This is a genomic window from Streptomyces sp. NRRL S-1022 (assembly GCF_000720135.1).
Taxonomy (GTDB): Bacteria; Actinomycetota; Actinomycetes; order Streptomycetales; family Streptomycetaceae; genus Streptomyces.
This window is the reverse complement of sequence record NZ_JOIU01000004.1, coordinates 1-222,314: the sequence shown is the minus strand read 5'-3', so window position 1 is coordinate 222,314 and position 222,314 is coordinate 1. Positions and strand designations below refer to the sequence as shown.

At 73.3% G+C, this 222,314-nt stretch carries 206 protein-coding genes and 13 pseudogenes (1 of these 219 running past the window's edge); 125 read left to right on the top strand and 94 right to left on the bottom strand.

All coding sequences use genetic code 11. From position 1 onward, the window contains the following. Positions 1-237, top strand: the 3' portion of a protein-coding gene (locus IG05_RS49040; RefSeq protein WP_234335773.1) for a hypothetical protein. It extends 480 nt beyond the left edge of the window; 237 of the gene's 717 nt are visible here — the last part of the coding sequence; its start codon lies beyond the left edge, outside the window; it ends in the stop codon at positions 235-237. On the opposite strand, the gene IG05_RS0105745 is transcribed toward IG05_RS49040, so the two are convergent. The 4 genes from IG05_RS0105745 to IG05_RS0105730 are packed head-to-tail and all read right to left on the bottom strand — an operon-like array spanning position 218 to position 4,387. After that, positions 218-1,249, bottom strand: coding sequence for a LacI family DNA-binding transcriptional regulator (locus tag IG05_RS0105745; RefSeq protein ID WP_030339765.1), 1,032 nt, complete (start codon positions 1,247-1,249; stop codon positions 218-220). The two genes, IG05_RS49040 and IG05_RS0105745, sit on opposite strands and share 20 nt — an antisense overlap. Beyond that, a complete protein-coding gene (locus IG05_RS0105740) occupies positions 1,246-2,151 on the bottom strand; it encodes a carbohydrate ABC transporter permease (RefSeq protein WP_030339764.1) in 906 nt (301 codons plus the stop codon). Before IG05_RS0105740 ends, IG05_RS0105745 begins: the two co-directional genes overlap by 4 nt. Further along, positions 2,148-3,074 (bottom strand): carbohydrate ABC transporter permease, encoded by a 927-nt coding sequence (locus tag IG05_RS0105735; protein WP_030339762.1) that lies wholly within the window; start codon positions 3,072-3,074, stop codon positions 2,148-2,150. The genes IG05_RS0105740 and IG05_RS0105735 overlap by 4 nt, the downstream gene beginning before the upstream one ends. Then, a complete protein-coding gene (locus IG05_RS0105730; protein WP_030339760.1) occupies positions 3,071-4,387 on the bottom strand; it encodes an extracellular solute-binding protein in 1,317 nt (438 codons plus the stop codon). The genes IG05_RS0105735 and IG05_RS0105730 overlap by 4 nt, the downstream gene beginning before the upstream one ends. 236 nt (positions 4,388-4,623) lie before the next feature. Between IG05_RS0105730 and IG05_RS0105725 the strand changes: the two genes are divergently transcribed. From IG05_RS0105725 to IG05_RS0105665, 13 genes are all read left to right on the top strand, one after another. Continuing rightward, positions 4,624-6,645 (top strand): beta-galactosidase, encoded by a 2,022-nt coding sequence (locus IG05_RS0105725; RefSeq protein WP_030339758.1) that lies wholly within the window; start codon positions 4,624-4,626, stop codon positions 6,643-6,645. Positions 6,646-6,754: 109 nt separating this feature from the next. Next, on the top strand, positions 6,755-8,317 hold the full coding sequence (locus tag IG05_RS0105720; RefSeq protein ID WP_030339756.1) for a glycoside hydrolase family 53 protein: 1,563 nt from the start codon (positions 6,755-6,757) through the stop codon (positions 8,315-8,317). Between the two features lie 191 nt (positions 8,318-8,508). Further along, a complete protein-coding gene (locus IG05_RS0105715) occupies positions 8,509-8,796 on the top strand; it encodes a helix-turn-helix domain-containing protein (RefSeq protein ID WP_030339754.1) in 288 nt (95 codons plus the stop codon). A 93-nt stretch (positions 8,797-8,889) separates the two neighbouring features. After that, positions 8,890-9,849 carry an SMP-30/gluconolactonase/LRE family protein gene (locus IG05_RS0105710; RefSeq protein WP_030339752.1) on the top strand — a complete coding sequence of 320 codons (960 nt, stop codon included), beginning with the start codon at positions 8,890-8,892 and terminating at the stop codon, positions 9,847-9,849. A gap of 69 nt (positions 9,850-9,918) precedes the next feature. Further along, positions 9,919-10,380, top strand: a complete 462-nt coding sequence (crcB, locus tag IG05_RS0105705) for a fluoride efflux transporter CrcB (RefSeq protein ID WP_030339750.1) — start codon at positions 9,919-9,921, stop codon at positions 10,378-10,380. Beyond that, positions 10,377-10,691, top strand: a complete 315-nt coding sequence (locus IG05_RS0105700) for a DUF190 domain-containing protein (RefSeq protein ID WP_051789525.1) — start codon at positions 10,377-10,379, stop codon at positions 10,689-10,691. Before crcB (IG05_RS0105705) ends, IG05_RS0105700 begins: the two co-directional genes overlap by 4 nt. Beyond that, positions 10,688-11,062, top strand: a complete 375-nt coding sequence (gene crcB, locus IG05_RS0105695) for a fluoride efflux transporter CrcB (protein WP_030339747.1) — start codon at positions 10,688-10,690, stop codon at positions 11,060-11,062. Before IG05_RS0105700 ends, crcB (IG05_RS0105695) begins: the two co-directional genes overlap by 4 nt. 74 nt (positions 11,063-11,136) lie before the next feature. Further along, on the top strand, positions 11,137-11,973 hold the full coding sequence (locus tag IG05_RS0105690) for an undecaprenyl-diphosphate phosphatase (RefSeq protein WP_030339745.1): 837 nt from the start codon (positions 11,137-11,139) through the stop codon (positions 11,971-11,973). 172 nt (positions 11,974-12,145) lie between these two features. After that, the gene (locus IG05_RS0105685; protein WP_030339744.1) at positions 12,146-12,823 is read left to right on the top strand and encodes a FadR/GntR family transcriptional regulator; all 678 of its coding nucleotides are present in this window, start codon (positions 12,146-12,148) and stop codon (positions 12,821-12,823) included. Continuing rightward, complete coding sequence (locus IG05_RS0105680; RefSeq protein WP_030339742.1) at positions 12,820-14,259, top strand: amino acid permease; 1,440 nt, start codon at positions 12,820-12,822, stop codon at positions 14,257-14,259. The genes IG05_RS0105685 and IG05_RS0105680 overlap by 4 nt, the downstream gene beginning before the upstream one ends. A 40-nt stretch (positions 14,260-14,299) precedes the next feature. Further along, a complete protein-coding gene (locus tag IG05_RS0105675) occupies positions 14,300-15,316 on the top strand; it encodes an asparaginase (RefSeq protein ID WP_030339740.1) in 1,017 nt (338 codons plus the stop codon). A gap of 87 nt (positions 15,317-15,403) precedes the next feature. Beyond that, positions 15,404-16,816 carry an aspartate ammonia-lyase gene (gene aspA, locus IG05_RS0105670; protein ID WP_030339739.1) on the top strand — a complete coding sequence of 471 codons (1,413 nt, stop codon included), beginning with the start codon at positions 15,404-15,406 and terminating at the stop codon, positions 16,814-16,816. A gap of 113 nt (positions 16,817-16,929) precedes the next feature. Continuing rightward, positions 16,930-17,859, top strand: a complete 930-nt coding sequence (locus IG05_RS0105665) for a glutaminase (RefSeq protein WP_420707562.1) — start codon at positions 16,930-16,932, stop codon at positions 17,857-17,859. Between the two features lie 339 nt (positions 17,860-18,198). On the opposite strand, the gene IG05_RS0105660 is transcribed toward IG05_RS0105665, so the two are convergent. Continuing rightward, on the bottom strand, positions 18,199-19,371 hold the full coding sequence (locus IG05_RS0105660) for a D-alanyl-D-alanine carboxypeptidase family protein (RefSeq protein ID WP_037813045.1): 1,173 nt from the start codon (positions 19,369-19,371) through the stop codon (positions 18,199-18,201). Positions 19,372-19,493: 122 nt separating this feature from the next. Beyond that, entirely contained in the window at positions 19,494-20,642 is a 1,149-nt protein-coding gene (gene rho / locus IG05_RS0105655; RefSeq protein WP_030339735.1) for a transcription termination factor Rho, read from the bottom strand. A gap of 460 nt (positions 20,643-21,102) precedes the next feature. Here rho and IG05_RS0105650 point away from each other — a divergent pair, with 460 nt between their 5' ends. From IG05_RS0105650 to IG05_RS0105635, 4 genes are all read left to right on the top strand, one after another. Then, complete coding sequence (locus IG05_RS0105650; protein WP_078893915.1) at positions 21,103-22,473, top strand: cytochrome P450 family protein; 1,371 nt, start codon at positions 21,103-21,105, stop codon at positions 22,471-22,473. A gap of 72 nt (positions 22,474-22,545) precedes the next feature. After that, positions 22,546-23,400 (top strand): hypothetical protein, encoded by an 855-nt coding sequence (locus IG05_RS0105645; protein ID WP_234335772.1) that lies wholly within the window; start codon positions 22,546-22,548, stop codon positions 23,398-23,400. 119 nt (positions 23,401-23,519) lie between these two features. Next, entirely contained in the window at positions 23,520-23,987 is a 468-nt protein-coding gene (locus tag IG05_RS0105640) for a hypothetical protein (RefSeq protein ID WP_234335771.1), read from the top strand. Between the two features lie 44 nt (positions 23,988-24,031). Beyond that, complete coding sequence (locus IG05_RS0105635; RefSeq protein WP_051789524.1) at positions 24,032-24,796, top strand: class I SAM-dependent methyltransferase; 765 nt, start codon at positions 24,032-24,034, stop codon at positions 24,794-24,796. Here IG05_RS0105635 and IG05_RS0105630 read toward each other — a convergent pair. The 6 genes from IG05_RS0105630 to IG05_RS0105605 form a co-directional block, all read right to left on the bottom strand. Next, complete coding sequence (locus IG05_RS0105630; RefSeq protein ID WP_030339727.1) at positions 24,774-25,517, bottom strand: GntR family transcriptional regulator; 744 nt, start codon at positions 25,515-25,517, stop codon at positions 24,774-24,776. The two genes, IG05_RS0105635 and IG05_RS0105630, sit on opposite strands and share 23 nt — an antisense overlap. A gap of 151 nt (positions 25,518-25,668) precedes the next feature. Beyond that, the gene (locus IG05_RS0105625; RefSeq protein ID WP_051789523.1) at positions 25,669-26,859 is read right to left on the bottom strand and encodes a serine hydrolase domain-containing protein; all 1,191 of its coding nucleotides are present in this window, start codon (positions 26,857-26,859) and stop codon (positions 25,669-25,671) included. Between the two features lie 110 nt (positions 26,860-26,969). After that, positions 26,970-27,938: an acetylxylan esterase gene (locus tag IG05_RS0105620; RefSeq protein ID WP_030339723.1), complete on the bottom strand. Its 969-nt coding sequence runs from the start codon at positions 27,936-27,938 to the stop codon at positions 26,970-26,972. A gap of 191 nt (positions 27,939-28,129) precedes the next feature. Further along, entirely contained in the window at positions 28,130-28,714 is a 585-nt protein-coding gene (locus tag IG05_RS0105615; protein WP_030339721.1) for a DUF3592 domain-containing protein, read from the bottom strand. Positions 28,715-28,964: 250 nt separating this feature from the next. Beyond that, positions 28,965-29,720 (bottom strand): ferredoxin reductase, encoded by a 756-nt coding sequence (locus IG05_RS0105610; protein WP_030339720.1) that lies wholly within the window; start codon positions 29,718-29,720, stop codon positions 28,965-28,967. After that, positions 29,713-30,318, bottom strand: coding sequence for a sulfite oxidase-like oxidoreductase (locus IG05_RS0105605; protein ID WP_030339718.1), 606 nt, complete (start codon positions 30,316-30,318; stop codon positions 29,713-29,715). The genes IG05_RS0105610 and IG05_RS0105605 overlap by 8 nt, the downstream gene beginning before the upstream one ends. A 239-nt stretch (positions 30,319-30,557) precedes the next feature. Between IG05_RS0105605 and IG05_RS0105600 the strand changes: the two genes are divergently transcribed. Then, on the top strand, positions 30,558-31,319 hold the full coding sequence (locus IG05_RS0105600) for a GNAT family N-acetyltransferase (protein ID WP_030339716.1): 762 nt from the start codon (positions 30,558-30,560) through the stop codon (positions 31,317-31,319). Positions 31,320-31,332: 13 nt separating this feature from the next. Here the strand turns inward: IG05_RS0105600 and IG05_RS0105595 are convergent, their stop codons facing one another. Next, on the bottom strand, positions 31,333-31,731 hold the full coding sequence (locus IG05_RS0105595; RefSeq protein WP_420707563.1) for a MarR family winged helix-turn-helix transcriptional regulator: 399 nt from the start codon (positions 31,729-31,731) through the stop codon (positions 31,333-31,335). 125 nt (positions 31,732-31,856) lie between these two features. Here IG05_RS0105595 and IG05_RS0105590 point away from each other — a divergent pair, with 125 nt between their 5' ends. Further along, a complete protein-coding gene (locus IG05_RS0105590) occupies positions 31,857-32,924 on the top strand; it encodes a membrane protein (RefSeq protein WP_030339713.1) in 1,068 nt (355 codons plus the stop codon). 400 nt (positions 32,925-33,324) lie between these two features. Then, a complete protein-coding gene (locus tag IG05_RS0105585) occupies positions 33,325-34,113 on the top strand; it encodes a putative protein N(5)-glutamine methyltransferase (RefSeq protein ID WP_030339711.1) in 789 nt (262 codons plus the stop codon). A 17-nt stretch (positions 34,114-34,130) separates the two neighbouring features. Here IG05_RS0105585 and IG05_RS0105580 read toward each other — a convergent pair whose 3' ends face one another. Beyond that, positions 34,131-36,209 (bottom strand): SpoIIE family protein phosphatase, encoded by a 2,079-nt coding sequence (locus IG05_RS0105580; RefSeq protein ID WP_030339709.1) that lies wholly within the window; start codon positions 36,207-36,209, stop codon positions 34,131-34,133. 300 nt (positions 36,210-36,509) lie between these two features. Between IG05_RS0105580 and IG05_RS0105575 the strand changes: the two genes are divergently transcribed. The 4 genes from IG05_RS0105575 (at position 36,510) to IG05_RS0105560 (ending at position 40,632) form a co-directional block, all read left to right on the top strand. Continuing rightward, positions 36,510-37,391: a hypothetical protein gene (locus IG05_RS0105575; protein ID WP_030339708.1), complete on the top strand. Its 882-nt coding sequence runs from the start codon at positions 36,510-36,512 to the stop codon at positions 37,389-37,391. Between the two features lie 96 nt (positions 37,392-37,487). Further along, positions 37,488-37,859 (top strand): hypothetical protein, encoded by a 372-nt coding sequence (locus IG05_RS0105570; protein ID WP_030339706.1) that lies wholly within the window; start codon positions 37,488-37,490, stop codon positions 37,857-37,859. Positions 37,860-38,040: 181 nt separating this feature from the next. Next, positions 38,041-40,056, top strand: coding sequence for an NADPH-dependent 2,4-dienoyl-CoA reductase (locus IG05_RS0105565; RefSeq protein ID WP_030339704.1), 2,016 nt, complete (start codon positions 38,041-38,043; stop codon positions 40,054-40,056). A gap of 30 nt (positions 40,057-40,086) precedes the next feature. Next, positions 40,087-40,632: a PadR family transcriptional regulator gene (locus tag IG05_RS0105560; RefSeq protein ID WP_030339702.1), complete on the top strand. Its 546-nt coding sequence runs from the start codon at positions 40,087-40,089 to the stop codon at positions 40,630-40,632. Between the two features lie 7 nt (positions 40,633-40,639). Here IG05_RS0105560 and IG05_RS0105555 read toward each other — a convergent pair whose 3' ends face one another. Continuing rightward, entirely contained in the window at positions 40,640-41,179 is a 540-nt protein-coding gene (locus IG05_RS0105555; protein ID WP_030339701.1) for a hypothetical protein, read from the bottom strand. 180 nt (positions 41,180-41,359) lie between these two features. Continuing rightward, positions 41,360-42,334, bottom strand: coding sequence for a fibronectin type III domain-containing protein (locus IG05_RS0105550; protein WP_030339699.1), 975 nt, complete (start codon positions 42,332-42,334; stop codon positions 41,360-41,362). Between the two features lie 416 nt (positions 42,335-42,750). On the opposite strand from IG05_RS0105550, the gene IG05_RS0105545 reads away from it, so the two are divergent. Continuing rightward, positions 42,751-43,467, top strand: a complete 717-nt coding sequence (locus IG05_RS0105545; protein WP_030339698.1) for a glycoside hydrolase family 75 protein — start codon at positions 42,751-42,753, stop codon at positions 43,465-43,467. Between the two features lie 21 nt (positions 43,468-43,488). On the opposite strand, the gene IG05_RS0105540 is transcribed toward IG05_RS0105545, so the two are convergent. From IG05_RS0105540 to dhaK, 3 genes are all read right to left on the bottom strand, one after another. Further along, positions 43,489-43,899, bottom strand: a complete 411-nt coding sequence (locus IG05_RS0105540) for a PTS-dependent dihydroxyacetone kinase phosphotransferase subunit DhaM (RefSeq protein WP_030339697.1) — start codon at positions 43,897-43,899, stop codon at positions 43,489-43,491. Continuing rightward, entirely contained in the window at positions 43,892-44,500 is a 609-nt protein-coding gene (gene dhaL / locus IG05_RS0105535) for a dihydroxyacetone kinase subunit DhaL (protein ID WP_030339695.1), read from the bottom strand. The genes IG05_RS0105540 and dhaL overlap by 8 nt, the downstream gene beginning before the upstream one ends. Positions 44,501-44,566: 66 nt before the next feature. After that, positions 44,567-45,559 carry a dihydroxyacetone kinase subunit DhaK gene (gene dhaK / locus IG05_RS0105530; RefSeq protein ID WP_030339693.1) on the bottom strand — a complete coding sequence of 331 codons (993 nt, stop codon included), beginning with the start codon at positions 45,557-45,559 and terminating at the stop codon, positions 44,567-44,569. Between the two features lie 210 nt (positions 45,560-45,769). On the opposite strand from dhaK, the gene IG05_RS0105525 reads away from it, so the two are divergent. Next, positions 45,770-46,108, top strand: coding sequence for a DUF3040 domain-containing protein (locus IG05_RS0105525; RefSeq protein ID WP_030339692.1), 339 nt, complete (start codon positions 45,770-45,772; stop codon positions 46,106-46,108). Positions 46,109-46,199: 91 nt separating this feature from the next. On the opposite strand, the gene IG05_RS0105520 is transcribed toward IG05_RS0105525, so the two are convergent. Further along, complete coding sequence (locus IG05_RS0105520; RefSeq protein WP_030339690.1) at positions 46,200-46,763, bottom strand: hemerythrin domain-containing protein; 564 nt, start codon at positions 46,761-46,763, stop codon at positions 46,200-46,202. Between the two features lie 968 nt (positions 46,764-47,731). Here IG05_RS0105520 and IG05_RS0105515 point away from each other — a divergent pair. From IG05_RS0105515 to IG05_RS0105440, 16 genes are all read left to right on the top strand, one after another. Continuing rightward, positions 47,732-48,739 carry an NAD-dependent epimerase/dehydratase family protein gene (locus IG05_RS0105515; protein WP_030339688.1) on the top strand — a complete coding sequence of 336 codons (1,008 nt, stop codon included), beginning with the start codon at positions 47,732-47,734 and terminating at the stop codon, positions 48,737-48,739. Between the two features lie 32 nt (positions 48,740-48,771). Further along, positions 48,772-50,406, top strand: coding sequence for a carbamoyltransferase (locus IG05_RS0105510; RefSeq protein WP_030339686.1), 1,635 nt, complete (start codon positions 48,772-48,774; stop codon positions 50,404-50,406). After that, entirely contained in the window at positions 50,403-51,398 is a 996-nt protein-coding gene (locus tag IG05_RS0105505) for a glycosyltransferase family 2 protein (RefSeq protein WP_030339684.1), read from the top strand. The genes IG05_RS0105510 and IG05_RS0105505 overlap by 4 nt, the downstream gene beginning before the upstream one ends. After that, positions 51,395-52,159 carry an HAD-IIIA family hydrolase gene (locus IG05_RS0105500; protein ID WP_078893913.1) on the top strand — a complete coding sequence of 255 codons (765 nt, stop codon included), beginning with the start codon at positions 51,395-51,397 and terminating at the stop codon, positions 52,157-52,159. The genes IG05_RS0105505 and IG05_RS0105500 overlap by 4 nt, the downstream gene beginning before the upstream one ends. Beyond that, positions 52,156-53,166: a glycosyltransferase family 9 protein gene (locus IG05_RS0105495; protein ID WP_030339680.1), complete on the top strand. Its 1,011-nt coding sequence runs from the start codon at positions 52,156-52,158 to the stop codon at positions 53,164-53,166. The genes IG05_RS0105500 and IG05_RS0105495 overlap by 4 nt, the downstream gene beginning before the upstream one ends. After that, the gene (locus IG05_RS0105490; protein ID WP_030339678.1) at positions 53,163-54,125 is read left to right on the top strand and encodes a glycosyltransferase; all 963 of its coding nucleotides are present in this window, start codon (positions 53,163-53,165) and stop codon (positions 54,123-54,125) included. Before IG05_RS0105495 ends, IG05_RS0105490 begins: the two co-directional genes overlap by 4 nt. Further along, entirely contained in the window at positions 54,122-55,354 is a 1,233-nt protein-coding gene (locus tag IG05_RS0105485; RefSeq protein ID WP_030339676.1) for a glycosyltransferase, read from the top strand. The genes IG05_RS0105490 and IG05_RS0105485 overlap by 4 nt, the downstream gene beginning before the upstream one ends. After that, entirely contained in the window at positions 55,351-56,073 is a 723-nt protein-coding gene (locus tag IG05_RS0105480; protein ID WP_051789520.1) for a D-sedoheptulose-7-phosphate isomerase, read from the top strand. Before IG05_RS0105485 ends, IG05_RS0105480 begins: the two co-directional genes overlap by 4 nt. Further along, positions 56,070-57,491, top strand: a complete 1,422-nt coding sequence (locus IG05_RS0105475) for a PfkB family carbohydrate kinase (protein ID WP_030339672.1) — start codon at positions 56,070-56,072, stop codon at positions 57,489-57,491. The genes IG05_RS0105480 and IG05_RS0105475 overlap by 4 nt, the downstream gene beginning before the upstream one ends. Then, the gene (locus IG05_RS0105470; protein WP_420707561.1) at positions 57,488-58,519 is read left to right on the top strand and encodes a glycosyltransferase family 9 protein; all 1,032 of its coding nucleotides are present in this window, start codon (positions 57,488-57,490) and stop codon (positions 58,517-58,519) included. The genes IG05_RS0105475 and IG05_RS0105470 overlap by 4 nt, the downstream gene beginning before the upstream one ends. Continuing rightward, complete coding sequence (locus tag IG05_RS0105465) at positions 58,509-59,444, top strand: glycosyltransferase family 2 protein (RefSeq protein WP_030339670.1); 936 nt, start codon at positions 58,509-58,511, stop codon at positions 59,442-59,444. The genes IG05_RS0105470 and IG05_RS0105465 overlap by 11 nt, the downstream gene beginning before the upstream one ends. Next, the gene (locus IG05_RS0105460; protein WP_051789518.1) at positions 59,441-60,373 is read left to right on the top strand and encodes a glycosyltransferase family 2 protein; all 933 of its coding nucleotides are present in this window, start codon (positions 59,441-59,443) and stop codon (positions 60,371-60,373) included. The genes IG05_RS0105465 and IG05_RS0105460 overlap by 4 nt, the downstream gene beginning before the upstream one ends. Before the next feature lie 150 nt (positions 60,374-60,523). Next, positions 60,524-61,006, top strand: a complete 483-nt coding sequence (locus tag IG05_RS0105455; RefSeq protein WP_078893911.1) for an STAS domain-containing protein — start codon at positions 60,524-60,526, stop codon at positions 61,004-61,006. A gap of 127 nt (positions 61,007-61,133) precedes the next feature. Continuing rightward, on the top strand, positions 61,134-62,384 hold the full coding sequence (locus IG05_RS0105450; RefSeq protein ID WP_051789517.1) for an ANTAR domain-containing protein: 1,251 nt from the start codon (positions 61,134-61,136) through the stop codon (positions 62,382-62,384). A gap of 122 nt (positions 62,385-62,506) precedes the next feature. Then, the gene (locus tag IG05_RS0105445; protein WP_030339662.1) at positions 62,507-62,701 is read left to right on the top strand and encodes a hypothetical protein; all 195 of its coding nucleotides are present in this window, start codon (positions 62,507-62,509) and stop codon (positions 62,699-62,701) included. A gap of 86 nt (positions 62,702-62,787) precedes the next feature. After that, entirely contained in the window at positions 62,788-63,243 is a 456-nt protein-coding gene (locus IG05_RS0105440) for an RpiB/LacA/LacB family sugar-phosphate isomerase (protein ID WP_030339660.1), read from the top strand. Positions 63,244-63,303: 60 nt separating this feature from the next. Here the strand turns inward: IG05_RS0105440 and IG05_RS0105435 are convergent, their stop codons facing one another. Continuing rightward, entirely contained in the window at positions 63,304-63,669 is a 366-nt protein-coding gene (locus IG05_RS0105435; RefSeq protein WP_030339659.1) for a DUF6479 family protein, read from the bottom strand. Between the two features lie 115 nt (positions 63,670-63,784). On the opposite strand from IG05_RS0105435, the gene IG05_RS0105430 reads away from it, so the two are divergent. Both IG05_RS0105430 and IG05_RS0105425 read left to right on the top strand, forming a co-directional pair. Further along, positions 63,785-64,159, top strand: a complete 375-nt coding sequence (locus IG05_RS0105430; protein ID WP_030339657.1) for a ferredoxin — start codon at positions 63,785-63,787, stop codon at positions 64,157-64,159. A gap of 102 nt (positions 64,160-64,261) precedes the next feature. Beyond that, a complete protein-coding gene (locus IG05_RS0105425; RefSeq protein WP_030339655.1) occupies positions 64,262-65,440 on the top strand; it encodes an acyl-CoA dehydrogenase family protein in 1,179 nt (392 codons plus the stop codon). Between the two features lie 549 nt (positions 65,441-65,989). Here the strand turns inward: IG05_RS0105425 and IG05_RS0105420 are convergent. After that, positions 65,990-66,904: an NAD(P)H-binding protein gene (locus tag IG05_RS0105420; RefSeq protein ID WP_107051298.1), complete on the bottom strand. Its 915-nt coding sequence runs from the start codon at positions 66,902-66,904 to the stop codon at positions 65,990-65,992. A gap of 460 nt (positions 66,905-67,364) precedes the next feature. Between IG05_RS0105420 and IG05_RS0105415 the strand changes: the two genes are divergently transcribed. Both IG05_RS0105415 and IG05_RS0105410 read left to right on the top strand, forming a co-directional pair. After that, the gene (locus tag IG05_RS0105415; protein ID WP_030339651.1) at positions 67,365-67,856 is read left to right on the top strand and encodes a DUF2975 domain-containing protein; all 492 of its coding nucleotides are present in this window, start codon (positions 67,365-67,367) and stop codon (positions 67,854-67,856) included. Continuing rightward, on the top strand, positions 67,856-68,077 hold the full coding sequence (locus tag IG05_RS0105410) for a helix-turn-helix domain-containing protein (RefSeq protein WP_030339649.1): 222 nt from the start codon (positions 67,856-67,858) through the stop codon (positions 68,075-68,077). The genes IG05_RS0105415 and IG05_RS0105410 overlap by 1 nt, the downstream gene beginning before the upstream one ends. Positions 68,078-68,100: 23 nt before the next feature. Here the strand turns inward: IG05_RS0105410 and IG05_RS41915 are convergent. Both IG05_RS41915 and IG05_RS49035 read right to left on the bottom strand, forming a co-directional pair. Then, positions 68,101-68,766: pseudogene (locus tag IG05_RS41915) on the bottom strand (nitroreductase). Positions 68,767-68,768: 2 nt separating this feature from the next. Continuing rightward, positions 68,769-68,918 (bottom strand): annotated as a pseudogene (locus IG05_RS49035) (LysR family transcriptional regulator); the annotation flags it as partial. A gap of 135 nt (positions 68,919-69,053) precedes the next feature. On the opposite strand from IG05_RS49035, the gene IG05_RS0105400 reads away from it, so the two are divergent. Together IG05_RS0105400 and IG05_RS0105395 are read left to right on the top strand one after the other, a co-directional pair. Beyond that, positions 69,054-70,175, top strand: coding sequence for a PP2C family protein-serine/threonine phosphatase (locus IG05_RS0105400; protein ID WP_030339647.1), 1,122 nt, complete (start codon positions 69,054-69,056; stop codon positions 70,173-70,175). Positions 70,176-70,432: 257 nt separating this feature from the next. After that, positions 70,433-71,077, top strand: coding sequence for a LysE family translocator (locus IG05_RS0105395; protein WP_030339645.1), 645 nt, complete (start codon positions 70,433-70,435; stop codon positions 71,075-71,077). A gap of 290 nt (positions 71,078-71,367) precedes the next feature. Here IG05_RS0105395 and IG05_RS0105390 read toward each other — a convergent pair whose 3' ends face one another. The 3 genes from IG05_RS0105390 to IG05_RS0105380 all read right to left on the bottom strand — a co-directional run bounded on the left by IG05_RS0105390 (position 71,368) and on the right by IG05_RS0105380 (position 74,168). Further along, a complete protein-coding gene (locus IG05_RS0105390) occupies positions 71,368-72,438 on the bottom strand; it encodes a zinc-dependent alcohol dehydrogenase family protein (protein ID WP_030339643.1) in 1,071 nt (356 codons plus the stop codon). A 239-nt stretch (positions 72,439-72,677) separates the two neighbouring features. Next, complete coding sequence (locus tag IG05_RS41910; protein ID WP_234335770.1) at positions 72,678-73,397, bottom strand: hypothetical protein; 720 nt, start codon at positions 73,395-73,397, stop codon at positions 72,678-72,680. Between the two features lie 9 nt (positions 73,398-73,406). After that, a complete protein-coding gene (locus tag IG05_RS0105380) occupies positions 73,407-74,168 on the bottom strand; it encodes a maleylpyruvate isomerase family mycothiol-dependent enzyme (protein ID WP_030339641.1) in 762 nt (253 codons plus the stop codon). 159 nt (positions 74,169-74,327) lie between these two features. On the opposite strand from IG05_RS0105380, the pseudogene IG05_RS48270 reads away from it, so the two are divergent. Beyond that, positions 74,328-74,843: pseudogene (locus IG05_RS48270) on the top strand (hypothetical protein); the annotation flags it as partial. A 10-nt stretch (positions 74,844-74,853) separates the two neighbouring features. Here IG05_RS48270 and IG05_RS0105370 read toward each other — a convergent pair. Then, on the bottom strand, positions 74,854-75,366 hold the full coding sequence (locus IG05_RS0105370) for a DUF1003 domain-containing protein (RefSeq protein ID WP_234335769.1): 513 nt from the start codon (positions 75,364-75,366) through the stop codon (positions 74,854-74,856). A gap of 95 nt (positions 75,367-75,461) precedes the next feature. Here IG05_RS0105370 and IG05_RS47680 point away from each other — a divergent pair, with 95 nt between their 5' ends. Together IG05_RS47680 and IG05_RS49030 are read left to right on the top strand one after the other, a co-directional pair. Then, a complete protein-coding gene (locus tag IG05_RS47680; RefSeq protein WP_158838791.1) occupies positions 75,462-75,779 on the top strand; it encodes a hypothetical protein in 318 nt (105 codons plus the stop codon). Between the two features lie 156 nt (positions 75,780-75,935). Further along, a pseudogene (locus IG05_RS49030) lies at positions 75,936-76,097 on the top strand (IS5/IS1182 family transposase); the annotation flags it as partial. 128 nt (positions 76,098-76,225) lie between these two features. Here the strand turns inward: IG05_RS49030 and IG05_RS41905 are convergent. Next, a complete protein-coding gene (locus IG05_RS41905; protein ID WP_199808249.1) occupies positions 76,226-77,149 on the bottom strand; it encodes an alpha/beta hydrolase family protein in 924 nt (307 codons plus the stop codon). A gap of 446 nt (positions 77,150-77,595) precedes the next feature. On the opposite strand from IG05_RS41905, the gene IG05_RS0105355 reads away from it, so the two are divergent. The 4 genes from IG05_RS0105355 (at position 77,596) to IG05_RS0105340 (ending at position 82,821) form a co-directional block, all read left to right on the top strand. Beyond that, positions 77,596-78,393: an oxygenase MpaB family protein gene (locus IG05_RS0105355; RefSeq protein WP_078893927.1), complete on the top strand. Its 798-nt coding sequence runs from the start codon at positions 77,596-77,598 to the stop codon at positions 78,391-78,393. Positions 78,394-78,447: 54 nt separating this feature from the next. Then, positions 78,448-80,010: a phytoene desaturase family protein gene (locus tag IG05_RS0105350; RefSeq protein WP_030339632.1), complete on the top strand. Its 1,563-nt coding sequence runs from the start codon at positions 78,448-78,450 to the stop codon at positions 80,008-80,010. A gap of 139 nt (positions 80,011-80,149) precedes the next feature. Further along, positions 80,150-81,262 carry an NAD(P)H-dependent flavin oxidoreductase gene (locus IG05_RS0105345; protein ID WP_030339630.1) on the top strand — a complete coding sequence of 371 codons (1,113 nt, stop codon included), beginning with the start codon at positions 80,150-80,152 and terminating at the stop codon, positions 81,260-81,262. Then, positions 81,259-82,821 carry an acyl-CoA synthetase gene (locus IG05_RS0105340; RefSeq protein ID WP_030339629.1) on the top strand — a complete coding sequence of 521 codons (1,563 nt, stop codon included), beginning with the start codon at positions 81,259-81,261 and terminating at the stop codon, positions 82,819-82,821. The genes IG05_RS0105345 and IG05_RS0105340 overlap by 4 nt, the downstream gene beginning before the upstream one ends. 41 nt (positions 82,822-82,862) lie before the next feature. Here IG05_RS0105340 and IG05_RS0105335 read toward each other — a convergent pair whose 3' ends face one another. Then, the gene (locus IG05_RS0105335; protein WP_030339627.1) at positions 82,863-85,277 is read right to left on the bottom strand and encodes a penicillin acylase family protein; all 2,415 of its coding nucleotides are present in this window, start codon (positions 85,275-85,277) and stop codon (positions 82,863-82,865) included. A gap of 113 nt (positions 85,278-85,390) precedes the next feature. On the opposite strand from IG05_RS0105335, the gene IG05_RS0105330 reads away from it, so the two are divergent. After that, the gene (locus IG05_RS0105330) at positions 85,391-86,887 is read left to right on the top strand and encodes an acyl-CoA synthetase (RefSeq protein ID WP_030339625.1); all 1,497 of its coding nucleotides are present in this window, start codon (positions 85,391-85,393) and stop codon (positions 86,885-86,887) included. 32 nt (positions 86,888-86,919) lie between these two features. Here IG05_RS0105330 and IG05_RS0105325 read toward each other — a convergent pair whose 3' ends face one another. Together IG05_RS0105325 and paaK are read right to left on the bottom strand one after the other, a co-directional pair. After that, a complete protein-coding gene (locus tag IG05_RS0105325) occupies positions 86,920-87,252 on the bottom strand; it encodes an ArsR/SmtB family transcription factor (RefSeq protein WP_030339623.1) in 333 nt (110 codons plus the stop codon). Positions 87,253-87,354: 102 nt separating this feature from the next. After that, complete coding sequence (gene paaK / locus IG05_RS0105320; RefSeq protein ID WP_030339621.1) at positions 87,355-88,665, bottom strand: phenylacetate--CoA ligase PaaK; 1,311 nt, start codon at positions 88,663-88,665, stop codon at positions 87,355-87,357. A 164-nt stretch (positions 88,666-88,829) separates the two neighbouring features. On the opposite strand from paaK, the gene IG05_RS0105315 reads away from it, so the two are divergent. Continuing rightward, complete coding sequence (locus tag IG05_RS0105315; RefSeq protein ID WP_030339620.1) at positions 88,830-89,666, top strand: alpha/beta fold hydrolase; 837 nt, start codon at positions 88,830-88,832, stop codon at positions 89,664-89,666. Positions 89,667-89,670: 4 nt separating this feature from the next. Here IG05_RS0105315 and IG05_RS0105310 read toward each other — a convergent pair whose 3' ends face one another. Further along, a complete protein-coding gene (locus IG05_RS0105310) occupies positions 89,671-91,443 on the bottom strand; it encodes a sulfatase (protein WP_234335768.1) in 1,773 nt (590 codons plus the stop codon). Between the two features lie 104 nt (positions 91,444-91,547). Continuing rightward, a complete protein-coding gene (locus IG05_RS0105305) occupies positions 91,548-93,167 on the bottom strand; it encodes an acyl-CoA synthetase (protein ID WP_030339616.1) in 1,620 nt (539 codons plus the stop codon). A 190-nt stretch (positions 93,168-93,357) separates the two neighbouring features. On the opposite strand from IG05_RS0105305, the gene IG05_RS0105300 reads away from it, so the two are divergent. The 9 genes from IG05_RS0105300 (at position 93,358) to IG05_RS0105260 (ending at position 102,543) form a co-directional block, all read left to right on the top strand. Further along, entirely contained in the window at positions 93,358-94,158 is an 801-nt protein-coding gene (locus IG05_RS0105300) for a crotonase/enoyl-CoA hydratase family protein (protein WP_030339614.1), read from the top strand. 149 nt (positions 94,159-94,307) lie between these two features. Further along, positions 94,308-95,258 (top strand): Zn-ribbon domain-containing OB-fold protein, encoded by a 951-nt coding sequence (locus IG05_RS0105295; protein ID WP_030339613.1) that lies wholly within the window; start codon positions 94,308-94,310, stop codon positions 95,256-95,258. Continuing rightward, the gene (locus tag IG05_RS0105290) at positions 95,255-96,325 is read left to right on the top strand and encodes a thiolase domain-containing protein (protein WP_030339611.1); all 1,071 of its coding nucleotides are present in this window, start codon (positions 95,255-95,257) and stop codon (positions 96,323-96,325) included. Before IG05_RS0105295 ends, IG05_RS0105290 begins: the two co-directional genes overlap by 4 nt. Beyond that, the gene (locus IG05_RS0105285; RefSeq protein ID WP_030339610.1) at positions 96,322-97,488 is read left to right on the top strand and encodes a thiolase domain-containing protein; all 1,167 of its coding nucleotides are present in this window, start codon (positions 96,322-96,324) and stop codon (positions 97,486-97,488) included. Before IG05_RS0105290 ends, IG05_RS0105285 begins: the two co-directional genes overlap by 4 nt. 116 nt (positions 97,489-97,604) lie before the next feature. Continuing rightward, entirely contained in the window at positions 97,605-97,847 is a 243-nt protein-coding gene (locus IG05_RS0105280) for a DUF397 domain-containing protein (RefSeq protein WP_030339608.1), read from the top strand. 146 nt (positions 97,848-97,993) lie between these two features. Further along, positions 97,994-98,896 carry a universal stress protein gene (locus IG05_RS0105275; protein ID WP_030339607.1) on the top strand — a complete coding sequence of 301 codons (903 nt, stop codon included), beginning with the start codon at positions 97,994-97,996 and terminating at the stop codon, positions 98,894-98,896. A 197-nt stretch (positions 98,897-99,093) separates the two neighbouring features. Continuing rightward, positions 99,094-100,359 carry an alpha/beta hydrolase family esterase gene (locus tag IG05_RS0105270; protein ID WP_030339605.1) on the top strand — a complete coding sequence of 422 codons (1,266 nt, stop codon included), beginning with the start codon at positions 99,094-99,096 and terminating at the stop codon, positions 100,357-100,359. Positions 100,360-100,501: 142 nt separating this feature from the next. After that, positions 100,502-101,995: a 3-hydroxybutyrate oligomer hydrolase family protein gene (locus IG05_RS0105265; RefSeq protein ID WP_030339603.1), complete on the top strand. Its 1,494-nt coding sequence runs from the start codon at positions 100,502-100,504 to the stop codon at positions 101,993-101,995. A 50-nt stretch (positions 101,996-102,045) separates the two neighbouring features. Then, complete coding sequence (locus tag IG05_RS0105260) at positions 102,046-102,543, top strand: hypothetical protein (RefSeq protein ID WP_030339601.1); 498 nt, start codon at positions 102,046-102,048, stop codon at positions 102,541-102,543. Between the two features lie 16 nt (positions 102,544-102,559). On the opposite strand, the gene IG05_RS0105255 is transcribed toward IG05_RS0105260, so the two are convergent. Next, on the bottom strand, positions 102,560-104,536 hold the full coding sequence (locus tag IG05_RS0105255) for an N-acetylmuramoyl-L-alanine amidase (protein WP_030339599.1): 1,977 nt from the start codon (positions 104,534-104,536) through the stop codon (positions 102,560-102,562). Positions 104,537-104,798: 262 nt separating this feature from the next. Next, positions 104,799-105,947 carry an aminoglycoside phosphotransferase family protein gene (locus IG05_RS0105250; protein ID WP_030339597.1) on the bottom strand — a complete coding sequence of 383 codons (1,149 nt, stop codon included), beginning with the start codon at positions 105,945-105,947 and terminating at the stop codon, positions 104,799-104,801. A 287-nt stretch (positions 105,948-106,234) separates the two neighbouring features. Between IG05_RS0105250 and IG05_RS0105245 the strand changes: the two genes are divergently transcribed. Then, positions 106,235-107,731 (top strand): hypothetical protein, encoded by a 1,497-nt coding sequence (locus IG05_RS0105245; protein ID WP_030339596.1) that lies wholly within the window; start codon positions 106,235-106,237, stop codon positions 107,729-107,731. Between the two features lie 38 nt (positions 107,732-107,769). Here IG05_RS0105245 and IG05_RS0105240 read toward each other — a convergent pair whose 3' ends face one another. Continuing rightward, positions 107,770-109,194, bottom strand: coding sequence for a PP2C family protein-serine/threonine phosphatase (locus IG05_RS0105240; RefSeq protein ID WP_030339594.1), 1,425 nt, complete (start codon positions 109,192-109,194; stop codon positions 107,770-107,772). A gap of 347 nt (positions 109,195-109,541) precedes the next feature. Between IG05_RS0105240 and IG05_RS0105235 the strand changes: the two genes are divergently transcribed. Further along, positions 109,542-109,955 (top strand): SsgA family sporulation/cell division regulator, encoded by a 414-nt coding sequence (locus IG05_RS0105235; RefSeq protein ID WP_030339592.1) that lies wholly within the window; start codon positions 109,542-109,544, stop codon positions 109,953-109,955. A 76-nt stretch (positions 109,956-110,031) separates the two neighbouring features. Here the strand turns inward: IG05_RS0105235 and IG05_RS0105230 are convergent, their stop codons facing one another. Both IG05_RS0105230 and IG05_RS0105225 read right to left on the bottom strand, forming a co-directional pair. Then, complete coding sequence (locus IG05_RS0105230; protein ID WP_030339591.1) at positions 110,032-111,051, bottom strand: Gfo/Idh/MocA family protein; 1,020 nt, start codon at positions 111,049-111,051, stop codon at positions 110,032-110,034. Between the two features lie 104 nt (positions 111,052-111,155). Then, on the bottom strand, positions 111,156-112,250 hold the full coding sequence (locus tag IG05_RS0105225; RefSeq protein ID WP_030339589.1) for a hypothetical protein: 1,095 nt from the start codon (positions 112,248-112,250) through the stop codon (positions 111,156-111,158). Positions 112,251-112,408: 158 nt separating this feature from the next. Between IG05_RS0105225 and IG05_RS0105220 the strand changes: the two genes are divergently transcribed. Further along, positions 112,409-113,188 carry an alpha/beta fold hydrolase gene (locus IG05_RS0105220; RefSeq protein ID WP_030339587.1) on the top strand — a complete coding sequence of 260 codons (780 nt, stop codon included), beginning with the start codon at positions 112,409-112,411 and terminating at the stop codon, positions 113,186-113,188. Positions 113,189-113,466: 278 nt separating this feature from the next. Continuing rightward, positions 113,467-115,308, top strand: coding sequence for an asparagine synthase (glutamine-hydrolyzing) (gene asnB, locus IG05_RS0105215; RefSeq protein ID WP_030339586.1), 1,842 nt, complete (start codon positions 113,467-113,469; stop codon positions 115,306-115,308). Here asnB and IG05_RS0105210 read toward each other — a convergent pair. Together IG05_RS0105210 and IG05_RS0105205 are read right to left on the bottom strand one after the other, a co-directional pair. Continuing rightward, positions 115,301-115,825 carry a DUF4232 domain-containing protein gene (locus IG05_RS0105210; RefSeq protein WP_030339584.1) on the bottom strand — a complete coding sequence of 175 codons (525 nt, stop codon included), beginning with the start codon at positions 115,823-115,825 and terminating at the stop codon, positions 115,301-115,303. The two genes, asnB and IG05_RS0105210, sit on opposite strands and share 8 nt — an antisense overlap. A gap of 158 nt (positions 115,826-115,983) precedes the next feature. Next, positions 115,984-117,588 (bottom strand): alpha/beta hydrolase, encoded by a 1,605-nt coding sequence (locus tag IG05_RS0105205; protein ID WP_030339582.1) that lies wholly within the window; start codon positions 117,586-117,588, stop codon positions 115,984-115,986. A 285-nt stretch (positions 117,589-117,873) separates the two neighbouring features. On the opposite strand from IG05_RS0105205, the gene IG05_RS50230 reads away from it, so the two are divergent. Then, the gene (locus tag IG05_RS50230; protein WP_030339580.1) at positions 117,874-118,554 is read left to right on the top strand and encodes a chaplin; all 681 of its coding nucleotides are present in this window, start codon (positions 117,874-117,876) and stop codon (positions 118,552-118,554) included. A 406-nt stretch (positions 118,555-118,960) separates the two neighbouring features. Next, a complete protein-coding gene (locus IG05_RS0105195) occupies positions 118,961-119,821 on the top strand; it encodes a GNAT family N-acetyltransferase (RefSeq protein WP_030339578.1) in 861 nt (286 codons plus the stop codon). Between the two features lie 3 nt (positions 119,822-119,824). Here IG05_RS0105195 and IG05_RS0105190 read toward each other — a convergent pair whose 3' ends face one another. Both IG05_RS0105190 and IG05_RS0105185 read right to left on the bottom strand, forming a co-directional pair. After that, the gene (locus IG05_RS0105190; RefSeq protein ID WP_030339576.1) at positions 119,825-120,307 is read right to left on the bottom strand and encodes a nucleoside deaminase; all 483 of its coding nucleotides are present in this window, start codon (positions 120,305-120,307) and stop codon (positions 119,825-119,827) included. After that, on the bottom strand, positions 120,291-121,580 hold the full coding sequence (locus tag IG05_RS0105185; RefSeq protein ID WP_030339575.1) for an MFS transporter: 1,290 nt from the start codon (positions 121,578-121,580) through the stop codon (positions 120,291-120,293). Before IG05_RS0105185 ends, IG05_RS0105190 begins: the two co-directional genes overlap by 17 nt. Positions 121,581-121,640: 60 nt before the next feature. On the opposite strand from IG05_RS0105185, the gene IG05_RS0105180 reads away from it, so the two are divergent. Together IG05_RS0105180 and IG05_RS0105175 are read left to right on the top strand one after the other, a co-directional pair. Continuing rightward, positions 121,641-122,021, top strand: a complete 381-nt coding sequence (locus tag IG05_RS0105180) for a MerR family transcriptional regulator (RefSeq protein ID WP_030339573.1) — start codon at positions 121,641-121,643, stop codon at positions 122,019-122,021. A 40-nt stretch (positions 122,022-122,061) separates the two neighbouring features. Continuing rightward, the gene (locus IG05_RS0105175) at positions 122,062-122,838 is read left to right on the top strand and encodes a GNAT family N-acetyltransferase (protein ID WP_030339571.1); all 777 of its coding nucleotides are present in this window, start codon (positions 122,062-122,064) and stop codon (positions 122,836-122,838) included. A gap of 1 nt (position 122,839) precedes the next feature. On the opposite strand, the gene IG05_RS0105170 is transcribed toward IG05_RS0105175, so the two are convergent. Next, positions 122,840-123,103 (bottom strand): GlsB/YeaQ/YmgE family stress response membrane protein, encoded by a 264-nt coding sequence (locus IG05_RS0105170; protein ID WP_030339569.1) that lies wholly within the window; start codon positions 123,101-123,103, stop codon positions 122,840-122,842. A gap of 228 nt (positions 123,104-123,331) precedes the next feature. On the opposite strand from IG05_RS0105170, the gene IG05_RS0105165 reads away from it, so the two are divergent. Further along, entirely contained in the window at positions 123,332-124,774 is a 1,443-nt protein-coding gene (locus IG05_RS0105165; RefSeq protein ID WP_030339567.1) for a hydrolase, read from the top strand. A 41-nt stretch (positions 124,775-124,815) separates the two neighbouring features. Here IG05_RS0105165 and IG05_RS0105160 read toward each other — a convergent pair whose 3' ends face one another. Together IG05_RS0105160 and IG05_RS0105155 are read right to left on the bottom strand one after the other, a co-directional pair. Further along, positions 124,816-127,533 (bottom strand): glycoside hydrolase family 2 protein, encoded by a 2,718-nt coding sequence (locus tag IG05_RS0105160; RefSeq protein WP_030339564.1) that lies wholly within the window; start codon positions 127,531-127,533, stop codon positions 124,816-124,818. Positions 127,534-127,605: 72 nt separating this feature from the next. Next, entirely contained in the window at positions 127,606-128,823 is a 1,218-nt protein-coding gene (locus IG05_RS0105155) for an ROK family transcriptional regulator (RefSeq protein ID WP_051789511.1), read from the bottom strand. 119 nt (positions 128,824-128,942) lie between these two features. On the opposite strand from IG05_RS0105155, the gene IG05_RS0105150 reads away from it, so the two are divergent. Continuing rightward, the gene (locus tag IG05_RS0105150; protein ID WP_078893907.1) at positions 128,943-130,397 is read left to right on the top strand and encodes an APC family permease; all 1,455 of its coding nucleotides are present in this window, start codon (positions 128,943-128,945) and stop codon (positions 130,395-130,397) included. An 82-nt stretch (positions 130,398-130,479) separates the two neighbouring features. On the opposite strand, the gene IG05_RS0105145 is transcribed toward IG05_RS0105150, so the two are convergent. Next, complete coding sequence (locus tag IG05_RS0105145; protein ID WP_030339559.1) at positions 130,480-130,914, bottom strand: SPW repeat protein; 435 nt, start codon at positions 130,912-130,914, stop codon at positions 130,480-130,482. Positions 130,915-131,120: 206 nt separating this feature from the next. On the opposite strand from IG05_RS0105145, the gene IG05_RS48265 reads away from it, so the two are divergent. Beyond that, a complete protein-coding gene (locus IG05_RS48265) occupies positions 131,121-131,297 on the top strand; it encodes a hypothetical protein (protein ID WP_199808248.1) in 177 nt (58 codons plus the stop codon). A gap of 148 nt (positions 131,298-131,445) precedes the next feature. Here the strand turns inward: IG05_RS48265 and IG05_RS0105135 are convergent, their stop codons facing one another. After that, entirely contained in the window at positions 131,446-132,432 is a 987-nt protein-coding gene (locus tag IG05_RS0105135; protein ID WP_030339558.1) for an alpha/beta fold hydrolase, read from the bottom strand. A gap of 143 nt (positions 132,433-132,575) precedes the next feature. On the opposite strand from IG05_RS0105135, the gene IG05_RS0105130 reads away from it, so the two are divergent. Then, positions 132,576-133,175, top strand: coding sequence for a helix-turn-helix domain-containing protein (locus tag IG05_RS0105130; RefSeq protein ID WP_030339556.1), 600 nt, complete (start codon positions 132,576-132,578; stop codon positions 133,173-133,175). A 151-nt stretch (positions 133,176-133,326) separates the two neighbouring features. Here IG05_RS0105130 and IG05_RS0105125 read toward each other — a convergent pair. Then, a pseudogene (locus IG05_RS0105125) lies at positions 133,327-133,775 on the bottom strand (Tn3 family transposase); the annotation flags it as partial. Between the two features lie 55 nt (positions 133,776-133,830). Continuing rightward, a pseudogene (locus IG05_RS44640) lies at positions 133,831-133,998 on the bottom strand (helix-turn-helix domain-containing protein); the annotation flags it as partial. A 137-nt stretch (positions 133,999-134,135) separates the two neighbouring features. Here IG05_RS44640 and IG05_RS50490 point away from each other — a divergent pair. The 5 genes and pseudogenes from IG05_RS50490 to IG05_RS0105110 form a co-directional block, all read left to right on the top strand. Continuing rightward, positions 134,136-134,219: a putative leader peptide gene (locus IG05_RS50490; RefSeq protein ID WP_350955400.1), complete on the top strand. Its 84-nt coding sequence runs from the start codon at positions 134,136-134,138 to the stop codon at positions 134,217-134,219. Between the two features lie 124 nt (positions 134,220-134,343). Further along, positions 134,344-134,846 (top strand): annotated as a pseudogene (locus tag IG05_RS41895) (LLM class flavin-dependent oxidoreductase); the annotation flags it as partial. Then, positions 134,838-134,972 (top strand): annotated as a pseudogene (locus tag IG05_RS48260) (SfnB family sulfur acquisition oxidoreductase); the annotation flags it as partial. The pseudogenes IG05_RS41895 and IG05_RS48260, both read left to right, overlap by 9 nt. Positions 134,973-134,985: 13 nt before the next feature. Next, on the top strand, positions 134,986-136,128 hold the full coding sequence (locus tag IG05_RS0105115; RefSeq protein WP_030339553.1) for an LLM class flavin-dependent oxidoreductase: 1,143 nt from the start codon (positions 134,986-134,988) through the stop codon (positions 136,126-136,128). Positions 136,129-136,169: 41 nt separating this feature from the next. Continuing rightward, positions 136,170-136,962: pseudogene (locus IG05_RS0105110) on the top strand (Tn3 family transposase); the annotation flags it as partial. Between the two features lie 106 nt (positions 136,963-137,068). Here IG05_RS0105110 and IG05_RS41890 read toward each other — a convergent pair. Next, positions 137,069-137,971, bottom strand: a complete 903-nt coding sequence (locus IG05_RS41890; RefSeq protein WP_158838789.1) for a hypothetical protein — start codon at positions 137,969-137,971, stop codon at positions 137,069-137,071. A 138-nt stretch (positions 137,972-138,109) separates the two neighbouring features. Here IG05_RS41890 and IG05_RS0105100 point away from each other — a divergent pair, with 138 nt between their 5' ends. From IG05_RS0105100 to IG05_RS0105060, 9 genes and pseudogenes are all read left to right on the top strand, one after another. Next, on the top strand, positions 138,110-138,862 hold the full coding sequence (locus tag IG05_RS0105100) for an IS5/IS1182 family transposase (RefSeq protein ID WP_030339548.1): 753 nt from the start codon (positions 138,110-138,112) through the stop codon (positions 138,860-138,862). 126 nt (positions 138,863-138,988) lie between these two features. After that, positions 138,989-139,723, top strand: coding sequence for a MerR family transcriptional regulator (locus tag IG05_RS0105095; RefSeq protein WP_030339546.1), 735 nt, complete (start codon positions 138,989-138,991; stop codon positions 139,721-139,723). Then, complete coding sequence (locus IG05_RS0105090; protein ID WP_030339543.1) at positions 139,720-140,559, top strand: hypothetical protein; 840 nt, start codon at positions 139,720-139,722, stop codon at positions 140,557-140,559. Before IG05_RS0105095 ends, IG05_RS0105090 begins: the two co-directional genes overlap by 4 nt. A gap of 310 nt (positions 140,560-140,869) precedes the next feature. Further along, positions 140,870-141,166: pseudogene (locus IG05_RS44635) on the top strand (hypothetical protein); the annotation flags it as partial. An 86-nt stretch (positions 141,167-141,252) separates the two neighbouring features. Continuing rightward, entirely contained in the window at positions 141,253-142,575 is a 1,323-nt protein-coding gene (locus tag IG05_RS0105080) for an aldehyde dehydrogenase family protein (protein ID WP_030339541.1), read from the top strand. Between the two features lie 283 nt (positions 142,576-142,858). Continuing rightward, on the top strand, positions 142,859-143,239 hold the full coding sequence (locus IG05_RS0105075; protein ID WP_030339539.1) for a BlaI/MecI/CopY family transcriptional regulator: 381 nt from the start codon (positions 142,859-142,861) through the stop codon (positions 143,237-143,239). Beyond that, positions 143,236-144,168, top strand: coding sequence for a M48 family metalloprotease (locus IG05_RS0105070; protein ID WP_030339537.1), 933 nt, complete (start codon positions 143,236-143,238; stop codon positions 144,166-144,168). Before IG05_RS0105075 ends, IG05_RS0105070 begins: the two co-directional genes overlap by 4 nt. A 149-nt stretch (positions 144,169-144,317) precedes the next feature. Further along, positions 144,318-144,710: a VOC family protein gene (locus IG05_RS0105065; protein ID WP_030339535.1), complete on the top strand. Its 393-nt coding sequence runs from the start codon at positions 144,318-144,320 to the stop codon at positions 144,708-144,710. A gap of 37 nt (positions 144,711-144,747) precedes the next feature. Next, positions 144,748-145,827, top strand: a complete 1,080-nt coding sequence (locus tag IG05_RS0105060) for an adenosine deaminase (protein ID WP_030339534.1) — start codon at positions 144,748-144,750, stop codon at positions 145,825-145,827. Here the strand turns inward: IG05_RS0105060 and IG05_RS0105055 are convergent. The 3 genes from IG05_RS0105055 to IG05_RS0105045 form a co-directional block, all read right to left on the bottom strand. Beyond that, complete coding sequence (locus tag IG05_RS0105055) at positions 145,809-146,324, bottom strand: mycothiol transferase (RefSeq protein WP_030339532.1); 516 nt, start codon at positions 146,322-146,324, stop codon at positions 145,809-145,811. The genes IG05_RS0105060 and IG05_RS0105055 overlap by 19 nt on opposite strands. Positions 146,325-146,352: 28 nt before the next feature. Further along, positions 146,353-147,852, bottom strand: coding sequence for a carotenoid oxygenase family protein (locus tag IG05_RS0105050; RefSeq protein ID WP_030339530.1), 1,500 nt, complete (start codon positions 147,850-147,852; stop codon positions 146,353-146,355). Between the two features lie 67 nt (positions 147,853-147,919). Continuing rightward, on the bottom strand, positions 147,920-148,834 hold the full coding sequence (locus IG05_RS0105045; RefSeq protein WP_030339528.1) for a LysR family transcriptional regulator: 915 nt from the start codon (positions 148,832-148,834) through the stop codon (positions 147,920-147,922). A 111-nt stretch (positions 148,835-148,945) separates the two neighbouring features. Between IG05_RS0105045 and mgrA the strand changes: the two genes are divergently transcribed. Continuing rightward, positions 148,946-149,938 (top strand): L-glyceraldehyde 3-phosphate reductase, encoded by a 993-nt coding sequence (gene mgrA, locus IG05_RS0105040; RefSeq protein ID WP_030339526.1) that lies wholly within the window; start codon positions 148,946-148,948, stop codon positions 149,936-149,938. A gap of 26 nt (positions 149,939-149,964) precedes the next feature. On the opposite strand, the gene IG05_RS0105035 is transcribed toward mgrA, so the two are convergent. Continuing rightward, positions 149,965-150,348, bottom strand: coding sequence for a nuclear transport factor 2 family protein (locus IG05_RS0105035; RefSeq protein WP_030339525.1), 384 nt, complete (start codon positions 150,346-150,348; stop codon positions 149,965-149,967). Positions 150,349-150,681: 333 nt separating this feature from the next. On the opposite strand from IG05_RS0105035, the gene IG05_RS0105030 reads away from it, so the two are divergent. The 4 genes and pseudogenes from IG05_RS0105030 to IG05_RS50225 all read left to right on the top strand — a co-directional run. Then, positions 150,682-151,092: a hypothetical protein gene (locus tag IG05_RS0105030; RefSeq protein ID WP_030339523.1), complete on the top strand. Its 411-nt coding sequence runs from the start codon at positions 150,682-150,684 to the stop codon at positions 151,090-151,092. Between the two features lie 154 nt (positions 151,093-151,246). After that, positions 151,247-151,789: a hypothetical protein gene (locus IG05_RS0105025; protein ID WP_030339520.1), complete on the top strand. Its 543-nt coding sequence runs from the start codon at positions 151,247-151,249 to the stop codon at positions 151,787-151,789. Then, positions 151,789-152,766, top strand: coding sequence for a serine/threonine-protein kinase (locus tag IG05_RS0105020; protein WP_030339518.1), 978 nt, complete (start codon positions 151,789-151,791; stop codon positions 152,764-152,766). Before IG05_RS0105025 ends, IG05_RS0105020 begins: the two co-directional genes overlap by 1 nt. Before the next feature lie 119 nt (positions 152,767-152,885). After that, positions 152,886-153,848, top strand: a pseudogene (locus IG05_RS50225) (DUF6777 domain-containing protein); the annotation flags it as partial. A 59-nt stretch (positions 153,849-153,907) separates the two neighbouring features. Here the strand turns inward: IG05_RS50225 and IG05_RS50485 are convergent. Then, positions 153,908-154,531, bottom strand: a complete 624-nt coding sequence (locus IG05_RS50485; RefSeq protein ID WP_158838787.1) for a hypothetical protein — start codon at positions 154,529-154,531, stop codon at positions 153,908-153,910. Between IG05_RS50485 and IG05_RS47665 the strand changes: the two genes are divergently transcribed. Further along, positions 154,512-154,718 (top strand): hypothetical protein, encoded by a 207-nt coding sequence (locus tag IG05_RS47665; RefSeq protein ID WP_158838785.1) that lies wholly within the window; start codon positions 154,512-154,514, stop codon positions 154,716-154,718. The two genes, IG05_RS50485 and IG05_RS47665, sit on opposite strands and share 20 nt — an antisense overlap. Positions 154,719-154,867: 149 nt before the next feature. Beyond that, positions 154,868-155,323: an ATP-binding protein gene (locus IG05_RS0105005; protein WP_030339513.1), complete on the top strand. Its 456-nt coding sequence runs from the start codon at positions 154,868-154,870 to the stop codon at positions 155,321-155,323. Between the two features lie 15 nt (positions 155,324-155,338). Here IG05_RS0105005 and IG05_RS0105000 read toward each other — a convergent pair whose 3' ends face one another. Then, on the bottom strand, positions 155,339-156,229 hold the full coding sequence (locus IG05_RS0105000; RefSeq protein ID WP_030339511.1) for an RNA polymerase sigma factor SigF: 891 nt from the start codon (positions 156,227-156,229) through the stop codon (positions 155,339-155,341). A gap of 273 nt (positions 156,230-156,502) precedes the next feature. Between IG05_RS0105000 and IG05_RS0104995 the strand changes: the two genes are divergently transcribed. Continuing rightward, positions 156,503-156,865, top strand: coding sequence for a helix-turn-helix domain-containing protein (locus IG05_RS0104995; protein ID WP_030339509.1), 363 nt, complete (start codon positions 156,503-156,505; stop codon positions 156,863-156,865). A gap of 134 nt (positions 156,866-156,999) precedes the next feature. Next, on the top strand, positions 157,000-157,488 hold the full coding sequence (locus tag IG05_RS0104990) for a VOC family protein (RefSeq protein WP_030339507.1): 489 nt from the start codon (positions 157,000-157,002) through the stop codon (positions 157,486-157,488). Between the two features lie 12 nt (positions 157,489-157,500). Here the strand turns inward: IG05_RS0104990 and IG05_RS0104985 are convergent, their stop codons facing one another. The 4 genes from IG05_RS0104985 to IG05_RS0104970 are packed head-to-tail and all read right to left on the bottom strand — an operon-like array spanning position 157,501 to position 161,906. Next, positions 157,501-158,409, bottom strand: coding sequence for an aminoglycoside phosphotransferase family protein (locus IG05_RS0104985; protein WP_030339505.1), 909 nt, complete (start codon positions 158,407-158,409; stop codon positions 157,501-157,503). Positions 158,410-158,463: 54 nt separating this feature from the next. After that, complete coding sequence (locus tag IG05_RS0104980) at positions 158,464-159,342, bottom strand: geranyl diphosphate 2-C-methyltransferase (protein ID WP_030339503.1); 879 nt, start codon at positions 159,340-159,342, stop codon at positions 158,464-158,466. A 52-nt stretch (positions 159,343-159,394) separates the two neighbouring features. Beyond that, positions 159,395-160,447 (bottom strand): family 2 encapsulin nanocompartment cargo protein terpene cyclase, encoded by a 1,053-nt coding sequence (locus IG05_RS0104975; RefSeq protein WP_030339500.1) that lies wholly within the window; start codon positions 160,445-160,447, stop codon positions 159,395-159,397. A gap of 16 nt (positions 160,448-160,463) precedes the next feature. Then, a complete protein-coding gene (locus tag IG05_RS0104970) occupies positions 160,464-161,906 on the bottom strand; it encodes a family 2B encapsulin nanocompartment shell protein (RefSeq protein ID WP_030339498.1) in 1,443 nt (480 codons plus the stop codon). A gap of 319 nt (positions 161,907-162,225) precedes the next feature. Between IG05_RS0104970 and IG05_RS0104965 the strand changes: the two genes are divergently transcribed. Further along, positions 162,226-163,020 carry a VOC family protein gene (locus IG05_RS0104965; protein ID WP_037813015.1) on the top strand — a complete coding sequence of 265 codons (795 nt, stop codon included), beginning with the start codon at positions 162,226-162,228 and terminating at the stop codon, positions 163,018-163,020. A 34-nt stretch (positions 163,021-163,054) separates the two neighbouring features. Next, positions 163,055-163,777 (top strand): ribonuclease H family protein, encoded by a 723-nt coding sequence (locus IG05_RS0104960; RefSeq protein ID WP_030339494.1) that lies wholly within the window; start codon positions 163,055-163,057, stop codon positions 163,775-163,777. On the opposite strand, the gene melC2 is transcribed toward IG05_RS0104960, so the two are convergent. Both melC2 and melC1 read right to left on the bottom strand, forming a co-directional pair. Continuing rightward, positions 163,778-164,599 (bottom strand): tyrosinase MelC2, encoded by an 822-nt coding sequence (gene melC2 / locus IG05_RS0104955; protein WP_030339492.1) that lies wholly within the window; start codon positions 164,597-164,599, stop codon positions 163,778-163,780. A 35-nt stretch (positions 164,600-164,634) separates the two neighbouring features. Then, entirely contained in the window at positions 164,635-165,015 is a 381-nt protein-coding gene (gene melC1, locus IG05_RS0104950; RefSeq protein WP_030339489.1) for an apotyrosinase chaperone MelC1, read from the bottom strand. Positions 165,016-165,351: 336 nt separating this feature from the next. Between melC1 and IG05_RS0104945 the strand changes: the two genes are divergently transcribed. The 5 genes from IG05_RS0104945 (at position 165,352) to IG05_RS0104925 (ending at position 170,328) form a co-directional block, all read left to right on the top strand. Further along, on the top strand, positions 165,352-166,548 hold the full coding sequence (locus IG05_RS0104945; protein WP_030339487.1) for an FAD-dependent monooxygenase: 1,197 nt from the start codon (positions 165,352-165,354) through the stop codon (positions 166,546-166,548). 139 nt (positions 166,549-166,687) lie between these two features. Then, positions 166,688-168,160, top strand: a complete 1,473-nt coding sequence (locus IG05_RS0104940) for an MFS transporter (RefSeq protein WP_030339486.1) — start codon at positions 166,688-166,690, stop codon at positions 168,158-168,160. Further along, complete coding sequence (locus IG05_RS0104935) at positions 168,157-168,792, top strand: TetR family transcriptional regulator (RefSeq protein ID WP_030339484.1); 636 nt, start codon at positions 168,157-168,159, stop codon at positions 168,790-168,792. The genes IG05_RS0104940 and IG05_RS0104935 overlap by 4 nt, the downstream gene beginning before the upstream one ends. 4 nt (positions 168,793-168,796) lie before the next feature. Next, positions 168,797-169,780: an aldo/keto reductase gene (locus tag IG05_RS0104930; protein WP_030339481.1), complete on the top strand. Its 984-nt coding sequence runs from the start codon at positions 168,797-168,799 to the stop codon at positions 169,778-169,780. A 53-nt stretch (positions 169,781-169,833) separates the two neighbouring features. After that, positions 169,834-170,328, top strand: a complete 495-nt coding sequence (locus IG05_RS0104925; RefSeq protein ID WP_030339479.1) for a DUF6328 family protein — start codon at positions 169,834-169,836, stop codon at positions 170,326-170,328. Here IG05_RS0104925 and IG05_RS0104920 read toward each other — a convergent pair. From IG05_RS0104920 to IG05_RS0104875, 10 genes are all read right to left on the bottom strand, one after another. Next, a complete protein-coding gene (locus IG05_RS0104920; protein ID WP_234335766.1) occupies positions 170,325-170,984 on the bottom strand; it encodes a DUF2238 domain-containing protein in 660 nt (219 codons plus the stop codon). The genes IG05_RS0104925 and IG05_RS0104920 overlap by 4 nt on opposite strands. Before the next feature lie 84 nt (positions 170,985-171,068). Next, positions 171,069-171,497, bottom strand: a complete 429-nt coding sequence (locus IG05_RS0104915) for an SsgA family sporulation/cell division regulator (RefSeq protein WP_030339475.1) — start codon at positions 171,495-171,497, stop codon at positions 171,069-171,071. A 129-nt stretch (positions 171,498-171,626) separates the two neighbouring features. Next, a complete protein-coding gene (locus tag IG05_RS0104910; protein WP_030339472.1) occupies positions 171,627-172,598 on the bottom strand; it encodes an LLM class F420-dependent oxidoreductase in 972 nt (323 codons plus the stop codon). Positions 172,599-172,648: 50 nt separating this feature from the next. Next, complete coding sequence (locus IG05_RS0104905; RefSeq protein ID WP_030339470.1) at positions 172,649-174,235, bottom strand: serine/threonine protein kinase; 1,587 nt, start codon at positions 174,233-174,235, stop codon at positions 172,649-172,651. Between the two features lie 159 nt (positions 174,236-174,394). After that, positions 174,395-175,354 carry a threonine/serine dehydratase gene (locus IG05_RS0104900; protein WP_030339468.1) on the bottom strand — a complete coding sequence of 320 codons (960 nt, stop codon included), beginning with the start codon at positions 175,352-175,354 and terminating at the stop codon, positions 174,395-174,397. Positions 175,355-175,445: 91 nt separating this feature from the next. Further along, on the bottom strand, positions 175,446-176,471 hold the full coding sequence (locus IG05_RS0104895; RefSeq protein WP_030339466.1) for a polyprenyl synthetase family protein: 1,026 nt from the start codon (positions 176,469-176,471) through the stop codon (positions 175,446-175,448). Beyond that, positions 176,468-177,508, bottom strand: coding sequence for a tetratricopeptide repeat protein (locus tag IG05_RS0104890; RefSeq protein WP_030339464.1), 1,041 nt, complete (start codon positions 177,506-177,508; stop codon positions 176,468-176,470). The genes IG05_RS0104895 and IG05_RS0104890 overlap by 4 nt, the downstream gene beginning before the upstream one ends. A gap of 150 nt (positions 177,509-177,658) precedes the next feature. Further along, the gene (locus tag IG05_RS0104885) at positions 177,659-178,336 is read right to left on the bottom strand and encodes an AIM24 family protein (protein WP_030339462.1); all 678 of its coding nucleotides are present in this window, start codon (positions 178,334-178,336) and stop codon (positions 177,659-177,661) included. Positions 178,337-178,389: 53 nt separating this feature from the next. Then, entirely contained in the window at positions 178,390-179,235 is an 846-nt protein-coding gene (locus tag IG05_RS0104880; RefSeq protein WP_051789498.1) for a carbohydrate-binding protein, read from the bottom strand. A 36-nt stretch (positions 179,236-179,271) separates the two neighbouring features. Next, positions 179,272-180,210 carry an AraC family transcriptional regulator gene (locus IG05_RS0104875; protein WP_030339458.1) on the bottom strand — a complete coding sequence of 313 codons (939 nt, stop codon included), beginning with the start codon at positions 180,208-180,210 and terminating at the stop codon, positions 179,272-179,274. A 126-nt stretch (positions 180,211-180,336) separates the two neighbouring features. Here IG05_RS0104875 and IG05_RS0104870 point away from each other — a divergent pair, with 126 nt between their 5' ends. Both IG05_RS0104870 and IG05_RS0104865 read left to right on the top strand, forming a co-directional pair. Continuing rightward, positions 180,337-181,320 carry a LysR family transcriptional regulator gene (locus tag IG05_RS0104870; RefSeq protein WP_030339456.1) on the top strand — a complete coding sequence of 328 codons (984 nt, stop codon included), beginning with the start codon at positions 180,337-180,339 and terminating at the stop codon, positions 181,318-181,320. Positions 181,321-181,444: 124 nt separating this feature from the next. Beyond that, a complete protein-coding gene (locus IG05_RS0104865) occupies positions 181,445-182,803 on the top strand; it encodes a carbohydrate-binding protein (RefSeq protein WP_030339454.1) in 1,359 nt (452 codons plus the stop codon). 81 nt (positions 182,804-182,884) lie between these two features. Here IG05_RS0104865 and IG05_RS0104860 read toward each other — a convergent pair whose 3' ends face one another. Next, positions 182,885-184,051: a serine hydrolase domain-containing protein gene (locus tag IG05_RS0104860; RefSeq protein WP_030339452.1), complete on the bottom strand. Its 1,167-nt coding sequence runs from the start codon at positions 184,049-184,051 to the stop codon at positions 182,885-182,887. A gap of 311 nt (positions 184,052-184,362) precedes the next feature. On the opposite strand from IG05_RS0104860, the gene IG05_RS0104855 reads away from it, so the two are divergent. After that, positions 184,363-186,147: a M4 family metallopeptidase gene (locus IG05_RS0104855; RefSeq protein ID WP_030339450.1), complete on the top strand. Its 1,785-nt coding sequence runs from the start codon at positions 184,363-184,365 to the stop codon at positions 186,145-186,147. 83 nt (positions 186,148-186,230) lie between these two features. Here the strand turns inward: IG05_RS0104855 and IG05_RS0104850 are convergent, their stop codons facing one another. From IG05_RS0104850 to IG05_RS0104835, 4 genes are all read right to left on the bottom strand, one after another. Continuing rightward, positions 186,231-189,191 carry an ATP-binding protein gene (locus IG05_RS0104850; protein ID WP_030339448.1) on the bottom strand — a complete coding sequence of 987 codons (2,961 nt, stop codon included), beginning with the start codon at positions 189,189-189,191 and terminating at the stop codon, positions 186,231-186,233. A gap of 61 nt (positions 189,192-189,252) precedes the next feature. Then, positions 189,253-189,603 (bottom strand): UBP-type zinc finger domain-containing protein, encoded by a 351-nt coding sequence (locus tag IG05_RS0104845; RefSeq protein WP_030339447.1) that lies wholly within the window; start codon positions 189,601-189,603, stop codon positions 189,253-189,255. Next, a complete protein-coding gene (locus IG05_RS0104840) occupies positions 189,600-191,051 on the bottom strand; it encodes an ATP-binding protein (protein ID WP_030339446.1) in 1,452 nt (483 codons plus the stop codon). Before IG05_RS0104840 ends, IG05_RS0104845 begins: the two co-directional genes overlap by 4 nt. Then, a complete protein-coding gene (locus IG05_RS0104835) occupies positions 191,048-192,724 on the bottom strand; it encodes an FAD-dependent oxidoreductase (RefSeq protein ID WP_030339445.1) in 1,677 nt (558 codons plus the stop codon). Before IG05_RS0104835 ends, IG05_RS0104840 begins: the two co-directional genes overlap by 4 nt. A gap of 257 nt (positions 192,725-192,981) precedes the next feature. Between IG05_RS0104835 and IG05_RS0104830 the strand changes: the two genes are divergently transcribed. Next, positions 192,982-193,848: a universal stress protein gene (locus tag IG05_RS0104830; RefSeq protein WP_030339444.1), complete on the top strand. Its 867-nt coding sequence runs from the start codon at positions 192,982-192,984 to the stop codon at positions 193,846-193,848. 1 nt (position 193,849) lies between these two features. Here the strand turns inward: IG05_RS0104830 and IG05_RS0104825 are convergent, their stop codons facing one another. The 3 genes from IG05_RS0104825 to IG05_RS0104815 form a co-directional block, all read right to left on the bottom strand. Continuing rightward, a complete protein-coding gene (locus tag IG05_RS0104825; RefSeq protein ID WP_030339443.1) occupies positions 193,850-195,085 on the bottom strand; it encodes a DUF4032 domain-containing protein in 1,236 nt (411 codons plus the stop codon). A 58-nt stretch (positions 195,086-195,143) separates the two neighbouring features. Continuing rightward, positions 195,144-195,890, bottom strand: coding sequence for an MBL fold metallo-hydrolase (locus IG05_RS0104820; protein WP_030339442.1), 747 nt, complete (start codon positions 195,888-195,890; stop codon positions 195,144-195,146). Positions 195,891-195,971: 81 nt separating this feature from the next. Beyond that, a complete protein-coding gene (locus IG05_RS0104815; RefSeq protein ID WP_030339441.1) occupies positions 195,972-196,601 on the bottom strand; it encodes an alpha-ketoglutarate-dependent dioxygenase AlkB in 630 nt (209 codons plus the stop codon). Positions 196,602-196,747: 146 nt separating this feature from the next. Between IG05_RS0104815 and IG05_RS0104810 the strand changes: the two genes are divergently transcribed. Then, positions 196,748-197,368 carry a TetR/AcrR family transcriptional regulator gene (locus IG05_RS0104810; protein WP_030339440.1) on the top strand — a complete coding sequence of 207 codons (621 nt, stop codon included), beginning with the start codon at positions 196,748-196,750 and terminating at the stop codon, positions 197,366-197,368. Beyond that, a complete protein-coding gene (locus IG05_RS0104805; protein ID WP_234335765.1) occupies positions 197,365-199,077 on the top strand; it encodes an FAD-binding dehydrogenase in 1,713 nt (570 codons plus the stop codon). Before IG05_RS0104810 ends, IG05_RS0104805 begins: the two co-directional genes overlap by 4 nt. 2 nt (positions 199,078-199,079) lie before the next feature. Here IG05_RS0104805 and IG05_RS0104800 read toward each other — a convergent pair whose 3' ends face one another. After that, positions 199,080-199,427 carry a DUF488 domain-containing protein gene (locus IG05_RS0104800; protein WP_030339438.1) on the bottom strand — a complete coding sequence of 116 codons (348 nt, stop codon included), beginning with the start codon at positions 199,425-199,427 and terminating at the stop codon, positions 199,080-199,082. A gap of 163 nt (positions 199,428-199,590) precedes the next feature. Here IG05_RS0104800 and IG05_RS0104795 point away from each other — a divergent pair, with 163 nt between their 5' ends. The 5 genes from IG05_RS0104795 to IG05_RS0104775 all read left to right on the top strand — a co-directional run bounded on the left by IG05_RS0104795 (position 199,591) and on the right by IG05_RS0104775 (position 204,990). Continuing rightward, positions 199,591-201,000, top strand: coding sequence for a M1 family metallopeptidase (locus IG05_RS0104795; protein ID WP_030339437.1), 1,410 nt, complete (start codon positions 199,591-199,593; stop codon positions 200,998-201,000). A 72-nt stretch (positions 201,001-201,072) separates the two neighbouring features. Beyond that, positions 201,073-201,807, top strand: a complete 735-nt coding sequence (locus IG05_RS0104790; protein WP_030339436.1) for a L,D-transpeptidase family protein — start codon at positions 201,073-201,075, stop codon at positions 201,805-201,807. Between the two features lie 20 nt (positions 201,808-201,827). Then, the gene (locus IG05_RS0104785; protein ID WP_030339435.1) at positions 201,828-202,535 is read left to right on the top strand and encodes a response regulator transcription factor; all 708 of its coding nucleotides are present in this window, start codon (positions 201,828-201,830) and stop codon (positions 202,533-202,535) included. A gap of 95 nt (positions 202,536-202,630) precedes the next feature. Then, positions 202,631-204,454 (top strand): sensor histidine kinase, encoded by a 1,824-nt coding sequence (locus IG05_RS0104780; RefSeq protein ID WP_030339434.1) that lies wholly within the window; start codon positions 202,631-202,633, stop codon positions 204,452-204,454. Between the two features lie 86 nt (positions 204,455-204,540). Further along, positions 204,541-204,990, top strand: coding sequence for a DUF6098 family protein (locus IG05_RS0104775; protein ID WP_030339433.1), 450 nt, complete (start codon positions 204,541-204,543; stop codon positions 204,988-204,990). A gap of 17 nt (positions 204,991-205,007) precedes the next feature. On the opposite strand, the gene IG05_RS0104770 is transcribed toward IG05_RS0104775, so the two are convergent. Then, the gene (locus tag IG05_RS0104770) at positions 205,008-205,259 is read right to left on the bottom strand and encodes a WhiB family transcriptional regulator (RefSeq protein ID WP_030339432.1); all 252 of its coding nucleotides are present in this window, start codon (positions 205,257-205,259) and stop codon (positions 205,008-205,010) included. A 402-nt stretch (positions 205,260-205,661) separates the two neighbouring features. Between IG05_RS0104770 and IG05_RS49025 the strand changes: the two are divergent. Together IG05_RS49025 and IG05_RS0104765 are read left to right on the top strand one after the other, a co-directional pair. After that, a pseudogene (locus IG05_RS49025) lies at positions 205,662-205,866 on the top strand (amino acid transporter); the annotation flags it as partial. Positions 205,867-205,930: 64 nt separating this feature from the next. After that, positions 205,931-207,250, top strand: a complete 1,320-nt coding sequence (locus tag IG05_RS0104765; RefSeq protein ID WP_107051295.1) for an MFS transporter — start codon at positions 205,931-205,933, stop codon at positions 207,248-207,250. A gap of 4 nt (positions 207,251-207,254) precedes the next feature. Here the strand turns inward: IG05_RS0104765 and IG05_RS0104760 are convergent, their stop codons facing one another. Further along, positions 207,255-207,713, bottom strand: a complete 459-nt coding sequence (locus tag IG05_RS0104760; protein WP_030339430.1) for a cyclic nucleotide-binding domain-containing protein — start codon at positions 207,711-207,713, stop codon at positions 207,255-207,257. A gap of 274 nt (positions 207,714-207,987) precedes the next feature. After that, complete coding sequence (locus IG05_RS0104755; RefSeq protein ID WP_030339429.1) at positions 207,988-208,230, bottom strand: hypothetical protein; 243 nt, start codon at positions 208,228-208,230, stop codon at positions 207,988-207,990. A 134-nt stretch (positions 208,231-208,364) separates the two neighbouring features. Here IG05_RS0104755 and IG05_RS0104750 point away from each other — a divergent pair, with 134 nt between their 5' ends. Together IG05_RS0104750 and IG05_RS0104745 are read left to right on the top strand one after the other, a co-directional pair. Continuing rightward, complete coding sequence (locus tag IG05_RS0104750; protein WP_030339428.1) at positions 208,365-208,799, top strand: ATP-binding protein; 435 nt, start codon at positions 208,365-208,367, stop codon at positions 208,797-208,799. A 259-nt stretch (positions 208,800-209,058) separates the two neighbouring features. Next, entirely contained in the window at positions 209,059-209,910 is an 852-nt protein-coding gene (locus tag IG05_RS0104745; protein ID WP_030339427.1) for a SigB/SigF/SigG family RNA polymerase sigma factor, read from the top strand. Positions 209,911-209,914: 4 nt separating this feature from the next. Here IG05_RS0104745 and IG05_RS0104740 read toward each other — a convergent pair whose 3' ends face one another. The 5 genes and pseudogenes from IG05_RS0104740 to IG05_RS0104720 form a co-directional block, all read right to left on the bottom strand. Further along, positions 209,915-212,137, bottom strand: a complete 2,223-nt coding sequence (locus tag IG05_RS0104740; protein ID WP_030339426.1) for an FUSC family protein — start codon at positions 212,135-212,137, stop codon at positions 209,915-209,917. A gap of 66 nt (positions 212,138-212,203) precedes the next feature. Further along, positions 212,204-212,442 (bottom strand): annotated as a pseudogene (locus IG05_RS41875) (DUF4287 domain-containing protein). A gap of 94 nt (positions 212,443-212,536) precedes the next feature. Continuing rightward, the gene (locus tag IG05_RS0104730) at positions 212,537-213,913 is read right to left on the bottom strand and encodes an NAD(P)/FAD-dependent oxidoreductase (RefSeq protein WP_030339425.1); all 1,377 of its coding nucleotides are present in this window, start codon (positions 213,911-213,913) and stop codon (positions 212,537-212,539) included. Positions 213,914-214,107: 194 nt separating this feature from the next. Then, positions 214,108-214,542 (bottom strand): ATP-binding protein, encoded by a 435-nt coding sequence (locus IG05_RS0104725; protein ID WP_030339424.1) that lies wholly within the window; start codon positions 214,540-214,542, stop codon positions 214,108-214,110. A 153-nt stretch (positions 214,543-214,695) separates the two neighbouring features. Then, positions 214,696-216,594, bottom strand: coding sequence for an AMP-dependent synthetase/ligase (locus IG05_RS0104720; RefSeq protein ID WP_030339423.1), 1,899 nt, complete (start codon positions 216,592-216,594; stop codon positions 214,696-214,698). 148 nt (positions 216,595-216,742) lie between these two features. On the opposite strand from IG05_RS0104720, the gene IG05_RS0104715 reads away from it, so the two are divergent. After that, positions 216,743-216,976 (top strand): DUF6480 family protein, encoded by a 234-nt coding sequence (locus IG05_RS0104715; RefSeq protein WP_030339422.1) that lies wholly within the window; start codon positions 216,743-216,745, stop codon positions 216,974-216,976. 19 nt (positions 216,977-216,995) lie between these two features. Here the strand turns inward: IG05_RS0104715 and IG05_RS0104710 are convergent, their stop codons facing one another. The 4 genes from IG05_RS0104710 to IG05_RS0104695 all read right to left on the bottom strand — a co-directional run. After that, positions 216,996-218,084, bottom strand: a complete 1,089-nt coding sequence (locus IG05_RS0104710; protein ID WP_030339421.1) for a glutamate--cysteine ligase — start codon at positions 218,082-218,084, stop codon at positions 216,996-216,998. Between the two features lie 94 nt (positions 218,085-218,178). Next, positions 218,179-220,377, bottom strand: a complete 2,199-nt coding sequence (glgB, locus tag IG05_RS0104705) for a 1,4-alpha-glucan branching enzyme (RefSeq protein ID WP_030339420.1) — start codon at positions 220,375-220,377, stop codon at positions 218,179-218,181. Positions 220,378-220,381: 4 nt separating this feature from the next. Then, positions 220,382-221,746, bottom strand: coding sequence for a maltokinase N-terminal cap-like domain-containing protein (locus IG05_RS0104700; RefSeq protein ID WP_030339418.1), 1,365 nt, complete (start codon positions 221,744-221,746; stop codon positions 220,382-220,384). A gap of 31 nt (positions 221,747-221,777) precedes the next feature. After that, positions 221,778-222,314, bottom strand: a 537-nt coding sequence (locus IG05_RS0104695) for an alpha-glucosidase C-terminal domain-containing protein (RefSeq protein ID WP_030339417.1), incomplete at its 5' end; no start/stop codon positions are given.

Here is a 222,314-nt window from a genome sequence, read left to right as displayed (position 1 = left end):
GTCCGGGACGCGCTGCACGGCCTCGGTTACCCGGACGAGCGCATCGACGGCCCGGACGAGGCGGGCCGGAGTACGACGTTCACGCTCGACCTGCGGATCATGGGCGGACGGCTCTGCCTGGACGGAACCGTCACGGGCACCCGGACCACCGTCACGCCGTACGGCGGCGCGTCGCAGGTCGGGTGCCGGGACGTCCGGCGGACCGAGGCACCCGCCGTCACGTCGAGTCGCGCCTGACCAGCTCCGTCGGCAGGATGACCGCCGCCGGGTCCTCTCCGCCCATCTGGGCGAGCAGCACCCGGACCATCTCGTTGCTGATCCGGTCCCAGGGCTGCCGGATCGTGGTGAGCGCCGGGGTGGCGGCGGTCGCCGCCGGCGAGTCGTCGAAACCGCCGACGGCGATGTCGTCCGGCACCCGCCTCCCGGCCCGGTGCAGGGCCGCCAGCACGCCCTGCGCCATCAGATCGGAGGCGACGAACACGGCGTCCATGTCCGGTGCCTGCGCCAGCAGCCGCTCCGCGCCCGCCTCCCCGCTGGCCCGGCTGTAGTCGCCGGAGACGACGAGCCGCTCGTCGGCCGCGAGGCCCGCCTCGGCGAGCACCTCCCGGTACCCGGCGAGCCGCTCCACACCACCGGGGGTGTCCAGCGGGCCGGTGACCACGCCGATCCGGCGCCGCCCCAGCGACAGCAGGTGCCGGACCATGTCCCGGGCGCCGTCCCGGTCGTCGGCGGCCACGTAACTCACCTTCGAGCCCAGTCCGATCGGCTTGCCGCAGGCGACCAGCGGCACCCCCGCCTCCCGCAGCTCCTCGGCGACCGGATCACCGGAGTGGCTGGAGACCAGCAGCACCCCGTCGACGTGCCCGGCGGTGATGTACCGCGTGATGCGCCGCCGTTCGTCCTCGGTCCCGGCCAGCATCAGCAGCAGCGGGACGTCGTGCGCGGCCAGCGCCTGGGTGCAGCCGCGCAGCAGGACGTTGAAGTTGGGGTCCTCGAAGAACCGCTCCTGCGGCTCGGTCAGCAGGAAGCCCACCGAGTCGGAGCGGCCCGTGATCAGCGAGCGGGCGTGCCGGTTCACGACGTACCCGGTCCTGCGGATGGCGGCGTTGACCGCCTCCTGGGCGGCGGGGCTGACGTAGTGCCCGCCGTTGAGGACACGCGAGACGGTGCCGCGCGAGACGCCTGCCTCGCGCGCCACGTCGTGGATCGTCGGCGGTCTGCGCCGGCCCCCCGAATTGCCCATGGTCATGACTTTACGGCCCCGGACAGCAGATCCAGACTCCAGAACCGCTGGACGACCAGGAAGAGGGCGATCAGCGGGAGCACCGCGAGGAACGCCCCGGTGATCACCAGGGTGTACAGCGCGGGGGTGTTGGAGCCCTGCTCCAGCAGTGTGTACAGACCCAGGGTGAGCGGGAACTTCTCGTCGTCGCTCAGCATGATGTACGGCAGCAGGAAGTTGTTCCAGATCGCGACGAACTGGAACAGGAACACCGTGACCATGCCGGGGATCATCATCGGCAGCGCGATCCGGGTGAAGATCCGCCACTCGCCCGCCCCGTCCATCCGCCCCGCCTCCACCACGTCGGCCGGCACGGCGGCGGACGCGTAGATCCGGGCGAGGTAGACGCCGTACGGGGAGAGGATCTGCGGCAGCAGCACGGACAGGTGGGAGTCCGTGAGGTCGGCCTTGGCCAGCAGCAGGTACTGCGGGATCGCGAGGATCACCGGCGGCATCAGGACGCCCGCGAGCAGGACGTTGAACATCGTCTCGCGGCCCCTGAAGCGGTAGGTCGCCAGCGCGTAGCCGCTGAACGCCGACACGGCGGTGGACAGCACCGCGCCGAGACCCGCGTACAGGGCGGAGTTGCCCATCCACGTCCAGTAGACGCCGCCCCGGTAGGAGTCGAGGTCCTTGATGTTGTCGGCGAAGCCGGTGCCGGGCAGGAACGTGAACGTGGAGAACAGCTCGTGGCCGGACTTGGTCGACGCGATCACCACCCAGGCGACCGGCAGCAGCGTGTAGACCGCGCCGAGCAGCAGCGTGACCGTCGGGACCAGCGCGGTCCGGCGGCGCAGCGGCGGGCCCTGCGCCGTACCCGGGGTGGTGCCGGCGGCCGGTGCGGCCTTGCGGACGGCGAGGGTGCTCATCCCGCTGCCTCCTGCTTGTTCCGTCGGTTCGCGGCCCGCAGGAAGCCGAACGACAGCAGCAGCGTGACCACGGCGATCAGCGTCGCCTCGGCCGCCGCCGAGTAGATGTCGTTCCGGCCGAAGGCGTCCTGGTACACCTTCATCAGCGGGCTCCAGGTCGTGTTGACCGAGTTGGTCAGGGGCTTCAGGGTGGTCGGCTCGTTGAACACCTGGAGCGTCGCGATGATCGAGAAGAAGAAGGTCAGCACCAGCGAGGGTGCCACCATCGGGATCTTGATCCGCAGAGCGATCTGCACGGGGGTGGCGCCGTCCAGCTTCGCCGCCTCGTACACCTCGGCCGGGATGGACCGCAGCGAGGTGTAGATGACGATCATGTTGAAGCCGGTGCCGCCCCAGACCGCGATGTTGGACAGGGCGAGGTACAGCGGACCGCCGTCCAGCAGGTCCGGCTGCGGCATCCCCAGCTTGTCCAGCACGAAGTAGAACGGGCTGACGTCCGGCAGGTACAGGAACCCCCACAGCAGCGCGGCCACCACGCCGGGGACGGCGTACGGCAGGAAGATCGCGAGCCGGGTGAACGGGGCGAGCCGCACCTTGTCGGAGTCCAGCATCAGCGCGAACAGCAGCGCCAGGCCCAGCATCACAGGGACGACGATGCAGCCGTAGCCGAGCACGCGCAGCGCGCCGTTCAGCAGCTCGCTGTCCTGGAAGGCCTCGGTGTAGTTCTCGGCACCGGCCCACACCTCCTTGCGCGCACCCGAACCCAGGCCGAGACCGGAGACGTGCACCTTGCGGAAGCTGAGCCAGACCGCGTAGCCGATGGGCAGCGCGAAGAAGAGGGCGAACAGGATCACGGCGGGGAGGAGGAAGCCGTACGGGGCCCCCTTGACCCCGTACGACTTCCGGCCGGCGGGGCTGCTCACCGAGCGACCTCGAAGCCCTGCTTCTTCATGTCGGCGACCGTGTCGTCCTGCATCTTCCCCAGGGCGGCGGCGAAGTCCGACTTGTTCCTGGCGGCGGCGCCGAAGGCGTCCTTGAAGGACGTGTAGGCGACGTTCACGTTCGGGCCCCACGCGGACGGCGCGGTGGTCTTCGCGATGTCGGCGGCCTTGGTGTAGAAGTCCGGCTGGTTGGCGAAGTACGCCGGCGGGTTGGAGAAGGCGCCGCTCAGCTGGGCGGAGGTGGAGGCCGGGTAGATGCCGCCCTCCTTCGCCAGCGCGTTCAGGGCGTCGTGGTCGGTGTTCAGCCAGGACGCGAACTCGGCGGCGGCCTCCTTGTGCGCGGAGTCGGTGGTGACCGCCGTCGAGGAGCCGCCCCAGCTGCCGGTGACGTCCTGTTCGGCCGACCACTGGGGGAGCGGGGCCATGGCCCACTTGCCCTTGGTGTCCGGTGCCGCCGTGGTCAGCGTGCCCGGCGCCCACACGGCGCTCACCCAGGCGATCTGCTTGCCGGTGTCCAGCGCCTTGTTCCAGGACGGGGTGTACATCGGCTGGTTGTCGATGACGCCCTCCTTGACCAGGCCGCCCCAGAACGTGGCGACCTTCCGGGTGGCGGCGTCGTCGATGCCGACCCTCCACCGGTCGCCGGAGGTGGTCCACCACTTGGCGCCGGCCTGCTGGGCGAGCCCCGCGAAGAGGCCGGAGTCGTTGGCGGAGAAGGTGGTCAGGTCCTTGTCCGGTGCCTTCTTCTTGAGCCGGCGGGCGGTCTCGGCGAACTGCTCCCAGGTGGTGGGGACCTTGAGGCCGTAACTCTTGAACAGGTCCTCGCGGTAGTAGAACATCATCGGGCCGATGTCCTGGGGCACCGCGTAGACCGCGTCCGTGCCGAGCGTGGTCTGCTGCCAGACGCCCTCGGCGAACTTCGCCTCGTCGTCGCCGACTTCCTTCGAGATGTCGGCCAGGGCGTCGTTGCTGACCAGCGTCGGCAGCGCCTGGTACTCGGCCTGGACCAGGTCCGGGGCCTTGTGCGCCTTGTGCGCGGTGAGGATCTTGGTGACCAGCGTGTCGCCGGACGCCTGCTTCTTCACCGTGACGGTGATCCGGTCCTTCTTCCCCGGCCCCTTGTTCCACAGGTCGACGACCTTGTCCATGCCGGGTGTCCAGGTCCAGTACGTCAGCGAGACGGGACCCGACTCGGCCTTGCTGTCGTCCCCGGAACCGCAGGCGGCGAGGGCGGTGGCGCCGAGGGACACGGCGACGGCGGTTGTCACGAGGCGACGGCGCTTCGTGTGCGGCATGGTTTCTCCCCTGACCTGGGCCCCCGCCCGCTGCGGGGACCTGCCATGCAGATGTGCACGTTCACATGAGCGGGGCGCTCAGTGCGCTGGAGCCCCTGCCATGCTTCTGTGAGCGTTCACAGTAGAGAAACATCCCGGACACTTGTCAATGGTTGTTGCTGTGCGGTTATGTTGGGCTGGCACCGCCGATGCTGTGTGTGCACGTTCCCAAATGATCGATTCCTCGGGAGACAGTCATGTCGGACACCAGCCCCAGGGGCCTCACCCGGCTCGCCTATGGTGGGGACTACAACCCCGAGCAGTGGCCGGAATCCGTCTGGCTGGAGGACGTCCGGCTGATGCGGGAGGCCGGCGTCACCATGGTGAGCGTCGGCATCTTCTCCTGGGCCCTGCTGGAACCGGCGCCGGGGGAGTACGACTTCGGCTGGCTCGACCGGGTCGTCGGCCTGCTGCACGAGAACGGCATCCGCGTCGACCTGGGCACGCCCACCGTGGTGCCGCCCGTCTGGTTCTACCGGGCACACCCCGAGGCCCTGCCGGTCACCGCCGAGGGCGTGCGCTACGAGTTCGGCTCGCGCGGCGCCATCTGCCACAGCAACGCCGACTACCGCGCCGCCGCCGCGAACATCACCACCCGGCTCGCCGAGCGCTACGGCGACCATCCGGCGCTCGCGATGTGGCACGTCCACAACGAGTACGGCGTCCCCGTCTCCGCCTGCTACTGCGACTCCTGCGCCGACCGGTTCCGCGTATGGCTCGCGGACACCTACGGCAGCGTGGACGCCGTCAACGAGGCCTGGGGCACGGCCTTCTGGGGCCAGCGCTACACCGACCTCGCGGTGATCAACCCGCCCCGGGCCACCCCGACGGTGGGCAACCCCGGCCAGGCGCTGGACTACAAGCGGTTCGCCGACGCCACCATCCGGGAGAACTTCCGCGCGGAGCGGGACATCCTGCACCGCCTCTCACCCGGCGTGCCGGTCACCACCAACTTCATGACCGCCCTCAGCCAGTGCGACTCCATGGACTACTGGGCCTGGGGACGTGAGGTCGACCTCGTCACCAACGACCACTACCTGATCACCGACGGCCGCCGCACCCATGTCAACCTCGCCATGGCCGCCGACCTCACCCGTTCGGTCGCCGGCGGTGCCCCCTGGCTGCTGCTGGAGCACTCCACCTCGGGCGTCAACTGGCAGCCCCGCAACCCCGCGAAGGCGCCGGGACAGATGGCCCGCAACTCCCTCGCGCACGTGGCGCGCGGCTCCGAGGGCGCGATGTTCTTCCAGTGGCGCCAGTCCCGGCGCGGCGCCGAGAAGTTCCACTCGGCGATGCTGCCGCACGGGGGCACCGACACCCGTGTCTGGCGCGAGGTCGTCGCACTCGGCGCCTCCGTCGGCGCGCTGGGCGAGATCCGGGACACCCGCACCGAGGCCGACGCGGCGATGCTGTGGGACTGGCAGTCCTGGTGGGCGCAGAACCTGTCCTGGCGCCCCAGCGAGGACCACGACCCGCGCGAACGCGCCGACTCCTTCTACGAGGTCCTCTACGACCGCCACCTCACGGTCGACTTCGCCCACCCGGAAGCCGACCTGTCGCGCTACCCCCTGGTCGTCGTCCCGGCCCTGTACCTGATGACGGAGGCCGCCGGGCACAACGTCCGCGAGTACGTCGAGCACGGCGGCACGCTCGTGGTGTCGTACTTCTCCGGGATCGTGGACGAGCACGACGCCGTCCACGAGGGCGCCCACCCCGGCGTGCTGCGTGACGTCCTCGGGCTGGCGGTGGAGGAGTTCTCGCCGCTGCTGAAGGACGAGCGGGTGCGGCTGACCGGCCCGGACGGCTCCGAGCTGACCGGGGACGTGTGGACGGAGTTCGTCGTCCCGCGGGGCGCCGAGACCGTCTGGACGTACGCCGACGGGCTCACCGCGGGCCGCCCGGCCGTCACCCGGCACCGGCTCGGCCGCGGCACCGCCTGGTACGTCTCCACCCGCCTCGACGCCCAGGGCCTGGACGCGGTCCTCGGCTGGGCTGCCGACGACGCCGGCGTCGCCCCGCGCGCCGGCCTGCCCCGCGACGTCGAGGTCGTGCGCCGCCGCGGGGAGTCGGGCACCTACCTCTTCGTCATCAACCACACCGCCGGCGACACCAAGGTGCCGCTGGACGCGCCCGGCACCGAACTGCTGACGGGCGAACGCGCCGCGGGCCGCCTCGCGGTCCCGGCGGGGGCCGTCCGGGTCGTACGACTCGACGGCTGAGCCGGCTCCCCTCCGCCCGTGTGTGCCACGAGAGCCGCGGGCGGAGGGGTTCTCCTCCAGCCCCGCTGGAGGACACCCCTCCCCAGATACGTCGAAGGGACGACGGACGATGAAGTTCCATCCCAGACGCACCATCAGAGCCCTGCTGCTGCCGCTCGCGGCCGGGCTCGCCCTCACCGCCCTGCCCGTCCAGGCCGCGCACGCCGCGAGCACCCTCACCAACGGCGGCTTCGAGTCCGGCGGCGCGGGCGCGGCCACCCCCGCCGGCTGGTCCGAGTACGGCGACACCGGCGCCTCGTACACCGAGTCGGGCGGCCACGGCGGGAGCTACCGCCTCTCCCACTACTCCTCCTCCGCCTACAAGGTGGAGACGTACCGGTACCTGTCCGGGCTGGCCAACGGCAGCTACAAGCTGACGGCGTGGGTCCGGTCCAGCGGCGGGCAGAAGGCCGCGTACATAGCGCTCAAGAACTGCGGCGGTTCCGAACAGCGCACCGATCTGCCGATATCGTCCAGTGGGTGGATCCGGATCGTCACGCCGGTCAATGTGACCAACAACCAGTGCACCATCAGCGTCAACAGTGACGCGAGCGCCGGCAACTGGATCAACGTTGACGATCTGACCTTCACGTCCGGCGCCACCGGTACATCCATCCACGGCGCCGACATCTCCTCCCTCGCCAAGAGCGAGGCCAAGGGCGGTGTGTACAAGTCGAGTGCCGGAACCGCCGGGGACGCCCTCTCCATCCTCAAGTCGTACGGCATGAACTACGCGCGGCTGAAGGTCTGGGTGAACCCGGCCGACGGCTTCAACGACAAGGCGCATGTCCTCGCGATGGCCAAGCGCATCAAGGCGCAGGGCATGAAGCTGCTGGTCGACTTCCACTACTCGGACAGCTGGGCGGACCCGGGCCAGCAGAACAAGCCGGCCGCATGGGTGGGCCATACATACAGTCAGCTCAAGACGGACGTGTACACCCACACGTACGACGTCTTGAACGCATTGAAGGCTCAAGGCACCACCGCCGACATGGTCCAGGTGGGCAATGAGATCAATGGCGGCATGCTGTGGTCCGAGGGGTCCACGAGCAACTGGAGCCAGCTCGCCGGGCTGCTCAACTCCGGCTACGACGCCGTCAAGGCGGTCAACTCGTCCACCGTCGTCGCGCTGCACCTGGCCAAGGGCGGGGACAAGGCCGGCACCGAGTGGTGGTTCGACAACGCGGTCGCGGGCGGCGTGAAGTTCGACGCGATCGGCCTGTCGTACTACGGCTACTGGCACGGCCCGCTCTCCGACTTCCAGACCACCCTGGACGACGCGGCCTCCCGCTACGGCAAGCCGGTGTTCGTCGCCGAGACGGCCTACCCCTTCCGTCTGGACAGCGACGACTCGCTCACCAACCAGATCGACACCACCGGCGAGCTGGTCTCCGGCTACCCGGCGACGGTGGCCGGCCAGACCAGGTGGATGAACGACGTGGCGAGCATCGTGGAGGCCGTCCCGAACGGCCGCGGTCTCGGCGTCTTCTCCTGGGAGGCGACCTGGACCGCCGTCAACGGCAACGGCTGGGACCCGGCGGACGCCACCTCCGGCAACGGCTGGGAGAACCAGGCCCTGTTCGGCTACGACGACAAGGCCCTCTCCTCGATGACGTGGTTCAGCCACCGCTGAACCGCCCCGACGGGGCCCGGTCGCACCAGGCGGCCGGGCCCCCGCCGTGTTCCCGGGGCCGTGGGACACCTGCCGGGGCGCACGGCCGTCCGGTACCGGACAACGGCCGCCGAGTCCCGGACGGGACGGCGTCGCCCGCGCGACAGTGGGAAGACTGCGTACCAGGGGGCCGGGGACGGGAGGGCGGACGGATGACGGGGACTCCCTCGGACCGGATGCGGGAGACCATCCTGGAGTGGCTCAAGGATCCGCCGGCCCACTTCCCGGCGGCGCGCCGCGGCGACCCCGCCGAGAACGGCGTCACCGCGCGGGCCGTCGCCGACAAGCTGGGCGTACCGCGCCGGACCGCCCTCGCCCACCTGGACCTCCTCACCCGTCTCGGTCTGCTGCGCACCCGCCGGATCCGCTGCCGCACCCACTACCGGCGCGACGAGATCCGTATCGCCGAGGTGGCCCGGATGTTCGAGAAGGGCTGGTGATCGCCCACGGCCGCGGGGGACGGTGGGCAGGGGCAGGGGCAGGGGCAGGGGCAGGGGCAGGGGCAGGGGCGCCCCGGCGGAGAAGGGACGCACATGGACCGAACGACGGCACTCGTGCCGCTCCACTACGTCTCCCTGGGCGGCCACGGCCCCGAGGACGTCGTCGCCGACCCGCACGGGCGCGTGCTGACCGGAGTGGCGGACGGACGCATCCTGCGCGTCCACCACCTCGGAGACCCGCGCACGGCCCGCACGGAGGTGCTGGCCGAGACCGGCGGCCGGCCCCTCGGGCTCGAACTCCTGCCGGACGGCGACCTGTTGGTCTGCGACGCGGAACGCGGCCTGCTGCGGGTGGACACCGGGAACGGCACCGTCCGCGTCCTCGCGGACTCGGTGGCGGGGGAGCGGCTGCGCTTCTGCAGCAACGCCGTCGCCCTGCCCGACGGCACCGTGTACTTCACCGTCTCCAGCCGCCGCCACCCCCTTGGCCGCTGGATCGGCGACATCGTCGAACACACCGGTACCGGGCGCCTGCTGCGGCTCGCCCCCGGTCGCCGGGAGCCCGAGGTCCTGCTGGACGGGCTGCAGTTCGCCAACGGGCTCGCCGCGAGTGCCGACGGCTCCTTCCTGGTGATCGCCGAGACCGGCTCCTGCCGCCTCACCCGCTTCCGGCTCACCGGACCCCGCGCGGGCCGCGCCGAGCCCTTCGCCGAGCTGCCCGGCATGCCGGACAACCTCTGGCGCGAGGACCCCGACGGCCTGGTCTGGGTCGCCCTGGCCAGCCCCCGCGTCCCGCCACTGGATCTGCTGCACCGCGCCCCGCGGGCCGTCCGCCGGGGTGCCGCCCGGGCCGCCGTACGGGCGCCGTACCGGCCGAGCGGGACCGCCGCCGTGGTCGCCGTGGACGACCGGGGCCGGACCGTCCACCACCTCACCCGCCGCCGCTCCGGCTTCCGCATGGTCACCAGCGTGTGCGCGACCGGTGATCACCTGGTGCTGGGCAGCCTCTGGGAGTCGGGTGTGGCGGTCTGCGCCCGCCCTCCCGCGCGCTGAGGCGGCGGTACCCTGGTCCCGGCCTTGATCGCCCGCCGGGGCAGGGGCCGAACAGGAGACGTGACCAGGATGACGGCCCCGGAGGCCGAGACCCGCGGTGTCCGCCCCGCGCCGGCGCGGCGGACCGAGTGGCGTACCCAGGCGCCCGTCGTCGCGGCCGTGGCGGCCGGCGGCGCGCTCGGCGCGACGGCCCGCTACGCCCTCGCGCTGGCCTTGCCGACGCCCGCCGGCGGCTTCCCCTGGGCGACCTTCTGGACGAACGTCTCCGGCTGCGCCGCCATGGGCGTGCTGATGGTGCTCGTCACCGAGGTGTGGGCCGCCCACCGCCTGCTGCGCCCGTTCCTCGGCACGGGCGTCCTCGGCGGCTTCACCACCTTCTCCACCTACGCGGTCGACATCCGCGGGCTGGTGGACGCCGGCCGCCCCGGCGCGGGCCTGGCCTATCTCGCCGCGACCCTGTGCGCGGCCCTCGCGGCGGTGTGGCTGGCCTCGGCCGCCGCCCGCCGGCTGCTGACCGGGAGGCGGGCATGACGTTCCGTACCGACCGAGCCCTCCGGCTCACGCACGCCGCCGGGCTCGCCGGGGCCGGCGTCTTCCGGGGTGTGGGGGGCTTCGGCGTCTCCTCCCGCATCCACACCTCCCGCCTGCTGTCCCTGAGCCAGGACCTGCCGGTCGCGGTGGCCGTGGCGGACGCCGAGGAGCGGGTACGGGCGTCCCGGCCGCGGCTGGAGGAGCCGGCCGGCGGGGGCCTCGTCACCGTGGAGGAGTGCCAGATCGTCCGGTACGGGGAGCCCGCCCCCGGTCCGGACGAAACGGACCCGGAGGGTAAGAAGTCGTTGTGAACTGGCTGCTGGTCATCGCGGGAGCCGTCGTCGGCGCACCCGTGCGCTATCTCACCGGCCGCGCCGTGCAGGCCCGCCACGACTCGCTCTTCCCGTGGGGCACCTTCGTGGTGAACGTGGCCGGCTGCCTGGTCCTCGGCCTGCTCACCGGGGCCGTCTCCGCCGGAGCCGCGGGGCCGCATCTCCAGCTCCTGCTGGGTACCGGGCTGTGCGGCGCGCTGACCACGTACTCGACTTTCTCCTACGAGACCCTGCGGCTGACCGAGGCCGGCTCCGGCCTCTACGCTGCCCTGAACACCGTGGCCAGCGTGGCGGCGGGGCTCGCCGCGGCCTTTACCGGGGTCTCACTCGCCGGCTTCCTGTGGGCCTGAGGCTTGCCACCCGGCCGGGCACAGTAAGTACTGTCTACAGCAATGTCGACCAACTCTCCTCAGAACTGGATCCCATGAGCGCCATCTCCGTCGGTCAGGCCGTCGTCCTCGGAGTAGTCGAGGGGGTGACCGAGTTCCTCCCCGTGTCCTCCACCGGCCACCTCAAGATCGTCGAGGGGCTCATGGACATTCCCGTCGACGACAAGTCCGTCGTCGGCTTCTCCGCCGTCATCCAGGTCGGCGCCATCGCCGCCGTGCTCGTGTACTTCTTCAAGGACATCAAGCGGATCGTCTCCGCATGGTTCCGCGGCCTGACCAACCGCGAGGAGCGCTACCACCACGACTACAAGTTCGCCTGGTGGGTCATCGCCGCCACCGTCCCGATCGTGGTGGTGGGCCTGGCCGCGAAGCCGCTGATCGACGGCCCGCTCGCCTCGCTGTGGGTGGTCGCCGGCTCGCTGATCGTCGGGTCGGGTGTGATGTGGGCCGCCGACCAGATGGGCCGGCACAAGCGCGGCGAGGACGACACGTCCTTCAAGGACGCGATGTGGGTCGGCTGCTCCCAGATCCTCGCCCTGCTCTTCCCCGGCTTCTCCCGCTCCGGGGCCACCATGTCCACCGCGCTCATCCTGGACCTGGACCGCGTCGCCGCCACCCGGCTCTCGTTCTTCCTGGGCATCCCGGCCCTGACCGGCGCGGGACTGTACGAGCTGAAGGACGCCCTCGGCGCGGGCGTCGGCGCCGCCCCGCTGGCCGTCGGCACGATCGTGTCGTTCGTGGTCGCCTACGCCTCCATCGCCTGGCTGCTCAAGTTCGTCGCCAAGCACTCCTTCAACGCCTTCGTGATCTACCGGATCATCATCGGCGCCGGCCTGCTGGGCCTGCTCGCCACCGGCACGCTCAGCAGCTGAGCGAACGCCGCTGATCACCCACGGGGTGCGGATGCCTGCATTCAGGCACCGCACCCCGTGAATGTTTCCTTACCTCATGTCTTGACACCCCCCGCCCGCACCCCGCAGGATCGCTCCCGTGAACCTGTCAGACAGCCAGACAGGTGGTCCGGTCCCGCGGCGCGTCAGCGCCATGGAAGCGGTGCTCGACCACCTCCGTGCCGCCATCGAGCGCGGCCGGTACGCCATCGGCGACAAGCTCCCCTCCGAGGCCGAGCTGTGCCGCACCCTGGAGGTGTCCCGGCCCGTGCTGCGCGAGGCGCTGCGCGCGTTGCAGACGATGGGCCTCACGGTCTCGCGGACCGGCAAGGGCACCTTCGTCGTCGCGAACACCGTCGAGGACCCCACCTTCGGCGACTACGCGGCCAGCGACCTGCTGGAGGTGCGCCGGCACATCGAGATCCCGGTCGCCGGTTACGCGGCCCTGCGCCGCACCCCGGAGAACCTGGACCACCTGGCCCACCTGCTCGACCGCATGGAGCGGGAGACGGACACCACCGCCTGGGTCGCGATGGACACCCTCTTCCACCTCGCCGTGGCAGAAGCCGCCCAGAACCCGGTCTTCCGCCGGGTCATCGAGGAGATCCGCGACGCACTGGCGCGTCAGTCGGCCTTCCTCAACGAGCTGGGCGGACGCCGCGAGCAGTCCATCCGCGAGCACCGGGCGATCGTCGAGGCGCTGGTGGACGGTTCCGAACACGACGCGGTGGAGGCCATGAGCCACCACCTGGACCGCGTCGAGACGACCCTCACCGACATCGTGCGTCCCCAGCGGACGGACCCCCCTACGGAAGGCGGACCCGAGGCGTGAGCGAGCAGCACCTCGAAGACGAGACGCGCCCCTCGTCCGGCCATGTCGACGCCGGAGACGCCGGCTACAGCAAAGGCCTGAAGCACCGGCACGTCAACATGATCGCCATCGGCGGTGCCATCGGCACCGGCCTCTTCCTCGGCGCGGGCGGCCGGCTCGCCGACGCCGGGCCCTCCCTGTTCATCGCGTACGCCGTCTGCGGTGTCTTCGCCTTCCTGGTCGTGCGCGCCCTCGGCGAACTCGTCCTCTACCGTCCGTCCTCCGGGGCCTTCGTGTCGTACGCCCGGGAGTTCCTGGGTGAGAAGGGCGCCTACACCGCGGGCTGGATGTACTTCCTGAACTGGGCGACCACCGGCATCGCCGACATCACGGCCGTCGCCACGTACACGCACTACTGGGGCATGTTCTCCGACATCCCTCAATGGTTGATCGCATTGATCGCCCTCGCGGTCGTCCTGACGGTCAACCTGATCTCGGTCAAGATATTCGGTGAGCTGGAGTTCTGGTTCGCGATCGTCAAGGTCGGCGCGCTCGTGGTCTTCATGTGCATCGGCATCTTCCTGCTGGTCACCCAGCACCCGGTCGCCGGCCATCACCCCGGCCCGTCCCTGATCACCGACAACGGTGGCGTCTTCCCCAACGGTCTGCTGCCCATGCTGCTGATCATCCAGGGCGTCGTCTTCGCCTACGCCTCGGTCGAGCTGGTCGGCGTCGCCGCGGGCGAGACCGAGAACCCCGAGAAGATCATGCCGAAGGCGATCAACTCGATCATGTGGCGCGTGGGCCTGTTCTACGTCGGCTCGGTCGTCCTGCTGTCGATGCTGCTCCCGTGGAACAAGTACTCCGCCGGCCAGAGCCCCTTCGTCACCGTCCTGTCCCACATCGGCATCCCGGCGGCCGGCGGCGTGATGAACCTGGTCGTCCTGACCGCGGCCATGTCCTCGCTGAACTCCGGCCTGTACTCCACCGGCCGCATTCTGCGCTCCATGGCGATGAGCGGTTCGGCTCCGAAGTTCACCGGCCGTATGAGCCGCAGCCAGGTCCCGTACGGCGGCATCCTGCTCACCAGCGGTATCTGTGTCCTCGGCGTGGCCCTGAACTACGTCGTCCCCGCCGACGCGTTCGAGATCGTCCTCAACTTCGCGGCGATCGGCATCCTCGCGACCTGGGGCATGATCATGCTCTGCCACCTGCTCTTCTGGCGGAAGACCCGCAGCGGCGACCTGACCCGGCCGTCGTACCGGCTGCCGGGCTCCCCCTGGACCGAACTCGTGACGCTGGCGTTCCTCGCCTCCGTCCTGGTCCTCATGTACGCCGATGGCGGCGCCGGACGCACCACCGTGCTGTGCCTGCCGCTGATCGTCGCCGCACTGGTCGCGGGCTGGTACGCCATCCGCGCCCGCATGTCCCGCACGTCCACCGGCGCCGACGCGTGACCCGCGTACCGGCCGACCCCGACCCCCTGATCAGGCAGTGATGTACAGCAGTTCCCCCGCCGACGCCCCCGTCGTCCGCGAACCCCTCCACGCCCCCGTCGCCCACCTCGTCCGCGGCGGGGTCGTCGAGGGCGTCCACCACGGCTCCGTCGTCGTCCTCGGCGCCGACGGGCAGGTGCGGTTCCAGCTCGGCGACGTGGAGGCGGCCTTCTACCCGCGCTCCGCCCTCAAGCCCGTCCAGGCCGTGGCCATGCTGCGGGCCGGGCTGCCGCTCGACGGCGCCCTGCTGTCGCTGGCCGCCGCGAGCCACTCCGGCGAGGAACGCCACCTCGCGGGCACCCGGCGCATCCTCGAACTCGCCGGGCTCACCGAGGACGACCTGCGCAACGTGCCCGACATGCCGTTCGGCCCGGCAGTCAGGGACGCCTGGGTCCGCGAGGGCCGGCAGCCCTCCCGCCTCGCCCAGAACTGCTCCGGCAAGCACGCCGCCATGCTGTGGACGGCCCGCATCAACGGCTGGTCCCTGGAGGACTACCTGGACCCGGCGCACCCGCTCCAGCAGGCCGTGGCCGAGACCGTCGAGGAGCTGACCGGCCAGCGCGTCGCCCGGGTCACCGTGGACGGCTGCGGCGCCCCGCTGTTCTCCATATCCCTGCACGGCCTCGCCCGCGCCCTGGCCCGCATCACCTCGGCCGCACCCGGCACCCCCGAAGCCCGGGTCGCCGACGCGATGCGCGAGCACGCCGAGATGGCCTCCGGCGCCGGCCGGGACGTGGCCGCGCTCATGCGGGCCGTGCCCGGGCTGCTCGCCAAGGACGGCTTCGAGGGCGTACAGGTCGCCGCGCTCCCGGACGGCACGGCCGTCGCCGTGAAGATCGCCGACGGGGCGAACCGGGCGCGGATACCAGTGGCGGCGGCCGCGCTCGCGCGCGCGGGCGTGGATCCCGGGCTCCTCACCGAGTTCGCCGGGGAGCCGCTGCTCGGCGGCGGGGAGCCGGTGGGGTGTGTGCGGCCGGTGCGCGCGCTGGATCCGCTCCCGTTCACCGCCCGCGCGTAGCTCCCGCCGTCGCGCGCGGTTCCCTCGCGTCCGCGTCCCTTCCGGATGCCCTCACCTCCGTACCTCAGAAAGAGGACCCGTACTCCCATGACCGCCGCCACCCGCAGCGAACACGATCTGCTCGGCGACCGTGACGTCCCCGCCGACGCGTACTGGGGTGTCCACACCCTGCGCGCGACGGAGAACTTCCCCATCACCGGCACCCCGATCTCCGCGTACCCGCACCTGATCGACGCCCTGGCCGCCGTCAAGGAGGCCGCCGCGCTCGCCAACGAGGAACTCGGGCTGCTGGCGCCCGAGAAGGCCGCGGCGATCGTCGCGGCCTGCCGGGAGATCCGCGCCGGCAAGCTGCACGACCAGTTCGTCGTGGACGTCATCCAGGGCGGAGCCGGCACGTCCACCAACATGAACGCCAACGAGGTCGTGGCGAACCGCGCGCTGGAACTGCTCGGGCACACCAAGGGCCAGTACACGTATCTGCACCCCAACGAGGACGTCAACCTGGGTCAGTCAACCAATGACGTCTACCCGACCGCCGTCAAGATAGCGACGGTCTTCGCGGTACGTGGACTGCTCAAGGCGATGTCCGTACTGCAGGACGCGTTCGCCCGCAAAGCCGTCGAGTTCCGTGACGTGCTCAAGATGGGCCGTACACAGTTGCAGGACGCCGTGCCGATGACGCTCGGCCAGGAGTTCTCCGCGTTCGCCGTCATGATCGAGGAGGACCGCAGCCGGCTCGCCGAGGCCGTCGAGCTGATCCATGAGATCAACCTCGGCGCCACGGCCATCGGCACCGGCCTCAACGCGCCCGCCGGCTACGCGGAGGCGGCCCGCCGTCACCTGTCCGCCATCACCGGCCTGCCTCTGGTCACGGCCGCCAACCTGGTCGAGGCCACCCAGGACTGCGGCGCCTTCGTCCAGATGTCCGGCGTCCTCAAGCGGATCGCGGTCAAGCTCTCCAAGAGCTGCAACGACCTGCGCCTGCTGTCCTCCGGCCCGCGCGCCGGGCTCGGCGAGATCAACCTGCCGCCGGTGCAGGCCGGTTCGTCGATCATGCCGGGCAAAGTCAACCCGGTCATCCCCGAGGTGGTCAACCAGGTCGCCTTCGAGGTGATCGGCAACGACGTCGCCATCACCATGGCCGCCGAGGCCGGGCAGCTCCAGCTCAACGCCTTCGAGCCGATCATCCTGCACTCCCTGTCGGAGTCGATCACACACCTGGAGAGCGCCTGCCGCACGCTCGCCGAGCGCTGCGTGTCCGGCATCACCGCCAACACCGAGCGGCTGCGCGCCACCGTGGAGAACTCCATCGGCCTGGTCACCGCGCTCAACCCGCACATCGGCTACACGGCGGCGACCGACATCGCCAAGGAGGCCCTGCGCACCGGCCGCGGCGTCGCCGAGCTGGTGCTGGAGAAGGGCCTGCTGCCCGCCGAACGGCTGACGGCGCTGCTCCGCCCGGAGGTACTCACCGGCAACGGAACCCCCAAAGTGATCTGACGCCACGGCACCCGCGCGCCGCCCCAGGCCGGCACGCGGGTGCCGTCACACCCACCGTCACATCCACTCCCGACCCCGCCGCCCCCTCGGCGCCCCGGCGCCGGCGGTGCGGCATGATGGCGATCATGTCCTCGCAGTTCCAGCCGGTCCTCGACAACATCCTGGCGGAGATCGAACGCACTCCCGGACGCGGCCGGTCCGCCGACTACATCCCGGCGCTCGCCGCCTGCGATCCCCGCCGTTTCGGCATGGCCGTCGCCGAACTGGACGGCACCGTGTACGGGGTGGGGGACTGGCGGCAGCCGTTCTCCACGCAGTCCATCACCAAGGTCTTCACGCTCGCCCTGGACCTGGCCCGCGAGGGCGACGAACTCTGGGAGCACGTGGGCCGCGAGCCCTCCGGCAACCCGTTCAACTCGCTGGTCCAGCTGGAGTACGAGGACGGCATCCCGCGGAATCCTTTCATCAACGCGGGTGCCCTGGTCGTCACCGACCGCCTGCAGACCCGTACCGGAGACGCGGCCGGCGAGCTGCTGTCCTTCCTGCGGGCCGAGAGCGGCAACCCCGCGCTGGACTTCGACCAGGAGGTCGCCGCCTCCGAGACCGCGCACGGTGACCGCAACGCCGCCCTCGCCCACTTCATGGCGTCCTACGGCAACATCGACAACGAGGTGCCGGTCCTGCTCGACCAGTACTTCCGGCAGTGCTCCATCGCCGCCTCCTGCGCCGACCTGGCCCTCGCCACCGGCTTCCTCGCCCGGCACGGCATCCGCGCCGACGGCAGCCGGCTGCTCAGCCGCAGCCAGGCCAAGCAGGTCAACGCGGTCATGCTGACCTGCGGCACCTACGACGCGGCCGGCGACTTCGCCTACCGCGTCGGTCTGCCGGGCAAGAGCGGGGTCGGCGGCGGGATCATCGCCGTCGTACCTGGCCGGTGCACGCTGTGCGTGTGGAGCCCGGGCCTGGACGAACGCGGGAACTCGGTGGCGGGCGTGGCGGCCCTGGACCGCTTCACGACCCTGACCGGCCTGTCGGTGTTCTGAGAGACGCCCCGGAGCCGGCCGGCACCCACCGCGCGCCGGCCGGCACCCACCGCGCGTCGGCCGGCACCCATCACGCGCCGGCCGCACGCACCTCGGCCAGGACCGCCGTCGCCCCGGTCACCGGCGCGCCTCGGCCGGACCCGCCTGCGCCCTCCGGTCACCTGGCCACGACAGCCCGGCCCGGTGCCGGCAGGCGCCGACCTCGGCCGGCACCGCCTGCCACGCTCCCGGTGCCGGCACGGCCTTCCTCGCCCCCGACGGCACCGCCTGTCACGCTCCCGGCGGCGGCCTGGCCTTCCTCGCTCCCGGCCTCGGCACGGCCGGCGCCCTGCCGGCCGGTCAGCCGCGGGTCGAGCGGCCGCCCTTGATGCGCAGGGCCAGTGCCACGGCTCCCGCGCCGAGCCCGGTGAGGCCCGCGACGACGGCGGTACCGGACCAGTCCGAGCCCTCGTCCTCCGGTGCCACGGCCGCCGCCACCGGCTTCGCGGACGCCGGTGTAGGGGACGGCGGGCGCAAGCCGTCCAGCGAGCCGACCGGATCCACCTGACCGGCCGCCGCGAAGCCCCAGTCGAGCAGGGCACGGGCCTCCTCGTAGACGGTCAGTCCACCGCCGTCCTGGGGGTTCAGCACGGTCACCACCAGGGTGCGTCCGCCCTGCCGGGCCGCGGCCACCAGGGTGTTGCCGGCGTTGCTGGTGTAGCCGTTCTTGATACCGATCAGCCCCGGATACGGCGCCACCCCGTCCTCGCCGGTCAGCAGCCGGTTGGTGTTCTCGATGGCGTACGGCGACCCGTCGCCGGGGAAGAGCGCCTGGGCGGTGGAGCAGTACCGGGCGAAGTCGGGATTGCGCAGGCCCGTCCGCCCGAACACCGCCAGGTCGTAGGCGGAGGACACCTGGCCGGGGGCGTCGTAGCCGTCCGGGGAGACCACATGGGTGTCCAGGGCGCCCAGTGAGCGGGCCTCGTCCTGCATCCGGCGGGCCGTGGCCTCCCAGCCGCCGCTCAGCCGTGCCAGCACGTGCACGGCGTCGTTCCCGGAGCTGAGGAAGACCCCGCGCCACAGGTCCGCCACCTGGTAGGTGTGCCCCTCCTCGACACCGACCAGGCTGCTGCCCTCGCCGACGTCCGCCAGTTCCTCGTAGCGCACGGTGTGCTGCTGTGTGCCGGGCAGTCCCGGCAGGACGGTGACGGCGAAGAGGGTCTTCAGGGTGCTCGCGGGCGGCAGCTCGCGGTGCGCGTCGTGTGCCGCCAGCACCTCCCCGCTGCCCGCGTCGGCCACGAGCCAGGAGAGCGCCGAGACCTCCGGCGGTGCGAGCGTACCCCGGTGCGGCCGGACCTGGACGCCGGAGCGGTAGAGCAGGGACGGCCCGGGCGTCGTGGCCCGGGGGCGCGGCGGAGCGGGCTCCCCGGCCCGGGGCCCGGCGGCGGCAGCGGCCGGCGTGAGTGCCAGCAGGCCCGCCACACAGAGGGAGCAGGCCGACACAGCCGCGCGATGACAGAATCCGGTGACCATACGATCAACGTACGAACATACTCCGCGTGCACCACGCTGCCCGGGCCGTTCGGGTTGCCGGGCAACCCGGATGCCGCACCCGGCGGCCTTCGGGCCGCGGGTCAGCCGGTTCAGGCCGCGGGTCAGCCGACCGGCAGGGTGGGCAGGATCCGCCGCAGGAACGTGGCATTGTCCGGCGTGGCGCGCAGCCGTTCCAGGAGGGTCTCCAGGGCGGACGGCCCGGCCCCCTGGGAGCGCAGGGCGCGGCGCAGACCGGTCGCGGCCGTCAACTCGGCCGGTGTCAGGAGGAGTTCCTCGCGCCGGGTGCCGGTGGTGTCGAGGTCCACGGCAGGGAAGACGCGGCGGCCGGCGAGTTCCCGGTCCAGGCGCAGCTCCATGTTGCCGGTGCTCTTCAGCTCCTCGAAGAAGTAGCCGTCGGCGCGCGAGCCGGTGTCGACCAGGACCGTGGCGAGGACGGTGAGCGAGCCGCCCTCCTCGGCCTGGCGCGCGGCGCCGAAGAACCGCTTGGGGCCGAGGAGCGCACCGGCGTCCACACCGCCGCTCAGGGTACGGCCGCCTGCGGCGGAGGCGTTGTTGTGCGCCCGGCACAGCCGGGTCAGCGAGTCCAGCAGGACGACGACGTCCTCGCCGGCCTCCACCAGGCGCTTGGCCCGCTCCAGGACGAGGTCGGCGAGAGCGATGTGCTCCTTGGGCGACCGGTCGAAGGTGGAGGCGTACACCTCGCCGCGCACCGAGCGGCGCATCTCGGTGACCTCCTCGGGCCGCTCGTCCAGCAGCAGGACCATCAGCCGGCACTCGGGGTGGTTGCCGGCCACGGCGGCGGCGAGCTGCTGGAGCAGGACGGTCTTGCCGCTCTTCGGCGGAGCCACGACGAGGCCGCGCTGGCCCTTGCCGACCGGCGCGAGCAGGTCGGTGACGCGTCCGGCGAGGCCGGCGGCGGGGTGTTCGAGGCGCAGGCGCCGGTGCGGGTGGAGCGGGGTGAGGTCGCGGAAGTGCCGTCGGGAGCACGCCTCGCCGGGGGCGCGCCCGTTGATGCGCGCCACCTCGGTCAGGGCCCGCTGGGCACCCCGGACGCCCTCGACCAGGTCGCCCTTGCGCAGTCCATGGCGGCGGATCAGCGCCGGCGCGACCTGCGGATCGGCGGGGGAGGGGAGGAGGCCCGCGGCCCTCAGGTGCCCCTTTCCGTGCGCGTCGATGTCGAGGACACCGGTGACGAGCGGGGCGGCCGGGGCCTGCCGGACCTCGGCAGGGTGTTCGAGGATGGTGGTCATGGTGGGAGTCCTTTCGCGGACGGATGTCGCGGACGGAGCAGAGACGAGGAAAGAAGAGGAAAGAAGGGGTGAGGCCGCGAGCGGGAGGCGTCTGCGACTGCCTCCGGGCGGCGGGAACGGCACCTCGGCCACGGCGGGGAACGCTCGTGCCGAGGTGGTGCCGGGAAGCTGACGCGCCGCGAGCCGGACATCCGGGTGACGGCGGGCGGATCAGCGTGAGGAAGGGAAACTGGCACCGGCGGCCACGATGGGCGTGCACGAGTGCTGTCGGCACAGTACCACGCCGATGGCGACCCGTGTCCGTGATTCCCTCAACGCATCGCCGCACCGGGCCATTCCCGGGGTGGGAGGATCGAGCGTCTTGTCAGGGGAACGTCAGGAGGAACCCGTGGAGCCGGTGGAACCCGCAGGACATGGAGGATCCGTAGGACCTGTAGGACCTGTAGGACCCGTGGAACCCATGGAACCGGTGGCACCCGCGGACGCCCCGCCCGCCCGCACCCCGCCGTCCGCCCGAACCCCGCAGTCCGTCCGCACCCCGCACCGCCTCGATCCCGCCGGTGGCTGCCCGCACGCCGACAACGCCCGGCTGCTGGCCCGGGGTGCCGTGGCCCCGGTCGAGCTGCCCGGCGGGATCGAGGGGATGGCCGTCCTCGGGCACGAGGCGCTCAAGGAGTTCCTGCAACACCCCGAAGTCGCCAAGGACGCACGCCACTTCACCGCGCTGCGGGAGGGGCGGATCGCCGAGGGCTGGCCGTTGCGCACCTTCGCCACCGTCCCCGGCATGACCACCGCCGACGGCGCCGACCACCGGCGGCTGCGCTCCCTGGCCGCCCGCGCCTTCACACCCCGGCGGGTCGCGCAACTCCAGCCCTGGATCGAGGAGTTGACCGACACCCTGCTCGACGGTCTGGAGCGCGCCGCCGCCACCGGTGACGGGGTCGCCGACCTGCGGCGGCACTACGCCCTCCCGCTGCCGATGGGTGTGATCTGTCAACTCCTCGGCGTGGACGAACGGTTCCGGGACCGGCTGCACCACCTCGGCAGCCGGGTCGTGGCCACCGGCACCCCGCCCGCCGAGGCCGTCGCCGCCAACCGCGAACTCCTCGCCGTCCTGGGCGAGATCGCCACGGCGAAGGCCTCCGAGTCCGGCGACGACCTCACCAGCGCGCTCATCGCGGCCCGGGACGAGGGCGGCGACCGGCTGAGCCAGCAGGAACTGATCGGCACCCTGCTGCTGATGATCATCGCCGGGCACGAGACCACCCTCAACCTGATCACCAACGCCGTGCGCGCCCTGTGCGCCCACCCCGAGCAGCTCGCCCTGGTGCGCGCGGGCGAGGCGAGCTGGGCGGACGTGGTGGAGGAGACGCTGCGCTGGGACGCGCCCGTCAGCTACTTCCCGTTCCGCTACCCCGTGCGGGACCTGATCGTGGCCGGCACGCTCATTGCCGCCGGCACCCCCGTGCTCGCGGGCTACTCCGCCGCCGGCCGTGACCCGGCGGCGCACGGCCCGGACGCCGGCCGCTTCGACCCGACCCGCACCGCCCGGCCCGGCGCCGTACGCCACCTGTCGCTCGGTCACGGCGCCCACTACTGCCTGGGCGCACCCCTGGCCCGGCTGGAGGCCACGGTCGCCCTGGAACGGCTGTTCACCCGCTTCCCGGCGCTCCGACTCGCGGTGCCCGACGCGGACTTGCCGCCACACGCCGGATTCGTCGGCAACAGTGTCCGGACCCTGCCGGTACGGCTCGGCCCGGACCGCCCGGACCGCCCGGGCCGCCCGGACCGCCCGGATCCCGGTGCCGGCCGTACCGCCATGGATCCGTAACAGATGTCCACACACCATAACGATCCCGGACGTCCGGGGACTTGACCGCCAACTGTGTAATATCTTCGCGGCATGTCCACGCCACCGCAGTCTCCGCAGCCGGCCGACCAGCCCGCGCAGCAGCCCCAGCAGCAGGCCGTCCCGCCCCAGCCGACGGCCTATCCCTACCCGAACCCGCAGTCGCCCCCTGCGGGCGCCTTCTACGCGCAGCCGACGCTGGTCGGCCAGCCCGCGCCGGGACAGCCGCAGCAGGTGAACCCCTACGCGATGCCCCAGTACGGGCCCGTGCCGCCCGTCCCGCCGGCCGGCGGGGGAGGGGCCGGCCGGGCGGTGCTGTGGGCCGCCGTCGGCGCGGTCGCGGCCTCCGCCGTCTGGGGGGCCGGCGTCCTCCTCCTGGGCGGGAAGGGCGACAGCGCGGACCTGCGCGGATATGCGGCGCCCTCCAACATGTGCTCCAGCGCCGACTACGGTTCCTTCAAGGACGAGTACACCCAGGACGACTCCTCGCCGACCCGCACCTCCCTGGAGGACAAGGCGCTGGAGGAGAGCTACTGCAGCCTGAGCCTGAAGAAGTCGGGCTCCTCGTACGCGGACGCCTACCTGACCATCCAGCTGGACCTGCACAAGAAGACCGACCCGGGGCCCGAGTTCACCGCCACCTGGAAGAACTACGGGAAGAGCCACACCGGTTACGACGTCGACACGGTCGAGGGCATCGGGGACGAGGCCTACCTCATCAGCCAGGACACCACCAGCGGCTCCCGCTACGCCACGCTCGCCGTCCGTGACGGCTGGGTGACGTACCTCATGACCTACAGCGCCTACCTGACCTCCTACGACGCGGACAAGAACCCGCCCGCGCTCACCGACGTCACCGACTGGCTGAAGACCGACACCAAGGCCACACTGCGGCAGCTCCGGGACTGACCGGCCCGCCACCGCGCCGGACCCGCTGCCGTAACCCCTCGTACCCGCCGGTCGCCCGTCGGAGTGGTGCTGCCCCGCGGTGCGGCCCGCGGCCCCGGGCGGTGCGGCACAGTGGGCGGGTGCCTCGTCGACTTCTCCCGCTGTTCGCGGCGGCGCTGCTGGGCCTCGCCGGCTGCACCACCGTCAGCTCCGCGCCCGACACCGCCCGCTCGCGGCCCTCCCTCGCACCAGGGGCGGCGGTGCGCCCCTCGGTACTCCAGGAACCGCTCCGGGCGCCGTCCGGGACGTCCGCGCTCGTGCGCACCGGACGCGCGCGTCCCGGCGAGCACCGCGCGGCGACCGCGCCAGGGCGGACCGGACCCGTGCGCGGCCCGGTGGCCGCGCCGCGCCCCCGGGCCGCGGCCCCCGCCGCGCCGCCGGTGCGGCACCCCCGCCCCGGGCGCCGGACCCCGGTACGACGGCATGCCCCGCGCCCCCGCCCGGCCCCCCGGCTGCCCGCCGACGCCCGCATGCGCGACCTGTGCCGCCAGGCGGACGGCGTGGCCGATGCCCGGATCGTCCGGCTCTGCCACGACACCTTCGGCTGAGGAACCCGCGGGACCAGCGGAGCCGACCGGCATAGGCTGACGTCATGTTCGGTCCCCAAGGCCCCACGCTCCGCGAACTCGCCGTGCAGGCACTGTCGTCCGTCGAGCACGGCTACGACCTGCTCGCCCCGAAGTTCGACCACACCCCCTTCCGGACCCCCGACGGGGTGCTGGACGCGGTGGCGACGGCGCTGGCACCCCTCGGCCCGTTCACGGACGGACTCGACCTGTGCTGCGGCACGGGCGCCGGGACGCGCGTGCTGACCGGACTGTGCCGGCGCAGTGTCACCGGGGTCGACTTCAGCGCCGGCATGCTCGACATCGCCCGACGCCGGGCGCGGCCCGCGGACGGGCCCGGCATCGGCTGGGTGCGCGGCGACGCCCGGGCCCTGCCGTTCACGGCCGCCTTCGATCTCGTCGTGTCCTTCGGGGCGTTCGGCCACTTCCTGCCGCGGGAGCTGCCGGGCCTGTTCGCCCAGGTCGGCTCGGTGCTGCGGCCCGGCGGCCGGTTCGCCTTCCCGGTGTTCGCGCCGCCCCGCCCGGCGCACCCCGGCTTCTGGCTGCTGCTCGGCTTCGACACGGTGATGCGGGTGCGCAACGCGCTGTGGCGGCCGCCGTTCGTCATGTACTACCGGGCCTTCCGGCTCGGCACCGTCCTGCGGGAACTGGACCGCGCGGGACTGGAGGCCGAGCTGGGCGTCCTGCCCGGGTACGGCCGGCGTGCCGACGGCAGCCCGCGCGCCCGGCTGGTGGTGGCCCGCCGGCCCGGGAACCGGCCCGCGCGGCTCAGCCCGCCGCAGGCAGGGTGAACTCGTAGACCAGCGCGTCCTGTTCGGCGTTCACCACCAGATCGGTGATCTCCAGCGGGCGCGCGTACTGGTCGTGCACGCGCCGGGTCACGCGCACCGAGGAGGCGTCACCGACCTGGGTGATGGCGTCCCGGTGGTGCAGGGTCAGCCCGGCCTTGCGCATCCAGTCGTAGGCCCGCCGCAGCTGCGCGGGAGTGGCCCCGTCGGCCCGGTCCCGGTAGCGGGCCAGTTCCGCCACCTCGGCCAGCACCACCGCCGAGAACGACGTCACCGCCGTCCGCAGCGACCGGCCGTCCGGTGTCACCGACCGGTACCGGTGGACCAGGGTCGGCCGGTGCGGGGCCAGGTCAAGCGCCCGCGCGTGCTCCGGCGGCGGCGCCTCCCAGGTCACCGTGGCCCGGTCGACCGCACTGGGGTCCGCCGACCGGGCGCCCACCGGGAAGGTGAGCGACTCCGGCGTCTCGACCGGCCGGCCGGGCAGCGTGGCGTGGCTGCCCCGCCGGTCGGTGGCGACCTGACCGCTGCGGCGCAGCACCTCCAGCGCCTGCCGGACGGTCTCGCGGCTGACCCCGAAGTGCGCGGCCAGGTGCCGTTCGCCCGGCAGCCGTTCGCCGGGCGGAATGGTGCCGGCGCGCAGTTCGTCGAGCAGCAGCGCCGCGATCCGCCCGTACAGGGGCCGGTCGTCGCCGGACGGGGGATCGTGCGGGGTGGAGCGGACCATGCCGCGCCTCCTGTCGTGACAAAACGTAGTCGTGCGGGCTCGTTGCGCGACCACAATTAGCATTGGTCTAAACCACGAGGGAAGGGCGGTCCGCCGTTTCGACCGAAATCCACCTGCGCGCACGCGGCTCACCCGTCGCCGCGGAACCCGCTCACAGGGCTCGGTAGAGGGCGTCGACCAGCGCGGTTTTCCGTGGATCATCGGCGATGTGCGGGCCCATGCGGTTCATGACGTAGCCGAGCGAGACTTCTGCCTCCGGGTCGGCCAGCCCGCAGGAACCGCCGAATCCGTCATGGCCGAAAGCCCGCGGATTGGGGCCGTACGCCCCGTGGGGCCCGCTCAGCCACAGACCGAGCCCGGCCTCGGTCTCCCCGTCGAAGCCCCCGCCGATCACCAGGTCGCGGCAGCTGCCCTGGCCTTCGCGCACCCGCTCCGCGGCCTGTGGGGACAGGAACCGCCGGCCGTCGAACGTGCCCCGCCCGGCGAAGACCCCGTACAGCGCCGCGACCGCGCGGGCGGTGCCGTGTCCGTTGGCCGCCGGGATCTCCGCCGCCCGCCAGCCGGCGCTGTTCGCCTCCGCCGCCCCGACGACGGGGTTGGCCAGCGCGGCCAGCACCACCGGGCTGAACGCCGCCGTGCGGTCCCCGGCCGCCGCGGCCGCCGGATGCACCAGCTCGGCCGCCCGGCCCGACTCCCGCGCCGGCAGGCCGACCGTGAAGCCGATCCCGAGCGGTCCGGTCACCTCCCGCTCCAGGAAGGCCCCCGGCCGTAGCCCCGAGATGCGTCGAACGACCTCCCCGACCAGATGGCCGTACGTCAGCGCGTGGTACCCGGACCGGGTGCCGGGCTCCCACCAGGGCTCCGTGGCCGCGAGCCGCTCGGTGGTCAGCTCCCAGTCGTACAGGTCCTCCAGGGTGTGCCGCTTGCGCAGCCCGGCCAGGCCGGCGCGGTGCGACAGCAGGTGCCGTACGAGCACCTCGTCCTTGCCCGCGGCGGCGAACTCCGGCCAGTACGCGGCCACCGGCGCGTCGAGGTCGAGCAGACCCCGGTCGGCGAGGATGTGCGCGCACAGGGCCACGGGCCCCTTGGTGGTCGACCACACGTTCACCACCGTGTCCCGCTCCCAGGGCCGGGTGCGGGCCGCGTCGGCCCAGCCGCCCCAGAGGTCCACCACCGTCCGTCCGGCGACGGTGACCGCCACCGCGGCGCCGAGTTCCTCCCGCTCGCGGAAGTTCTCCTCGAACGCCTCCCGTACCGCGGCGAACCGCGGATCGCAGTGACCGTGGATCCCCGCGGACGGCCGCGGTGTCCGGGGTGTCTGCCGTGTCTCCTGCGCGGTCATGTGGCCTCCGTCGTCGTCGGCGAGCCCGGGTCGCGACCCTGCGGCCCGGGCGCTCCGAACGTACCGACTGGTCGGACCGGAGGGAAGTCCGCGCGGCCGACGGGGACGTCTCAGGCGTACGACCCCAGCCAGCGCACCTGCGCCGCCTCCTGGAAGGGGCCGCCGCCCTCGTGGTCGTTGAAGTCGTACACCTCGATCGCCTTGTCCTCGTGCGCCCACGCGTTGAACGCGGCGAACACGGTCGACGGCGGGCAGGTCTGGTCCTCCAGGGCCGCCGAGAACAGCGCCGGCGCCCGGCCCCGGGCCGCGAAGTGCACCCCGTCGAAGTAGGACAGTGTGCGCAGCACGTCCGCCGAGCGCCCGCGGTGCGTCTTGAGGAACAGGCCGATCTCCCGGTACGGATGACGGTCCGTCAGCACGGCCGCGCGCGGGAAGTCGCACAGGAACGGCACGTCCGGGGCGACCGCCACCAGGTCGGGGACCAGGCCGCCGACGGCCAGGGCGATACCGCCGCCCTGGCTGCCGCCGGTCACCGCGGTCCGTGCCGCGTCGGTCAGCGGGTGGGAGCGGGCCGCCTCCACCGCGCGCACGGCGTCCGTGAACACCCGCCGGTAGTAGTAGTTCTCGGGCGCGTCGATGCCCCGCGTCATGAACCCGGGGTACGCGGGCGCCGCGCCCACCGGATCCGGCGTGCCGCCCCCGCCGCCCCAGGCGCTGCCCTGGCCGCGGGTGTCCATGGCGAAGTGCGCCCGGCCCGTCGAGGCCCACAGCAGGTTCTCGTGCGGCAGGCCGCGCCCCCCGCCGTAGCCGATGAACTCCACCACCAGCGGCAACGGTTCGGTGGCGCCGGCCGGCAGCCGCAGCCAGCCCTTGACGGGGTGGCCGTCGAACCCGGCGAACGTCACGTCGTACACGTCGACCGTGGCCAGGCCGGTCTCCACCGGTTCGAAGCGCGCGTCCAGTTCGTGCTCGCGGGCCTGCTGGAGCGTCTTGTCCCAGAAGGTGTCGAAGTCCTCGGGCGCGGTGGACCGGCTGCGGTACGCGCGGAGTTCGCCGAGAGGGAGATCGAACAGGGCCATCGACAACCGCCTTCGTGAAGGGGAGACTGCGTCGCCTCACCGTACGTGGGCGGTCGGACGGCTCGCCAGGGCTTGAGGGGGTCGCGTCCCCTTCGTCCCCGGGATTACGGTGCTGGTCAAACGATGAGTAAGCGCTTGCTCCCTGGTGGGTGGGCGAAGCCCCGCGCTCCTCGTGGCCGGGTGTCACCCCGTCACGTGCGCGGCTGGGTCCAGCGCGGTCCCATCCGGGCCCACTCCCGCTCCCACTCGGCCAGCCGGTGGCGCAGCGCGATCCGGCGCTCCAGCGCGTGGGCGAGGAGCACCACGGCCGCCGTGCCGCCGGCCGCGGACAGCCCGACGGTCACCGCGTGCTGCCGGACCGCCAGGTCGTCCGGTGGCGGGGCGACACTGCGGCCCCGGGCGTCGAACCACACCGTGACCGGCTCACCCGCGCGCGTCCCCGCCGGCACCCGGGCCCACGCCGTCCGTACGCCCTTGCCCGGCTCGGTCCAGCGGACCTGGGTGCGGTACGGGTGCCGGCGGTCGCTCTGCACGTCGGAAAGCCGCTCGGGCGTCTCGCCGATCACCACGGCCCGCACCGGACGGCGCTCGGCCCGCTGTGCCGTGGCGCGGGCACTCGCCCGCTCGTGCGCGTGCAGGCCGGCGGCCACCCCCGCCAGGGGCGCGACCACGAACAGCAGGACGGCGACCACGAGCACCGTCCACGCTTCCACGACGTCCGACCGGCGTCGCAGCGGATTGTGCCGCCAGCGCCAGCCACGCACCCGGGCACGCATGTCCACCTCCTCGGCACCGCCGGAGCCGGAGAGCCGGAGGAGCCGGGTCGCCGGTCCTACCGCCCCCACCGCTCGCGTACACGAGCGTCCACACCCGTCTCGTACCCCGTTCGGCGCACCTCGCGCACGCCGTGAACCGACAGTTCCAGCCCATGTGGGGCACGGCATCCGCCGTGCGCCCCACGATCGCGCGCCGTGTGTCGCCGTGTGCCGCCGCGCGACCCGGGCGCCCGGGCGAGCCACCCGGTCCTCAGCCGAACCGCTCGATCCGGATCCGCTCGACCGGCTGGCCGGCGGCGACCAGCAGCCGGGAGGCATGTTCGGCGAACCCGTTGGTTCCGCACACATAGGCCTCCCATCCAGGAGCGGGCTGCTCGGCCAGGAGCGGCGCCACATGTGCGGCGGTCATACGTCCCACCGGCACCCCGGGCGGAGCGCTGCGGGTGAACACGGGTGTCGTCTCCGCACCCAGTTCCGCCGCGTAGATCAGTTCCTCGGGGCTGCGCGCCGACACCAGCATCCGCAGCGGGACGGCGAGGCCGCGCGCCCGGTGGTGCCGGACCATCGACATCAGCGGTACGACACCGGAGCCGGCCCCGAGCAGCAACGCGGGCCGGTCGCCGGGCCAGGCGAAGAAGCCGCTGAGCGGGCCGCGCACCTCGACCGTGTCGCCGGGCCGGGCCACGGTGTGGAACCACCCGGACACCTCGCCGTCCGGCACCTGGTCCAGGGTCAGCTCGATGTGGCCGGAGTCGTCCGGCGCCGACGCGATCGAATAGTGGCGCTGCGCCACATAGCCGTCCGGCGCCGTCAGCCGCAGCATGAGGTGCTGGCCCGGCAGGTGTCCCGCCCACTCGGGCACCGCCAGCCGGAACGTGGCCGCGCGCGGCGTCTCGCGCCGGATCTCCGTCAGGGTGGCCGTCTGCCACACCGCCGCCGTCTGCCGGCCCACGGCGATCCGCTCCGGCACCGCGAACCCCGTCGGGGGAGTCGTCGTCTCAGTCACCGGAGTACCGCTGCTCCTCCCAGGGGTTGCCGCGCGCGTGGTAGCCGTTGCGCTCCCAGAAGCCCGGCTCGTCGTGGTCGAGGAGGGTGATGCCCGCGATCCACTTGGCGCTCTTCCAGAAGTAGAGGTGCGGCACCACCAGCCGCGCCGGGCCGCCGTGCTCCGGCGGCAGCGGCTCGCCGTCGTACTCCCAGACGATCCAGGCGCGCCCGCCGGTGAGGTCGGCGAGCGGCAGGTTCGCGGTGTAGCCGGTGTGGGAGCGGGCGACGGCATGGGTGGCGGACCCATGGGGCCGGACCACATCGAAGAAGGCGTCCAGCGAGACGCCGCCGAACCGCACGCCGAACTTCGACCAGCCGGTCACACAGTGGATGTCACCCTCGTACGCCGACGCGGGCAGCGCGTGCGCGGCGTCCCAGTCCCAGGTGTGCGAACGCTCGACCAGGCCGTCGATGCGGAAGGACCAGTCGGCGGGCGCGAGGTCCGGGGTGACCTCGGCGGACAGGACGGGCCAGTCGCCGCGCGCGTCGTACTGACCGGGCGGCAGACCCGGGTTGTGGACGCGCGGGCGGCCCGAGAAGCCTCGCGTGACGTTCATGGTTCAACCGTACGCTGTCGTTCCGGGTGCTCCGCCCCTGGTCCGCGCCCCCGTCATTGCGGCCGTGTGAACTCTGCCCGGGGCCGGGAATACCGGCCCGGCGCCACTCCTTGCCGATCGGTGCCGGTTCCCGCGCGCCGACGACGGCGCGCGGGGACGCGCCGGTGACCGCGCGAGGAAAGTGAGGGAACGAGGATGCCCCATGCGTACGTGTCCAGGACCGTGATCGAGGTGGCCGCATGAGTGTCGTGAGCAGCCCGGGCGGCCCCGGCCGGGCCGCCGCCGGCGTCCCGCACGTCCTCGACAACCCGGCCCTCGCCTCGCTGACCGGCCCGCACGCCCGCTTCGCCGAGCGGCGCGGCCGGGTGCTGCGCTACCAGGTCGACGTCTCGCCCTGGCTGGCGCTGCCCGAGGAACCCGACGCCCGGGACTGGGCGGACGTGGCCGCGCTGGCCGGACCCGGCGCCGAGGTGGCGCTGCCCGGTTTCGGCGGGGAGATCCCGGAGGGCTGGGAGATCACCTTCCGGGTCGACGGGGTGCAGTTCGTGGACGACGGCCTCGCCGCCGCACCGGACGCGGAGGCGGTCCGCCTGGGACCGGCGGACGTCCCCGAGATGCTCGACCTGGTGGCCCGCACCCAGCCGGGGCCGTTCCTGCCGCGCACCGTGGAACTCGGCACCTACCTCGGCATACGCCGTGAGGGCGCGCTGATCGCCATGGCGGGGGAGCGGCTGCACCCGCCGGGCTGGACCGAGATCAGCGCGGTCTGCACCGATCCCGCCTTCCGCGGCGAGGGCCTGGCCACCCGGCTGGTCCTCGCGGTCGCGCACGGCATCCGGGAGCGCGGCGAGACGCCGTTCCTGCACACCAGTGCCGAGAACGCCACCGCGATCCGGCTGTACGAGTCGCTCGGCTTCCGGCTGCGCCGCCGCACGGCGTTTCTCGCGGCCCGGGTGCCGCAGCGGCTGGCGGACGGCCGTGCGGCGGTGCCGGTGCCGTGATCCGGCGGCTTCCTCAGGCCGGGTCGGTGCCGCCCGGCTGCGCGTTGTACCGCTCCAGGTAGGCCGCGAACCGGACCAGGTCCTCCTCCGGCCAGCCCGCGAGGCGCTCCCGGAAGGCGGCCCGGCGGCTGCGGGTGACCTGGGCCAGGATCTCCTGGCCGGCCTCCGTGAGATGCAGGACCTGGACCCGGTGGTCCTCCGGGTCCAGCCGGCGCTCGATCAGCCCGGCCCGCTCCAGGGCCGCCACCTGGCGGCTCACCGTGGACTTGTCCAGGGCGTAGTGCGCCGCCAGGTCCGTCGCCCGGCAGCCGCCGAGCTCCTCCAGGTGACCGAGCAGGGTGTACGACACCAGGGACAGCTCGGGGTGCATGCGGCCCGCCGAGGCACGGGCCCGGCGGGCGAAGATGGTCATCTCGCGCTGGATCGTCTCGACGGCCGACTCCGCTGCGTTCACGGGAATACCTCCTCCGGCGGTGTAGTTGTATAGTACAACTTGAACTGAAAGTTGTATAAGCCAACCTTTGGAGGTCCCGCGCGATGAGGTCACCGGCACTGCGTCATGTGCTCACGCACCTGATCACCCCGCTGCTGATGTGCATCGGCATGGGGCTCGCCTACATGGGGGCGTTCGTCACCCCGGAGCCGAACCACCTGCCGGTCGCCGTCGTCGGCACCGCGCCGCAGGCCAAGGTCTTCGCGCAGACGGTCAAGGACACCGCGGGCGACAAGCTCGACGTCCGCACGGTGGTCACCCGTGGGGACGCCGTCCGGCTGCTGAAGGCACGCGAGGTGACCGGCGCCTACGTGCCGAGCGCCAAGAGGCCCGAGCTGCTGGTGGCGAGCGCCGCGTCCGACATGGGCGCCACCGCCGTGGAGAAGGTCTTCACACCGGTGGCCGCCCGGGAAGGCGTCCCGCTGAAGATCACCGATGTCGCCGAGCCCGTCGCCGACGACCCCACCGGCCAGGGCCTGTTCTTCCTGCTGATCGCGGTCAGCATCGGCTCCTACGCCTCCGTCGCCGCCCTCGGCGCCGCGGGTGCCGCCCTCGCCATGCGGGTCCGCGCCCTGCTCGCGCTCGGCGTCTCCGCGGTGGTCGGCGGCATCGGCACGCTGCTCGCCGGGCCGGTGTTCCACCTCGCTCACCACGACCTCGCGGGCGTCTTCGGCATGGCCTGGCTGTACTCGGCGGGCATCCTCCTCATCGGCGTCGGCCTGCACACCTTCCTGAAGCGGTGGACCACGCTCGCCATGATGGTGCTGTTCGTCATGCTGAACTTCACCAGCTCCGGCGGCCTGTTCCGGCCCGAGCTGCAGAACGGCTTCTTCGGCACCCTGCACGCCTTCTGGAACGGCGCCGGCTTCGTCGAGGGCGTCCGCAGCCTGCTCTACTTCGGCGACGACGGCCTCGGCCGCTCGGTCGGGACCCTCGCCGTCTGGCTCCTGGCCGGTCTGGCGGTGACCGCGATCGCCGCGGTGTACGAGCACACCCGCCGCCCCCGGCAGCCGGCCCCGGACCCCGGCACCGGGCGGGACACCGGAGCGGAGACCGCGCGGGCCGCCGAGGCGGAGGCCGAGGAAGAGGCCGAGGAGACGGTGGGCGTCTGACCCGCCGGGGCCTGCCGTGCGGCACCCGCCGACCGGGCGCTGCCGAAGGCGCCCGGCGGGCCGGCCCCGCCGGGCGCCCCACGGCCGGTGCCCTCCCGGGCCGCCGCCCGGCGATCGCCGGGCGCACCCGCCCGCGGTGGGCCGCCGCGCCTCGCGGGGCCTCTTCCCCGCCGAACTCCGCACGCCACGGCGGCCGTCGCCCGCCGTGGCCCGGGAGCCTGCGCGAGCCGTGCGCTAAAGTGGCCGTCCTGCCGCGGTGATCGCGGCCCTGATGGCGAGGAGGTGAGTCCCATTACCGCTGTGTCGGCTGGGGTGCTCGCTCCTCGTGACGGCGCGGTGCACCGGCAGCGGTGACCGCGGGAGCGCCCCGAACGTTCGCGCTCCGAAAGGCCCCGCTCCCATGCCCACTCCCGCACCGTTCCCCCCGTCCACCGCCGTCTCCGCGTTGCGCGCCGCCGGGTGCGTCTTCGCCGAGGACGAGGCCGAGTTGATCCTCGCCACCGCCCGTACGCCCGAGGAGGCGGCCCGCATGGTGGACCGGCGTGCCGCCGGGCTGCCGCTCGAACACGTCCTCGGCTGGGCCGGGTTCCACGGGCTGCGCGTCACCGTCGATCCGGGCGTCTTCGTGCCCCGCCGCCGTACCGAGTTCCTCGTGGACCAGGCGCTGGCCGCCCTGCCGGACGCCACCGTGGTCGTGGACCTGTGCTGCGGCTCCGGCGCGCTCGGCGCGGCCCTGGCCGCCGCCCTGCACACGGCCGAGGTGCACGCCGCCGACGTCGACCCGGCCGCCGTCCGCTGTGCCCGCCGCAATCTCGCCCCCTTCGGCGGCCGGGTGCACCAGGGCGACCTGTACGACGCCCTGCCCGCCGGCCTGCGCGGCAGGGTGGACATCCTGACCGCCAACGTGCCCTACGTACCCACCGCCGAAGTGGCCCTGCTGCCGGCGGAGGCCCGCGACCACGAGCCGCTGGTCGCGCTGGACGGCGGCGCCGACGGCCTGGACGTGTTGCGCCGGGTGGCCGCCGGTGCCCCCGGGTGGCTCGCGCCCGGCGGCTGCCTGCTGACGGAGACCAGCGAGCGCCAGGCCCCCGCCGCCGCACAGGCCTTCGCGGACGCCGGTCTGACGCCCCGTCTGGCGGTGGACGAGGACCTGTACGCGCATGTGGTGATCGGTGTGCTGCCGCGGTGACGCACCCCCGCCGGGCGCTACGGCAGTTGCTGGGCCCGGGCGATCAGCAGGGCCACGTCGTCGTGGTTGTCCGGGTGGTGCAGGGTGCGCAGGAGGAGGTCGCAGGTCTCCTCCAGGGGGCGGGCCGGGTCGTCGAGGAGCGAGAGCATGAAGGCCAGCCGCTCGTCCAGCGAGTGGCGTCGGGTCTCCACCAGTCCGTCGGTGTAGAACACCAGCTCGTCGCCGGGCGCGAAGTCGACCGTGACGGTGGAGAACTCCACCCCGCCCACCCCCAGCGGCACCCCGGTGGGCAGATCCAGCAGCTCGGGCGGGCGGCCGGGCCGGACCCGGGCCGGCGGCAGATGGCCGGCGTTGGCGATCCGGCACTGGCGCAGGTGCGGGTCGTGGACGGCGTACACGCAGGTCGCGATGGAGTGGTCCAGCGCCGACGTGGTCTTGTCCAGGTGCTCCAGCAGCCGGGCCGGGTCGAGGTCGAGGGCGGCCAGGGTGGTCGTCGCGGTGCGCAGCCGGCCCATCGTGGCCGCCGCGCTGATGCCGCTGCCCATCACGTCACCCACGACGAGCGCGGTCTTGCCCCCCTCCAGCGGGATGACGTCGAACCAGTCCCCGCCGACCTCGCTGGTGGCACCCGCCGGCTGGTAACGGGAGGCCACCTCCAGGGCGGTGGTCACCGGAGGATGGCTGGGCAGCAGGCTGCGCTGGAGGGTGAGGGCGGTGTTGCGGGCGTTCTGGTACCAGCGGGCGTTGTCGATCTGCACGGCCGCCCGGGCGGCCAGCTCCCTCGCCAGCAGGACGTCGTCCTCGTCGAAGGGCGCCGGATTGCGGGTGCGCTTGAGGTCGAGCGCACCCAGCACCTCGCCGCGCGCGATCAGCGGCACCGCGAGGTACGAGTGCAGGCCGGCGCGGCCGAGCAGGACGGCCGCCTCGGGGGAGCGGGCGATGCGCGGCAGGTCCTCGTCCTTGACCTGCCGTACCAGCACCGCCTCGCCGGTGCGCACGCACTCGGTGACCAGGCGGTCGGGCGCGTACCGGGCGATCTGGCCGGGCGGGTCGGCGGCGCGCACGGCCTCCGAGCCGCCCGCCGGACGCACCGCGAGGGCCCGGATCACCGCCGCCTCCGAGGGGCCCAGCGTGCTCTGCCGGCCCTCGACCACCGCGTCCAGCAGGTCCACGGCGGCCACGTCGGCCAGTTCCGGTACGGCGACGTCGGCCAGCTCGCAGGCGGTGCGTTCGAGTTCTAGCGTCGTACCGATCCGGGCGGAGGCGTCCGCGACGACCGCGAGCCGGCGCCGGGCGGCCTCCGCCTCGACCGAGGCCCGGTGCTGCTCGGTGATGTCGACCACCGAGACCGCCACGCCCAGCACATGGCCCATCGCGTCCTCAAGCCGGTAGAGCGAGTGCGCCCAGGTGTGGTCGGCGTCCGGGTCGGCGGGCGTACGGCCGACCAGCGTGTCGTCGATCACGGGCAGGCCGGTCTCCAGCACCCGCCGGGCACCCGCCTCCACGGAGGTGGAGTCCAGCATCGGCAGCACCTCGCGCAGCGTGCGGCCCACGTGCTCGGCCGCCGGCACCCCGTTGATCTTCTCCATGGCCGGGTTGACCGAGACGAACCGCAGGCCGGTGTCGAGGACGGCGTACCCGATCGGTGACTGCTTCACCATCCGCTCGGACAGCGCCACCTCCTGCTCCAGCCGCCGTACGGTCGACTGGTCGGCGGCGAGCCCGAGCGCGTACACGTCCCCCTGGTCGTCCAGCAACCGCATGTTGCGGAATTCCACCAACCGGGTGCTGCCGTCCTTGCGCCGGATCGGGAAGCCGCCCGCCCAGCTCTCCCCGGTGCGCATCACGTCGGCGAAGAGCTTGCCGACCAGCTGGATGTGGCGTTCGTGCACCATCAGCCGGGCGGCGTACTGGCCGAGGGCCTCCTGCGCGGTGTAGCCGAACAGCTCCTCCGCCTGCGGGCTCCACAGGACGATCCGGCCGTCGGTGTCCAGCACCACCGAGGCCACGCCCAGGACGTCGAGCAGTCCGCCCGGCGGCACCGGTCCGCGCGCCGGCTCGCCGTTCTCCGGCGCCGGAGCCTCGGCTGCACTCATGCCACGCACCGCCTTCGCCCGTCCGCACGGCACGTCGTCCCCCGTGCCGACTCCCCTTGTTCTACCGCGCTCACACCCGACTCTCCGACCCCGTCGCCGTCCACCTCCACCATCCCTCACCACGGCGGCGGACGTCCGCCGAAGCCGCCGCGCCCGCGGGGCCTCCTGCCCAGACCGTACAGCGCGGTCCCGCGGGCCGTGAGAGTTCACGCCCATGTTGCGCGGTTGGTCTGTACATGACTACCGCGCCACGCCAGACTGTCCGCCGTCCGAGTGCCCCCCGCCTCCGAGGAGCCGGCCATGCCCGCGTCCGCACGGCAACGCTGTCACGCAGTCCTCGCCGGACTCGTCACCCTCGCCACCGCCGCCGTCGTGTCCCTCGCCGCGCCCGTGCCGGCCGGCGCGGCCGACCTCTGGACCGAGACCGGCTCCGACCGCGCCGACCCGCTGACCGAGAGCCAGGGCCTGACCTCGGTCGAGGTCCCCGCGAACAGCCCCAACCACTACACCGGCATCGGCACCATCCCCCTCGGCGTCTCCAGCCGCGGCTGGAACCACGTCGGCGACCCCGACGCCTCGTACAACGGCTACTACATCGAGCCCTACCAGCGGGACTCCGGCAACTCCAAGATGTTCCGCGTGCAGGCGCCCGGCGGTGCCTGGACGGAGTACGTCCACACGCTCGGCGCGGGCGAGGCGCTGAACAACTCGTGGGACGCCATCTCGCCCGACGGCCAGTGGATGCTGTCCGGCGAGTGGGGCACGATGACCCGCCTGCTGGTCTTCCCGACCCCGGGCGTCAACCCGTCCACCTCACCCTCGGCGAACCTCCCGCAGGCCTCGGCCGTCCGCCTGGACCACGCCGTCCGCGACGTCCAGGGCTGCGACTTCTCCGGCCCCACCACCCTGCTGTGCTCCTCCGACGACCCGGAGGGCAGCCTGTTCGGGTTCACCAAGCCGCTGCTCCAGATCGACCTGTCGGCCGCGCCGAACGGCACCGCCGACGTCTCCGGCCATGTCACCGCGCTGCGCCAGCTGCCGCTGCGCAGCTCCTGCTCGGGCGCCTTCGAGGCGGAGGGCATCGACTACGACCGGCGCAGCGCCGTCCTGCGCGTGATCGTGGTCTCGCCCGGATTCTGCGTGCTCACGGACAGCAAGACGTACAAGTTCGCACGCGGCTGAGGTGTGCCCGGCGGTCCGTGGTGCTTTCCTTAAGGATGAACGCTGTTCGACGGGGTACCCCGTTCCACCACAGCGCGGCCACGAAAGGAGCGATCAATGACAGACACGGAGCGGTCGCATCCGGAGACCGTCACGGTGGAGATCAGCGGATCGAAGGAGGACGCCCGCCTCGTCTTCGACGCCCTGCGGACGTGCTTCGCCTCCGACCGGGGCGCGGACGAGGAGCCCCAGCAGCTCCACGAGACCCGGCCCATGGTGTGGCTCGGGACCTACGACGTCGCCCAGGCCCGCGGATCGGGCTGCCCGCCGGTGCGCCTGGACGCACCCGTCCAGGCGGACGTCCAGGGCGGTTACTGGGCCGTCGACCGGTTCCGCACCACCCTGGACTCGATGTTCACCGTGGAGGAGACCTGTGCGGCCTCCGGTGATCAGGAGCGTGACCTGCACCTTCGCCTGGAAAGCCGATGATTTCCACCGGTTTGTGCTGATGTGCTGAGGCAACGCCCCGGCCGACCCGATGTCGGCCGGGGCTTTCCTCTTGTCCGGGCCACCGTGTCCGGTGTCACCGCCGCCCGGTTGTGCAACTAGTTGCATAAAGAGTCGGGCTTCCTCTACAACAGAGGCGACGACACCGCGCACGGAGGCCCCGATGAGCCGTTACCCGCACCTGATGACCCCGCTCGACCTGGGCTTCACCACGCTGCCCAACCGCGTCCTGATGGGCTCGATGCACGTCGGCCTGGAGGAGGCCGAGCGCGGCTTCGAGCGGATGGCGGCGTTCTACGCGGCCCGCGCGCGCGGCGGGGTGGGACTCATCGTCACCGGCGGCATCGCCCCCAACGACGAGGGCCGGCCCTACGAGGGCGGGGCCAGGCTCACCACCGAGGCGGAGGCCGAGCAGCACCGGACCGTCACGGACGCCGTGCACCGCGAGGGCGGCCGGATCGCGATGCAGATCCTCCACTTCGGCCGGTACGCCTACCACCGCGACCTCGTCGCGCCCAGCCCGCTCCAGGCGCCGATCAGCCCCTTCATGCCCCGCGAGCTGAGCGACGCCGACGTCGAGCGCACCATCGGGGACTACGCCCGCGCCGCCCGCCTGGCCCGGCAGGCCGGCTACGACGGCGTCGAGATCATGGGTTCCGAGGGCTACCTGATCAACGAGTTCACCGCCGCGCAGACCAACCGGCGCACGGACCGCTGGGGCGGCTCGTACGAGAACCGGATGCGGTTCCCCGTCGAGATCGTCAAGCGGGTGCGCGAGGCCGTCGGCGAGGACTTCATCGTCATCTACCGGCTGTCCATGCTGGACCTGGTACCGGGCGGCTCCTCGCTGGACGAGGTGATCGCGCTCGGCAAGGCCGTCGAGGCCGCCGGCGCCACGATCATCAACACCGGCATCGGCTGGCACGAGGCCCGCATCCCCACCATCGCCACCTCGGTACCGCGCGGCGCCTACACCTGGGTCACCAGGAAGCTCATGGGCGAGGTCTCGGTGCCCCTGGTGACCACCAACCGCATCAACACCCCCGAACTCGCCGAGGAGCTGCTGGCCGGCGGCTGTGCGGACATGGTCTCCATGGCCCGCCCGATGCTCGCCGACCCCGACTTCGTCGCCAAGGCCGCCGCCGGCACCCCCGAGGCCATCAACACCTGCATCGGCTGCAACCAGGCCTGCCTCGACCACACCTTCAGCGGCCGGATCACCTCCTGCCTGGTCAACCCGCGCGCCTGCCACGAGACCGAGCTGGTGCTCGCGCCGACCCGGCTGAAGAAGCGGGTCGCCGTCGTCGGTGCCGGTCCGGCCGGCCTCGCCTGCGCGGTCTCCGCCGCCGAGCGCGGCCACGCCGTCACCCTGTTCGACGCGGCGAGCGAGATCGGCGGCCAGCTCAACGTCGCCCGCAAGGTCCCGGGCAAGCAGGAGTTCGACGAGACGCTGCGCTACTTCCGCCACCAGCTCGACGCCCACGGCGTCGAGGTACGCCTGGACACCTGGGTCACCACCGAGACCGTGGCCGGCTACGACGAGGTCGTCGTCGCCACCGGCGTCACCCCCCGCACCCCCGACATCCCCGGCGTCGACCACCCCCGCGTCCTCGGCTACCTCGACGTCCTGCGCGACGGCGCCCCCGTCGGCGACCGCGTCGCCGTCCTCGGCGCCGGCGGCATCGGCTTCGACGTCGCCGAGTTCCTCACCGACGGCGGCGACAAGGCGAGCGAGGACCCGGAGACCTACTTCCGGCAGTGGGGTGTCGACATGGACTACCAGGCGCCCGGCGGCCTCGCCGCCCCACAGCGCCCCGCTCCGCCCCGCCAGGTCCACCTGCTCCAGCGCAAGACCACCAAGGTCGGCGCCGGCCTCGGCAAGACCACCGGCTGGATCCACCGCACCGAGCTGAAGCACCGGGGCGTGACCATGGTGCCGGGCGTGCGCTACGACCGGATCGACGACGCCGGCCTGCACATCACCGTCGGCGACGAGAGCACCGTCCTGGAGGTCGACACCGTGGTGCTCTGCACCGGCCAGGAGCCGCGCCGCGACCTGTACGAGGCGCTGCTGGCCGCCGGGGTCAGCGCCCACCTGATCGGCGGCGCGGACGTCGCGGCCGAACTGGACGCCAAGCGGGCCGTCAAGCAGGGCACCGAGCTGGCGGCGGCGCTGTAGGGGCCGCACGCGCGTCCCTAGGATGAGCCCATGTCACTCCCGCACGCGATCCTCACCGCCCTGCTGGAAAAGCCTTCGTCGGGCCTGGAGCTGACCCGCCGGTTCGACAAGTCGATCGGCTACTTCTGGTCCGCGACGCATCAGCAGATCTATCGCGAGCTGGGGAAACTGGAGGCCGAGGGGTTCATCCGCACGCTGCCGGCCGCACAGCCGGCCCGCGGGCAGAAGAAGAGCTACGAGGTCCTGCCCGCGGGCCGCGCCGAGCTGGCCCGCTGGACCGCCGCCGCGCAGGAACCCAGGACCCTGCGGGATCCGCTGCTGCTGCGGCTGCGCGCGGCGGCCGTGGTCGGCACCGCGGGCCTGGCGGCCGATCTCCGCCGCCATCTGGAGCTGCACCGGCGGCAGCTGACCGAGTACCAGGAGATCGAGCAGCGCGACTTCCCGCCGGACCGGGACGCCCCGGAGGACCGGTTGCGCCACCTGGTCCTGCGGGCGGGCATCGACCTGGAGACCTTCTGGACCCGCTGGCTCAGCCAGGCCCTGGCGGAGTTCGACGGACTGCCGGACCCCGACTGAAGGGTGGTCAGAGGCGGTACGGCCTGGAGCGGCGGCGCAGGAACCAGCCGGTGGCGACCAGCCCGGCGCCGACCATGGCGCCGCCGAGACCCAGCGTCAGCGGGCCGTAGTCACGGGCGGCGCCGCCGAGGCCGCCCATCACGCCCCGGGACGGAGCGGGGCTGGAGGTCGCGGAGATCGTCGGCCGCGTGGGCGCGGAGACGATCACCGACTGACTGCCGGCGGTGCTGCCGCTGGAGCAGACCACCACGACGGTGTACGTCCCCGGGCTCACCGACGACCAGGCCGCGGACTGGCTGACGGAGGTGCCGGACAGCGCCACCTGCCGGCCCTGGGCGAAGTTCGCCTGCCGGCTGGTGAGCAGGGCCGCCGTCCCCCAGCTGCCGTTGATCTGCGCGCACGCGCTGGTGACCACCGAGACCGTGGAGCCGGTGGTGCTGACCGAGATGCCCGAGGCCGCCGCGGACGGCCCGGCGAGCGCGGCCGGGAGCGCGGCGGCGGCCGCCAGGGTCAGGCCGGAGCGGAGCAGGAGTCGCGAGTTGTCCATGGTCTGGCCTCCGGCGGCACGGTCGGCGGTACGTCCCATGCGCCGCCGAGGGTCGGGAAACGTCCGTGCTGCCTCAACCGCAGCCAACGCCGCCCCGGGGCGCACCGCATGCGGGCGGGACCCGGCCGGGTGACGGATTCCTCCGTCCGGCGCACGCCGGCCACCGGGCCGGTGCGCCGGTCAGCCGCCCGTGGTCACCTTCCGCTGCGCCGACCAGCCGCCCCAGGTGCCGTCCGGCAGCCGCGCACGCAGCCGTACCCGGTGTTCCTCCCCGGCGGCGGTGCCGGTGTAGAAGCTGTGCCGGGCCCGGCCGCGCGGCGGAGTGCCGCCCCAGACGAGCGAGGTGGCCGTGGTGCCGTCCACCTGGATCTGGTACTCGGTGATCACCCCGTCCGTGCGCGGCGGATCCCAGGCCAGGTCGATGTAGTAGGCGCCGCCGGAGCGGTGGGTGGTGGCGGTGAACCCGGTGGGCGCGGGGTCTCGGCCGTCGTCGCTGCCCGGCGTGGTGAGGCGGACCGGCGGACCGGCGGGGGAGAGGTTGTCGGCGGCGTCCCGGGCCCGGACCGTGAAGACGTACCGGCTGCCGGGGCGCAGCCCGGTGACGACGGTGCCGGTCTGGTTCCCGCCCACACTGTGGATCTTCACGCCGCCCTGGTAGACGTCGTACGACAGCACACCCCGGTCGTCCCGGGAAGCGCCCCAGGCCAACTGGACCGCGCGGCTGCCCACGGCCCGCCCGTCGGTGGTCGGCGGCCGGGTCGGTGCCGAGCGGTCCGCCGGCGTCGCGGCCGGCGTCCGGGCCCGCACCGCCCGGCTCGGCGGGCCCAGCCGGCCCGCGGTGTCCCGGGCCCGCACAGTGAAGGCATACATGGTCGACGGCCTGAGCCTGGTGACGTCCACCATGTGCTGCGAACCCGGTACTTCGGCCACCTTTGTGGTGTCGCGATAGACCTCGTAGGTACGGACCCCGGAGGTCCCCGGCGCCGCGTTCCACATCACGTGCACGCTCGTGGCGCTGCCCGCCGCCGCGGTGATCCCGGCCGGAGCGCCCGGCACCCGGCCCTCGTCGCCGTCGTCGGCCCGGCTCCACCCGCACGACGCCACCAGCAGCAGCGAACCACACAGCAGCACGAGCGGAACGGGAACGCGTCGCACGGCCCTGCCTCCCCGACGGCCTCGGCATCACGTAAAGGTCCGGACCAATATGGCCCGGCGGGTGCGGCCGCAGCAAGGGGGCCGCGGTGGTGACCGTCCCCGGGGGTTACGTATGCTGAGCCTCCCTACGGCTGAACCACCCCGGGACACAGGGGAGTTCACGCCTGTGGCGCGGACACGCTGTCGTCGCCGATCCCGCGCCGGCACGGGTGGCCGGGGGTCCGGACGGATACCGGCCGGACCCCCGGCCCCTGTTGTTCCCCCTCCCGGCCCTTCTCTCCCGCACTGTCCCCTGACAGGGTGTCAGGGGCGTGCTCCATCCGGCCCTTTCGCGGTGGCTTCCGTGGCCGGGCGCCCGGACCGGCCGCACAGTGGGCTGGTTGTTCCCCCTGTCCCCGACGAGAGGGCCCCTCACCGTGCGTTTTCCGTCGCTGACACTGGCCGCGGCCGGTGCGGCACTGCTCGCCCCGGCGGCACTGCCCGCCGCGGCCACCGCCCTGCCGGCCACCGCCCTGCCGCCCCGCGAGCGGCTCGTGGCCGGCGGCGAGGGCGCGGTTTCCGCCGCCGACCTGCTGGCCCGGACGGGCACGTGCACCGAGCTCTCCAAGGGCCGCTACCGCACCGATGCCGACGGCCCCGCGACCGTCCCCGTGTGCGGCACCCGCGACGCCGTCTTCTGGAAGGCCGACATGGACATCGACTGCGACGGCCGCCCCACCACCCACTGCAACAGCAGCACCGACCCGATGTTCGCCGCCATCACCGCCTTCCAGCAGTCCGACGGCCGCCAGCTGAGCGCCGAGACCCTGCCCTACGTCGTCGTCCCGGCGCCCAGCTCCCGCTGGGACTACCGCGCGTACGGCGTGCGGGGCGGCTCCGTGGTCGCCGTCGTCCACGGCGACCGGGTGCAGTACGCGGTCGTCGGCGACACCGGCCCCAGCGACCTCATCGGCGAGGCCTCCTACGCCACCGCGGCCGGTCTCGGCATCGACCCCGACCCGCAGGTCGGCGGGGTGCCCTCGGACGTGACCTACATCGTCTTCCGCGACTCGCGAGTCAGCCCCATCGAGGACCACGCGGCGGCGGTCACCGAGGGCGAGCGGCTGGCCAGGCTCTTCGTCACCGGCGACTGACCGGCCCGGTCGGGGAACCCCTCACACCTTCCGGTAGCCGTACGCCTCCACCGCCGCGGCCTCCACCGCGTCCAGGTCGGCACCCGTCGCGGCGGTGACCACGGCGGCCACCGCGCCCTCAAGGAACGGAGCGTCCACCAGACGTGCGCCGTCCGGCAGTTCGTCGCCCTCGGCCAGCAGCGCCTTCACCGTGAGCACCGCGCTGCCCAGGTCGGTGAGGACCGCCACCCCGGCCCCTCGGTCCACCGAGGCCGCCGCGGCGGAGATCAGCTCGGCGCTGGTGCCGAGCCCGCCGTCCTCGGTGCCGCCGGCCGGGGCGACCGGCACCGAGAGGGCCCCGCCCGCCAGGCCCTTCGCCAGCGCGGCAACCGAGGCGGCCACCTCCGCGCTGTGCGACACCAGCACGATCCCGACCGAATTCCCCTCACTCACCGCCCGCCTCCGCCGTGTCGGCCAGCGCGGCGATCAACAGCGCCGACGAGGTCGCCCCCGGATCCTGGTGGCCGATGCTGCGCTCACCCAGATAGCTCGCACGGCCCTTGCGGGCCTGCAACGGCGTGGTGGCCAGCGCACCCTCCTCGGCGGCGGCCCGCGCCGCGGCGAACCCGGAGCCGAGCGCGTCCACGGCCGGCGCCAGCGCGTCGATCATGGTCTTGTCGCCGGGTGCCGCCCCGCCGAGCTTCATCACCCCGTCCACGCCCTCCCGCAGCGCCGCGGCCAGCTGCTCCTCACCGACCTCGGCGGCATCCCCGAGCGCCTTGCCGGTCCGGCGCAGCAGGGTCCCGTACAGCGGACCCGAGGCACCCCCGACCGTCGAGATCAACTGCCGCCCGGCCAGGGTCAGGACGGCCCCCGGGGTACCGGGCGCCTCCTTCTCCAGGGCAGCCGCCACGGCCGTGAACCCGCGCTGCAGATTGCTGCCGTGGTCGGCGTCCCCGATGGCCGAGTCGAGGGCGGTGAGCCGGTCCGCCTCGCGGTCGACGGATGCGGCGACCGCCCTCATCCAACGGCGGAAGAAATCGGCGTCGAGCACTGGAACTCCTCGCGTCATAGGGCTGTTGACCGTACGGCCGGATCGACGGCCGCCTGCTCCGCCGTATCACATTCCCCAGCGCAGCGCCGGGGTGTTCACCGGCGCGTCCCACAACCGCAGCAGCTCCTCGTCCACCTGGCACAGCGTCACCGAGGCACCCGCCATGTCCAGGGACGTGACGTAGTTGCCGACGAGGGTGCGGGCCACGGGGACACCGCGCTCCCGGAGCACCCGCTGCACCTCGGCGTTGAAGCCGTACAGCTCCAACAGCGGGGTGGCGCCCATGCCGTTGACCAGGACCAGGACGGGACTGCGCGGCGGCATGTCCTCCAGGACGGCGTTCACCGCGAAGTCGGCGATCTCGCCGGACGTCATCATCGGCCGCCGCTCGCGGCCCGGCTCGCCGTGGATGCCGATGCCCAACTCCAGCTCACCGTCCGGCAGATCGAAGGTCGGGCTGCCCTTCGCCGGGGTCGTACAGGCGCTCAGGGCCACGCCGAAGCTGCGGGAGTTCTCGTTGACCTGGCGGCCGACGGCCTCCACGCGCTCCAGCGGCTGCCCCTCGGCCGCTGCGGCGCCCGCGATCTTCTCCACGAACAGCGTCGCGCCGGTACCGCGCCGGCCGGCCGTGTACAGGCTGTCGGTGACCGCGACGTCATCGTTGACGAGCACCTTGGCGACCTGGATGCCCTCGTCCTCGGCCAGTTCGGCCGCCATGTCGAAGTTCAGCACGTCACCGGTGTAGTTCTTGACGATGAACACCACGCCCGCCCCGCTGTCCACGGCGGCCGCGGCGCGCGCCATCTGGTCGGGCACCGGCGAGGTGAAGACCTCCCCGGGACAGGCGGCGGAGAGCATGCCCGGTCCGACGAACCCGCCGTGCAGCGGCTCGTGCCCCGAGCCGCCGCCCGAGACCAGCGCGACCTGCCCGGACACGGGGGCGTCGCGGCGGACGATCACCCGGTTCTCCACGTCCACGTTCAGTTCGGGATGCGCGTTCGCCAGGCCGCGCAGCGCGTCCGCCACCACGGTCTCCGGCACGTTGATCAGCATCCTCATGGGTGTCTCCTCGTATCCGGCCGTTCCCGTCTACTTGGAAGTATCGGCCTTGCGGCTGGGAAGGACACCTGTACGCGTGCGGGCTCACGGTGTGTAGCGGCACGTACCTGCCCCCGGCCCCCGTTCCACGGCTCCGCTTCGGCCGGGCCGGGCGGGGAACCCGGTGCCGCGGGACGGAGGCCGCCGGCCGGCGGAGGAGGTGCCGTTGCCGTGGACGACTGGGAGATGTGGGACATGCACGACAAGGTACGGCTGTCACCGAGCGAGCGGCTCGCGTTGTTGCAGATCGAGGCGAACCTCCGGCAGGACCGGCGGTTGGCGCGCCGCATGGGGGCCGTCCGGGACCGGATGTGGCTGCCGGCGTCGGTGCTCCTGCTGGCGGCCGCTTCGGCGTTCGTCGCCGTCATGGGCATCCGCACCTCGGAACCCGCGCTGCTGTGGTGCTTCGCGCTGCTGTGGCCGCTCACCCTCTTCCAGGCGTTCCGGCTGTTGTGCCGGGCGACCCACCCCCGGCACCGCTCCGGCACCCGGCCCGCCCCGTGGCTGTGAGGCGCTCCGCCGTACGCCGGCACCGGACGACTGGACGGCGCCACCGAACGGGGGCCGGGCGTGCGCCCGGCCCCCGTGGGGGAGCACCCTGTCAGCTCTCCTTGCCCCGCCCCGACAGCGCGTCGCGCAACCGGTCGACCAGACCGGCTCCCGGCGCCAGCATCTTGTTGGCCGGGGGAGTGTCCGGCGCCGCCGGGTGCGGACGGGTGGGGGCCATCTTCTTCGCCCGGCGGACCTTGTCGCCGAGGTCCATCAGCGCGTCCGGGGGACAGACCGCCTCCAGCTGAGGGAAGAGGTTCTGCTCCTCGTCCGCCACATGGGACCGGATCTCGGTCATCAGCTGGGTCATGAGCGTGTCGAAGCGGGGATCGTCCGCGTCACAGCCTTCCAGGTCCTTCATGAGCTGCTCGGCCTTGGCGTGGTCCTCCAGCTCCTTGTCGGCCAGGGCGCCCCCGTTGGGCACGTGCTTGCGCACCGCCGGGTACAGGTAGGACTCCTCGGCGACGGAGTGCCGGACCAGCTCCATCGTGGCCTGGTCGCAGAGGGTCTTGCGTTCCGCGGAGCCGGGCGGCAGCGCCTCGATGCGGCCGAAGATCTCCTCGACCTCGCGGTGATCGGTGGTCAGCTCCTGGATGACGTTTCCGCCATGACCCATGGTCGTTACCTCCTGCGTCCGCGCGGCGGCCCGAAAGCGGCCGGCCGTCGCCGCGCCGAGTGCCCCGGCCACGGCGCGCTACACGGTCCGCCGGGCCCGGTCAGCGCATCGAGTGGCGTCCGGCGGCCGTCCGGCCCGCTCCGGAGAGCGCCCACCGCCACCAGTGGTCCAGGATGCCCGGACACGCCGCGTCCGCCGCCACCAGCGCCGGCCGGCCCGGGGTGCGGGCCCGGGCGCTGACCCTGGCACCGGCCAGTCGTCGGCGGCCGGCCGGATGTCGGCCGGCACCCGCGCGCAGTCCTGGCCGGCCGGTGATCCGCTCGCCGGCCTACGGGCGCCGCCGGCCCTTCGACCACCGACACCCAGGCCGCGAGTCGTCTCAAAAACCGGAACCGTGCACGGAGGGAGGCCACTTGGGGCCAGCGCGGCGGACCGCGGACGCAGAGCAGCGTGTCGTACGCCCGCGGGCCGAGCGTCTCCATGGCCAGTCGGCCTGGCCGGAAACCCCGGAATCGGGTTCCACGCCGTGCCGAACCGGATGCAGGCCCGCGTCAGGCCGCGGCCGAGTGCCGCTGGGCGAGCACGTCCCCGGCGGTGGCCGCACCCTCCAGGAAGCTGAACCGGCCGGTCAGCAGCCGCTCGCGTCTCCCCTGTGGTGATCGGGGCTGCTGAGTCGCGCGAGTACCCCTGATTCCGGACAATGAAGAATCCAACGTGTGAAACCAACTGGCAGGGGAACCCAGCTGCCAGTGCCGTCCAGCCAGTGGCGGCCGACCAGGGCGGTCCCGCGTGACGACGGGACCCGAGCCCTGTCCTCCCTTCTTCAACGGGCCGACGACGTCGGACCCGGCGACGCGGCACGCGCCGGACGCCCCGCGTCGATTCCTCCCCGAGGTGCGCGGACGACGCAGGTCCAGACACGGACGAAGCGGACGCGTGGACCCAAGGACGACGAAGGAAGAGCCCCCATGACTGGTGACACACCGTTCTCCTGGCGGCGCGCCCTCGTGACCGGCGGCGCCGGCTTCCTCGGCTCCCACCTGTGCGAACGCCTGCTGGATTCAGGCGTCGAAGTCGACTGCGCCGACAACCTGGCCTGCGGGCGGCGCGAGAACGTCGCCCCGTTCCAGGCCCGGCCCGGCTTCCGGTACGTGCACTGCGACGTCTCCGCGGCGCGCTGCCCCGAGCAGCTGCCGGGCCCGTACGACCTGGTCCTGCACTTCGCCTGCCCGGCCTCGCCCGCCGACTACCTGCGCATGCCGCTGGAGACCCTGGACGTGGGCAGCCTCGGCACCCGCAACGCCCTGGCGATCGCGGAACGCGACGGCGCCCGTTTCCTGCTCGCCTCCACCTCGGAGGTGTACGGCGACCCGCTGGTGCACCCGCAGCACGAGGGCTACTGGGGCAACGTGAACCCGGTCGGGCCGCGCAGCGTGTACGACGAGTCCAAGCGGTTCGCGGAAGCCCTGGTGACGGCGCACGCCGGCACCAACGGCACGGACGCCGGGATAGTGCGGCTGTTCAACACCTACGGCCCGCGGATGCGGACGCACGACGGGCGCGCGGTCCCCACCTTCATCTGCCAGGCCCTCGCCGGCGAACCGCTCACGGTGACCGGCGACGGCAGCCAGACCCGCTCGCTGTGCTACGTGGACGACACCGTCGACGGCATCCTGCGGGTCGCCGCGAGCAGGGCGGTGCGGCCCGTCAACATCGGGGGCGGCGACGAGATCACCATGGCCGACTTGGCCCGCCGGGTGGTCGCCCTGACCGGCTCCCGGTCCCCGATCGCGTTCATAGACCGGCCCGTCGACGACCCCGGGCGGCGCCGCCCCGACACCACCCTCGCGCGCGAACTGCTCGGCTGGTCGCCGCAGGTCCCCTGGGAGGAGGGCCTGAAGCAGACGATCGCCTACTTCGCGGCCCAGCCCCCGCCACCGGCCCCGCACCCGGAGGAACCGGCCCCGCAGTCCTGACCCCCGCCCCTCCCCGGCCCTGGAGACAGCGCATGCACGTCCTCGGAATAAATGCACTCTTCCACGACCCCGCCGCCGCCCTCCTCACCGACGGCCGGATCGTGGCGGCGGCGGAGGAGGAGCGGTTCTCGCGCCGCAAGCACGGCAAGCGGCCCGTTCCCTTCTCCGCCTGGGAGCTGCCCGAGCAGTCGGCCCGCTGGTGCCTGGAGCAGGCCGGCCTCACCCCGTCGGACCTGGACGCCGTCGCCTACTCGTACGACCCCGCACTGGCCCGCCCCGCCGACGAGATGGGCCTGCACGACCCCTGGGACCACCTGCGCCAGCAGTACGCCCGGCAGGCGCCGGAGTTCCTCGCCGAGGCCCTGCCCGGACTGGACCCGGCGAAGGTGAGGTTCGTCCCGCACCACGTGGCGCACGCGGCTTCCGCCGGGGCCGTCTCGCCGTACCCGGACTGCGCCGTCCTGGTCCTGGACGGCCGCGGCGAGTGCGGTTCGCATCTGGCCGGCCGCTACACCGGCCGGGAACTGACCGTCCTCGGCACCCAGCGGCTGCCCGACTCCCTCGGCCTGTTCTACGAGGACCTCACCCAGCACCTCGGATTCCTGCGCAGCAGCGACGAGTTCAAGGTGATGGCGCTCGCCTCCTACGGCACCCCGCGCTTCGCCGGCCGGCTGCGCGAGTACGTCCACGCCACCGACGACGGCGGCTTCCGGGCCCGCCCGGTGCCCTGGGACGAACTGGTCCCGCCCCGCCCGGCCGGCGGCGCCTGGGACCGGGACCACGCCGACCTCGCGGCCAGCGCCCAGCTCTGCCTGGAGGAGACCATGCTCGGCCTGGCCCGGTGGCTGCGCGAGCGCACCGGCGAGGACGCGCTCACCCTGGCCGGCGGGGTCGCCCTCAACTGCGTGGCCAACACCCGGCTGTGGCGCGAGAGCGGCTTCAGCGACGTGTGGGTGCAGCCCGCCGCCGGCGACGCCGGAACGGCGCTGGGCGCGGCGGCGCACGTCGCCGGTCAGAAGGACACCCTGGAGCCGATGCCGACCGCCGCCCTGGGCCGCGGCTGGAGCGACGCCGAACTGCGCGCCTGGCTGGACCGGGCGGCCGTACCGTACGAGGAGCCCGCCGACATCGCCGAGACGGCCGCCGAGGCGCTGGCCGCCGACCGGATCGTGGCCTGGTTCCAGGGGCGCAGCGAGTACGGGCCGCGCGCGCTCGGCCACCGGTCGCTGCTCGCCCACCCCGGCAAGGCGGAGAACCTGGAGCGGCTCAACGCGGTCAAGGGGCGCGAGGAGTTCCGGCCGGTCGCGCCCATGGTGCTCGCCGAACGCGCGGGGGAGATCTTCGACGGACCGCTGCCCAGCCCGCACATGCTGTTCGTGCACGGGGTGGCCGCAGGCTGGAAGGCCCGCATCCCGGCCGTGGTGCACGTCGACGGCACGGCCCGCATCCAGACCGTGGACCGCGCCCAGGAGCCGCTGGTGGCCCGGATGATCGAGGGCTTCGAACGGCGCACCGGGCTGCCGGTGGTGGTCAACACCAGCCTGAACACCGCCGGGCGGCCCATGGTCGACGATCCCCGGGACGCCCTGGAGTGCTTCGGCTCGGCACCCGTGGACCTGCTGGTGCTCGGCCCGTTCGCGATCCGCCGCGGGAAGGCGTTCGCATGACCGGCGCCCCCGCCTACACCGTAGTCGTCCCGACGATCGGCCGGCCCTGCCTCGCGGACTGCCTGCGCGCGCTCGCCGCGGCCGACGGCCATCCGCCGCACGAGGTGGTCGTCGTGGACGACCGGCCCGGAACCGACGGCGGTCTGAACCTGGAAACGGCCGGGCAGCTGCTCGACCGGGTGCGCACCCTGCGCACCGGCGGCAAAGGACCGGCCGCCGCCCGCAACGCCGGCTGGCAGACCGTCCGTACGCCCTGGACGGTGTTCCTGGACGACGACGTTCAGGTGCTGCCGGACTGGTCCCGGCGGCTCGCCGACGACCTGCGGGCGGCCGGCCCCGAGGTCGGCGGCGTCCAGGGGCAGTTGCGTGTCCCCCTGCCCCTGGACCGCCGGCCCACCGACTGGGAACGCACCACCAAGGGCCTGGAGAACGCCGCCTGGGCCACCGCCGACATGGCGTACCGCACCGAGGCACTCAAGCGGACCGGCGGTTTCGACGAACGCTTCCCGCGGGCCTTCCGCGAGGACGCCGACCTGGCCCTGCGGGTGCAGCGGGCGGGCTGGGACCTGGTCCGGGGCGCACGCGTCACCCGGCACCCGGTCCGGCCGGCCCACTGGTGGGCCTCGCTGCCCGCGCAGCGGGGCAACGCCGACGACGCCCTGATGAACCGGCTGCACGGCCGTGACTGGTGGGACCGGGCGCAGGCGCCCCGCGGCCGGCTGCCCCGCCACGCTGTGGTCACCGGCGCGGCCCTCGCCGCCGCCGGCTGCGCCCTGACCGGGCGGCGCCGGGCCGCGCGGGTCTGCGCGGCCCTGTGGACGCTGGGCACCGCCGAGTTCGCGCTCGCCCGGATCCTGCCCGGCCCGCGCACCACCCGCGAGATCGCCGGGATGCTCGGCACCAGCGTGCTCATCCCGCCGCTGGCCGTCCGGCACTGGGTGCGCGGAGTCGTCCGCCACCGGCACGCCGAGCCCCTCGGAGGTGCCGGGTGAGCAGACTGTCTGCCGTACTGTTCGACCGCGACGGCACCCTCGTGGTGGACGTGCCGTACAACGGCGACCCCGGCCGGGTCCGGCTGCTGCCGGGCGCCGCGGCGGCCGTCGCGCTGGCCCGGGCGCACGGCCTGGCCACCGGCGTGGTCAGCAACCAGTCCGGCATCGGCCGCGGGCTGCTCACCACCGAGCAGGTGCTGCGCGTCAACGAGCGCGCCGACGAACTGCTGGGCGGCCTGGACACCTGGGTGTTCTGCCCGCACGCCCCCGACGCCGGCTGCGCCTGCCGCAAGCCCCGCCCCGGCCTCGTCCTCGCGGCCGCCGGACGGCTGGGCGTGCCGCCCGCCGAGTGCCTGGTGATCGGCGACATCGCGGCCGACGTGCTGGCCGCCCGCGCGGCCGGCGCCCGAGGCGTCCTGGTCCCCGACGCGGCCACCGCTCCCGCCGAGGTGGAACGTTTCGCCACGGAGAGCGCCCCCGACCCCCTCACCGCGGTCCGCGCCGCCCTCGCCGAGGCGGGGATCCCGGTGCGGCGGCACGCCTCCGGTCCGCCCGCGGCCGCCCGGCCGCGGCCGGCTCCGGCGGACGCGGGGACCCGCGGCCGCCCGCCCGCCCCCTCCCCGGACGCGGTCTCCTCCTCGGTCGCCCTGGAGGCGGTCTCCTCCCCGGACGCCGTCTCCTCCCCGGGTCCGGTCGCCCACGAGCGGGTCCGGCGCGCGGTGCCGGACGCCGTCGGGCCCGCGGGGAGGTGGCCGGCGTGAGATCCCTCGTCGTCCGGCTCGACAGCTTCGGTGACGTGCTGCTCGCCGGGCCCGCCGTGCGTGCCGTCGCCGCGGGCTCCTCGCACGTCACAGTGCTCTGCGGTCCCCGGGGTGCCGACGCGGCCCGGCTGCTGCCCGGGGTGGACGAGGTGCTGGTCTGGGAGGCGCCCTGGGAGGGGTTCGACCCGCCTCCGGTCAGCCCGGCCGACATCGACGGGCTGGTGGGGCGGCTGCGCGCCGGGGCGTACGACACCGCGCTCGTCCTCACGTCGTTCCACCAGAGCCCGCTGCCCACCGCCCTGCTGCTCCGGCTCGCCGGCATCGGCCGGATCGGGGCCGACAGCGTCGACCACCCCGGCCGGCTGCTCGACGTACGCCACCGGCGGCAGGAGGGCCGGCACGAGGCCGAGGCGGCCCTCGACACCGCCGCCGCCCTCGGCTTCCCGGCCCCGCCCGGGGACGACGGCCGGCTGCGCGTGCTGCCACCCCCGGACACCGGCGGCCTCACCGGCAACGGCCCCTACGTCGTCCTGCACCCCGGCGCCAGCGCCCCCGCCCGCGCCTGGAGCCCGCACCGCTGCGCCGAGGCGGTCACGCTGCTCACCGACGCCGGACACCGCGTGGTCGTCACCGGCGGCCCCGCCGAGACCGGCCTCACCCGCCAGGTCAGCGGCGGCCTGGCCGTCGACCTCGGCGGCCGGACGTCCCCCCGCACCCTCGCCGGGGTCCTGCGCATGGCCGACGTCGTGATCAGCGCCAACACCGGCCCCGCCCACCTCGCCGCCGCCGTCGGCACCCCGGTCGTCTCGCTGTTCGCACCCGTCGTACCGGCCGGACGCTGGGCACCGTACGGCGTCCCCGTCATCCTGCTCGGCGACCAGTCGGCGCCGTGCGCGGACACCCGGGCCCTCACCTGCCCGGTGCCCGGCCACCCCTGCCTGGACGAGGTCACCGGACAGGACGTGCTGCGCGCGGTGCACAAGCTCATCCAGGAGCCGCAGTCATGAACATCCTCGTCTGGCACGTCCACGGATCCTGGCTCACCGCCTTCGTGCAGGGCCCCCACACCTACCTGGTCCCGGTCACCGGCGACCGCGGACCCGACGGCCTCGGCCGGGCCGTGACCTGGGACTGGCCCGAGTCCGTGCGGGAACGCACCCCGAAGCAGCTGTGGTACTGCGACATCGACCTGATGGTGCTGCAACGCCCGCACGAACTCGGCCTGGCCCTGCGCTGGACCGGCCGCCGGCCCGGCGTGGACGTGCCCGCCGTGTACGTCGAGCACAACAGCCCCGACGAGACACCCGAGCGGCAACTCCACCCGCTGGCCGGGCAGTCCCGGATCCCCGTCGTGCACGTCACCCACTTCAACCGGCTCATGTGGGACAACGGCCAGGCCCCGGCCGAGGTCGTCGAACACGGCATCATCGACCCCGGCCCGCTCTACACCGGCACCGAGCGGCGCGCGGCCGTCGTGGTCAACGAGCCCGTGCGCAGGGGCCGTACCACCGGCACCGACCTGCTGCCCCGGTTCGCCCGGTCCGCCCCCCTGGACGTCTTCGGGATGCGCACCGAAGGACTCGCCGAGCACCTCGGCCTGCCCCCCGGCCGCTGCCGCGCCCGGGACCTGCCGCAGCACGAAATGCACCGGGAGATGGCCCGCTGCCGGGTCTACCTGCACCCCGTGCGCTGGACCTCGCTCGGACTGTCCCTGCTGGAGGCCATGTTCCTCGGCATGCCCGTGGTCGCCCTGGACACCACGGAGGTCCGGGAGGCGATACCCGACGGCGCCGGGGTGGTCTCCAACCGCCTCGACGTCCTGGAGGACGCCGTACGGACCTTCCTCGCCGAACCCGAGCGGGCCCGCCGCACCGGCGCGGCGGCCCGGGCCGCGGCCCAGGCCCGCTACGGAGAGCGGCGCTTCCTCGACGACTGGGAGCGCCTGATCAAGGAGGTCACCCGATGAGCCGCATTCCGCACACGGCCGGACGTGTCGCCATGGTCTCCGAGCACGCCAGCCCGCTGGCCGCGCTCGGCGGACCGGACGCGGGCGGCCAGAACGTGTACGTGGCGCAGACCGCCCGGCAGCTCGCCAGAAAGGGATACCGGGTCACGGTGTACACCCGGCGGGACTCGGCGGGCCTGCCGGACCGGATGACCCTCATCGACGGCGTACAGGTGGTGCACGTGCCCGCCGGACCGCCCGCGCCCGTCCCCAAGGACGAACTCCTGCCCCACATGACCGAGTTCGGCGCCTTCCTGGCCCGGCAGTGGGCCCAGAACCCGCCCGACGTGGTGCACGCCCACTTCTGGATGTCGGGCCTGGCAGCCCTGGCCGGCGCCCGCGACCTCGGCATCCCCGTCGTGCAGACCTACCACGCGCTGGGCACGGTGAAGAAGCGCTACCAGGGCGACGCCGACACCAGCCCGCCGCAGCGCCTCGCCGTCGAGGAGGCCATCGGCCACGAGTGCACCCGCATCATCGCCACCTGCAGCGACGAGGTGGCCGAACTCAAGGCCATGGGGCTGCCCGAGGACCGGATCAGCGTCGTCCCCTGCGGCGTCGACCCCGACCAGTTCACGCCCGGCGCCCGCACCCGCCCGCCCGGCGCCCGCAAGCGGCTGCTGGCCGTCGGCCGGCTCGTGCCCCGCAAGGGCTTCGACCGCGCCATCCGCGCCCTGGCCGGCGTCCCCGACGCCGAACTCCTCATCGCCGGCGGCCCCGAGGCCGACCTGCTCGGCGCCGAACCCGAGGCCGCACGCCTGTACGGCATCGCCGGCGAGTACGGCGTCCAGGACCGGGTCACCCTGCTCGGCGGGGTCGGCCGGGCCCGCATGCCCCGGCTGATGTCCAGCGCCGACCTGGTGCTGTCGCTGCCCCGCTACGAGCCCTTCGGCATCGTCCCGCTGGAGGCCATGGCCTGCGCCACGCCGGTCGTGGCCACCGCCGTCGGCGGCCAGCTCGACACGGTCGTGGACGGCACCACGGGCGTCCTGGTCCCGGCCGACGACGACCACGACCTCGGCGCGGTCGTCCGTACCCTCCTCGCCGACCCCGACCGGCTCGCCCGGTACGGCGCCGCCGGCCGCTCCCGGGTGCTCAGCCACTACACCTGGGACCGGGTGGCCGACGGCGTGGCCGGGGTGTACGGCGCCGTGTCCTCCATCCGCTCGCTCTCGGGAGTCGTCCGATGAACACCGTCACCGACACCACCCACTGCGACGACCTCGCCAAGGCCCTGGAGGCGTTCCGCGAGCACTCACCGCTCATCGAGCGCTGGGGCACCGGCCTCGCCCGGCGGCTGGGCTCCGGGGCCCGGCTGCTCGTCGCTGGCAACGGCGGCAGCGCCGCCCAGGCGCAGCACCTCACCGCCGAACTCGTCGGCCGCTACCGGGACGACCGCCCGCCGTTCTCCGCGGTCGCCCTGCACGCCGACACCTCCTCCACCACCGCGATCGCCAACGACTACGGCGTCCAGGAGGTGTTCGCCCGGCAGACCGCCGCCCACGGCCGCCCCGGAGACGTGCTCCTGCTGCTGTCCACCAGCGGCGCCAGCGCCAACCTGCTGGCCGCCGCCGACCGCGCGCACCGGCTCGGCATGACGGTGTGGGCGCTGACCGGCCGGGCCCCCAACCCGCTGCAGCTCGGCGCGGACGAGGCACTGTGCGTCGACGCCCCCGTCACCGCCACCGTGCAGGAACTCCACCTGGTCGCCGTGCACATGCTCTGCGAGGCCTTCGACCAGGCCGTCGAGCGCGGCGAGGCCGGCAAGCCGGACGGTGCGCACGGCACGGACGGCAAGCCGGGTGCCGACGGCAAGCCGGGTGTCGTCGGCCGGCTCGTCGGCCGGGCCCGCACGGTCGGCCGTACCGCGCCCGGCGCACCCGTCGCCCCGAGGAAGGGACACACATGACCGCCGCGCGGACGCCCCTGGTCGTCGTGGGCGACGCCCTGCTCGACCACGACCTGTGCGGCCGGGCCGAGCGGCTCGCCCCGGACGCCCCCGTACCCGTCGTGCACGGCACCCGGCGCAGTTCCCGCCCCGGCGGCGCCGCACTCGCCGCCTGCCTCGCCGCCGCCGACGGACGCCCCGTCACCCTGGTCACCGCCCTCGGCTCCGACGCCGCCAGCGACACCCTGCGGGAGCTGCTGGCCGGCCGGGTCGGCCTGGTCGAGGTGCCGCTGGAGGGCACCCTCAGCAGCAAGACCCGGGTACTGGCCGGGGACCGGCCGCTGCTCCGCCTCGACGACGGCGAGGGCCGCGCCCGCGAGGCCACCCGGGAGGCGGTGTCCACGGTCGCGGCGGCCGGCGGCATCCTCGTCGCCGACTACGGCCGCGGCACCGCCGACGTCCTGCGGGACGCCCTGACGCACGCGACGGCACCCGTCGTCTGGGACCCGCACGTGCGCGGCCGGCCTCCCGTCCCCGGAGTCCGCCTCGCCACCCCCTCCGCGCAGGAGGCCCGCGCCTTCGCCCGGCAGCTGGACGACACCGACGCCGGCGAGGCGGCCGGCCTGCGCACCGCCGCCCGGGACGCCCGCGTCCTCGTCGAGGCGTGGGAGGCCCAGGCCGTCGCCGTGACCCTCGGCGAACGCGGCGCCCTGCTCTCGCACGGCGAGACCCCGCTGCTCGTGCCGACCCCGGCCGCCGCCACCGGCGACCCCTGCGGCGCCGGCGACCGGTTCGCCGCGGCCGCCGCCGGGCTGCTCGCCGACGGCGACCTCACCGAGGCCGCCGTACAGGCCGCCGTGCACGCCGCCACCCGGTACGTCGCCGAGGGCGGCGCCCGCGCGGTCGCCGTCCCCGACGAGCCGGAGACCGCCGCGGAACCACAGGCCGACGGCGACACCACCGCCGACGCCGTGCGCACCGCCGCCCGGGTGCGCGCCGCCGGCGGCACCGTCGTCGCCGCGGGCGGCTGCTTCGACCTGCTGCACGCCGGACACGTCGCCCTGCTCCAGGCCGCCCGCCGGGCCGGCGACTGCCTCGTGGTGTGCATCAACTCCGACGACTCGGTACGCCGCCGCAAAGGCGACGGCCGCCCCCTCGTCCCGGCCGCCGACCGGGTACGGGTGCTGCGCGCCCTGGAGTGCGTGGACGCCGTCGCCGTGTTCGACGAGGACACCCCCGAACGCATCCTCGGCGAACTCCGCCCGCACATCTGGGCCAAGGGCGGCGACTACGCCCGCACCCCGCTGCCCGAACAGCCCCTGGTGGAGAGCTGGGGCGGCCAGGTGCTGCTGCTGCCCTACCTGGACGGCCGCTCCACCACCGGCCTCGCCCGGCGCGCGGCCCTGACCCCCGCTGCGACCGGAGGACGGACGAGGTGACCGCACGCGACCGCACGACGCACGGGGTGACCGCCGCCGCGCGGCACCCCGGACACCCGCCGCGCGTCCTGGTCCTGCGCGCGCTGGGCCTCGGCGACCTGCTGGCCGGCGTGCCCGCGCTGCGCGGTGTCCGCCGGGCCTTCCCCGGCCACCGGGTCGTCCTCGCCCAGCCGCCGGGCCTCACCGAACCCGCCCTGGCCACGGGCGCGGTGGACGAGGTGTTCCCCGCCGAGGCACCGGGCCGCGGGGTACCCGACCTCACCCACTGGCGGGGGCCGCCCCCCGACGTGGCGATGGACCTGCACGGCAACGGTCCCGAGAGCCGCGACGCGCTGGCCGCCCTGCACCCGCGCCGGCTGCTCGCCCACGCCTGCCCGGACGGCCCGGCCTGGCAGGGGCAGGCCAACGAACGCGACCGCTGGTGCGCCTTCCTGCACGCCTACGGCATCCCCGCCGACCCCCTGGACCTGCGGCTGCCGCCGCCCGCCACGCCGTCCCCGGCCCCCGGCGCGGTCGTCGTGCACCCCGGCGCGGCCTCGGGCTCCCGCCGCTGGCCGGGGGAGCGGTTCGCCGCCGTCGTACGGTGCCTGCATGCCGCCGGGCACCGCGTGGTCCTCACCGGCGGCCCCGGCGAGGACGCCCTGGTCCGCTCGGTGGCCGAGCACAGCGGCCGGCGCGGCGGCGACGTGCTGACCGGCGGCCTGCCGTTCGGGCAGCTGTCCGCGCTGGTCGCCGGGGCGTCCCTGGTCCTGAGCGGCGACACCGGCCTCGCCCATCTCGCGGTGGCCCACGGCACCCGCTCCGTCACCCTGTTCGGGCCGGTCGCCCCCCGCCTGTGGGGCCCGCCGCCGAGCCCCGACCACGTCGCCCTGTGGAAACCCGGCCCGCCCGGCGACCCGCACGGCCGCACCCCCGACGCCCGCCTGCTGCGCATCCGCACCGACGAGGTCGCCGCGGCCTGCCTGACGCTGCTGCGGGACGTCCGCGGCCGGCAGCAGAGCGGAACGGAGGCGGCGCATGTCCACTGAGCACGCCCCCGGCCGCGTCCGCCGCCCCACCGCACCGGGCGATCCCCGCGTCACCGTCGCCGTCATCACCCGCGACCGCAGCGCCAGCCTGCTGCGCACCCTGGACGCGCTGGCCGAGCTGCCCGAGCGGCCGCCGGTCATCGTGGTCGACAACTCCCGCGACGACACCACCTGCCGTGCCGTGGCCGGCCACCCGGCCATCACCCGGCTGCTGCGGCCCGCCGCCAACACCGGCGCCCTCGGCCGCAACCTGGCCGTCCGGCACGCGCGCACCCGCTACGTCGCCTTCAGCGACGACGACTCCTGGTGGCAGCCCGGCAGCCTGGCCCGGGCCGCCGACCTCCTCGACCGGCACCCCCGGCTCGGCCTGCTCGCCGCCCGCACCCTGGTCGGCGAGGAAGCCGCCGAGGACCCCCTCAACGCCGTACTCGCCGCCTCCCCGCTGCGGCCCGAACCGGACCTGCCCGGCCGCCCGGTGCTCGGCTTCCTCGGCTGCGCCTGCGTGGTCCGACGGGAAGCCTTCCTGAGCGCCGGCGGCTACCACCCGCTGCTCTTCTTCGGCGGCGAGGAGACCCTGCTCGCCTACGACCTCGCCGCCGCCGGCTGGGGCGTGGCCTACGAACCCTCCCTGTGCGCCCGCCACCTCCCCGAGAACCACGGACGCACCGGCCGCTCCTTCCTCGTCCGGCGCAACCACGTGCTCACCACCTGCCTGCGCCGCCCCTGGCCGGTCGCCCTGCGCGCCTTCGCCGACCTCGCACTGGCCGCCGCGGCCGGCCGGCCCGGCGCTCGCCGCGCCCTCCGGGAGAGCCTCGCCCGGTTCCCGGCCGCCCTCGCCTGCCGCCGGACCCTGCCCCCGCACGTCGAGGACGCCGCCCGCCTGCTCGACCGGGAGGCGTCCGCACACCCGGCGGAAGCCCGATGACCGGGACCACCCCCGGGATCCGCACCCGGACCGGCCCCGACGACCGGACGACCGTCGTCCTGATCACCCACGACCGCCGCGCCGAACTCATGCGCACCCTCGCCCTGCTGCGCCGGCTGCCCGAACACCCGCCCGTGATCGTCACCGACAACGCCTCCACCGACGGCACCGCCGAGGCCGTGGCCCGCGGCTTCCCCGAGATGACCCTGCTGCGCCCCGGCCGCAACCTCGGGGCGGTCGGCCGCAACCTGGCCGTCCAGCGGGTGCGCACGCCCTACGTCGCCTTCTGCGACGACGACACCTGGTGGGAGCCCGGCAGCCTGCGCCGGGCCGCCGACCTGCTGGACGCCCGGCCCCGGCTCGCGGCCGTCACCGCCCGGATCGTCGTGGAACCGGAGGGCACCGAGGACCCGGTCGTGCGCGAGCTGCGCGAGTCCCCGCTGTCCGGCCCCGACTGGCTCCCCGGGCCCGCCCTCGGCTCCTTCCTCGCCGCCGCCACCGTGCTGCGCACCGATGCCTTCCGCGCCGGCGGCGGCTTCCACCCCGGCCTGTGGCTCGGCGGCGAGGAGGAACTGCTCGCCTGCGACCTGCTGCGCCAGGGCTGGTGGCTCGCCTACGCCGAGGAACTCACCGTCCACCACCACGCCTCCCGGCTGCGCGATCCCACGGCCCGCCGGGTCCTCGGGCTGCGCAACACGCTGTGGTTCACCTGGCTGCGCCGCCCGCTGCTGCCGGCGCTGCGCCGCACCGGGCACCTCGTCCGGACCGTGCCCCGGGACACGGCCTCCGCCCGCGCGTTCGTCCGCGCCACCGCCGGACTGCCGTGGGTGCTGCGCCAGCGCGACCCGGTACCGCCGGAGCTGGAGCACCGGCTCGCCGCACTGGAGCGGGCCCGCCGGGACTCACCCGCACGGCGGTACGTCGGGTGACCGGGAGGTGACCAGGAGGTGACCGGCAGGGCGCCGCGACACGCGCAGGGACGTCGTTGCATCCGGGATCCGGGCGGGGGCAGAGTGAGGTTCCGGTCAAGAAACGGCCGGCCGAGCTCCTTCCTCCCCGCCCAGGAAGCGCGTGCCCCCATGGAAACCGGTCAGCCGTCACCTGCCCGCGTCCGCCCCGGCGGCCCGGCCCCGCTGCTCCTGCAGACCGTCCACGAGCACCGCGCCGGGATCGGCGGCATCAGCGTCCTGAAGGCCCGGGGCACGGTCGACGCGGCCAACGCCCGGCGGTTCTCCGAGGCCGTCGCCGAGCACGTCGTCCTCGCCGACCAGGCCGGGGAGCACCCCCTGCTGGACCTGAGCGAGGTGTACCTCGCCTGCGCCGACGCGGTGCGCTCCCTGGACCGGGGGACCGGGCCGCTGGCCCGCTCCGGCCGGGCACTGCCCGTCGTACAGCCCCGGCCGCACGTCCGGGAAGCCCTGACCGCGGCCGGTCTGCCGGGGATCCGGGTGCACGCCTCCCTGGCGGGCGCGCTGGACGGCCTGAACGGGCGGCCCGGGCTGGACCGCCTGGACGGCTTGGACGCGCCGCCGGCCGGTCGGCCGGCCGGCGGCCCGGGGTAGCCGGCCGCCGCCCCGCCGCCGCTCCCGGCCCGGTGCGGTTGAGGGCCGTGTGCCCACCGTGCAAGGTGGTGCCAAGGTCAGGAGAAGACCTGGCGACAACTGCGGCACGTCCAGTCTGGGTGATGCGATGAAACCTTCTTCCGGCCGCACGGCCCCTACGGCTCCCCTCGTCATCGAGTCCTCCGTCGTCGAGGGACTGCCCGCCGAAGGCGCCCTGCTGCTGCGCATGTCGGGAAGCCTCGACGCCCACGGCGCCGAGGCCTGGTCGGAGGAACTGCGCGGTCACCTGGAACAGGCGGACCGCGCCGGACTGCGCCCCGTGCTCGACATGGCGCACGTCCAGCTGGGCGGCGCCGCCGTGCTGCGCACGCTCAGCGAGACCACCCGGGCCCGCACCGGACGCCCGGACCTGATCATCGTCCGCGCCCGGCCCGGGGTCCGCGAGGCGGTGCACCTGGCCCGCCTCGACGGCGTCCGGCTGTACGCCACCCTCGACGAGGCGCTGCGCGAGCTGGCCCGCGCCGCCTCCCGGGTGGAGGAACTGCCCGCCTGGCACTCCCCGATGGCGGACCCGCTGCGCCCCTCCTACGACGACCTGCACAAGGAGGTCCGCGCGCTGCGGGCCCGGGTGCGCACTGCCCCGGTGATCGGCATGGCGCAGGGCACGCTCATGGTCCGCTACGGCCTGCCGGACTCCGGCAGCGCCTTCCGGGCGCTGCGCGAGGCCTCGCAGCGGTTCAACGTGCCGCTGCGGGTCCTGGTCTCGGCCGTGGTGGTGGCCCGGCCCCCGGACGGCGAGGTGTGGTTCCCCGGCCGCCGCCCCCTGCCGGTGCCCCAGCTGCGGATCCTGGCCCGCGGCGGCTGGGACCCCCGGTACCGGCGGCAGATGACCGAAGCCGTGCTGCGCGAGGCGCTGGCCGTCGGCCAGGCACCCGCCGGGTACGTGCAGTTCGTGGACCCGGCCGTGCACGCCCTGATGCTGGAGACCCACCACGGCTGTGCGGAAACGTTCCTGGACCACCTGGTGCGCGGCCGGGGCGACGGCACTGCCGACGCGGCGGCCCGCGTCCGGGGCCGCCCGGTGGGCGTGCCCGACGTCTCCGCCGACCCGCGCCTGTCCGACGACTGCCGGCACACCCTGCTGGCCAACGGCACCCACGCCGTGCAGAGCGTCCCGGTGCTCTCCTCCGCCGGCACGTGCACCGGCGTGATCACCGTGCTCTGGCCCGACGCCGGCCACCGGCCGACCGCCGCGCAGGCCGAGGCGCTCGCCCTGCTGGCCGCGGACACCTCGGCCTGGCTGAGCTGGTACCACCGCACGGTGCTCCTCGACGCGCTGGAACACCTGCACGGGATGCTGGCCCGCCCTGTCTCCTGAGCCTGCACGGGACGCTGGGCCGCCCCGCCCCCGAGCGGTCCGCACCCGGTGTGCGTCAGCCGCGCCGCCCAGGGCACCCGGGCCCGGCACGGGAACACGCACCACCGGAGGGAGTCCGGCGCATGAGCAATCCGCAGCAGCCCGAACAGCGGCGCAGTGACAAGGGCGGCGCCACCCCGCAGGACAGCGGCGAGCTGAAGGCCCGCCAGCGGGGCGGCGGCGACGCGGGCACCCGCCCGCACGGCACGGACAAGGGCGCCAAGGGCGGGGGAGAGGGCGGCGAGGTGCCCCCGGCACAGCAGCCCGACCACCCCTGACCGGCCCCGCTCCGCAAGGCCGAACGGCCCCCCGCGGGCCGTTCGGCATGTCCGGGGAAGGACGGGCAGGCGCTACCCTCCGGGGTATGCGGATCTCCGTCTCCTCCGACATGGACGAACCCGTGGCCCGGCAGCTGGTCGCGGAGCTGCGCCGGCGCGGTCACGACGTCCGGGAGCACGGAGCGCTGCGGCCCGGCGCCGACGCGCAGTGGGCGGCCTGTTCCGCGGCCGCCGCCCGGGAGGTGGCCGACGGCGCCGCCGATCAGGCGGTGGTGTGCTGCTGGACCGGCACCGGCGCGTCCATCGCGGCCAACAAGATCCCGGGCGTGCGCGCCGCGCTGTGCACGGACGCCGTCACGGCCGACGGCGCGCGCCGCTGGAACGACGCCAACGTCCTCGCGCTCAGTCTGAGGCTGACCTCGGAACCCGTCCTCAAGGAGATCCTCGACGCCTGGTTCGGGGCCGAGCCCAGCCAGGATCCGGAGGACCGGCAGAACGTGGCCCGCGTCGGCCGCCTGGACGCCACCCGGACGACGTCCTAGGCCCGGGGCGTACGGCGGTCCGGCGCGGGCCGGTTGCCGGAGGTGGTGGGGTGGGGGCGGTCAGTGGGCGCCGAGTCCGCCGCCGCCGAAGGAACCGCTGGAACCCTTGCTCCAGCGCGGACGGTCCTGCGACTCGCTCGGCCTGCTGTCCATGTTGCTCAGCTCGTAGGGGGTCATCGGGCGGTCGCCCTTGGCGGTCCGGGGGACCTCCGCGGACTCCCTGTTCTGCCGGATCTCGTGCACCGGACCCTCCGGCGGCAGCTTCGGCTGCTCATCGGGGCGTGGGCGCGGGGACTCGTTGGACCTGACGCGGGAGGTCATCCAGAAGCCGCCCGCGAGCAGCGCGAGCAGGCCCACGGCCACGATGAACAGGAAGAGGCTCATCAGACCGCTCGCCGCGGCCAGCTGCATCGATGCGGTGTTCATAGAACAGGAATACCCCTCTAGAACCGGACGAATCCGGACACTATGGGTTACTGCGTGAGGCGCGAGTGGCCGTTTCACGGTGTTTGCCGCCGTCCGCCCCGGCTACCCGCACGGTGTGACAACCCCGACTTCGCAGCAGCAGCTCTACCGGTTCCTGGAGGACCGCTTCACCTGCGCCCAGGCGTGCACGGAGTGCGCCCGGGCCTGCGCCGTCCGCGCGAGCCTCGTCGACCCGGACGGCACCGAGCGGCAGGAGCGGGTGCGCCGACTGGGCATCATGTGCGCCGAGGTGTGCGACGCGACCTGCCGGGTGCTGTGCGAGGAGGGCCGGCAGGACGAGGAGGCGATCCGGGTCCGGGTCGACTGGTGCCGCTCGGTGTGCCTGGAGTGCGCCCGCGCCTTCGACGAGCACCCCGGCGCCGAATCCGCCGCGGACACCTGCCGGGCCTGCGCCGCCGCCTGCGCCGACTTCCTGGAGACGCTCAAGTGAGGGCCCCTGCCCGAATCCGCCCGGGCCCCGGCATTCACAATTCCTGAAACACGTTCTACGGTGTGCGCCGTCAGGACCGCCCTTGGGGAGCCTGGAGGCGCCGTGCACCTCGACCACACGCCCGAGCAGCAGCGGCTGCGCACCGAGCTGCGCGCCTACTTCGCCGAACTGGTTCCGGACAACGCCTACGCCCGGTACGCCGACCCGGCCGCGCAGAAGCGGTTCTACCGCGACACCGTCCGCCGCCTCGGCACGGACGGCTGGCTCGGTGTCGGCTGGCCCGAGGAGTACGGCGGGCGCGGGATGACGGCGATGGAGCAGTTCATCTTCTTCGACGAGGCCGCACAGGCCGGCGTGCCCCTGCCGCTGATGGCGCTGAACACGGTCGGGCCGACGATCATGCGCTACGGCACCGACGAACAGAAGGCGTACTTCCTGCCCCGCATCCTCTCCGGCGAGATCGACTTCGCGATCGGCTACAGCGAACCCGGCGCCGGCACCGACCTCGCCTCGCTCAGGACCCGCGCCGTACGCGACGGCGACACCTACCTCGTCAACGGCCAGAAGATCTGGACCACCAACGGCGACACCGCGGACTGGGTGTGGCTGGCCGTGCGCACGGACCCCGCGGCCCCGCCGCACAAGGGCATCACCCTGCTGCTGGTGCCGACCTCGGACCCCGGCTACTCCTGCACCCTCATCCGCACCCTCGCCTCCCACGACACCACCGCCAGCCACTACGAGAACGTCCGCGTTCCCCTCTCCCGCCGCGTCGGCGCCGAGAACGAGGGCTGGCGGCTGATCACCAACCAGCTCAACCACGAACGCGTCACCCTCGCCGCCCACGGCACCATGGCGATCCGCGCCCTGCACGACGTGCAGCGCTGGGCGATGGAGACCAAACCCGCCGACGGCCGGCGGGTCATCGACCTGCCCTGGGTGCGCCGGCTGCTCGCCCGCACGCACACCCGGCTCGACGCGCTCAAGCTCCTCAACTGGCAGATGGTCTCGGCCGTCCAGGACGGCACCCTCACCCCGCAGGACGCCTCCGCGGTCAAGGTCTACGGCTCCGAGGCCCGCCGGGACGCCTACGCCTGGCTCATGGAGATCGTCGCCGCGGCCGCCCCGCTGAAGGAGGGCTCGGCGAGCGCCGTCCTCCACGGTGAACTGGAACGCGGCTACCGCTCGGCGGTCATCTTCACCTTCGGCGGCGGCAACAACGAGATCCAGCGCGAGATCATCTCCTGGATCGGCCTGGGAATGCCCCGGGTACGGCGCTAGCCCCCTGCGACTGAGCCTTGTTGGCACAAAAGAGGGATGGTTGGCATCGAGATCATCGGTTGTTTCCCGAGGAGGACCGCTCTGCGAAGGCTGGGGCCGCGGTCGAGCATCCTTGGGAGCGTGCGGCCCCAAGTAGCATGCCATCATCCGTCCCACGGTGGCTCGAAGAGACGATGACTCCGGTCGCTCGGATCCCGGCGACCGACCGCGTCAATCCACCGCAGGTCCTCGGGTGCCTGATCAGCGATCCAGTACGTGAGAAGGCGCATGCGTGCCAATTGATCAAGGGTCGTGAGGAGGGTGGAACGGTGGATCCCGCACTCCCGCGTCAGGTGTGAGGCCGGGCGGGCACGGCAGGCGACGCGTAGGTCCGAGTCGGCGGCCTGCAATCGGTCCGGGCGAGCCGGGTGATGCGCGAGTAGGGCAGGGCCCTCCACTCGGACCTGCGCCGGGCGTTCTCCAGACGGCAGCATGCGTGGCCATCCGGCATCCGCGAGTTCACGGACCGCATCCGAGGCCGGTTCGAGGCGGAGGCTGCGGAGCACTCCGTCATGTTTGCGCCGTGGGTGTGTTCCGCAGGAGATGGTCGAACCCCAGGGGAGGGCGTCCGAGGAGTTCGGTGACGTCGTTCGTGGCGCGGTTGTAGCGGTTCTCGCGGTGCAGCCTTGCCATGGTGGCGATGTGCTCGAAGACGTGGGGTGGCAGGTCCTGCTTCTTCAGGTCTTCCTCCAGCCACTCCTCGTACGGCACGTCGACGTAGGTCACGGGACGGCCGAGGGCTGCGGAGAACTCGGCGGCGATGGCTGCCATGTCGCGGGCGCGCGCCCCGGTCAGTTCGTAGACCCGGCGGGACGGCGAGGACGGGGCGAGCAGGAGGTGGGCGATCACCTCCGCCACGTCGGCCGCGGCGACCGGGGAGGTCCGGGCGGAGCCGAACGGGAGGCGGATGGTGCCGTCCCGCAGGGCCGAGGCGACGGCCACCCGGGCGAAGAGCGGATTCTCCATGAACACCGTGGGCCGCACATGCACGACCGGTACCCCCGACCAGTCGAGAACGTGCTCGGACAGCCAGTGCAGTCGCTGCTGGTGGGATTCGCCGGCGCTGGTGAGGCTCATCTGGGACACCGTCATCTGCGAGATGCTCACCAGCAGATCAAGGTCACCACTGTCCCGGACGGCCGCCGCGACCGTCGTAGCGGCCTCCAGGTACGTCGGTGACACACCCATCCCGAAGTAGGCCCGGCGGCAGCCCGCCAGCGCCTTCACCACGTCGGCGCCACGCGTGAGGTCGCCGACCACCACCTCCACCCCGCCCAGGGCCCGCAGCGCCGCGGCCCGCTCGTCTTCGTGATGCAGCAGAGCCCGCGCCGGCACACCATGCGCCCGCACATGGTCCAGGACCATGCGTCCGACCCCGCCGACCGTGCCACCCACGCCCGTGACAAGGATGGGCCGTACGTCCATGTCGATCACCTCCTGTCTCTCGGACCGGTGTGTTCGTCCGGCCCGCTCGCGACCGTCCGGCCTTGGGCCCTGTCGGTCGCCCGCAGGCCCGCAGGCCCGCAGGCCCGCCGGAACGCGCCCGAGCCATATGTGCCCAAAGGCCCTCCTGGCGTACCGGGCTCCGGAATGGAGACGGTGGCGGTGATGACCCGGGGGTTCCGGCGGTGGCGAGGGACGGCCCCGGCTCCGCCGAGGCCCCGGGTGGTTCCCACCGCTTCGAAGCCCATCGCGCTGCGCCCCGCGCCGCGAGGTCGCTTACCGCGGATGCCGCACTTCCTGTTGCACCGTTCGAGCGTGGCCACGCCACTGGAGACGGCGACGTCCCGCCATCATGCGAAACTCCCGCCCCCGCGTCCCACCCCCTTGCTTCGCCTATCGAATCTCGATAGATTTCCATCGCGTTTCGATGGAAGGATGGGTCATGGGAAAGCTGACCGTGTGCGCGCTGCGCGCCGTGCTCGTGGTGGTGCTCGCCGGCACCGTCTTCGTTCAGGCAGGGATGGTGTGGACATTGGCCAGCGGGAGTGACCCGGAGGACGGGTCGCTCCCGCTGACCGCGCTGCGCGTGGTCACGATCCTGGGCATGGTGGCGGTCCAGATCGCCGTGGTCTGCGTATGGCGGCTGGTTGCGATGGTGCGACGCGGAACCGTGTTCTCCCACGCCGCCTTCCGGTACGTGGACGGCGTGATCGGCGCGATCGTGGCGGCTGCCCTCGTGTGGTTCACGGTCACGGCCCTCAATGCGCCGGGCCAGCGGGACGACCCGGGCGTCACCGTCATCATGGGCGGGGTTGGCGTGGCCATCCTGGGGGTCGCGCTCATCGTGCTCGTGCTGAGGATGCTGCTTGCCCAGGCCGTGGCGCGCGATGTCGAAGCATCGCGGATGCGGGCCGAGTTGGACGAGGTGATCTGATGCCGATCGCCGTCGACATCGACGTGATGCTGGCCAAGCGGAAGATGTCCGTGGGCGAGCTCGCGGACCGCGTAGGGATCACGCCCGCCAACCTGGCGGTGCTCAAGAACGGCCGGGCCAAGGCGGTGCGCTTCGCAACGCTCGCCGCGCTCTGCGAGGTGCTCAAGTGCCAGCCGGGCGACCTGCTGCGCTGGGAGGCCGAGGACACCACAGGCGAATGACGTGCCCTTCCAAGGTCATGGACCTACCCCCCGACGAACGTGACGGTCTCGTCGAGCGGTGCCCGGCCCGTATGGACGTAGCCCACCGTGCGGGCCTCGAAGCCGATCGACGTCCCGCAGAGCAGGATGAGCTCGTCCGGGGGTGACAGGATCTCCGCGACAGTCCTGCGGTACACCGACCACGCCATCTGCGGGTAACTGTGCAGCCCTTCGGCGCGCAGCAGCAGCATGAGCGTCTGCAGATACATGCCGACGTCGGACCACTGAGGCCGGCCCATGTCGCGGTCGGCGTAACAGAACAGGGCGGCGGGCGCACCGAAACAGTCCCAGTTCGCCGCAGCTGCCCGCTGGCGCGCCTCCCAGTCCTCGCGCTCGATACCGAGTGCGCTGTAGCGCTCATGGCCGAAGGCGGATCGGCGCTCGTGTTACGGAGACTTCAGTGCGGGCGGGTACATCTCGTACTCCCGCTCGTCCCAGGGGTGGCAAGCGGCCACCCGCTCGCCGGCGCGCTTCTTGAGCTCGGCCAGCGGCCCACCGGTCACGACGCAGGAGCGCCACGGTTGGAGGTTCGATCCGGACGGCGCCCAGGCCGCGGCCGACAGCACCCGCTCCAGCACACCTCTCGGGACGGGCTGGTCGGTGAACCCGCGCACCGCCCGTCGGCTCGTGACCGCCTCATAGACATCCACGAGTAGTAGTCCAGCTCCGGCACCTGGTCCACGCCGACGATCGAGAGGATGACGAAGTGGCCGACGCCGCCCTTCCGGGCCGCGTCCAGGAGGTTGTCCATCGAGGTACGGAAGAACGCGAGCGAGGCTTCGTCGAAGGTCGGGGAGTTGGTCCGTGCAGCGACGCGCCCCCTGATCGCTGTCGGTGACCCGATCGGCCCTGAGCGTCTGGCGGACGACGTCTCGCACCGTCATGGCCCTCGGAGCGGCGTATTTCCGTATGCGAAGGTGAGTGGAAGGCTTGTGGTATGGCCTCTCGACCGTGGCCGGACCTCCGGCGTTCGTGGCAACCGGGTCGCGCACCCGCGCTGATGGTGATCCCCTTGGGGCTGATCGTCACGGTCTGTGTGGTGGACGTACTGGCTCCGCCGCACATCCACCTCGGACCGCTGCTGGTGGCGGCGCCGGCGATCACGGTGGCGTTCGCGGGGGCCCGCATGACGGCACTCATGGGAGCGCTCGCGGTGGCGGCCCAGGTGCTGATCGGCGTACTCAGAGGGGTCCTGCCCACCGCCAACATCGAGGCGCAGATCACCGCTCTCATCGTCGTCTCCGCCATCTGTGTCGGCATCTGCGTCGTGCGGGACCGACGCGAGCGCCAGCTGCACCAGGTGCGGTCCGTGGCCGAGGCGGCGCAGAGCGTGCTGCTGCAGCCACTGCCCGCCCGCAGCGGCCGCCTGAGGATCGCCGGCCTGTACATCCCCGCCGAGGAAGAAGCCGCTCTGGGCGGAGACCTGTACGCCGCCGCACGTACCGACCACCACAGCACCCGGCTCCTCATCGGCGATGTGCGCGGCAACGGGCTGGCCGCGATCAACAACGCCGCCCTGCTGCTGGGCGCCTTCCGCGCAGCCGCCCATCGGCAGGCCACCCTGCCCCGCCTCGCCGTCCACCTGGACGCCGCGTTCCGCTGGGACACCAGCCAGTGGCGGCCACAGGCAGAACAGGACACCAACGAGGACTTCGCCACTGCCATCCTGCTCGACATCCCCGACCACGACCCGGTCGTCCACCTCATCAATTGCGGCCACCCGCCGCCGCTGCTCCTGCGCGGGAATCACATCACCCCCCTCGTGCCCGAGGCGAGCCACCTTCCGATCGGACTCGGCGGTCCCTTCGGTCTCGCCGCCTACGACGTCCAGACGTTCCCGTTCGAAGTCGGCGACCTCCTGCTTCTCTACACGGACGGCGTCATCGAAGCACGCAATGCCGACGGCGTCTTCTACCCGTTCACCGAACGGGCGCCCGAGTGGGCCAAGGACGACCCCGACGAACTCCTGCGCCTTCTCCAGGACGATTTACTGGCCCACGTCCACGGACACCTCGAAGACGACGCGGCCGTAGTCGTCATCCGGCGCCTGGCAGTCTGATCCCCGGCCACGGGAAAGCACGGGATTACCGGCTCAGAGGTGATGGGGTCCCTCACGTCATGCGGGGCATTGCCCGGCTGCACAACCTCCTTGAGGGATGGACGAGTGGACCGCGCTGGGGTGCATGAGGATACCGAGCGGCGAGACCGTATGCTGCAGCAGACGAGACGGGCTCTGGTGGTGCCTCGTGGCCGCCCGTGGAAACCGGGCGGCCCATTCCCTACCGGGGGGCCGACGAACGACCAGGAGGTTGACCGGTGATCACTCTGACCGCGGTCGGAGGAGTGGCCCTGGTCGAACTGGGCATGGCCCTGACTCCGGGACCGAACATGATCCACCTCGCCTCCCGCGCGATCACCCAGGGCCGCAGAGCGGGCCTGGTCAGTCTCAGTGGGACTGCCGTGGGGTTCGTGTGCTATCTACTGGCTGCGGCTGCGGGCCTGTCCGCGCTGTTCGCCGCCGTGCCGGTGGCGTTCATGGTGGTCAAGCTTGTCGGGGCCGCCTACCTGGCCTACCTCGCCTGGGGCATGCTCAGGCCCGGCGGCCGCTCGCCCTTCGCTCCGACCCAGGACCTGTCTCCGGTCTCCGACGCCCGCCTGTTCTCGATGGGGCTGCTGACCAACCTGCTCAACCCCAAGATCGCTCTTATGTATGCCGCTCTTCTGCCCCAGTTCCTGGACCCGCAGGCAGGTCCGGCCTGGGGGCAACTGCTCCAGCTCGGTGGTGTGCAGATCATCGTGGGGATCTCCGTGAACGCTCTGATCATGTTGAGCGCAGCGCGGGTGTCGGGGTTTCTGGCCGTCCGGCCCCGCGCCATGACCGCCCAGCGGTTCGCGGCAGGTGGCCTGCTCGGCGTCTTCGCGCTGCGCACCGCCCTGTCCCGCACCCCTGTCTCCGCCTGAGAGGGGCCCGCGCCCACCGTGACGCCAGTTGTGCTGTGACTGCCGATACGGTGGCTTGTCCAGCCCACCACCCGGTTCTCCGATGGCCGGCCCCACGGCCTCAGCGCGTGTGACCACTCGAAGCCGCCGTCAAATCTGCGCTCTTGCCCCTGAGCGGAAGCAACTTCTTGCGGACCGCGCCGATTTGTGTCTGAGTGCTTATCTGGGGATGGGCGCCCACTCACAGCCCACTCCAGCGGAGGAGCCGAATCTCATGCGCGGACGCGGGCCGGTGGGGGTAGGGCCACTTCCTACATGTCCTCGTTGGCCTGGTCGTCTCGGAGGACGAAGAGCGGCTTGGTGCCGTGTGCGGGTGTTTCGGCGAACGCGACGGCCTCAGCGAAGCGTTCGAGCGGGAACGGTCGGCCCTGGGGAATGCTCAGCACCTCATCAGCGACGAGCCGGCGGACCTGGGACAGTGCGCGCAGCGCGTCCTCGGGTGAGGCGATGCCGAACCAGCGGTTCAGCCAGAAGCCACGGACAGTTTTGGTCTCGTAGATGACCGAGCGCGCCTGCAGCGGGATCGTCAGCGCCGCCGGGTCGGTCTGCCGATGGGTCGAGAGCGCGCCGTAGACCACGACTTCTCCGCCAGGGGCCAGTGCCTGGGACACCTGGGCGCCCACGGGTCCGGCGACACAGTCGACGGCCTTCCGCACGCCGGCCGGTCCCGCTATCTCGGCCACACGGCGCGACAAGTCCTCGTCCTCCGTGCAAATGACCGCGTCACCGCCGAACGCCTTGATCTCCTCCACGGCATCGCGCCGCCGCACGACATTGATGGTGCGAACTCCCAGATGCCTGCACAGCTGAATGATGAGCCGGCCGACGGTGGACCCCGCCGCCGTCTGCAACAGCCATTCACCCGGCTCCGCGTCGAGCTCGCGCGTCACGAGGAGCAGCGCGGTCAACGGGTTGACCGCGAGCTGGCAGGCGCTGAAGTCGCTCAGACGGTCAGGCACCGGAAGAAGCCGGCGCGTATCGGCAACGAGGTATTCCTGCCAGGTGCCGACCGCATGGCCCCCGGGCACCGCCGGGATCGCAGCAAACACCACGCGCTCGCCGACCTCCGGTCCCGCGGTGTCAGGGCCCAGGGCCGTGACACGACCCACACACTCCATGTGCCCCCCGACAGCCGGAAAGTCGAGAGAGAAACCGTAGCGGCCACGAAGCACATGCAGATCACTGGCGTGAATCGGAGTCGCGCTCACACGCATCAGCGCCTGGCCGGCTCCCGGCGCGGGAACGGGCCGGGATTCCAGCCGCAGCACATCAGCGGGCTCACCCGCCTCCACGGCCACCAGCGCGCGCAGGGTAGGAGACATGAGCGACCTCTCGTCCCTCAGCACCCGGAGAAGATCCGTCATGGTCGGGCGTAGCGTGAATGTTCAGCTCAGATCGGCGTGTGGCTCGGAAAGTGAAACCGAGTACCTCGGCGCGAATGCCGTCGAGGCGTGCACGACCGGTACGCAAGCCCGTCAGAATTCAGTTCAGTCACGACGATACCGCTCCTACGCCACGATGAAGCCACAGCCGGAACGGTGTCCCCCACCCGAGGCGCTAGTCACGTCACGCTGGGTCGCCGACTGCCAGTGATCACTGTGGAGGACGGCCAAGGCTCCGGCACCGCGATGGTCGTACCCCTCGACCTGCCGGATGGCTGGGTCACTCCGAAGAACGGGTTCGCACGGCCGGACCGGCCTGCGCCGGCATTCACGTACAGGCAGCCATGGACGTGGCGCGTCACAAGTGCTCGAAATAGCGGGTCCACCAGGTCGCGCGTCCTTGGTACGGGCCGTAGCCGGCGTAGCAGGGCCCTTCCTCGGCAAGGTCCGTCACGCCGTCGTAGGGCCGGTGCAGGAGCCGTGGGGGGGATCAGCGTGTAGCCGAATTCGGTGAGTGCGGCCTCGATCCGGCCACGGTCGGCTACCGACAGGGCACCTCCCCGAACGGCTTGGTCCAGGTCGTCGTGGCTGTCGGGCATCGGGGTGGTGACCACCGCGAGGTTGCCGTAGTTACTCAGCCGCACGCCCACGGGGATGCGCGCCTCGGTCGCCTCGGCCAGCAGAGTGATCTTGAAGTAGTAACTGGCGTCTTGTATCTGGTCGTCAAGTTTGCACGGGTGTCCGAAGGCTTCGTCCAGCCGGTCCTTGAGCCGGATCGCTCGTGCCCTGGCCAGCGGGTAGTCGAAGCCTTCGGGGAACTCCAGGTGGTCCGGCGCGGGAAGCCGATCCAAGGTGTGCAGCAGGTCCAGCACCTGAGCGTCATCGTTCATCGCGTCCACTCCGACTGGTTACTCCTCGGGCTCCCAGGCGATCAGCTGCTCGAACACCTGCTGGTCGCCCTGGATCTTCAGGTCGCTCAGCGTGAGGCGGCCCCAGACGAAGAGGAGCAGCTGCTCGGCCGTGCCCGTGGCTGAAGCGGAGGCGGGCGCGGCGTCGTCCGTGAGGGGTGCGGGCCAGGCGCCGGTGCCGTCCAGCGCGAGGAGCCAGGAGCGGCCCTCGGTGGCGTGGTAGTGGATGGTGGCGGCCTCGTGCGGCCAGGCCGCCGGGGTAGAGCTGCAGGTGTCGAGAAACTCGGCCACGCCGTCGATCGCGACCTCCGCCGGCATCGGCTGCACGGCGCCTGCGGCGAGCTGGGCGTCGTAGGTGTGCACCAGCACCTCGTGCACCCGGCGCCGGGCAACGCCCCAGGCGTTCGCCGGCGACACGCCGGCGCCCCACCACGTCCAGCACTCGCGCTCCGGGCCGGCCTCGCGCAGCGCACTCAGCAGCAGCTCGTTCGACTCGGCGTACCAGGCCAGCAGCGCCTCAAGCTCGCGGGGCACCTCCGCGGCGTCCTTGGCCGGCGGAGCCTCGGCCGGGCCCGCGGCGACGATCGCGGCCCACCAGCGCTGGCCCGTACCCAGGTGCTGCACCAGATCGGACACCGTCCACTCGGGGCAGGACGGCACCGGCGCGTCAAGGCTGGGCGCGGCGGCAACCGCACTCCGGAACGCGGCCGACCGCTCGTCGATCAGTTGCAGCAGGGCGGAGTACTCAAGACTGTCTGTCACATCGCTTACCTATCAGGTCAGCTGAGCCGACCGCACCCTATTTTGCAGGCCGTCGGCTGCGGGAGTCGGAGCACCTGGTTGACAGCCTGGTCGCAGCCATGTGCCCGTCCTGGCTGGCTCGTTGAACGAGTCATGGGGAGGGGGAACGGTCCTCCGTGGATGGTGCGGGACGACCTGTGGGGGCGGATCGAGCCGTTGCTGCCGGTCAGGCAGCGGCGTCCGCGCCATCCCGGCCGGCTGCCACTGGACGACCGTGGCTGCCTGCAGGGCATCCTGTTCGTGCCGGGAAGCTGGACTGGTCCCGGGCGGTGATCGACGGCTCCCACCACCAGGCCCGAGGGGCGGCCCGGAACCGGGCCGACCCAGCTGCTGCCCCTGCTCGACGCGATCCCGCGGATCCGCGGAGTGACCGGTCGCCCCCGTCACCGGCCACGGCAGTTGTTCGCCGACCGGGGCTACGACTTCGACAAGTACCGTCGGCTCCCGTGGAAGCGCGGCATCAAGCCGGTCATCGCCCGACGCGGAGTTCCGCACGGCTCCGGCCTGGGCGCGGTCCGCGGGGTGGTCGAGCGGACGAACGCGTGGAGCCACGGCTTCCGACGGCTACGGATCCGCCGGCTGATCCGCGACGGCGTCCACGAGCCGCTCCTGAAGCCCGCCTCCTTCGGTTGTGCCCCAAGGCCGGTCACCCGGAGGACTGGCCGGAGCCCGTCAAGCGGGCGCGGTTCTCCGCGAGGACTTCCTGCACCTTGCGTTCCACCTCCGCCGGATCGACGCCCAGGGCGCGGCCCATGTGGATCGACCACACCTCCGAGCGCACATTGGTCTCGAAGTCGAGATCGGCGCGGATGTTCTCGCGAGCGGCCTGGCGGTTCTGGCTCACCATGACGAAGGCGGAGAGGAAGATCGCCTCCAGGCTGACGATCATCGTGAGCAGCCCGAAGGGGAAGGGATCCCAGACGGCCTCCTGACCGAACACGCCTTCGTTGCACACGATCCAGACCGTGAACCACGCCGCGTGGATGTAGACGAACTGCATGGTGCCGGCGAAGGCGGTGATCGCGTCCGCGATCCGGTCCTCGGTGCCACGCATCCGCGCGAGCACTTCTTGCTCGCGCCGCAGCCGCACAGCCAGGCTGCCCGGACCCCTCGGACGGCCCTGACCACCGGGGCCGCTCGCCGCACCGTCCATGCCCATTCCCGACCACCGTCCATGTGCACCAGCCGACAGCGTAGGGCCGGCGGGGTGCGAACCTCGCGACGACCTTCTCTGGACACTTCCGAATACGTCGCGTGGTCGAACGGCACCGGGAGGGCGGAGGGCGGCGGTGTTCAGGCTGTGAGTCCTTCGATGGCGACGAGGAGGTGGCGCGGGCCGCGCGGGACCGCGTTGGCGCGGTAGGGCGGCGGATCCTCGACAAACCGGGAGAACTCGACCCGACGGAGCAGTTCCGGCACCGCGGCATGGAGTTCGATGCGGGCGAGTGGTGCGCCGAAGCGGTAGTGGATGCCGGTGTGGAAGCGCAGGTGCCCGTTGTCCTTGCGGTCGGGATCGAACCGGTCGGGGTTCGCGAAGCGTTCGGGGTCGCGGGGTGGCGGCGGCCGGCATGAGCCGGACGGGTGAGCCCTTGGGGATCGTGGTGCCGGCGACGTCGATATGGGCCAGGGCGGTGGTCCACGGGACGAACTGGACGGGAGGCTCGTGGCGCAGCACTTCCTCGATGAGCGGGACGGCCAGGTCCGGGTCCTGTGGGAGCTGTTCCAGAACCCGGATTCGGGCTCTCGGGTCAAACCGCCTTCCGCAGGTTCACCGAGTGGTCCGAAGCCCGGGTATGGACGGAACTGCGGCAACTGCTCAGTGACGCGGCTGGAGAGCAGGACGACCTGGACTGGTCGCGACGCGCCGTCGATGCCGTGAGCACGCGCGCAGACTCAAGGGAGCGCGGACGGCGCTGAATCTCCGCACTTGCAGCCTGAGCGGGAAGCGAACTCGCCGTAGCTGTGCAAAGACCGCGACCGTGCTGGAACATGTCCCGGTGCGGGAACTGCAAGCCTGGTCACACCCCGTGACCACCGTCTTCGGTCGCGCGGACGCTGTGGCCGTCGAGGGGGCGGCCCAGGTGCCGGCGGAAGAAGGCGGCGGCCTCCCCGCCGACGCGGACTCGGGCGGTGGGGTCGGCGGGTTCCGGGGCGAAGAAGTCGTCGTGGCGGACGTCGGGGCCGGCCGAGACGCCGCTCGCTGTGGGGATGTGCTCCAGGTACGGCCTGGTGTCGACGTCGTACGGGTTGACCGTGTCCGCTCCACCCCAGCGGATGCCCACAGGCACCCGCACGGCGGCCAGGCTTTCCGGGGTCACGAGACCGCCGGCTCCGGGGGCCACCAGGAAGACGGCCCGCACTCGGGGATCCGAGAGGTCTGCTGCGGCGGCATCCAGCGTGCGCCGTGACGACTCGTCCAGGGGATGCTTCTTCCGCAGTGCCTCCAGGGCGCCGGGGAACTCGGGGATCTCCGGCAGAGGGACCGTTCCCGTCAGTACGGCCCACAGGATCCGCGGATCGACACGGGCCCCGGCAAGGGCCGCCGCGGTGTAACCGCCCAGGGAGAAGCCCGCCACACCGACCGGACCGAGTGGCTGTTCCCGGGCGAGCGCTTCGAGGGCGAAGGAGACGTCCCGGGGCCGTTCCCATATGTGGAGAAAGCCCTCCGGCTCGTAGCCGTCGACGTGGTTGTTGCCGTGGTGATCAAGGGCGACGACCCGGAAGCCCGCTTTGTGCAGCGGTCGTACCAGCCATTCCATGGTGCTGCCCGAACCTCCGGTGCCGTGAGAGACCACGACCAGCGGAGCCGGTGCGGCCTGTGGGCGGCCCGGCTCCCACAGGTAGAGACGGACAGGGCGCGGACGCGTCGGATCCCGCAGGCCGCGTCGGGACTCGTCGTGCAGGACACGTATCAGCGGCCGTCCCTGTCCAGAGATCGTCATGACGACATCGTAGGGAGGTCGCCGGGCCCAGGTGCCGGTCTTCCCGCCGGCGGGGGCTTGCTCGTTTCGCGCCCCGGCGAGGCCGGGACGGAGCGGCGACCGGGCCGGCACCCGGCCGCCACCACCGCTGCCCGGCCGTCCTGGCGCAGGCCACCGGCGGCGTTCCTCGGCGGCGTTCCTCGGCCCGGCCGGCACCGACCGGGAGAAGACAGCCGTGGACGAGAGGCTCGCCAGGGGCGCCATGACGGACGGGGCGCCGTACCCGATCAGGGAGCCGGGACACCCCGCCGCCCTCGGTGGAGGCCGCGGCGGGAATGATCCAGCCGGGCCTGGGCAGGGATGCCCCACGGACCGGTGGCGACAAGAGGTGACGTCCAGTGGCTGTGGTCCCAACCGCCGGCCGGGGCGACCCGGGGCTGTTCACCCCCGCGTCCGTGACCTGGCAGATGCACGGCGACCCCATGATGTGGGTCGCCGGCATCCGCGCGCTCTACCTCCAGGCCCTGCACCCGCGCGCGGTCCGCGGTGTCACGCAGAACTCCGACTTCCGGCGGGACGCCTGGGGGCGGCTGATGCGGACCGCGGACTTCGTCGGTACCACGACCTACGGCACGACCGAGGCCGCCGAACGGGCCGGCGCCCGCGTCCGGAGGATCCACCGCATGCTCACCGCCACCGACCCGGACAGCGGGGAGCGGTACGGCGTCGACGAGCCCGAACTGCTGCTGTGGGTGCACTGCGCGGAGATCGACTCCTACCTGCACGTCCTGCGCCGCTCCGGCTTCCCGCTCAGCGACGCCCAGGCCGACCGGTACATCGCCGAACACCGGGTCAGTGCCCGGCTGGTGGGGCTCGACCCGGAGAGCGTACCGGCCGGCCGGGCGGAGCTGGCCGCGTACTTCGACAGGGTCCGCCCGCGACTGGCCGCCGGGCCCGAGGCACGCGAGGTGGACGACTTCCTGCTCCGCCCGCCGGTGCACCCCCTGCTCCTCCCGGCACGCGAACTGCTCTGGCGGCGGGTGGCGCTGCTGGCCTACGCGGCCCTGCCGCCGTACGCCCACGAGCTGTACGGCAGACCGGCCCCCGCGCCCGCCGCCGTCACCCGCAGGCTGCGCGCCACCGGCACCCTGCTGCGCCGCGTACCGGACCGGCTGCGCTGGCAGCTCCCGCCGAAGCACATCCTGCGCGCCATGGCGCGCCTCGGCCCGGACGCCCGTCCGGCACCGGCGAAACCGCGCTCGTGACCGGCGCCGGGCCCGCCTCTGGCCGCCGCGGATCACCGCGTGCTACGAAGGACCATGTCCGCGAACGAGACACCCCGCGCGTACGACGCCGTCATCGTCGGCGCCGGCCACAACGGCCTGGTCGCCGCCGCCTACCTGGCCCGGGCCGGCCGCTCCGTGCTGGTGCTGGAACGGCTGGACCACACCGGCGGCGCGGCCGTCTCCACCCGCCCCTTCGCCGGGATCGACGCCCGGCTGTCCCGCTACTCGTACCTGGTCAGCCTGCTGCCCGAGAAGATCGTGCGCGACCTCGGGCTGGACTTCCGCGTCCGCGCCCGCACCATCTCCTCGTACACCCCCGTGGAGCGGGCGGGCCGGCCCACCGGCCTCCTGGTCGGCGGGGGCGAGCAGCGCACCCGGGAGGCGTTCGCCCGGCTCACCGGCGGTGACCGCGAGTACGAGGCCTGGCAGCGCTTCTACGGCATGACGGGCCGCGTCGCCCGGCGCGTCTTCCCGACCCTCACCGAACCGCTGCCCACCCGCGACGCACTGCGCCGCCGCATCGACGACGAGACCGCCTGGCGGACCCTGTTCGAGGAGCCGGTCGGCGTGGCCGTCGAGGAGACCTTCGCCGACGACCTGGTACGGGGCGTCGTCCTCACCGACGCGCTCATCGGCACCTTCGCCGACGCCCACGACCCCTCCCTCGCCCAGAACCGCTGCTTCCTCTACCACGTCATCGGCGGCGGCACCGGCGCCTGGGACGTGCCCGTGGGCGGGATGGGCGCCCTCACCGACGCGCTGGCCGCCGCGGCGCGCACCGCGGGGGCGCGCATCGCCACCGGGCACGAGGTGCTCCGGATCGACACCGACGGGCACACCGCCGAGGTCGCCTACCGCACGGCCGACGGCGAGGGCGTCGCCGCCGCCCGGCACGTCCTGGTGAACGCCTCCCCCCACGAACTGGCCGCCCTCACCGGCGACGTGGCGCCCGAACCCGCCGAGGGCGCCCAGCTCAAGGTCAACATGCTGCTGGAGCGGCTGCCCCGGCTGCGCGACCCCGACGCCGACCCGCGCGAGGCGTTCGCGGGCACCTTCCACATCGCCGAGGGCTACGCGGAACTGGCCACCGCCCACGCCCAGGCCGCCGCCGGCGAACTGCCCACCACACCGCCGTCGGAGATCTACTGCCACTCCCTGACCGATCCCACCATCCTCGGCGCCGGCCTCGCCGAGCGCGGCTACCACACCCTCACCCTGTTCGGCCTGCACACCCCGGCCCGGCTCTTCGACCGCGACAACGACGCCGTACGCGAGGAACTGCTCAAGTCCACCCTCGCCCAGCTCGACGCCCATCTGGCCGAACCCCTCGCCGACTGCCTGGCCACCGACGCCGACGGCCGCCCCTGCATCGAGGCGAAGACCCCGCTCGACCTCGAACGGGACCTGCGGCTGCCCGGCGGCAACATCTTCCACCGGGCCCTGTCCTGGCCCTACGCCCAGGAGGACAGCGGCCGTTGGGGCGTGGAGACGCGGCACGCGAACGTCCTGCTGTGCGGGGCGGGCGCGGTGCGCGGGGGCGGGGTGAGCGGGGTGCCGGGGCACAACGCGGCGATGGCGGTGCTGGAGCACACCTGACCGGCCGCCCCCGGGCCCCGTGCCGGCTCCCGGGCCGGCCGGCAGGGGCCGCGGTCACCCCGCGCGACCTCCCGAGGGAATCTGACGGAGCATCAGAAAAGCTCTTCCGTCGTCCGGCCCGCTGCGGCATCCTGCGCCCATGCAGACGGAGCTGAGCAGGAAACTGGGAATCGAGCACGCCGTCTTCGGCTTCACGCCGTTCCCCGCCGTCGCCGCGGCCATCAGCCGGGCCGGCGGCTTCGGCGTGCTCGGCGCGGTCCGCTACACCGCCCCCGACGACCTCAAGCGCGACCTCGACTGGCTCGACGCACACGCCGGCGGCCGGCCCTATGGGCTGGACGTGGTCATGCCCGCCAGGAAGGTCGAAGGCGTGACCGAGGCGGACGTCGAGGCGATGATCCCCGAGGAGCACCGGCGGTTCGTGCGGGACACCCTCGCCGCGCACGGGGTACCGGAACTGGCCGCGGGCGAGGCCTCCGGGTGGCGTATCACCGGCTGGATGGAACAGGTCGCCCGTACCCAGCTCGACGTCGCCTTCGACTACCCGATCCGGCTGCTGGCCAACGCGCTCGGCTCCCCGCCCGCCGACGTCGTCGCGCGCGCCCACGACCGGGACGTCCTCGTCGCGGCCCTCGCCGGCAGCGCCCGGCACGCCCGCAAACACCAGGAGGCGGGCCTCGACATCGTCGTGGCCCAGGGCTACGAGGCCGGCGGCCACACCGGGGAGATCGCCACCATGGTGCTCACCCCTGAGATCGTCGACGCCGTCGCCCCGCTGCCCGTCCTGGCCGCGGGGGGCATCGGCAGCGGCCGGCAGGTGGCGGCCGCGCTCGCACTCGGCGCCCAAGGTGTATGGCTCGGCTCCCTGTGGCTGACCACCACGGAAGCGGACCTCCACTCGGCCGCCCTCACCCGCAAGCTGCTCGCCGCCGGCTCCGGGGACACCGTCCGCTCCCGTGCCCTCACCGGGAAACCCGCCCGCCAGCTCCGTACCGAGTGGACCGACGCCTGGGACGACCCGGCCGGCCCCGGCACCCTGCCCATGCCGCTGCAGGGGCTGCTGGTCGCCGAGGCCGTCTCCCGCATCCAGAAGTACGAGGTCGAGCCGCTGCTCGGCACCCCCGTCGGCCAGATCGTCGGCCGGATGACCGCCGAACGCGGCGTCCAGGAGGTCTTCGACGACCTCACCCGCGGCTTCGAGGAAGCCGTGGACCGCGTCAACCGCATCGCCGGAAGGAGCGGCCAGTCGTGAGCGAACCCGCGAACACACCCCCCGCCGGTTTCTGGGCCCAGGCCGCCCGGGACCCCGGCCGAACGGTCCTGATCGCGCCGGACGGCGAGGAGTGGACGGCCGGACGGCTGCACGCCGCCGCCAACCGCCTCGTCCACGGCCTGCGCGCCGCCGGCCTCCGGCGCGGGGACGCCTTCGCGGTCGTCCTGCCCAACGGCGCCGAGTTCGTCACCGCCTACCTCGCCGCCAGCCAGGCCGGCCTCTACCTCGTCCCCGTCAACCACCACTTCGTGGGCCCGGAGATCGCCTGGATCGTCGCCGACTCCGGTGCCAAGGTGCTCATCGCCCACGAACGGTTCGCCGGCCCGGCCCGCCGTGCGGCCGACGAGGCCGGTCTGCCGGCCGGCCACCGGTACGCCGTCGGCACGGTCGAGGGCTTCCGGCCCTACGGCGAGCTCCTCGACGGCCGGCCCGGCTCGGCGCCCGAGGACCGGGAGCTCGGCTGGGTCATGAACTACACCTCGGGCACGACCGGACGCCCGCGCGGCATCCGCCGCCCGCTGCCCGGCAAGCGCCCCGAGGAGGCCTACCTCGGCGGCTTCCTCGGCATCTTCGGCATCAAGCCGTACGACGACAACGTGCACCTCGTCTGCTCGCCGCTGTACCACACCGCCGTCCTTCAGTTCGCGGGCGCCTCCCTGCACATCGGGCACCGTCTGGTGCTGATGGACAAGTGGACGCCCGAGGAGATGCTCCGTGTCATCGACGCACACAAGTGCACGCACACCCATATGGTCCCCACCCAGTTCCACCGGCTGCTCGCGCTCCCGGAGGAGGTACGGCAGTCCTACGACGTCTCGTCCATGCGGCACGCCATCCACGGGGCCGCGCCCTGCCCCGACCACGTGAAACGCGCGATGATCGACTGGTGGGGCGACTGTGTGGAGGAGTACTACGCCGCCAGCGAGGGAGGTGGGGCCTTCGCCACCGCCGAGGACTGGCTGAAGAAGCCCGGCACGGTCGGCAAGGCCTGGCCCATCAGCGAACTCGCGATCTTCGACGAGGACGGCAGGCGGCTGCCGCCCGGTGAACTCGGCACCGTGTACCTGAAGATGAACACCGGCGGCTTCTCGTACCACAAGGACCAGGCCAAGACGCGGAAGAACCGCATCGGCGACTTCTTCACCGTCGGCGACCTCGGCTACCTGGACGAGGACGGCTACCTCTTCCTCCGCGACCGCAAGATCGACATGATCATCTCCGGCGGGGTGAACATCTACCCGGCCGAGATCGAGTCCGCCCTGCTCGCCCACCCCGCCGTCGCCGACGCCGCCGTCTTCGGCATCCCGCACGACGACTGGGGCGAGGAGGTCAAGGCCGTGGTCGAACCCGCCCCCGGCCACGAGCCCGGCCCCGGACTGGCCGCCGCGCTCCTGGACCACTGCGCCGGGCGGCTCGCCGGATACAAGCGGCCCAGGAGCGTCGACTTCATCGCCGACATGCCCCGCGACCCCAACGGCAAGCTGTACAAGCGGCGGCTGCGGGACCCCTACTGGGAGGGACGTCCACGTCCCGTGTGAGACGGGTGTGGTCCCGCCCCATGGAGGACGGGACCACTGGTTCAGCGTTCGCGCACGTGGACGACCTTGAGCGCGGGGGAGGACAGGATGTCCTTCTCGCAGAAGCGCGGTGTCACCCACTGCTGCCGGGAGAACAACCGCGTCTGGTCGCTGTAGTGCGGCGAGGTGGGGTCGGAGGACTGGGAGTACGTCAGCAGTGTGCGCGCCACCGGGCAGCGGCTGCCGTTCCAGCCCACCGCCTGGATGTGGCTGGACCCCATCACCACCTCCGTGTACCCGCCGTGCGCCGGGTCCCACACCGGCTCGACCTTGTTCCACACGCCCAGCGCCTCGGTGCCGCCCGGAACGGGCATCCGCTCACCGCCCCGCACGACGAACTGATGCTCGCCGAGCGGGGCGTCGAGCGGAATGCCGGCCCCGCGCAGCTCGGTCACCGCGTCCGCGAGGGCCGTGGCGAAGCCCGGCGCACCGGTGTCGAGCGTGTGCGGGGTGTGCACCGGGTCCGCCGCCGAGAACGGCACCTTCCACCGCTGGGCGTTCGGCACCAGCGCGCCGATCCGCCGCCAGAAGCGGTCGAAGAGCAGCGCTCCCCGGCTCCCGGTCCCTGCGGTGCGGTCCCACCCGGCGAGCACCGGGCACGCCGCGGAGACGTCGACCTCCTTGCCGTCCTTGTTCCTGGCGAGACCGCCGGGCAGCGCGGCGCACCCACGGGCCGCGTCCCCGGCCGCCAAGGCGCCCACGGTCACCCGGTTCGCGAACTGCTGCCGTTGCAGGTCCCGTACGGTCAGGCCGCCCCGCCGCGCCATCGCCGCCACCGCGTCGAGGGCGCCCCGGGTGCGCGGCGAGCGGACGGTGCCGACGGTGCCGAAGATCCGCTCGTACCCGGTGAGTGGACGGTCGGCGTTGGCCAGCCAGGCGCTGTCGTTGGAGTTCTCCGCGTACGGGGCGTCCTTCAGCGTCGGCATGCGGGCGGGCCCGAAGGTGCCCGGCTGCACGGCGTCGGCGTCCCGGCCCGGAGCGCAGGCACCGCGGGAGCCGTCGAGGACCGCGAGCCCCGCCGCCGGGTAGGTGGCCCTGCCCAGATCCGTGGAGCAGCGCCCCGCCAGGTCGTCGGTGATCCGGGGCAGCACCTGCGACTGGCTGAACAGCGAGTGCCCCGAGGAGTCCGCGGCGATCGTGTTCACCCAGGGCAGGCCCTGGTGCCGGGTGAGCGACGCCAGGACGTCCGCCGTGCCGCGTGCCTTCCCGAAACCGAGGGAGGTGTCGGCGAACCGCATGTTCGCGGCGTTGGGGTCGTTCAGCGCGAACGCCGTCGTGGTGGTCCAGGGCAGCGGGAGGTCGCCCCCGCCGGAGGCGACGACCGGGCCGTAGCGGGTCCACCACTGGGTGCGGGTCACCGGCGGGCCGTCCTCGACCGGGACGGTCACGGTCCGCCGCGTCATCCGCTCCGGCCGTCCGTCGACCAGGTAGACGGTCGGGTCGGCCGGATCCAGCGTCAGCTGCGTCAGGTTGAAGGGCACACCGGTGGAGACCGTGTGGCTCCACGCCACCCGGGAGTTGTAGCCGATGGAGACGGTGGGCGAGCCGAGCAGCGCGGCGCCGGCCACGTCCAGTTCGCCCGGGATGGTCTGCTGCACCTGCCAGAAGCGGCGTCCGCCCTGCCAGGGGTAGTGCGGATTGCCCAGCAGCAGGCCGCGGCCGTCGGCCGTGGTGTCGCCGGCGAAGGCGACCGCGTTCGAGCCCATGTCCGCGTCGGCGGCCCGCCGGCGCAGGGCCCGTATCAGGGCCTGGGCGTCCGGCGCGGACCCGGCGCCCCGGGCCCGGGCCGTGGCGGCGGGCGGCTGCGCCCCGGTGATGCCGTCCACGGCGTCGCCCTGGCCGCCGATCACTGCGAGGGCGTAGAAGCGGGCCGCCACGTCCACGGTGCCGACCGGGCGCACCCAGGCGGCGCCCTTGCAGGCCGGGTCGGTGGTGCGGTGCTGCCGCAGCCAGGCGTCGTACCCGGCCGCGTAGCCCCGCATCAGGTCCCTGACCTGCCGGCTCGGGCCCAGCGGAGCGGGCTCGGCGAGCAGCTTCTCCACCGTGCCCGCCTCCCGGACGCCCCGGAAGTACAGATCGCTGGAGAGGTTGTCGCCGGCCGAGGACAGCGAGCCGTCGGGCGCCGCGTGCGGCCCGAAGTACCGTGAGCGTTCGCCGCGCACGGTCACGAAGCCGTCGGCGAGGACGCACACCTGGTCGGCGGCCTGCGCCCAGCCGGTGCCGAATCCGAGGTCCGCGTAACTGCGGGCGCGGATGTGCGGAATGCCGTACTCGGTGTAGCGGATGACGGCCGACAGGCCGCCGTGCGACGGGTGTTCCTGGCGGCTGGGCCGCTCGGCCGCGGCGGCGGGCAGCGCGGCCGAGGCGGTGAGCAGGGCGACGGCGGCGACGGCCAGTCGTCTGAAGCGATTGCGCACGTGGTGCCTCCCAACATCATTGAGGGAAGGAGCGGTTGAGCGTACCAATCGGTATGTGTCCGGGTCTCCCGGGTGCTTGACCTGCCCCGGTGACGGACCGAGGATCATGAGTCATGACGCACGGACAGGGCAGCACGGTTGACGGGGTGCTGCGGCGCAGCGCCCGGCGCACCCCGGCGCGGACCGCGGTCGAGTACGGCGACCGCGCCTGGACGTACGGGGAACTGGACGAGGCCGTCTCCCGCGCGGCGAGCGTCCTGCTCGGTCAGGGCCTCACCGCCGGCGACCGGGTCGGCTCCTACGGCCACAACTCGGACGCCTACCTGATCGGCTTCCTGGCCTGCGCCCGCGCCGGCCTCGTGCACGTGCCGGTCAACCAGAACCTGACCGGCGACGACCTCGCGTACCTCGTCGGCCAGTCCGGCAGTTCCCTCGTCCTCGCCGACCCCTCCCTCGCGGGCCGGCTCCCCGACGGCGTCCGCACGCTGCCGCTGCGCGACGCCGAGGACTCGCTCCTGGCCCGGCTCGCGACGGCACCCGGCTACGACGGCCCCGAACCGCGCACCGAGGACCTGGTGCAGCTGCTCTACACCTCGGGCACCACCGCGCTCCCCAAGGGCGCGATGATGACGCACCGCGCCCTGGTGCACGAGTACCTGAGCGCGATCACCGCCCTCGACCTGAGCGCCGGCGACCGCCCCGCGCACTCCCTGCCGCTGTACCACTCCGCGCAGCTGCACGTGTTCCTGCTGCCCTACCTGGCGGTCGGCGCGACCAACCTGATCCTCGACGGGCCCGACGCGGACCGGCTGCTCGACCTGGTCGAGGCGGGCCGCGTGGACAGCCTGTTCGCGCCGCCGACGGTCTGGATCGGCCTCGCGGGCCGCCCGGACTTCGCGACCCGGGACCTGTCCGGGCTGCGCAAGGCCTACTACGGCGCCTCGGTCATGCCGGTGCCGGTCCTGGAACGCCTGCGCGAGCGGCTGCCCGGGCTGGGGTTCTACAACTGCTTCGGCCAGAGCGAGATCGGCCCGCTGGCCACCGTCCTGGGGCCCGACGAGCACGAGGGCCGGATGGACTCCTGCGGCCGGCCCGTCCTGTTCGTCGACGCCCGGGTGGTCGACGAGGACGGCAAGGACGTGCCCGCCGGTACGCCGGGCGAGATCGTCTACCGATCGCCGCAGTTGTGCGAGGGCTACTGGGACAAGCCGGAGGAGACCGCCGAGGCCTTCCGCGACGGCTGGTTCCGCTCCGGCGACCTCGCGGTGCGCGACGCCGAGGGCTACTTCACCATCGTGGACCGGGTGAAGGACGTCATCAACTCCGGTGGTGTGCTGGTGGCCTCACGCCAGGTCGAGGACGCCCTGTACACCCATGAGGCGGTCGCGGAGGCCGCGGTGATCGGCCTGCCCGACGAGCGGTGGATCGAGGCCGTCACCGCGGTCGTCGTCCCGCGCGGCGAGGTGACGCAGGAACAGCTCATCGCGCACGTCAAGGAGCGGCTCGCGCCGTTCAAGGCGCCCAAACGGGTGCTGTTCGCCGACGAGTTGCCCCGCAACGCCAGCGGCAAGATCCTCAAGCGCGAGCTGCGCGACCGCTTCAGCGGCTAGCCGGGCCCGCGCAGGGCACGGGCGGCCGGGCCCTACAGCGTCCGGCCCAGCTCCGCGACGAGGCCGGCGATGCGCTGCTCGTCCCGCTTGCAGTGGGTCCACTTGCCGACCCGGGTCGCGCGGACCAGGCCCGCGCGCTGGAGTTCCGCCAGGTAGGCCGACACGGTCGACTGCGCCAGCCCGGCCTTGGCCTGGATGTGGCTCAGGCACACCCCCACCTCGGCCGGGTCGGCGACGGCGGCCTCCACCGGGAAGTGCCGCTCCGGCTCGCGCAGCCGGCGCAGCATCCGCAGCCGCATGGGGTCGGACAGCGCCCGCAGAGCGCTGACCAGGTCGGGGTCCGGCGCGGTGGCGGTGTCCGTCATGGCTGCGGAGTACAGGCGCCGCCGACGTTTCGCAGTACGTCGATACGATCGCGCGGGCCGGCGGGAGCGGCACCCGGACCGGCCGGGGCCGTCCCGGGCGGCCTAGCCCTGTCCGCCGTCCCGCGGCCGCAGGTCCACGATGCGGCGGATCTTGCCCACCGACCGCTCCAGCGACTCCGGTTCCACGATCTCCACACCGACCGACACGCCGATGCCGTCCTTGACCGCAGCGACGATGGCCCGGGCCGCCGCCTCCCGCACCTCCGGCGGCGCGTCCGGGCGGGCCTCGGCCCGGACGGTCAGCGCGTCCAGGCGGCCCTCCCGGGTGAGCCGCAGCTGGAAGTGCGGCGCCACCCCGGGTGTGCGCAGCACGATCTCCTCGATCTGGGTCGGGAACAGATTGACCCCGCGCAGGATCACCATGTCGTCACTGCGCCCGGTGATCTTCTCCATCCTCCGGAACGCCCGGGCCGTGCCGGGCAGCAGCCGCGTCAGGTCCCGCGTCCGGTACCGCACGATCGGCATGGCCTCCTTGGTCAGCGAGGTGAACACCAGCTCGCCCCGCTCACCCTCCGGCAGCACCTCGCCCGTGACCGGGTCCACGACCTCGGGGTAGAAGTGGTCCTCCCACACATGGAGGCCGTCCTTGGTCTGCGCGCACTCCTGGGCGACACCGGGACCGATCACCTCGGACAGCCCGTAGATGTCGACGGCGTCGATCGCGAACCGCTCCTCGATCTCCCGCCGCATCTGCTCGGTCCAGGGCTCCGCCCCGAAGACGCCGACCCGCAGCGAGGTGCCGCGCGGGTCCACGCCCTGCCGTTCGAACTCGTCCAGCAGGGTGAGCATGTAGGAGGGGGTCACCATGATGACGGACGGCTCCAGGTCCTGTATCAGCTGCACCTGGCGGGCCGTCATGCCGCCGGAAGCGGGGACGACCGTACAGCCGAGGCGCTCGGCGCCGTAGTGGGCGCCCAGGCCACCGGTGAACAGCCCGTAGCCGTACGCCACATGGACGACGTCTCCCGGCCGGCCGCCGGCCGCCCTGATCGACCGCGCCACCATGTCGGCCCACATGGAGAGGTCGTTGTCGGTGTAGCCGACCACCGTGGGGCGTCCAGTGGTGCCGCTGGAGGCGTGCAGCCGGCGGATCCGCTCCCGGGGCACGGCGAACATGCCGTACGGGTAGTTCTCCCGCAGGTCGGCCTTGGTGGTGAAGGGGAAGCGGGCGAGGTCGGCGAGCGAACGGCAGTCCTCCGGGTGGACGCCGGCCTTGTCGAAGGAGTCCCGGTAGAACGGCACGTGTGCGTACGCGTGCCGCAGGGTGGCGCGCAGCCGCTCCAGTTGCAGCGCCCGCAGTTCCCCGGGCCCGAGCCGTTCGCCCGCGTCGAGCAGGTCCGTCACATCGGCCATCGCGACGTCTCCCTCACCAGCACACCTGTTGCCCGACCGATCATTCGGTCGATCCGTCCGGGGTCAGTAACGCAGGCCACGCGGCCCCGGGCAAGAGGGCGGCGAGGATTTTCCGTACCGCAAAGGCGTTGCGCGGGGGCGGGGCCGGCCCGATGATCACCTGCATGCCGACCTTCACCGCCGCCGACGGCACCCGGCTCGCCTACCACCTGCGCGGCACGGGTGAGCCGCTCGCCGTGCTGCCCGGCGGCCCCATGCGGGCCTCCGCCTACCTCGGCGACCTCGGCGGGCTGACCGCGCACCGGCGGCTGGCCCTGCTCGACCTGCGGGGCACCGGCGACTCGGAGGTCCCGGCGGACCCGGCGACGTACCGCTGCGACCGGATGGTCGACGACGTCGAGATGTGGCGGGCCCACATGGGCCTGGAACACATGGATCTGCTCGCCCACTCGGCAGGCGCCGCCCTGGCGATGCTCTACGCGGCCCGCCATCCGCACCGGATACGGCGGCTGCTCCTGATCACCCCCAACCCGTCCGCCCTGGGCCTGCGGGCCACGCCCGAGGACCGGCTGGCCGCGGCCCGGCTGCGCGCCGACGAGCCGTGGTTCGCCGGGGCGTTCCCCGCCTTCCGGGCCTGGCTCGCCGGCGAGGCGGAGTTCGACGACGTCTTCCTGCCGTTCTTCCACGGCCGCTGGGACGCCGCCGCCCGGGCGCACACGGACGCCGAGCCGCGGCAGACCAACGACGAGGCGGGCGAGCGCTACTTCGCCGGGGGAGCCTTCACCCCGGACGCGACCCGGGCCGCCCTCGGCGCCCTGGCCGCGCCGGTCCTCGTGTACGCGGGCGGGCTGGACGGCGGCCCCCGCCCCGGCCTCGCCCGCCGCACCGCCGAGGCCTTCCCGCACGCCGAGTGCACCGTCCAGCCCGGCACCGCCCACTACCCCTGGCTGGACGACCCGGAGTGGTTCGTGAGCCGTACGCTCGCCTTCCTCGACCGGTGACCCGTCAGCGGCCCGGCCGTGGGCCGTACGCCGTGAGGAACCGGTCCCGGAACGCGTCCATCGCCCAGACGGGGGCGTCCGCGGCCGGCCGGAGACCCTCGGTCCAGCCCCAGCCGGAGATCCGCTCCAGCACCTCCGGGTCGTGGGCGACGATCGTCACGGGCACGTCCTTGCGGGGGCTGCTCCCGGTGACCGCCGGCACCGGCTGGTGGTCGCCGAGGAGGACCAGGACGGTGCGCTCGTCGCCGTGGCGCCGCAGGAAGCCGATGACGCTGCGCAGGGAGTACGCGATCGCGTCCCGGTACCCGGCGCGCAGGCTCCGCGGGTCCTTCCACACCTCGTCGGCGCCCTTGCCGTCCCGGCCGAGGCGGCGGAAGACCGAGCCGTCGCCCAGGGTCCGCCAGTCGGTCGTGCGGGGCACCGGCGCCCACGGATGATGGCTGGACGTCAGGACGATCTCCGCCATCAGCGGCCCCCGGTCCCGCCGCCCGGACTCCAGCCGCCACAACGCCTCCAGGGTGAACTGGTCGGGCACCTGCGACCAGCCGAAGCCCGGCCCGTGGTAGCCGAGGCGGTCCCGGTCGTAGACGTGGTCCAGGCCGAAGAACCCGCCCTCCGGCCACGCCCGGTCGATCCCGGGCATGATCCCGGCCGTCCGCCAGGCGCCGGCCTTGCGGAAGGCACCGGTGAGGGTGGTCCGGTCGCTGGCGGTGAGGGTGTGGAACCGCTGCTGGTCGCTGATCCACAGCCCGGACAGGAAGGTCGCGTGCGCCAGCCAGCTGCCGCCGCCGGTCACCGGGGAGCGCAGCCAGCCGCTGCGCGCCCGGAACCCGGCCGCCCGCAGCGCGGCGGTGCCCTCGCCCAGGACCGCGCCGACCCGCGGGGCGACGGCCGGGTCCTCCAGGGCCGTACGGCCGTAGCTCTCGACGAAGGTGACCAGCACGTCCTTGCCGCGCAGCCCGGTCAGCAGCCGGCCGGGCGGGGTGTGCGCGAAGGCGTCGTGGGCGGCCCGGCGCCGGAAGACCCGCGCGTCCGCGAGGGACGTACGGACCTGCCGGACGTGGTCGCCGACGAGGTCCGCGTCGGCCGCTGCGGCGACCGGTACCCCGCCGGAGCGCAGTCCGAGCGTGACGCAGGCGGTCCAGGCGAGCGCCAGCACCAGGGTGACGCGGACGGCGTGCCCCCGGTGACGGGCCGTCACGGTCGCCAGGCGCACCGCCGCCAGCGTGGTCAGGGCGAGGACGGCGAGCGCGAGAGCGAGGACTCCGGTCGCGGCCGGCAGCGCGCCGCTCCGGCCGGACGTCTCCCGCAGGTAGTCGGCCGCGTTGCCCAGCAGGCTCCAGTCCAGCACCGGGTCGAACGGGCGCAGCAGCACTTCCTGAAAGCCCATGTCGAGGCCCTTGAGCAGGGCGAGCAGCCCGGTCAGGAAGCCGCCGGCGGCGGCACCGGCCCGCCTCGCCCGGGGCGGCAGCACGAGCGGCAGCGCGATGAGCGCGATCCCCTCGACCGGCAGGCGCAGGAACGCGGCCGGGGTGAGGCCGTCGAGCCGGTCCGGCAGCAGCAGCGCGCCCAGCAGGACAGCGGCGGCCAGCACGGTCGCCCCCACGGCCGCGCAGCGCGCCGGCCGCCCGGTCCGCCCGGTCCGGCGGGGTCCGGCGCCCGCCGGTGCCTGGCGCGGGGCAGCGTCCCCGGCCACCCCTCCGCCGCCGTCCGGCGCCGCCATGCCGTCCGGGGCCGCCGTGCCGTCCGGCCGCTGACCAGGCGTGAGGTGGGGCACCCGAGGGTCCTTCCGTGCGGTCGTCACTGTCCGTAGCTGAAGTGGTCCGACTGTGCGCACAGAGTAATCGTCCGCGTGGGTCCCGGCGGGGCGGGACACCCGGTCTACGGCCACTCCGCCGCGACTGCCACCTCCCGCGCCCACCGGTAGTCGGCCTTGCCGCTCGGCGACCGCTGGACGGTGTCCGTGACGACCAGCTGGCGGGGGACCTTGTAACCGGCCAGGCGGGTACGGCAGTGGCGCTGGATGTCGGCGAGCGAAGGGCGCGGTGCCCCCGGGCGCAGCTGCACCACGGCCGCCACGTGGTTGCCCCACCGGGCGTCCGGCACCCCGGCGACCAGCGCGTCGTACACGTCCGGATGCGCCTTGAGTGCCTGCTCCACCTCCTCCGGGTACACCTTCTCGCCGCCGGTGTTGATGCACTGCGAGCCCCGGCCGAGGACGGTGACCACGCCGTCCGCGTCGACCGTCGCCATGTCGCCGAGCAGCACCCAGCGCCGTCCGTCCTTCTCGAAGAACGTCTCGGCGGTTTTCACCGGGTCGTTGTAGTAGCCGAGCGGCACGTGGCCGCACTGCGCGACCCGCCCCACCTCGCCCGGTGCCACCGGCTCGCGCGTCACCGGGTCCACCACACGGGTGCGGGAGTTGACCCGGATGCGGAAGCCGCGCTCGGGGCCCGCGTCCTCGGTCGCGGTGCCGTTGAAGCCGGACTCGGAGGAGCCGAAGTTGTTCAGCAGCACCGCGTTCGGGAGCAGCTCGCGGAACTGCCGGCGCACCGTCTCCGACATGATCGCGCCCGAGGAGGAGACGCTGAACAGTGCCGAGCAGTCCGTGCCCTTGAGCGGCCCGGCGAGCGCGTCGATCAGCGGCCGGAGCATCGCGTCCCCGACCAGCGACATGCTGGTGACCCGCTCCCGCTCGACGGTCCGCAACACCTCCTCCGGCACGAACCTGCGGTGCAGGACGACCCGTTGGCCGAAGTAGAAGCCGATGAACGCGGTGAGCGTCGACGTGCCGTGCATCAGCGGGGGAGTGGGGAAGAAGGTGATCCCTGAGCCGCCGGCGGCGACCCGCTCGGCCAGCTCCCGCGGCGCCTTCACCGGCTCCCCGGTCGGTGCCCCGCCGCCCAGCCCCGCGAAGAACAGGTCCTCCTGGCGCCACATCACCCCCTTCGGCATGCCCGTCGTCCCGCCGGTGTAGATGATGAACTGGTCGTCCCCGGAGCGCGCGGGGAAGCCCCGCCCGGCCGGTCCGGCGGCCTCCGCGGCGGCGAACGGTACCGCCCCGGGCACCGCCTCCGCGGCCGGGGTGCCCACCCGCAGCAGGTGCCGCAGCCCCGGCGCCCGCGGCAGCGCACCCGCGACCCGGTCCTCGAACTCCGCGTCGAAGACCAGCGCGACCAGGTCCGCGTCCCGGTACAGGTAAACCAACTCCTGCTCGACGTAACGGTAGTTGACGTTCACCGGCACGATCCTGGCCTTCAGGCAGGCCAGCACCGTCTGCAGGTACTCGACGCCGTTGTACAGGTGGAGGCCGAGGTGCTCGCCGGGCCGTATGCCGCTGTCTATCAGGTGGTGCGCGACGCGGTTGGCGGCGGCGTCCAGTTCGGCGTACGTCAGCCGGCGCTCCGCGCCCGTGCCGGGATGGTCGAGGTACACGAGCGCCTCGCGGTCCGCGGCCACGTCGACGACCGACTCGAACAGGTCGGCAAGGTTGTACTCCACCGCTTCCTCCTGACCCCGGCACGTCCTGGCGACGAGAGGCCCATCCGTCGGCCCGCCGGTCATCAGAGCAAAGGGGGCGGCAAGTGGGAAGGGGCCCGCGCCAGAAAATCTGACTGTATGTCAGAAAACCCTTGAAGTGCCCCCTCCCCTCCTGCAACCTGTTCTCGTTCCGACCGAGGGGAGATGGCCCATGGGTGGGACGGAACACCTCACCGTGCAGCGGGAAGGCGCCACACTGGTGCTCACGCTCGACCGGCCCGACGCCAGGAACGCGCTCTCCCTGGCGATGCTGGTCGGCCTGTACGACGGCTGGCTCGAAGCAGACGCGGACGACTCGGTCCGCTCGATCGTCCTCACCGGGGCCGGCGGCGCCTTCTGCGCCGGCATGGACCTCAAGGCGCTGGCCGGCGACGGCATGCAGGGCCAGCGGTACCGCGACCGGCTGAAAGCCGATCCCGACCTGCACTGGAAAGCGATGCTGCGCCACCACCGCCCCCGCAAACCGGTGATCGCCGCCGTCGAGGGCCACTGCGTCGCGGGCGGCACCGAGATCCTCCAGGGCACCGACATCCGGGTCGCCGGCGAGTCCGCGACCTTCGGCCTGTTCGAGGTCAGGCGCGGCCTCTTCCCGATCGGCGGCTCCACCGTCCGCCTCCAGCGCCAGATCCCGCGCACCCACGCCCTGGAGATGCTGCTCACCGGACGCCCCTACAGCGCCCGGGAAGCCGCCGGCATCGGCCTGATCGGGCACGTCGTCCCCGACGGCACCGCCCTCGCCAGGGCCCTGGAGATCGCCGGGCGGATCAACGCCTGCGGCCCGCTCGCCGTCGAGGCCGTCAAGGCGTCCGTGTACGAGACCGCCGAGATGACCGAGACCGAGGGCCTCGCCGCGGAACTCGCACGCGGCCGGCCCGTCTTCGACACCGCCGACGCCAAGGAGGGCGCCCGCGCCTTCGCGGAGAAACGGCCGCCCGTCTACCGGCGTGCCTGACGCTCCGCCGGGTGAGCGGCCGGCACACGCCGTTCGCCCGCCACGGGCCGCCGTGGGCCGGTCGCGCCCACGCGGCGGCACCGCTCGTGTCCCCGCCCCGCGCCCCTACGGGCGCGCGCCCTCACCGCCGACCTCCCAAGAGGCAGCCGATGCCGGAAATCCTCAGAGCCCCCCTCGTGGTCGAGTTCCCCTTCACCCGCTCCCTCGGCCCCGTCCAGAGCGCGTTCCTCACCGGCCTGCGCGAACGGGTCGTCCTCGGCGTGCGCACCACCGACGGACGCACCCTGGTGCCGCCCGTCGAGTACGACCCCGTCACCGCCGAGGAGCTCCGCGACCTGGTCGAGGTAGCCCCCACCGGCACGGTCACCACCTGGGCCTGGAACCACGAACCCCGTCGCGGCCAGCCCCTCGGAACCCCCTTCGCCTGGGTCCTGGTCCGGCTGGACGGCGCCGACACCGCCCTGCTGCACGCCCTCGACGCCCCCGGCCCCGACGCCGTGCGCACCGGAATGCGCGTCCGCGTGCGCTGGGCCGCGGAGCGCTCCGGCGCCATCACCGACATCGCCTGCTTCGAACCGTACGACGGCGAGGCGGACCGGCCGGCGGGCCACGGCCGCGCGTTCCCGGACGCGGTCACCGGCATCGTCGCCCCCGCCCGGCTCGACTACACCTACTCCCCGGGACGCGCCCAGTCCGACTACATCCACGCCCTCTCCGAGCGGCGCACGGTCGGCGAACGCTGCCCCTCCTGCCGCAAGGTGTACGTCCCGCCCAGGGGTGCATGCCCCACATGTGGCATCGCCACAGCCGAACAGGTCGAAGTGGGTCCCCGCGGCACGGTCACCACCTTCTGCATCGTCAACATCAAGGCCGCGCATACGGCGAATCTCGACATAGAAGTCCCCTATGTCTACGCCCACATCGCCCTGGACGGCGCCGACCTCGCCCTGCACGCCCGCATCGGCGGCATCTCCTACGACCAGGTGCGCATGGGCCTGCGCGTCGAGCCGGTGTGGACCGAGGGCGCCCGCTACCCCGACCACTACCGGCCCACCGGCGAACCCGACGCGGACTACGAGACGTACAAGGAGCTGCTGTGACCAGCGAGGAAGCCCCCGGCCCCCGGGACATCGCCGTCGTCGCCTTCGCGCAGACCGTGCACCGGCGCTCCACCGCGGAGTCCTCCGAGGTCGAGATGCTCATGCCCGTCCTCCACGAGGTCCTGGCGCAGACCGGCCTGCGGACCGCCGACATCGGCTTCACCTGCTCCGGCTCCAGCGACTACCTCGCCGGCCGCGCCTTCTCCTTCACCCTCGCCCTCGACGGCGTCGGCGCCTGGCCGCCGATCTCCGAGTCGCACGTCGAGATGGACGGCGCCTGGGCCCTGTACGAGGCCTGGACCAAGCTGCTCACCGGAGACGCCGACACCGCGCTCGTCTACTCCTACGGCAAGTGCTCACCCGGTTCCGTCCGGGACGTCCTCACCCGCCAGCTCGACCCGTACTACGTCGCCCCCCTGTGGCCCGACGCCATAGCCCTCGCCGCCCTTCAGGCGCAGGCACTCATGGACGCCGGACACACCGACGAACGCGCGCTCGCCGCCGTCGCCGACCGCAGCCGGGCCGACGCCACCGCCAACCCGCACGCCCAGCTCAGGGGTCGCGTACCGCACGGTGACCACGTCGTACGGCCCCTGCGCACCGGCGACTGCCCGCCCGTCGGAGACGGCGCCGCCGCCGTGATCCTCGCCGCGGGGGACCGGGCCCGCCGGCTGTGCGCGCGGCCCGCCTGGATCCGGGGCATCGACCACCGCATCGAGGCCCACGCCCTGGGCGTGCGCGACCTCACCGACTCGCCCTCCACCCGGCTCGCCGCCGAGCGCGCGGGCGCCTTCGAACGGCCCGTCGACACCGCCGAACTGCACGCGCCGTTCAGCTCCCAGGAGGTGGTCCTGCGCCGGGCCCTCCGCCTGGACGACGGCGTGCGCGTGAACCCGTCGGGCGGCGCCCTCGCCGCCAACCCCGTCATGGCCGCCGGGCTCATCCGCATCGGCGAGGCCGCCGCCCGCATCCACCGCGGCGCCTCCGACCGCGCCCTCGCCCACGCCACCTCCGGCCCCTGCCTCCAGCAGAACCTGGTCGCCGTACTCGAAGGGGATCCACGATGAGCAAGGAACCCGTCGCCGTCGTCGGGATCGGCCAGACCAGGCACGTGGCCGCCCGCCGGGACGTGTCGATCGCCGGACTCGTCCGGGAGGCCGCCCGGCGCGCGCTCGACGACGCCCAGGCGACGTGGGCCGACATCGACGCCGTCGTCATCGGGAAGGCACCGGACTTCTTCGAGGGCGTGATGATGCCCGAGCTGTACCTCGCCGACGCCCTCGGCGCCGTCGGCAAACCCATGCTGCGGGTGCACACCGCGGGCTCCGTCGGCGGCTCCACCGCGCTGGTCGCCGCCAACCTGGTCGCCGCCCGCGTCCACGGCACCGTCCTCACCCTCGCCTTCGAAAAACAGTCCGAGTCCAACGCCATGTGGGGCCTGTCCCTGCCCATCCCCTTCCAGCAGCCCCTGCTCGCCGGGGCCGGCGGCTTCTTCGCCCCCCACGTCCGCGCCTACATGCGGCGCAGCGGCGCCCCCGACTCCATCGGCGCCCTCGTCGCCTACAAGGACCGGCGCAACGCCCTGAAGAACCCCTACGCCCACCTCCACGAACACGACATCACGCTGGAGAAGGTGGTGGCGTCACCCATGTTGTGGGACCCCATCCGCTACTCCGAGACCTGCCCGTCCTCCGACGGCGCCTGCGCCATGGTCCTCACCGACCGCGCCGGAGCCGCCCGCGCGCCCCGCCCGCCCGCCTGGCTGCTCGGCGGCGCCATGCGCAGCGAACCCACCCTGTTCGCCGGCAAGGACTTCGTCTCCCCGCAGGCAGGCAAGGACTGCGCCGCCGACGTCTACCGGCAGGCCGGCGTCACCGATCCGCGCCGGGACATCGACGCGGCCGAGATCTACGTGCCGTTCTCCTGGTACGAGCCCATGTGGCTGGAGAACCTGGGCTTCGCCGCGGAGGGCGAGGGCTGGAAACTCACCGAGTCCGGGGCGACCGCGCTCGACGGCGACCTGCCCGTCAACATGTCGGGCGGGGTGCTGTCCACCAACCCCATCGGCGCCTCCGGCATGATCCGCTTCGCCGAGGCCGCCCTCCAGGTGCGCGGCCAGGCCGGGGAGCACCAGGTGGACGGCGCCCGCAGGGTGCTCGGGCACGCCTACGGCGGCGGCTCGCAGTTCTTCTCCATGTGGCTCGTCGGCTCCGAGCCGCCCGACTCCTGACCGGCCGCCCGGGCGTCCCGGCCGGCCGGGACGGAAGGCCGTCCCCGCGTGCCCTGTCCGCCGTAGCGACCGGTCGCTAGGCTGACCGCGGACGACGAACCGGGAGGAGCACGGACGTGGCCGAGACCACCACCCAGCAGCACCCGCTCGCGGGCTGGGACAAGCCGGAGCTGGATCTCACCAAGGCGGAGTGGCAGTCCAGCAGCCGAGGTCTGGGCGATGTCCAGATCGCCTTTGTCGAGGGCTTCATCGCGATGCGCAACAGCGGCCGGCCGGAGAGTCCGTCCCTGATCTTCACCCCCGCCGAGTGGGGTGCCTTCGTCTCCGGCGCGCGGGAAGGCGAGTTCGACCTCACCTGACGCCGCGCCGGCCGTACCGGATCTCACCTGAACCGGGGGTGTTGCGAGCGGATTTGCGGACACGCGATCAGCAGCGCCCTGCCGGGGCCCCGCCTGAGCGAGGCTGGCCCCAGCAAGGGAAAGGTCGTGTTCCGGAGGTGAGAAGGATGAGCGCTGCGCCGGTCATCGCCGCGGTCGACGGGTCCGCCGACAGCCTGCGCGCCCTGGACTGGGCCGTGGACGCAGCCCGCCGCCGCACGGCACCGCTGCGCGTGGTGCACGTACGGCAGTACGCCGCCTGGGGACAGGCCGACGTCCTGGTCGCCGCGCCGCCCGAGGCCGAGGGCGATCCGGTGCTGGACGAGGTGCGCACCCGGCTCGCGGACCGCGCCGGGGCCCCGGCCGTGGAGTACGTCGCCCTGGAGGGCGTACCGGGCGCCGTCCTGCCCGAACTGGGCAGCGACGCCCAGCTGTTGGTGCTCGGCTCCCGGGGACGCGGCGGCTTCGCCAGCCTGCTGCTCGGCTCCAACGGCCTCGCCGTCGCCCGGGACGCCGAGTGCCCGGTGGTGGTCGTACCGCAGCCCGGCCGCGAGGTGCACGGCGAGGCGCCCGCCGAACCCGGGCCCCGGGTGGTCGTCGGCCTGCACGCCGACAGCCCCGACGAGGCCGTTCTCGCCTTCGCCTTCGCCGAGGCCGCCCTGCGCGACGCCAGGCTGCAGGTGATCGCCGCCTACCCGTGGCCCGTGCAGACCTGGTCCGCGCCCGGCCAGCTGGTGCCGCCCGCGATCGACCAGGACGCCGTCGCGAACGAGACCCGCGCCCTCGCCGAGGGCTTCCTCGCCCCCCACCGGGAGCGCCACCCCGACGTCCGCGCCGACGCCCGGGCGCTGCCCGGCGACGCGGCCGGCCTCCTCGTCGCCGCATCCAAGGACGCCGACCTGGTCGTGGTCGGCCGGCACCGGCGGCGGCTGCTCGCGCCGGCCCGCATGATGGGTTCGGTCACCCAGGCCGTGCTGCTGCACGCGGCGAGCCCGGTCGCGGTGGTACCGCCGGCCCCGCCGGAGGAGTGAGACCCGGCGACCGGGGGTCGTAGCAGACCGCGCGGCGCCCGGCAATCCGCCCGGTGCCGACCGACGCACCGACGGCTGTGGGGCACCGCGCCATGGTGCCCGGACACACCCGAACCTATGGTTCCGCCACCCCGGTCCTCCAGGCGCCGCCCGCGCGCGGGAGCGGCCGGGACCGTGTGTCCACCCAAGGAGCCGCCATGCCACCGTCCCCGTTCCGCAGGGCACCCGGAGCACGGCCACGTGCCCGCCTGCTGCCCCGCCTCGCCACCCGCGTCCTGGCCGTCCTCGCCGTCGTCCTCGGCACCGCACTCGCCGGCCCCGCACCCGAAGCCCGCGCCGCCGTCACGCTCACCCGGGTCACCGACTTCGGGTCCGACCCGGGCGCCCTCACCATGTACGTGTACCGGCCCGTCACCCTCCCGGCCCACCCCCCGGTCGTCGTGGCCCTGCACGGCTGCACGCAGAGCGCCCAGGTGTACGCCGACAACTCGGGACTGCCCCAACTCGCCGACCAGGACGGCTTCCTGCTCGTGCTCGCCGAGACCGGCACCGCCAACAACCCGAACAAGTGCTTCAACTGGTTCCAGACCGCCGACAACCGGCGCGGCCAGGGCGAGGCCCTGTCCGTCCGGCAGATGGTGAGCCACGCCGTCACCGCTTACGGCGCCGACCCGCGGCGCGTCTACGTCACCGGCCTGTCCGCCGGCGGCGCCATGACCGCGGTCATGCTCGCCGCCTACCCCGACGTGTTCGCGGCGGGCGCGGTCGTCGCCGGCCTGCCCTACGACTGCACCCGGGACACCAGCCCCTACACCTGCATGAATCCCGGCGTCGACCGCAGCCCGGCCGACTGGGCCGGGCGGGTGCACGACGCCTACCCGTCGTACACCGGGCCGTGGCCGCGCACGGCCGTCTGGTACGGCGACCAGGACACCACCGTCGTACCGCGCAACGCCGATGAACTGCGCGACCAGTGGACGGCCCTGCACGGCCTGTCCCAGACACCCACCAGGACCACCACCATCGGGCCGGACGCCACCCGGCAGGACCAGTACCTGGCCGCGGACGGCACGGTCGCCGTCGAGGTCGACCGGGTCCCCGGCATCGGGCACGGCACCCCGGTCGACCCCGGCACCGGCGGCGAACAGTGCGGCGGCACCGGCGCCCCCTACTTCCTGGACTCCATCTGCTCCAGCCGCTGGATCGCCCGGTTCTTCGGCCTGGACACCAGCAGCCCCGGCGACCCCGGCCCGGGCGACCCCGGCCCCGGTGGCGGCAGCGCGGCCTGCTGGACGGCGAGCAACTACGCCCAGGTACAGGCGGGCCGCGCCACCACCAGCGCCGGCTTCACGTACGCCAACGGTTCGCACCAGAACATGGGCCTGTACAACACGTTCGTCACCCACACCCTGAAGGAATCACCCACGGGCTACTTCACCATCGCCGACACCGGCTGCCCCTGACCGTGTGCCGGGGACACCCGACCGGGCCGCCATGGTGGCCGACTACGGCTAACGGGCCGTCATCATGGCGGCTCCACACATGTCCGGAACCATCACACCGCCCCTAGCCTCCAGCGCGTCCCCAACCCGCCGGAGGAACCGCATGCCCCCGCACCGCACACCCCACCGCCCATCCCGCCGCCGCGCCCGGCGCACCGCGCTGGGCGCGCTCTCCCTCGCCGCCGTCTGCACGCTCCTGATCACCCCGGCCACCCCTGCCACCGCGGCACCCGCCGGCCCGGGGACCCCGGACGCCCACTGCGCTGGCCGTGCCCGGCTGCACGTGCCCGGCGCCGCCCGCCAGCAGGCCGACTGCCTGGCCGAGCTGACCACCGCCGGGACCGTGACCTCCGGCCACACCGACCCCGCCGACTACGCGGGGCTCACCCCCAAGGACCTGCCCACACCCACCGGTGTCCCCGGCATCCAGATCGACGGCTACTTCCCGGACACCTCCGCCACCAACAACAACCACGGCTGGCAGCACGACTCCCAGTTCGTCATCCGGCTGCCCGACCACTGGAACGGGGGACTGGTGGTCGCCGGCACGCCGGGCAACCGCGAGCAGTACGCGAACGACCGGGCGATCGCCGACTGGGTGCTCGCCTGCGGCTACGCCTACGCCGCCACCGACAAGGGCAACACCGGCACGGCCTTCTACCGCGACGGCCGCCGTCCCGGCGACGCCATCGCCGAATGGAACACCCGCCTCACCCAGCTCACCCGCGCCGCCCGCGCGGTCGTCACCCAGCGCTACCACCGTCCCCCGGCCCGCACCCTCGCCACCGGGATCTCCAACGGCGGCTACCTGGTGCGCTGGCAGCTGGAGAACCACCCGGAGCTGTACGACGGCGGAGTCGACTGGGAGGGCACCCTCTGGCGCTCGGACGGCCCCAACCTGCTCACCTCCCTGCCGGCCGCCCTGCGCCACTACCCCGCCTACGCCGCCGGCGGACCCGGAGCCGCCGAGGCCGCGGCGGCCCTGCACCGGGCCGGCTTCCCGGCCGGCTCCGAGTTCCTGTGGCCGTACCACCACCAGGTCTACTGGGACCTCACCCAGCGCATCTACCGCGAGGAGGTCGACCCCGGCTACGACGGCGGCGCCGAGGCCGGCAGCCCGTACTGCGCCTCCGGCACCCCCGGCTGCGACGCCGACTACGACTACGCGGCCCGGCCCGCCGCCGTCCACCGGGCGGTCGCCCGCATCGCCCTGACCGGCCGCATCGGCAAACCCCTGATCACCCTCCAGGGCACCCTCGACGTACTGCTGCCGATCAGCCAGGACGCCGACGTCTACGCCCGCATGGTCCACGAGGCCGGCCGCGGCTCCCTGTTGCGCTACTACCGCATCGAGGACGGCACCCACACCGACTCCCTGGCCGACGTCTTCCCCGGCCGGCTCCGCCCGATGGTGCCCTGCCACCGCTCGGCGTTCGAGGCCCTGGAACGCTGGATCAGGGGGGACGGCGTCCCGCCGGCCGACCGCACGGTCCCGCGCCCGCCCGGCGCGACCCCGGACACCCTCCTGACCAGCTGCCCCCTGGTCCCGGAGCAGGGAACGCGGGGGAACGACCGGCCGCACCGCACCCGCGGGTGAGCGACGACCCCGTCACGGCACTTCCGCCGCAGCCCACGTACCATGGCCGCATGTCGTTCCTCCGCCGCCGCAGCGCGACCCCTGCCGGACCCGACTTCGACGTGCTGGCCATGGACCCGGGCGACTGGCCGGGCAATCTCGGCGCGGGCCTGCTGCCCGCCCCCGACGGCACCTGCCAGGGCGTTTTCCTGCGCTACGACCTGTTCGGCGGACGCGGCCCCGCCATGATCATCGGCAACCTCCCGGAAGGCTCCCCCGCGCGCGAGGTCGCCGAGGGAGAGATCCCGTTCGAGGTGGGCCAGCTGCTGCTGGCGCTGGAGAACGACGAGGAGGTCACGGTCGTCGGAGTCGAGGACACCCCGGTGCTCCAGGGCGACAACCTGCTCATCGTGCGCCGGCTGAAGCTCTCCGAGAGCCGGATCTCCTGCGTCCAGTTCGACCGCAGCGACGGCGTCCTGGTGACCATCGCCGCCTGGGACCGCCCGATCACCGACGACCTGTACGCCCTGCTGAAGCCGCTCCCGGCGGAGCTTTTCCAGCAGGGCTGAGCCGGCTGCGGCCGGGCTAGCGGGCGGCTGCCTCAAGCGTCACGTCCGCGGCCCGGACGAACGCGATCCGGTGGCCGTACTGGATCTCGTAGTACAGGTCCTGGCCCGCCACCACCCGGTGCGAGTCGGGGGTGAAGGTGACCGCGTAGTAGTACTCGCCCGGCACCTCGTCACCCGCCACGTACTTCTGCCCGGCGGGGATCGTGTAGGGAAGCGGCACCACGGACTGCGCGGGGACGCCCGCCGGGTAGGCCTCCTTCTCCGGATAGGCCCGGCCGTACACCGGGACGCTCGCCAGGCCGTCCCGCGGCCTCACCACGAGCCCCCTCGCCGGGACGGCCGTGGGGTCCTTCACCGGGTTGCGGAACCAGGCCTTCTGGCCCAGGTACCAGATGGCCGTCCAGTCGCCCCAGCGGTCGGCCACCGCGTAGCTCTGGCCGGTGGAGACCCGCGAGGACAGATCGTTGACCCCGTCCGTCGGGTCCGTCTTCAGACCGATGTCCTTGATCAGCGGCGCGGTCACGTCGTGGTCCGTGTAGAGCCGCACCTCGCTGGAGCCGTGCGCCGCGCACGGCTCGCCCCTGGTGGTGCAGCCGGTGTACACGGGCTGGTTGGAGGCGTAGTCCGGCAGGATCGTCAGCACGCCCGAGTGCGGGCCGGCCGTGCGCCGCAACGGCTGCCCAAGCAGCCGGAAGTAGTGCCGCCAGTCCCAGTACGGCCCCGGGTCCGTGTGCATCCCCGGCACGCTGGACGCGGTCGGCCCGGGCACGTTGTCGTGGCCCAGGATGTGCTGCCGGTCCAGCGGGATGCCGTACGTCCTGGCCAGGTACCGCACCAGCCGCGCCGAGGACCGGTACATCGCCTCCGTGTACCAGGCGTCCGGCGAGGCGAGGAAGCCCTCGTGCTCGATGCCGATCGACTTCGCGTTGACGTACCAGTTGCCCGCGTGCCAGGCCACGTCCTTCGCCTTGACGTGCTGGGCGATCAGACCGTCGGTGGAGCGAATCGTGTAGTTCCACGACACATAGGTGGGATCCTGGATCAGCTTCATCACCCCGTCCCAGGCGCCCTCCGTGTCATGGATGACGATGTACCTGATGCTCTGCGACGCCGGACGGTCGCCGAGATCGTGGTTGCCGTAGTCGTTGTCCCCGAACTCCGCGTAGGGCGCCGGGACCGACTCGCAGGACACCGACCGCGGGCACTCGGTGCCGTCCGCCGGCAGCGTGCGCAGACCGGCCCGCCGCAGCTGGGCGGTGTCGGCGGTCAGCCGCGGCTGGGCGGCCAGGGTCACCAGCTGGCCGTCGTCCGTGGTGCGCTCCTCGCCCGTGCGCAGCACGTCGTACACATCGTCGGCGTACCTGGCCGCCGTCGCCGTGTCGTCGGCGCCGGAGAACCGCGCCACCGCTCCGTACCACTGCGCCGGGTCGGCACTGAGCGGCTCACCCAGCTCCTTCTGCGCGGCGGCGAGCAGAGCGGCACCGCCGGCCACGTTCGCCGCCGGGTCGGTGCGCAGCTCCTCGGCGGGGAGACCGGTCAGCTCGGCGGCCTTCGGCAGTGTCCTCAGGCGGGCCGGGACCGCCGACTCGGCCGGCACCTCGACGGAGGGGTGCAGCGCCGCACGGGCGGTGTCACCGCGGGCGTCCTCCGTGCCCTCCGCGAAGTGCTCCGCGGTGGCGATCGCGGTCCGGGCGTCGGTGAGGTGCATCGGGCCGTAGCCGCCGGTCACACTCGGCGCGCCGGCGTGCCGGTCCCAGCGGGACTGCAGGTAGGAGACGGCCAGCAGAACGCTCTGCGGCACGTGGTACTCGGCCGCCGCGCCGGCGAACGCCTGCTGGAGCCGGTGGGTGGCGGAGTCCGCGGCGGCGGGGTCCGGGGCCGGGGCCGAGCCGAGCAGCGGCAGCAGCAGGGCCACGGAGGCCAGCGGTACGGCGGTCCGCCGCAGACGTCTGTGGCCGGGGGCGGGCGTGGGGTCGGTGGCGGATCCTCGCAAGGCGGCCTCCTGTGACGGGCGGAGCATGGCGGGGCGTGCGGCGCCAGAGCTGGGTCAGTGGTACCCGCTGGCCGACGATCCGTCAATGATGCCCTCAGGAAGGCGACTTCCCACGTCACGCAAGGTTTTCGGCGAGTTTCGCGGCGGCGGTGCGCGGGCCTGCGGGGCGTCACTGGCATACACCAGTGGCCGTCGACGCCGGCCCGTACGAAGGTCCGCGGTGCGCCGCCGCTCAGGGCGCACCGCGGAGCCGTCGTCCCCGTCAGCGAGTGCCGACCGCCGCACGCACGGCCCTGCGGGCCATCTGGCAGTCGTCGTGCAGCCGCCTGAGCAGCAGCCGCTGTTCCTCGCCGGACGGCGCAGCACCCGGGTGGGCCGTACCCGGTGCCGCCGGGGTCACCTCGTGCATGGAACGCTGCACGGCCGTCTCGTACGTACGGATCTCCCGGGTCAGCAGCAGCATCAGGTTCACCAGGAAGGCGTCCCGGGAGGCCGGGCCCGCCGACTGGGCGATCTGGCTGATCTGGCGCCGGGCCACCGGGGCGGCGTCCCCGAGGACCAGCCACAGCGTCGCCAGGTCGTACCCCGGCAGATACCAGCCCGCGTGTTCCCAGTCCACCAGCACTGGACCGGCCGGGGACAGCAGGATGTTCGAGAGCAGGGCATCGCCGTGGCAGAACTGGAGCATGCCGTGCCGGCCCACCTCGTGCGCGATGCCGTGCAGCAGCTTCTGCAGGTCGCCGAGGTCCCGGTCGGTGAGCAGGCCCAGTTCGTGGTACCGGGACATCCGGGCCGCGTAGTCCAGGGGCATGTCGAACGTGCCCGCCGGGGGCCGCCAGGCGTTCACCCGGCAGATCGCGCCGAGCGCGGCCCGGATGTCCGCGCGCGGCGGGGCCTCCGTGGGGTGCCGCTGGAACGCCGCGGTCCGGCCCGGCATCCGCTCGATGACCAGCGTGCAGTTGTCCGGGTCCGCCGCGATCAGCCTCGGCACCCGGACCGGCGGCCGGTGCCGGACGAACGAACGGTATGCGGCTATCTCCTGACGGCTCCGCTCCGCCCAGGCGGGCGAGTGGTCCAGAAGACACTTGGCGACGGCCGTGTTGCGTCCCGTCGTCCCCACGAGGAGGACGGACCGTCCGCTGCGCCGCAGGACCTGGACCGGGGCGAACTCCGGGCAGATCCGGTGCACCGCGGCGAGCGCGGTGCGCAGCTGCGCACCCTGGGGGCCGGACAGGTCGAGCCTCCCGCTGAGCGGTGGGGTCCCGGGCTGCCCCGGGATCCGCCGGGGCCGGCCCGCGCCCAGCACGGGACTCCCCGGACGCGCCGCCGGATCGAGGTACGGCCCGCCGCCCGCCGGGCGGGGTCGCGGCGGCCGGGGCGGGGCGGACACGGAGGACGATGCTGCGTACATGGGAGATACAGATCCCTTCGTGTGCCTGCGGTGCCTGCCTGTGCGTCTCACGCCCCACCCGGCCCGGCCGCCCGGACACACCCTGGGGAATGTGTCCGGCCGTATGCCGTCGTGCCGTCACGCGCCCTCGGACGGAGGGCGGCGACCGGGTCGGGGTGGCGCGTTCCTACCTGACACCCGATGACCAGTGGCACACCATCTGGCGGACCCTGGCGAACCCTGGCGAATAGTCGCCCGGCAACTTGCACCGGGCTACTGTCAACTCAGCCGAGAACCTGGGGGCTTACGTGAGCGGACAACCCAACACCCGCCTGGCGGACCTGTTCGGCCTGGCCGGCTGGTCGAAGGGCGAACTCGCGAGACTGGTCAACCGGCAGGCGGCGGCCATGGGCCACCCCCAGCTGGCGACCGACACCTCCCGGGTGCGGCGTTGGATCGACATGGGAGAGATCCCGCGCGATCCGGTACCGCGGGTGCTGGCGGCTCTGTTCACCGAGCGTCTCGGCCGTGTCGTGACCATGGAGGACCTCGGTCTGGTACGGCACGGGCGTGCGGTGAAGCGGCAGGCCGACGGGATCGAGGAACATCCCGAAGGTGTGCCGTGGGCGCCCGAGCGGACCGCCGCGGTCCTCACCGAATTCACGGGAATGGACCTCATGCTCAACCGACGCGGCTTGGTGGGCGCGGGTGCCGCGCTCGCCGCGGGATCCACACTCAGCAGCGCCATGTACGACTGGCTGCACACCGACCCCACCCTGAGGGCCGACGCCCCTGTCCTCGACGACCCCCTGCACGCCGACCCCGCCGGGTTCGACCGGTACGAGGCCGCCCCCATCGGGTCGCAGGAGATCGAGGAACTGGAGCGCTCGGTCGAGGTGTTCCGCGCCTGGGACGCGGCCCGTGGCGGCGGGCTGCAGCGCAAGGCGGTCGTGGGACAGCTCAACGAGGTGGGCGGCATGCTCGCCTACCACCATCCTCCCCATCTCCAGCGGCGCTTGTGGGGCGTCGCCGCCAACCTGGCCGTCCTCGCGGGCTGGATGTCGCACGACGTCGGCCTGGAGCCCACGGCGCAGAAGTACTTCGTCATCGCCGCCCATGCCGCGAGAGAGGGCGGGGACCGGCCCCGCGCCGGTGAGGCGCTGTCCCGGGCGGCCCGCCAGATGGTGCACCTCGGCCGTCCCGACGACGCCCTGGACCTGATGAAGCTCGCCCAGTCCGGCGCCGGCGACCGCCTGCAGCCGCGTACGAAGGCGATGTTCCACACCATCGAGGCCTGGGCGCAGGCGTCGATGGGCAAGGCCCAGGCCATGCGCCGCACGCTGGGGCAGGCGGAGGACCTCTTCGTCTCCGACCGCCAGGACGTGGAGACGCCGGACTGGATGCAGACCTTCAAGGACGAGGACCTGTACGGCATGCAGGCCCTCGCCTACCGCACACTGGCGGAGTTCGACCCCGATGCCGCCGCGCACGCGCAGTACTACGCGGAGAAGGCCCTCGCCCTGCGTGTCGACGGACGGGAGCGGTCGAAGATCTTCGACCACCTCTCCATGGCCTCGGCCTGCTTCATCGCCGACGACCCCGAACAGGCCGACCGCTACGCACGACTGGCCCTGATGTCGATGGGTTCGAACTCCTCCCGGCGCACCTGGGACCGGCTGCGGCAGATGTACCGGCTGACCGCGGAGTACGCCGGCTATCCGAAGATCCATCAGTTGCGGGAGGAGATCAGGCTCGCGCTGCCCAAGCCGAGGGGCAAGGCGGACGGCAGCAGCGCACAGGCATAGGGGGCCCGTGCGCCACCCGACCCGCCGGGTCGGTCAAGTCATGCGGTGACCTTGGCGACGAGCACGCACGCGTCGTCCTCGCGCCCCGCTCCGCCGAACTCCTCCACGACGGTTCGCACACAGTCCTGCGCGGTGCGCGCCGCGCCGAACCGTGGGGCGAGCGAGAGGAGCCGGTCCGCAGCCGCCGTCCTGCTGTGGCCCGACATCAGTCCGTCCGTGTGCAGGAGGAGCAGGTCGCCCGGTTCCAGGGTGACGACGGACTGTCCGTAGACGGCGCCCGAGGAGGCGCCGAGGAGGACGCCGTCCGGTGCGTTCAGCAGGCACCCCGTTCCCTCGCGGTACAGCAGGGGGGCGGGGTGTCCTGCCTGCGCCCAGACCAGCGTGCGGGTCTCGGGCCGGTAGCGGCAGCAGACGGCGCTGCCGAGGGCGGGCTGCACGGTGGTGTCGAGTAACTGGTTGAGCATGGTGAGCAGGTGGCCGGGGTCCGTGCCGGCCATCGCCATACCGCGTACGGAGCCGAGCAGCATGGCCATGCCGGAGGCGAGGGACACGCCCTGCCCGGTGAGGTCGCCGACGCTCAGCAGGGTCTGGCCGTCGGACAGTTCCAGTGCGTCGTACCAGTCGCCGCCGATCGGGGTGGACTTCGCGGCCGGCAGGCGGTGGGCCGCCAGGTCCAGGGCCACCGGGCCCTGGTGCGGGAGCCGCAGGGAGCCGCGCCATGGCGGTAGCACGGCTTCCTGCAGCTCTGCCGCGATCCGGTGCTCGGTCTGCTCCCGCCGGTGCTCGCGGTGCAGCGAGTCACGGGTCTCGCGCACCGTCTGCTGGGTGCGGCGCAGTTCGCTGACGTCGCGCAGCACGGCCCACATGGAGGTCGTGCCGCCGTCGGCGCCGAGCACGGGTTCGCCCATCATGTGCACGGTCCGCAGGGTGGAGTCGGGCCGTACGACGCGGAACTCGCCGTCGATCGGTCTGGCGTCGACCAGGCAGTCCGTCAGCATCGCGGTCAGTTTCGGCCGGTCCTCGTCGAGGATCAGGCTGGGCAGTTCGTCCAGGGTGAGGGCCGGGCGGGCCGGGTCCAGGCCGAGGATCTGGTACAGCTCCCCGGACCAGGTGGCCTCGTCGGTCAGCAGGTTCCATTCGGCGCTGCCCACGCGGCTGAGCAGCGAACCGCCCGGGGCGGGGGCGGGCCGGCCGGCGGGCGGTTCGGCGGGTTCGGCCGGGGCGGGGGAGGGGCCGTCCCGCAGCTGAGCCAAGTGGGCGTCCAAGTCGTCCAGTTGGTGCAGGGCGAGGTCGTACAGGGCGCGCTGCCAGCGTTCCTCGGGGTCCGCACCGTCGCTCCGGGTGTCCCGCCGAACGGCGTCCACGTCACCCTTGAGCCGCCGCGCCTGCGTTATCAGCGCTTCGACCGAGCCGCGCCCTGGCGGCTGGGCGGCTGGGCGGTCCGCGGAGACTGGGGACGGCATGACGCACTCCGATGGGATACGGGACGGCGCAAAGGACGGGGGGACCGCTACGACTGTGGCACAGCCGGCGACAGGCTGTAAGGGATTTGGCAACACACGATACGGTGGTGCTTCCGGCATATGCCAGAGTCTTCCCGGAGCGTTCCGCGGGTACGAATGACGTACGCGCGGCAGCGGTCAAGTCGTAGTGCGGCTGGCCGAGTTGATGCAGGCGAGGGGCTGCCTGCCGGTGATGAAGCGTGTGTTCGACGCTCCTGTGTTCCATAGTGCCGTGGAGCGGCCGGTACCTGCCGAACTCTGACCGGAATTGACGGCATGCGACGGGGTCGTGCGGACTCCTTAAGGGCATGGACATCACCGTCGAACAGCTCGCCGAAGCACGGCTCGTCACCGCCGAGGACCGGGAGGTCCCGGTGCCGGCCACCCTGCGCTACACCGCCGAGGATCCCCTGGCCGTGTTCGTCGACTTCCCGGCGGAGGCCGCGCTGCACGGCGAGGAGGTGACCTGGACCTTCGCGCGCACCCTGCTCGACCAGGGGCTGCGGGCCCCCGCCGGCCACGGGGACGTGCAGATATGGCCGTACGGCGGGACCCGGACGGTCCTGGAGTTCCACTCGCCGCACGGCATGGCACTGCTGTTGTTCCAGGCCTCGGCGCTGCGGCGCTTCCTGGTGCGCACCTACGCGGTGGTGCCGAGCGGTCAGGAGGACGTGGCGGGCGTGGTGGAGCGGGGGCTCAGCACGCTGTTCGGCGGGGTGTGACGGCGCACCGGTCCCGAACCGGCCCGCGCGGTCCTTCGAGGCGGCCGGCCGGGGTTCCCGCCGGTGCCCTTCACCGTCACCGTGCGGCGTACAGGGCGGGCCGCGGGGCCGGCTCCACGGCCACCCGGCCGCCGGTCCGCAGCGCCCGGACCCCGGCCTCGGCGACCAGCGACGCCGCGTAGCCGTCCCAGACGTCCGGGCCGGTGACCTCGCCGCGCCGGGTCGCGTCGACCCAGGCCTGCACCTCGCGGTCGTAGGCGTCGGCGAAGCGGACGAGATAGTCCTGCGCCACCTCCTCGCGGGCGCCGCCCCCGGTGGTGACCACCATGCCGTGCCCGTCGCCGATCCGGGCGCTGCCCGCCTCGCACACGGCCTCGCAGCGCACCTGGTAGCCGAAGCCGCAGTTCACGAAGACCTCCACGTCCACCAGGGCGCCCCGCTCCGTCTCGAACAGCACGAACTGCGGATCGAGCAGGCCCTCGGGCGCACCGGCGGACGGCGTGGGCCGCAGCACGGTGACCGCCGTCAGCTCCTGCCGGAGCAGCCAGCGGGCCGCGTCGATCTCGTGCGAGACCGAGCTGTCGATCAGCATGGCGCTGGTGAAGCCGGCGGGGGAGGAGACGTTGCGGTGCGTGCAGTGCAGCATCAGGGGCCGGCCCAGGGTGCCCCCGTCCAGCAGGGCCTTCAGACGCCGGTACTCGGCGTCGTAGCGGCGCATGAAGCCGATCTGTGCCAGCCGGCGGCCGATCCCGGCCTCGGCCTCCACGACCCGCAGGGCACCGGTGGAGTCCGGCACCATGGGCTTCTCGCACAGCACCGGCAGCCGGCGGGCGAAGGCGGCGAGCAGCGCCTCCTCGTGCGCGGGGCCGGGGGAGGCGATGAGGACCGCCGCCACGCCGGGCGCGTCGAGGGCGGCCACCGGATCGGTGTGCACGGTGACCCCCTCCAGGCCGGCCACGGCCGCCTCGGCCCGTGCCCGGTCAGGGTCGGCCACTGCCGCGACCCTGGCGCCGCTGACTACTTGGTCGAGCCGGCGTATGTGATCGGCCCCCATGTGTCCGGCGCCCAGTACCGCCACACCCAGCAGCTCACCCATGCGCGCGCTCCCTTACGCCGACGATCACGCCGTAGCGTACGCCGACGCGGGAGCGCAGCCTTCCGGTGTTCCAGGGCCGGTACCGCGGGGTCGGTACCACCGTGTCAGTACCGCAGCACCCCGGCGATGCCGTCGGCGTCGACGAGCGTGCCGTCGGGCACGAAACGGACCTCGGCGCCGGTCTCCAGGCACTGCTCGACGATCTCGTCCACGATGTCGTCGCGGGCGTCCAGGTCGCCGGGCTCGGCCGGTACCAGGTGCTCGCCCAGATCGCGGACGGTGGCCCGGAAGTTCTCCTCCACGGCCAGCAGCCGGACCCGGCCCTCGCGGGCGCTCTGCCACAGCTCGTCCAGCCCGGCCGCGTACGTCCGGTGACCGCGCGCCGAGGTCAGCTCCCGGACCACGGCCGTGGCGTCCTTGCGGGACTCCGCCTCCAGCACCGGCCGCAGCGCCTGCCAGACGGCCTCGGGACCGGCGTGCGCGAGGCCGCCGTGCGGGACGTGGACGGCGCACTTGGCGGCGCTGCCGACCTCGTCGAGCAGGGACAGCCCCGCCTGCTCGCCGGTGACGTACAGCGGCCGGGGCTGCTCGCGCAGGACCGCGCTCATGGCGGCGTCCGCCTCGCGCAGGAACTGACGGGTGCCCTCGTCGCTGAAGGTGCTCGGCAGTCCGCCCGTGCGCATCTGGCGCTCGGGGTCGAAGTTCTCCTGCCGGCGCTCCAGCGGGAAGCCGCCCGAGCGGTCCTGCACGACCCGGTCCTCGCCGCCGCTCCACAGCGTGACGTGGTCGGCGGAGATCGACAGCACCCAGAACGGGCGCTCGGCGGCCTGTGCGGCCACCAGGTTGCGGGTCAGGAAGGTGTCGGACAGCACCACGCGCTCGGGGACGGCACGCGCCAGGGACCACACCTGGTGCTCGCCGGGGGCGGCGAAGATGACCAGGCCGTCCTCGGCGTGTGCCAGGTCCACTTCCGCCAGCGCCCGGTCGAGCTGCGCGACGACCTCGTTGCGCCGCTCGCGGGTGACGGCGGGATCGGTCTCCAGGCGCCGGCGGGCCTCGGTGACCACGTTGCGCAGCCGGACGGGGTCCTGGCCGTTCTCGGGTTCCCGGCGGTGCGTCGGGGTCAGCACGGACACCGCGGGATACGGGCGCGGGCGCCGCAGTTCGGCGAGGGTCGCGGGACTCAGTGCGTGCTCCATGACAGAACGATAGGTCCGATTCACGGGTACGGCATTCGGGGTAATCCGGATCGGGAGCCGCCGCGGGATCCCCCGGGCGGAAACGGTGACGCGGGGGCCCGGCGCCGGATACCGTACCGGCCGGTAACCGGACCGCAGCACAACCCCAGGAGGCCACCATGCCGCAGCTCGAAGTCGACGGAGCGGCCCTGACGTACGACGACGAAGGGCCCCGCGACGCGGCGGACGTGCCGCTGGTGTTCGTGCACGGCTGGACCGCGAACCGGCACCGCTGGGACCACCAGACGGCCCACTTCTCGGCGCGGCGCCGGGTGATCCGGCTGGACCTGCGCGGGCACGGGGAGAGCAGCGGTGCCGGGGTGCCCACCATCGCCCACCTGGCCCGGGACGTCGTCGCGCTCCTCGACCACCTCGGGGTGGAGCGGTGCGTGCCGGTCGGCCACTCGATGGGCGGAATGATCGCGCAGACCATCGCCCTCGCGCACCCGGCACGGGTGGAGCGGCTGGTGCTGGTCAACTCCATCGGCAGGATGGCCTACAGCCGCGGCCGGGGCCTGCTGATGGCGGCCTCGACCCTCGTGCCGTTCAAGCTGTTCGTGGCCGCCAACATCCAGCGGGCCTTCGCGCCCGGCTACCCGCGCGAGGAGATCCGGGCGCACATCCGCGCCTCCGCCGCCACCCCGCGCGAGGTCGTCATGACGCTCTACGGCGCGATGCGGGCCTTCGACGTCCTGGACCGGGCCGGCGAGATCTCCGTACCGACCCTGATGGTGCACGGCTACCACGACGTCCAGCTGCCGGTGCGGCAGATGCTCCGGCTGGCCAAGGCCTACCCCGACGCCGTCGTCCGCGTGCTGGACGCGGGTCACGAGCTGCCGGTGGAGAAGCCGGCCGAACTGACCGGGGCGCTCGACTCCTTTCTGACCCCGAAGCCGTGACGCGCCGGTGTCTTGAGGAAGACTTTGCTCGTGGCCGGTTCCTGTCGCCCCCGGCGCGGTAGCGCGCGCGTCCGTGGATTTTGCTGAGGCAAAACGCGGCCGGAATCGAGGGCCGGCCGGCCGTGCCGTGTTACGTCCGCGTTGACACGCCCGAACGCCTGACGGAGGCTCGTCATATAGGTGCCCAATACAACTGGTTTGCCCGGCCGGCCCTCCCGGCACCACGGAACCGCAGGTGAGCGAGGGTGCGGCGGGCGCCCGGAGGCAGGAGGTAGCGCATGTGCGGCATCACCGGATGGGTTTCCTTCGACCGTGACCTCACGGCCGAGGCCACCACATTGCATGCGATGACCGAGACGATGGCCTGCCGGGGCCCGGACGACCGCGGCACCTGGGCGGAGGGCCCCGCCGCCCTGGGGCACCGCCGGCTCGCCATCATCGACCTCCCCGGCGGCCGCCAGCCGATGTCCCTGCACACCCCCGAGGGCACGGTCGCCCTCGTCTACTCCGGTGAGGCCTACAACTTCACCGAACTGCGCCGGGAACTCGCGGACCGGGGCCACCGGTTCACCACCGACTCCGACACCGAGGTCGTGCTGCACGGCTATCTGGAGTGGGGCGACGCGGTCGCCGAACGGCTGAACGGCATGTACGCGTTCGCCGTGTGGGACGGCCGGCACGGCAAACTCGTGATGATCCGCGACCGCATGGGCATCAAGCCCTTCTACTACCACCGCACCCCGGACGGCGTGCTGTTCGGCTCGGAACCCAAGGCGATCCTCGCCAACCCGCTGGCCCGGCCCCGTGTCAGGCTGGACGGCCTGCGCGAACTGTTCGTCATGGTCAAGACGCCCGGACACGCCGTCTGGGACGGCATGCGCGAGGTGGAGCCCGGCACGGTCGTCACCGTCGGCCGCACCGGCCTGTCCACCCGCGTGTACTGGCGCCTGGAGACCCGCCCGCACACCGACGACCGCGACACCACCATCGCCACCGTGCGCTCGCTCCTGGACGACATCGTGCGCCGCCAGCTGGTCGCCGACGTGCCGCGCTGCACCCTGCTCTCCGGCGGCCTCGACTCCTCCGCCATGACCGCCATCGCCGCCCGGCAACTCGCCGAACAGGGCGAGAAGGTGCGCAGCTTCGCCGTCGACTTCGTCGGCCAGGCAGACAACTTCGTCGCCGACGAACTGCGCGGCACCCCCGACACCCCGTTCGTGCACGACGTGGCCAAGCTCGCGAACACCGACCACCAGGACATCGTGCTCGACGCCGAGGCCCTCGCCGACCCCGCCGTGCGCGCCCAGGTGATCCGGGCCCGCGACCTGCCCTCGGGCCTCGGTGACATGGACAGCTCGCTGCTGCTGCTCTTCCGCGCCATCCGGGAGAAGTCCACGGTGGCCCTGTCCGGGGAGTCCGCCGACGAGGTCTTCGGCGGCTACCTCCAGTTCTTCGACGAGGAGGCGCGGCGCGCCGACACCTTCCCGTGGCTGGCGACCATGGGCCGCCACTTCGGCGAGGACGCCGACGTGGTGCGCGCCGACCTCGCCAAGACCCTCGACCTGGAAAGCTACGTGGCCGACGGCTACCGCACCGCCGTCACCGGCATCGACCGGCTCGACGGCGAGAGCGACTTCGAGTACCGGATGCGGCAGATCAGCCACCTGCACCTGACCCGCTTCGTGCGCATGCTGCTCGACCGCAAGGACCGGATGAGCATGGCCGTCGGCCTGGAGGTGCGGGTGCCGTTCTGCGACCACCGGCTGGTCGAGTACGTCTACAACGCCCCGTGGGCGCTGAAGTCCTTCGACGGCCGGGAGAAGAGCCTGCTCCGGGAGGCGTCGGCGGACGTCCTGCCGCGCTCGGTGTACGACCGTGTGAAGAGCCCGTACCCGTCCACGCAGGACCCCCGGTACGCCCGCGCCCTCCAGGAGCAGGCCAAGGAGCTGCTCGCCCGGCCCGCCCACCCCGTCTTCGACCTGGTCGACCGGGACCGGGTCCGGGCCGCCGCCGAGCGCGAGGCGCCGGTCAGCACCCAGGCGGCCCGGCGCGGTCTGGAACGCACCCTGGACCTGGCGGGATGGCTGGACCTCTACACGCCGGAGCTGGTCCTCAGCTGAGCCCGATGGCGCGGTCCGCGGCCGCCGCCGACTTCTGCCACCACGTCGTCACCGGCTCCCAGACCAGGACCCGCCGGCCGGTGCCGAGCTGCCCGGCGGTGAAGGAGCGGCCCCAGTGCGCGGCCGACGCGGCCACGGTGACCGCGTCCACCCGGCGGGCCTCGGGGTCCGCCGGGTTCGCGATGGTCCGGACGTCGGCGTAGGCCGTGCCGCGCCCCGCGAGCCGGTAGGTGCCGGTGCCGCCCTGCGGCACGGGCAGCGCCGCCCCGTCCAGGTCACCGAAGGTCACCGTGGGCACGCGGTCGACGACGCAGGCGCGCGTGCCCCGGTTGGTGACGCCGACCCGCAGCACGGTCGGGTGGCCGGGCACGGCCTTCGCCCGCAGCGTCAGCGACTTCTCGGCGCAGCGGACGGGGCGGTCGGGGCCGGCGGCGGCCTGGCTCTGCGGTGCGGTGAGCAGCAGGGCCGCCACGGCGGCCGCGGCGGCGGGTACGGCGAGGGTGGTGCGCATACGCATGACGGTGTCCCCCTGGAGTGGTCGTGTGCGGTCGTGCGGGATACGGCGGCCTGGGCGCGCCTGCTGAGTGGGACGACCGGGGTGACCGGAAGGTTGCCCCGGTTCGCGGCTGTCACCCGGTTGCGCCACTTCTGTCACCGGCCGGTCGGGTACGGCCGTCAGGCGGTGCCGCCGGAGGTGACGCCCTCGCCGGCCGCGTCCGCCGGGCAGGAGCTGCCGCTCGCGGGCAGCGAGCCGTACAGCAGGAAGTCGTTGACCTCGCGGTGTACGCACGTTGAGGAGGAGTAGCCGGTGTGGCCGTCGCCCTTGTTGTCGAGCACCACCGCCGACGGGCCGAGCCGGCGGGCCGTCTCCTCGGTCCACCGGAACGGTGTCGCCGGGTCGCCGCGCGTGCCGACCAGCAGCATCTTCGCCGAGTGCACGTCCCGCACGTGGTCGCGGACGAAGTCGGTGCCCCGGGGCCGGCCGTAGCACATCAGCAGCTGGGTCAGCCGGTAGCGGCCGAACACCGGCGAGGCCTGGTCGTAGGCGGCCTGCAGCTCCCGCAGGTCCCTGGTGAGCCGTGCCGCGGTGGGCCGGTCGGGGTCGTCCGCGCAGTTGACCGCCATCAGCGCGGCCGGCAGGTTGTCCGCCGGGACGTCCTGCGCGCCGACCAGGCCGCCGTCGCCGCGGTGCCGGCCGGCGGGCAGGCCGATGCCGCCCGTGGCGAAGGCCAGCACGCGCCGGGTGTCGCCGTCCTCGATCAGGGACCCCAGCGCACGCTCCAGCGAGGGCCACAGCTCCTTGCTGTACAGCGCCTGCCCGATGGCACCCACCAGGTCCTGGCCGGAGAACCTGCCGCCGAAGTCGGTGGGCACCGGGTTCTCGTCGAGCGAGCGCACCAGCCGGAGCACCTGGTCGCCGGCCGCGCGCCGGTCCTGCCCGAACGGGCAGGCGAGGTCCGTCGTGCACCAGTCCAGGAAGTCCTCCAGTGCCGTCTGCTGCCCCTCGGCACCCGCCACCCCCTGCTCGGCCAGCGACTCGGTCAGCGTGTCGACGCCGTCGAGGGTGATCCGGCCGACCTTGCCCGGGAACTGCGCCGCGTAGACCGCGCCGAGCCGGCTGCCGTAGGAGAACCCGAGGTAGTTGAGCTTGTCGTCGCCGAGTGCCTGGCGGATGACGTCCAGGTCGCGGGAGGCGTTCACGGTGCCGATGTGGGGGAGCACCGGGCCGGAGTGCCGGGCGCACTGCTCGGCGGCCTGCCGCAACCGCGCGAGCAGTGCCTGCGGGCGGCCGAGGTCGGCGTTCTCCTCCGTCACGCCCGCGGCGACATCGCTGCCTTCCCCGCAGCTGACGGGGGAGGACCGGCCGACTCCGCGCGGATCGAAGGTCACCACGTCGTAGCCGTTGGTCAGGTCCATGAACTGCTTGCCCCCGGTGGCCAGCTCGGGGATGCCGGCGACGCCCGGGCCGCCGAAGTTCAGCAGCACCGAGCCCCGGGACGTGCCGGTGGCGCGGTAGCGGGCCAGTGCCAGGTCGAGGGTGCCTGCCTGCGGGCGTGCGTAGTCCAGCGGGACGGTGACCTTCGCGCACTGGAGGTCCTTCGGCATGTCCGGGCCGCGGCAGGCGGCCCAGGCCGGCTTCTGCCGGTAGAACCGCGACAGGTCGGGCTGCGGACGGTCGGCGGCAGCCGCGGGCAGCCCAGCTCCGAACAGGGCCAGGGCGAGGGCCGAGGCACCCGCGCAGCGCCGCACGGCGGGCCGTTTGGACAGCTTGGCCAGCATGGTCGCCTCCCGGGGCGCATGCCCGCCACGGACCGGGGGCCGTGCCCTCGGATCACCATAAGCGGGCCCCGTACGGCCCGCCTCCCGGCGAGCGGGACGCCGTCCGCAGGCGTACACTCCGCCTCCGCCATGACCTGTTGGTGATCATTGGTCGGCTTTGCGTCCTGTTCGATAACAGTGCCGCTCGATGGGGTGAAAGACCGATAAGCCATACCTCGGATGGTTCGCCTGCGTTTTAAGTGGTGCGGGTACGTACCCGTGATGACGTCTGGAAGGCAGGAACCTATGAGACGGGCTACCCGAAACGGTGTGATCGCCGTCGTCGCCGCGTCCGGCGCGATGGCCGTGGCGCTGCCGGTGTCCGCCGCTTTCGCGGCCGGCGGTGCCGACGCCGAGGCCGTGGCGGCCGACTCGCCGGGGCTGATCTCCGGCAACGGCATCCAGCTGCCGGTGCACGTGCCGGTGAACGTCTGCGGCAACACGGTGAACGTCGTGGGACTCCTCAACCCGGCCGCGGGCAACGCGTGTGCCGACACCGGCGGCGGCAAGAGCGGCGGCGCGGGCCGGGGGGCCGCGTCGGCCACCTCCGGCGGGGCGGCCGCGCACGGCGCCACCAGCGACTCGCCCGGCGTCCTGTCCGGCAACGCTGTCCAGCTCCCCGTCGACCTGCCCGTGAACGTCACCGGCAACAGCGTCGACGTGGTCGGCATCGGCAACCCGGCCCAGGGCAACCAGGCGGTCAACGGGCCCGTCGAGGCCCCGCGCCCGGTGCCGAAGCCGCGGGCACCCAAGCCCCCGGCCCACCACACCGCCCCCCGCATCCCCCACACCACCCCGCGGACGACCACGTCCACGCTGGCCCACACCGGAGCGGACCTGGCGGCCCCGGCCGTCGCCGGCAGCGCCGCGCTCCTGCTCACGGGCGCGATCCTCTACCGCCGCTTCCGCCCCGCCGGCCCCTGCTGACGCTCCCCACGGCCCCCCGGCCGTCGACCCGGCGGGGCCGCAGCGCCGGTGCCCCCGGCTGCCCGGACCGGTCGATCGGGCCGACGTCCCCGGACGTCGGCCCGATCGTCGGACCCGGACGCTTACCGGAGCCGAGCCGGGCTCCTGAGAGCAGGACCGGCGCTCACGGACCTCTTTGCGGCGCGCGGGTGTTCGGGCCCGACGCGGTCGGCGTGCCGATGCCCGGGGACGGACGGCCGGCCGTCGCACCGCAGCGGTCGCGCCCGCGCCGGAACGCCCGCGCCGTGCCCCCGCATCGGCTGATCTCCCCGTGGCGCGCCCCCCGTTGATCCGGAAGGATGCTGCGGGCGGTGCGGCCGAGGCCCGTGCCGTACGGCACCGACCCCGACGGAAACGGAGCGTATCGATGACCTCTGCGGCCCCCGCCCCCCAGGACCTCGTCGTCACCCAGGCCACCCTCGCCGACTGGCCGGTGATCAGCGGGTGGGCGGCGGCGGAGGGCTGGAACCCCGGGCTGTCCGACGGGCCCGCCTTCTTCGCGCAGGACCCCGAGGGCTTCTTCCTGGGCCGGATCGACGGTGAGCCGGTGTCCGCCGTCTCCGTCGTCAACCACGGACCCGACTTCGCCTTCCTCGGCTGCTACCTCGTCCGCCCCGGCCTGCGCGGCCGCGGGCACGGGCTCACCACCTGGAAGACGGCCCTGGCGCACGCCGGGAACCGGACCGTCGGCCTCGACGGAGTCGTGGCGCAGCAGGACAACTACCGGCAGTCCGGGTTCCGGCTCGCCCACCGCACCATCCGGTTCACCGGCACCGCCCCCGAGCGCGCCGTGCCCGCCGGCGTACGCCCCGCCACCCGCGCCGATCTGGCCGCGCTCACCGCCTACGACAGCGCCTGCCACCCCGCCGACCGGCCCCGCTTCCTCGCCGAGTGGCTCACCGCACCCGGCCACCGGGCCGTCGTCCGCGAGGACGGCGGGCGCCCGACCGGGTACGGCGTGATCCGCCCCGGTCACGACACCCTGCGCCTCGGCCCCCTGTTCGCGGACACCGCCGACGACGCCCGGGCCCTGTTCGACGCCCTGACCGCCGACGTGACCGGCCGCGGGATCGCGATCGACGTGCCCGAGCCGAACGCGGCCGGCGTCGCCCTGGCCGAAGAGGCCGGACTGCGGCCCTCGTTCGAGACCGCCCGCATGTACACCGGTCCGGTGCGTGCCCATGCCCGGGAGCGGGTGTTCGGCGTGACCACGCTCGAACTCGGCTGACGTTCAGGGAGCTTCGCCGTGGCAGCGACGGTGCAGCTCCCGCACCTCGTCCACCAGCTCCGGCACCGGCCCCTCCACGGTCACGGCGGGCGCGACCTCCCGCGCGGGCAGCGTGCGCACGGGCGGCGCGGGGACACCCCACTCGGCGAGCCGGCCGGAGAGCTGCTCGGAGGAGACGGCGTACACGATCCGGCCGAGCCCCACCCAGGCGTGTGCCGCCGCGCACATCGGGCAGTGCTCGCCGGAGGTGTAGACGGTAGCCGCCGCCCGCTCCCCGGGCGTCAGACGCGCCGCCGCCCAGCGGGCCAGCTCGAACTCGGGGTGCCGGGTGCGGTCGCCGCCCGCCACCCGGTTGCGGTCCTCCGCCAGCACCGTGCCGTCCCCGGCCACGAGCACCGACCCGAAGGGCTCGTCACCGGCGTCCAGCGCCTCGGCCGCCAGCTCCACACAGCGGCGCAGGTACCGCAGTTCACCGTCCCGTACCATCGGCAGACCTCCTCGTCCCATGATCTCCGGCAGGGCACGCCACGGCCACCGTGACCGGTCCGGCCAGTGCGTTCGTCTCCGGGGCAGCGGCGGCGGCCCGCCGGTCCGGGAAGGCGTGCCGGCGGCCCGCCGCGACCGTCGCGAAGGCCAGCAGCACCGGTGGCAGTGCGGTCCAGGGCAGTGCCCCCGCGCCCGCCGCGTCCAGCGCCAGCCCGCCGGTGAGGGAGCCCGCGGCGATGCCCGCGTTGTACACCGTGGTCTGCAAGGAGGTCGCCGCGTCGGCGGCGGCCGGCCCCGAGGCGTCGACCAGCGCGGTCTGGATCAGTGTAGGCGCCCCGCCGAAGGCCGTGCCCCACAGTGCGACCGCGCCGAGCAGCAGCCCGTGCGCCCGGGCACCCAGGCCCAGCACCACCAGGACGGCGGCCACCAGGGCGAGCGCCCCGAGCAGGGTGCGCCGCGGATACCGGTCGACCAGCACTCCGGTGAGCCAGATCCCGGCGACCGTGGCGGTCCCGAACACCCCGAGCAGCACGCCCGTACGGCCGTACCCGGCATGGGCGGCGAACGGGGCGACGTACGTGTACATCACCTGGTGTCCCAGCAAGAGGAACAGCGTCACGGACAGCACCGGGCGGATCCCGGGGAGCGCGGCGACCCGGACCAGGGGGACGCGCGCGTGCGGCGGTTCGCCCGGGAAGGCGGGCACCCGGAGCCGTACCCAGCCCACGAGCAGCACGGCGAGCACGGCGAGCGTCGCGAACGCCGCCCGCCAGCCCACCGCACCGGCCAGCGCGGTGCCCGCGGGCACCCCAAGCGCCAGGGCGAGCGTGATCCCGCCCAGCACCACCGCGATGGCCCGGCCGCGCCGCTCGGCCGGCACCATCCGGGCCGCGTAACCGGCGAGCATGGCCCACAGCAGGCCGCCCGTCGCCCCGGCCAGCAGCCGGGCCGCGACGGTCAGCGGATACGACGACGACACCGCGACCAGCGCGTCACCGGCGGCGAAGCCGAGCAGTGCGCCGCACAGTACCGGCCGCCGGGGCAGGCCGCGCAGCGCCGCGGTGAGCGGGACGGCGCCCGCGAAGGAAGCGGCGGCGTACGCGGTGACGAGGAAGCCGATCCGGGACTGGGCCACCCCCAGCGGGGGCGCCATCGCGGGCAGCAGGCCCGCGGGGAGGAGTTCGGTCAGTACGGCGGTGAACGCGGCGCAGGACAGGGCGAGCAGCCCCGACCAGGGCAGCCGACCGCCCTCGGCCTGGGAGGACAGCATCATGCGACCATGGTCGGAGCTTCACATCAGTGTGAAGGTCAAGCGCGGAGCGGGGAGGCCGGCATGCGGATCGGTGAGCTGTCCTGCCGTACGGGCGTGCCCACCAGGCTGCTGCGCTACTACGAGGAACAGCGGCTGCTCGACCCGGAGCGCACCGGGAACGGCTACCGCAGCTACCCCGAGTCGGCGGTCGCGCAGGTGCGGCAGATCCGCGGCCTGCTGGACTCCGGGCTCACCACCGGGATGATCCGGGCGGTCCTGCCGTACCTCAGCGGTCCCGGCCACCTCGTGCCGTCGCCCGAGTCCGTGCCCGCGGAGACGGCCGCCCTGCTCCAGGAACACATCGACCGCATCCAGGCCCGCATCGACTGCCTCGCCCGCAACCGGGACCGGCTCACCGCCTATCTGGCGGCGGTACGGCCGGACGACCGCCGGCGCGCGTAATGCGCTTGGCGCGCGCGGGCGTTCGTGCTGAAGTGACGCCATGGATCACGCCGCCGTGCTCGCCGTGTACGACCGGGACCTGCGCGAGGGCGCCCGGCCCGACGGGCCCGGGGCCCGGATCGAGCGGGCCGGCCGGGTGGTGCGTCAGGTCGCGGACCCGCCGGGCTGGAACGCCGTGCTCTGGTCCGGCCTGGACGCGGCGGACGCGGACCGGGCCATCCACGAGCAGATCGACCGCTTCACCGGCCTGGGCCGGGACTTCGAGTGGAAGCTCTACGGCCACGACGGGCCGGCGGACCTCGCCGGCCGGCTGGTCGCCGCCGGGTTCCGGGCCGAGCCCGCCGAGACGCTGATGGTCGCCGAGGTGACCGGGCTCGCCCTGGACACCGCACCGCCGGACGGCGTCTCCTGCGTGGCGGTCACCGATGCGGCCGGCGTGGAGCTCGTGGTCGCCGCGCACGAACGGGCCTTCGGTACCGACGGCACCGCGCTGCGGCACCGGCTGCTCGCCCGGCTGGCCGCCGACCCCGGCACGGTCGTCGCCGTGGCCGCCCTCGCCGACGGGGAACCCGTCGCCGCCGCCCGCATGGAGCCGGTGCCCGGCACGCCGTTCGCCGGCCTGTGGGGCGGCGGCACGGTCGCGGCCTGGCGGGGCCGGGGCGTCTACCGGACGCTGGTCGCCCATCGCGCCCGCGCCGCGGCCGACCGGGGCTACCGCTACCTCCACGTCGACGCCTCGGCCATGAGCCGCCCGATCCTGGAGCGCCTCGGCTTCCACGCCCTGAGCACCACGACGCCGTACGTCTACGGGACCTGACTCAGCGGCGGGCCTGGGCCCGGTCCAGCGCGGCCACGCCCACGGCCGCCAGGGCGATCTGGATGAACCACTCGATCCAGTCGGGTCCCTTGGTGTCGGCGACCCCGAACCCGGCGGCGATCGCCGAGCCCAGCAGCGCGGCCACGATGCCGACGACGAGCGTCCACAGGACTCCGATGTGCTGTCGTCCCGGAATGACCAGCCGGCCCAGTACACCGATGACGATGCCGATGACGATGGCGCTGATGACGCCCGAGATCTCCATGGCCGCCCTCCCTTGACGCTTCTGCGGTCGAATCCCGCTGAGGTGGTATGTGCCCGCTGTAAGCGGAGCCACTCCGTTCCGGTTGCCGCCGGGCGCCTCTGTTCACCGGGCCTTCATGCCATGTACCTTTCAACCAATCGACGCGTGTAGAACGCTTCAAGCCGGCTCTACGCGCGCAGACTTGGCGCCCCCACCGCCTCTTCCCCACCCCACACGGAGGTTCGACGGATGCTCGGATCCAGAAGATCCCGCCGCAGGTGCAGCACCGCCCTGGCCGGCCTCGGGCTGCTCTTCAGCGGAGCCGCCCTCCAGATCGGCACCGGCACCCCCGCCCACGCGGCGACCCCGCACCGCATCCTGTTCGACAACGCCCACGCCGAGACGGCCGGCAACGCCGACTGGATCATCTCCACCAGCCAGCCCGACCCGCTTGGGCAGGACTCCGCCCCGTCCGCCGAGACGGACTGGACCGGAGCCCTGTCCTCCTGGGGCGTGGCGCTCCAGAAGACCGGCGGATACAGCCTGAAGACCCAGCCGTCCGGCTCCGCCCTCGCCTACGGCGGCACCTCGGCGACCGACCTGTCGCACTTCGACACGCTGGTCCTGCCGGAACCCAACACCCTCTTCACCAGCGCCGAGAAGACGGCGATCATGAACTTCGTCAAGAACGGCGGCGGACTGTTCATGATCTCCGACCACACCGGAGCCGACCGCAACAACGACGGCTACGACGCGGTCGAGATCTTCAACGACCTGATGACGAACAACAGCGTCGACTCCACCGACCCGTTCGGCTTCTCCATCGACTCGCTCAGCATCAGCTCCGACCACCCGTCCGCCATCAGCGACAGCACCGACCCGGTGCTGCACGGCTCCTTCGGCACGGTCACCAAGAGCCTGATCGCCAGCGGGACCACCGCCACCCTCAAGCCCGCCGACAACCCCGGCGTCAAGGCCCTGCTCTACCGCACCGGTTACTCCGGCAACACCGGCGCCTTCTTCGCCACCAGCACCTTCGGCAGCGGCCGGGTCGCCTTCTGGGGCGACAGCTCACCCGTCGACGACGGCACCGGCCAGTCCGGCAACACGCTCTACGACGGCTGGAACGACACCAGCGCCACCAACGCGGCCCTCGCCCTCAACGCCACCGAGTGGCTGGCCGGCGCGAGCGGCAGCGGCGGGGGCGGCGGCTCGACCTCCTGCACCGCAGCCCAGCTCCTCGGCAACAGCGGCTTCGAGTCCGGCAGCAGCGCCTGGAGCGCCACGAGCGGGGTCGTCACCAACTCCACCGGTGAGCCGGCCCGTTCCGGCTCCTATTACGCCTGGCTGGACGGGAACGGCACCGCCACCACCGACACGCTCGCCCAGACGGTGGCGATCCCCTCCGGCTGCTCGGCCAGGCTCGGCTTCTACCTGCACGTGGACACCGCGGAGACCTCGACGGGCACCGCCTACGACACCCTCAAGGTCCAGGTGCTGAACGGCTCCGGCACGGTCCTGGGCACCCTGGCGACGTACTCCAACCTCGACGCCGGCTCCGGCTACACCCAGCGCAGCTTCGATCTGAGCGGCTACGCCGGGCAGACGGTCACCCTGAAGTTCACCGGTACCGAGGGCTCCAAGTACCAGACGTCGTTCGTCGTGGACGACACCGCGCTGAACGTGAGCTGACCCGTGGCGGGGGTGGGCCGGCCCGGTCCGCCCCCGCCACGTCAGGCCGCCGGCACCGTCCGTTCCGGCGTGTTCCACCCGGAGACCCGCACGCCCGGTGCCGAGCCGTGCAGATCGGAGGTCCGGTAGGTGGCGGTCAGCGTCACCGACTCGCCCGGCCACAGGCTCACCTCGTTGTCCGACCAGCGCACCGGCAGCACCGGCTTGCCCTGCGCGTCCACGAGGTGGACGTCCGTGAGCAGCGCCGGCGTCGTCCCGCTCCCGCTGTGCCGCAGGCTCACCGTCGTGGTCGACATCCCGTCCGAGGATCTCGTGGCCGCCGTCGCCGACACCGGGACGCGGTCCATCGAGGCGAGCCCCTTGAGGTCGGCGTAGCCCGTCGTCGGCGTGTAGTACCAGGTGGTGCGGTTCCAGTCGAGGGTGTCGGCCTTGGCGGACAACCAGTAGACGTTCCGGCTCACCTCCGTGCCGTCCGCGTCCGTCAGCACCAGCCGGAGCAGGTACGTCCGCGCCAGTCCGGCCACCGACGACGGCAGGGTGAGCGCGGTGCCGTGCGCCCCGCCGCCGTCCGCCGTCACACCGGTGACGGTCCTGTCGTACCGCTGCGTGCCGTCGGGATCGAACAGGGTGGCCCGGGCGGTCAGGCCGCGAGCGGGGGCGGGCCGGTTGTTCACGACGACGACCGAGCGGTCGTCGTACGCGTACTGGATGTGCAGCGGCTCGTTCGCCTTCTTGGCCCCGAAGTAGGAGCCGTTCTGATCGAGGTAGCGGTCCGTGAGCTGCCAGTGCAGCGAGGTCCAGCCGCTGTTGAACATCCAGTGGATCACCCCGGTGGCGGGCCGGTCCGGGTCGCCCGCGTTGCGGCCGTAGGCCTCGAACTGGGCGCGGACGTTCTCGTACTGGGCGAGCTGGGCCTTGCGCACGTAATCGGTGAGGCTCGTGGGAGTGCCGTAGCGGCCGGCGAGGGCGTCGTCGTAGATCCGGAGCGTGCCGAAGACGCTGGACGGCGAGCGGTGGTACTGCCGGGCGTCCGGGTCCTTCCACAGGGTGTCGAGTTCGGCGGGGGTCATCATCCGGCGCAGGCTGTCGAGGGTGGGGATGCTCGGGCCCGCGCTGGTCTCGGAGTTGAACCCGGTGGCCCCGCCCTCGCGCTTGGCGTACCAGTAGCCGGGCGGCACCCAGTCGTAGGGGCCGGTCATCTTCATGCCCGAGGCGCCCAGTTCCGGGGAGGGCCGGTCGGAGGCGGAGGGGACCACGGGGGTGGGCCAGTCGGCGGCTCGCAGGGCGTCCAGGTAGTTCTTCTCGATCGTCGCGTCGGGGGCGAAGTCGCTGCCGATGAGGAAGGACAGCACGCTCGGGTGGCCGCGCAGCCGGGCGGCCTCGGCGGCCATGGACGCCTTGGCGACCGGATAGTCCGCCTCGGTCCAGCGCTCGCCCTTCTCCGTGCCGTTGACCTGGCCCTCCCACTTGCCGCAGCACTCCCAGCCCGGCAGCACCAGCAGCCCCAGGCGGTCGGCCTGCTCGAAGAACTCGTCCGGCTCCAGGTGGCCTTCCAGGCGGAGGGTGTTCAGACCCAGGTCGAGGGCGTACCGCAGACGGTCCTCGACGTAGGCGGGGTCCCAGCGCAGGAACGCGTCCGGGGACCAGCCGCCGCCCTTGATCAGCAGCGGGCGGCCGTTGACGCGGTACTGCCGGGCCCCGTCGTGGTTCAGCGGGGCCCGGACGTCCCGGATGCCGAAGGTCTCGTGCGCGGTGTCGGAGACCGCGCCGGCCACGGTGGCGGTGAGGTCGAGGCCGTACAGCGGCTGGCCGCCCATTCCGGCCGGCCACCACACCTCCGGGTCGGTGAGGTGCAGGCCGGGGGTGTCGGCGGGGGAGAAGGTGACGGTCTTCGTCTCGTGCGCGGCGAGCGACACCGCCTTGCCGAACGTCGTCCCGCCGATGCTGCCGCGGACCTCGACCGTGACGGCCGCGCCCGTGTCGTTGCGGGCCCGTGCCCTGACCGTCAGGTCGGCCGAGTCGAGCGACGGCACGGCCAGCCGGGTGACCACGTGCGCGTCCCGCAGCGCGACCGGGCCGCCCCTGCGCACCACGACGTCCCGGACGAGGCCCATGTTCCGGTCGGGCGGTGGCTGGATCCAGTCGAGCCAGCCGGTGGTCAGGTCCTGGTCCGGGTCGTTGGGCCGGATCCGGAAGGCGACGGTGTTGGTGCCGGCCCTGACCAGCGGGGTGATGTCCAGCTCGTGGTGGGTGTACGTGCCGGTGACGTCCGCGGCCGAGGCCACCTGCCGGCCGTTCACGTAGACGTCGGCGGCCGAGACGACCCCGCTGAAGTCGAGGGAGGTGCGGCGGGTGGTGTCGTCGACGCTGAAGTCGGAGCGGTACCACCAGGGGACGTCGAAGTCGGCCCGCGGGATCCGCTGCTGGTTGGTGGAGCGGAACGGGTCGGCGTACACGCCGTTCGCCAGCAGCGCGGCCAGCACCGTGGAGCGGGGGCCCGCCGGATACCAGCCCTTCGCCGGATAGCCGGGGGAGGACACGGCCGCCGCGGAGTCGCTCACCTTCGCGGTGGACTGGAGGGCGTAGCCGGTCAGCGGGGTGCCGGTGCCGGCGGCGGAGGGCACGTGGGTGATCCGGGCGGGCCGGTGCGGCTCCGCCGTGTCCCTGGGGGCGACGGCCCAGCCGCCGGTGGCGAGGGAGCCGGCCAGGGCGAGGAGCGCGGCGGTGGTGGGGAGCCGGCGGGCGGCGCGAGGGAACACGGCGGTCTCCAGCCTCGTAAAGTTAGGAAACTTTACAAATCAGGGTCACGCTAGGGGTGGCCCCGGGCCGTGTCAACGACCCGCGCCGCCGGGGCCCTCGGCCCGGTCAGGTTCCGCCGTCCGGCGTTCGAACACCAGGTCCCGGGCCGTGTCCAGGGCCGTGGCCACCGCGCCCAGCAGGACGGCGTCCGCGCCCAGCCGGCTCGGCGCGATCCGGGGGCGCAGCGGGGTGAGGGCGCGCAACCGCTCCCGCACGGGCCGCAGCAGCAGGTCGACGCTGTCGCCGACGCCGCCGCCGAGCACCACCAGGTCCGGGTCGAGCACGGCGGCGGCCGCCGCCACGGTGTGCGCGATCCGCTCGCCCTCCAGCTCCACCGCCCGCACGGCGGCCGGATGACCCTGCCGGGCCGCGTCGAACACGGCCTTCGCGGTGAGCCGGCCGTGCATCCCGAACTGCCGCGCGGCCTCCACCACCGCAACCCCCGACACCGCGTCCTCCAGCCGCTCCGGCTGCTGCCGGCCGTGCCACGGCAGGAACCCGATCTCGCCGGCCAGCCCGTGGGCGCCGGTGAACAGCCGCCCCTCGCCGACGATGCCCATCCCGAGACCGGTGCCTATCAGGATGTACGCGAAGAGCCGGCTGCCCGCGCCGACGCCGTACGTGTACTCGCCGAGCGCGGCCAGGTTGGCGTCGTTGTGCACCGCCAGCGGCACGGCCAGCTCCGCCCGGATCCGGTCCACCAGCCCGGCCCGCCCCCAGCCCGGCAGATGCATCGCGTACCGCACCCGCCGCTGCTCGCCGTCGTACACCCCGGGCGTGCCGATCACCCCGTGCACCACCTCCGCCGGGTCCGCTCCCGAGTTGGCGATCACCTGCCGGGCGGTGGTCACGACCAGGTCGGTCAGGGCGGCGGAGGCGCGGGCCCGGTTGCGTACGTCCGCCCGGGCGACGACGGTGCCGTCCAGGTCGGCCACCGCCACCCGCAGCCAGCCCCGGCCGATGTCCACCCCGAGCGCGTACCCGGCGGCCGGATCGGGGGCGTAGAGGACCGCGGTGCGGCCGCGCTCCGGGGCCTGGGTGCCGACCTCGTGCACCAGGCCGGCCGTCGCGAGCGAGGCCAGGGCGCTGGACACCGTCGGTTTGGACAGGCCCGTCTCCCGCGCCAGCTGGGCGCGCGAGGCGGCACCGAGCGCGCGCAGCCGGTCCAGGAGCAGCCGCTCGTTGGTACTGCGCAGGCGCCGGCGGCTCCAGGGCTGTTCCTGCTGCTCTACGGGGTCACTGGCGGGCATCGCACCATTCTCGTGCATCCGTGCCGCACACTTGACGCCCTTAGTAAGGGTCCTTAACTTTATCGGCCTGTCCGCCCCCCGTCCGGGTGCGTCGCGCGCCCGCCGCGTCAGGAGTCCCCATGTCCGGTACCCCGCCGCCCCCGGGTGGTCTCGTCCGCCGGGTCGGCCTGTTCCAGGCCACGGCGATCAACATGAGCCAGATGTGCGGCATCGGCCCGTTCGTCACCATCCCGCTGATGGTCACCGCGTTCGGCGGCCCGCAGGCGGTCGTCGGGTTCGTCGCGGGCGCGGTGCTGGCCCTGTGCGACGGGCTGGTCTGGGCCGAACTGGGGGCCTCGATGCCCGGTTCCGGTGGCAGCTACGTCTATCTTCGCCAGGCCTTCCGGTACCGCACCGGCCGTCTGATGCCGTTCCTGTTCGTGTGGACGGCGATGCTGTTCATCCCGCTGATCATGTCCACGGGTGTGGTCGGCTTCGTCCAGTACCTGGGCTATCTCGACCCCGGCCTCGGGCGGAGCGCCGGCGACCTGATCGGGCTCGGCGTCATCGCCCTGGTGGTGCTCCTGCTCTGGCGCGGCATCGAGCACATCGCCCGCATCACCGCCGTGATGTGGGCCGTGATGATCACGTCGGTGCTGCTGGTGATCGTCGCCGCCGCCACTCACTTCAGCCCACACATGGCCTTCACCTATCCGGCGGGAGCTTTCAATGTGATGAGCAACCACTACTGGCTGGGCTTCGCCGCGGGCCTGACCATCGGCATCTATGACTACCTCGGCTACAACACCACCGCCTACATGGGCGCCGAGATCAAGGACCCCGGCCGTACGCTCCCGCGCTCCATCCTCCTGTCGATCCTCGGCATCATGGCGATCTACCTGCTGCTGCAGATCGGCACCCTCGGCGTCGTCGACTGGCGCCGGATGGCCGACCCGCACGACATCGCGTCCACCTCGGTGGCCTCCGCGGTGCTGGAGGAGACCTGGGGCAGGGGCGCGGCCGACACGGTGACCGTGCTGATCCTGGTCACCGCGTTCGCCTCCGTCTTCACCGGCCTGCTCGGCGGCTCGCGGGTGCCCTACGACGCCGCCCGGGACCGGGTCTTCTTCCGGCCGTACGAGAAGCTGCACCCGAGGCACCGGTTCCCCGTGCTGGGCCTGGCCACCATGGGCGTGATCACCGCCGTCGGCTTCCTGATCGGCCGCCACACCGACCTCGCGACCCTGATCCAGCTGCTCACCACGGTGATGGTCATCGTGCAGGCGCTGGCCCAGATCGTCGCGCTGACGGTGCTGCGCCGGCGCCGGCCCGACCTGCCCCGCCCGTACCGGATGTGGCTGTACCCCCTGCCGAGCGTCCTGGCCTTCGCCGGCTGGTGCGTGATCTACGGGTACGCCGACGAGAACTCCCCGGGCCGCCGTCCCGTCGAGTGGTCCCTGGCCTGGCTGGCCCTCGGCTGCGTGGCCTTCCTGGTCTGGGCGCGGCGGGAGAGGGTGTGGCCCTTCGGGCCGAAGGAGACGGACGAGGAGGCCGGCGAGGTGCGCACCGCCCTGGCCGGCCGCGGGCACGCGTAGGCCGGTCCGCCCGGGCGGACCGGCCCCGCCGTTTCCCTTCCCTCCTCTTCTCGGTCTCCTCTTCGAAAGCTCGGATGGGCGTCTACGGCCTCGGGGCGCTCTTCGCCGCCGTACCGGCGCATATCAGACCGAGGGCGAGGGCCAGGGCTCCGATGACGATGTTGTTGACGACGACACCCGCGTCCGGGGCGCTGCCCACGATCCACGGAGCGATGATCATCCAGATGCCCATGGCGCACATCGCCCAGCTCAGGCCGTACATACGCTCGGGCGCCCGGCTGAATCCCAGGGCCAGCAGGCCTATCGCGACGCCTATGATCAGGTTGTGCGTCGCGAGAGCGGGCTGGCTGAGCGTGTAGTGCAGGATCCACGGGGACGCGGCACAGTACAGGCCGAGCAGGAACGCCGGCCCGTCGACGAGCGCCACGTCCCGGCCGCCGAGCATGCGGGCGTAACGTTCCCGCATCTCGGACACATCGGGGTGGCTGGATATGTCACCCCTGTGCAAGTTGGCCATGAGTCGTCTCCTTTGACTTCGGGCCAGACCGCGTCTGTGCGGTGTACGGTAAGCGCTGCATGCCCCATTTTGCTCTTATTTCACCCTTATGTGTAGAGGTGCGATCTCTCCGGGACGGGGTGGCATGTCCTCGCGGAGCGCGGGCAAGCGCTCCGGTACAAGCTGTACATTCCGTCGGTTCAGCGACGCAGGAGGTGGCCGCCGTCATGAGTACGAAGGTGTTGGAGCGTTTCCCCGCCGGGGCTCCGCGCGGATCGTGGCCCGCGGAGGAGTTCGCGGCCGCCCGGCGCGCCGAGGGGGAACCGGCGACCGTGGTGATGGACCTCAAGTCGGACGCGTTCCTCGTGGTGGTCGAACCGCAGGAGGAGGACGGCCGCGCCTGACCGCCGCCCGCCTGCCCCCTGGCCCTCCGCCTGCCCCCTAGCCCTCCGCCGGCTACCGCGCCCGGCGCAGCACCCGGCCGTAGCCGCTGCGCTCGGGTACGCGGGCCGAACTGTTCCGTGTGCAGAAGCCCCGGCCGCGCCTGGCGGTTCAACCCGTGAGGGTGTTGAGCCAGCCGGTCAGCAGACGGTTGATCTCCTCGGGGCGTTCCTGCTGGATCCAGTGGCCGCAGCCCTCTACGAGGTGGGAGGCGGTCAGGCCGGGGAGGGTGGTGGGGAAGGCGTCGATAGCGTCGGACATCCAGGTGGTGGAGGCGTCCAGGGCGCCGCCGATGAACAGGGACGGCTGCTTGATCGGGGCTCCGCGGTGGGGGGCGAGGTCCTCCCAGTCGCGGTCCACGTTGCGGTAGCGGTTGAGGGCGCCCGTCAGACCCGTGCGCTCGAACTCTCCGGCGTAAACGTCGAGGTCGTCCTCGGCCAGCCAGGCCGGGAGGATGCCGGCGGGAAAACGGTCACGCAGCTGGCCGCCGTGGGCGACGAAGTGCGGGTCGGGCTCGCCCTGGGCGGGCATGGTGTCGGCGGACAGGGCGGCGTAGAAGCCCGCGAGCCAGCCCCGCACGTCAGGCTCGATCTCCGTCTCGGCGCGGCCGGGCTCCCGGAAGTAGGAGACGTAGAACTCCTGCCCGGGGCCGCCGATCTGGCCGAAGATGTCGGTGGGGCGGGGGCCGCCGGGTGGCGCGTAAGGGACGCTCAGCAGGGCGACGGCCCGGAAGACCTCGGGGTGGAGCAGGGCGGAGGTGGCTGCGATGTTGGAGCCCCAGTCGTGGCCGACGATCACCGCGTTCTCCTCGCCGAGGGCGTGCACGAGGGCGACGTTGTCCTCCACCAGGTCCAGCATCCGGTAGGCATCGGTCTTTGCAGGCTTGGAGGAGCGGCCGTAGCCGCGCACGTCGAGCGCCACCGCCCGGTAGCCGGCCGCGGCGAGAGCCGGGAGCTGGCGGCGCCAGGAGTACCAGGACTCGGGGAAGCCGTGCACGAGCAGGACCAGCGGGCCGGTGCCCTGCTCGACCAGGTGCAGGCGCCCGGCAGGGGCTTCGACGGTGCGGTGGCGGAGTGCGGCGGACGGCTCGGGCTGCATGGGGTCTTCTCTCGGTTCGCGGGTGGGCGCAGGTACGCATCGATCATGCGGCGCAGCGACCGTCCACCGCGATTACCCTTGCCACTCTGGCAAACTTGCAGGACAGGATGGTGGAGCGGCACGTCCGGAAGGGGGCAGAGCGGGTGACAGGTGACGACGTGGCCGACACGCTGGCGGCGATGGGCCCCCGTCTGCGGGCCGTACGCGAACACCGCGGCTCCACGCTCACCGGCGTCAGCTGCGCGACCGGCATCTCCGCGAGCACGCTGTCGCGGATCGAGACCAGCCGACGCAAGCCCACCCTGGAAGTGGTGCTGCGGTTGGCGAAGGAGTACGGCGTCTCCCTGGACGAGCTGGCCGGCACCGCTCCCGCCGCCGAGCCCCGCACCTCCGCGCGCCAGCGTTTCGGCGACGACAAGGCGGTGCTGCCGCTGACCCGGTACGTCGGGGGCCTGCACGCCCACAAACACGTCCTACCCGCCGTCCAGGAGCCGCCCGCGCGGCCCCGGCAGGTCTCCCACGACGGCTGGGAATGGCTGTGCGTCCTGTACGGGCGGCTGTGGCTCGCACTCGGCGACCAGGACCTCGTCCTGAGTGCCGGGGACGTCGCCGAGTTCGACACCCGCAATCCCCATGGGGTCGCGAACGCCGGCCCCGGCGGCCCGGTCGAGTACCTGATCATGTTCGGGCCGCAGGGAGAGCGCCTGCGACCGCGCACCCCGCCCGCCCCCAGGGCCCGGTAGCGAGCAGCGAACGAACGGCTCGACGTCCCCGACACGCCCAGGATGTCAGGCTCTTCCTCGTCGTCCTCAGCGGCGTCGGGGTCGCGGAAGGGGCGCAGGCCCCGGCCGGGGCCGCTGGCCTTGATGTTGAACAGGTAGCGGCCCAGGGGCCGCCGTTACAGATCGCGCGGGTCAGGCGGTGGCGGGACTCCTGCACGGTAAGCTGCCGGTTCATGAGCCGCCGGTAGGTGTCGTCCACCGGGTCGACCAGGGCGAGCAGGTGCAGGGTCTTGTCGATCCGCCCGTACTCGGCGAACGCAGCCCCCAGCGGGGTGGGGTGGCCCTCACGGCCGAACATCCGCAGCAGGTCGTAGGCCCGGACCGGTTCGTGATGAGCGCCCCGGCGACCCGGAGCATGTCCGGCCAGTGCGTGGCGATCCGCTTGAGGTTGACCTTGTTGCAGGCGACGGCCTCCAGCGGCCCGTACCCGGCGGCCGGTGTCTCCGCGCCGTCGGGCAGGCCGGGCCGCCAGAACCGCTGGTCTTCCAGGTCCCGGAAGCGCGGGGCGAAGCGGAAGCCAAGCATCTTGTACAGGCCGAAGGTCATGTCCGGGTATGTGGACCCACCCCGACGGCGGGCAGGCCGCCTCCACGGCCACCGCCCCACATCTGGGCCGGCTCGATCCCGAGCGTTTGCGCTCCAGCAGGTCGACACCCAGCTCCCGCCCCGGATTGCGCACGGTCTCGCTCAACGCGGGCTGGGAGAGCCGCAGTTCGTCGGCCGCCCGGCGCGGTGAGCCGAGCCGGGTCACCGCCGCGATGTATTCCAGCTGTTCGGTCCGCACCTTCGGAGAATGCGCGGCAGGGCGCGGCGGGTCCAAGGGTTTCCCTGTCACACCTTCGTGAAATTCAATGGTCCGCGATACGAGACCGGTGGGGTTTTCCTTGACGGCCTTCACCGGCTGCTGTCACGATCGACGGCATGATGATGCGACTGGACCTCACGCGGCGACGCCATGTCGACCTCGCGCGCGTCTCCAGCGCCTCCTGTTGCCCCGCGGCCTGAACCCGCCGAGTTTCCCTCTCCTCTTCCGGGTTTCCCGGCACGCCTGAATTCCCTCTTCTTTTCGCCCCGGGATTTCGCGTGCCCGAAATTCGTCGTGTTCGCCGTACCGCAACGGGAGTTCCGCATGCCCGCAGCACCCGCGAAATTCGCCTATCGGGTCCCCTACGCCGGCGGGGGACTCGTCACCAGCAGGATCGAGCAGCGCACCGACCGGGGACACGAGTACCACCGCAGGCTCGCCGTCCTCGCCGAGGACAACGGCTTCGAGTACGCCCTCAGCCAGGTCCGCTACATGGCCAGTCACGGCGCCGAGTACCAGCGCGAGTCCACCGGCTTCAGCCCGCCCTGCTGCTCGCCACCGAGCGCCTCGAGGTCATCGCCACCGTCCACCCCGGTCTGTGGCACCCGGGCGTCCCCGCCGAACTCGGGGCCACCGCGGACCACCTGTCGAACGGCCGCTTCGCCGTGAACGTCGTCTCCGGCCGGTACAAGGACGAGTCCACCGCGCTCGGCGAACCCTGGCTGGAGCACGACGAGCGCTACCGCCGCTCCGAGGAGTTCGTCACCGCCCTGCGCCGGATCTGGACCGAGGGCCACGCCGAACTCGCCGGTGACTTCAACTCGCTGAATCTGCACCGCCATTGGCGGGACGCCCGCACCCGCACCCTGCACGACCCGGCCCGCCGGAAGATCCAGCACATCGGCCGCTACGTGCTCAACGGAACCCGGCCGCCCCGGCACGGCCTGCTCTGATCGGAGACCCCACGTGTCCCTCGCCTTCCACTGGTTCCTGCCCACCAACGGCGACAGCCGCCATGTCGTCGGCGGCGGTCACGGCACCCCGGCGACCGCGTCCGGCCGGGACCGGCCACCGACGGTCGCCTACCTCAGCCAGATCGCCCGGGCCGCCGAGGACCTGGGGTTCGCCGGGGCGCTCACTCCGACCGGCGCCTGGTGCGAGGACGCCTGGCTGACCACCGCCATGGTCAGCCAGAACTCCGAGCGGCTGAAGTTCCTGGTGGCCTTCCGGCCCGGCTTCGTCTCGCCGACCCTCGCCGCCCAGATGGCCTCCACCTTCCAGCGGCAGACCGGCGGACGGCTGTTGCTGAACGTCGTCACCGGCGGCGAGAGCCACGAGCAGCGGGCCTACGGCGACTTCCTCGACAAGGACGCGCGGTACCGCCGTACCGGTGAGTTCCTGCACATCGTGCGGGACCTGTGGGACGGCAAGAGCGTCGATCTGCACGGCGAGCACCTGCGGGTCGAGGAGGCGAAGCTCAGCCGGGTGCCCGATCCGGTGCCCGAGGTGTACTTCGGCGGCTCCTCGCCCGCCGCCGGCGAGGTCGCGGCCCGGTACGCCGACGTGTACCTCACCTGGGGCGAACCGCCCGCGCAGGTCGCCGCGAAGATCGCCTGGATCCGGGAACTCGCCGCCGGGCACGGCCGTACCCTGCGCTTCGGCATCCGGCTGCACGTCATCACCCGGGACACCTCGGCGCAGGCCTGGGCGGAGGCGGACCGGCTGCTCGCCGGCTTCGACCAGGAGACCGTACAGGCCGTGCAGGCGGGCCTGTCCCGCAGCGAGTCGGAGGGACAGCAGCGCATGCTCGCCCTGCACGGCGGCAGCCGGGAGAGCCTGGAGATCCACCCCAACCTGTGGGCCGGCATCGGGCTGGTCCGCGGCGGCGCGGGCACGGCCCTGGTGGGCAGCCACGACGAGGTGGCCGAGCGCATCCGGGAGTACCACGCGCTCGGCATCGACGAGTTCGTCCTCTCCGGCTACCCGCACCTGGAGGAGGCCTACTGGTTCGGGGAGGGCGTCCTGCCCCGGCTCGCCGCGCAGGGCCTGTGGACCCACCCCGACGGCGGGCAGGCCGCCTCCGCGGCCCCGGTGCCGTTCGCCGGCTGAGCGGGAGCAGGCCGACGGGCCCGGTGGTCCGGGCGTGTGCACCGGCCCACCTGCCCACCGACAACGCCTCGTACAGCGACATCGTGTTCGGCATCTTCCGTATCCTGGGCTGCAACTTCAGCCCCCGGTTCAAGGATCTGGACGACCGACGGTTCTGGTGCGCGTCCCTTCCCGGCGTAGAGACCGGCACGTACGGGCCGCTGGAGCCGCTGGCCCGGAACCGGGTCGACCTGAACCAGGTGATCACTCACTGGCCGGACATGCTCCGGGCCGCCGGTTCCCTGGTCACCAACCAGGTTCGCGCCTACGGCCTGCTGCGGATGTTCGGACGCGAAGGCCACCCGACCCCGTTGGGGCAGGCATTCGCCGAGTACGGCCGGATCGCCAGGACCGAGCACCTGCTCCGTGTCGTCGACCCGGTCGACGACACCCACCGTCGCCAGATGAACCGCCAGCTCACCGTGCAGGAGTCCCGGCACAAGCCGGCCCGCGACGTGTGCCACGGCAAGCGCGGCACCATCCACCAGGCGTACCGGGACGGGATGGAGGACCAGCTCGGCTCACTGGGCCTGGTCCTCAACGCCGTGGTGCCCTGGACCACCCGGTACATCGACGCCGCCGTCGCCCGGCTCCGTGCCGAGGGACACGAGATCCGGGACGCGGACATCGCCCGTCTGTCCCCGCTCAAGTACCGCAACCTCAACGTCCTGGGCCGTTACAGCTTCACCGCCTCCACCCCGGACCGGCGGCGCCCTACGCCCGCTTCGCGACCCGGACACAGTGAGCCTTTTCCAACCTCATCCCTGTACTGCTCATCGGCCTGCTGACGACTGAACCGATCTGTAGCGGGGTCGTGACCAGCAGATCCGCAGTCTGTCCCGGCGGCCCAGACGCTTCGCCGAGCATGGTCAGCGGCGCTGACAGCCGGGTTAGCAGGGGCTTAGCCCTCCGGCAGCTCCCATGAGGCGAACCAGTGGGGGAACGGTCCGGCGGAGGGCGGGAAGGCGAACGGCGGGGTGCGGTCGGTGAGCAGGCGTAGCACGAACTCGCCGGTGCCGCAGTCGAAGCGCTGCCACTCACCGTCCAGGTACTGCACCAGAACCGGCCAGTCGTCGGGATCGGCCGGTCCGGTCAGCCAGTGGAAGGTCAGCTCCTGCTCGGAGGTTCCCCATATGAGCACGCCGCCGGGCGCGGGGTGGACCGGGTATGGCCGGTACAGGTCGGCGTACCACGCCATGTCCTGGCCCCAGGAGACTAGATCCGTGCCCAGCGCACCCGGCACCAGCAGGTCCAGGTACTCGTCGAAGCTGCCCGCGCCGAAGGCGTCGACGATGTCCTTGTAGTCACCGGGCAGCGCGGTGCCCAGCGCTGCCTCCGTCGCGGCCCAGTCGACGCCGCACCGATCGGGCTCCGTCCACCCGGTGGCCTCCCGCAGCAACGCCACCCACCCGACCCCGGGCGGGCGGGTGAACGCGCGCCGGGCGAGGATCACGACGCGGCGCGGGCCATCGGTGGTGGCCGTCACGCCGTATCCGAACCAGTGCTCGGCCAGCACCCACCCGCGCAGCTCCAGCAGCCCGCCCTCCCCGCCGATGGGGAGCCCACCCTCCCCGCCCACCGGCGGACCGTCGGGCACCCCTGCCGCCCTACCCCCGACGACCCAGGCGCGTACCGGCAGACCCGCCCCGTCAACCACGTCCGCAGCGACGCGCTCCAGCTCGGCCAGATCCTCCGCGTCACTGGGCACACAGACATGCCCTGCCCCATGAATGGGCAGCGGGCAGTGCAATTCGGGCGCGCGCCAGGCGTCGTTCAGACGGGCGCGCAGAGCTGATGCGTCCACGCGGCCAAGTGAACAGCACGGCACTGACATTGAGCCTTTTCAACCTGCATCAGCAGTACGCCGTTGGGCTGACAACAGGATGGAGCCCCTGGTAGGTGGGTTTTCAACCAAGATCACTAGTCTGTCAGGAGCTTCCGCGTGCTTGTCTACCCGTCCGGTATCGACCTGTCCAGCCGCTCTCTGCAGTACCTATCCGGTCTCCTCGCAGGCCACCGTCGACGGATCGGCTCCCGCTGGCGTCGCCTGACCTGTGGCCGGCAGGCCGTGCTCGTCCTGGCCCACCTGTGCTGCGGCGACACCTACGCCCGCCTCGCAGCAGGTTTCCGCGTCGGAATCGCGACGGTCCACCGGTACATACGCGAGGCCGTGGACCTCCTGGCCGCTCTCGCGCCCACGCTGGAACAGGCCATAACGACGGTGCGGAAGAAGGCGTACGTGATCCTCGACGGCACCGTACTGCCGATCGACCGCATCGACGCCGACCACCCGTACTACTCGGGGAAGAAGAAGCACCACGGGATGAACGTGCAGGTACTCGCGGATCCAGCCGGCCGTCTGATCTGGGCCTCGGACGCGCTACCCGGAGCCGTGCACGATCTGACCGCGGCCCGGACCCACGGCATACCCGCCGCTCTCGCCACTGACGACGTCAAGTGCTGGGCTGACAGGGCGTATCAGGGCGCAGGCCCTACTGTCCGCGTCCCGTTCCGGGGCAAGAACCTGCGCGGCTGGCGTCGTCGTCACAACCGCGATCACGCCAAGATTCGCAGCCTCGGCAAACGCGCTATGGCCACCCTCAAATGCTGGCGCCTCCTGAGGAAGCTCCGCTGCAGCACCACCCGGATCACCGCCGTCGTCCGTGCCGTCGTCGCACTCGAACTCGCCGCCTGATCACGATGGAAAAGGCTCAGTGGAACTCGACGAGGGCGACGAGGGGTAGCGCGAGCAGTCCTTTTTGCGCCCGACGATACTTTCAGCGCTTGACCTTGACGCAACGGCAGGGTTTCTACTGGCGGCATGCGAATCGGAGAGATCGCCGCGCTCATGGGGCTCACCACCCGGGCGATCCGGCACTACCACCATGTCGGGCTGCTTCCGGAACCGGAGCGGCGCCCCAACGGCTACCGGGCCTACAGCGTCCGCGACGCCGTCCTGCTCGCCAGGGTGCGCCGACTCACCGAACTCGGCCTCGGCCTCGATGAAGTGCGCGACGTCCTCGCCGACGATGCCGGGCGCGAACCGACCGAGATACTGGAAGAACTCGACGCCGACCTGGCCCGCCAGGAAGCCGACATCAAGGAGCGCCGCCGCCGGCTCAGCGCCCTGCTCGCCGAGCCGCCCGGCGCGACCGGGCCCGTCTCGCCCGCCCTCGCCGCACTGCTGGCACAGGCCCCCCGAACGGACTCGCCGAGCGCGGCCAAGGACCGCGAGTACCTCACCCTGCTGGATGCCACCAGCACCGGTAGCCAAGAGATGCTCGGGCTGCTCGGGACGCTGGTCGCCGATCCCGCGGTTGTCGAACTCTATGAGCGCCTCGACGGGCTCGCCGAAGCCCCCACCGACGATCCGCGGATCGCACCCCTGGCAGCTGACCTGATGGCAGCCGTCCCCGAGGAACTGTTCGCCGCGATCCCCAAGGACGGGGTGGTCGTGACCGGGTTCAAGGAGGCGCTGCTCGCCGAGTTCACCCCAGCGCAGGCGGAAGTCGTGGGCCGGCTCATGGAGGCTTTCGTGGAAAAGGGGCGGGGATGAGCGGCCGGCCAAGGGCCGTACGGGTGGCGCGGGTCGCGGTAGCTGCCGTGCTGCCGGGTGAACTGGCCCTGGTGGCCTGCCTGGTGGCCGGTGTCCGGCCGCCCGGTTGGGTGCTGGCAGGCGCCGAGGCGCTGGTGTTCGCGGTGCTGCTGCTGGAAGCCGGGGTGCTGCGCTCTCTGTACGTCGCCGCGCGCGCCCGCGGCGCGGACCGCAGGGCGGCGCGGCAAGCCGCCGTACAGGAGGCGGTGCCGGTGACGGTCCGCCGCCTGGTACTCCACGAGCTGCGCGCCCTCGCCTCCCTGGGGCGGTGGGTCCGGCGTCGCACGCACGGGGTACGCCCGGGGGACCTCGCTGCCGCGTACACCGGGCCCCAGACCGCGATGATGTACGGGCTGCTCTTCGTGATGGTGACCGAGACGGTGGGCCTGGCCTTCCTCATCCCTTGGCCGGCAGTCCACCGGATGATCCTGGTACTCGACCTGTACGGCGTCGTCCTCGTACTGGCACTGCACGCCGCCTGCGTCACCCGACCGCACGTCGTGCGCCCCGACGGTTCTCTGCGGATCCGCTACGGAGCCCTCTTCGACCTCGCCGTACCGCCGGACGCGGTCGCCTCGGTCCGGGTCGACCGGCGCTATCCCGAGGGCCGCCTTATCACCCTCTCCGAGGACGGGGTCCTCGACCTGATCGTGGGCAGCCAGACCTCGGTGACCCTGGAGCTGAACCGGCCACTCCCCTTCACCCGCCCGCTCGGCGCAACGGAAGAGGCCCACACCATCCGCTTCCATGCCGACGACCCGCGCGCACTGGTCAGCGCACTCCGTCAGCCCGCCTGAGCACACAGTTCGGTCTTCGCCGCGACGTGGCGCCGGGCAAGGCGCTCCGATCGGTTGCACGTTCGATTTCCCCCGAGGAGATCGACCTCCGCGACCGACTCCAGGGCCAGCCCCACCCGAACGCGGAGATCCGCAGCCAGACCTCGTGATCGATCCCAGCGCCAACGGCTGTACCGGTGATCCCAAAGGCCGGAGGGTCTCCGCCGTCTCGCGCAGCACGGCGGGCGGCGCGCCCGAGCCGCCGTACTCGGCCGGCGCGGCCCCCGAGCAGTCCCGACCGCTTCACCGCCTCGATGTGACCGGCGGGCACCCGGTCCTGGTCGTCGCTCTCAACCGGGCCGTCGCGGTCGCGGAGACCGAGGGGCCGGCGGCGGCCCTTGAGCTGGTCGACGGGCTCGGCCTCGGCTCCTACCACGTGCTGCGCGCCGTCCGCGCGGACCTGCTGCGCCGGCTGGGACGGACCGCCAAGGCGGCGGCGGAGTACGGCCGCGCCGCCGGGCTGGCCCCGAGCGGGGCGGAGCGGGCGTTCCTGGAGCGGCGCGGGGCGGCGGCGAAGGGCGACCGGCCGCACGGTGACCCTTGTCACCCGGGGGAGTCCCCGGAATGAACTTGAGGACCTGAAAGGTTGGTGTTTACATCTGACCTGTCCGTCCCAGCCGGGCCCGCCGGCCCGCGCACCCCAGCGAGGCACCCGTGACCCACTCCCAGCCCGAGCAGCCCGCCGACGTCGTGGCCCGGCTGCGCGCCACCTTCGCCACCGGCCGCACCAAGTCCGTCGAGTGGCGCACCGGCCAGCTGCGCCGGCTCCGCGCGCTGCTCACGGAACGCGGTGCCGACCTCGCCGCCGCCCTCCGCGCCGACCTCGGCAAGAGCAGCACCGAGGCCTACCGCACCGAGATCGACTTCACCGTCCGGGAGATCGACCACACCCTGGACCACCTCGCCGACTGGCTGCGCCCCGAGCCCGCGCCCGTGCCGGCCCACCTGGGTGCCGACGCCACGGCCTGGACGCAGTACGACCCGCTGGGCGTCGTCCTCGTCATCGCGCCCTGGAACTACCCGGCGCAGCTGCTGCTGGCCCCCGTGGTCGGTGCGCTGGCCTCCGGCAACGCGGTCGTCGCCAAGCCGAGCGAGCTGGCCCCCGCCACCTCGGCCGCGCTGGCCGAGCTGATACCGGCCTACCTGGACACGGACGCGGTCGCCGTCGTCGAAGGCGGGGTCCCGGAGACCACGGCCCTGCTGGCCGAGCGCTTCGACCACATCTTCTACACCGGCAACGGCACCGTCGGCCGGATCGTCATGCGGGCCGCCGCCGAGCACCTCACCCCGGTCACCCTCGAACTGGGCGGCAAGTCCCCGGTGTTCGTGGACCGCGGCACCGACCTGGACGTGGTCGCGGACCGGCTCGCCCGGGGCAAGTTCCTCAACGCCGGGCAGACCTGCGTCGCCCCCGACTACGTGCTGACCGACCCGGAGACCGCGCCCGCCCTGGAGGCCGCACTGGTCCGCGCGGTCGAGGGCCTGTTCGGCGGCGACCCGGCGGACTCGCCGGAGTACGGCCGGATCGTCAACGAGCGGCACTTCGACCGGCTCTGCGCGCTGCTCGGCTCGGGCCGCACCGCCGTCGGCGGTGTCGGCGACCGGGCGGCCCGGTACCTCGCGCCGACCGTCCTCGCGGACGTCGACCCGGCGTCGCCCGTCATGCAGGAGGAGATCTTCGGCCCCATCCTGCCGATCGTCACCGTGGCGGGGCTGGACGAGGCGATCGCCTTCATCAACGACCGGGACAAGCCGCTCGCCCTGTACGTCTTCAGCGAGTCGGACGAGACCCGGGAGCGCATCGCCGCCGAGACCTCCTCGGGCGGCCTCGGCCACGGCCTGCCCCTCGCCCACCTCACCGTCTCCGACCTGCCGTTCGGCGGGGTGGGGGAGAGCGGCATGGGCAACTACCACGGCCGCTACTCGATCGAGACGTTCAGCCACCGCAAGGCGGTCCTGGCGAAGCCGCTGAGCTGACCCGGCCGCGGGCCGCTTCCGTACGACGGCGCGACCGGGCCGTGCGGCAGCGGCCGAGCCGGCGCTCCGGCCCAGCGGAGAGGAACCGGCGCGGCTGGGCGAGGCCCGCAGGCGGACCGTTCGACGGAAGGGCCCGGGAGGTCCCTTGGGGGCGTCCGGGCAGGGCTCCGGCCGGCCGTCCTCGGGCGCTCCCCCGGCCGGCGGACGGCGAGCGGATCCAGGCGACTACCATCGTGTAGACGGAGCCGGGACCGCAGAAGAGGACGGGGTGGGGAACGCTTCCATGACCGACGCCAAGGACGAACGCCGGCCGGCCGGCGAACTCGAAGCGAGCGTCATGGCCGTCCTCTGGGCCGCCGGCGCGCCCCGGACGCCCGGACAGGTCCAGCAGAGCCTGGGGGTGGACCTCGCCCGTACGACGGTGACGACGATCCTCACCCGGCTGCACGACAAGGGGGTCGTCGACCGGCGCCGCCAGGGCCGCGGGTTCGCCTACTCTCCCGCGCGGGACGTCCCGGACGCGCACGGTCTCACCGCCCGCCGGATGCACAGCGAGCTGGACCGGGACAGCGACCGGGAGACCGTCCTCGCCCGCTTCGTCGCCCAGCTCGGCCCGGACGACGAACGCGTCCTGCGGGACCTGCTCGAAGCCGACGGCCGATGACCCCCCTGCTGCTGCTCCCGCTGCTGCTGCCGTGCGCCCTGCCGGCCCTGGCCCGCCGGGCCCTGGGCCGGCTGAGCCCGGTCGTCGCGCTGTGGGCCGTCACCGGCTGCGCCGTGCTCCTCGCCGGCTGCTCGCTCGCCGTGCTCGCCGCGTTCGTCCTCGTCGGGCTGCTCGAACTTCCGCCGTTCGCCGCGCTCGGCGAGCTGGTCCACCCGCTGCGCACCGCCTCCGCCGTCCTCGTCGTCCCGGCCGCCGTCGTCTCGGCCGGCGCCCTCGCCGGCTCCGGCTGGACCCTGGTCCGCACGGCACTGCGCCAGAGCCGCGCCTACCGGGCGGCCCGGGCCGAGGCCGCGCGCCGGCCCGCCGCAGGCGACCTGTGCGTGGTGGACTCGGCCCAGCCCGACGCCTACGCGCTGCCCGGGCGCCCGCACCGGGTCGTCGTCACCACGGCGATGCTGCGCAGCCTGGACGGGCCCGAACGGGAGGCGCTGCTCGCGCACGAGCGGGCGCACAACGCGGGCGGCCACCACGTCGCCCTCGCCGCCGCCGAGCTCGTGGCGCACTGCCATCCGGCGCTGCGCCGGGTCCGCGACACGATCCGGCTCGCCGCCGAACGCGCCGCCGACGAGGCCGCCGCCGCCTCGGTCGGCGACCGGCGCCTGACCGCCCGGGCCATCGCCCGCGCGGCCCTCGCCGGCCAGGCCGCGCGGTCCGCCCGCCCCGGTTTCGCCCCCGGCGCCGCCAGCGGTCCCGTCCCGCAACGCGTCCAGGCCCTGCTGGCCGGCCCCCGGCCCCCGCGCCCCCGGGCGGGCCGCGCCGTGGCCGCGCTCCTCGCCGCCTGCACCGCCCTGTCCTGCGTCGCCTCGGCCACCGCGACGGCCGACGTCCACCACCGCGTGGAGGTCGCCCAGGGGGAGGAAAGCCCCTGACGGGGTGGCCGCCGCGGGCCGGGCGGCGCCGCCACGGCCGGATGTCCCGCCCCGGCACGCCCCCTCCATGACGCGCGTAGACAAGGACTGGCGTTCGGTAGGTTTTACGTATAACCTCACCGGCTAACCAGTCCACCCGGAAGGTCAGCATGCGTCGCCTCGCCCTGGTCACCCTCGTCGTGCACGACTACGACGAGGCCGTCCGCTTCTACACGGAGGCTCTCGGTTTCCGTCTCGTCGAGGACGCCCCGCGCCCCGACGGCTCGCGCTGGGTCGTCGTCGAGCCCGGGGACGGCTCGGGCACCGGTCTGCTGCTGGCCCGCGGCAAGGACGCGGAGCAGCGGGCCCGGGTGGGGGACCAGACCGGCGGGCGCGTCGGCTTCTTCCTGCACACCGACGACTTCGCCCGCGACCACGCCCGGATGACCGCGGCCGGCGTGACCTTCCTGGAGGAGCCGCGCCACGAGCCGTACGGCACGGTCGCCGTCTTCCAGGACCTGTACGGCAACCGCTGGGACCTGCTCCAGCCCGCCGGCCACTGACCCACCACCGCATCACCTGCCGAGGAACGAAACGCCCATGACCGCGTCCCGCATCGACACCGAGACCCTCCGCCGGCTGCCCAAGGCCGTCCTGCACGACCACCTCGACGGCGGCCTGCGCCCCGCCACCGTCGTCGAGCTCGCGGACGCGGTCGGCCACACCCTGCCCACCACCGACCCCGACGAGCTGGCCGCCTGGTACGTCGAGGCCGCCAACTCCGGCGACCTGGTCCGTTACATCGCCACCTTCGAGCACACCCTCGCCGTCATGCAGTCCCGCGAGGGCCTGCTGCGCACCGCCGAGGAGTACGTCCTCGACCTCGCCGCCGACGGCGTCGTCTACGCCGAGGTGCGGTACGCGCCCGAGCTGAACACCAACGGCGGGCTGACGATGCGCGAGGTCGTGGAGACCGTCCAGGAGGGCCTCGCCGCCGGCATGGCGAAGGCCGCGGCGGCCGGCACCCCGGTCCGCGTCGGCACCCTGCTGTGCGGCATGCGGATGTTCGACCGCGTCCGCGAGGCGGCCGACCTGGCCGTCGCCTACCGGGACGCCGGTGTCGTCGGCTTCGACATCGCCGGCGCCGAGGACGGCTTCCCGCCCGCCGACCACCTCGCCGCCTTCGAGCACCTGCGCCGCGAGAACGTGCCCTTCACCATCCACGCCGGCGAGGCGCACGGCCTGCCCAGCATCCACCAGGCCCTCCAGGTGTGCGGCGCCCAGCGCATCGGCCACGGCGTCCGTCTCACCGAGGACATCCCCGACCTCGCGGCCGGCAAGCTCGGCCGCCTCGCCTCCTGGGTGCGCGACCGCCGTATCGCCCTGGAGATGTGCCCCACCTCCAACCTCCAGACGGGCTGCGCCACCTCGATCGCCGAGCACCCGATCACCGCCCTGAAGGACCTCGGCTTCCGGGTCACCCTGAACACCGACAACCGTCTGGTGTCCGGTACGACCATGACCCGCGAGATGTCCCTGCTGGTGGAGCAGGCCGGCTGGACCGTCGAGGACCTGCGCACGGTCACGGTGAACGCCCTCAAGAGCGCGTTCATCCCGTTCGACGAGCGCAAGGCCCTCATCGAGGACGTGGTCCTGCCGGGTTACGCGGCCGCGCTCTGAAGCAGCCCCCTGAGGTAGGCGGCCTGTCCGACGTGCTGGAGGTCGTCGGACAGGACGCTCACCAGGCGGACCCCCAGCGTCACCGGGGGGTCCCAGCGCTCGTCCACGACGCGTTCCAGATCCTTGGCGGCCAGCCCGCGCAGGGCGCCGAGCGTCTGCTCGTGGACGGCGTCGTAGTACCCGGTCAGCAGGTCCGCCGACTCGACCCGCACCTTCGCGACCTTGGCCGGGGTGTGCCCGTAACCGGTGTCGTGCCGGGGCAGGTCGAGGCCGAACCGCTTCTCCCAGCCCTGGGAGAGCCACACCTGGTCGAGCTCGAACGCGTCGGCGACGTGGTCGTCCTGCACCCGGGTGAGGTGCCAGACCAGCCAGGCGAGGGAATTGGCGTCGGGGGCCGGGCGGTGGTGCAGTTCGTCCGGGCCGAGTCCGTCGAGGGCGGCGTGGACGTCTTCCTGGATGCGGCCGTAGCCGTCGATGAGGATGTCCTTTGCATGCATACCGTCCACCATCGCAAACCGCCGCCGCTCACGCGTCCGGAATCCAGCTTCCGTGGAAGCCCAGCGGCACCCGCCCGGGCAGATGCACCCGGGCCACCGGCTCGCCCGTGAAGTCCTGCGCCGCGAGGATCACCAGGTCGGTCGCCCGACGGTCGGGATCGTAGACGTACGCGAGTGCGTACCCGTCGTCCTCGGCGGCCCGGTGGTCCGCCGGATCCCGGGGCACGAACACCGCCTCGCCGGCCGCCGCGCCCCGGGGCAGCCGGTGCAGCCGGGTCGTTCCGCGCAGCAGGTCGTGCTTGATCAGCGCGTTGGAGAAGGCGCGGTCGGGCGGGTTCCCGTCGGGGGAGAGGTACGCCAGCGTGAACTCGGCGCAGGCCGCCGAGTAGCCGTAGCGGTGCCGCCGGGACACCAGGGCCTCGTTCACGCGCGGGAACTCCTGCGGCCGGTCGTCCAGCACCCGCTGCCGGACCCGGCCCCGCTCCACCTCCACGGTCCAGCGTTCCAGTCGCGGGGTGCCCACCGCGTGCGGCCCGCCCGAGCCGCGCCCGGCGACCTCGAACGGCGCCGGATACGTCGTCAGGTCGACCACCACCGACGCCCCCTCGTCATAGGCGTTCAGAGTGTGCGAGTAGAACACCGGGTCGATCGGGAACCAGCGCACCGGCCCGCCCGAGCGCGGCATGACACCCACGCGGGCCGGGTGCCGGGGGTTCCAGAGGTACGGCACCGGGTCGCCGCGCCGCGCCGCCGCCGGGTCGAAGGTGACCGGGATGTCGATGACGACCACGTGCCGCGCGGTGAGCGCGAAGTCGTGGATCATCGGCGCGTCCGGCATCGGTATCCGCGTGGTGCGCGCGACCCGGCCCGACGGGTCGACCACCAGGTGCCGGATGTGGTCCCAGGCCGGGTAGTAGGCGAGGGCGTGCAGTTCGCCGGCGTGGGCGTCGAACTTGGTGTGCGCGGTGAACGCGCCCTCCAGGGTGCCCCGGAAGTCGTACGGGCCGACGGTGTTCAGCTCGCCGTCGAGTTCGTACGGCGCCGGGCCGCTCTCCTGGAGGGCGAGGATCCGGCCCCGGTACGGGATCACGTGGGTGTTGCACGCGAAGTCGTCGGGAGGCACCGGGCCGGGGTACGGCTCGCCGAGCTTCCGCGCGACCTGTGCGGACCGCACCCAGCGGTTGCGGTACCACTCGGCCCTGCCGTCGCGCAGGCGCACCCCGTGCACCATGCCCTCGCCGAGCATCCAGTGGTGCGCCCGCGGGTCCTCCAGGCCCAGCACGTTGGGCCCGTTGCGCAGCAGGCGGCCGTTCAGCTCGCGCGGTATGCGGCCGGTGACCGGCAGGTCGTAGGCGGTCAGTTCCTCCGTGACCGGCGCGAAGGCGCCTTCCAGGAAGGGAAGGTGACGGGGTGCCGGTGCGCTCGTCCCCCGAGCCGCCGCGGGGCGGCCGGCCGTGCCGGCGAGGGCGCCCGCCGCCGCGAGTCCGGCCGTGCCGCGCAGCACGGTCCGCCGGGTGTGTTCTGCCATCGTGGGTGCTCCTGACCGTCGTCGGCGTGACTGACGGTCATGAGTCTGCTGCGGCGGCCGGCCGGAATCAGGAGGGCTGGACCCCGTCCCGGGGTGGTGTCAGACCCCCTGTTTCGAGCAGGGTGACGAGCGCCCGGGCGGCCGGACTCGTGGCCCGGTCCGGCGGCAGCAGGGCGACCGTCTCGTACTCCACCTGGTCCATGCCCTTCAGCGGGAGCGCCGCCAGCGCCGGCCGCTTGTGCCGGAAGTGCCGGGGCACGACGGCGATCCCCAGGTTCTCGTCCACCAAATCCAGCAGGCTGTGCACGTCGTTGACCTCCAGCGCGACCGTGCGCCGGACACGGGCCGCGGCGAACGCGGCGTCGGTGGTGCGGCGCGGACCCCAGTCGGGGTGGAAGTCCACGAAGACCTCCCCGGCCAGGTCGTCCGGGCCGAGCACGGCCGGGGCCGCGGCCAGCCGGTGGCTGGGGTGGCACAGCACGGTCATCGGCTCGCTGGTCAGCGCCACCGAACGCAGCTGGTCGGTGTCGGCCTGGGTGCGGTAGGCGAACGCCAGGTCGAGCCGCCCGGCCGCGACCTCCTCGGCCAGCGCACCCGAACCGGCCTGCCGCAGCCGGATCTCCACATCCGGGTGCCGGCCCCGGAAGGCCGCCAGCAGCCGGGCCACGTGCACCCCGGCGATGCACTGCTCCGTGCCGAGGGCCAGCGTGCCCCGCAGCACGCCCTGCACCGCGGCCACCGCCTCGTGCGCGGAACGCACCTGCGCCAGGATCCGCTCGGCCTCCACCAGCAGCGCCCGCCCCGCCTCGGTGAGCGTGACCCTGCGGGTGGTCCGCACGAACAGCGGCGCCCGCAGCTCCCGCTCCAGGGCCCGGATGGACGCGGACAGGCCCGACTGGGACACCATCAGGCGCTCGGCGGCCCGGGTGAAGTGCTGGTCCTCGGCGACCGCGACGAAGTGCTGGAGATGGCGCAGTTCCATGATTGAGCAGCCTAACCGCTGAATCCCATCGGATTCTCCTGTTGGACCACTGCCCGCCGTGCGGGGAAGAGTGGAACCGGTAGATCGTGCGCCCACCCCTCTGGAGTCGCGTTGTACACCGCACACCCCGACCGTTATGCCGACATGCCCTACCGGCGGACCGGACGCAGCGGCCTGAAACTGCCCGCCCTGTCGCTCGGCCTGTGGCACAACTTCGGGCCCGACCGGCCCGTCGAGACCCAGCGGGCCATCCTGCGCCGCGCCTTCGACCTCGGCGTGACCCACTTCGACCTGGCGAACAACTACGGCCCGCCGCCCGGCGCCGCGGAGTCCGCCTTCGGCGAGGCGCTGAAGGCGGACCTCGGCCGCCACCGGGACGAACTGGTGATCTCCACCAAGGCCGGCTATCTGATGTGGCCGGGCCCGTACGGCGAATGGGGCTCGCGCAAGTACCTGCTGTCCTCGCTCGACCAGAGCCTGCAGCGGATGGGCCTGGAGTACGTCGACATCTTCTACTCGCACCGCTTCGACCCGGACACTCCCCTGGAGGAGACGATGGGCGCCCTGCACACGGCGGTGCAGCAGGGCAAGGCCCTCTACGTCGGCGTCTCCAACTACTCCGCCGAGCAGACCCGCGAGGCCGCCCGCATCCTCGGCGAACTGGGCACCCCGCTGCTCATCCACCAGCCGCGCTACTCGATGCTCGACCGGCGCCCCGAGGACCAGGGCCTGCTCGACGCCCTGGACGAGCTCCAGGTCGGCTCCATCGTGTACTCCCCGCTGGAGCAGGGCCTGCTCACCGGGCGCTACCTCGATGGCATCCCCGAGGACTCGCGGGCGGCGAGCGACAGCCCCTTCCTGAACTCGGACGCGGTCACCGAGGACCTGGTCGGCCGGCTGCGCGCGCTCGACGAGATCGCGAAGTCCCGCGGCCAGACCCTGGCCCAGCTCGCCCTCGCCTGGGTGCTGCGCGGCGGCCGGGTGACCTCCGCCCTGGTCGGTGCGAGCAGCGCCCGGCAGCTGGAGGACAGCGTCGCGGCCATCCGCAACCTCGACTTCGACGCCGGGGAACTGGCGCGGATCGACGCTATCGTCCGGCCGTAGTGCCGCACGGGCGGGACAGGGCCGGGTCAGGCGCCCGCCGGCACCCGGTCCAGGAACCCCAGCACCTGCCGGATGCGCCCCTCCCCGTCCAGGGTGACCACGTCGAACCCGGCCACCGGCGCCGAGCCGTCGGCCGGGTTCACCAGCTCCCAGCCGAAGCGCGCGGTGTCGTGGTGGCCGTCGGCCGTGCCCAGCGGGCGGAACACGAAGCCCGGGAACTGCTCGTGGACGGCCGCGATGACGGCCGCGATCTGGTCGTGGCCGCGGACGTCCGCGAGCGGGTCGGTGTAACCGCCGTCCGCGGTCCACGCGGCGGCGACGGCCTTCGCGACGGCCTCCGGCTCGGTGGCGTTCCAGGCCTCGAAGTAACGGGCGGCGGCGGTCTCGTAGCGGTCGGTGTGCACGGTCATGGCGAAGCATCCTCCATCGAGGTCGTCTCTGCTGGTCAGGTTCCGGATCGCGGTGTCGCCGATCCGGTGTGACCACCATGCGGGAGGAGGGGCGGCCGGGTCGATTACCTCCGGGGTCATGCCCGGGTGGCCGTACGGTCCGCAGCATTCCGGCCAGAACGGGCACGGAATATGCCAGGAGACTGGCCGGAAAGACATGGTGACAGTGATTCAGTAGTGAACATACTCGACGGTGAGGACTTCACTTCCAGCGATGTTCCGCTCACGCACCGCACATGAGCCGCTCCGAAAGCGAGGCCCTCCGGCAGGCGATCGACGCGACGGGGAGTGCGCATGCACGACGAATTCCTGTGCCATGTCACCGCGTACGGCACCTGCGGCGGCCGGCGCGTCGGAGTGCCCCTGGGAACCTACCGGGCGCCCACCCTGGCCCTCGCCCTGTGGTGGCTGCGCGACCGTGCGACCTGGATCGCCGACCGCCTCGACCCGCAGCCCGGGGCGGAGCACTTCCCGCCCGGCTCGCTCGTCCCGGTCGCCGGCACCGTGCCCGACGTGCCGGCCGTGCTGCGTGCCTGGTGCGGCGACCCCGGACGGCAGGAGCTGGTCGCCGACGAGCTGGCCGCCGGCCGGCTGGTGCGGATCGCGACCGGGGACGACACCACCGAGTACGAGCTGCTCGCGGAGTCCGTCGACGCGCTGCGCATGCAGCGGACCGTCCCGGCCCTCGTCGTGCCCGTCGCCTGACCGGCCACCCGCGCCCGCCGGACGGGACGCGCGGATAGCGGAATCGGTAGAATTCCGGCATGCGTGCTGGTGATGCCGTCCGTGCTCCCGGAGTGCGCGGCCGCCCGGCCGCCGCGCCGGTGCGAGCCGGTCCCGCGGCGGAGGCGGACGGGCGATGACCGCCCCCGGCTTCCGGCCCACCCACGTCGTCCCGCCGCGCGGCCTGCCGGCCTGGGAGGCCCCGGACCCGGCACGGCCCACGGTGCCGCTGGACCCGCTGCTGCCGGTGCAGCTCGTGGAGCGCCGCGGGGACTGGGGGTACATCCGCTGCGCCAACGGCTGGGCCGCCTGGGTCGACGGCCGCCTGCTCGTCGCAGTACCCGACGACCCGCCCGCCGGCGGCGGAACCGACGAAACCGCCGATCCGCGCCCCGTGCTGGCCCGGGCCGAGCAGGCACTGGCCGACTACCGGGCCGCTGTGGCGGACCTGGCGGCCGGCGCCCTGGACGGCGAGACCTTCGAGTCCCGCACCCAGGGCATGCGGATCGGGCTCGTGGTCGACGGCGCGTCCATGTGGGTGTACGACGCGGAGGAAGGGCGGTGGCTGTACGGCGACGGGCGGCGGCTGAGTACCTACGCCACCGACCGGCCGGTGGACGGCACGGACGACACCGGACGCGCCCCTACCCGGCTGGTCGCGCCCGAGGGTGAGCGCTGATGGCCGGCGACACCGGCCTGTTCGCCGGCCGCCCCTCGGCGGAACTGGTCGGCCGGCAGGTGGCGGGCTACCGGATCGAGAGCGAGATCGGGCGCGGTGGCATGGCGGTCGTCTACCGCGCCCACGACCTGCGCCTGGACCGTACGGTCGCGCTGAAACTGCTCGCCCCCGAACTGGCCCGCAACGACACCTTCCGCAAGCGGTTCACCCACGAGTCCCAGGTGGCCGCGGCGATCGACCACCCGCACATCGTGCCGGTCTTCGAGGCCGGCGAGACCGACGGGGTGCTGTACATCGCCATGCGGTACGTCCCCGGCAGCGACCTGCGCCACCTGCTCGACGTGCGCGGTCCGCTGGCACCGCCGGACGCGGTGCGGATCGCCGCCCAGGTGGCCTCAGCCCTGGACGCCGCCCACGAGCACGGCCTGGTCCACCGGGACGTCAAACCCGGCAACATCCTGGTCGCCGAGGGCACGGACGGGGACCACCCCGAGCACGTGTACCTCACCGACTTCGGGCTCACCAAGAAGTCGCTGTCCCTGACCGGGTTCACCAGCGTCGGCCAGTTCGTCGGCACCCTCGACTACGTGGCCCCCGAGCAGATCTCCGGCCGTCCCGTCGACGGCCGCTGCGACGTCTACGGCCTGTCCTGCGTCGTCTACGAGACCCTCACCGGCCGCCCGCCGTTCCAGCGCGAGGACGACATGGCCCTCCTGTGGGCGCACCAGTATGACGAGCCGCCCGCGCCGAGCGGGGCCCGGCCCGGCCTCGCCCCCGCCGTCGACCCGGTCTTCGCCCAGGCCCTGGCCAAGAGTCCGGACGCCCGCCACGACACCTGCATCGCCTTCGTCGCCGCCCTGCGCGTGGCCCTGACGGCCGGGCCCGCGGCAGGCCGGGCGGAAACCGCACCCCGGCCCCCGGGCTGGGCCGGCCCGGTGCTCGGCTTGCGGGCGGGCCGGTATTTCGGCACACAATAGTGTCAATGTGCAGCCAAATGCACCAGAAGGTATCGGGCGGAACTGTCTGAACGAAGCCGCGCATCGCGACGGGAACGCAATGCAACGGGGGAGCACGTGCGCGACGGGAAGCAGGGCTCGTGAGCGTCGAACCTCCGTCTTCCGGCCGCCCCACCGGGCCGCCCTCCGGCCCGCTGTCGGGCTCTTCCCGGCCACCCGCCGGCCCGCCGCCCTCGCAGCCGCCGCCCGGCGGCTCCGGCGGCAAGGAGCCGCACGGTCCGTGGTGGAAGTCGGTGCCCCGGGTGGCGGCGCTCACCGCGGCCCTGGCCGCCGCCGTGGTCCTCGGGGTGTTCTTCACCCGTCCGGGCGGCGGCGGATCCACCGGGCGTGGCGAGGTCTTCCTGGAGGCCGCCAACAGCACCGGCCAGGACCCCTTCACGGAGTCGACCGCGAAGGAAGGCACCACCCCGACCGCGCCCGGCGGAACGACCACCCCGCCCGGAAGGGCGACCACCGCGCCGGGCGAGGGCACCACGTCCCCCGGGAAAGGCACGACATCCCCCGGGAAGGGCACCACGCCCCCCGGGAAACACACCACGCCTCCCGGACCGGGCACCACCACCCCGGGGCGGACCACTCCGGTCGCGCCTCCGCCGACCGGTCCGTCCGAGGTCCGCGGGGTGCAGGGCGGGGCGCCGGGCCTGTACAGCGGTGTCCGCCGGACGGCCAGCTGCGACGTCGAGCGGCAGATCAGGGCCCTGCAGGCCGACCCGACCAAGAACCGGGCGTTCGCCTCGTCGATCGGCGTCCAGCCCGGCGGCGTCTCCTCCTACCTCCGTTCCCTCACCTCGGTGCAGCTGCGCGCCGACACCCGCGTCACCAACCACGGGTACCGCGACGGCACCGCCACCGGCTACCAGTCCGTGCTGCAGAGCGGCACCGCGGTCCTGATCGACGGACACGGCGTGCCCCGGCTGCGCTGCGCCTGCGGCAACCCGCTGAAGGAGCCGGTCGCCCAGCACACCGCCCCGCGGGTGGTGGGCCAGCGCTGGTCCTCGTTCCAGCCCACGAACGTCGTCGTGGTGCAGCCCGCCCCCGTGATCGTCAACGTCTTCGTGATCTACGACTCCCGCCACCACGAGTGGCTGCACCGCCACCGCGGCTACGACAGCGTCCGGCACGACCAGCGCGGCAAGCCCCCGCGGAACACGCATCCGTGGGCTCCGGTGCCGTGCGTGACCGGCAAGGGACCCGGGTCACCCTGCCCGCCGACGTCGCCCCGCGTCAGCCCCTCGGCGTCCCCGACGACACCCTCGTCCTCGACGTCCCCGTCACCGTCGACGCCGCCGTCCTCTTCGGCCTCTTCGTCGTCGCCGTCCTCGCAGTCGTCGTCGCCGTCCGATTCCAAGTCGTCCTCGCCGTCCGGGTCGAAGTCCTCGTCACCCACCGAGAGCAAGTCGTCGTCGCCGTCCGAGTCCACATCGGAGTCGTCGTCGCCGTCGTCGCCGTCCGAGCCGAAGTCCTCGTCACCCTCCGAGCCCAAGTCGTCCTCGCCGCCGGAGTCGAGGTCGGAGTCGGAGTCCTCGTCGCCGTCCGAGTCCAAGGCCCCGTCACCCTCAGAGACGAAGTCGACCGCCCCCTCGTCGCCGGAGACCAGCGCACCGTCGAGCGAGAAGAGCCCGGCCTCCGCGACCCCGAGCGGCGAGACGCCGTCGGCCCAGCCTTCGTCCGCCGAGACGTCGGCGCCGTCGGCGGGATCGCCGTCGATGCAGAGCCCCGCTGCCACGCCCGCGTCCTCGCAGGCGTCCGCGCCGGCCGCGACCGAGACCGCGGCCCCGCAGACCAACGAGCAGTCCCAGGCCCCGGAGCAGTCGCAGGCACCGCAGGAGCAGCAGCAACAGGATCAGCAACAGCAACAGCAGCAGCAGCAGGACCAGCAGCAGGAGCAGCCTCAGCAGCAGGGCGGGTCCTGAGCCGCGCCCCGGGCCGCTCCGGGGCACCGCAGTGACTCTCGCCACTGTGCGCGCTCGGCGAACGGATCGGGTGGACTGGAGGGCCGGGCTCGGGGTACGAGGACTGGTGCACCATCGACCGGCCGGACCGGGTTTCCGAGAGAGACAGTATGACCGAGCACCTGGGCGGGGCAGTGATACCGACTGGTTTCGACGTACCCGTTGAGCCGCTGCGGCGCGCGGCGCACTACACCGGCGAACCCGGATGCATCGCCGACGCGCGCGCCTTCGCATCCCAGTTCCTCCAGCAGCTGCGCACCGAGTGGTGCGCCAGCGCCGACGGCCGCGCCGACGGCGAGCTGCTCTTGATGGTGAGCGAGCTGGTCACCAACGCCGACCGGCACAGCGACGGGCCGTACATCCTGGAACTGGAAGGGACGGACACCGCGGTGGTGGTGTCCGTGTACGACAGCAGCAACGCCCTGCCCCGCCGTTTCCCGAAGGACCCCCAGCGCATCGGACGGCACGGTCTGGAGATCGTGCACGCCCTGGCCTCACGGGTCACCGTCGAGCGCGTCCCCGTCGGTAAACGCGTGCGAGCGGTCTTCGATCTCCGGCGGGACTGAGCGCGACGCCGGGTGTCAGGCGCAGCCGAGCTCGCCGAGCATCCCCTCGCGCAGCCGGCCGATGATCCGCTTGATCAGCCGGGAGACGTGCATCTGGGAGCAGCCGAGCTGCTCGCCGATCTCCGCCTGGGTGGCTTCCTCCACGAACCGCAGGTGGATGATCCGGCGGTCGCGTTCGCTCAGCTCCGCCATCAGCGGGGCGAGCGCGTGGAAGTCCTCCACGAGCCGCAGCCCCTCCTCCTCCACGCCGATGAAGTCGGCGAGCACCGCTTCGCCGCCCTCGGGGCCGTCGCCGGTGAGCGCTGCGTCGAGGGAGGCGGAGTTGTAACCGTTGGAGGCGAGCTGGGCCTCGACCACCTCCTTCTCGGAGATGTTCATCAGCGTCGCCAGCTCGGCGGTCGTCGGGTCGCGGTCCAGCCGGCTGGACAGCTCCTCGCGGGCCTTGGCCAGCTCGACCCGCAGCTCCTGGAGCCGGCGCGGTACGTGGACCGCCCAGGTGGTGTCGCGGAAGAACCGCTTGATCTCGCCGACGATGTACGGCAGCGCGAACGACGTGAACTCGACCTCGCGTGCCAGTTCGAACCGGTCGATGGCCTTGATCAAGCCGATCATGCCGGTCTGGACGATGTCCTCCATGTCGTCGCCGCGGCCCCGGAAGCGTCCGGCCGCGAACCGCACGAGCGACATGTTCATCTCGATGAGGGTGTTGCGCGCGTACTGGTACTCGTGCGTGCCCTCTTCCAGCTCGGTCAGCCGGCGGAAGAACTGCCGGGACAGCTCCCGGGCGTCCCGCGGGGCGATGGACGCGGGGTCCACGATGCCGGGCAGTGATCCCTCGCCAGTCCTGTCCTGCTCGGTCTGCTCCCCGACCTCTGCTTGCGACCGGATACCGGCGGCGGTCTTCATTGCCTCTCCCACGAAAGTCACGGTTCGACGTCTGCCTCTACAGCTCGTGTCGGATTCCCGGTACGGCTCTCATGCCCCGGGTACCCGGCGATCGGCGGTGTATGCGTGCCGTCGAGGCCCTCACGGCGCGAGTACCCGCGGTGACGCGGTGCATGCACTTCCCCTCCGGCACTGGCCGGAAACCGCCGGTCGAGGCCCCCGGCCGGCCCGGGTTTCCCCCAGGGCGCAACGCCGGACCCTTGTCCCCGGTGGTACCGCTCGTAGGCTGACGGGATGAGCGATCCGGTGAGCGACGCATCCCGAGTGGTCCCGCTGCCCGCGCCCAGGGAGCCCCTGTGGCGGGATCTGGTCGGCGAGGTGCTGCGCCGCGAGCGGCAGGCGCAGGACCGCACGCTCAAGGACGTGGCCGACGCGGCCCGGATATCCCTGCCCTACCTGTCCGAGATCGAGCGGGGCCGCAAGGAGGCCTCGTCCGAGGTGCTCGCCGCCGCCGCTCGGGCGCTCGGCCTGGGGCTCGGGGACCTGCTGTCGCTGACCCACGGCGAGCTGGCCCGGCGCACGGCCGTGCACACGGCGGGGCGCCGGCCCGTCGCCGCACCGCACCGGCCGTACCGCGGGCTCTGCCTGGCCGCCTGACCCGGGGCGGCGGCCGGGTGCCCCGGCATCACTCGTCCGGGTGATCCGGCACCGGGCCGATGAGTTTCGTGCGACGGCGCGGTCGATACCCATGACCGCGTTCCACGCACCGCTCCACGCCCCAGGAGGCGCTCATGACCACCGACGGCTTCACCACGTGTCTCTGGTTCGACGGCCAGGCGGAGGAGGCTGCGCACCACTACGTGTCCGTCTTCAAGGACTCCCGCATCGGCCGCGTCGTCCGGTGGCCGGAGTCCGGTCCCGGTCCGGCCGGTGCAGTGCTGACCGTGGAGTTCACCGCCAACGGCCAGAAGTTCGTCGCCCTCGACGGCGGCCCCCAGTTCACGTTCAACGAGGCGGTCTCCTTCCAGATCCTCTGCGCCGACCAGGCCGAGATCGACCACTACTGGACGAAGCTCACCGAGAACGGCGGCGAGGCCGGCTCGTGCGGCTGGCTCAAGGACCGGTTCGGCGTCTCCTGGCAGGTCGTCTACGCCCCGCTGCTCGACATGATCGGCGACCCGGACCCGGAGAAGGCCGCTCGCGCCCTCAAGGCCATGATGGGCATGGGCAAGCTGGACGCCGCGGCCCTGGAGCAGGCGTACGCCGGCGGACAGCCGTAAGGTCCGGCCGTCTCACCGCGCCCCGGTCTCGGCGAGGATCTCGGCGATCACATGCCGGGAGTTCTCCGCCAGGGCCGGGTTGGTGTCCCAGTAGTACGGCAGCTGGATCAGCGAGATCGACAGCGCCCAGCCCCGCCCGCGCGCCCACTCCGCCTCGCCGGCGCCGACGGCCTCGCGGAAGATGTGCCGGGCGGTCGCCGGCAGCAGGTTCCAGGCCACGATCAGGTCCACGGCGGGGTCGCCCACCCCGGCGGTGCCGAAGTCGATGACCGCGCTCAGCCGTCCGCCGTCCACCAGCACGTTCCCGGGGGACAGGTCGGCGTGCGCCCAGGCCGGCGGACCCGGGTGCGCCGGAGCCCGCAGCGCCTCCTCCCACCGGGTGGTCACGGCCGCTGTGTCGATCCGGCCGGTGAGCCGGGCGAGCGCCGCCCGGGTCGGCCCGTCCCGTTCGGCGAGCGGCACGCCCCGGCCGGCCGCCGGCCCGTCGTGCGGGTCGATCCGGCGCAGCGCGCGCACGAACCCGCCCAGCTCCTCGGCGAGCCGCTCGGGTTCGGCCACGGCTCCCGCGACCGGATTCCGCCCCTCCAGCCAGCGGTACACGGACCAGGGCCACGGGAAGCCGTCATCGGGTTCGCCCATGCCCAGCGGCTCGGGCACGGGCACCGGCAGCAGGGGAGCGAGCCGGGGCAGCCAGTGCTGCTCGTGTGTCACGTCCGGCACGGCGGAGGGGCGCCGGGGGAACCGGACCACGAGGTCGTCGCCCAGACGGAACATGGCGTTCTCGGTCCCGGAGGACGCCAGACGCCGTACGGGCAGCGCGGCCCACCGCGGGAAGCGGCGGCCGATCAGTCGTCGGACCAGCGGGGCGTCGAGGCAGACCTCGTCGGTGTGCATCCGCGGGTTGCTGTGGAAGGCACTCATCGAGGTCCATCCCAGCGCCCGGACGCCCCCGCTGTCGACGGGATTTCGCCGGGCTCAGACCCGGTCGGCCACGATGAGCAGGTACTGGAAGCTGCCGTTGCGGTAGGCGGACAGGAACGTGTCCTCGATGCCCGTGACCAGGTGGTCGGCCTCCTTGCGCAGTTCCCAGTACGGGATGGTGGCCTGCGTCAGGTCTTCCACGTGCACGGGCACCAGCCGGTTGCGGGCCATCGCGCGGAAGTACGCCGAGCGCGGGTGGATGTCACAGATGTAGTGCGCGTTGATCAGTGACACCTCGCGGGAGGCCTGCCCGTACGTGTCGTTGTAGCACCCGGTGATCACCACGTAGCGTCCGCCGCGGCGCAGCAGCCGGGCGTGCTCGGCGAAGAGCAGGTCCAGCTCGACGTACATGGTGGACTCGTTGTTCCAGGAGGCCGCGTACGCGCCGGTCTCGAAGCCGGTGTCGAGCATGTTGCGGTGGTGGTAGCGCACCTTGCCGTCGATGCCCCGCCTGCGGGCCTGCTCATTGGCGAACTCGGCCTGCTTGGCGGAGATCGTGACGCCGTCGGCGTGGCAGCCGTAAAGCAGGTGCGCCACCACGCTGCCGCCGCCGCGGCCGCAGCCGGCGTCGAAGACCCGGTCGGTGGGGGAGAGCGGCCCGAGGTGGGAGGCGAGCAGTTCGGCCTGGGCGTGTTCGAGCCGGTGCAGCTCGGTGGTGATGCGCTCCCGCCGCAGCGCGCCGTCCGGCTCGTCCAGCACCGAGTGGTCGGCCGCTCCGACGCCGTAGTGGTGGTGGTAGAGGTCGTCGATCTTGCCGAGTTCGAGGTTGACCGGGTTCTCCTCGGCGTTCCAGTAGTCGGCGACGCGGCTCTGGTAGGTGGACTGGGCCGGTACCGGAACGGATGCGGTCCGGGTGACGGGCACGGTCGTCAACGGTTGCTCCTTGGTGCGCGGGTGGCGGTGGTTCGTTCCGACGACGGGTGGTTCACCAGTAGTCGGGCAGGTGGTAGCGGTGGGAGTTGGTGGCGTGCCACTCGTGGTTGCCGGACACCCAGGCGGCGAGCCCCTGGGCGTAGCGCTCCACGACGGGCGAGGTGCCGGACAGGACGGCGGACTCCTCCTCGAAGGCCTCCATGATCCGGTTGTGGATCTCGACGGACTTCAGATAGGCGGCCTTCAGTCCGCAGCGTTCGTTGGCGGCGACCACCTGCGGCAGGTTCAGGTGGGTCGGGTCGCTGGCCAGCTCCTTGGTGAAGGAGTACAGGTCGTTCACGATGGTGGTGGCGTTGCCGGCCAGCGCCGTGATCCGCTGGATCTCGGGGCGGGCGTAGACCTGTTCGGGCAGTTCGTAGCCGTCCACCGCGTCGACGATCGACAGACAGGGCCGGAAGTTGTTGAACTGCCGCATCACCAGGTACTCCCACACCCTGGGCGTGTACCGGGTCTCCGCCCAGGCGGCCTCGGCCAGGTAGCCCAGGTGCAGCCGGGCGATGTCGTGCACGAACCGGTCGGTCTGGCTGGGCGTGGCGAACGTCGCGTAGTCGGCGAGGGCGAAGTGGTACGAGCGCAGGGGGCCGTCGGCGCGTACGCCCTCGCGCCACTCCTCCTCCAGCTCCGGGATGCCGTGGTAGGGGTCGATCGCCGACTGGGCGGCGATGAGCCGCCCGCCGAGGCCGCGGCGGGCGCCGCCCCGGCCCTCGTCCTCCTCGCAGTAGCAGGAGTCGACGACGTTCTCCGCGAGCAGCAGCTTGCCGGCGGCCGTCAGGCGGTCCAGGTCGAGGGCGCCGGGATGCTGCAGGACGACGGCCCGGCCGACCTGGAAGCCGGAGAAGTCCCCCTTCCATGCCGCGGGGAACAGGTCGAGGCCGCGCGCCCAGGCCTCCAGCCGCCGGTCGACCTCGGCGGCCTTCGCCGGGTCGGCGGGAACGGCCGGCCGGTGGTGCAGCCCGGGGATCGTCCCGGTGCGCCGGTCCCTGCGCATGCTGCGGGCGATGTCCGGAGGCCCGGGCAGCCGGTACGCGTGGGTGTGTGTGCTCATCGCGTGCTCCCGGCCGTCACTCGGCGGTCCGGCCGACCTGGACGTTCTCCAGGATTCCGGCCGCGTCGGGCACCAGGATGGCCAGCGAGTAGTAGGCCGTGACGAGGTAGTTGCTGATCGCGGCGCTGTCGATGCCCATGAAGCGGACGTTCAGGCCCGGCTGGAACTCCTCGGGGATACCGGTCTGGTAGAGGCCGATCACGCCCTGGTCGGCCTCGCCGGTGCGCAGCGCGATGATGCTGCTGGTGTGGTTCCCGGTGACCGGGATCTTGCTGCACGGGAAGATCGGCACACCGCGCCAGGCGGGCACCTCATGACCGTCGACGTTCGCGCTGCCCGGCACCAGTCCCCGTTTGTTGCACTGCCGGAAGAAGGCCGCGATCGCCTTCGGGTGGGCGAGGAAGACCTTCGTCTTGCGCCGCATCGCCAGCAGTTCGTCCATGTCGTCGGGGGTCGGCGGTCCCGTCAGGCTGCTGATGCGCTGGCCGTAGTCGACGTTGTGCAGGAGGCCGAACTCGCGGTTGTTGACCAGCTCCCACTCCTGCCGTTCGCGGATCTCCTCGACGGTCAGCCTCAGCTGCTGGGCGGTCTGGTCCATCGGGTCGTTGTAGAGGTCGGCGACCCTGGTGTGCACCCGCAGCACGGTCTGCGTGAGCGACAACTCGTATTCGCGCGGGGTGAGTTCGTAGTCGACGAAGCCGCCCGGCAGGGTGGGTTCGCCGACGTGTCCGGCCTGCACGGGCAACTCCGCCTCGCCCTTGCGGTTCATCGGCCGGCGCTGCCGCTCGACGTACGCCCGCAGGTGCGCCGCCAGGGAGGGCACCCGCGCGGTGAACTCCTCCACGACCGCCCAGGGCAGCGCCAGCACGACACCGGCGGTCTCCGCCCGGACGGAGGTCAGCCACAGCGGATCGGACTGGCCGACCGCCTCGTCGCCCACCTGGTCGCCGTCGGTGACGACGCCGACGATCTCCTCGTCGCCGTACTTCCCGATGGCGTAGCGGGTGAAGCGGCCGTGTGCCACGAGGTAGGCCTCGGTGACCGGCTGCCCCGCCTCGAACAGCACCTGGCCCGGGCGCACCTCCCGGGGCTGGAAGCGGGCGGCGATCTCCCGCAGCACGTCGGCGTCGGGATAGCCGCGCAGGATCGGCAGCTCGGTCAGGGTCTCGGGAACCACCCGGACGTCGTCGGCGCCGTTCTGCTCGAAGTGCACGCGCCCGCGGCCGGTGCGCAGTTGCAGACGCCGGTTGACCCGGTAGGCGCCGCCCTTGACGTCCACCCACGGCAGGGTCTTCAGCAGCCACCGCGAGGTGATGGCCTGCATCTGCGGTTCGGACTTGGTGGTGGTCGTGAGCTGCCGGGCCGCGCGGGTGCCCAGGCTGGTGGGCTGGGCGTCGGCCGGCGGCCCGGGATCGGGTTCGTCGACTGCGGAACCGGTGGCGATGTCCGGAGTGGACACATTCCCTCCTGCAAACAGGCGGACGGGGCGGTGCGGACGGGATCGGTCGGTGGTGCGCGCGATGCCGCTGTGCTCGAAACAGCCAAACAGGACGCCTGGTGTTCCGGTACAGCGTGAAAGGGGCGGGTTTGATCACCGTGGGGCTCAAACCTGCGTGAGGGGTGTTCCGCGGCGGTGGTGCCGGCCCGTGCGCCGATCTTGTGCTTCCGCACCCGGCTTTGCCGAGGTTTGCGGCCCCGGATGTTCGGCGCGCGGGGCGACGGCGGGGTGGCTAGCGTGAGGTAGCGGGGCAGAGCAGCCGACCGAGAGGGCTTCGATCATGGCCGTGCAACCCGAGGGAACGCCCTGTTGGGCCGATGCGATGTTCAGCGACGTCGAGGGAGCCAAGCGGTTCTACGGTGACGTCCTCGGCTGGACCTTCGGCGAGTCGTCGTCGGCGTACGGCAACTACACGCAGGCCTACGCGGACGGCAAGGCCGTGGCCGCCGTCGTCCCGCCGATGCCCGGCCAGGAGGGGCAGTCGCAGTGGTGTTTGTACTTCGCCTCGCCGGACGCCGCGGCCACCGCGGAGAAGATCCGGCGAAACGGCGGCGAGGTGCTGCTGGAGCCGATGCAGGTGGGCGAGTTCGGCACCATGTGCCTGGCCCGGGAGCCCAGCGGGGCCGTGTTCGGCGTGTGGCAGGCGGGCACCCACGAGGGTTTCGGGACGACGGCGACACCCGGCGCCTTCTGCTGGGCCGAGGTCTTCACCAGGGAGCCGGAGCAGGCGGACGCCTTCCTCTCGGCCGTCTTCCCGTACCGGATGAAGGAGCTTGAGGACGACGCGGTCGACTTCCGGATGTTCGACGTCGGCGAGGACACCGTCCTCGGCCGGATGCGGATGACGGACGACTTCCCGCCGGAGGTGCCGGCGTACATCAATGTCTACTTCACCGTCGACGACTGCGACGCGGCCGTCGACCGGGCGGTCAGGCTCGGCGGGATCCTCCGCTTCGGGCCGATGAGCAGCCCTTTCGGCCGGTTCGCGGCGCTGAGTGACCCGCAGGGCGCGAACTTCTCGGTGATCGACATCGCGACCACCGAGGGCGAGATGCCGAAGGTGAGGGAGGTCTGACCGGTCCCGGAACGGCCCTGCCCGCGGCCATGGCATGATCGAGGACATGCGTGAACGTGTGGTGGCCGCGTGCGACGGGGCTTCGAAGGGGAACCCCGGGCCGGCCGGATGGGCGTGGGTGGTCTCGGACGGCGACGAGCCGGTCCCCGCGCGCTGGGCGGCGGGCCCGCTCGGCCGGGCCACCAACAACGTCGCCGAGCTGACGGCCCTGGAGCAGTTGCTCGCGGCCGTCGAGCCGGACGTGCCGCTGGAGATCCGGATGGACTCCCAGTACGCGATGAAGGCCGTCACCACCTGGCTGCCCGGCTGGAAGCGCAACGGCTGGAAGACCGCCGCCGGCAAGCCGGTCGCCAACCAGGACCTGGTGGTCCGCATCGACGAGCTCCTCGGCGGCCGGTCCGTCGAGTTCCGCTACGTGCCCGCCCACCAGGTCGACGGCGACCCGCTGAACGACTTCGCCGACCGCGCGGCCAGCCAGGCGGCCTCCGTCCAGGAGCCGGCCGGCAGCGCGCTCGGCTCGCCGGAGCCCCCGCCGTCGCCCGACACCCCGAAGGCGTCCGGGGCACCGCGCGGGAAGGCGCCCCGCCGCACCGGCGGCACCGCGTCCGCGCGCTCCGGCGGTGGCGCGTCCGCGCGCACGATCAAGGCGAAGTTCCCCGGCCGCTGCCAGTGCGGCCGGCCCTACGCGGCCGGCGAGAAGATCGCCAAGAACGCGCAGGGCTGGGGCCACCCGGAGTGCCGTACCGCCGAGGTCTGATCAGACGTCGAACGTGTAGAACTTGGTGTGGTCCAGGAGGTCCGCCGGGCGCACGGTGTTCCACGGCTTCATGGTGTCGTTCAGGTCCACGACGTCCGGCGTGCCGCCCGTCGGCACGTAGCCGGCGCCCGGGTGCCGCCGCTGCCACTCCGACCAGAGCTTGTCGATGTAGGCGTGGTGCAGCCAGAACACCGGGTCGTTGGGGGAGACCCCGGTGGCCATCTGCCCGCCGACCCACACGTGCACCCGGTTGTGCAGGTTGACCCCGCGCCAGCCCTCCAGGTGGTTGCGGAAGCCGTCCGAGGCGCTGTTGTACGGCGCCATGTCGTACGTCGCCATCGACAGCACCGACTCCACCTCGGCGCGCGTGGGCAGCTCCTTGACGCTCGTGCCGAGCGACCGGCGCAGGAAGGTACGCGTGTCCACCCGCACGTTGACCGGCCAGTTGCCCGTGGACGCGGCGAACGGGCCGTCCATCACCCGGCCGTCGGTGCTGCGCCCGGTGCCGCCGAGGAAGTCCGGTGCCCACAGCGAGGCGCGCACCGTGCGGTCGGTGCTCCAGTCCCAGTAGGGCAGGGCCACCGAGGAGTCCACGGACTGCAGCGCCTGCTCGAAGTCCAGCAGGAATCTGCGGTGCCAGGGCAGGAAGGAGGGGGAGCGGTGGCCGGTCCGCTCGCCGGTGTCGGTGTCCGACATGATGAACTCGTTGTGCGTACGGACGAAGTCGTCGTAGCGTCCGCTGCGCTTGAGTTCGAGGACGGCGGCGACGAAGCGCTTCTTCTCGTCGGCGGTGAGGGTGGCCTGGTTCTTGCGTACGGTCATGGTGCGCGGTGCTCCGGAGATCCTTGGCGTGGCGGTCAGTTGGCGGGGAAGGGCAGCAGCGGTGCACCCTGCAGCTCGTCCACCGCGGCACGGGCGGCGGCGCGCGGGGTGGACACCGGGTCGTAGTGGCTGACGACGCTGATCCAGCTGCCGTCGGCGTTCTGCATCACGTGCAGCTGCACGCCGTCTATGAACACCGCGTAACCGCCGCCGTGTTCGTGGTGGTGTCCGCCGCCGCTCGCCGGACGGCCCTGTATCCGGCGGCCCTTGTAGACCTCGTCGAAGGAGTCGGGGGTGGGGGACATGTGGTGGCCGGCGGCCGACGCGGCGGGCGCGGCGAGGGTGGCGGCGACCGAGGCCGTCGCGGCGACGGCGGCTGCCGTGGTGAGCGCGCGGCGCCGGGTGATGTCGGGCATGCGGGTCCTCCTCAGGAGTGGTCCGGTGGGTGACCATGCATGCCTATCGGGACGCTCCGGAGCGGAAGAAATCACCCGGAACCGGTTGGCTACGATCCGGACAATTAACCACATGTCGTACAGAGTTGAACTAAGATGATCTTGCTTCGGCAGTGGCCCGATCTGCTCCGGAACGGGCAATTCCTTGCCGGGGCGCCCGCGTTTTCGATGATCCTTCCCGATCGCCGTCCATCCGAGTGGTGCGGCTCACCACGCCAAACTGGCGCGATTGAACGGAGCGCCGGCTGCTACCCTCCGATGTCGTCCGACTGCGTTCAGTGACTGTCAGGGGTGCGTGTGAAGGTCGTCTGCGTCGGAGGCGGGCCCGCGGGCCTGTACCTCGCCATCCTGCTCAAGCGGCAGGATCCGTCCCATGACGTCACCGTCCATGAACGCAACCCGGAGGGTTCCACCTACGGCTGGGGTGTCACCTACTGGCGCGGACTCCTCGAAAAACTCCGTGAGCACGACCCGGAATCGGCCCGCGCGATCGAGGAGCACTCCGTCCGCTGGACCGACGGCGTCGCCCGCGTCGGCGACCTGACCACCCGGCACCGGGGCGACGAGGGCTTCGGGATCGGCCGGCACCGGCTGCTCGGCCTGCTCGCCGACCGGGCCCGCGCGCTGGACGTCCGCCTGCGGTTCGAGAGCGAGCTGACGGAGCCGCCCGCCGGCGCGGACCTCGTCGTCGCGGCCGACGGCGTGCACAGTGCCCTGCGCACCCGCGCGGCCGGCCACTTCGGCACCCGCGTCACCGCCGGCCGCAACCACTACATCTGGCTCGGCACCACCAAGGTCTTCGACGCCTTCTCCTTCGCCTTCACCGAGACGGAGCACGGCTGGATCTGGGCCTACGGCTACGGCTACAGCGGCGACCACAGCACCTGCGTCGTCGAGTGCTCCCCGCAGACCTACACCGGCCTCGGCCTGGACCGGGCCGACGAGGCCGAGGGGCTCGTCGTGCTGGAGAAGCTCTTCGCCGACGTCCTCGACGGTCACCCCCTCGTCGCCCGCCCCGGCGCCTCCTGGCTGACCTTCCGCACCCTCACCAACCGGACCTGGCACCACGGCAACCTGGTCCTCGTCGGCGACGCTGCCCACACCACCCACTACTCCATCGGCGCCGGCACCACCCTCGCCCTGGAGGACGCCATGTGCCTGGCCGGCGCCCTGCGCGAACACGCCGGCCTGCCCGAGGCCCTCGCCGCCTACGAGCGCCGGCGTCAGGCCGAGCTGCTGTCCGTGCAGAGCGCGGCCCGCTACAGCGCTCAGTGGTACGAGAACCTGCCCCGCTACATCCACCTGCCCCCGCACCGGATGTTCGCCCTGCTCGGCCAGCGCCACTCCCCGCTGCTGCCCCACGTCCCGCCGCAGCTCTACTACGGCCTGGACAAGGCCGCCGGGCAACTGGAGCCGCTGCGCCGGCTCAAAAGCTGGCTCGGCCCCCGCGCCGCCCGCGCCCTCCACGCCCGCTCCACGGCCCGCCGGGGCTAGGACCCTCACCCGGCGGCCCGCGAAGCAGAACCCGAGGAAGCCGCTCCCCGTTCGGGCGAAGAAACGTTGGTGAATACCCATTCACTCGATAAGGTGAATGAGTATTCACCTCGTCACCGTGCCGCCCGCAGGAGCGCCGATGGACCAGCCAGCCCCCATACCCCCGCCGCCCCGGCTGCGCGACCGGCTCACCGTCCCGGTACTGGCCTCGGGCGGCATCCTCATGGCGGTCATGCAGACCGTCGTCGTCCCGCTCCTGCCCGACCTGCCACGGCTCACCGGCGCCTCGGCCGCCACCGTCTCCTGGACGGTCACCGCGACCCTGCTCGCCGGTGCCGTCCTCACGCCCGTGCTCGGCCGGGCCGGCGACATGTACGGCAAGCGCCGGGTGCTCACCGCCGCGCTCGCCCTGATGACCGTCGGCTCCGTGATGTGCGCGCTGTCCTCCGACATCGGCGTGCTCATCGCCGCCCGCGCGCTCCAGGGCGCCGCCGCCTCCGTGGTCCCGCTCTCCATCAGCATCCTGCGCGACGAACTCCCGCCCGAGCGCCGCGGCTCGGCGGTGGCTCTCATGAGTTCCACCGTCGGCATCGGCGCCGCGCTCGGCCTGCCGCTCGCCGCGCTGGTCGTGCAGTACGCCGACTGGCACACCATGTTCTGGCTGACCAGTGCCCTCGGTGCACTGGGTGTCGCCGCGACCTGGTGGGCGGTGCGGGAGTCGCCGCTGCGCGAGCCCGGCCGCTTCGACGTCACCGGCGCGCTCGGCCTCGCCGCCGGGCTGGTCTGCCTGCTGCTGGGCGTCTCCCAGGGCGGCACCTGGGGCTGGGGCAGCGCCCGGGTCCTCGCCCTGTTCCTCGCGGCCGCCGTCGTCCTCGTCCTGTGGTGCCGTCAGCAGCTGCGCGCCGCCCGGCCGCTGGTCGACCTGCGGCTGGTCACCCGGCCACGGGTGGGGCTGTCCCATGTGGCGGCCCTGCTGACCGGGTTCGCCTTCTACGCCAACTCGCTGGTCACCGCCCAGCTGGTGCAGGCACCGAAGGCCACCGGGTACGGCCTCGGCCTGTCCATCGTCGCCACCGGACTCTGCCTGCTGCCCGGCGGCGTCACCATGCTGCTGTTCTCCCCGCTGTCGGCCCGCATCTCCGCCGCGCGCGGCCCGCGGATCACGCTCGCGCTGGGCGCCGCGGTCATCGCCTGCGGATACGCGCTGCGCATCGCCGACAGCCGCGACCTGTGGATGATCGTCCTGGGCGCGTCCGTGGTGGCGACCGGCACCACGCTCGCCTACTCCGCGCTGCCGACCCTCATCCTGCGCGCCGTACCGGCCGCCCAGACCGCCTCCGCCAACGGCGTCAACGTCCTCATGCGGACCATCGGCCAGGCCGTCTCCAGCGCGGCCGTCGCCGCCGTCCTCGTCCACCACAGCAGCCCTCTCGGCGGCGTCCCCGTGCCCAGCCTGCACGGTTACCTGCTCGCCTTCGCCCTGGCCGGCGCCGTCGCCCTCGCGGCCTGCGCGGCGGCCCTGTCCATCCCCGGCGACGGCCCCGCCCGTCGCACCCGGCGGGACCGCGGCGCCACCCGGGGCACCCGCGACGAGGCGATGGAGGGAGCATGAGGACCATGACCACTCCACCCGGTCAGGCGCCCGCCCCCGCACGCCGGGACGCCGAGGCCACCAAGGCCGCCATCCTGAAGGCCGCCCGCCACCTCCTGGCCCGGCACGCGCACGCCGACATCACCCTCAGGGCCGTCGCCGAACGCGCCGGGGTCAGCCCGCCGCTGATCCTGAAGTACTTCGGCAACAAGGACGCCCTGTTCGCCCGCGTGATGTCCTTCGACACCGACGCCGACGACCTGCTGGACGCCCCGCTGGACGACCTCGGCCGGCACATGGTCCGGCACGTGGTGTCCAGCCAGCGCGAACGGGGCGCCGACCCGCTGCTGCGCATCGCCTTCGCCCCGCTGCACGGCGACCACGGCGAGGTGCTGCGCGCCAACTTCCGCGCCCAGGTGACCGAACGCCTCGCCGCCCGGCTCACCGGCCCCGACGCGGGCCTGCGCGCCGAACTCGCCGTCGCCGCCCTCGTCGGCCTCGGCGTGATGTACGGCGTCGCCCGCGGCCCGCACCTGCGCGGCACCGGCACCGACGCCCTCGCCGACCGGTACGGGCCCGCCGTACAGGCACAGCTCACACCCGGACGGTGCACTCCACGGGGCGCGACGGAGCCGTACCGGATGACAGACTGACGCCATGGACGAACGCGTGATCGGCAGGTCGGGTCAGTGGGCATCGGTGGTCGGCCTCGGCACATGGCAGCTGGGCGCCGACTGGGGCGCCGTGGACGACAAGGAAGCCCTGTCCGTCCTGGAGGCGGCGGCCGAGGCCGGGGTCACCTTCTTCGACACGGCCGACGTGTACGGCGACGGACGCAGTGAGGGCACCATCGCCTCGTTCCTGCGCGGCCGCCCCGATCTGCACGTGCTGGTGGCCACCAAGATGGGCCGCCGGGTGGAGCAGGTCCCCGAGAACTACGTGCTGGACAACTTCCGTGCCTGGAACGACCGCTCGCGCCGCAACCTCGGCGTCGACCGCATCGACCTGGTGCAGCTGCACTGCCCGCCCACCCCGGTCTACTCCTCCGACGCGGTGTTCGACGCCCTGGACACCCTGGTCGAGGAGGAGCGCGTCGCCGCGTACGGGGTGAGTGTGGAGACCTGCGCCGAGGCGCTCACCGCGATCGCCCGGCCGCACGTGGCGAGCGTGCAGATCATCCTCAACCCGCTGCGCATGAAGCCCCTGTACGAGGTGCTGCCCGCCGCCCGCGCGGCCGGCGTCGGCGTCATCGCGCGCGTCCCCCTCGCCTCCGGGCTGCTGTCCGGCAAGTACACCAAGGACACGGTGTTCGCGGCCGACGACCACCGCACCTTCAACCGGCACGGCGAGGCCTTCGACCAGGGCGAGACCTTCTCCGGCGTCGACTACGGCACCGGCGTCGAGGCCGCCGCCGAGTTCGCCGCGCTCGCCCCGGAGGGGTACACCCCGGCCCAGCTGGCGCTGCGCTGGATCATCGAGCAGGACGGCGTGACCACGGTGATCCCCGGCGCCCGCAACCCGGAGCAGGCCCGCGCCAACGCCGCCGCGGCCAAGCTGCCGCCGCTGCCCGCGGGGACCTTCACCGCGATCCGCGAGCTGTACGAACGGCGGGTCAAGGACCAGGTCGAACACCGCTGGTAGCCGCGGGCGAGCGCACCGTTTGAAGGAACGGCCGCGCGGTTACACGCAACCGCATGACGGAGGCAGAACGGCGCAGAGGACGTGACGAGACCGAGGAGGAGCGGGCCGACCGGATGTGGGGGGAGCTCATCCAGGAGGTCCGGGTGGCGCAGACGGGGGTGCAGATCCTCTTCGGATTTCTGCTGACCGTCGTCTTCCAGCCCAAGTACACCCAGCTGACCAGCACCAACCAGGCCATCTACATCGTGACCGTCGTCCTGGGCGCCTGTGCGACCGGCGCCCTCATCGGACCGGTGTCCCTGCACCGCCTGGTCTCCGGCCGCCGGGTCAAGCCCCAGGCGGTGCGGCTCGCGTCCCGGTTGACCTTCGTCGGCCTGGTCCTGCTGCTCGCCACGATGACGTCGTCCCTGCTGCTGATCCTGCGGGTGGCCACCCACGACGGCTACGTGCCGTTCCTGGTGGCGGGCGTCGTCGCCTGGTACCTGCTGTGCTGGTACGGCCTGCCCCTGTGGGCCCGCCGCCGGCACACCTCCCGGACGGACCGCTAGGGCCTTACGGACCGGCGGGCCGCCAGGGCCCTCAGCTGCCGGTCGTGCAGCCTGCCGAGCAGCAGCACGGACAGCACCGCCCCGATCAGTGCGCAGCACATGTCCCACTGGGTGTCCCACACATCGCCCTGGGTGGCGAGGAACGCGTCCGCGCCGTGCCCGCCGATCTCGGCCGCCAGCCACTCCAGCAGCTCGAAGCAGGCGCTGAAGGCCAGACAGGCGCACACGGTGAGCGGCGCCAGCCAGCGGCTGCCGCGCAACGGCGAGGTCCGGCTGAGCAGTTCCCGCACCAGCACGGCCGGGACGAAGCCCTGCATCAGGTGACCGAAGCGGTCGTACGGATTGCGGTCCAGGCCGAGGGTGTCGCGCACCCAGTCGCCCGCCGGCACCTCCGCATAGGTGTAATGACCGCCGACCGCGAGGACCAGCGCGTGCACGGTCAGCAGCCCGCACAGCAGCCCCGTCAGCGGGAAGCGCCGCCAGGCGAGTACCACCAGCGGCAGGCCCGCCAGCGCCCACACCGTCTCCAGGAACCAGGTGGTGCGGTCGCGTGCGCCCCATGCCGACAGGACCAGCCCCGCGGCCACCACGCCCGCGAACAGGACGGGCGGTACGCGGCGCGGCGCGTGGAGCGGGGCGGGGTGCACTGCGGTCACGGCGGGCTCCTTGCCTGAGGACGGCCTCGGGTGTCTTGGGAGCCCCATCGTGCGGCCGGGCGCGGGCCGCGGGCATGAGTACGGCTACTCAGCCGTGGAGAGGATCTCCGCCAGCAGCTCGTCCGCGGGGAAGCGCTCCTGGCCCGGCCGGACGACCTTGTAGGTCTCGCGCAGGAACGCGGCGATCGCGGGTGCCCAGGCGAACACCACCGCATGGTGCCGGCCGCCGTCCGGGCGGATGTCCCCGAGGAACTCCAGGCGCAGCTCGTGCCAGGGACCGGTGGCCTCGGGCCGCATCCGCACGTCGCCGACCCCGACCGGCCGGGCCAGCCCGTCGCTCAGCATCTGCCGGTCCAGCCGCCAGCAGGCCAGCACCCGGCCGTCGTGGGTGAAGACGGCGGTGACGGCGAACGGGTCGTCGGCGTCGTAGCTGAGGTGGGCCAGCACCGGACACCGGCCGGTGCCCTGTGACAGCAGCTGCACCACCAGGGTCTTGTGCACGAACGAGTTCACGCGGGGGGCCTCCGACAACAATGGGCGTAGGGCCCTCTAGTACCCCCGAAGTGCCCGGGATGCTCACCCAAGTGACTGATTCCCGAAATCCCGCGTGCACCCGCGCCCCATCACACCGGCGGCGGCCCGTCAGGCGAACGCCTCCCGCAGCGCGGGCAGCAGGGTCTTCGCCGACCAGTCCAGGAACTCCGGCTGCGCGTCCCCGCCGATCTGCACCAGGGCGACCTCCCCGAACCCGGCCTCCGCGTAGGGCCGTACCGCCTCCACGAACGCGTCCACGTCGTCACCGCACGGAATGGCGGAGGCGACGTCGTCCTCGGTGACGAACTGGGTGGCGGCCTCGAAGGAGTCCGGGTGGGGCAGCTCGGCGTTCACCTTCCAGCCGAGGCCGAACCAGCGGAACTGCGAGTGGGCCCGCTTGATCGCCGTGTCCCGGTCGGGGTCGTAGCAGACCGGCAGCTGGCCCACCCGGGGCTTGCCGCTGCCGCCGTGCCGGTCGAAGGCCTCCAGCAGGCCCGCCTTCGGCTCGGTCGCGATGACCAGGTCGGCGAGATGCCCGGCGAGCTTGCAGGACTGCTCGCCGGAGACGGCGATACCGATCGGCGGCGCCTGCTCCGGCAGGTCCCACAGCCGGGCCGACTCCACGTCGTAGTGCTGCCCGTGGTGGGTGACGTGGCCGCCCTCGAACAGCGCGCGGATGATCTGCACCGCCTCTTCGAGCATCTCGTGGCGGACGTCGACCGGGGGCCAGCCGCCGCCCACGACGTGCTCGTTGAGGTTCTCGCCGGCACCGAGGCCGAGCCGGAACCTGCCCTCCGACAGCAGCTGCACGGTCGCGGCCTTCTGCGCCACGATCGCCGGGTGGTAGCGCAGGATGGGGCAGGTGACGTAGGTCATCAGGGGGATCCGCGACGTGGCCTGGGCAGCGGCACCCAGCACGCTCCAGGCGTACGAGGCGTGCCCCTGCGAACGCAGCCACGGGAAGTAGTGGTCGGAGATCACCGAGAAGTCGAAACCGGCCTCCTCGGCGCGCACCACGTGGTCCACCAGGTCCCGGGGACCCGTCTGCTCGGTCATCATCGTGTATCCGATTTGCACCATGAGAAGCGAGTCCCCGGCTCGGCGCCCGGAAAACGGCCGGCGGGCACAGCTCAGCCCTTCGGCGGCCGGAACGTCCCCAGGAAGGTCTTCAGCGCCAGCCGGTTGGCGGTGTCGTCCCAGGCCGCGGCCGGGGTGGTGAAGCGCAGGGAGAAGCCCCGCGTCCCGCCGAGCAGGAAGCCCCGCCCGAAGGTGTGCGTCCGTGTGTCCCCGGACCCCGCGAGCCACTCCAGGTCGGCGGCCCTGCGCCCCTGGTAGGTGGCGGCCCGCACGGCACCCAGCCGGCGGTAGCCGGGCAGCCGCGCCAGGCCGGGCTCGACGTCGTCCCGCCAGACGGCGACCGGGTCGGGACCCACCCGCTCGCTGTAGGTGACGGCGAGCGTCGGCGAGTCGCCGCCCCGGCCGAAGGTGACGCGGTAGGCGAGGCCGGACACCCGGGAGGTGGCCAGCCGCTTCCAGCCGTCGGGCAGTGCCACCGAGAAGCCCTCGGGGGCGCTGTACCCGCGGTAGCCGGCCGGCAGGGCGGAGGAGGAGGCCGGGGCGCTCGGCGTGGCGGCCGGCGCGGGGGCGGCCGGGGTGCCGCCACCGGTGTGCCGGCCGGCGGGCGTGGCGGGGCCGGTGGCCCGGGGCGGCGCCGCGGCCGTGCCCGTGCCGGGCAGCGCGCCGGCCGCGGCCAGCACCGCCGCGGCCACCGTGACCAGGGCCAGCGGGGCGCCGACGGCGACCGCCATCCGCCTGCCGCGCAGCGGTCCGGCGGACCGCACGCCGCGGTAGGCGCCGCGCAGCCGGGGCGCGGGGGCCGGCTCCCGGTCCGCGTCGGTGTCCTCGCTCAGCGCCCGGTTCAGCGCCTCCCGGACCACCGGCCGGGACAGCCGCTCCCGCGCGTCCTTGCGCAGCAGCCCCTGGACGGCCTGGGTGAGCGGGCCCGCGCGCAGCGGGGTGCGCAGCGGAAGCCGGTCCACCGCCTTCAGCGTGGCGTCGGGCCGGCCGCGGTCCCGGAACGGCGGGCGGCCCTCGACCGCCGTGTACAGCAGCGCGCCCAGCGCCCACAGGTCGGCGGCCGGGCCGATCCGCTCGTCCCTGGCCTGCTCCGGGGAGGCGTACGACGGTGCCGTGAGCCGCGGGACCAGGGTCGCGCCCGCCAGGCCGAACCCGGTGACGACCACCGGGCCGCCGTCCCGCACGAAGACCTGGCCGGGGCTCAGCTCCCCGTGCGTGATGCCCTCGTCGTGCGCGGCCTGCAGCACGTCCAGCAGCTCCAGGCCGAGCCGGGCCGCCCGCACCGGATGCAACGAGCCTTCTTCGGCGAGGACTTCGGTCAGGGGGGTGCCGTCGATCCACTCGGTGACCGTCCACAGGGTGCCCGCCTCCACCACGGCGTCGACGACCGCGGCGACCTGGCCGGGGCACAGCGGCCGCATGGTCTGCGAGGTGCGGACGACCCGGGCGGTGACGCGGCGCGCGGTGTCCTCGGCGGCGGGTCCCGGCAGGGCGGTCTGCGCCACCAGGCGGGGCTGCTGCGCGGTCACGTCCTCGGCGTACCACCACAGGCGGTTCGTCTCGCGGGAGAAGACCTCCAGGAGCCGGTACCGGCCGGCGACCAACTCGTGTGCGGAGACGTGCGCCTCGACCATGGTCATCCCTCGCTGAAACCCTGCATCGTCTTTCCCGGAGGTACGCAGGGCGCGCGGGGGTGCGTTCAGCGAATCCTCGATTCACGCCCCTTCTTGCCTTTTATTCAAACGCGGGGAGGCGCTCCGCGGTGCCGGGACGGGTGCCACGGGACAGGTGTCCCGGCCTCACAGCAGCCCGAAGGAGGCGGCCCAGCCGGCGAGCTCGCCCGGCGCGGTGTTGCCGCCGCACACCACGAGCCCGACCCGGGCGCCGGCGCCGGCCCGCTCGACCACCTGCCGGGCCGCCGGCAGCAGACAGCCCGCGGCCGGCTCGGCCCACACCTTGGCGTGCTCGGCCAGGTCCAGGCAGCCCTGCACCGCGTCCCGGTCCGGGACCACCAGGACCTCCTCGACCAGCGCGGACACGTGGTCGTACGTCAGCTGCGACACCGAGGGCGCGCTCAACGTGGTGACCAGGGACGACAGCGGCACGGCTACCGGACCGCCGGCCTCCAGCGCCCCCGACATCGCCTCGGCCCCCGCGGTCTCCACGCCCCACACGCGTACCCCGGGCCGCAGGGCGCGCAGGGCCGCCGCCACACCGGCGATCAGACCGCCGCCGCCCACGCTGACGACCACATCGGTCAGCTCCCCGGCGTCCTCGGCCAGCTCCAGGCCCACCGTGCCCTGCCCGGCGATCACCACCGGGTCGTCGAACGGGTGGACCAGCGTCAGGCCCTCGTCCCGCAACCGGGTCACCAGCCGGAAGGCGCTGTCCATGCCGTCCGTCAGCCGTACCGACGCCCCGGCGTCCTCCGCCAGCTCGATGGAGCGCGCGGGTGCGGTACGCGGCATCACCACGGTCGCCTTCACGTCGAGGGCCGCCGCCATCACGGCGAGCGCGATCCCGTGGTTGCCGCCGCTGACCGCGACCACGCCCGCCGCCCGTTCGGCCTCGCTGAGCGACAGCAGCTTGGCGGTCGCCCCGCGGGCCTTGAACGAGCCGGTGCGCTGGAGCAGTTCGAGCTTGGCGGTGACCGGGACGCCGAGCAGTGCGCCGAGGCCGGGGCTCGGCACCGTCGGCGTCCGGACGACGTGCCCGGCGATCCGCTGTGCGGCGCCCTCGATGTCCGCGAGGTCGATCACGGTGCTCCACCTTCCCGCGCGGGTCGGGAACCGCGCCGTTCGCACCTTGACCCGCCGGGACGCCGTTGGTCAACGCCGTCTCGGCGCACGGCTACAGCGCGCGGCCCACCAGCAGGTCCAGCAGCCCGGTCAGCTCCTCGACGGGGCCCGCGGCCAGCGGCGCGGCGGCGAGCAGTTCCCGTGCGGCGGCCGTGTGGGCGCGGGCTTCGGCCAGGGCCGCCGTACGGCCCCCCGCCGCCTCGATCAGCGCGGCGGCCTCCTCGGCGCGCTCGGGGGACCCGAGCAGCGCGGGCAGGTGCCGGGCCGCGGGGGAGCCGAGCGCGGCCAGCACCGGGAACGTCTTCTTGCCTTCCCGCAGATCGCCGCCGACGGACTTGCCGGTGACGGCCGGGTCGCCCCAGAGGCCGAGCACGTCGTCGACCAGCTGGAAGGCGATCCCGAGGTGCCGCCCGGCCCGGTCCAGCACGAGGGCCGTGTCCCGGGGCGCGCCGCCGAGCGTGGCGCCCAGCGCGGCGGCGCAGCCCAGCAGCGCGCCGGTCTTGCCCTCGGCCATCACCTGGTACTCCCGCGCCGTCACCCGCTCCGGACCGGTCCAGGGCCGGGTGGTGAACAGCAGGTCGTCGGCCTGCCCGCGCACCAGGTCGGCGAGGGCCGCCGAGAGCAGCCGTACCGCGCCGGGTGTCTCGGTCGCGGCGGCGACGGTGTCCACCGCCAGCGCGAACAGGGCGTCCCCGGCCAGTACGGCCGGGCCCGTGCCGTAGGCCTGCCAGACGGCGGGGCGGCCGCGCCGGCTCGCGTCGCCGTCCATGATGTCGTCGTGCAGCAGCGAGAAGGCGTGCACCAGCTCCACGGCGACCGCCGCCGGGACCCCGGCCCGGCCGTCGGCGCCCGCGGCCTCGGCGCCGAGGACCGCGAGCGCCTGCCGTACGCCCTTGCCGCCCGGCGCGCCGGCGGGCGCCCCGCCGACCTCGCACCAGCCGAAGGAGTACGCGGCCATCTCGGCGACCCAGGGGTGCAGCCGCCCCACCGCCGCCCGCAGTTCCGGCCGCACCAGCTCGCGGCACCGGGCGAGAGCGTGCCGGGCGGACTCCCGCACCGGCGAGACGGGCGCCGTCACCGTACGGCCTCCGCGTCGAGGCCGAACTCCCGCTGGGCCCGGGCCACCATCTCCCGGGCGTGCCGCAGCCCGCTGCGCTCCAGCGTCCGCGCCAGGTCGGCGAGTTCGGCGGCGGTCTCGGCCCGGTCGCGGCCGAGCCGGGCGAGGGACTTGGCGAGACCCAGCCGGGACAGCGCCTCGCCGCGGGGTTCGCTCATCGTCCGGAACTCCGTCAGCGCCAGCTCGTACCGCTCGCGGGCCTCGGCGTAACGGCCCGCGCGGTACAGGACGTTGCCCTGCATCTTGTGGTTGTAGGCGAGTGCGCTGGAGAGGTTCATCTCCCGGCAGGTCGCCTCCGCCTCGGCCAGCAGCTCCAGCGCCCGCTCGGTGGCGCCGTCGCGTACCGAGAGCACGTCCGCGAGCCCGCGCAGCGCCCAGGCGTGGCCGCGCCGGTCGTCGGCCCGGCCGGCTATCTCCGCCGCCTCCTCGAACAGGGCGTACGCCCGGTCGTGGTCGCCGGTGTTGCGGTGCATCTGGGCGATGCCCTCCAGGGCCCACACCGTGTGCCGGGCCTCGCCCCGTTTGCGGGCCTCGGCCAGCAGCTGCTCGTGCAGCCGGCCGACGGCCGCGTAGTCGCCCTGGATCCGGCCGGTCTCCGCGAGGCCGGCCAGCGAGTAGCCGCGCACCACCACGTCCCCGCCCCGCTCGCCGAGTTCGGCCGCGAGCCCCAGCAGCCGCCAGGCGAGCGGGAACGCCCCGCGCTGCCGGGCCAGGGTGCCCCCGCTCCACAGCGCCCAGGCCATGGCGGCGGTGTCGCCGGCCTCGCGGGCGGCGCGGTAGCTCGCCTTCCAGGCCCGGTCGGCCTCCTGTACGTGGCCCAGCCGGCGGTGGGCCTCGGCGACGGCGAGCCCGCAGCGCGCCGCCTCGCCGGGGTGTCCGGCCCGTTCGGCCTCGTGCAGCCGCTCGGTGGCCTCGGCCAGCACGTCGACCAGCGAGGAGTTCACGGACAGGGTGGTCAGGGCGCCCTGGTACTCCGGGGCGAAAGCCTTGCCGTACATGCGTACCCTTCTATACACGGAGTGTATACATACCGTGTATAGCATCTCGGAAGTATGCCCCGGCCCGAGGGGCCGGGGCCCGGTCTGTTGTCGATCAAGACGCCGGTACGGCGTCGGGGGTTGCCCGTGCGACACGGATCACAGGCAAGGTCAGTGCTGCTGGGCCTTCTGGGGCGTCACCTCGCTCGGCCGCACCACCACGAACCCCTCGCCCTGGAGCATGAGCTGCACGGCCTCGCCCGAACCGCCGCGCAGCATCGAGCCGATGGACTGCGAGCGGTGCAGGGAGGTGCGCAGGTGGGCCGTCCAGCCCACCACCGCGTCCGTGTCGACGTACACCGGCGCCTGCGCGGACACCGGGATGACCAGCGGGTTGCCCTCGCACACCAGGCCGAGCCGGCCCTGCCCGCTGAACACGCTGTTGAACAGGCCGCCGCCGGCGATGCCGGACCCCTTCACCGTCTTGATCTCGTACGCCAGCGAGGCGTCGAAACACAGGACGTTGCGGCCGTTGACGGTGAACTGGTCGCCGGACTCGACCTCGACGATGAAGCAGTTCTGCGCCTCGTGCGCGAACCAGGCCTCGCCCTGCCCGCGCACCGCCATGAGGGGCAGTCCCTCACCGGTGACCGCCCGCTTGAGCATGCCGCCGACGCCCTGCCCCTTGCGCTCGAACCCGAGATCGCCGCGGTAGGCGACCATCGCGCCCTGCCGGGCGTACATCTCGCCGTTCACCACGTACCTGATGCACTTGGCGTTCTCCACGTACATGCCCGGCTGCACGGCCGGCTGCACCACGTGCTGACTGGAAAAGAGATCACCCTTCATGCCGGGCATGGTGTCCCGGAAGCCGGCGTTCCGCCAAGATCACGGAACGGACTTCACGCCGCCTGCCACAGCGCCGGCACCGCCGGGGGCTCCCAGCCCGGCTGGGAGGTGTGCGGCTGGAGGCAGACGTACGCGCGCGCCGCGTACGTCGCCCAGTCGCCCGCCCGGTACGCGGTCCCCGGCGTCCAGGTGTTCTCCGGCGAGGAGGGACCGGGTCCCGGGCCGGGGTCCTGCGGGACGTCGATGACGAAGTCGAACGCCGCCTCCCGGCCGCCGCCCCCGTCGCGCACCGTCATCAGCAGGCGGGAGTCGAAGATCGTGTCGGTGCTGTTGCGCGGTTCGTTCGGGAAGTACAGCTGCGTGGTCAGGACGGGCCGGTGCGGCGCCTGCACCTTGACGTGGAGGTGACGGGTCCGGCCCGGATACAGGCCCGGCACGATCGTGGTCAGCGCGAAGGAGCCGCGGGAGTCGGTGAACTGGTGGCCGCGCAGCCGGAAACCGGTGTTGTCGTACGCGCCGTTGGTGTCGGCCTGCCAGAAGTCCAGCAGCACGCCGGACAGGGGGAGGCAGGCCCGGCCGAAGACGTAGCCGGTCACGGTGAGCCGGGTGCCCGGCAGGCCCGGTTCCAGCAGACTCGTGCGCTCCGGCGAGTTCGGTTTGAAGTAGGGGCCCTCGATCTGTTCCGGAGTGGGGTGGTCGCCGTCGTCGCACGGCGGGGTGAGTTCGGGCGCCGCGCCGCCCGCGACGAACGTGCGGGCGAGCGCCGGGCCGCCGATCAGGGCGACGGGCACCGCGGCGGTGGCGGCGAGGGCCGCGCGCAGCACCGTCTTGCGGTGGACCAGCCGCTGGGACCTCGGCTCCTCCTGCGCCCCGGCGCCGTCCCTGCCTGCTCCGTCCATGTCTCCTCCTCGTGGGGGGTCGGATGCGCAATGAAACTAAGTCCGCACGGACGGGAGTTCGAGGGACTGGTCGTGGCGGCTGTGGTGTTTTCGGAAGTCACCGGGGCTGCTGCCGGTCTCCCGCCGGAAGAACCGGCTGAAGTAGGCGGGGTCGGCGAAGCCGGTGCGGGCGGCGACCTGCCGCACCGACAGCCGGGTGTGCGCGAGCAGTTGCTGTGCCTGGTACACCCGGGCCTCGATCAGCAGCCGTCCCGGCGGGCGGCCGGTGGCGGCCCGTACCGCCTGCGTGAGGTAGCCGGGCGTCACGCCCAGCCGCCCCGCGCACTCCCGCACGCTCCAGCCGGCCGCCTCCGGGCGCGCGATCAGCCGGGTGAACTCCTCGGCCACGGCGGCCGGCCGGCCCAGGACCCGCGGGTCGCGGCCGGCCCCGCCGTGCCGCGGCAGCCGGGCGGCGCGTACGACGAGGACGTGCAGCAGCGAGCGCAGGACGCTCTCGTGGCCCGGGGCGCGCTGCCGGTGCTCCGCGACGAGTTCGGCCATCAGCCGCCCCACGGACCGGTCGTGTTCGGCGTCCAGCGCGAACCAGCCCCGTTCCCCGAGCCGCCGCAGCACCTCGCGGTCCCCGGGGTGGTCGACCAGGAAGTCGTCCGTGAACAGCGCCAGGGTCCCCTCCGGGCCCTGGCCGCCCTCCCAGTGGTGCACCTGCCCGGGCAGCACCACGGCCAGGTGCGGGGGCCGGACCGGCCAGCGCACCAGGTCGACGACGTGGGTGCCGGAACCGGCGCTGACGTGGATGATCTCGTAGAAGGTGTGCCGGTGCGGGCGGCTCCACCGGGACAGCGGTCCCACCGCCTCGAAGGAGCCCGCGGCGAACGGCGGGTGCCCGGGCCCGGCCACCTCCAGCCGGTGCAGGGGTACGTCCCCGGCCGCGGTCGGCAGACCGGGGGTTCCCGGTGGGACGGTGGTGGCGCGCATTGCTCGTGCTCCCCTCTCCTGGCGTGCCGGACGGGCTCGCCGCTTGTCGCGGGCATCGACCAGATACCGTACTTTGGTCTGGACCAACCTCTTGCCCCATGCCGTCCGGCGCCGCAAGCTCCCCTCATGGAGCTGGAGTTGCGGCATCTCAGGACCCTTCGGACCATCGCGGAGGCAGGCAGCCTGACCAGGGCGGCGACCGCGCTCGGACTCGCGCAGCCCGCACTGAGCGCGCAGCTCAGGCGCATCGAGCGAGCCCTGGGCGGCACCCTGTTCGAACGGGGGCGGCACGGGGTGCGGGCCACCGCGCTCGGTGAGCTGGTCCTGGAACGCACCCGGCTCGTGCTCCCCGCGGTCAGCGAACTGCAGCAGGAGGCGGCCGAGTTCGCCCGCGGACGCGGGCAGGGGGAGCGGCTCCGGCTCGGCGGCACCCACGGGCCGCTGCTCGGCGCGCTGGTGGACCGGCTCGCCGACGCCGCCCCCGGCACCAGCCTGAGCACCCGCGCCTCCTGGTCGGAGCGGGAACTGGCCGGGCTGCTCGCCGAGGGACGCCTGGACTTCGCCCTCACCGGTGCCTGCGGCTCCGCGCCCCCGCCCGACGCCACCCGCCTGGTCTGGGAGGAGATCGCCGTCGACCCGGTCTTCGTCATGCTCGCCGACACCCATCCGCTCGCCCGGGGGCCGGAGATCGACCTCACCGCGCTCGCGGACGAGGCGTGGGCGTGCGTCCCGGGCGACGGCTGTTTCGGCGACTGTTTCACCGCGGCCTGCGCCCGGGCCGGCTTCACCCCCCGCCGCATGTACGAGACGGACACCGCGTCCTGCGTCCACCTGGTGCAGGTCGGCCGGGCCGTCGGCCTGTGCCGGGCCACCTTCCCGTCGACGCCCGGCCTCACCACCCGCCCGCTCGCCGGCACCCCGCTGGTCTGGCGGCACCTGCTGGGCTGGCGCCCGGCCGGCCAGCGGCCGGGCACCGCGGCCACGGTGCTCGCGCAGAGCCGCAAGGCACACGAGGACGCGGCGGCGCGCAGCGACGGCTACGCCCACTGGCTCGCGCACCGCGCGGAACCGGCGGCCAGGGCGCACCGCCGCACCGGGCGCGCGTCCTGACGGCGCGTGGCCGAACCGCACGCCTGCCATAACACCGGGGCAGGGGGTCGGCTGACGTCTTACGGACGCGGTCGGGGGCTCCGTACGGTTTCCGGCACTCCACCGAATCCGAGGAGACCTCCCCATGCTCCAACGCCCCCTCACAGCCGCGTGCGCCGCCGCCGCGGCGGCGGGTGCCCTGCTCGTGGCCGGGCTCAGCGGCTCCGCGAGCGCCCGGCCGTCCGGCGTCCCGGCCGCGCCCACGGCGGCCGGGACGCTGCGCACCGACGCCGCCCCGCCCGCCCTCCTGCGGGCCCTGGAACGGGACCTGGGCCTGACCCGGCAGCAGGCCGAGCGCCGCCTGGCCAACGAGGCGGAGGCGGGCGCCACCTCCGGCCGGCTGCGGGCCGCACTGGGCGCGCACTACGCGGGCTCCTGGGTGCGCGGCGCGGAATCGGACACCCTGACCGTCGCCACCACGGACCCGGCGGACGTACCGGCGATCCGGGCCCGGGGCGCCGCCGCGCGTGTGGTGGACCACTCCCTGACCGCGCTCGACGCCGCCAAGGCACGCCTGGACCGGGCCGCCGCCCGGCGCGCCACCACCGACACCCCCGTCTGGTACGTCGACGTCCCGTCCAACGCGCTGGTGGTGCGGGCGGTACGCACCGACGCCGCACGCTCCCTGCTGGCGGCGGCCCACGTCGACGCCTCCCTCGCCCGCATGGTGAAGTCCGCCGAGCACCCCCGCCCGCTCTACGACCTGCGCGGCGGCGACGCGTACTACATCGACAACAGCACCCGCTGCTCGATCGGCTTCCCGGTGACCCGCGGCAGCCAGCAGGGCTTCGCCACGGCCGGCCACTGCGGCCGGGCCGGCAGCACCACCACCGGCTCCAACCGGGTCGCACAGGGCACCTTCCAGGCGTCCGTCTTCCCCGGCAACGACATGGCGTGGGTGGCCGCGAACGCCAACTGGACGGCGACGCCCTACGTCAACGGCTCCAGCGCGCAGGTCACGGGTTCGACACAGGCCACCGTGGGCTCCTCCGTGTGCCGTTCCGGCTCGACGACGGGCTGGCACTGCGGGACGGTGCAGCAGCTCAACAGCAGCGTCACCTACCAGGAGGGCACCGTCACCGGGGTCACTCGCACCTCTGTGTGCGCCGAACCGGGCGACTCGGGCGGCTCGTTCATCTCCGGCAGCCAGGCACAGGGCGTCACCTCGGGCGGCACGGGCAACTGCACCAGCGGCGGCACCACGTACTTCCAGCCGGTCAACCCGATCCTCCAGTCGTACGGCCTCACGCTGAAGACGACCGCGACCGGTCCCGGCGACCCCGGTGACCCGGGCGACCCGGGCGGCACCTGGGCGGCCGGCACCGTCTACCAGGCGGGCGCCACGGTGACGTACGGCGGCGCCGCCTACCGCTGTCTGCAGACCCACCAGGCCCAGCAGGGCTGGGAGCCGCCGAACACCCCCGCGCTGTGGCAACGGCAGTGAGCGGCTGCCCCCCCGGGGACCGCCGGCTGCCCGGACGTCCCGACCGGAGCGTCCGGGCAGCCGGCAGCGCCGCGCGCGTGACTAGCGCCCGGCCGCCTGCGGCTTGCCGCAGAACGCCGATTCCAGGGCACCGGCCAGCGTGTCCAGCACCTTGCCGTTGTTCGACGTGGTGGCCACGGCCGTCAGGCTCCGCCCGCCGTCCTTCGTGCTGAACGCGTACGTGTAGTACCCCTGCACCGCACCGGTGTGCCCGTACACCGACACCCCGCAGGTCAGGTCGCGCCGCCGCAGCCCGAGTCCGTACGCCGTCGTGCCGTTCAGCTTGGTGAACCGCTCCATCTCCGCCAGCCGCGCCGCGGACATCAGCTTCCCCTTGAGCAGGGCGCTGTAGAAGACGTCGAGGTCGTGCGCGCTGGAGATGATCGCCCCCGCGCTCTGCGCCCAGGAGACGGTCTGCGCGGTCGCGTCGACCAGCGGCGCGCCCGCCGTGTCCGGCGTCAGGTAACCGCGGGCGTACCGGCCCGGGATCGCGGTGTCCGGGTGGACGTAGAACGTGTCGTTCAGCTTCAGCGGCCCGATGATGCGGTTCTGGTACGCCGTCCCCACCGGCTGCCCGGTGAGCTTCTCGATGAGGAGCCCGGCGACGACGAAGTTGGTGTTGGAGTACGAGTAGGCGGCACCCGGGGCGTTGGTGCGCGGCTTCTTCAGGGACAGGGCGACCAGCTGGCGGTAGGTGAAGACCTTCGAGCGGACCGCCTCGAAACCGGAGACGCTGCTGGCGAACATGTCGTTCGTGTAGTCGTACAGCCCGCTGCGGTGGCTCAGCACGTGGCGTACCGTGATCCGGTCGTCGGGCAGCAGGCCCGGCAGATAGCGGTTGACCGGCGCGTCGAGGGCGAGCCGGTTCTCGTCGGCGAGCTGGAGCAGTACGACGGTGGAGAAGGTCTTGGTGACGCTGCCGATCCGGAACCGGTCGTCGGTGCTGATGGCGCGTCCGGTGGCGCGGTCGGCGACGCCGCGGGTGAGCCGGTACGTCGTGCCGTGGTCGTCGATCCGGGCCAGCGCGCCCGGCGCGCCCTGGGCCACCGCCGAACGCAGCACCGCGGCCACCCCCGCGGTGTCCGGCGCCGGCAGCGCCGCGACCGCCGGGGTGTCCGGACCCCCGGTCGCCGCCTGCGCCGGGACCGCGAGCAGCGACAGCGCGACCGCTCCGAGGACCGCGCCCCGTCCCACCGTTGCTGAGACCATCCCCTACCCACTCCCATCGGTCCGGGTGTTGATGCGACATCGGTCACATCCCGCCCTGGGAACCTAGGGGATGGAGGCATCGTCTCCACAGCCGACACACAGTTGGTGATCCCGCGATCACTCCGTGGCGCCCATTCGTAAAGGATTGCCCTAGAAGTTCGCGAAATGGATCATTCCGGCTTTACGTGCCCATGACTGATCCGCAAGGGTGGGCCCCGGGGGTCATACCAACCCCCGTGGCGCGCAACTGCGCCATGTCTCAAGGCGGTTGGTCACCCCGGCCGCCTTCGAACGAAGGAACCCTGATCAGATTGCGTAGACCGCACATACGCACCGTGGCGGTCGCCGTCGCGGTGGCGACGGCTGCCACGGGCCTGGCCGGTACGGCCTTCGCGGGTCCCTCCACGGGGGTGGAGCGGTCCGCCGCCTCCGCCACGAGCGCCACGGTGGTGGTGGAGGCTGCGCGTACCGCGGCCTTCGCGCACGCCTCGGCGACCGGCGTGTCGAAGGGTGACGTCCTGCACGCGCAGGACGTCATGATCGACCCCGAGGGTGCCCGGCACGTCCGCTTCGTCCGCACGCACAACGACCTGCCGGTGCTCGGTGGCGACCTCATCGTCCACCTCGACCGGGGACTCGGCTACACGGGCGTGACCCGTGCCGCCGACCACGCCGTCAAGCCGGCCGCCGTCAAGGCCAAGCTGACCGCGGGCCAGGCCGCCGCCAAGGCCGCGAAGGCGGCCAAGGGCGACGCGGGCAGCGCCCAGCTCGTGCTGGACGCCCGCGACGGCGCCTCCGCGCTGGCCTACCAGGTCACCGTCACCGACAAGGACAACTCCCGCACGGTCGTCGTCGACGCGGTCACCGGCAAGGTGCGCAGCAACACGCCGACCCGGGACGAGTTCCTGTCGCCGAAGCTGCTCGACGCCCTGCGCGAGCGCGGCGAGACCGTCGACCCGGCCACCGGCGCCGGCTCCGCCTCCATCCCGTCCGGCCTCGTCGGCTCGGGCGCCACCGGTGCCGCGGCCTACCCGTCGGCCGCCAAGGGCACCGGCAAGACCCTCTTCGTGGGCACCGTCGGTCTCACCACCACGCAGACCTCGCGCGGCCACTACCAGCTCAAGGACCCGAACCGGTACGGCACCGAGACGCGGGACGCCAAGGGCTCGTACACGGAGAAGTTCAGCGCCGGTTCGAAGCTGACCAACACCACCAACGTGTGGGGCAACGGCAAGACCACCAGCCGGGTCAGCGCCGCCGCCGACGCCCAGTACGGCATCACGAAGACGCTCGACTTCTACAAGAGCACCTTCAAGCGCAAGGGCATCGCGAACAACAGCAAGCCCGCGCAGGCGATGGTCCACTGGGGCAAGAAGGTCGCCAACGCCTTCTGGGACCCGACCTGCAACTGCATGCTGTACGGCGACGGCGACGGCGACATGTTCAAGAAGCCGCTCGTGGTCCTCGACGTCACCGGTCACGAGCTGACCCACGGCGTGGTCGAGGCGACCGCCAACCTGCAGCCGACCTTCGTCGACTCCGACGGCAACCAGTACGGCGAGCCCGGCTCGCTGAACGAGTCGCTCGCGGACATCTTCGGCTCGAACGTCGAGTTCTACGCCAAGAACACGAAGGACACGCCCGACTACCTGATCGGCGAGAAGCTGGGCCTCGCGCAGAAGTTCCTGCGCCGCCTGGACCACCCCTCGCTCGACAAGCTTGAGGGCACCATCGACTACTGGTCGGCGGACACCTACTACACCGAGGTGCACGCCGGTTCCGGTGTCTCGTCCCACGCCTACTACCTCCTCGCCGAGGGCAGCGGCAAGAAGACGATCAACGGCGTCAACTACAACTCGCCGACGTACCACAACATCGCGGTCAAGGGCATCGGCCGCACCAAGGCGACGGCCATCTACTACCGTGCGCTGACCCGCTACATGGTCTCCACGACCGACTTCCACCAGGCGCGCATCGCGACCCTGAAGGCGGCCAAGGACCTGTACGGCGCGAACAGCACCGAGTACAAGACGGTCGACAAGTCCTGGTCCGCGGTCAACGTCACCGCCGCCAACACGCCGCGCGCCCACCACTGACGGACGCCGCAGCACACCCGCACCACCGGATGCCCCGCCTCGCGCGGGGCATCCGCACGTCCGGGGGCGGCCCCGCCGGCGTATCACCCCGACCCGGCCGGCTCCGGTGCGATCAGGCCCCGGCGGTAGGCCACCGCCACCGCCTCCGTACGGCTCGCGGCACCGAGCTTGGCGAGGATGTTGGACACGTGCACGCTGGCCGTCTTGCCGGTGATGAACAGCTCCTCGCCGATCTGCCGGTTGCTGCGCCCCCGCGCGAGCAGCCGCAGGACGTCCCGCTCCCGCGCGGTCAGCGGAGCCGGATCGGCGTACGACGTCCCGGCCCCGAGGCGGCCCCGGCGGACCAGCGTGTCGATGTCCGCCAGCAACGGCGCCGCGCCCAGCCCGGCCGCCGTCTCCCGGGCCAGCCGCGCCTGTTCCGCCGCCTCCGCCCGCCGCTCCACGGCCAGCAACGCCCGCGCGTACCGCAGCCGGCACCGCGCCTGCTCGTAGCCGTCGCCGTACCCGAACGCGGCGACCACCTCCGCCCAGGCCGCCGGGTCCGGTCCCGACACCACGGTCGCCCACTCCGCCTCGGCGCGGGCCAGCCAGGCCTGTCCCTCCGGCCCCTGTACGCGGCCCGCCTCGTCCTCACCGGCCGTGGCCCGCGCCAGCTCCACCAGCTCGGCCGCGAGATCCGCCCAGCCGGCCGGGTCCGAGTCGGTCCCGTCCGTCCGGCGTGAGTCCGTGACCCGGTCGGCGACCGCCGCGAGGCACATCGCGGCCAACCGGACCGCGACACCCGGCCGCCGCGTCGTCCCGTCACCGAGGGCCGCGACCGTCGCGCGCAGCCGCGCGACCGCGCCCTCCGCGTCGCCGTTCCGCGCGGCCGCGTCGGTGAGCACGATCCCGGCGACCAGCGTGCCCATCCAGTCGAACGGCCCCTCCAGCAGCGCCCGGGCCCGGTCCACGGCGCTCTCCTCACCGCGGGCCAGCGCCACGTACAGGGCGGGAGCGATCGCGAAGGCGCCGCCCGCCCCGGGCAGCCCCGGCTCGGCCTCGGCCGCCGCGCGCAGGCACTCGTCCCAGCGGCCCAGCGTGTACAGGACCAGCAGCTGGAGGTAGCGCAGCTCCAGCGGATACACCGCGGACAGCAGCCCGGCCCGGCGGGCCCGGTCCAGGCCGTCGGCCAGCACCGGCAGGCACTCCGCCAGGTCACCGGACTCGAAGGCGCCCATCGCCAGGTGGAACAGCGCGCGCGTCTCCACCGGCGCGTTCCCGGCGTCGCGGGCCAGCTCCCGGGCCCGCCGCAACCGCTCCCGGCCCTCCGGGGAGCGCCGGCCACCGCCCTCGGTGACCGCCAGGGAGATCAGCAGATCGGCCTGGGCGCCGGTCACGCCCAGCTCCTCGGCGACCCGCAGGGCCTGCCGGCCGACCCGCAGCGCGGTCGCGTCCTCCCCGATGTGCCGGGCCGCCGCGACATGCGTGGCCGCCGCCCACACCCAGGTCCGCGACGGCGGATCGGCGGGGATCATGCCGAGCGCCTCGCTGCTGTAGCGGAACGCCGCCGTCAGGCGGTCCACGGCCAGCAGGTTCCCGGCCAGCGTGTAGCGGACCCGGGCGGCCAGCTCGCCGTCGGTGTCCTGGCCGACCCCTTCGAGCGCCGTCCGGGTCAGCGCGACCGCGCGGTGGAACTCGCCGGCGTGGGCCGCGGCGGCCGAGGCGCGCAGGGTCAGGGTGACCCGGTCCATGCCCTCCCCGGCGGGCCGGGCCGGCGCGGGCACCGACGGCCACAGGTCCAGGGCGGCCTCCAGGTGCCGCAGCTCCTCGGCGGGCGCGCCCAGCCGCCGGGCGTGGTCGGCGGCCTCCACACAGGCCCCGAGCGCCGCCGGCAGGTCGTGGCTCTCCCGGGAGTGGTGGGCGCGCTCGGCCGCGGTCTCCGGGGCGCGGCCGACGGCCGCGAGGAGCCGCGCGTACGCGCCGTGCAGCCGGGACCGCTCGCCGGGCAGCAGGTCGGCGTAGACCGCCTCACGGGTGAGGGCGTGCCGGAAGGTGTAGGTGCCGTCGTCCCCGGGGAGCAGCAGCTGGCGACCGACGGCCTCCCGCAGGGCCGCCTCCAGTTCGTCCTCGGGCAGCCCGGCCGCCTCGCGCAGCAGGGCGTCCCGCACCCGGCGGCCGGCCACGGCGGCGGTCCGCAGCACCTGCTGCGCGGTCTCGGACAGCTGCTCGACCCGGATGAGCAGCAGGTCGGCGAGCCCGCTGGGCACCCCGCCCGAGCAGGTGCCGGCCGCGAGGAGCTCCTGCGCGTAGAAGGCGTTCCCCTCCGCGCGGGCCACGATGCCGCCCACGACGGCGTCCGGCAGCGGACGGTCCTCCAGCGCCCGCACCAGCCGGGCGACCTCCGGGTCCGGCAGGGGCCGCAGCTCCAGGCGCTCCACGGCCGGCAGCCGGACCAGTTCGGCGAGCAGGGGCCGCAGCGGGTGGCGGCGGTGCAGGTCGTCGGCGCGGTAGGAGGCGAGGATCGCCAGCCGGCGCTCCGGGGCAGCGCCGGGCCGGTGCGGCACGCCCCGGCTGAGCAGGAAGCGCAGCAGGTCCCGGGAGGACTGGTCGGCCCAGTGCAGGTCCTCCAGGACGAGCAGCAGCGGGGCCACCCGGGCCAGGTCGGCCAGCAGCCCGGCGACGTCCTCGAAGAGCCGGAGCCGCCCGTCCGGGCCGCCGGCCGCGTCCGGCCCTGCGCCCAGCAGCCGGTCCGCGGCCGGATGCGCGGCCAGCACGGCCGTGAACCGCTCGTCGGCGGCGAGCACTCCGAGGATCTCGGTGAACGGCAGGTAGGGCAGGCCGACGTCCCCGAGGTCCACGCAGTGCCCGGTGACGACGGTCGTGCCCGCCCGTGCCGCCCGCCCGGCCACCTCGTCCAGCAGCCGCGTCTTGCCGACCCCGGCGTCCCCGGCGAGCAGCACCGCTCCCGCGGCTCCGCCCCGGGCACGCTCCAGCACGCCCGTGAGCCGGGCCAGTTCCTCGTCCCGGCCGATCAGCGGCGCTGTGGTGAAGGCGGTCTGCGACACGGCCTCATCCTGTCACGCGCCGCCGACGGCGCCGCCGCGGGCCGTGCCGCCCGCCGCGGCCTCAACGCAGCGTCCGCGCCCAGTCGTCCGGCACCCGGCCCGCGGGACCCGGCGCCGGCTGGTCGGCGGGATGCCCGGCGGGGGGCGCGAGTTCGGGCCCGGAGGAGTACAACTCCTCGGTGGCGTAGTTCCAGAACCAGCCCTCGCCCGGCTCGAAGCTGCGGATCACCGGGTGCCCGGTGGCCCGGTAGTGGGCGGTGGCGTGCTTCGCGGGGGAGTCGTCGCAGCAGCCGATGTGCCCGCACTGCGCGCACCGGCGCAGGTGGAACCACCAGCCGCCCGCCTCCTCGCACTCCGCACAGCCCGTGCCGCTGGGCGGGACGCCGGGGTCGATTCCTTCGATGTCGGTCATTCCGGCTCCTCGTCGGGTGTCTCGGCGGTCAGGGGCAGCAGCACCTGGAAGCGGGTGTCGCCGGGCACGGACTCGACCCGCAGGGTGCCGTGGTGCTTGTTGACGACGATCCGCCAGGAGATGTCCAGGCCGAGCCCGGTGCCCTCGCCGACCGGCTTGGTGGTGAAGAACGGGTCGAAGATCCGGTCCTTGATCTCCGGCGGCACACCGGGACCGGTGTCCCGGAACTCCACCAGCAGCAGCTCGTGGTCGAGTGCCGTCCGCACGGTCAGCGTGCCCTGGCCGCCCGCGCCGTTCATGGCCGAGACGGCGTTGTCGACGAGGTTCGTCCACACCTGGTTCAGCTCCGCCGGGTAGGCCGGCACCGCCGGGAGTGTCCGGTCGTACTCCTTGACGACCTCGATGCCCGGTCCGATCTTCCCGGAGAGCATCAGCAAGGTGCTGTCGAGGAGTTCGTGCACGTCCACCACCCGGTACGGGGCCCGGTCCAGCTGCGAGTACTGCTTGGCCGCGTCGACCAGGTGCGAGATGCGGGTGGTGGAGTCCTCGATCTCGCTCATCAACAGCTCGGTCTCGACCGTGTAGTTGAGCCAGCCGACCGCGTTCGGCAGGATCTCCTCGCCCACCGCCGCCGCGACCTGCTCCAGCCAGTCCACGTCGAGTCCGGCCTGCACGAAGGTGGGCGCCACCTGCCAGCCCTGGGTGAAGCCGTGGTCCTCCAGCCAGTCGCTGAGCGCGTCCTCCCGGTCGCTGGCCTCCAGCGGGCTGAGCACCGGCGCCTTCGCCACCCGTTCCGCGGTGCGCTCCTGGATCTCGACCAGGCTCGCCAGGCAGTCGCGGGAGAAGGGGCCCTCGGCGATGAGGGCGAGCTTGTGCCGCATCTTCGCGACCCGCTCCCGCAGGGTCGCGGTGGCCCGCACCGCCGCGGCCGCGGGGTTGTTCAGCTCGTGCGTGAGCCCCGCCGACAACGAGCCCAGCGCCAGCAGCCGTTCCCGCTGCCCGATCATCGCCTGGGTGTTCTTCGTCCCGAAGAACAGGCCCTCCAGCAGGTGCACGGCCATCGGGAACCATTCGCGCATCACGTCCGCGAAGAGGTCCGCCGGCAGCACGAAGAACCGCGTCGGCTCGGTGACCCGCATGGAGTTGTTGTAGACCTGCCGCACCCGGTCGCCGAGGTACGCCTGCATCGCGCCCGCGTACACCCCGGGCTGCGAGGTCCGGGTCACCTCCACGTCGTCACCGCCGACCCGGCGCGACAGCACGACCGTGCCCTCGATCATCACGAAGAAGCAGGTGGCCGGGTCGCCCTCGGTGTACACGGGGCCGGGCTGGAACAGCTCCACCCGGCCCTGGGCGCACAGCCGGCCCAACTGCTCGGCGCTGAGCTTCTCGAAGAGGAACAGCGAGCCGATCTCCTGCGGGCTGCACGCCACGATCTGCCCGCTCATGACTGCTCCAGGTACCGGTGGACGAGCATGACGGCCATGGCTCCCTCCCCGACGGCGGACGCGACACGCTTGGCGGACTCGGCGCGCGCGTCGCCCGCGACGAACACGCCGGGAGTGCTGGTCTCCAGGTGGTACGGGGGCCGGTCCAGCTCCCAGCCGGCCGGCGGACGCCCCCCGGCGGCCAGATCGGGCCCGGCCAGGATGAAACCGCGCTCGTCGCGCAGCACCGTCCCGCCCAGCCAGTCGGTCAGCGGGGCGGCCCCGATGAACACGAACATCCACTGCGCGTCGACCAGTTCGGTCTCCCCGGTCACCGTGTGCCGGAGCGTCAGCTGCTCCAGGTGGTCCGAGCCGTGGGCCCGGTCGACGACCGTGTGGCAGCGCACCGAGATGTTCGGGGCCTCGCCGATCTGCTGGATCAGGTAGTGCGACATGGACGCCGACAGGTCCGGGCCGCGTACCAGCAGCGTCACCGACTTCGCGCCCCGGGACAGGTACATCGCCGCCTGGCCCGCCGAGTTGGCGCCGCCGACGATGTACACGTCCTGGCCCTGGCAGGAGGCGGCCTCGGTCAGCGCCGAGCCGTAGAACACCCCGCAGCCGGTGAGGTCGGTGCAGCCGGCGGCCTCCAGCTGCCGGTACTGCACCCCGGTCGCGAGGATCACGCTGTGCGCCGCGATCGCCGAGCCGTCCGCGAACCGTACGACCCGTGCGGCGCCGTTGACCTCCAGGGCCGTCACCTCGCGGGCGGTCAGGATCTCCGCGCCGAACCGGGCCGCCTGCCGGCGCGCCCGGTCGGTGAGCTGGGCGCCGGACACCCCGTCGGGGAAGCCGAGGTAGTTCTCGATCCGGGAGCTCTGCCCGGCCTGTCCGCCGGTCGCCGACCGCTCCACCAGCACGGTCCGCAGGCCCTCGGAGGCGCCGTACACGGCCGCGCCGAGCCCGGCCGGCCCACCGCCGATCACGATGAGGTCGTAGAAGTCGGCCGTCGGTGTCGTCGCCAGGCCGACCTGCGCGGCCAGCTCCGGTGCCTCGGGCTCGACCAGGACCGTGCAGTCCGGGGTGATCACCAGCGGCAGCCGTTGCCCGTCCTGTCCGGCCGCCGCCAGCAGCCGCTGCCCCTCCGGCTCCTCCACCGAGTACCAGCGGTACGGCACCTGGTTGCGGGCCAGGAACTCGCGCACGTCCGAGGAGCGCGCCGACCAGCGGTGCCCGACGACCTTGGTGCTGGGCACCGGCTTGTAGGCGCTGCTCCGCCACGCGTCCAGCAGGTCGTCCAGGACCGGGTAGAGCTTCTCCTCCGGGGGGTCCCAGGGCTTGAGCAGGTAGTGGTCGAGGTCGACGACGTTGATCGCGTCGATCGCCGCGTTGGTGTCCGCGTAGGCGGTCAGCAGCACCCGCCGCGCCCCCGGGTACACGTCGAGGGCCTGCTCCAGGAACTCGATGCCGTTCATCTGCGGCATCCGGTAGTCGGCCAGGATCACCGCCACCAGGTCCCCGCGCAGCTTCAGCTCGCGCAGCGCCTCCAGCGCGGACTCGCCGGACTCCGCGCGCACGATCCGGTACGACTCGCCGTAGCGCCGCCTGAGGTCGCGGGCGACGGCGCGGGAGACCCCCGGGTCGTCGTCCACGGTCAGGATGACGGTCCGCGCGGTCTCGGCGGCCTGTGCCATACGTCTCCCCACCCGAGTGTCGGATCCCCGCCCGGCGTCGTGGGGACCACCGCGCCGGTTCCAGGCCATCGTATGTTCGGCCGACCGGGTTCCGCTTGTCCGACGGAGACCACCGCTTGCCCCACAGCGACCATCGGGCGCGGCTGCTTGCCGGGAACCGGCGCGGCGGTCCCGCGGAGAGATCATCATGACCGTGTGCACCGGCGCCCGGCAGCGGGCACCGGTGTCCCGAGGACGCGACGACGAGGAGATCACGGATGACACACCCGATCACGGCAGGGGTGGACGGCACGGAGGAGAGCCTGGCCGCGCTGGACTGGGCGGCGAGAGAGGCCGTGCGCCGGGGCCTGCCGCTGCGCGTGGTGCACGCCTGGCGGTACGCCGAGGCGCTCGCCACCGCCGACCGCGACACCCAGCACGGGTGGGTGTCGGAAGGGGTGACGGAGGCCGTGCGCGCCGTCTCCGGGCGGCATCCGGGCCTGACGGTGACCACCGACGTGGTCGAGGGCGCAGCCGCGCAGGCGCTGGCCGGGGCGGCGGCCGGGTCCGAGATGCTGGTGCTCGGTTCACGCGGCCACGGACCCGTCGTCGGGTTTCTGCTGGGCTCGGTCGGCCAGCAGGTGATCGCGGAGGCGGAGCGGCCCGTGGTGCTGGTGCGGGCCGGGGACCAGCCCACGGCGGAGGCGGCGGGCCGGGACGTCGTGGTCGGTCAGCACGGCGGCCCCGAGGACAGCGCGGCGGCGCTGCGGTTCGCCTTCGAGACGGCGGCGGCCCGCGGCGCGGCCGTCACCGCCGTCCGCGCGTGGACGCTGCCGCCGGTCTTCGCCTACAGCCCCGGTTCGCTGAAGCTGCTCGACGACGCGGGCGGTCTGGAACCGTACGAGCGGCAGGCGCTGGGCGAGGCCCTCCAGCCCTGGCGCGAGCGGTTCCCCGAGGTGTCCGTCGCCGAGCACGTGGAGATGGGCAGCGCCGGACAGGTGCTGCTGTCGCTGGCCGGCCGGGCCCAGCTGATGGTGGTCGGCCGCCGGGCCCGCCGTACGGCGGTCGGCGCCCGGATCGGCTCGGTGGCGCACGGGGTGCTGCACCACGCCGAGTGCCCGGTGGCCGTCGTCCCGCACGGGTGAGCTACTCCGGCGTGGTCGGCTCCAGGGTGGTCCGCGCCTTCGGCAGGACGTGGTCGATGTAGTCCTCGACGGCGGTGTCGAGCCCTATGTCGTGCTGCGCGCGCTCGGACAGGTACCAGCGGTGTTCGAGGAGTTCGTGGTAGATCTCGGCCGCGTCCATGGAGCCGCGCAGCTCCGGCGGCACCGCCCGCACGGTCGGCCGGAACACGTCCCGCACCCAGCGGTGCGCGAGCACCTCGGGCCGGGCGGCGAGGGGGTCGCCGGGCGCGTAGTCGTCCTGGGTGGCCATCCAGCTCTCCAGGTCGTTCAGCAGCCGCCGCGCCTGATTCTCCTCCGTGTCCAGGCCGGTCAGCCGCAGCAGCTGCCGCTGGTGGTGGCCGGCGTCGACGACCTTCGGCACGAAGGTGACTGTGTCGCCGTTCGAGGAGTGCTCGATCTGCATCTCGGCGACGTCGAAGCCGAGGTCGTTCAGGCGGCGGATCCGGCGCTCGATGTAGTGGTACTTGCCCGCCGGGTACACCGAGGTGCGGGTCAGCTCCTGCCACAGCCCCTGGTAGCGGGTGCAGATCTCGTGGCCGAACTCGACCGGGTCGACGGACGGGTGCAGCGCGCCGGACGCCTCCAGGTCCAGCAGCTCGCCGCTGATGTTGACGCGGGCCAGGTCCAGGTCGTAGTCCCGCTGCCCGGGGCTGAGCCGCGGGTGCAGGTCGCCGGTCTCGGCGTCGACCAGATAGGCCGCGTAGGCGCCCGCGTCCCGCCGGAACAGGGTGTTGGACAGCGAGCAGTCGCCCCAGGCGAAACCGGCCAGGTGCAGGCGGACCAGCAGCACGGCGAGGGCGTCCATCAGCCGGTGCATGGTGGCCGGGCGCATGGTCGTCTCGAACATCGACCGGTACGGCATCGAGCCGCGCAGGTGCCGGGTGATCAGCACCGGCTCCAGCGGGGCGCCGGAGGCGTCGGTGCGGCCGGTGACCACGGCGAGCGGGTCGACGGCGGGGATGCCGAGCCGGTCCAGGTGGCGCAGCAGCTCGTACTCGCGCAGCGCGGGCCGTTCGGCCAGCTCCTTCACGGCGACCACCTCGTCCCCGGCGTGCGCGTAGCGCACCACGTGCCGGGAGATGCCGCGGGGGAGCGGCACGAGGTACTCCTCGGGCCACTCCTCCAGCGGGGTGTCCCAGGGGAGGGCGAGCAGCAGCGCGGGGTGCTCCGGGTTCGTGGCGTTGATCTGCAAGGCCATGACCCGAACCCTAAGGCCCCGCGTGCCTGTTCGAGGAGCCCGTCGGCGCCCGGAGCCGCTAGGCGGCCCGCTCCCGGGCCCGCTCGGCCGCGGCCCGCACCGAGCCGTGGTGGACGGGGCCGTGGCCGGGCAGCAGGGTGTCGCCGGCGAGGGCGCCGATCACGTCCAGCGAGGCCACGACCCCGGCGCGCTCGTGGTGGAAGAAGTCGTGCAGGATCTGCGGGCCATCGACGCGCGAGGTCGCGTGCCCGCTGACCAGGGCGTCGCCGGAGATGACGATGCCCGCTGCGGGGAGGTGGTAGACGCAGTGGCCGTCGGTGTGGCCGGGGGTGTGCACCGGCACGGGCCGGCCGGGCAGGTCCAGCGGCCCCTCGCTCGGGAACGGCTCGGGCGCGGTGACCGGGTTGTGCCGGGTGCCGCCCACCTGGATGACGTGCCGCGCCCAGGAGACCACACCGGGCCGCCAGGCGTTGCGCACGACGTCGCCGATGGTGGCCTGCTGGAGGAAGTCCCGCCGGGCGTGCGGCACCTCGGCCGGGTGCAGGTACACCGGGGTGCCGTGGGCGGCCCGCAGGTACTCGGCCGAGCCCAGGTGGTCGTTGTGCGCGTGGGTGATCAGTACGGCGGCGACCGCCTCCGGCGAACTGCCCACCTCGGCCAGGGATTCCAGGACTCCCTGGCGGTCTCCCGGATAGCCGGTGTCCACCAGGGTGACGGCGTCCCCGTCCTTCAGGATCACCCAGTTGACGTGGTGGCCGTGCACCAGGTAGATGCCGTCGGCGACTTGGTGTACCTCTGCCCGCATGTTCTCTCCGAGCCCGTGTCCGACTGGTCGTGGGGGACAGCCAACCAGATCCGTCCCGGCCCCGTGCAAGGGCCCGCCCGCTCAGTGCACGCCGTACGGCCGGAACTGGACGCTGATGCGCGGGCCGGCGGCCCGGCTGGTCTTGGGGACGCAGTGCTCCCAGGTGCGCTGGCAGGAACCGCCCATCACGATGAGGTCGCCGTGGCCGAGGGGCCGGCGCAGCGTGCCGCCGCCTCCGCCGGCCGGGCGCAGCAGCAGGTCGCGGGGGGCGCCGACGGAGAGGATCGCGACCATGGTGTCCTCGCGGGCACTGCGCCCGATCCGGTCCCCGTGCCAGGCCACGCTGTCCCGGCCGTCGCGGTAGAAGCAGAGTCCGGCGGTGGTGAACGGCTCGCCCAGCTCCTCGGCGTAGTGCCGGGACAGGGCGGCGCGGGCCTCGTCCAGGACCGGGTGGGGGAGCGGGTCCCCGGCGCCGTAGAAGGCCAGCAGGCGGGGTACGGCCACCACGTTGTCGTACATCCTGCGCTGCTCCGCCCGCCACGGCACGTCCGCCGCCAGTCGTCCGAACAGCGTGTCGGCCCCGCTCAGCCAGCCGGGCAGGACGTCGATCCAGGCACCGGCGCCGAGCACGGTCCGGCGCAGCCCGTCGAGCGGGCCGAGCCGCAGCTCGTCGGTCTGGTCGAACAGGGAGCCCTGGAGGTGCGTGGCCATGAGGCCAGCGTACCCCTTAATCGAAAGTACGTTCCCATGCGATCAAGGGGGCGAGGTCACATCCCTTTCGATACATCGCCGTATCGGATACATTCGCGTATCCAACCGGGGGACCGGCGGGACCGGACGCGAGGAACGGCACACCGATGGACGACACACCGAAACGCGTCACCCGGCGCCGGGCCCGCACCCGGGCCAGGCTGCTCGACGCCGCGTTCGCCGTCTTCGCGGCCAAGGGCTTCGGACGGGTCTCCATCGAGGAGGTCTGCGAGGCCGCCGGGTTCAGCCGGGGCGCCTTCTACTCGAACTTCGCCACCCTGGACGAGCTGTTCTTCGCCCTGTACCAGGACCGCGCCGACCTCATCGCCGCCCAGGTGGCCGACGCGCTCGCCCAGGACGGGCCGGACCTGGACGTGCCCGCCTCCGTGGACCGGGTCACCGAGGTGCTGCTGCTCGACGTCGACTGGCTGCTGGTCAAGACCGACTTCCTGGTGCACGCCGCCCGTGACCCGGCCGTCGCCCGGGCCCTCCTCGACCACCGCGCCCGGCTCCGGCGGGCCGTCGCCGACCGGCTCGCGCGGGCCCGCGGCCACACCGAACTGCCCGCCGTGCTCGGCGACGCCGACGGCGCCGCCCGCGCGGTGGTCGCGGCCTACGACGGCGTGACCACCCAGCTGCTGCTGGACCGGGACGTCGACGCGGCCCGCGGCTGGCTGCGGCACCTGCTCACCGCGCTGCTGACCGAGAGCGGCGCCACCCCCGCATGACTCGAACACGGAAGGACACGGACGCCATGGCCGCCAAGGACGCGGACGTCATCGTCGTCGGAGCGGGCCTCGCCGGCCTGGTCGCGGCACACGAACTCACCAGCCGGGGCCGCCGGGTCGCGCTGGTCGACCAGGAGAACGCCGCCAACCTCGGCGGCCAGGCGTTCTGGTCCTTCGGCGGGCTCTTCCTCGTCGACTCGCCCGAGCAGCGCCGGCTCGGCATCAAGGACTCCCTCGAACTCGCCTGGAACGACTGGCAGGGCAGCGCGCAGTTCGACAGGCTCGCCGACGAGGACTCCTGGGCGGTGCGCTGGGCCCGCGCCTACGTCGAGTTCGCGGCCGGCGAGAAGCGGTCCTGGCTCCAGGGCCACGGCATCGAACTGCTGCCCACCGTCGGCTGGGCCGAGCGCGGCGACCTGCGCGCCGACGGGCACGGCAACTCCGTGCCCCGCTTCCACATCGCCTGGGGCACCGGAACCGGCGTGGTCGAGCCCTTCGTGCGCCACGCCCGGCAGGCCGCCCGGGACGGCCTGCTCACCTTCCACCACCGCCACCGGGTGGACGAACTGGTCATCGAGGACGGCACGGCACGCGGCGTACGCGGCACCGTCCTGGCCCCCGACGACTCCCCGCGCGGTGCGGCCTCCCACCGCGACCGCGCCGGCGACTTCGAACTCGCCGCCCAGGCCGTCGTCGTCACCACCGGCGGCATCGGCGCCGACCACGACATCGTCCGCCGCCACTGGCCCGAGCGGCTCGGCACGCCCCCCGCCCGGATGGTCACCGGCGTCCCGGCCTACGTCGACGGCCGCATGCTCGACATCAGCGCCGATGCCGGCGTCCGGCTCGTGAACCGCGACCGCATGTGGCACTACACCGAGGGTCTGCAGAACTGGGACCCGATATGGCCCGGCCACGGCATCCGCATCCTGCCCGGCCCGTCGTCCGTCTGGCTCGACGCCCTCGGCCGTCGGCTGCCCGACCCCTGCCTGCCCGGGTACGACACCCTCGGCACGCTCAGGTACCTGCGCACCACCGAGGACATCGCCGGGTACGACCACTCCTGGTTCATCCTCACCCGGAAGATCATCGAGAAGGAGTTCGCGCTCTCCGGCTCCGAGCAGAACCCCGACATCACCGCCAAGGACCGGGGGGCCGTGCTGCGCGACCGGCTCCTCGGCAAGGGCGCCCCCGCGCCCGTCCAGGCCTTCCTCGACAAGGGCGCCGACTTCGTCACCGCGGGCAGCCTGGAGCAGCTGGTCGACAAGATGAACGCCCTCACCGGCGAGCCGCTGCTGGACGCGGCCGCGGTGCGCCGCCAGATCGAGGCCCGCGACCTGCAGATCGCCAACCCCTACAGCAAGGACGCCCAGGTGCAGGGCATCCGCAACGCCCGGCGCTACATCGGCGACCGGCTCGGCCGGGTCGCCACCCCGCACCGCCTCCTCGACCCGGCCGCGGGCCCGCTCATCGGGGTCCGGATGCACGTGCTGACCCGCAAGACCCTCGGCGGCATCCAGACCGACCTGGACTCCCGGGCGCTCGGTGCCGACGGCACCCCCATCGAGGGGCTGTACGCGGCCGGCGAGGTGGCCGGGTTCGGCGGCGGCGGGGTGCACGGCTACAACGCCCTGGAGGGCACCTTCCTCGGCGGCTGCCTGTTCTCCGGCCGGGCCGCGGGCCGGCACGCGGCCCGGCACACCGGCTGACCTCAGCCCTCCAGCAGCTCCGCGAGGACGTGCGCGTGGCTCTCCCCGGTCTTCCTGGACGCCGTGAGGAGGGTCACCGTGCCCTTGCGGGCCGACTTCCTGAGACGGTCCAGCAGTTCGGCGGCCGGCGGGGCGCCGAGTTCCTCCTCGTACCGGCTGCGGAACTCCTCGTAGGAGCCGCCGCCGTGGTACCACGCGCGCAGTTCGGTGGACGGGGTCAGTTCTTTCGGCCACTCGTCGACCTGCGCCTCGTCCTTGGCGAGTCCGCGCGGCCACAGCCGGTCGACCAGCACGCGCAGGCCGTCGTCGGGCTCGGGCGGTTCGTAGATCCGGCGCACGCGCACGCTCACGGTCGGGCCCCTCTCGGGTCTGCGGACGGTGCCGCGAGCGTACTGCGCCGGGCCCCGCCCACCCGGCGGCGACGCGGCACGACTTGACCGGAACAAGGGGGAAACCGGGAGCACCCGGCGCCTAGTCTGACGGCCAGTCGATCACCGGCCCCGAGGAGCGCACGTGACGCCACCGCGCAGACAGACCGCCCGCCGCCGTACCGCCGTTCTCGCCACCGTCCCCGTCGCCGTGGCGGCGCTCCTCGGGGCCACCGGACCCACGGCGGCCGGCACCACCGGCGCCCCCGGCGCGGGCGACCCGTACTTCCCGCTCAGCGGCAACGGCGGGTACGACGTCCGCCACTACGACCTGACGCTCGGTTACGACACCGGCTCACGGCGCCTGGACGCCACGGCGGTCGTCACCGCCCGCGCCACCCGGAAGCTCACCCGGTTCGACCTCGACCTCAAGGGCCTGAAGGTCACCGCCGTCACCGTCGACCGCACCGCGGCGGCCTTCCGGCGCGACGGCCAGGAGCTCGTCGTCACCCCGCGCCACGCCCTGCGCGCGGGCCGGGAGTTCCGTGTCACGGTCGCCTACCACGGCACCCCGAAACCGGTCACCGACCCGGACGGATCGGCGGACGGCTGGATCCCCACCGACGACGGGGCGTTCGTCGCGGGCGAGCCGCAGGGCGCGATGACCTGGTTCCCGGTCAACGGCCACCCCAGGGACAAGGCGTCGTACGACTTCACCATCACCGTGCCGAAGGGCCGCACCGCCGTCGCCAACGGCGTCCTGCTCGGACGGCGCACCGCCCACGGCAGGACCACCTTCCGCTGGCGCGAGACCCAGCCCATGGCCGCCTACCTGGCCACCGCCACCATCGGACGGTTCCGGGTCGAGCGGTACACCACCCGCGACGGCATCCAGGTGTACAACGCCGTCGACGCCCGCGAGGCGCGCGCCGCGGCGCCCGTCCTGAAGCAGCTGCCCGCCGTCCTCGCCTGGGAGAGCAGGCTGTTCGGGCCGTACCCGTTCCGGGCGGCCGGCGCGGTCGTCGACCACGCCCCGGACGTCGGCTACGCCCTGGAGACCCAGACCCGGCCGCTCTACGACCGCGCGCCCGACCTCGACACCCTGGTCCACGAGAGCGCCCACCAGTGGTTCGGTGACTCCGTCACCCTCACCGCCTGGAAGGACATCTGGCTCAACGAGGGCTTCGCCACGTACGCCGAGTGGCTCTACACCGAGCAGCACGGCGGGCGCAGCGCCCAGCGGACCTTCGACGCCCTCTACGCCCGGCCCGCGAGCGACGGCCTGTGGGCCTACCCGCCCGGCGACCCCGGCAACGGCGCCCGCATCTTCGGCACCCCCGTCTACGCCCGCGGCGCCATGGCCCTGCACGAACTGCGCCGGGCCGTCGGGGACCGCGACTTCCTCCGGATCCTGCGTGCCTGGGCCACCGCGCACCGCGGCGGACACGGAACCACGGCGCAGTTCAGCAGGCTTGCCGAGAAGACCTCGGGGAAGCAGCTGGACGGGCTGTTCCGCACCTGGCTGTACACGCCGGGCAAGCCGGACAGGCCCTGAACACCGGCGGGTTCGACACCGGACGGCGCCGGTACTGACCAGTTCCAAACAACCGTCCACCACGATCGGATCATGATCCAACGCAGAACCGCCGTCGCCCTCCTCGCCTCCCCGCTGCTGCTCACCGGCTGCGGCGGCGGAGCCGAGGCGACCGAACGCCACACGCCGGCCCGCGGTCCGGCGCCGGCGCCCACCCCCGGGACGTCCACGCGGCCGGAGCCGAAGGGCATACCCGGGCTCGGGCCCGAGCGGACCGCGGCGATACCCGGGCGCTGCGAACAGGCCGTCGTCGTCACCGGCCGGGGCCGCAACTCCCCGCTCTGCACGGTCGTCCTGCACCAGCGCACCGACACCGGCTGGCGGGCCGGACCCGCCTGGCCCGCGCACAACGCGCTGCACGGCTGGAGCGCCCGCCACCTGGCCGGCGACCTGCGCTCCCCGCTCGGCGTCTACACCCTGTCCGACGCCGGCGGCCTGCTCCCGGACCCCGGCAGCAAGCTGCCGTACCACCGCTCGGGCGGATTCCACTCGCCCGGCACCGGCTTCGAGGGCGAGCCGCTGGAAGGCTCCTTCGACTACGTCATCGCCATCGACTACAACCGCAGGCCCGGCACCTCGCCCCTGGACTGGACCCGCCCCCTCGGCGCGGAACGCGGCGGGGGAGTGTGGCTGCACGTCGACCACGGCGGACCCACCCACGGCTGCGTCAGCGTCGCCAAGGCGCACATGAAGGAGCTGCTGCGCACCCTCGACCCCGGCCGGCACCCGGTCGTCGTCATGGGCGACGCCGACTGGCTCGCGCACTGAGCCGCCTAGGATCCGAACTCGTGTGCGCACATGTACTGGTCGCCGAGGACGACGAGAAGCAGGCCGAACTGATCCGCCGCTCGCTGCTGGCCGAAGGCCACACCGCCACGGTGGTCCACGACGGAGCGGCGGCGCTGGACGCCGCCCGCCGGCTGCGGCCCGACCTCGTCGTCCTGGACCTGATGCTCCCCGTCCTCGACGGCTTCGGCGTGTGCCGGGCGCTGCGCCGCGGCGCGCAGCAGCCGGACATCCCGGTGGTCATGCTGACCGCCCGCTCCGCCGAGGACGACCTGCTGCTCGGCCTCGACGTCGGCGCCGACGACTACCTGACCAAGCCCTACAGCCCGCGCGAACTGATGGCCCGTATCCGTACGGTCCTCAGGCGCAGCGGCCGGGGCGTCGGCGCCCGGGGCGAGGATCCGGCCGTACGGGCCGCGGGGATCAGCGTGGACCCGGTACGGCACGAGGTGCGCTGCGACGGGGCACCGGTGGAGTGCACGCCGGCCGAGTTCCAGATCCTGCTGGCCATGGCGGGCGAACCGGAGCGGGTGTTCACCCGGCGCCAGCTGCTGCAGTGCACCCGCGGCTTCGACCGGGCCTCCACCGAACGGGCCGTCGACGTGCACATCATGAACCTGCGCCGCAAGATCGAGCCCGACCCGCGGCGCCCGGTCCGCCTGCTGACCGTGTTCGGCGTCGGCTACAAGCTGACCGGCAGCCGCCCGTGAACCGCGAACGCCCCGGCACGGACTTCGCGGAGGACGGGGAAGCGGCCGGGCGGCGCCGGCCCGCGGCCGGGCGGCGGGCGAACGGCAGGCGGCGGATCCCGTGGCGCAAACGGCTGGTCGTCCGGCTGCTGTTCGTCTCCGCGCTGATCGCCGTCTGCTCGGTGGCCGCGACGGCCTGGCTCGCGGTGACCACCACCACCAGCGCCCTGAAGGAGGAACAGGGCCAGGACCTCGCAGCCGACAACCGCATCCTCGCCCGGCTCAGCGGCTACGCCGCCACCCACGCCGACTGGAAGGAGGTCCGGGCCGCCCTGCGGGAGCTGGCCGCCCGCACCGGCCGCCGGATCGCCCTCACCACCCCCGACCGCACCCTGGTCGCCGACTCCGCGCCGCGCGGCACCCCGCTGCCGCCCCGGCCCGCCGCCACCGTCGACCCGCTGCGCACCGACACCTACACCGAGTCCGGCGCCCAGCTGAGCGGCATCGATCCGCGCGTGGTGGGCCCGTACCGGCTCGCGGCGAAGGACCGCGCCCTGCTGGACGCGCTGGCCGCGAAACGCAAGCGGTGCTACGAGCGCCACGGCCTCCAGGTCACCGTCGTCCGCACCGCGAGCGGCCGGCCGGTGGTCAGCCCCGCGGACGCGGTCGACCCCGCCGAGTACGGCGCCACGGTGTGCGAGGACGGACGGCTCAACACGCCCACCCCGACCGAGCGGAAGGCCCTGACCGCGCTGTCCGGCCTGGCCCGGCCCTGTCTGCACCGGGCCGGAGTGGACCTCGGCGGGCGGCTGTTCCTCACCTTCGACCCCGGCGGCAAGGACCCCCTCGGCGGCGGCTACCTGGTCGCCAAGTCCGCCAGGCTCGGCACCGGCGAGACCGCGCGGGCGGCCCAGCGGTGCCTGACCACCGCCCGCCGCACCCAGCTGGAACCGTATGTCGCCCCGGTGGCGGAGCTGTTCCTCGGCATCGGCGACCAGAACCCGGCCCGCTTCGACATGTCACCGGCCAACAAGGCCAAGGTGGTCGGCGTGGCCGGTCTGGTCCTCGCCGTCACCGTCGCCGTGACCGCCGTGGTCGCCGTCCGGCTGGTGCGGCCCCTGCGGGCGCTCACCCTGGCCGCGCAGCAGCCGCCCGAACTGCATGTGCGGGTGCCGGTGACCACCCGCGACGAGACGGGCATCCTCGCGGAGGCGTTCAACGGCCTGACCGAGCGGCGCGAACGCCTGGAGGCGCAGCGCAAGGCCATGGTCAGCGACATCGCGCACGAGCTGCGCAGCCCGCTCACCAACATCCGGGGCTGGCTGGAGGTGGTCCGGGACGGTGTCGTCGACCCCGATCCGGCCCTGCTGGACTCGCTGCACGAGGAGGCCCTGGTCCTCCAGCGGATCATCGACGACCTGCAGGACCTCGCCGCGGCCGACGCCGGCACCCTGCGGCTGCACCGCGAACCGCTGCGCGCCGGTGACCTGCTCGAACAGGCCGCCGCCGCCCACCGGGTCGCCGCCGACGCGGCCGGGGTCACCCTGCGCACCAGGACCGACGGCGCCGCCTGGCTGGACGCCGACCCGGTGCGGATGCGGCAGGCCCTCGGGAACCTGGTCTCCAACGCGCTGCGGCACACCCCCGCCGGCGGCACCGTCACGCTCGCGGGCCGCCGGGACGGCGCCGACGTCGTGCTCGCCGTCACCGACACCGGCGCGGGCATCGCGCCCGAGGACCTGCCGCACGTGTTCGAGCGGTTCTGGCGCGCGGAGAAGTCCCGCAGCCGCCGTACCGGCGGCAGCGGGCTGGGCCTGCCGATCGTCCGGCACCTGGTCGCCGCCCACGGCGGTACGGCGGAGGTGGCGAGCGAGCCGGGGGAGGGCGCGGTGTTCACCCTGCGCCTGCCGGCCGGTCCGCCGCCCGGCGACGAGTCCTGAGCGCGCGGCCCGTGATCCTGATCCGGTTTCCGGCGCAGGCCGGGGGTACTCCGGTCGCGCACCACGCAGCACAGGGAGGTCATGTCATGAGCGCACCGGAGAATCTGCCGGTTCTGGCCACGCTCTCCGAGGTGGCCCACCTGCTGGAACGGCGGCCGAGCCTGTACGTGCGCTGGTCCAAGGGGCCGGGCGTCGACCTGGACAGGGTCTCCAGCATCGACGAACTGACCGGTGTCCCGATGCCCGGACTGTCCGCCAACCCGCTCGACGTGGAGGAGTGGTGGCAGGACCGGTCGGTCGAGCTGTGGGTGGCCCGCCGCCTGTACGACTACGCGCACCTGCCGCACGACAAGGGCCCCGGCGTCCGTCCCTGGGTCCTGACGGGCCGGGAGACGGGCCGGGGCCCCGACAACGAGCCGCTCGTGGCCGACGTCGAGCCGCTGTGCTGGATCGCCGACGAGGTGATCGACGCGGCCCGGGACGAGGTGGCACGGCAGGAGCGGGAGTGGGGGACCCTGCGCCGCGGTGGACGCTGAGCCCCCCCGGGTGCCGGTCAGCCGGAGCGCGGGCGGGAGCGGGCGCGGCGCCTGAGTGCCCGCCGCTCCAGTTCCGTCGTACCGCCCCAGACGCCGATGCTCTGGGCCGTGTCCAGTGCCCAGTCCAGGCACTGCTCCCGGACCGGGCAGCGCCCGCACACCGCCTTGGCCTGCTGGGCCTGTACCTGTGCCGGCCCGGTGGTGCCGATCGGGAAGAAGAGGTCGGGGTCCTCGTGGCGGCACGCGGCATGTTCGCGCCAGTTGTCCATGGGGGTCTCCTGGTTCGGATCGAAGTCGTCCGTGCGCTGTCGGATGCGTTCCGCATTCGGTCTCCGCATTCGGGTGACCGGTCACGGCGCCGTGAAACGGCTCAACCGATGGGAGATCGGGAAGAAGAGGGCGGGACCGGCCGCTCGGGCGGGGGCGTACCCGGTCAACAGGCCGGGAAGCGGGGCGCGATGAGCACGGGACCACCCGACCGGGCACCGGCCGAGGACAGTTGGGACGGACCGGCCGGCCCACCCGCAGACCACCGGGCCACCGCGCGGCCACGACGTTCCGCCGGCCCCCGCCGAGCGCCCGTCGTGTGACGGTTCACCGGGAGCCGGGAGCCGGGAGCCGGGAGCCGGGAGCCGGGAGCCGGGAGCCGGGAGCCGGCCGGCGAACCGGCGCTCGGTTGCCTGGCCGCCGGCCGGGGGCCGCCGCGCTGGACCTTCGGACTCGGCGCCGCACTCACCGGCCTGTGCTGGTTCGCCGCGCTCGGCTTCGGCGTCCGGCTGCCCGGCCGGTTTCCTGGCCCGGCCGGGCGCCTGGCGGGTGCTGGACGGCCTGGTCGCCGCCACCGTGCCGGCCCTGGGCGCGCCCCCGGTCGCCGGCCCGAGCGGAAATCGTTCGGTGTGCGCCGAGGCCCCTGGAATAGTTAGGCTCTCGAAGCGAAAAGATGTATCGAGCAACCAGGACATCCGTGGACGCGACCGAGAGCAGCAGCACCGAAACCGACACCGACGCCCCGGCGGCGGATCCGCCCCGGCGCGGCTGGCGCCGCTGGGCGATGGACACCCGCCCGCTGCGCATCCCCGCCTACCGGCGGCTGTGGTCGTCGACGATCGTCACCGCCGTCGGCAGCCAGCTCACCGCCGTCGCCGTACCGAAGCAGATCTACGACATCACCCACTCCTCCGCCTGGGTCGGCTACGCCAGCCTCGCGGGCCTGCTGCCGATGGTGGCCTTCGCGCTGTGGGGCGGGGCGGTCGCCGACACCGTCGACCGCCGCAGGCTGCTGCTGGTCACCAACAGCGGTATCGCGGTGACCTCGCTGCTGTTCTGGGCGCAGGCCGTCACCGGGCTGGAGTCCGTCGTCGTCCTCATGGTGCTGCTCGCGCTCCAGCAGGCCTTCTTCGGCCTCAACTCCCCGGCCCGCACCGCCTCCATCGCCCGCCTGGTCCCCGGTGAGCAGCTGGCGGCCGCGAACGCGCTCGGTTCGACGGTGATGCAGACCGGCCTGGTGGCCGGCCCGCTGCTCGCCGGGGCACTGATCCCGGTCATCGGGCTGCCCGAGCTGTACCTGATCGACGCGCTGGCGCTGTGCGTGACCGTGTGGGCCGTGTTCCGGTTGCCCGCGCTGCCGCCACTCGGCGAGGCCGCCCGCCGTGCCGGCCTGCGCGAGATAGCCGCCGGGTTCCGGTACATCTCCCGGCACAAGGTGCTGCTGCTGTCCTTCCTCGCCGACATCGTCGCCATGGTGTTCGGCATGCCCCGCGCCCTGTTCCCGCAGCTGGCGGCGCAGACGTACGGCTCCTGGGGCGAGGGACTCGCGCTCGGTGTGCTGTTCGCCGGCATCCCGGTCGGCGCGGTGCTCGGCGGACTGTTCTCCGGGGTGTTCTCGCGGGCCCGCCACCACGGCTGGATGGTGATCGGAGCGGTCGTCGGCTGGGGCGTGGCCGTCGCCGGGTTCGGGCTGAGCGGGAACCTCTGGGTCGCCGTGGCCTTCCTCGCCGCGGCCGGCGTCGCCGACATGGTCTCGATGGTCTTCCGCGGCGCGATCCTGCTGTCCGCCGCGACCGACGAGATGCGCGGCCGGATGCAGGGGGTGTTCACGGTGGTCGTCGCGGGCGGGCCGCGCCTGGCGGACGTGCTGCACGGCACCGCCGGCTCGGCTTTCGGACCGCGGGCGGCGGTCGCGGGCGGCGGCGCCCTGGTGGTCGTGCTGATGCTGGCGCTGGCCGCCGCCGTCCCGGCGCTGCGCCGCTACCGGATCTGACCGCCTACAGCGGCCCGCTGCGTCGCCGCATCGTGTACTGCTCCATCAGCTTCCCGCGGGTCGTCTCCAGCCGGCTGGCGAGGACCTCGGCCACCGTGCGGACCAGCGACAACCCGAGGAGCGGGTCCTCCACACACAGCCCGAGCACCGACGGTCCGTCGAACTCGTAGGCTCGTACGTCGGTGAAGGCGACCGCTCCGAAGTCCCACTGGTACGGCGGGAACAGCCAGGACCAGCCCAGCAGGTCGCCCGCGCCGAGCGAGGCCACGGTCACCCGCTGCCGGGAGGTGACCTGCTGGTCCAGGTGGACCGCGCCGGAGCGGATCACCCAGAACCGGTCGGCGGTGCCGCCCGCCTCGAAGATCCGGGTGTCCTCCCGGAAGGAGACCTCCTTGGCCAGCTCCATCAGGCGCTCGCGCTGCGTCTGGGGGAGGGCAGTGAGCAGTTTGATCGCTTTGGTCATGGCGCGGGGCTCCTCGCCGACGGCGGTGTGCGGTGGGGATGCGGCTCTTCCCTCCCATTTCAGCCGTTACGAGCGTCCCGGGCACCTCGAAGGGGTGGGTGTCCGCCTGCGTGTCGCGCTCCGGGCAGCAAAAAGCCCTGGCTGGACGGGGGAGGCCAGCCAGGGCCGTATGCGGTGGCGTCAGGAGGGGGGGAAGGACGGTTCCGCACCGCTCCGCGCCACGTATGGATGAACAATAAACCATCTGTCGTACTTTCGGGTAACCGAAACCGGGTCAGGTGACCTGCTTCACTCCGTCCGCCCGCACCGGGCCCCCGCCCGGCGAGACGATCTCCTCCAGCACCCGCAGCACCACCTCGTACGCCCGGGCCCGGTCCGTCGCCTCCCGCGCGCCCTCCGGGTCCGTCGCCGCCAGACTCAGGGCCCGCTCCCGCAGGGCCCGCTCCTCCTGCGCCGCATGTTCCCGGCCCCGCCGGATCCGCCGCAACAACTCGTCCGCGTCCACCACATCCGTCATGCCGAGCGGGTACCCGCTCGTACCGCCGTGATGACAGCGGCACCCACGGTGTTTGACAGTGCTCCGAAGGGTCAGCCGAAAGAGGAGAGAACCTTGCAATCCGGGCACCGTCAGGGGAGGAAGGGGAGGAAGGGATGCTCGACAAGCATCGGACCAGCTCCACCGCCGTCTCGCCGGAGGCGCGCCGCCGGGTACCGTGCCGGCCGGCCGAGGCCCGCAGAGCGGTCGAGCGGGTCATGACCGAACGGTGCCGGGACCGCGCGCTGCCGTGCGCACCCGAGACCGTCGAGGACGCCCTGCTGGTGACCTCGGAACTGACCACCAACGCGCTGCTGCACGGGGGCGGTATCACCGGCTTCGACGTCGACGTCGACTCCGGCGGGGTCCGCGTCTCGGTGAGCGACCGCAGCGGGGAACTGCCCGTGGCCGCCCGGCCCGGCGACGAGCAGGCCTCCGCCCGGCCCGGCGGCCGCGGCTGGCCCATCGTGTGCCGGCTGGCCCGCGACGTCCGGGTGGCGGAGCTGCCCCGCGGCGGCAAGTGCATCACCGCCGTCGTACCGCTGCACTGAGGCGGTCGGCGCACCGCCGGACCAAAGCGGTCCGAGAAGTTCCGCTCGGCCGTGTTTGCCCGCGAGGTCGAGGGGCAGGCGGAGTTTCGTGCTTCGGACCGGAGGCGCGCGCCCAGCGGGGCAGACAACCGCTGCCTGGGCCGCTTCCGGCGGCCCAGACGGCTCCCCCGCGGGCGAAACCCTGACACCACCGTTCGGGCCAAGACCCGGAACCGCTGTTCCGGCGGTGCCCTGAAACCACGTTCAGGAGCGATTCCGCATGCTGACCGACATGTCGACAAGCCGTCCCGGCGCCACCGCCGGCGGCGCCGCGACCCCCACCCGGCGCAACCATGACGACGCCCCCGATACCGCGGAGCTGTTCGCCCGGCTGGCGGAACTGGACGACGGTCCTGAGCGGGACGCCGTACGCGACGAACTCGTCTGCGCCTGGCTGCCCATGGCACACCGGATCGCCGGCCGGTTCCGCGACCGCGGCGAGTCCGTCGAGGACCTGCGCCAGGTGGCCGCCCTCGGCCTCGTGAAGGCCATCGACCGCTTCGACCCCTCGCGGGGGGCCTTCGAGAGCTATGCCGTGCCGACCATCACCGGAGAGGTCAAGCGTCACTTCCGCGACCGGATGTGGGCCCTGCGGGTGCCGCGCCGGGTGCAGGAACTGCGCAACCGGGTGCGGGTGGCCCGACGTGAGCTCACCCAGAACCCGGGAAGCCCCGAACCCACCGTCGCCGACATCGCCGCCCACACCGGACTCACCGAGGAGGAGGTGAACGCGGGCATGGAGGCGCTGGAGAGCTTCAGCACCCTTTCGCTGGACGCCGAGCTGTCCGCCGGCGACGACGGCTACAGCCTCGCCGACACCCTCGGCGAGACGGAAACCTCTTACGACGTCGTGGTCGACCGCGAGGCCGCCAAGGAAGGACTGCGCCGGCTGCCCGAGCGGGAGCGGGCCATCCTCTACATGCGTTTCTTCGAGGACATGACGCAGAGCCGGATCGCCGACCGGCTCGGCATCTCCCAGATGCACGTCTCCCGCCTGATCAGCCGCAGCTGCGCCCGGGTCCGCGACGAGGTGCTCGGCAGCCGCCGCCCCGGCGGCGCCGACCAGCGGTGAGCGGTCAGCTCCCGGGCTGCGCCGGCCCGCCGGCCACACCCAGCGGCCGGGCGAGGCCCGAGACGGCCTCGTCCAGCCGCTGCAGATGGCGCAGCACCCGGTCGGTGACCCGGCCGTAGCGCGGGGTGCGCAGGGTGCCCGGCTGAAGCATCGACGCGATGCTCGGGCCGGTTTCCAGCTCCGCGGTGGACCGCGGGTCCGTGAGGTGCGCGGCGATCGCCTCGATGTTGTGCACGATGCGCGCGCACGCCCCGCGCAGCCGCGGATCCGCCGCGATCGCCGGATGCGTCGGCAGCAGCTCGGCCGTGGCCGCGAGGGACCGCCCGTGGTACGCGCAGGTCTCCAGCAGCGCCACCACGTACCGGGCCGTGTTCCGGCGCGTGCGCAGCGGAGTGATCGGATGCGTCAGCGGCTGGGTGGCCGCGCGCAGGTCGGCCAGCGCCTGGTCCAGCTCGCGCGCCTCCTCCACCAGATCGCCGCCCGTCCCGCCGCTCAGCTGGTCGACGGCGCCCCGCGTCACGTCCGCCAGCCGCTCCAGGACCGCCACGAGCAGTTCGTTGGTGCGGTGGTGGGTACGGATCGGCAGCACCACCGCCGCCGCGATCACCCCGCAGGCCGCGCCGAGCGCCGTCTCCTCGATCCGCAGCACCAGCACGGACATGCTGTAGGTGTTCAGCAGTGTGTAGAGCAGCCCCAGCATGGCCGTCACGAAGAACGACATCAGTGTGTACGACAGGGGCGCGGTGTAGAACATCGCGAAGACGAACAGCAGCACCAGCGCGAACGCCGTCCACGTGTGGTGCCCGACCAGCGCGGCCAGCCCGATGCCGGCCACCACGCCCAGCACCGTGCCCAGCAGCCGCCGGTAGCCCTTCACCAGGATCTCGCCGGTGGACGCGGTGTTGATGAAAACGATCCAGCAGGTCAGCACCGCCCAGTACCAGCGCTGGCTGGACAGCAGCTCGCCGCCCACGATGGCCAGCGTGGAGCCGACCGCCACCTGGAGGGCGGCCCGGGTGGTGGGCCGCTGCAGACCGGCCGGCTGCGGCTCCTCCGGCTCGTTGTCCTCGCTGATCTCGATCGCTGCGTCCTCGGCGTCCAGCTCCTCGCGCGAGCGGGCGGTGGCCGGGGTGTCGTCGGACTCGTCCTGCGGCCCGTCCAGCGCGACCCGCAGGCCCAGCACGGCCCTGGCGGCCTCGCCGACGCCCCGGAAGGCGTCCTGCACGGCCGGGGAGGCCGCGGGCAGGTTCTCCTCCTCGCGGTAGCCGAGCAGCCGGTTGCGCACCTGGGCGAGCGCGGTCCCCGAGGCCTCCCCGGCCGGCCGCAGCATCAGCAGCCGCAGCGCCTGCAGATCCCGGTGCAGCGCGGCCGACGCCTCGTCCCGCACCGGCAGCTCGCCGCCGGAGGGCAGCGGGGCGCCCGGCAGGTGCAGCGTGAGAGTGTCGGTGCGCCGGGCGCTGCGCGCGGTGAGCAGCAGCAGGCCCAGCCGCTCGGCGGCGATCTCGGCGTCCGCGACCCGGCGCTGGAGCAGCCGGGCCACCGCCGGGTCCGAGGTGCCGTCCTCCAGCCGGCCCTGGATCATCAGCGCCGTCTCGTGCAGCCGCGCGGTGCCGGTGCGCAGGTCCTCCAGCAGCTTCTCCGCCTCGTCGGGACCGGCGTCCAGCAACTCGGCCTGGATGGCGACCAGCTGGGCGAGCCGGGCGCGGAAGGCCCGTCGCAGCCGGTCCAGGGTGCCCGCCGGTGTCTGCGGCAGCAGGACGAACCGGGCGGCGGCGCTGCACCCGAACGCCACGCAGAGCACGCCGTACAGCGGGGGCAGCGCGGACGCGGTCGCGCCCACGAACAGCGACAGGAAGTAGACCTGGAAGCCGATCAGCCCCAGCGCCGTGCCGCGGTCACCGAACCGGCGGCCGTAGACGGCGCAGAAGATGAGGACGACGAAGAACAGGTCCCCGGCGATCACGCGGTGGTTGAGCAGCGCGCCCAGCGACACCGAGGCCAGCGCCACCGGCAGTCCCACGGCGAGCGTGACGGCCTGCGGCCCGCGCTGTTTCTCGCGGATGGCGAAGGTGGCGACCATCGCCGCCATGGCCCCGGCGACCAGCTGGGGCACCGGGACACGCAGCGCGGCGAGCACCGTGAGGGTCAGGGCGATGGCGGCGACCGTGCGCAGTCCCGCGGTGAGCCGGAGCAGTCCTGGGTCCGACGCCGCCAGCCGGTCCCACATCCGTACCCGTCCCGACCGTGCCGCTGCCCTCACGCTGTCGTGCTCTCTCCCGTGCCGGTATTCGATCTACGACCCAGCATCGCACGTGGGCCCGGACTGGCGGCCCTCGGCCGGCGTGGCCGCCACCAGCGCGTTCGCGTGCCCGTGGCCGAGCCCGTGTTCGGACTTGAGCCAGGCGACGAGTTCCATGTGCTTCGTCAGCGGCGAGGAGCGGATCAGCTCCTGCCACTCGCCGACGGGCGGCCGTAGGTCTCCTCGATCGACGGGAAGTAGCTCGCCGGGCCCTTCACGGTCTTCTCGCTCATGCCGGGTGTCCCTCCGTGACGTGTTTCCTGATCACCGGGTAGGACCGCCGACCGGGTGGGGAATGATCGGCGGTCTCCGGTGATCCGGGTCACATCACGGCTGGTCGACGCCCGCGCCCTCCACCCGGGCCCTGACCTGTTCCGGCGTCAGGTAGGAGTCGGTGTACTCGAAGTCCTTCAGCCGGGCGGCCTTGCGGGCCTGGAAGCCGGTGCGCACGAAGTCGTCGCCGGCGACCGCGTTCAGCAGCCAGTTGGTCATCACCCGGGTCTTGGCGACGTTGGTGCGCAGCGCCGACCAGTGGTAGCCGCGGGCCACCGCCTGGGCGGCCAGCCCGCGCAGCTCGATACCCAGCGGCTTGGACACCGCGTCCTTGCCGCCGAGGTCGACGACCAGCCCCAGGTCCTTGTGCACGTACGGCTGCAACGGCTGACCCCGCAGCGCCGCGATGACGTTGTCGCCGACCTTCCGGCCCTGCCGCATGGCGTGCTGCGCGGTGGGCGGGCACACCGCGCCCTCCTGCCCCTTGGCCAGGTCCGGCACGGCCGCCGAGTCACCCAGCGCGAACACCCCGTCGTGGCCGGGCAGGCACATCTCCGAGGTGACCGCCAGCCGGCCCTTGACGGTCTCCGCGCCGAGCGTGGCGATGAGCGGGCTGGCGACCACACCGGCCGTCCAGATCAGGGTGTGCGTGGGCACCACCCGGCCGTCGGTGAAGGTGACCTCCTCCGGACCGGCCTTGTCGATGGAGACACCCAGCGAGACGTCGATGCCGCGGCGCCTGAGGATCTCCTGCGCGCTGCGGCCGAGCTTGTCGCCCAGCTCCGGCATGAGCTTGGGCGCGATGTCGATCAGGTGCCACTTGATCAGACCCGGGTCCAGCCGGGGGTAGCGCTGCACGGCCGCGTGCGTCAGCCGCTGCAGGCAGGCCGCGGTCTCGGTGCCCGCGTAGCCCCCGCCGACCACCACGAACTGCAGCCGCGCCGCCCGCTCGGCCGGGTCGTCGCTGGCGTCCGCCAGGTCGAGCTGGGAGATCACGTGGTCGCGGATGTAGGCGGCCTCGGCGAGGGTCTTCATCCCGAAGGCGTACTCGGTCAGGCCCGGGATGTCGAAGGTGCGGGTCACGCTGCCCGGTGCCAGCACGATGTAGTCGTAGGGCTCGTTGACGATCTTGTCGGTGATGGTGCGGACGACGCACACCTTCGCCTTCAGATCCACGCCGATCGCACCGCCCGGGATGATCCGGGTGCGGTACTTCTTGCTGCGGCGCAACGAGACGGCGATCGACTGCGGCGTGAGCACGCCGGAGGCGACCTGGGGCAGCAGGGGCAGGTAGAGCTGATAGGCGAACGGCGTCACCAGCGTGACGTCGGCCTCGTCCGGGGCGAGTTTCCGCTCCAGGCGGCGGACGCACTCGACTCCGGCGAAGCCGGCGCCAACCACCAGGATCCTGGGTCGTGTCACGGTGTCCATCCCTTTCTGCGGCTCCAGGCGGTCCGACTCGAACGCTGTTCGCATGCCCTGGATCGCTCAGCCGACTCCGATACCACCGTGCCTCCAGCCGTTCCGCCGACTGGGTACGGCAGGCAGACGAACGCGTGGGGACCAGCATGCCCCCACCGGGAGGCGGAGTAACCGGCTGGCGCACACCTACACGTCGAACATCCTCACCAGGGCAGGAACGCGTGAACGTCCTTGCCCCGCTCGTGCACCACGACGCTGACCTGGGTGCACAGCGTGTGCACCAGGTGCCAGCCGATCCCGCCACCACCGGTACGGGGGTGGAAGGGCCGTGGTTCCGGCTTCGTCGTGCTCGTGTCCCGCATCGTCACGTGCACCCCGTCGAACGTGCGGCGCATCCGCAGGTCGAACGGACCGGGTGCGTATTGAATCGCGTTCGCGGCGAGTTCCGTGACGACCAGCAGGATGTCGTCCCAGTACTCGTGCGCGCCCGGAGGTGCCTCCCGGGCGAGCGCGCGGAGGAAATCCTCCGCCGCGAGCCGCGCACCCGTGACATTGCGCAGCTCACCCGGGAAGGAGAACGTACGTTCGTACTTCTCCTCCGAGGGTGGCGTGTCGTCCCAGCGCCGCTCCGTCACCATCTCGCATTCCCCGGTCCCGGCCGGTCAGGGGCCGGGCTCGGACCCTGCGACCAGGACGGTCGTCGTTGCTGATCTCTTGCTGGGCTGCGGGTTCCCCCAGCCGGGCAGGCTACCCGTCCCCCCTTGGACCAGCTGTGCGTACGGCGCACCTCCTCACCGGAAGACATCGTCCGGTTCGTCCCACTCGGCCGGCTCCGGCGGACCCGGCCGCGACCGGGAGCGCGCCTGGTACATCGCCTCGATCTCGGCCGCGTAGTGCCGTACGACGGCGTCCCGGCGCAGCTTCATGGACGGGGTGAGCAGCCCGTTGTCCGGTGCGAACGATTCCTGCAGGACCCGGTAGACCCTGATGGACTCCGCGCGGGAGACCGCGCTGTTGGCGGAGGCCACGGCCCGCGCGATCTCCTCCCGCAGCGCGTTCTCCTCGCGGGTATCCCGGCCCGCGCTGTCGCCCTGGAGCGCGAGGGCGGCCCGCCAGTGCGCGAGGAACTCCGGGTCCAGGGTGATCAGCGCGCCCACGCACGGCCGGTCGTCGCCGATCACCACGGCCTGGTGGACCAGGGGATGCATCCGCAGCCGCTGCTCCAGCGGGGCCGGCGCCACGCTCTTGCCGCCGCTGGTGACGATGATCTCCTTCTTGCGCCCGGTGATCGTCAGATAGCCCTCGCCGTCCAGCCGCCCGATGTCCCCGGTGGCCAGCCAGCCGCCGCGCAGCACGGCCCGGGTCGCCCGCTCGTCGCTGATGTAGCCCTGGAACACCGAGGGGCCGCGCACCAGGATCTCCCCGTCGTCGGCCACCTGGATCTCGGTGCCCGGCAGCGGCCGGCCCACGGTCCCGGACTTCTCCCGGCCCAGCGGCTGCATGGTGATCCCGCCGGAGGACTCGGTGAGCCCGTAGCCGTCGTGCACGAACACGCCGATGCCCTCGAAGAACAGGCACAGTTCGCGACTGAGCGCGCTGCCGCCGGAGGTGCCGCGCACCACCCGGCCGCCGAGCGCGGCCCGCAGCCTGCGGTACACCGTCCGCTCGTACAGGGCGTGTTGCAGTCTCAGCTCCAGACCGGGACCCGGCCCGGTGCCCAGCCTCCGGCGCTCCTCGGCCGCGGCGAACTCCCGCGCGGTCTGCGCCGCCCGCTCGAACAGGCCGCCCCGGCCCGTCTCCTGGGCGGTGCGCAGGAAGGTCTTGTAGAGCTTCTCGAACAACGACGGCACGCCGTACAGGTACGTCGGCCGGAACGTGGTCAGGGCCGAGGCCAGCGCCGTCCCCGACAGCTCCGGCTCGTGCGCCATGAGCACCCCGCCGCGCACGCACATCAGCATGATCATGATGCCGTAGACGTGCGAGAACGGCAGGAAGGCCAGTACGGACGGCTGCTCGCCGGGCGGGGCGGCCGTGTGCACCCAGCCGGCCAGCAGCGTGTCGCACGGGTGGGCCAGGTTGCGGTGGCTGAGCGCGCAGCCCATCGGGCGGCCCGAGGTGCCGGAGGTGTAGACGACGGCCGCGGTGGAGTCCGGCAGCACGATCCGGCGCAGCGACTCCACGGTGGTGAACGGCACCACCGCGCCGCGCTCCACGAGGCCGGCCAGGGCCCCCGCGTCCAGCTGCCAGACGTGCCGCAGCCGCGGCAGCCGGGTGCACACGGTGCCGACGGTCATGACGCCCTGCTCGTCCTCCACGACCACGGCCACACAGCCGGCGTCCCGCAGCATCCACTCCACCTGGTCGCGCGCGGAGGCCGGATGGATCGGCACCACCTCGGCGCCCACGGTCCACAGCGCGTGCGCCAGCACCGTCCACTCGTAGCGGGTACGGGCCATCAGGGCCACCCGGTGGCCGGGCGAGATCCCGGCGGCGATCAGGCCCTTGGCCAGGTCGACCACCTCGTCCCGCAGCTCGACCGCCGTCACCTCCGCCCAGCCGGTCGCGGGCGGTCCGGCGCGGCGCGCCAGCACCGGAAGCGTCGGATCGAGGTCCGCCCGCTCGAAGACGCTGTCGGCGAGGCCGCCGGTGAGCGGCCGGGTAGCGGCTGGAGCGAGGGCGACGTCCCGCATGCGCTGCTCCTGGTGTACGGAGGGTCACTCCGCCGAACGGCTCGGTGTCGGCGGTGCTCGAATGTAGCCCAGACAAGCGCGTTCGGTGACGGGAACGAGGAATCGTGATCGGCTGATGATGTGGGCGTGTCCTGGGGACTCGGGAGGCATGAGTCATGTGAACCCTGATCCGGAGCCCGAACGCACCACCGGGCTGGAGCCCGGCGGCGGTGTCCCGCCCGGTGAGACACCGCCCGCCGAGAGCAGCATGCCCGAGGCCGGTCCCCGGGAGACGCACAACCCGACAAAGGGCTGGGCTAAGGCCCCGCTGACGCTGATCCTGGCCCTCGTGATCCTGATCGCCGCGTTCTTCCTGGTCTACGCCCTGGTCCTGATCCTCTGAGCAGCCGGGGGCGGGACGTTCAGCACTGGGTGCGGCGCACGCACTCGGTGACGACGTCCCGCAGGCTGCCGGTGCGCTCCAGCAGCCCGCGCTGCTCACGTGCGCCGTTGCCCGTCCGCAGCAGCTCCGCGACGGCCCGCTCGGCCCGTTCCGCGTCGCCGCTCTCGGTGAGCGCGTCCCCGGTGTACTCCAGCAGGGAGCGCAGCACCTGCGGGGCGGGCCGGGGCCGCAGGGTGACCGGGTCGAGGAGGTCCTCCTCGATGCCGTACCGCGCGGCCTGCCAGTCGGCCAGCCGCAGCAGGCTCACCCCGGGGTCGGGCGCGGGCAGGCCGGCCCGCCACTCCCGCGCGGTCGTCTCCACGAGCGCGCGGACGAGGGTCGCGAACAGTACGGCGTTCTCCGCGCCCAGGCACACGTCCGCCACCCGGATCTCCACCGTCGGGTAGCTGGCCGACAGCCGCGCGTCGAAGTAGACCATGGCCTCGTCCAGGATGACCCCGGTGGCCACCATCTCGGCCACGCGGCGGTGGTACTCCTCGGCGGACCCGAACGGCTCGGTCGGACCGGCCGAGGGCCACCGGTTCCACACCCGGCTGCGGTAGCTGGCGTACCCGGTGTTGCGGCCCTGCCAGAACGGGGAGTTCGCGCTCACCGCACGCAGGACCGGAAGCCACGGGCGCAGCCGGTCCAGGACCGCGACACCCTCCTCGTCGGACTCCACCGACACATGCACGTGGCAGCCGCACACCAGTTGGTCCCAGGTGGGGACGCCGTACCGCTCGGCCAGCCACTGGTACCGCTCGTTCACGCTCAGGGCGGGGCTGACCGGCAGCGGGGAGGTGGCCAGCGCGGCGACCCCGCAGCCGATCTGCCCGGCGTGCCGGGCCGCCTCCTTGCGGCAGCGGACGATCTCGTCGCCGAGGGCCGCCATGTCCGACTGCGGATGCGTGGCGAACTCCAGCATCTGCCCGAACAGCTCCTTCTCGAACACCTCCTGCCCGGGGTCGTCCTGGGCGGCACGCGCGAGGACGGCCGCCGCCAGGGCCTTCGGGTCTCCGCTGTCCGGATCGACGAGGAGGAGTTCCTCCTCCACTCCGACGGTGCGCACCTGGTGCCGCCCTTCTGTCCGTGCCGCTGGGGGCAGTCGTGGGTTCCGTACGACCGACGACTGCCCCCCGGACGGCCCTCGACACCTGCGGCCTTCAGCGCACGGGCACCATCCACACGGTGGCCAGCGGCGGAAGCGTCAGCCTCAGGCAGCCGTCCTCGGGCCGGACCGGCCCGCCGGCGCCGACACCGCTGCCGCCGTAGCGGACGTCGTCCGTGTTCAGCGCCTCCTGCCAGGCGGGGATCCCGTCCGGGACCCACAGGCGGTAGTCCTGCCGGACCACCGGGGAGAAGTTCGACACGGCGAGCAGCGGGCCGCCGTCGGCGGCGAACCGCAGGAACGCCAGGACGTTGTCCTCCGCCGCGTCGCACAGCACCCACCGGAAGCCGCCCGGGTCGGTGTCCCGCTGCCACAGCGCCGGCGTCGCCCGGTACACCTCGTTCAGGTCGCGCACCAGGCCCTGCACGCCCCGGTGGTCGCCGGCGGAGTGGTAGTCGTCGCCGAGCAGCCACCATTCCGGGCCGTGCTCGTGGGACCACTCCGCCCCCTGGGCGAACTCCTGCCCCATGAACAGCAGCTGTTTGCCCGGATGGGCCCACATGAAGCCGAGGTACGCCCGGTGGTTGGCGCGCCGCTGCCACCAGTCGCCGGGCATCTTCGACACCAGCGCCTGCTTGCCGTGGACCACCTCGTCGTGGGAGATCGGCAGCACGTAGTTCTCGCTGTAGGCGTACACCATCGAGAACGTCATCTCGTCGTGGTGGTACTTGCGGTGCACCGGTTCCTTCTGGATGTACTCCAGCGAGTCGTGCATCCAGCCCATGTTCCACTTCAGCCCGAACCCGAGCCCGCCGCTGTCCGTCGGCCGGGTCACCCCGTCCCACGCGGTGGACTCCTCGGCGATGGTCACCACGCCCGGGCAGCGCCGGTACACGGTGGCGTTCATCTCCTGGAGGAAGGCCACCGCGTCCAGGTCCTCCCGGCCGCCGAACACGTTCGGCTCCCACTGTCCGGAGTCCCGCGAGTAGTCCAGGTAGAGCATGGAGGCGACGGCGTCCACGCGCAGCCCGTCGATGTGGAACTCCTCGCACCAGTAGACCGCGTTGGCGACGAGGAAGTTGCGCACCTCGGTGCGGCCGTAGTCGAACTCGTACGTCCCCCAGTCCGGGTGCTCCGCCCGCCGGGCGTTCCCGGGCTCGTACAGCGGGTCCCCGTCGAACCGGGCCAGCGCCCAGTCGTCCTTCGGGAAGTGCGCCGGCACCCAGTCCATGATCACGCCGAGGCCGGCCCGGTGACAGGCGTCCACGAAGTACCGGAAGTCGTCCGGGGACCCCAGCCGGGGCGTCGGCGCGTAGTACGAGGTGACCTGGTACCCCCACGAGCCGCTGAACGGGTACCCGGCCACCGGCATCAGCTCCACGTGCGTGAAGCCCATCCGCTTGGCGTAGGCCGGGAGTTCCTCCGCGAGTTGCCGGTACGACGCCCCCGGCCGCCACGACGGCAGGTGCACCTCGTACACCGAGAAGGGTGCCTGGTGCACGGGGGTGTCACCGCGGTGCGCCATCCACTCCGCGTCGCCCCACTCGTACCGCGAGGCCGTCACCACCGACGCGGTGTCCGGCGGCACCTCCGTGCCCCGCGCCATCGGGTCCGCCTTCAGGAACCGGTGGCCGTACCGGGAGGTGATCTCGAACTTGTACCGGGTGCCCTCGCCGATCCCGGGCAGGAACAGCTCCCACACCCCGGACGCGCCGAGCGAGCGCATCGGGTACTGGGTGCCGTCCCAGAAGGTGAAGTCCCCGGCCACCCGCACGCCCTGGGCGTTGGGCGCCCACACGGTGAAGCGGGTGCCGGCCACGCCCTGGTGGACCATCGGTTCGGCTCCGAGCGCCCGCCACAGCTGCTCGTGCCGGCCCTCCCGGATCAGGTGCAGATCCAGCTCGCCGAGGGCGGGCAGGAAGCGGTACGGGTCGTCCACCTCCTGCTCGCCGTCGTCGTACGTCACCAGCAGGGTGTACGCCGGGACCTGGGCGCAGGGCAGGACGGCGGCGAACAGACCGTCGCCCTCCGACCGCAGCGCGGTGCGCTCGCCGTCGATCACGACGCTCACCGTCCGGGCGTTGGGGCGCAGCGCCCTGAACAGCGTGCCGCCCGGCACCGGGTGGGCGCCCAGCAGGGCGTGCGGATCGTGGTGCGCGCCGGCCAGCAGCCGGCCGCGGTCGGCGGGGTCGAGACCGGCGGCCGCGGCCGGCCTCGGGCCCGCGGCCTCGGGACGCGTGGTGCGCAGTGCCATGGGGTCAGCCTCCCCACACGGCGAGTCGCTTGATCGCCGCCATCGGTACCGGCAGCCAGTCGGGCCGGTGTCTCGCCTCGTACAGCACCTCGTAGACCGCCCTGTCCGTCTCGTGCGCGCGCAGCAGCGCGTGCTTCTTGCGTGGGTCCCAGCCGGCGCGGGCCGCGTAGCCCGCGCAGAACGCCTCCCGGCAGCGGCGCGCCCACTCGGGTCGCCAGGGGCGGCGCTGCCGGGCCGCGTAGTCGAAGGAGCGCAGCATCCCCGCGACGTCCCGCACCGGGGACTGCGGGGCGCGCCGCTCGGCCAGCGGCCGGGACGGCTCGCCCTCGAAGTCGATGACGAACCAGTCGCGGCCGGCCCGCAGCACCTGGCCGAGGTGCAGGTCGCCGTGGATGCGCTGGGCCGGCGGCCCGGTGTCGCAGGTGGCGAGCGCCCCGAACGCGGCCTTCAGGCCGGGGACGAAGGGCTGCAGTGCGGGCACGGCGTGCGCGGCGGCGTCCAGCCGCGCGCACATCGCCTCGGCCGTACGGCCGTTCTCGCCCGGCCCGGCCGGCGGGAAGGCCTCGGCCAGCGCCAGGTGCACCTCCGCCATGGCCCGGCCCAGCGCACGGGCCTCGGTGGTGAAGTGGTCGCCCGCGGCGAGCGCCCGCAGCGCCAGCGTCCAGCCGTCGGTGGCGTCCGGCAGGAAGGGCTGGAGCACACCGAGGGTGGCGGGGCGGGAGCCGGTCGTGGTGAACCAGGCCACCGGTGCGGGCACCCGGGTGCAGCCCTGTGCGGCCAGCGCGGCCGGCACCTCCAGGTCCGGGTTGACGCCCGGCTGGATCCGGCGGAAGAGCTTCAGGATGTACGCGTCGCCGTACACGATCGAGGAGTTGGACTGCTCGGCGTCCAGCAGCCGCGGTGGCAGCCCGCCGGGTACCAGGGCCGCCGGGTCCGCCTCGAACCGCAGCGGACCCGCCGTGCCGGGCTGCCGCACCCGCTCCAGCAGCAGGTGTGCCGAACGCGGGTCGTGCAGCGCGTCGTACACCGCGAGCCCGGCCAACGGGCCGTCCTCGGCGCGCCCGATGAACGCCTGCTCCAGCCGTGGGGCCAGGTGCGGGCGCAGCCCCAGCAGCAGCTGGTAGCAGTCCCCGGGCGGGGGAGTGCCGCCGGGGGTGGGCACCGGCACGTGCGAGGCGTGCACCAGCAGGTGCAGACACCCCGGGAACAGTTCGGTCACGGACAGCACCGTCAGATCGGTGACGGGCCGGTCCTTGCCCGCGAACCAGCGTTGCCTCGGCAACCACTCGCGCAGCAGCGCGCCGAGCGAGACCAGCGGGCCGTCCGTGCCGACGGCGGTTCTCGGTCGGGGAGTGATGGTCTTCGGCATGGTGACGCGTCCTTTCCTCGGCGCCGTCGGATCAGCGGCGGCGGCCGATGCGGGATGCGACTCGGGTGAGCCGGAACCAGTAGAAGCCGTGGCCCTGCAGGGTGAGCAGATAGGGCAGTTCACCGATCGCGGGAAAGCGCACACCGCCGATCAGCTCGACCGGGTGCCGGCCGTCGTAGGCCCGCAGGTCCAGCTCGGTGGGCTGGGCGAAGCGGGAGAAGTTGTTCACGCACAGCACGAGGTCGTCGCCGTACTCGCGCAGGAAGGCCAGCACCGCGGGGTTGGAGGACTGGAGTTCCGTGAACGAGCCGAGTCCGAAGGCCGGGTTCTGCTTGCGGATCTCGATCATGCGGCGGGTCCAGTGCAGCAGCGAGGAGGGCGAGGACATCGACGCCTCGACGTTGGTGACCTGGTAGCCGTAGACCGGGTCCATGATGGTGGGCAGGTACAGGCGTCCCGGGTCGCACGTCGAGAAGCCGGCGTTGCGGTCGGGTGTCCACTGCATGGGGGTGCGGACGGCGTCGCGGTCGCCGAGCCAGATGTTGTCGCCCATGCCGATCTCGTCGCC

What these genes read in the sequence shown, in the direction of transcription:
- IG05_RS0105745 (WP_030339765.1), bottom strand. Translation starts at nt 1,249, where the DNA reads ATGACCATGGGCAATTCGGGGGGCCGGCGCAGACCGCCGACGATCCAC.
- IG05_RS0105740 (WP_030339764.1), bottom strand. Translation starts at nt 2,151, where the DNA reads ATGAGCACCCTCGCCGTCCGCAAGGCCGCACCGGCCGCCGGCACCACC.
- IG05_RS0105730 (WP_030339760.1), bottom strand. Translation starts at nt 4,387, where the DNA reads ATGCCGCACACGAAGCGCCGTCGCCTCGTGACAACCGCCGTCGCCGTG.
- IG05_RS0105725 (WP_030339758.1), top strand. Translation starts at nt 4,624, where the DNA reads ATGTCGGACACCAGCCCCAGGGGCCTCACCCGGCTCGCCTATGGTGGG.
- IG05_RS0105720 (WP_030339756.1), top strand. Translation starts at nt 6,755, where the DNA reads ATGAAGTTCCATCCCAGACGCACCATCAGAGCCCTGCTGCTGCCGCTC.
- IG05_RS0105715 (WP_030339754.1), top strand. Translation starts at nt 8,509, where the DNA reads ATGACGGGGACTCCCTCGGACCGGATGCGGGAGACCATCCTGGAGTGG.
- IG05_RS0105710 (WP_030339752.1), top strand. Translation starts at nt 8,890, where the DNA reads ATGGACCGAACGACGGCACTCGTGCCGCTCCACTACGTCTCCCTGGGC.
- crcB (WP_030339750.1), top strand. Translation starts at nt 9,919, where the DNA reads ATGACGGCCCCGGAGGCCGAGACCCGCGGTGTCCGCCCCGCGCCGGCG.
- IG05_RS0105700 (WP_051789525.1), top strand. Translation starts at nt 10,377, where the DNA reads ATGACGTTCCGTACCGACCGAGCCCTCCGGCTCACGCACGCCGCCGGG.
- IG05_RS0105690 (WP_030339745.1), top strand. Translation starts at nt 11,137, where the DNA reads ATGAGCGCCATCTCCGTCGGTCAGGCCGTCGTCCTCGGAGTAGTCGAG.
- IG05_RS0105685 (WP_030339744.1), top strand. Translation starts at nt 12,146, where the DNA reads ATGGAAGCGGTGCTCGACCACCTCCGTGCCGCCATCGAGCGCGGCCGG.
- IG05_RS0105675 (WP_030339740.1), top strand. Translation starts at nt 14,300, where the DNA reads ATGTACAGCAGTTCCCCCGCCGACGCCCCCGTCGTCCGCGAACCCCTC.
- aspA (WP_030339739.1), top strand. Translation starts at nt 15,404, where the DNA reads ATGACCGCCGCCACCCGCAGCGAACACGATCTGCTCGGCGACCGTGAC.
- IG05_RS0105665 (WP_420707562.1), top strand. Translation starts at nt 16,930, where the DNA reads ATGATGGCGATCATGTCCTCGCAGTTCCAGCCGGTCCTCGACAACATC.
- IG05_RS0105660 (WP_037813045.1), bottom strand. Translation starts at nt 19,371, where the DNA reads ATGGTCACCGGATTCTGTCATCGCGCGGCTGTGTCGGCCTGCTCCCTC.
- rho (WP_030339735.1), bottom strand. Translation starts at nt 20,642, where the DNA reads ATGACCACCATCCTCGAACACCCTGCCGAGGTCCGGCAGGCCCCGGCC.
- IG05_RS0105650 (WP_078893915.1), top strand. Translation starts at nt 21,103, where the DNA reads ATGGAACCGGTGGCACCCGCGGACGCCCCGCCCGCCCGCACCCCGCCG.
- IG05_RS0105645 (WP_234335772.1), top strand. Translation starts at nt 22,546, where the DNA reads ATGTCCACGCCACCGCAGTCTCCGCAGCCGGCCGACCAGCCCGCGCAG.
- IG05_RS0105635 (WP_051789524.1), top strand. Translation starts at nt 24,032, where the DNA reads ATGTTCGGTCCCCAAGGCCCCACGCTCCGCGAACTCGCCGTGCAGGCA.
- IG05_RS0105630 (WP_030339727.1), bottom strand. Translation starts at nt 25,517, where the DNA reads ATGGTCCGCTCCACCCCGCACGATCCCCCGTCCGGCGACGACCGGCCC.
- IG05_RS0105625 (WP_051789523.1), bottom strand. Translation starts at nt 26,859, where the DNA reads ATGACCGCGCAGGAGACACGGCAGACACCCCGGACACCGCGGCCGTCC.
- IG05_RS0105620 (WP_030339723.1), bottom strand. Translation starts at nt 27,938, where the DNA reads ATGGCCCTGTTCGATCTCCCTCTCGGCGAACTCCGCGCGTACCGCAGC.
- IG05_RS0105615 (WP_030339721.1), bottom strand. Translation starts at nt 28,714, where the DNA reads ATGCGTGCCCGGGTGCGTGGCTGGCGCTGGCGGCACAATCCGCTGCGA.
- IG05_RS0105605 (WP_030339718.1), bottom strand. Translation starts at nt 30,318, where the DNA reads ATGAACGTCACGCGAGGCTTCTCGGGCCGCCCGCGCGTCCACAACCCG.
- IG05_RS0105600 (WP_030339716.1), top strand. Translation starts at nt 30,558, where the DNA reads ATGAGTGTCGTGAGCAGCCCGGGCGGCCCCGGCCGGGCCGCCGCCGGC.
- IG05_RS0105595 (WP_420707563.1), bottom strand. Translation starts at nt 31,731, where the DNA reads ATGACCATCTTCGCCCGCCGGGCCCGTGCCTCGGCGGGCCGCATGCAC.
- IG05_RS0105590 (WP_030339713.1), top strand. Translation starts at nt 31,857, where the DNA reads ATGAGGTCACCGGCACTGCGTCATGTGCTCACGCACCTGATCACCCCG.
- IG05_RS0105585 (WP_030339711.1), top strand. Translation starts at nt 33,325, where the DNA reads ATGCCCACTCCCGCACCGTTCCCCCCGTCCACCGCCGTCTCCGCGTTG.
- IG05_RS0105580 (WP_030339709.1), bottom strand. Translation starts at nt 36,209, where the DNA reads ATGAGTGCAGCCGAGGCTCCGGCGCCGGAGAACGGCGAGCCGGCGCGC.
- IG05_RS0105575 (WP_030339708.1), top strand. Translation starts at nt 36,510, where the DNA reads ATGCCCGCGTCCGCACGGCAACGCTGTCACGCAGTCCTCGCCGGACTC.
- IG05_RS0105570 (WP_030339706.1), top strand. Translation starts at nt 37,488, where the DNA reads ATGACAGACACGGAGCGGTCGCATCCGGAGACCGTCACGGTGGAGATC.
- IG05_RS0105565 (WP_030339704.1), top strand. Translation starts at nt 38,041, where the DNA reads ATGAGCCGTTACCCGCACCTGATGACCCCGCTCGACCTGGGCTTCACC.
- IG05_RS0105560 (WP_030339702.1), top strand. Translation starts at nt 40,087, where the DNA reads ATGTCACTCCCGCACGCGATCCTCACCGCCCTGCTGGAAAAGCCTTCG.
- IG05_RS0105555 (WP_030339701.1), bottom strand. Translation starts at nt 41,179, where the DNA reads ATGGACAACTCGCGACTCCTGCTCCGCTCCGGCCTGACCCTGGCGGCC.
- dhaK (WP_030339693.1), bottom strand. Translation starts at nt 45,559, where the DNA reads ATGAGGATGCTGATCAACGTGCCGGAGACCGTGGTGGCGGACGCGCTG.
- IG05_RS0105520 (WP_030339690.1), bottom strand. Translation starts at nt 46,763, where the DNA reads ATGGGTCATGGCGGAAACGTCATCCAGGAGCTGACCACCGATCACCGC.
- IG05_RS0105515 (WP_030339688.1), top strand. Translation starts at nt 47,732, where the DNA reads ATGACTGGTGACACACCGTTCTCCTGGCGGCGCGCCCTCGTGACCGGC.
- IG05_RS0105510 (WP_030339686.1), top strand. Translation starts at nt 48,772, where the DNA reads ATGCACGTCCTCGGAATAAATGCACTCTTCCACGACCCCGCCGCCGCC.
- IG05_RS0105505 (WP_030339684.1), top strand. Translation starts at nt 50,403, where the DNA reads ATGACCGGCGCCCCCGCCTACACCGTAGTCGTCCCGACGATCGGCCGG.
- IG05_RS0105490 (WP_030339678.1), top strand. Translation starts at nt 53,163, where the DNA reads ATGAACATCCTCGTCTGGCACGTCCACGGATCCTGGCTCACCGCCTTC.
- IG05_RS0105485 (WP_030339676.1), top strand. Translation starts at nt 54,122, where the DNA reads ATGAGCCGCATTCCGCACACGGCCGGACGTGTCGCCATGGTCTCCGAG.
- IG05_RS0105480 (WP_051789520.1), top strand. Translation starts at nt 55,351, where the DNA reads ATGAACACCGTCACCGACACCACCCACTGCGACGACCTCGCCAAGGCC.
- IG05_RS0105475 (WP_030339672.1), top strand. Translation starts at nt 56,070, where the DNA reads ATGACCGCCGCGCGGACGCCCCTGGTCGTCGTGGGCGACGCCCTGCTC.
- IG05_RS0105465 (WP_030339670.1), top strand. Translation starts at nt 58,509, where the DNA reads ATGTCCACTGAGCACGCCCCCGGCCGCGTCCGCCGCCCCACCGCACCG.
- IG05_RS0105460 (WP_051789518.1), top strand. Translation starts at nt 59,441, where the DNA reads ATGACCGGGACCACCCCCGGGATCCGCACCCGGACCGGCCCCGACGAC.
- IG05_RS0105455 (WP_078893911.1), top strand. Translation starts at nt 60,524, where the DNA reads ATGGAAACCGGTCAGCCGTCACCTGCCCGCGTCCGCCCCGGCGGCCCG.
- IG05_RS0105450 (WP_051789517.1), top strand. Translation starts at nt 61,134, where the DNA reads ATGAAACCTTCTTCCGGCCGCACGGCCCCTACGGCTCCCCTCGTCATC.
- IG05_RS0105445 (WP_030339662.1), top strand. Translation starts at nt 62,507, where the DNA reads ATGAGCAATCCGCAGCAGCCCGAACAGCGGCGCAGTGACAAGGGCGGC.
- IG05_RS0105440 (WP_030339660.1), top strand. Translation starts at nt 62,788, where the DNA reads ATGCGGATCTCCGTCTCCTCCGACATGGACGAACCCGTGGCCCGGCAG.
- IG05_RS0105435 (WP_030339659.1), bottom strand. Translation starts at nt 63,669, where the DNA reads ATGAACACCGCATCGATGCAGCTGGCCGCGGCGAGCGGTCTGATGAGC.
- IG05_RS0105420 (WP_107051298.1), bottom strand. Translation starts at nt 66,904, where the DNA reads ATGGACGTACGGCCCATCCTTGTCACGGGCGTGGGTGGCACGGTCGGC.
- IG05_RS0105415 (WP_030339651.1), top strand. Translation starts at nt 67,365, where the DNA reads ATGGGAAAGCTGACCGTGTGCGCGCTGCGCGCCGTGCTCGTGGTGGTG.
- IG05_RS0105410 (WP_030339649.1), top strand. Translation starts at nt 67,856, where the DNA reads ATGCCGATCGCCGTCGACATCGACGTGATGCTGGCCAAGCGGAAGATG.
- IG05_RS0105400 (WP_030339647.1), top strand. Translation starts at nt 69,054, where the DNA reads ATGGCCTCTCGACCGTGGCCGGACCTCCGGCGTTCGTGGCAACCGGGT.
- IG05_RS0105390 (WP_030339643.1), bottom strand. Translation starts at nt 72,438, where the DNA reads ATGTCTCCTACCCTGCGCGCGCTGGTGGCCGTGGAGGCGGGTGAGCCC.
- IG05_RS0105370 (WP_234335769.1), bottom strand. Translation starts at nt 75,366, where the DNA reads ATGGGCATGGACGGTGCGGCGAGCGGCCCCGGTGGTCAGGGCCGTCCG.
- IG05_RS41905 (WP_199808249.1), bottom strand. Translation starts at nt 77,149, where the DNA reads ATGACGATCTCTGGACAGGGACGGCCGCTGATACGTGTCCTGCACGAC.
- IG05_RS0105355 (WP_078893927.1), top strand. Translation starts at nt 77,596, where the DNA reads ATGCACGGCGACCCCATGATGTGGGTCGCCGGCATCCGCGCGCTCTAC.
- IG05_RS0105350 (WP_030339632.1), top strand. Translation starts at nt 78,448, where the DNA reads ATGTCCGCGAACGAGACACCCCGCGCGTACGACGCCGTCATCGTCGGC.
- IG05_RS0105345 (WP_030339630.1), top strand. Translation starts at nt 80,150, where the DNA reads ATGCAGACGGAGCTGAGCAGGAAACTGGGAATCGAGCACGCCGTCTTC.
- IG05_RS0105330 (WP_030339625.1), top strand. Translation starts at nt 85,391, where the DNA reads ATGACGCACGGACAGGGCAGCACGGTTGACGGGGTGCTGCGGCGCAGC.
- IG05_RS0105325 (WP_030339623.1), bottom strand. Translation starts at nt 87,252, where the DNA reads ATGACGGACACCGCCACCGCGCCGGACCCCGACCTGGTCAGCGCTCTG.
- paaK (WP_030339621.1), bottom strand. Translation starts at nt 88,665, where the DNA reads ATGGCCGATGTGACGGACCTGCTCGACGCGGGCGAACGGCTCGGGCCC.
- IG05_RS0105315 (WP_030339620.1), top strand. Translation starts at nt 88,830, where the DNA reads ATGCCGACCTTCACCGCCGCCGACGGCACCCGGCTCGCCTACCACCTG.
- IG05_RS0105300 (WP_030339614.1), top strand. Translation starts at nt 93,358, where the DNA reads ATGGGTGGGACGGAACACCTCACCGTGCAGCGGGAAGGCGCCACACTG.
- IG05_RS0105295 (WP_030339613.1), top strand. Translation starts at nt 94,308, where the DNA reads ATGCCGGAAATCCTCAGAGCCCCCCTCGTGGTCGAGTTCCCCTTCACC.
- IG05_RS0105285 (WP_030339610.1), top strand. Translation starts at nt 96,322, where the DNA reads ATGAGCAAGGAACCCGTCGCCGTCGTCGGGATCGGCCAGACCAGGCAC.
- IG05_RS0105275 (WP_030339607.1), top strand. Translation starts at nt 97,994, where the DNA reads ATGAGCGCTGCGCCGGTCATCGCCGCGGTCGACGGGTCCGCCGACAGC.
- IG05_RS0105270 (WP_030339605.1), top strand. Translation starts at nt 99,094, where the DNA reads ATGCCACCGTCCCCGTTCCGCAGGGCACCCGGAGCACGGCCACGTGCC.
- IG05_RS0105265 (WP_030339603.1), top strand. Translation starts at nt 100,502, where the DNA reads ATGCCCCCGCACCGCACACCCCACCGCCCATCCCGCCGCCGCGCCCGG.
- IG05_RS0105260 (WP_030339601.1), top strand. Translation starts at nt 102,046, where the DNA reads ATGTCGTTCCTCCGCCGCCGCAGCGCGACCCCTGCCGGACCCGACTTC.
- IG05_RS0105250 (WP_030339597.1), bottom strand. Translation starts at nt 105,947, where the DNA reads ATGTACGCAGCATCGTCCTCCGTGTCCGCCCCGCCCCGGCCGCCGCGA.
- IG05_RS0105240 (WP_030339594.1), bottom strand. Translation starts at nt 109,194, where the DNA reads ATGCCGTCCCCAGTCTCCGCGGACCGCCCAGCCGCCCAGCCGCCAGGG.
- IG05_RS0105235 (WP_030339592.1), top strand. Translation starts at nt 109,542, where the DNA reads ATGGACATCACCGTCGAACAGCTCGCCGAAGCACGGCTCGTCACCGCC.
- IG05_RS0105230 (WP_030339591.1), bottom strand. Translation starts at nt 111,051, where the DNA reads ATGGGTGAGCTGCTGGGTGTGGCGGTACTGGGCGCCGGACACATGGGG.
- IG05_RS0105225 (WP_030339589.1), bottom strand. Translation starts at nt 112,250, where the DNA reads ATGGAGCACGCACTGAGTCCCGCGACCCTCGCCGAACTGCGGCGCCCG.
- IG05_RS0105220 (WP_030339587.1), top strand. Translation starts at nt 112,409, where the DNA reads ATGCCGCAGCTCGAAGTCGACGGAGCGGCCCTGACGTACGACGACGAA.
- asnB (WP_030339586.1), top strand. Translation starts at nt 113,467, where the DNA reads ATGTGCGGCATCACCGGATGGGTTTCCTTCGACCGTGACCTCACGGCC.
- IG05_RS0105210 (WP_030339584.1), bottom strand. Translation starts at nt 115,825, where the DNA reads ATGCGTATGCGCACCACCCTCGCCGTACCCGCCGCCGCGGCCGCCGTG.
- IG05_RS0105205 (WP_030339582.1), bottom strand. Translation starts at nt 117,588, where the DNA reads ATGCTGGCCAAGCTGTCCAAACGGCCCGCCGTGCGGCGCTGCGCGGGT.
- IG05_RS50230 (WP_030339580.1), top strand. Translation starts at nt 117,874, where the DNA reads ATGAGACGGGCTACCCGAAACGGTGTGATCGCCGTCGTCGCCGCGTCC.
- IG05_RS0105195 (WP_030339578.1), top strand. Translation starts at nt 118,961, where the DNA reads ATGACCTCTGCGGCCCCCGCCCCCCAGGACCTCGTCGTCACCCAGGCC.
- IG05_RS0105190 (WP_030339576.1), bottom strand. Translation starts at nt 120,307, where the DNA reads ATGGTACGGGACGGTGAACTGCGGTACCTGCGCCGCTGTGTGGAGCTG.
- IG05_RS0105185 (WP_030339575.1), bottom strand. Translation starts at nt 121,580, where the DNA reads ATGATGCTGTCCTCCCAGGCCGAGGGCGGTCGGCTGCCCTGGTCGGGG.
- IG05_RS0105180 (WP_030339573.1), top strand. Translation starts at nt 121,641, where the DNA reads ATGCGGATCGGTGAGCTGTCCTGCCGTACGGGCGTGCCCACCAGGCTG.
- IG05_RS0105175 (WP_030339571.1), top strand. Translation starts at nt 122,062, where the DNA reads ATGGATCACGCCGCCGTGCTCGCCGTGTACGACCGGGACCTGCGCGAG.
- IG05_RS0105170 (WP_030339569.1), bottom strand. Translation starts at nt 123,103, where the DNA reads ATGGAGATCTCGGGCGTCATCAGCGCCATCGTCATCGGCATCGTCATC.
- IG05_RS0105165 (WP_030339567.1), top strand. Translation starts at nt 123,332, where the DNA reads ATGCTCGGATCCAGAAGATCCCGCCGCAGGTGCAGCACCGCCCTGGCC.
- IG05_RS0105155 (WP_051789511.1), bottom strand. Translation starts at nt 128,823, where the DNA reads ATGCCCGCCAGTGACCCCGTAGAGCAGCAGGAACAGCCCTGGAGCCGC.
- IG05_RS0105150 (WP_078893907.1), top strand. Translation starts at nt 128,943, where the DNA reads ATGTCCGGTACCCCGCCGCCCCCGGGTGGTCTCGTCCGCCGGGTCGGC.
- IG05_RS0105145 (WP_030339559.1), bottom strand. Translation starts at nt 130,914, where the DNA reads ATGGCCAACTTGCACAGGGGTGACATATCCAGCCACCCCGATGTGTCC.
- IG05_RS48265 (WP_199808248.1), top strand. Translation starts at nt 131,121, where the DNA reads ATGAGTACGAAGGTGTTGGAGCGTTTCCCCGCCGGGGCTCCGCGCGGA.
- IG05_RS0105135 (WP_030339558.1), bottom strand. Translation starts at nt 132,432, where the DNA reads ATGCAGCCCGAGCCGTCCGCCGCACTCCGCCACCGCACCGTCGAAGCC.
- IG05_RS50490 (WP_350955400.1), top strand. Translation starts at nt 134,136, where the DNA reads ATGATGATGCGACTGGACCTCACGCGGCGACGCCATGTCGACCTCGCG.
- IG05_RS0105095 (WP_030339546.1), top strand. Translation starts at nt 138,989, where the DNA reads ATGCGAATCGGAGAGATCGCCGCGCTCATGGGGCTCACCACCCGGGCG.
- IG05_RS0105090 (WP_030339543.1), top strand. Translation starts at nt 139,720, where the DNA reads ATGAGCGGCCGGCCAAGGGCCGTACGGGTGGCGCGGGTCGCGGTAGCT.
- IG05_RS0105075 (WP_030339539.1), top strand. Translation starts at nt 142,859, where the DNA reads ATGACCGACGCCAAGGACGAACGCCGGCCGGCCGGCGAACTCGAAGCG.
- IG05_RS0105070 (WP_030339537.1), top strand. Translation starts at nt 143,236, where the DNA reads ATGACCCCCCTGCTGCTGCTCCCGCTGCTGCTGCCGTGCGCCCTGCCG.
- IG05_RS0105065 (WP_030339535.1), top strand. Translation starts at nt 144,318, where the DNA reads ATGCGTCGCCTCGCCCTGGTCACCCTCGTCGTGCACGACTACGACGAG.
- IG05_RS0105060 (WP_030339534.1), top strand. Translation starts at nt 144,748, where the DNA reads ATGACCGCGTCCCGCATCGACACCGAGACCCTCCGCCGGCTGCCCAAG.
- IG05_RS0105055 (WP_030339532.1), bottom strand. Translation starts at nt 146,324, where the DNA reads ATGCATGCAAAGGACATCCTCATCGACGGCTACGGCCGCATCCAGGAA.
- IG05_RS0105050 (WP_030339530.1), bottom strand. Translation starts at nt 147,852, where the DNA reads ATGGCAGAACACACCCGGCGGACCGTGCTGCGCGGCACGGCCGGACTC.
- IG05_RS0105045 (WP_030339528.1), bottom strand. Translation starts at nt 148,834, where the DNA reads ATGGAACTGCGCCATCTCCAGCACTTCGTCGCGGTCGCCGAGGACCAG.
- IG05_RS0105035 (WP_030339525.1), bottom strand. Translation starts at nt 150,348, where the DNA reads ATGACCGTGCACACCGACCGCTACGAGACCGCCGCCGCCCGTTACTTC.
- IG05_RS0105030 (WP_030339523.1), top strand. Translation starts at nt 150,682, where the DNA reads ATGCACGACGAATTCCTGTGCCATGTCACCGCGTACGGCACCTGCGGC.
- IG05_RS0105025 (WP_030339520.1), top strand. Translation starts at nt 151,247, where the DNA reads ATGACCGCCCCCGGCTTCCGGCCCACCCACGTCGTCCCGCCGCGCGGC.
- IG05_RS0105020 (WP_030339518.1), top strand. Translation starts at nt 151,789, where the DNA reads ATGGCCGGCGACACCGGCCTGTTCGCCGGCCGCCCCTCGGCGGAACTG.
- IG05_RS47665 (WP_158838785.1), top strand. Translation starts at nt 154,512, where the DNA reads ATGCAGAGCCCCGCTGCCACGCCCGCGTCCTCGCAGGCGTCCGCGCCG.
- IG05_RS0105005 (WP_030339513.1), top strand. Translation starts at nt 154,868, where the DNA reads ATGACCGAGCACCTGGGCGGGGCAGTGATACCGACTGGTTTCGACGTA.
- IG05_RS0105000 (WP_030339511.1), bottom strand. Translation starts at nt 156,229, where the DNA reads ATGAAGACCGCCGCCGGTATCCGGTCGCAAGCAGAGGTCGGGGAGCAG.
- IG05_RS0104995 (WP_030339509.1), top strand. Translation starts at nt 156,503, where the DNA reads ATGAGCGATCCGGTGAGCGACGCATCCCGAGTGGTCCCGCTGCCCGCG.
- IG05_RS0104990 (WP_030339507.1), top strand. Translation starts at nt 157,000, where the DNA reads ATGACCACCGACGGCTTCACCACGTGTCTCTGGTTCGACGGCCAGGCG.
- IG05_RS0104985 (WP_030339505.1), bottom strand. Translation starts at nt 158,409, where the DNA reads ATGAGTGCCTTCCACAGCAACCCGCGGATGCACACCGACGAGGTCTGC.
- IG05_RS0104975 (WP_030339500.1), bottom strand. Translation starts at nt 160,447, where the DNA reads ATGAGCACACACACCCACGCGTACCGGCTGCCCGGGCCTCCGGACATC.
- IG05_RS0104965 (WP_037813015.1), top strand. Translation starts at nt 162,226, where the DNA reads ATGGCCGTGCAACCCGAGGGAACGCCCTGTTGGGCCGATGCGATGTTC.
- IG05_RS0104960 (WP_030339494.1), top strand. Translation starts at nt 163,055, where the DNA reads ATGATCGAGGACATGCGTGAACGTGTGGTGGCCGCGTGCGACGGGGCT.
- melC2 (WP_030339492.1), bottom strand. Translation starts at nt 164,599, where the DNA reads ATGACCGTACGCAAGAACCAGGCCACCCTCACCGCCGACGAGAAGAAG.
- melC1 (WP_030339489.1), bottom strand. Translation starts at nt 165,015, where the DNA reads ATGCCCGACATCACCCGGCGCCGCGCGCTCACCACGGCAGCCGCCGTC.
- IG05_RS0104940 (WP_030339486.1), top strand. Translation starts at nt 166,688, where the DNA reads ATGGACCAGCCAGCCCCCATACCCCCGCCGCCCCGGCTGCGCGACCGG.
- IG05_RS0104935 (WP_030339484.1), top strand. Translation starts at nt 168,157, where the DNA reads ATGAGGACCATGACCACTCCACCCGGTCAGGCGCCCGCCCCCGCACGC.
- IG05_RS0104930 (WP_030339481.1), top strand. Translation starts at nt 168,797, where the DNA reads ATGGACGAACGCGTGATCGGCAGGTCGGGTCAGTGGGCATCGGTGGTC.
- IG05_RS0104925 (WP_030339479.1), top strand. Translation starts at nt 169,834, where the DNA reads ATGACGGAGGCAGAACGGCGCAGAGGACGTGACGAGACCGAGGAGGAG.
- IG05_RS0104910 (WP_030339472.1), bottom strand. Translation starts at nt 172,598, where the DNA reads ATGGTGCAAATCGGATACACGATGATGACCGAGCAGACGGGTCCCCGG.
- IG05_RS0104905 (WP_030339470.1), bottom strand. Translation starts at nt 174,235, where the DNA reads ATGACCATGGTCGAGGCGCACGTCTCCGCACACGAGTTGGTCGCCGGC.
- IG05_RS0104890 (WP_030339464.1), bottom strand. Translation starts at nt 177,508, where the DNA reads ATGTACGGCAAGGCTTTCGCCCCGGAGTACCAGGGCGCCCTGACCACC.
- IG05_RS0104885 (WP_030339462.1), bottom strand. Translation starts at nt 178,336, where the DNA reads ATGAAGGGTGATCTCTTTTCCAGTCAGCACGTGGTGCAGCCGGCCGTG.
- IG05_RS0104880 (WP_051789498.1), bottom strand. Translation starts at nt 179,235, where the DNA reads ATGGACGGAGCAGGCAGGGACGGCGCCGGGGCGCAGGAGGAGCCGAGG.
- IG05_RS0104875 (WP_030339458.1), bottom strand. Translation starts at nt 180,210, where the DNA reads ATGCGCGCCACCACCGTCCCACCGGGAACCCCCGGTCTGCCGACCGCG.
- IG05_RS0104870 (WP_030339456.1), top strand. Translation starts at nt 180,337, where the DNA reads ATGGAGCTGGAGTTGCGGCATCTCAGGACCCTTCGGACCATCGCGGAG.
- IG05_RS0104865 (WP_030339454.1), top strand. Translation starts at nt 181,445, where the DNA reads ATGCTCCAACGCCCCCTCACAGCCGCGTGCGCCGCCGCCGCGGCGGCG.
- IG05_RS0104860 (WP_030339452.1), bottom strand. Translation starts at nt 184,051, where the DNA reads ATGGTCTCAGCAACGGTGGGACGGGGCGCGGTCCTCGGAGCGGTCGCG.
- IG05_RS0104845 (WP_030339447.1), bottom strand. Translation starts at nt 189,603, where the DNA reads ATGACCGACATCGAAGGAATCGACCCCGGCGTCCCGCCCAGCGGCACG.
- IG05_RS0104840 (WP_030339446.1), bottom strand. Translation starts at nt 191,051, where the DNA reads ATGAGCGGGCAGATCGTGGCGTGCAGCCCGCAGGAGATCGGCTCGCTG.
- IG05_RS0104835 (WP_030339445.1), bottom strand. Translation starts at nt 192,724, where the DNA reads ATGGCACAGGCCGCCGAGACCGCGCGGACCGTCATCCTGACCGTGGAC.
- IG05_RS0104830 (WP_030339444.1), top strand. Translation starts at nt 192,982, where the DNA reads ATGACACACCCGATCACGGCAGGGGTGGACGGCACGGAGGAGAGCCTG.
- IG05_RS0104825 (WP_030339443.1), bottom strand. Translation starts at nt 195,085, where the DNA reads ATGGCCTTGCAGATCAACGCCACGAACCCGGAGCACCCCGCGCTGCTG.
- IG05_RS0104820 (WP_030339442.1), bottom strand. Translation starts at nt 195,890, where the DNA reads ATGCGGGCAGAGGTACACCAAGTCGCCGACGGCATCTACCTGGTGCAC.
- IG05_RS0104815 (WP_030339441.1), bottom strand. Translation starts at nt 196,601, where the DNA reads ATGGCCACGCACCTCCAGGGCTCCCTGTTCGACCAGACCGACGAGCTG.
- IG05_RS0104810 (WP_030339440.1), top strand. Translation starts at nt 196,748, where the DNA reads ATGGACGACACACCGAAACGCGTCACCCGGCGCCGGGCCCGCACCCGG.
- IG05_RS0104805 (WP_234335765.1), top strand. Translation starts at nt 197,365, where the DNA reads ATGACTCGAACACGGAAGGACACGGACGCCATGGCCGCCAAGGACGCG.
- IG05_RS0104790 (WP_030339436.1), top strand. Translation starts at nt 201,073, where the DNA reads ATGATCCAACGCAGAACCGCCGTCGCCCTCCTCGCCTCCCCGCTGCTG.
- IG05_RS0104775 (WP_030339433.1), top strand. Translation starts at nt 204,541, where the DNA reads ATGAGCGCACCGGAGAATCTGCCGGTTCTGGCCACGCTCTCCGAGGTG.
- IG05_RS0104770 (WP_030339432.1), bottom strand. Translation starts at nt 205,259, where the DNA reads ATGGACAACTGGCGCGAACATGCCGCGTGCCGCCACGAGGACCCCGAC.
- IG05_RS0104765 (WP_107051295.1), top strand. Translation starts at nt 205,931, where the DNA reads ATGTATCGAGCAACCAGGACATCCGTGGACGCGACCGAGAGCAGCAGC.
- IG05_RS0104760 (WP_030339430.1), bottom strand. Translation starts at nt 207,713, where the DNA reads ATGACCAAAGCGATCAAACTGCTCACTGCCCTCCCCCAGACGCAGCGC.
- IG05_RS0104755 (WP_030339429.1), bottom strand. Translation starts at nt 208,230, where the DNA reads ATGACGGATGTGGTGGACGCGGACGAGTTGTTGCGGCGGATCCGGCGG.
- IG05_RS0104750 (WP_030339428.1), top strand. Translation starts at nt 208,365, where the DNA reads ATGCTCGACAAGCATCGGACCAGCTCCACCGCCGTCTCGCCGGAGGCG.
- IG05_RS0104745 (WP_030339427.1), top strand. Translation starts at nt 209,059, where the DNA reads ATGCTGACCGACATGTCGACAAGCCGTCCCGGCGCCACCGCCGGCGGC.
- IG05_RS0104740 (WP_030339426.1), bottom strand. Translation starts at nt 212,137, where the DNA reads ATGTGGGACCGGCTGGCGGCGTCGGACCCAGGACTGCTCCGGCTCACC.
- IG05_RS0104730 (WP_030339425.1), bottom strand. Translation starts at nt 213,913, where the DNA reads ATGGACACCGTGACACGACCCAGGATCCTGGTGGTTGGCGCCGGCTTC.
- IG05_RS0104725 (WP_030339424.1), bottom strand. Translation starts at nt 214,542, where the DNA reads ATGGTGACGGAGCGGCGCTGGGACGACACGCCACCCTCGGAGGAGAAG.
- IG05_RS0104720 (WP_030339423.1), bottom strand. Translation starts at nt 216,594, where the DNA reads ATGCGGGACGTCGCCCTCGCTCCAGCCGCTACCCGGCCGCTCACCGGC.
- IG05_RS0104715 (WP_030339422.1), top strand. Translation starts at nt 216,743, where the DNA reads ATGAGTCATGTGAACCCTGATCCGGAGCCCGAACGCACCACCGGGCTG.
- glgB (WP_030339420.1), bottom strand. Translation starts at nt 220,377, where the DNA reads ATGGCACTGCGCACCACGCGTCCCGAGGCCGCGGGCCCGAGGCCGGCC.
- IG05_RS0104700 (WP_030339418.1), bottom strand. Translation starts at nt 221,746, where the DNA reads ATGCCGAAGACCATCACTCCCCGACCGAGAACCGCCGTCGGCACGGAC.